Origin of the sequence: Gellertiella hungarica, assembly GCF_014197145.1 — a bacterium.
Lineage (GTDB): Bacteria > Pseudomonadota > Alphaproteobacteria > Rhizobiales > Rhizobiaceae > Gellertiella > Gellertiella hungarica.
Window position 1 is genome coordinate 224,272 of record NZ_JACIEZ010000003.1, and the last position, 225,898, is coordinate 450,169.

The 225,898-nt window shown below is 62.7% G+C and carries 218 protein-coding genes, 7 tRNA genes and 2 pseudogenes (2 of these 227 running past the window's edge); 122 read left to right on the top strand and 105 right to left on the bottom strand.

What is annotated here, in order from left to right:
- Positions 1-180, top strand: partial view of a hypothetical protein gene (locus GGR23_RS09615; RefSeq protein ID WP_183366036.1) — the 3' portion only. The gene continues 75 nt to the left of window position 1, outside the view; 180 of the gene's 255 nt are visible here — the last part of the coding sequence; its start codon lies off the left edge, out of view; it ends in the stop codon at positions 178-180.
- Positions 181-285: 105 nt separating this feature from the next.
- Here GGR23_RS09615 and GGR23_RS09620 read toward each other — a convergent pair whose 3' ends face one another.
- The 4 genes from GGR23_RS09620 to GGR23_RS09635 form a co-directional block, all read right to left on the bottom strand.
- The gene (locus GGR23_RS09620; protein WP_183366038.1) at positions 286-906 is read right to left on the bottom strand and encodes a hypothetical protein; all 621 of its coding nucleotides are present in this window, start codon (positions 904-906) and stop codon (positions 286-288) included.
- 161 nt (positions 907-1,067) lie between these two features.
- Positions 1,068-2,345 carry a plasmid recombination protein gene (locus tag GGR23_RS09625; RefSeq protein WP_183366040.1) on the bottom strand — a complete coding sequence of 426 codons (1,278 nt, stop codon included), beginning with the start codon at positions 2,343-2,345 and terminating at the stop codon, positions 1,068-1,070.
- Positions 2,346-2,439: 94 nt separating this feature from the next.
- On the bottom strand, positions 2,440-3,699 hold the full coding sequence (locus GGR23_RS09630) for a hypothetical protein (RefSeq protein ID WP_183366042.1): 1,260 nt from the start codon (positions 3,697-3,699) through the stop codon (positions 2,440-2,442).
- A gap of 575 nt (positions 3,700-4,274) precedes the next feature.
- The gene (locus tag GGR23_RS09635; protein ID WP_246365184.1) at positions 4,275-5,210 is read right to left on the bottom strand and encodes a DNA-methyltransferase; all 936 of its coding nucleotides are present in this window, start codon (positions 5,208-5,210) and stop codon (positions 4,275-4,277) included.
- Positions 5,211-5,380: 170 nt separating this feature from the next.
- Between GGR23_RS09635 and GGR23_RS09640 the strand changes: the two genes are divergently transcribed.
- Positions 5,381-5,578, top strand: a complete 198-nt coding sequence (locus GGR23_RS09640) for a helix-turn-helix domain-containing protein (protein WP_343066675.1) — start codon at positions 5,381-5,383, stop codon at positions 5,576-5,578.
- Positions 5,578-6,180, top strand: a complete 603-nt coding sequence (locus GGR23_RS09645) for a PDDEXK family nuclease (RefSeq protein WP_183366046.1) — start codon at positions 5,578-5,580, stop codon at positions 6,178-6,180. The genes GGR23_RS09640 and GGR23_RS09645 overlap by 1 nt, the downstream gene beginning before the upstream one ends.
- On the opposite strand, the gene GGR23_RS23530 is transcribed toward GGR23_RS09645, so the two are convergent.
- Positions 6,165-7,250, bottom strand: coding sequence for a phage integrase (locus tag GGR23_RS23530; RefSeq protein ID WP_183366048.1), 1,086 nt, complete (start codon positions 7,248-7,250; stop codon positions 6,165-6,167). The genes GGR23_RS09645 and GGR23_RS23530 overlap by 16 nt on opposite strands.
- A 430-nt stretch (positions 7,251-7,680) precedes the next feature.
- On the opposite strand from GGR23_RS23530, the gene GGR23_RS09655 reads away from it, so the two are divergent.
- Positions 7,681-8,853, top strand: a complete 1,173-nt coding sequence (locus tag GGR23_RS09655; RefSeq protein WP_183366050.1) for a hypothetical protein — start codon at positions 7,681-7,683, stop codon at positions 8,851-8,853.
- Positions 8,854-8,927: 74 nt separating this feature from the next.
- On the opposite strand, the gene GGR23_RS09660 is transcribed toward GGR23_RS09655, so the two are convergent.
- Entirely contained in the window at positions 8,928-9,338 is a 411-nt protein-coding gene (locus GGR23_RS09660) for an ester cyclase (RefSeq protein ID WP_183366052.1), read from the bottom strand.
- Positions 9,339-9,472: 134 nt separating this feature from the next.
- Between GGR23_RS09660 and GGR23_RS09665 the strand changes: the two genes are divergently transcribed.
- Positions 9,473-10,366, top strand: coding sequence for a LysR family transcriptional regulator (locus GGR23_RS09665; RefSeq protein WP_183366054.1), 894 nt, complete (start codon positions 9,473-9,475; stop codon positions 10,364-10,366).
- A 26-nt stretch (positions 10,367-10,392) separates the two neighbouring features.
- On the opposite strand, the gene GGR23_RS09670 is transcribed toward GGR23_RS09665, so the two are convergent.
- Together GGR23_RS09670 and GGR23_RS09675 are read right to left on the bottom strand one after the other, a co-directional pair.
- Positions 10,393-10,587, bottom strand: a complete 195-nt coding sequence (locus tag GGR23_RS09670) for a hypothetical protein (RefSeq protein WP_183366056.1) — start codon at positions 10,585-10,587, stop codon at positions 10,393-10,395.
- 73 nt (positions 10,588-10,660) lie between these two features.
- Entirely contained in the window at positions 10,661-11,503 is an 843-nt protein-coding gene (locus GGR23_RS09675) for a manganese catalase family protein (protein WP_183366058.1), read from the bottom strand.
- Between the two features lie 373 nt (positions 11,504-11,876).
- On the opposite strand from GGR23_RS09675, the gene GGR23_RS09680 reads away from it, so the two are divergent.
- From GGR23_RS09680 to GGR23_RS09720, 9 genes and pseudogenes are all read left to right on the top strand, one after another.
- Positions 11,877-12,920 carry a septal ring lytic transglycosylase RlpA family protein gene (locus GGR23_RS09680; RefSeq protein ID WP_183366060.1) on the top strand — a complete coding sequence of 348 codons (1,044 nt, stop codon included), beginning with the start codon at positions 11,877-11,879 and terminating at the stop codon, positions 12,918-12,920.
- A 156-nt stretch (positions 12,921-13,076) separates the two neighbouring features.
- Positions 13,077-14,312: a D-alanyl-D-alanine carboxypeptidase family protein gene (locus GGR23_RS09685; RefSeq protein WP_183366062.1), complete on the top strand. Its 1,236-nt coding sequence runs from the start codon at positions 13,077-13,079 to the stop codon at positions 14,310-14,312.
- An 82-nt stretch (positions 14,313-14,394) separates the two neighbouring features.
- Positions 14,395-15,105: a dTMP kinase gene (gene tmk, locus GGR23_RS09690; protein ID WP_183366064.1), complete on the top strand. Its 711-nt coding sequence runs from the start codon at positions 14,395-14,397 to the stop codon at positions 15,103-15,105.
- A complete protein-coding gene (locus tag GGR23_RS09695) occupies positions 15,102-16,124 on the top strand; it encodes a DNA polymerase III subunit delta' (RefSeq protein ID WP_183366066.1) in 1,023 nt (340 codons plus the stop codon). Before tmk ends, GGR23_RS09695 begins: the two co-directional genes overlap by 4 nt.
- A gap of 73 nt (positions 16,125-16,197) precedes the next feature.
- Positions 16,198-17,760: pseudogene (gene metG / locus GGR23_RS09700) on the top strand (methionine--tRNA ligase); the annotation flags it as partial.
- A gap of 4 nt (positions 17,761-17,764) precedes the next feature.
- Complete coding sequence (locus GGR23_RS09705; protein ID WP_183366070.1) at positions 17,765-18,544, top strand: TatD family hydrolase; 780 nt, start codon at positions 17,765-17,767, stop codon at positions 18,542-18,544.
- A gap of 3 nt (positions 18,545-18,547) precedes the next feature.
- Positions 18,548-19,366: an MBL fold metallo-hydrolase gene (locus GGR23_RS09710; protein WP_183366072.1), complete on the top strand. Its 819-nt coding sequence runs from the start codon at positions 18,548-18,550 to the stop codon at positions 19,364-19,366.
- Between the two features lie 35 nt (positions 19,367-19,401).
- Positions 19,402-20,349, top strand: a complete 948-nt coding sequence (locus GGR23_RS09715) for a DMT family transporter (RefSeq protein WP_210296921.1) — start codon at positions 19,402-19,404, stop codon at positions 20,347-20,349.
- 133 nt (positions 20,350-20,482) lie between these two features.
- Positions 20,483-20,920 carry a DUF4864 domain-containing protein gene (locus GGR23_RS09720; protein WP_183366074.1) on the top strand — a complete coding sequence of 146 codons (438 nt, stop codon included), beginning with the start codon at positions 20,483-20,485 and terminating at the stop codon, positions 20,918-20,920.
- 55 nt (positions 20,921-20,975) lie between these two features.
- Here the strand turns inward: GGR23_RS09720 and tgt are convergent, their stop codons facing one another.
- From tgt to coaD, 5 genes are all read right to left on the bottom strand, one after another.
- Positions 20,976-22,142 (bottom strand): tRNA guanosine(34) transglycosylase Tgt, encoded by a 1,167-nt coding sequence (tgt, locus tag GGR23_RS09725; RefSeq protein WP_183366076.1) that lies wholly within the window; start codon positions 22,140-22,142, stop codon positions 20,976-20,978.
- Complete coding sequence (queA, locus tag GGR23_RS09730) at positions 22,139-23,227, bottom strand: tRNA preQ1(34) S-adenosylmethionine ribosyltransferase-isomerase QueA (RefSeq protein ID WP_183366078.1); 1,089 nt, start codon at positions 23,225-23,227, stop codon at positions 22,139-22,141. The genes tgt and queA overlap by 4 nt, the downstream gene beginning before the upstream one ends.
- A gap of 81 nt (positions 23,228-23,308) precedes the next feature.
- Complete coding sequence (locus tag GGR23_RS09735; protein WP_183366080.1) at positions 23,309-23,818, bottom strand: peptidylprolyl isomerase; 510 nt, start codon at positions 23,816-23,818, stop codon at positions 23,309-23,311.
- 86 nt (positions 23,819-23,904) lie between these two features.
- Positions 23,905-24,468, bottom strand: a complete 564-nt coding sequence (locus GGR23_RS09740) for a peptidylprolyl isomerase (RefSeq protein ID WP_183366082.1) — start codon at positions 24,466-24,468, stop codon at positions 23,905-23,907.
- Positions 24,469-24,501: 33 nt separating this feature from the next.
- Positions 24,502-24,999: a pantetheine-phosphate adenylyltransferase gene (gene coaD, locus GGR23_RS09745; protein WP_183366377.1), complete on the bottom strand. Its 498-nt coding sequence runs from the start codon at positions 24,997-24,999 to the stop codon at positions 24,502-24,504.
- Between the two features lie 358 nt (positions 25,000-25,357).
- Between coaD and GGR23_RS09750 the strand changes: the two genes are divergently transcribed.
- Entirely contained in the window at positions 25,358-25,498 is a 141-nt protein-coding gene (locus GGR23_RS09750; protein WP_183366084.1) for a hypothetical protein, read from the top strand.
- Between the two features lie 68 nt (positions 25,499-25,566).
- Positions 25,567-25,689 carry a hypothetical protein gene (locus GGR23_RS23435; protein WP_281375702.1) on the top strand — a complete coding sequence of 41 codons (123 nt, stop codon included), beginning with the start codon at positions 25,567-25,569 and terminating at the stop codon, positions 25,687-25,689.
- Positions 25,690-25,794: 105 nt separating this feature from the next.
- Here GGR23_RS23435 and gyrA read toward each other — a convergent pair whose 3' ends face one another.
- A complete protein-coding gene (gene gyrA / locus GGR23_RS09755; protein ID WP_183366086.1) occupies positions 25,795-28,587 on the bottom strand; it encodes a DNA gyrase subunit A in 2,793 nt (930 codons plus the stop codon).
- A 295-nt stretch (positions 28,588-28,882) separates the two neighbouring features.
- Here gyrA and GGR23_RS09760 point away from each other — a divergent pair, with 295 nt between their 5' ends.
- A complete protein-coding gene (locus tag GGR23_RS09760) occupies positions 28,883-29,506 on the top strand; it encodes a MarC family protein (protein ID WP_183366087.1) in 624 nt (207 codons plus the stop codon).
- Between the two features lie 23 nt (positions 29,507-29,529).
- Here GGR23_RS09760 and GGR23_RS09765 read toward each other — a convergent pair whose 3' ends face one another.
- Together GGR23_RS09765 and GGR23_RS09770 are read right to left on the bottom strand one after the other, a co-directional pair.
- A complete protein-coding gene (locus tag GGR23_RS09765; protein ID WP_183366088.1) occupies positions 29,530-29,799 on the bottom strand; it encodes a DUF1272 domain-containing protein in 270 nt (89 codons plus the stop codon).
- Positions 29,800-29,854: 55 nt separating this feature from the next.
- Positions 29,855-30,406 (bottom strand): single-stranded DNA-binding protein, encoded by a 552-nt coding sequence (locus GGR23_RS09770; protein WP_183366089.1) that lies wholly within the window; start codon positions 30,404-30,406, stop codon positions 29,855-29,857.
- A 284-nt stretch (positions 30,407-30,690) separates the two neighbouring features.
- On the opposite strand from GGR23_RS09770, the gene uvrA reads away from it, so the two are divergent.
- The 3 genes from uvrA (at position 30,691) to GGR23_RS09785 (ending at position 36,310) form a co-directional block, all read left to right on the top strand.
- On the top strand, positions 30,691-33,609 hold the full coding sequence (gene uvrA, locus GGR23_RS09775; RefSeq protein WP_183366090.1) for an excinuclease ABC subunit UvrA: 2,919 nt from the start codon (positions 30,691-30,693) through the stop codon (positions 33,607-33,609).
- Between the two features lie 27 nt (positions 33,610-33,636).
- Positions 33,637-34,446: a DUF72 domain-containing protein gene (locus tag GGR23_RS09780; protein WP_183366091.1), complete on the top strand. Its 810-nt coding sequence runs from the start codon at positions 33,637-33,639 to the stop codon at positions 34,444-34,446.
- Between the two features lie 211 nt (positions 34,447-34,657).
- Complete coding sequence (locus GGR23_RS09785; protein ID WP_183366092.1) at positions 34,658-36,310, top strand: Na/Pi cotransporter family protein; 1,653 nt, start codon at positions 34,658-34,660, stop codon at positions 36,308-36,310.
- Here GGR23_RS09785 and GGR23_RS09790 read toward each other — a convergent pair.
- Positions 36,307-37,815 (bottom strand): NAD(P)H-hydrate dehydratase, encoded by a 1,509-nt coding sequence (locus GGR23_RS09790; protein ID WP_183366093.1) that lies wholly within the window; start codon positions 37,813-37,815, stop codon positions 36,307-36,309. The two genes, GGR23_RS09785 and GGR23_RS09790, sit on opposite strands and share 4 nt — an antisense overlap.
- 325 nt (positions 37,816-38,140) lie before the next feature.
- On the opposite strand from GGR23_RS09790, the gene GGR23_RS09795 reads away from it, so the two are divergent.
- Together GGR23_RS09795 and glnA are read left to right on the top strand one after the other, a co-directional pair.
- Positions 38,141-38,479 carry a P-II family nitrogen regulator gene (locus tag GGR23_RS09795; protein WP_183366094.1) on the top strand — a complete coding sequence of 113 codons (339 nt, stop codon included), beginning with the start codon at positions 38,141-38,143 and terminating at the stop codon, positions 38,477-38,479.
- Positions 38,480-38,543: 64 nt separating this feature from the next.
- Positions 38,544-39,953: a type I glutamate--ammonia ligase gene (gene glnA / locus GGR23_RS09800; RefSeq protein ID WP_183366095.1), complete on the top strand. Its 1,410-nt coding sequence runs from the start codon at positions 38,544-38,546 to the stop codon at positions 39,951-39,953.
- 104 nt (positions 39,954-40,057) lie between these two features.
- On the opposite strand, the gene GGR23_RS09805 is transcribed toward glnA, so the two are convergent.
- From GGR23_RS09805 to GGR23_RS09815, 3 genes are all read right to left on the bottom strand, one after another.
- Positions 40,058-40,282, bottom strand: coding sequence for a hypothetical protein (locus tag GGR23_RS09805; protein WP_183366096.1), 225 nt, complete (start codon positions 40,280-40,282; stop codon positions 40,058-40,060).
- A 325-nt stretch (positions 40,283-40,607) separates the two neighbouring features.
- A complete protein-coding gene (locus tag GGR23_RS09810) occupies positions 40,608-41,636 on the bottom strand; it encodes a TAXI family TRAP transporter solute-binding subunit (protein WP_183366097.1) in 1,029 nt (342 codons plus the stop codon).
- A gap of 11 nt (positions 41,637-41,647) precedes the next feature.
- The gene (locus tag GGR23_RS09815) at positions 41,648-42,643 is read right to left on the bottom strand and encodes a coiled-coil domain-containing protein (RefSeq protein ID WP_183366098.1); all 996 of its coding nucleotides are present in this window, start codon (positions 42,641-42,643) and stop codon (positions 41,648-41,650) included.
- A gap of 266 nt (positions 42,644-42,909) precedes the next feature.
- Between GGR23_RS09815 and hspQ the strand changes: the two genes are divergently transcribed.
- Positions 42,910-43,236: a heat shock protein HspQ gene (hspQ, locus tag GGR23_RS09820; RefSeq protein WP_183366099.1), complete on the top strand. Its 327-nt coding sequence runs from the start codon at positions 42,910-42,912 to the stop codon at positions 43,234-43,236.
- Positions 43,237-43,307: 71 nt separating this feature from the next.
- Here hspQ and GGR23_RS09825 read toward each other — a convergent pair whose 3' ends face one another.
- Positions 43,308-43,949, bottom strand: a complete 642-nt coding sequence (locus tag GGR23_RS09825) for an invasion associated locus B family protein (protein WP_183366378.1) — start codon at positions 43,947-43,949, stop codon at positions 43,308-43,310.
- A 285-nt stretch (positions 43,950-44,234) separates the two neighbouring features.
- On the opposite strand from GGR23_RS09825, the gene GGR23_RS09830 reads away from it, so the two are divergent.
- Positions 44,235-46,037, top strand: coding sequence for an extracellular solute-binding protein (locus GGR23_RS09830; RefSeq protein ID WP_183366100.1), 1,803 nt, complete (start codon positions 44,235-44,237; stop codon positions 46,035-46,037).
- Between the two features lie 117 nt (positions 46,038-46,154).
- Positions 46,155-46,826: a DsbA family oxidoreductase gene (locus GGR23_RS09835; protein WP_183366101.1), complete on the top strand. Its 672-nt coding sequence runs from the start codon at positions 46,155-46,157 to the stop codon at positions 46,824-46,826.
- 11 nt (positions 46,827-46,837) lie between these two features.
- On the opposite strand, the gene GGR23_RS09840 is transcribed toward GGR23_RS09835, so the two are convergent.
- Positions 46,838-47,443, bottom strand: coding sequence for a TetR/AcrR family transcriptional regulator (locus GGR23_RS09840; protein WP_183366102.1), 606 nt, complete (start codon positions 47,441-47,443; stop codon positions 46,838-46,840).
- Between the two features lie 88 nt (positions 47,444-47,531).
- Between GGR23_RS09840 and GGR23_RS09845 the strand changes: the two genes are divergently transcribed.
- On the top strand, positions 47,532-48,320 hold the full coding sequence (locus GGR23_RS09845; RefSeq protein ID WP_183366103.1) for a crotonase/enoyl-CoA hydratase family protein: 789 nt from the start codon (positions 47,532-47,534) through the stop codon (positions 48,318-48,320).
- Positions 48,321-48,369: 49 nt separating this feature from the next.
- Here GGR23_RS09845 and mfd read toward each other — a convergent pair whose 3' ends face one another.
- Both mfd and GGR23_RS09855 read right to left on the bottom strand, forming a co-directional pair.
- The gene (gene mfd, locus GGR23_RS09850; RefSeq protein ID WP_183366104.1) at positions 48,370-51,876 is read right to left on the bottom strand and encodes a transcription-repair coupling factor; all 3,507 of its coding nucleotides are present in this window, start codon (positions 51,874-51,876) and stop codon (positions 48,370-48,372) included.
- A 6-nt stretch (positions 51,877-51,882) separates the two neighbouring features.
- Positions 51,883-52,206, bottom strand: a complete 324-nt coding sequence (locus GGR23_RS09855) for an FAD assembly factor SdhE (RefSeq protein WP_183366105.1) — start codon at positions 52,204-52,206, stop codon at positions 51,883-51,885.
- 96 nt (positions 52,207-52,302) lie between these two features.
- Between GGR23_RS09855 and recG the strand changes: the two genes are divergently transcribed.
- Complete coding sequence (gene recG, locus GGR23_RS09860; RefSeq protein WP_183366106.1) at positions 52,303-54,408, top strand: ATP-dependent DNA helicase RecG; 2,106 nt, start codon at positions 52,303-52,305, stop codon at positions 54,406-54,408.
- On the opposite strand, the gene GGR23_RS09865 is transcribed toward recG, so the two are convergent.
- The 11 genes from GGR23_RS09865 to pcsA form a co-directional block, all read right to left on the bottom strand.
- Positions 54,394-55,092 carry a DUF502 domain-containing protein gene (locus tag GGR23_RS09865; protein WP_183366107.1) on the bottom strand — a complete coding sequence of 233 codons (699 nt, stop codon included), beginning with the start codon at positions 55,090-55,092 and terminating at the stop codon, positions 54,394-54,396. The two genes, recG and GGR23_RS09865, sit on opposite strands and share 15 nt — an antisense overlap.
- A 107-nt stretch (positions 55,093-55,199) precedes the next feature.
- The gene (locus tag GGR23_RS23440) at positions 55,200-56,051 is read right to left on the bottom strand and encodes a calcium-binding protein (RefSeq protein ID WP_183366108.1); all 852 of its coding nucleotides are present in this window, start codon (positions 56,049-56,051) and stop codon (positions 55,200-55,202) included.
- 96 nt (positions 56,052-56,147) lie between these two features.
- Complete coding sequence (gene glmS, locus GGR23_RS09875; protein ID WP_183366109.1) at positions 56,148-57,974, bottom strand: glutamine--fructose-6-phosphate transaminase (isomerizing); 1,827 nt, start codon at positions 57,972-57,974, stop codon at positions 56,148-56,150.
- A gap of 120 nt (positions 57,975-58,094) precedes the next feature.
- The gene (glmU, locus tag GGR23_RS09880) at positions 58,095-59,459 is read right to left on the bottom strand and encodes a bifunctional UDP-N-acetylglucosamine diphosphorylase/glucosamine-1-phosphate N-acetyltransferase GlmU (protein ID WP_183366110.1); all 1,365 of its coding nucleotides are present in this window, start codon (positions 59,457-59,459) and stop codon (positions 58,095-58,097) included.
- A gap of 142 nt (positions 59,460-59,601) precedes the next feature.
- The gene (locus GGR23_RS09885) at positions 59,602-60,906 is read right to left on the bottom strand and encodes a hemolysin family protein (RefSeq protein ID WP_183366111.1); all 1,305 of its coding nucleotides are present in this window, start codon (positions 60,904-60,906) and stop codon (positions 59,602-59,604) included.
- Between the two features lie 244 nt (positions 60,907-61,150).
- On the bottom strand, positions 61,151-62,221 hold the full coding sequence (locus GGR23_RS09890) for a BMP family ABC transporter substrate-binding protein (protein ID WP_183366112.1): 1,071 nt from the start codon (positions 62,219-62,221) through the stop codon (positions 61,151-61,153).
- Positions 62,222-62,342: 121 nt separating this feature from the next.
- A complete protein-coding gene (locus tag GGR23_RS09895; RefSeq protein WP_183366113.1) occupies positions 62,343-63,260 on the bottom strand; it encodes an ABC transporter permease in 918 nt (305 codons plus the stop codon).
- Position 63,261: 1 nt separating this feature from the next.
- On the bottom strand, positions 63,262-64,353 hold the full coding sequence (locus tag GGR23_RS09900) for an ABC transporter permease (protein WP_183366114.1): 1,092 nt from the start codon (positions 64,351-64,353) through the stop codon (positions 63,262-63,264).
- A complete protein-coding gene (locus GGR23_RS09905) occupies positions 64,343-65,914 on the bottom strand; it encodes an ATP-binding cassette domain-containing protein (RefSeq protein WP_183366115.1) in 1,572 nt (523 codons plus the stop codon). Before GGR23_RS09905 ends, GGR23_RS09900 begins: the two co-directional genes overlap by 11 nt.
- 42 nt (positions 65,915-65,956) lie before the next feature.
- Positions 65,957-66,940, bottom strand: coding sequence for a quinone oxidoreductase family protein (locus GGR23_RS09910; protein ID WP_183366116.1), 984 nt, complete (start codon positions 66,938-66,940; stop codon positions 65,957-65,959).
- Positions 66,941-66,946: 6 nt separating this feature from the next.
- On the bottom strand, positions 66,947-67,687 hold the full coding sequence (pcsA, locus tag GGR23_RS09915; RefSeq protein WP_183366117.1) for a phosphatidylcholine synthase: 741 nt from the start codon (positions 67,685-67,687) through the stop codon (positions 66,947-66,949).
- Between the two features lie 238 nt (positions 67,688-67,925).
- On the opposite strand from pcsA, the gene GGR23_RS09920 reads away from it, so the two are divergent.
- Positions 67,926-69,137, top strand: coding sequence for a UbiH/UbiF family hydroxylase (locus GGR23_RS09920; RefSeq protein ID WP_183366118.1), 1,212 nt, complete (start codon positions 67,926-67,928; stop codon positions 69,135-69,137).
- Here the strand turns inward: GGR23_RS09920 and GGR23_RS09925 are convergent.
- Together GGR23_RS09925 and GGR23_RS09930 are read right to left on the bottom strand one after the other, a co-directional pair.
- Complete coding sequence (locus GGR23_RS09925) at positions 69,099-70,067, bottom strand: AEC family transporter (RefSeq protein WP_183366119.1); 969 nt, start codon at positions 70,065-70,067, stop codon at positions 69,099-69,101. The two genes, GGR23_RS09920 and GGR23_RS09925, sit on opposite strands and share 39 nt — an antisense overlap.
- A 30-nt stretch (positions 70,068-70,097) precedes the next feature.
- Positions 70,098-70,847 (bottom strand): cytochrome c biogenesis CcdA family protein, encoded by a 750-nt coding sequence (locus GGR23_RS09930; RefSeq protein ID WP_183366120.1) that lies wholly within the window; start codon positions 70,845-70,847, stop codon positions 70,098-70,100.
- A 205-nt stretch (positions 70,848-71,052) separates the two neighbouring features.
- Here GGR23_RS09930 and GGR23_RS09935 point away from each other — a divergent pair.
- From GGR23_RS09935 to GGR23_RS09945, 3 genes are all read left to right on the top strand, one after another.
- Positions 71,053-71,128, top strand: a tRNA-Lys gene (locus GGR23_RS09935).
- Positions 71,129-71,407: 279 nt separating this feature from the next.
- Positions 71,408-71,584 (top strand): con-10 family general stress protein, encoded by a 177-nt coding sequence (locus GGR23_RS09940; RefSeq protein WP_183366121.1) that lies wholly within the window; start codon positions 71,408-71,410, stop codon positions 71,582-71,584.
- Between the two features lie 50 nt (positions 71,585-71,634).
- Positions 71,635-72,150: a ferritin-like domain-containing protein gene (locus GGR23_RS09945; RefSeq protein ID WP_183366122.1), complete on the top strand. Its 516-nt coding sequence runs from the start codon at positions 71,635-71,637 to the stop codon at positions 72,148-72,150.
- On the opposite strand, the gene GGR23_RS09950 is transcribed toward GGR23_RS09945, so the two are convergent.
- The 3 genes from GGR23_RS09950 to GGR23_RS09960 all read right to left on the bottom strand — a co-directional run bounded on the left by GGR23_RS09950 (position 72,108) and on the right by GGR23_RS09960 (position 75,315).
- On the bottom strand, positions 72,108-72,590 hold the full coding sequence (locus tag GGR23_RS09950; protein ID WP_183366123.1) for an NUDIX hydrolase: 483 nt from the start codon (positions 72,588-72,590) through the stop codon (positions 72,108-72,110). The genes GGR23_RS09945 and GGR23_RS09950 overlap by 43 nt on opposite strands.
- A gap of 196 nt (positions 72,591-72,786) precedes the next feature.
- On the bottom strand, positions 72,787-73,077 hold the full coding sequence (locus GGR23_RS09955; RefSeq protein ID WP_183366124.1) for a hypothetical protein: 291 nt from the start codon (positions 73,075-73,077) through the stop codon (positions 72,787-72,789).
- Positions 73,078-73,227: 150 nt separating this feature from the next.
- Positions 73,228-75,315 carry a methyl-accepting chemotaxis protein gene (locus tag GGR23_RS09960; protein WP_246365188.1) on the bottom strand — a complete coding sequence of 696 codons (2,088 nt, stop codon included), beginning with the start codon at positions 75,313-75,315 and terminating at the stop codon, positions 73,228-73,230.
- A 380-nt stretch (positions 75,316-75,695) separates the two neighbouring features.
- On the opposite strand from GGR23_RS09960, the gene hemP reads away from it, so the two are divergent.
- The 6 genes from hemP to GGR23_RS09990 all read left to right on the top strand — a co-directional run bounded on the left by hemP (position 75,696) and on the right by GGR23_RS09990 (position 81,003).
- Positions 75,696-75,893: a hemin uptake protein HemP gene (gene hemP, locus GGR23_RS09965; RefSeq protein ID WP_183366125.1), complete on the top strand. Its 198-nt coding sequence runs from the start codon at positions 75,696-75,698 to the stop codon at positions 75,891-75,893.
- A gap of 8 nt (positions 75,894-75,901) precedes the next feature.
- A complete protein-coding gene (locus tag GGR23_RS09970; protein WP_183366126.1) occupies positions 75,902-76,945 on the top strand; it encodes a hemin-degrading factor in 1,044 nt (347 codons plus the stop codon).
- A gap of 10 nt (positions 76,946-76,955) precedes the next feature.
- Positions 76,956-77,810 carry a heme/hemin ABC transporter substrate-binding protein gene (locus tag GGR23_RS09975; RefSeq protein WP_183366127.1) on the top strand — a complete coding sequence of 285 codons (855 nt, stop codon included), beginning with the start codon at positions 76,956-76,958 and terminating at the stop codon, positions 77,808-77,810.
- Positions 77,807-78,904 (top strand): FecCD family ABC transporter permease, encoded by a 1,098-nt coding sequence (locus GGR23_RS09980; RefSeq protein ID WP_183366128.1) that lies wholly within the window; start codon positions 77,807-77,809, stop codon positions 78,902-78,904. Before GGR23_RS09975 ends, GGR23_RS09980 begins: the two co-directional genes overlap by 4 nt.
- A 13-nt stretch (positions 78,905-78,917) precedes the next feature.
- Positions 78,918-79,706 (top strand): heme ABC transporter ATP-binding protein, encoded by a 789-nt coding sequence (locus GGR23_RS09985; RefSeq protein ID WP_183366129.1) that lies wholly within the window; start codon positions 78,918-78,920, stop codon positions 79,704-79,706.
- 292 nt (positions 79,707-79,998) lie between these two features.
- Positions 79,999-81,003 carry a porin gene (locus GGR23_RS09990; protein ID WP_183366130.1) on the top strand — a complete coding sequence of 335 codons (1,005 nt, stop codon included), beginning with the start codon at positions 79,999-80,001 and terminating at the stop codon, positions 81,001-81,003.
- A gap of 76 nt (positions 81,004-81,079) precedes the next feature.
- On the opposite strand, the gene GGR23_RS09995 is transcribed toward GGR23_RS09990, so the two are convergent.
- The gene (locus tag GGR23_RS09995; protein WP_183366131.1) at positions 81,080-83,185 is read right to left on the bottom strand and encodes a TonB-dependent receptor domain-containing protein; all 2,106 of its coding nucleotides are present in this window, start codon (positions 83,183-83,185) and stop codon (positions 81,080-81,082) included.
- A 165-nt stretch (positions 83,186-83,350) separates the two neighbouring features.
- The gene (phnF, locus tag GGR23_RS10000; protein ID WP_183366132.1) at positions 83,351-84,100 is read right to left on the bottom strand and encodes a phosphonate metabolism transcriptional regulator PhnF; all 750 of its coding nucleotides are present in this window, start codon (positions 84,098-84,100) and stop codon (positions 83,351-83,353) included.
- Positions 84,101-84,185: 85 nt separating this feature from the next.
- Here phnF and phnG point away from each other — a divergent pair, with 85 nt between their 5' ends.
- The 15 genes from phnG (at position 84,186) to GGR23_RS10075 (ending at position 98,151) form a co-directional block, all read left to right on the top strand.
- Positions 84,186-84,647, top strand: coding sequence for a phosphonate C-P lyase system protein PhnG (gene phnG / locus GGR23_RS10005; RefSeq protein ID WP_183366133.1), 462 nt, complete (start codon positions 84,186-84,188; stop codon positions 84,645-84,647).
- A gap of 3 nt (positions 84,648-84,650) precedes the next feature.
- Positions 84,651-85,256 carry a phosphonate C-P lyase system protein PhnH gene (phnH, locus tag GGR23_RS10010; RefSeq protein WP_183366134.1) on the top strand — a complete coding sequence of 202 codons (606 nt, stop codon included), beginning with the start codon at positions 84,651-84,653 and terminating at the stop codon, positions 85,254-85,256.
- A gap of 3 nt (positions 85,257-85,259) precedes the next feature.
- Positions 85,260-86,369 carry a carbon-phosphorus lyase complex subunit gene (locus tag GGR23_RS10015; RefSeq protein ID WP_183366135.1) on the top strand — a complete coding sequence of 370 codons (1,110 nt, stop codon included), beginning with the start codon at positions 85,260-85,262 and terminating at the stop codon, positions 86,367-86,369.
- Positions 86,366-87,247: an alpha-D-ribose 1-methylphosphonate 5-phosphate C-P-lyase PhnJ gene (locus GGR23_RS10020; protein WP_183366136.1), complete on the top strand. Its 882-nt coding sequence runs from the start codon at positions 86,366-86,368 to the stop codon at positions 87,245-87,247. Before GGR23_RS10015 ends, GGR23_RS10020 begins: the two co-directional genes overlap by 4 nt.
- Positions 87,244-88,020: a phosphonate C-P lyase system protein PhnK gene (gene phnK / locus GGR23_RS10025; protein ID WP_183366137.1), complete on the top strand. Its 777-nt coding sequence runs from the start codon at positions 87,244-87,246 to the stop codon at positions 88,018-88,020. Before GGR23_RS10020 ends, phnK begins: the two co-directional genes overlap by 4 nt.
- Positions 88,021-88,024: 4 nt before the next feature.
- Complete coding sequence (gene phnL / locus GGR23_RS10030) at positions 88,025-88,732, top strand: phosphonate C-P lyase system protein PhnL (RefSeq protein ID WP_183366138.1); 708 nt, start codon at positions 88,025-88,027, stop codon at positions 88,730-88,732.
- Positions 88,729-89,343, top strand: coding sequence for a DapH/DapD/GlmU-related protein (locus GGR23_RS10035; protein ID WP_183366139.1), 615 nt, complete (start codon positions 88,729-88,731; stop codon positions 89,341-89,343). The genes phnL and GGR23_RS10035 overlap by 4 nt, the downstream gene beginning before the upstream one ends.
- Positions 89,344-89,498: 155 nt before the next feature.
- Positions 89,499-90,344 carry a phosphonate ABC transporter ATP-binding protein gene (gene phnC / locus GGR23_RS10040; RefSeq protein WP_183366140.1) on the top strand — a complete coding sequence of 282 codons (846 nt, stop codon included), beginning with the start codon at positions 89,499-89,501 and terminating at the stop codon, positions 90,342-90,344.
- A gap of 88 nt (positions 90,345-90,432) precedes the next feature.
- A complete protein-coding gene (phnD, locus tag GGR23_RS10045; RefSeq protein WP_183366141.1) occupies positions 90,433-91,335 on the top strand; it encodes a phosphonate ABC transporter substrate-binding protein in 903 nt (300 codons plus the stop codon).
- A gap of 75 nt (positions 91,336-91,410) precedes the next feature.
- Complete coding sequence (gene phnE / locus GGR23_RS10050) at positions 91,411-92,373, top strand: phosphonate ABC transporter, permease protein PhnE (RefSeq protein WP_183366142.1); 963 nt, start codon at positions 91,411-91,413, stop codon at positions 92,371-92,373.
- Positions 92,374-92,399: 26 nt separating this feature from the next.
- On the top strand, positions 92,400-93,887 hold the full coding sequence (gene phnE, locus GGR23_RS10055; protein ID WP_246365193.1) for a phosphonate ABC transporter, permease protein PhnE: 1,488 nt from the start codon (positions 92,400-92,402) through the stop codon (positions 93,885-93,887).
- A 27-nt stretch (positions 93,888-93,914) separates the two neighbouring features.
- On the top strand, positions 93,915-95,054 hold the full coding sequence (locus GGR23_RS10060) for an alpha-D-ribose 1-methylphosphonate 5-triphosphate diphosphatase (protein WP_183366144.1): 1,140 nt from the start codon (positions 93,915-93,917) through the stop codon (positions 95,052-95,054).
- Between the two features lie 151 nt (positions 95,055-95,205).
- Positions 95,206-96,696 (top strand): aldehyde dehydrogenase family protein, encoded by a 1,491-nt coding sequence (locus GGR23_RS10065; protein ID WP_183366145.1) that lies wholly within the window; start codon positions 95,206-95,208, stop codon positions 96,694-96,696.
- 123 nt (positions 96,697-96,819) lie between these two features.
- Complete coding sequence (locus GGR23_RS10070; RefSeq protein WP_183366146.1) at positions 96,820-97,122, top strand: hypothetical protein; 303 nt, start codon at positions 96,820-96,822, stop codon at positions 97,120-97,122.
- Positions 97,123-97,164: 42 nt separating this feature from the next.
- Positions 97,165-98,151, top strand: a complete 987-nt coding sequence (locus tag GGR23_RS10075) for an SDR family oxidoreductase (RefSeq protein ID WP_183366147.1) — start codon at positions 97,165-97,167, stop codon at positions 98,149-98,151.
- 63 nt (positions 98,152-98,214) lie between these two features.
- On the opposite strand, the gene GGR23_RS10080 is transcribed toward GGR23_RS10075, so the two are convergent.
- Entirely contained in the window at positions 98,215-98,430 is a 216-nt protein-coding gene (locus tag GGR23_RS10080; protein ID WP_183366148.1) for a DUF2934 domain-containing protein, read from the bottom strand.
- A 52-nt stretch (positions 98,431-98,482) separates the two neighbouring features.
- Positions 98,483-98,773 (bottom strand): DUF982 domain-containing protein, encoded by a 291-nt coding sequence (locus GGR23_RS10085; protein ID WP_183366149.1) that lies wholly within the window; start codon positions 98,771-98,773, stop codon positions 98,483-98,485.
- A 255-nt stretch (positions 98,774-99,028) separates the two neighbouring features.
- Here GGR23_RS10085 and GGR23_RS10090 point away from each other — a divergent pair, with 255 nt between their 5' ends.
- From GGR23_RS10090 to GGR23_RS10115, 6 genes are all read left to right on the top strand, one after another.
- Entirely contained in the window at positions 99,029-100,918 is a 1,890-nt protein-coding gene (locus GGR23_RS10090; protein ID WP_183366150.1) for a peptidylprolyl isomerase, read from the top strand.
- Positions 100,919-100,942: 24 nt separating this feature from the next.
- The gene (gene trpD, locus GGR23_RS10095) at positions 100,943-101,959 is read left to right on the top strand and encodes an anthranilate phosphoribosyltransferase (protein ID WP_183366151.1); all 1,017 of its coding nucleotides are present in this window, start codon (positions 100,943-100,945) and stop codon (positions 101,957-101,959) included.
- A 10-nt stretch (positions 101,960-101,969) separates the two neighbouring features.
- A complete protein-coding gene (trpC, locus tag GGR23_RS10100) occupies positions 101,970-102,782 on the top strand; it encodes an indole-3-glycerol phosphate synthase TrpC (RefSeq protein WP_183366152.1) in 813 nt (270 codons plus the stop codon).
- Positions 102,782-103,279 carry a cyclic pyranopterin monophosphate synthase MoaC gene (moaC, locus tag GGR23_RS10105; protein ID WP_183366153.1) on the top strand — a complete coding sequence of 166 codons (498 nt, stop codon included), beginning with the start codon at positions 102,782-102,784 and terminating at the stop codon, positions 103,277-103,279. Before trpC ends, moaC begins: the two co-directional genes overlap by 1 nt.
- The gene (locus GGR23_RS10110; RefSeq protein WP_183366154.1) at positions 103,276-104,499 is read left to right on the top strand and encodes a molybdopterin molybdotransferase MoeA; all 1,224 of its coding nucleotides are present in this window, start codon (positions 103,276-103,278) and stop codon (positions 104,497-104,499) included. The genes moaC and GGR23_RS10110 overlap by 4 nt, the downstream gene beginning before the upstream one ends.
- Positions 104,500-104,644: 145 nt before the next feature.
- Positions 104,645-105,688 carry a restriction endonuclease gene (locus GGR23_RS10115; RefSeq protein WP_183366155.1) on the top strand — a complete coding sequence of 348 codons (1,044 nt, stop codon included), beginning with the start codon at positions 104,645-104,647 and terminating at the stop codon, positions 105,686-105,688.
- Between the two features lie 283 nt (positions 105,689-105,971).
- Here the strand turns inward: GGR23_RS10115 and pyrG are convergent, their stop codons facing one another.
- The 4 genes from pyrG to GGR23_RS10135 all read right to left on the bottom strand — a co-directional run bounded on the left by pyrG (position 105,972) and on the right by GGR23_RS10135 (position 109,965).
- The gene (pyrG, locus tag GGR23_RS10120; RefSeq protein WP_183366156.1) at positions 105,972-107,600 is read right to left on the bottom strand and encodes a CTP synthase; all 1,629 of its coding nucleotides are present in this window, start codon (positions 107,598-107,600) and stop codon (positions 105,972-105,974) included.
- Positions 107,601-107,740: 140 nt separating this feature from the next.
- On the bottom strand, positions 107,741-108,178 hold the full coding sequence (secG, locus tag GGR23_RS10125) for a preprotein translocase subunit SecG (protein WP_183366157.1): 438 nt from the start codon (positions 108,176-108,178) through the stop codon (positions 107,741-107,743).
- A 91-nt stretch (positions 108,179-108,269) separates the two neighbouring features.
- Positions 108,270-109,040 carry a triose-phosphate isomerase gene (gene tpiA, locus GGR23_RS10130; protein ID WP_183366158.1) on the bottom strand — a complete coding sequence of 257 codons (771 nt, stop codon included), beginning with the start codon at positions 109,038-109,040 and terminating at the stop codon, positions 108,270-108,272.
- An 88-nt stretch (positions 109,041-109,128) separates the two neighbouring features.
- Entirely contained in the window at positions 109,129-109,965 is an 837-nt protein-coding gene (locus tag GGR23_RS10135) for an alpha/beta hydrolase (protein ID WP_183366380.1), read from the bottom strand.
- Positions 109,966-110,234: 269 nt separating this feature from the next.
- Between GGR23_RS10135 and parE the strand changes: the two genes are divergently transcribed.
- On the top strand, positions 110,235-112,298 hold the full coding sequence (parE, locus tag GGR23_RS10140; RefSeq protein ID WP_183366381.1) for a DNA topoisomerase IV subunit B: 2,064 nt from the start codon (positions 110,235-110,237) through the stop codon (positions 112,296-112,298).
- Between the two features lie 217 nt (positions 112,299-112,515).
- Positions 112,516-113,271, top strand: a complete 756-nt coding sequence (locus tag GGR23_RS10145; RefSeq protein ID WP_210296923.1) for a carbonic anhydrase — start codon at positions 112,516-112,518, stop codon at positions 113,269-113,271.
- A gap of 27 nt (positions 113,272-113,298) precedes the next feature.
- On the opposite strand, the gene GGR23_RS10150 is transcribed toward GGR23_RS10145, so the two are convergent.
- Positions 113,299-114,426: a DUF2336 domain-containing protein gene (locus GGR23_RS10150; protein WP_183366159.1), complete on the bottom strand. Its 1,128-nt coding sequence runs from the start codon at positions 114,424-114,426 to the stop codon at positions 113,299-113,301.
- Between the two features lie 251 nt (positions 114,427-114,677).
- Here GGR23_RS10150 and GGR23_RS10155 point away from each other — a divergent pair, with 251 nt between their 5' ends.
- Complete coding sequence (locus tag GGR23_RS10155) at positions 114,678-115,526, top strand: hypothetical protein (RefSeq protein ID WP_183366160.1); 849 nt, start codon at positions 114,678-114,680, stop codon at positions 115,524-115,526.
- Positions 115,527-115,535: 9 nt separating this feature from the next.
- Here the strand turns inward: GGR23_RS10155 and GGR23_RS10160 are convergent, their stop codons facing one another.
- A complete protein-coding gene (locus tag GGR23_RS10160; RefSeq protein WP_183366161.1) occupies positions 115,536-116,144 on the bottom strand; it encodes a flavin reductase family protein in 609 nt (202 codons plus the stop codon).
- Entirely contained in the window at positions 116,144-116,725 is a 582-nt protein-coding gene (locus GGR23_RS10165) for a nitroreductase family protein (RefSeq protein WP_183366162.1), read from the bottom strand. The genes GGR23_RS10160 and GGR23_RS10165 overlap by 1 nt, the downstream gene beginning before the upstream one ends.
- Positions 116,726-116,889: 164 nt before the next feature.
- On the opposite strand from GGR23_RS10165, the gene GGR23_RS10170 reads away from it, so the two are divergent.
- Entirely contained in the window at positions 116,890-117,912 is a 1,023-nt protein-coding gene (locus tag GGR23_RS10170; RefSeq protein WP_382340196.1) for a hypothetical protein, read from the top strand.
- 55 nt (positions 117,913-117,967) lie between these two features.
- Entirely contained in the window at positions 117,968-118,411 is a 444-nt protein-coding gene (locus GGR23_RS10175) for a GFA family protein (protein WP_183366163.1), read from the top strand.
- Here GGR23_RS10175 and GGR23_RS10180 read toward each other — a convergent pair.
- The 5 genes from GGR23_RS10180 to GGR23_RS10200 all read right to left on the bottom strand — a co-directional run bounded on the left by GGR23_RS10180 (position 118,351) and on the right by GGR23_RS10200 (position 122,733).
- Positions 118,351-119,190 carry a 1-acyl-sn-glycerol-3-phosphate acyltransferase gene (locus GGR23_RS10180; RefSeq protein WP_183366164.1) on the bottom strand — a complete coding sequence of 280 codons (840 nt, stop codon included), beginning with the start codon at positions 119,188-119,190 and terminating at the stop codon, positions 118,351-118,353. The two genes, GGR23_RS10175 and GGR23_RS10180, sit on opposite strands and share 61 nt — an antisense overlap.
- Positions 119,191-119,381: 191 nt before the next feature.
- On the bottom strand, positions 119,382-121,361 hold the full coding sequence (thrS, locus tag GGR23_RS10185; RefSeq protein ID WP_183366165.1) for a threonine--tRNA ligase: 1,980 nt from the start codon (positions 121,359-121,361) through the stop codon (positions 119,382-119,384).
- A gap of 119 nt (positions 121,362-121,480) precedes the next feature.
- Positions 121,481-121,900 (bottom strand): DUF2267 domain-containing protein, encoded by a 420-nt coding sequence (locus GGR23_RS10190; RefSeq protein ID WP_183366166.1) that lies wholly within the window; start codon positions 121,898-121,900, stop codon positions 121,481-121,483.
- Positions 121,897-122,271: a membrane protein insertion efficiency factor YidD gene (gene yidD, locus GGR23_RS10195; RefSeq protein ID WP_183366167.1), complete on the bottom strand. Its 375-nt coding sequence runs from the start codon at positions 122,269-122,271 to the stop codon at positions 121,897-121,899. Before yidD ends, GGR23_RS10190 begins: the two co-directional genes overlap by 4 nt.
- A gap of 21 nt (positions 122,272-122,292) precedes the next feature.
- Complete coding sequence (locus GGR23_RS10200) at positions 122,293-122,733, bottom strand: iron-sulfur cluster assembly scaffold protein (protein ID WP_183366168.1); 441 nt, start codon at positions 122,731-122,733, stop codon at positions 122,293-122,295.
- Positions 122,734-123,053: 320 nt separating this feature from the next.
- On the opposite strand from GGR23_RS10200, the gene folE reads away from it, so the two are divergent.
- The 3 genes from folE (at position 123,054) to GGR23_RS10215 (ending at position 125,429) form a co-directional block, all read left to right on the top strand.
- Positions 123,054-123,668, top strand: a complete 615-nt coding sequence (gene folE, locus GGR23_RS10205) for a GTP cyclohydrolase I FolE (RefSeq protein ID WP_183366169.1) — start codon at positions 123,054-123,056, stop codon at positions 123,666-123,668.
- Positions 123,669-123,694: 26 nt separating this feature from the next.
- On the top strand, positions 123,695-124,153 hold the full coding sequence (gene hisI / locus GGR23_RS10210) for a phosphoribosyl-AMP cyclohydrolase (RefSeq protein ID WP_183366170.1): 459 nt from the start codon (positions 123,695-123,697) through the stop codon (positions 124,151-124,153).
- Between the two features lie 313 nt (positions 124,154-124,466).
- Positions 124,467-125,429 carry a patatin-like phospholipase family protein gene (locus GGR23_RS10215; RefSeq protein WP_183366171.1) on the top strand — a complete coding sequence of 321 codons (963 nt, stop codon included), beginning with the start codon at positions 124,467-124,469 and terminating at the stop codon, positions 125,427-125,429.
- Positions 125,430-125,735: 306 nt separating this feature from the next.
- Here GGR23_RS10215 and GGR23_RS10220 read toward each other — a convergent pair whose 3' ends face one another.
- Positions 125,736-126,170, bottom strand: a complete 435-nt coding sequence (locus GGR23_RS10220; RefSeq protein WP_183366172.1) for a CBS domain-containing protein — start codon at positions 126,168-126,170, stop codon at positions 125,736-125,738.
- A 114-nt stretch (positions 126,171-126,284) separates the two neighbouring features.
- Positions 126,285-127,052, bottom strand: a complete 768-nt coding sequence (locus GGR23_RS10225; RefSeq protein ID WP_183366173.1) for a rhomboid family intramembrane serine protease — start codon at positions 127,050-127,052, stop codon at positions 126,285-126,287.
- Positions 127,053-127,429: 377 nt separating this feature from the next.
- Here GGR23_RS10225 and GGR23_RS10230 point away from each other — a divergent pair, with 377 nt between their 5' ends.
- The 3 genes from GGR23_RS10230 to GGR23_RS10240 all read left to right on the top strand — a co-directional run bounded on the left by GGR23_RS10230 (position 127,430) and on the right by GGR23_RS10240 (position 129,843).
- Positions 127,430-128,026 (top strand): PAS domain-containing protein, encoded by a 597-nt coding sequence (locus GGR23_RS10230; RefSeq protein ID WP_183366174.1) that lies wholly within the window; start codon positions 127,430-127,432, stop codon positions 128,024-128,026.
- A gap of 124 nt (positions 128,027-128,150) precedes the next feature.
- The gene (locus tag GGR23_RS10235; protein WP_183366175.1) at positions 128,151-128,765 is read left to right on the top strand and encodes a PilZ domain-containing protein; all 615 of its coding nucleotides are present in this window, start codon (positions 128,151-128,153) and stop codon (positions 128,763-128,765) included.
- Positions 128,766-129,234: 469 nt separating this feature from the next.
- Complete coding sequence (locus GGR23_RS10240; RefSeq protein ID WP_183366176.1) at positions 129,235-129,843, top strand: transglutaminase-like cysteine peptidase; 609 nt, start codon at positions 129,235-129,237, stop codon at positions 129,841-129,843.
- A 184-nt stretch (positions 129,844-130,027) separates the two neighbouring features.
- Here the strand turns inward: GGR23_RS10240 and GGR23_RS10245 are convergent, their stop codons facing one another.
- Positions 130,028-130,342, bottom strand: coding sequence for a hypothetical protein (locus GGR23_RS10245; RefSeq protein ID WP_183366177.1), 315 nt, complete (start codon positions 130,340-130,342; stop codon positions 130,028-130,030).
- Between the two features lie 129 nt (positions 130,343-130,471).
- Between GGR23_RS10245 and GGR23_RS10250 the strand changes: the two genes are divergently transcribed.
- The 3 genes from GGR23_RS10250 to GGR23_RS10260 all read left to right on the top strand — a co-directional run bounded on the left by GGR23_RS10250 (position 130,472) and on the right by GGR23_RS10260 (position 133,202).
- Complete coding sequence (locus GGR23_RS10250; protein WP_183366178.1) at positions 130,472-131,224, top strand: hypothetical protein; 753 nt, start codon at positions 130,472-130,474, stop codon at positions 131,222-131,224.
- Positions 131,225-131,401: 177 nt separating this feature from the next.
- Complete coding sequence (locus GGR23_RS10255) at positions 131,402-132,820, top strand: D-alanyl-D-alanine carboxypeptidase (RefSeq protein ID WP_183366383.1); 1,419 nt, start codon at positions 131,402-131,404, stop codon at positions 132,818-132,820.
- Between the two features lie 157 nt (positions 132,821-132,977).
- The gene (locus GGR23_RS10260) at positions 132,978-133,202 is read left to right on the top strand and encodes a hypothetical protein (protein WP_382340199.1); all 225 of its coding nucleotides are present in this window, start codon (positions 132,978-132,980) and stop codon (positions 133,200-133,202) included.
- Positions 133,203-133,367: 165 nt separating this feature from the next.
- Here the strand turns inward: GGR23_RS10260 and GGR23_RS10265 are convergent, their stop codons facing one another.
- On the bottom strand, positions 133,368-133,805 hold the full coding sequence (locus GGR23_RS10265; protein WP_183366180.1) for a DUF1489 family protein: 438 nt from the start codon (positions 133,803-133,805) through the stop codon (positions 133,368-133,370).
- Positions 133,806-133,843: 38 nt separating this feature from the next.
- Positions 133,844-135,247, bottom strand: coding sequence for an L-serine ammonia-lyase (locus tag GGR23_RS10270; RefSeq protein WP_183366181.1), 1,404 nt, complete (start codon positions 135,245-135,247; stop codon positions 133,844-133,846).
- A gap of 218 nt (positions 135,248-135,465) precedes the next feature.
- Between GGR23_RS10270 and GGR23_RS10275 the strand changes: the two genes are divergently transcribed.
- Positions 135,466-136,188: a DUF599 domain-containing protein gene (locus GGR23_RS10275; protein ID WP_183366182.1), complete on the top strand. Its 723-nt coding sequence runs from the start codon at positions 135,466-135,468 to the stop codon at positions 136,186-136,188.
- A 103-nt stretch (positions 136,189-136,291) separates the two neighbouring features.
- Positions 136,292-137,251 carry an acetyltransferase domain-containing protein gene (locus GGR23_RS10280; RefSeq protein ID WP_183366183.1) on the top strand — a complete coding sequence of 320 codons (960 nt, stop codon included), beginning with the start codon at positions 136,292-136,294 and terminating at the stop codon, positions 137,249-137,251.
- Positions 137,252-137,276: 25 nt separating this feature from the next.
- Here the strand turns inward: GGR23_RS10280 and GGR23_RS10285 are convergent, their stop codons facing one another.
- The gene (locus GGR23_RS10285; protein WP_183366384.1) at positions 137,277-137,663 is read right to left on the bottom strand and encodes a MerR family transcriptional regulator; all 387 of its coding nucleotides are present in this window, start codon (positions 137,661-137,663) and stop codon (positions 137,277-137,279) included.
- 140 nt (positions 137,664-137,803) lie between these two features.
- On the bottom strand, positions 137,804-139,222 hold the full coding sequence (gene mgtE / locus GGR23_RS10290) for a magnesium transporter (protein ID WP_183366184.1): 1,419 nt from the start codon (positions 139,220-139,222) through the stop codon (positions 137,804-137,806).
- Between the two features lie 265 nt (positions 139,223-139,487).
- Here mgtE and GGR23_RS10295 point away from each other — a divergent pair, with 265 nt between their 5' ends.
- Positions 139,488-139,979 carry a peptide deformylase gene (locus tag GGR23_RS10295; RefSeq protein ID WP_183366185.1) on the top strand — a complete coding sequence of 164 codons (492 nt, stop codon included), beginning with the start codon at positions 139,488-139,490 and terminating at the stop codon, positions 139,977-139,979.
- On the opposite strand, the gene lipB is transcribed toward GGR23_RS10295, so the two are convergent.
- Positions 139,933-140,703 (bottom strand): lipoyl(octanoyl) transferase LipB, encoded by a 771-nt coding sequence (lipB, locus tag GGR23_RS10300; RefSeq protein ID WP_183366186.1) that lies wholly within the window; start codon positions 140,701-140,703, stop codon positions 139,933-139,935. The genes GGR23_RS10295 and lipB overlap by 47 nt on opposite strands.
- A 233-nt stretch (positions 140,704-140,936) precedes the next feature.
- Here lipB and GGR23_RS10305 point away from each other — a divergent pair.
- Positions 140,937-141,021: transfer RNA gene (locus GGR23_RS10305), tRNA-Leu, on the top strand.
- A 70-nt stretch (positions 141,022-141,091) separates the two neighbouring features.
- On the opposite strand, the gene GGR23_RS10310 is transcribed toward GGR23_RS10305, so the two are convergent.
- A complete protein-coding gene (locus tag GGR23_RS10310; protein WP_183366187.1) occupies positions 141,092-141,439 on the bottom strand; it encodes a helix-turn-helix domain-containing protein in 348 nt (115 codons plus the stop codon).
- A gap of 248 nt (positions 141,440-141,687) precedes the next feature.
- Between GGR23_RS10310 and GGR23_RS10315 the strand changes: the two genes are divergently transcribed.
- From GGR23_RS10315 to GGR23_RS10355, 10 genes are all read left to right on the top strand, one after another.
- Positions 141,688-142,605, top strand: coding sequence for a DMT family transporter (locus GGR23_RS10315; protein WP_246365200.1), 918 nt, complete (start codon positions 141,688-141,690; stop codon positions 142,603-142,605).
- Positions 142,606-142,711: 106 nt separating this feature from the next.
- Positions 142,712-143,380 carry a hypothetical protein gene (locus GGR23_RS10320; RefSeq protein WP_183366188.1) on the top strand — a complete coding sequence of 223 codons (669 nt, stop codon included), beginning with the start codon at positions 142,712-142,714 and terminating at the stop codon, positions 143,378-143,380.
- A gap of 104 nt (positions 143,381-143,484) precedes the next feature.
- Complete coding sequence (locus GGR23_RS23445) at positions 143,485-143,619, top strand: hypothetical protein (protein ID WP_281375709.1); 135 nt, start codon at positions 143,485-143,487, stop codon at positions 143,617-143,619.
- Positions 143,620-143,625: 6 nt separating this feature from the next.
- A complete protein-coding gene (locus tag GGR23_RS10325; protein ID WP_246365203.1) occupies positions 143,626-144,762 on the top strand; it encodes a zinc metalloprotease in 1,137 nt (378 codons plus the stop codon).
- A gap of 135 nt (positions 144,763-144,897) precedes the next feature.
- Positions 144,898-146,025: an S-(hydroxymethyl)glutathione dehydrogenase/class III alcohol dehydrogenase gene (locus GGR23_RS10330; protein ID WP_183366189.1), complete on the top strand. Its 1,128-nt coding sequence runs from the start codon at positions 144,898-144,900 to the stop codon at positions 146,023-146,025.
- A gap of 125 nt (positions 146,026-146,150) precedes the next feature.
- A complete protein-coding gene (gene gfa / locus GGR23_RS10335) occupies positions 146,151-146,723 on the top strand; it encodes an S-(hydroxymethyl)glutathione synthase (protein ID WP_183366190.1) in 573 nt (190 codons plus the stop codon).
- A 208-nt stretch (positions 146,724-146,931) separates the two neighbouring features.
- Positions 146,932-147,336 (top strand): hypothetical protein, encoded by a 405-nt coding sequence (locus GGR23_RS10340; RefSeq protein WP_183366191.1) that lies wholly within the window; start codon positions 146,932-146,934, stop codon positions 147,334-147,336.
- Between the two features lie 11 nt (positions 147,337-147,347).
- Positions 147,348-147,833 carry a YaiI/YqxD family protein gene (locus tag GGR23_RS10345; protein ID WP_183366192.1) on the top strand — a complete coding sequence of 162 codons (486 nt, stop codon included), beginning with the start codon at positions 147,348-147,350 and terminating at the stop codon, positions 147,831-147,833.
- Between the two features lie 21 nt (positions 147,834-147,854).
- Positions 147,855-148,691, top strand: coding sequence for an S-formylglutathione hydrolase (gene fghA / locus GGR23_RS10350; protein ID WP_183366193.1), 837 nt, complete (start codon positions 147,855-147,857; stop codon positions 148,689-148,691).
- 322 nt (positions 148,692-149,013) lie between these two features.
- Positions 149,014-149,328 carry a DMT family transporter gene (locus GGR23_RS10355; protein WP_183366194.1) on the top strand — a complete coding sequence of 105 codons (315 nt, stop codon included), beginning with the start codon at positions 149,014-149,016 and terminating at the stop codon, positions 149,326-149,328.
- A 161-nt stretch (positions 149,329-149,489) separates the two neighbouring features.
- On the opposite strand, the gene eno is transcribed toward GGR23_RS10355, so the two are convergent.
- Together eno and kdsA are read right to left on the bottom strand one after the other, a co-directional pair.
- Positions 149,490-150,764 (bottom strand): phosphopyruvate hydratase, encoded by a 1,275-nt coding sequence (eno, locus tag GGR23_RS10360; RefSeq protein ID WP_183366195.1) that lies wholly within the window; start codon positions 150,762-150,764, stop codon positions 149,490-149,492.
- 103 nt (positions 150,765-150,867) lie between these two features.
- Positions 150,868-151,725 (bottom strand): 3-deoxy-8-phosphooctulonate synthase, encoded by an 858-nt coding sequence (gene kdsA / locus GGR23_RS10365; protein WP_183366196.1) that lies wholly within the window; start codon positions 151,723-151,725, stop codon positions 150,868-150,870.
- Between the two features lie 258 nt (positions 151,726-151,983).
- On the opposite strand from kdsA, the pseudogene GGR23_RS10370 reads away from it, so the two are divergent.
- From GGR23_RS10370 to lexA, 8 genes and pseudogenes are all read left to right on the top strand, one after another.
- Positions 151,984-153,161 (top strand): annotated as a pseudogene (locus GGR23_RS10370) (ABC transporter ATP-binding protein).
- Positions 153,154-154,386, top strand: a complete 1,233-nt coding sequence (locus GGR23_RS10375) for an ABC transporter substrate-binding protein (protein ID WP_183366197.1) — start codon at positions 153,154-153,156, stop codon at positions 154,384-154,386. The pseudogene GGR23_RS10370 and the gene GGR23_RS10375 overlap by 8 nt, the downstream one beginning before the upstream one ends.
- A gap of 36 nt (positions 154,387-154,422) precedes the next feature.
- Positions 154,423-155,352, top strand: a complete 930-nt coding sequence (locus GGR23_RS10380) for a carbohydrate ABC transporter permease (protein WP_183366198.1) — start codon at positions 154,423-154,425, stop codon at positions 155,350-155,352.
- Positions 155,345-156,157 carry a carbohydrate ABC transporter permease gene (locus GGR23_RS10385; protein ID WP_183366199.1) on the top strand — a complete coding sequence of 271 codons (813 nt, stop codon included), beginning with the start codon at positions 155,345-155,347 and terminating at the stop codon, positions 156,155-156,157. The genes GGR23_RS10380 and GGR23_RS10385 overlap by 8 nt, the downstream gene beginning before the upstream one ends.
- A gap of 3 nt (positions 156,158-156,160) precedes the next feature.
- Positions 156,161-157,858 carry an amylo-alpha-1,6-glucosidase gene (locus tag GGR23_RS10390; RefSeq protein WP_183366200.1) on the top strand — a complete coding sequence of 566 codons (1,698 nt, stop codon included), beginning with the start codon at positions 156,161-156,163 and terminating at the stop codon, positions 157,856-157,858.
- Positions 157,855-158,919 carry a LacI family DNA-binding transcriptional regulator gene (locus GGR23_RS10395; RefSeq protein WP_183366201.1) on the top strand — a complete coding sequence of 355 codons (1,065 nt, stop codon included), beginning with the start codon at positions 157,855-157,857 and terminating at the stop codon, positions 158,917-158,919. The genes GGR23_RS10390 and GGR23_RS10395 overlap by 4 nt, the downstream gene beginning before the upstream one ends.
- Before the next feature lie 87 nt (positions 158,920-159,006).
- Positions 159,007-160,965 carry a beta-galactosidase gene (locus GGR23_RS10400; RefSeq protein ID WP_183366386.1) on the top strand — a complete coding sequence of 653 codons (1,959 nt, stop codon included), beginning with the start codon at positions 159,007-159,009 and terminating at the stop codon, positions 160,963-160,965.
- Positions 160,966-161,163: 198 nt separating this feature from the next.
- The gene (gene lexA / locus GGR23_RS10405) at positions 161,164-161,886 is read left to right on the top strand and encodes a transcriptional repressor LexA (RefSeq protein WP_183366202.1); all 723 of its coding nucleotides are present in this window, start codon (positions 161,164-161,166) and stop codon (positions 161,884-161,886) included.
- Here the strand turns inward: lexA and GGR23_RS10410 are convergent.
- The gene (locus GGR23_RS10410) at positions 161,867-164,386 is read right to left on the bottom strand and encodes a ComEC/Rec2 family competence protein (RefSeq protein ID WP_183366203.1); all 2,520 of its coding nucleotides are present in this window, start codon (positions 164,384-164,386) and stop codon (positions 161,867-161,869) included. The two genes, lexA and GGR23_RS10410, sit on opposite strands and share 20 nt — an antisense overlap.
- A 372-nt stretch (positions 164,387-164,758) precedes the next feature.
- On the opposite strand from GGR23_RS10410, the gene gltA reads away from it, so the two are divergent.
- The gene (gene gltA / locus GGR23_RS10415) at positions 164,759-166,048 is read left to right on the top strand and encodes a citrate synthase (RefSeq protein WP_183366204.1); all 1,290 of its coding nucleotides are present in this window, start codon (positions 164,759-164,761) and stop codon (positions 166,046-166,048) included.
- Positions 166,049-166,080: 32 nt separating this feature from the next.
- Here the strand turns inward: gltA and lpxB are convergent, their stop codons facing one another.
- The 14 genes from lpxB to GGR23_RS10485 form a co-directional block, all read right to left on the bottom strand.
- On the bottom strand, positions 166,081-167,250 hold the full coding sequence (lpxB, locus tag GGR23_RS10420; RefSeq protein ID WP_183366205.1) for a lipid-A-disaccharide synthase: 1,170 nt from the start codon (positions 167,248-167,250) through the stop codon (positions 166,081-166,083).
- Positions 167,247-168,125, bottom strand: coding sequence for an LpxI family protein (locus GGR23_RS10425; RefSeq protein ID WP_343066670.1), 879 nt, complete (start codon positions 168,123-168,125; stop codon positions 167,247-167,249). The genes lpxB and GGR23_RS10425 overlap by 4 nt, the downstream gene beginning before the upstream one ends.
- A gap of 4 nt (positions 168,126-168,129) precedes the next feature.
- Complete coding sequence (gene lpxA, locus GGR23_RS10430; protein ID WP_183366207.1) at positions 168,130-168,945, bottom strand: acyl-ACP--UDP-N-acetylglucosamine O-acyltransferase; 816 nt, start codon at positions 168,943-168,945, stop codon at positions 168,130-168,132.
- Positions 168,942-169,415, bottom strand: a complete 474-nt coding sequence (fabZ, locus tag GGR23_RS10435; protein WP_183366208.1) for a 3-hydroxyacyl-ACP dehydratase FabZ — start codon at positions 169,413-169,415, stop codon at positions 168,942-168,944. The genes lpxA and fabZ overlap by 4 nt, the downstream gene beginning before the upstream one ends.
- The gene (lpxD, locus tag GGR23_RS10440; protein ID WP_183366209.1) at positions 169,408-170,469 is read right to left on the bottom strand and encodes a UDP-3-O-(3-hydroxymyristoyl)glucosamine N-acyltransferase; all 1,062 of its coding nucleotides are present in this window, start codon (positions 170,467-170,469) and stop codon (positions 169,408-169,410) included. The genes fabZ and lpxD overlap by 8 nt, the downstream gene beginning before the upstream one ends.
- Positions 170,470-170,520: 51 nt before the next feature.
- The gene (gene bamA / locus GGR23_RS10445; protein ID WP_183366210.1) at positions 170,521-172,866 is read right to left on the bottom strand and encodes an outer membrane protein assembly factor BamA; all 2,346 of its coding nucleotides are present in this window, start codon (positions 172,864-172,866) and stop codon (positions 170,521-170,523) included.
- Between the two features lie 199 nt (positions 172,867-173,065).
- Positions 173,066-174,199 (bottom strand): RIP metalloprotease RseP, encoded by a 1,134-nt coding sequence (gene rseP / locus GGR23_RS10450; RefSeq protein ID WP_183366211.1) that lies wholly within the window; start codon positions 174,197-174,199, stop codon positions 173,066-173,068.
- Positions 174,200-174,216: 17 nt separating this feature from the next.
- The gene (locus tag GGR23_RS10455; protein ID WP_183366212.1) at positions 174,217-175,059 is read right to left on the bottom strand and encodes a phosphatidate cytidylyltransferase; all 843 of its coding nucleotides are present in this window, start codon (positions 175,057-175,059) and stop codon (positions 174,217-174,219) included.
- Complete coding sequence (locus GGR23_RS10460; RefSeq protein ID WP_183366213.1) at positions 175,059-175,802, bottom strand: isoprenyl transferase; 744 nt, start codon at positions 175,800-175,802, stop codon at positions 175,059-175,061. The genes GGR23_RS10455 and GGR23_RS10460 overlap by 1 nt, the downstream gene beginning before the upstream one ends.
- 45 nt (positions 175,803-175,847) lie before the next feature.
- The gene (frr, locus tag GGR23_RS10465) at positions 175,848-176,408 is read right to left on the bottom strand and encodes a ribosome recycling factor (protein ID WP_183366214.1); all 561 of its coding nucleotides are present in this window, start codon (positions 176,406-176,408) and stop codon (positions 175,848-175,850) included.
- Positions 176,409-176,505: 97 nt separating this feature from the next.
- On the bottom strand, positions 176,506-177,228 hold the full coding sequence (pyrH, locus tag GGR23_RS10470) for a UMP kinase (protein WP_183366215.1): 723 nt from the start codon (positions 177,226-177,228) through the stop codon (positions 176,506-176,508).
- A gap of 120 nt (positions 177,229-177,348) precedes the next feature.
- The gene (gene tsf / locus GGR23_RS10475) at positions 177,349-178,275 is read right to left on the bottom strand and encodes a translation elongation factor Ts (protein ID WP_183366216.1); all 927 of its coding nucleotides are present in this window, start codon (positions 178,273-178,275) and stop codon (positions 177,349-177,351) included.
- Between the two features lie 249 nt (positions 178,276-178,524).
- Positions 178,525-179,289 carry a 30S ribosomal protein S2 gene (gene rpsB, locus GGR23_RS10480; RefSeq protein ID WP_183366217.1) on the bottom strand — a complete coding sequence of 255 codons (765 nt, stop codon included), beginning with the start codon at positions 179,287-179,289 and terminating at the stop codon, positions 178,525-178,527.
- A 188-nt stretch (positions 179,290-179,477) separates the two neighbouring features.
- A complete protein-coding gene (locus GGR23_RS10485; RefSeq protein ID WP_183366218.1) occupies positions 179,478-180,296 on the bottom strand; it encodes a cell envelope integrity EipB family protein in 819 nt (272 codons plus the stop codon).
- 221 nt (positions 180,297-180,517) lie between these two features.
- Between GGR23_RS10485 and GGR23_RS10490 the strand changes: the two genes are divergently transcribed.
- Genes GGR23_RS10490 through GGR23_RS10505 form a run of 4 tightly spaced genes read left to right on the top strand, consistent with a single transcriptional unit; the run spans position 180,518 to position 183,364 of the window.
- A complete protein-coding gene (locus tag GGR23_RS10490) occupies positions 180,518-180,982 on the top strand; it encodes a RidA family protein (protein WP_183366219.1) in 465 nt (154 codons plus the stop codon).
- Positions 180,979-181,707 carry a glycerophosphodiester phosphodiesterase gene (locus GGR23_RS10495; protein WP_183366220.1) on the top strand — a complete coding sequence of 243 codons (729 nt, stop codon included), beginning with the start codon at positions 180,979-180,981 and terminating at the stop codon, positions 181,705-181,707. Before GGR23_RS10490 ends, GGR23_RS10495 begins: the two co-directional genes overlap by 4 nt.
- Positions 181,704-182,891: a GNAT family N-acetyltransferase gene (locus tag GGR23_RS10500; RefSeq protein ID WP_183366221.1), complete on the top strand. Its 1,188-nt coding sequence runs from the start codon at positions 181,704-181,706 to the stop codon at positions 182,889-182,891. The genes GGR23_RS10495 and GGR23_RS10500 overlap by 4 nt, the downstream gene beginning before the upstream one ends.
- A gap of 38 nt (positions 182,892-182,929) precedes the next feature.
- A complete protein-coding gene (locus tag GGR23_RS10505; protein WP_183366222.1) occupies positions 182,930-183,364 on the top strand; it encodes an HIT family protein in 435 nt (144 codons plus the stop codon).
- Between the two features lie 51 nt (positions 183,365-183,415).
- On the opposite strand, the gene GGR23_RS10510 is transcribed toward GGR23_RS10505, so the two are convergent.
- The 7 genes from GGR23_RS10510 to cysE all read right to left on the bottom strand — a co-directional run bounded on the left by GGR23_RS10510 (position 183,416) and on the right by cysE (position 189,515).
- Positions 183,416-183,772, bottom strand: coding sequence for an AzlD domain-containing protein (locus GGR23_RS10510; RefSeq protein ID WP_183366223.1), 357 nt, complete (start codon positions 183,770-183,772; stop codon positions 183,416-183,418).
- Entirely contained in the window at positions 183,769-184,500 is a 732-nt protein-coding gene (locus GGR23_RS10515) for an AzlC family ABC transporter permease (protein ID WP_246365206.1), read from the bottom strand. Before GGR23_RS10515 ends, GGR23_RS10510 begins: the two co-directional genes overlap by 4 nt.
- Before the next feature lie 281 nt (positions 184,501-184,781).
- Positions 184,782-187,247, bottom strand: coding sequence for an ATP-dependent Clp protease ATP-binding subunit ClpA (gene clpA / locus GGR23_RS10520; RefSeq protein ID WP_183366224.1), 2,466 nt, complete (start codon positions 187,245-187,247; stop codon positions 184,782-184,784).
- A 10-nt stretch (positions 187,248-187,257) separates the two neighbouring features.
- Positions 187,258-187,611: an ATP-dependent Clp protease adapter ClpS gene (gene clpS, locus GGR23_RS10525; RefSeq protein ID WP_183366388.1), complete on the bottom strand. Its 354-nt coding sequence runs from the start codon at positions 187,609-187,611 to the stop codon at positions 187,258-187,260.
- Positions 187,612-187,846: 235 nt separating this feature from the next.
- Entirely contained in the window at positions 187,847-188,236 is a 390-nt protein-coding gene (locus GGR23_RS10530) for a phasin family protein (protein ID WP_183366225.1), read from the bottom strand.
- A gap of 103 nt (positions 188,237-188,339) precedes the next feature.
- Positions 188,340-188,546: a DUF3126 family protein gene (locus GGR23_RS23200; RefSeq protein ID WP_183366226.1), complete on the bottom strand. Its 207-nt coding sequence runs from the start codon at positions 188,544-188,546 to the stop codon at positions 188,340-188,342.
- A 144-nt stretch (positions 188,547-188,690) separates the two neighbouring features.
- Positions 188,691-189,515, bottom strand: a complete 825-nt coding sequence (gene cysE, locus GGR23_RS10540) for a serine O-acetyltransferase (protein ID WP_183366227.1) — start codon at positions 189,513-189,515, stop codon at positions 188,691-188,693.
- 93 nt (positions 189,516-189,608) lie between these two features.
- Between cysE and GGR23_RS10545 the strand changes: the two genes are divergently transcribed.
- On the top strand, positions 189,609-190,406 hold the full coding sequence (locus tag GGR23_RS10545) for an enoyl-CoA hydratase-related protein (protein WP_183366228.1): 798 nt from the start codon (positions 189,609-189,611) through the stop codon (positions 190,404-190,406).
- Between the two features lie 18 nt (positions 190,407-190,424).
- Here the strand turns inward: GGR23_RS10545 and GGR23_RS10550 are convergent, their stop codons facing one another.
- Positions 190,425-191,201 (bottom strand): alpha/beta fold hydrolase, encoded by a 777-nt coding sequence (locus GGR23_RS10550; protein ID WP_183366229.1) that lies wholly within the window; start codon positions 191,199-191,201, stop codon positions 190,425-190,427.
- A 188-nt stretch (positions 191,202-191,389) separates the two neighbouring features.
- Here GGR23_RS10550 and GGR23_RS10555 point away from each other — a divergent pair, with 188 nt between their 5' ends.
- Entirely contained in the window at positions 191,390-191,635 is a 246-nt protein-coding gene (locus GGR23_RS10555; RefSeq protein ID WP_183366230.1) for a zinc-finger domain-containing protein, read from the top strand.
- Positions 191,636-191,666: 31 nt separating this feature from the next.
- Positions 191,667-192,830 carry an FAD-dependent monooxygenase gene (locus GGR23_RS10560; RefSeq protein WP_183366231.1) on the top strand — a complete coding sequence of 388 codons (1,164 nt, stop codon included), beginning with the start codon at positions 191,667-191,669 and terminating at the stop codon, positions 192,828-192,830.
- A gap of 6 nt (positions 192,831-192,836) precedes the next feature.
- On the opposite strand, the gene GGR23_RS10565 is transcribed toward GGR23_RS10560, so the two are convergent.
- Complete coding sequence (locus GGR23_RS10565) at positions 192,837-194,018, bottom strand: cystathionine beta-lyase (protein ID WP_183366232.1); 1,182 nt, start codon at positions 194,016-194,018, stop codon at positions 192,837-192,839.
- 360 nt (positions 194,019-194,378) lie between these two features.
- Between GGR23_RS10565 and GGR23_RS10570 the strand changes: the two genes are divergently transcribed.
- The 4 genes from GGR23_RS10570 (at position 194,379) to GGR23_RS10585 (ending at position 198,677) form a co-directional block, all read left to right on the top strand.
- Complete coding sequence (locus tag GGR23_RS10570; protein ID WP_183366233.1) at positions 194,379-195,401, top strand: amino acid ABC transporter substrate-binding protein; 1,023 nt, start codon at positions 194,379-194,381, stop codon at positions 195,399-195,401.
- 118 nt (positions 195,402-195,519) lie between these two features.
- A complete protein-coding gene (locus GGR23_RS10575; protein WP_183366234.1) occupies positions 195,520-196,713 on the top strand; it encodes an amino acid ABC transporter permease in 1,194 nt (397 codons plus the stop codon).
- A 2-nt stretch (positions 196,714-196,715) separates the two neighbouring features.
- Complete coding sequence (locus tag GGR23_RS10580; protein ID WP_183366235.1) at positions 196,716-197,882, top strand: amino acid ABC transporter permease; 1,167 nt, start codon at positions 196,716-196,718, stop codon at positions 197,880-197,882.
- A gap of 21 nt (positions 197,883-197,903) precedes the next feature.
- Positions 197,904-198,677, top strand: coding sequence for an amino acid ABC transporter ATP-binding protein (locus tag GGR23_RS10585; protein ID WP_183366236.1), 774 nt, complete (start codon positions 197,904-197,906; stop codon positions 198,675-198,677).
- A gap of 104 nt (positions 198,678-198,781) precedes the next feature.
- Here GGR23_RS10585 and GGR23_RS10590 read toward each other — a convergent pair whose 3' ends face one another.
- On the bottom strand, positions 198,782-200,683 hold the full coding sequence (locus tag GGR23_RS10590) for a CASTOR/POLLUX-related putative ion channel (RefSeq protein ID WP_183366237.1): 1,902 nt from the start codon (positions 200,681-200,683) through the stop codon (positions 198,782-198,784).
- A gap of 279 nt (positions 200,684-200,962) precedes the next feature.
- Here GGR23_RS10590 and GGR23_RS10595 point away from each other — a divergent pair.
- The 3 genes from GGR23_RS10595 (at position 200,963) to GGR23_RS10605 (ending at position 201,556) form a co-directional block, all read left to right on the top strand.
- A tRNA-Pro gene (locus tag GGR23_RS10595) sits at positions 200,963-201,039 on the top strand.
- Between the two features lie 77 nt (positions 201,040-201,116).
- A complete protein-coding gene (locus tag GGR23_RS10600; RefSeq protein ID WP_183366238.1) occupies positions 201,117-201,422 on the top strand; it encodes an ETC complex I subunit in 306 nt (101 codons plus the stop codon).
- A 57-nt stretch (positions 201,423-201,479) separates the two neighbouring features.
- Positions 201,480-201,556 (top strand) — tRNA-Arg (locus GGR23_RS10605).
- 206 nt (positions 201,557-201,762) lie between these two features.
- Here GGR23_RS10605 and GGR23_RS10610 read toward each other — a convergent pair.
- Both GGR23_RS10610 and GGR23_RS10615 read right to left on the bottom strand, forming a co-directional pair.
- The gene (locus tag GGR23_RS10610; RefSeq protein WP_183366239.1) at positions 201,763-202,248 is read right to left on the bottom strand and encodes a DUF192 domain-containing protein; all 486 of its coding nucleotides are present in this window, start codon (positions 202,246-202,248) and stop codon (positions 201,763-201,765) included.
- A complete protein-coding gene (locus GGR23_RS10615) occupies positions 202,248-202,826 on the bottom strand; it encodes a cold-shock protein (RefSeq protein ID WP_183366240.1) in 579 nt (192 codons plus the stop codon). The genes GGR23_RS10610 and GGR23_RS10615 overlap by 1 nt, the downstream gene beginning before the upstream one ends.
- A 194-nt stretch (positions 202,827-203,020) precedes the next feature.
- On the opposite strand from GGR23_RS10615, the gene gloA reads away from it, so the two are divergent.
- The 4 genes from gloA (at position 203,021) to GGR23_RS10635 (ending at position 205,075) form a co-directional block, all read left to right on the top strand.
- The gene (gene gloA, locus GGR23_RS10620) at positions 203,021-203,461 is read left to right on the top strand and encodes a lactoylglutathione lyase (RefSeq protein WP_183366241.1); all 441 of its coding nucleotides are present in this window, start codon (positions 203,021-203,023) and stop codon (positions 203,459-203,461) included.
- Positions 203,462-203,596: 135 nt separating this feature from the next.
- Entirely contained in the window at positions 203,597-204,604 is a 1,008-nt protein-coding gene (locus tag GGR23_RS10625; RefSeq protein ID WP_183366242.1) for a YcbK family protein, read from the top strand.
- 146 nt (positions 204,605-204,750) lie between these two features.
- A tRNA-Glu gene (locus GGR23_RS10630) sits at positions 204,751-204,825 on the top strand.
- A gap of 175 nt (positions 204,826-205,000) precedes the next feature.
- A tRNA-Glu gene (locus tag GGR23_RS10635) sits at positions 205,001-205,075 on the top strand.
- A 124-nt stretch (positions 205,076-205,199) separates the two neighbouring features.
- Here GGR23_RS10635 and GGR23_RS10640 read toward each other — a convergent pair.
- Entirely contained in the window at positions 205,200-206,507 is a 1,308-nt protein-coding gene (locus tag GGR23_RS10640) for a cystathionine gamma-synthase family protein (protein WP_183366243.1), read from the bottom strand.
- A 108-nt stretch (positions 206,508-206,615) separates the two neighbouring features.
- On the opposite strand from GGR23_RS10640, the gene GGR23_RS10645 reads away from it, so the two are divergent.
- Complete coding sequence (locus GGR23_RS10645) at positions 206,616-207,068, top strand: Lrp/AsnC family transcriptional regulator (RefSeq protein ID WP_183366244.1); 453 nt, start codon at positions 206,616-206,618, stop codon at positions 207,066-207,068.
- Between the two features lie 3 nt (positions 207,069-207,071).
- Here GGR23_RS10645 and recJ read toward each other — a convergent pair whose 3' ends face one another.
- The 4 genes from recJ to GGR23_RS10665 all read right to left on the bottom strand — a co-directional run bounded on the left by recJ (position 207,072) and on the right by GGR23_RS10665 (position 212,211).
- Complete coding sequence (gene recJ / locus GGR23_RS10650; RefSeq protein WP_183366245.1) at positions 207,072-208,877, bottom strand: single-stranded-DNA-specific exonuclease RecJ; 1,806 nt, start codon at positions 208,875-208,877, stop codon at positions 207,072-207,074.
- Positions 208,878-208,995: 118 nt separating this feature from the next.
- Positions 208,996-210,318 carry a homoserine dehydrogenase gene (locus GGR23_RS10655; RefSeq protein WP_183366246.1) on the bottom strand — a complete coding sequence of 441 codons (1,323 nt, stop codon included), beginning with the start codon at positions 210,316-210,318 and terminating at the stop codon, positions 208,996-208,998.
- 96 nt (positions 210,319-210,414) lie between these two features.
- A complete protein-coding gene (locus GGR23_RS10660) occupies positions 210,415-211,635 on the bottom strand; it encodes an LL-diaminopimelate aminotransferase (RefSeq protein WP_183366247.1) in 1,221 nt (406 codons plus the stop codon).
- A 198-nt stretch (positions 211,636-211,833) separates the two neighbouring features.
- Positions 211,834-212,211, bottom strand: coding sequence for a hypothetical protein (locus tag GGR23_RS10665; protein ID WP_183366248.1), 378 nt, complete (start codon positions 212,209-212,211; stop codon positions 211,834-211,836).
- Positions 212,212-212,462: 251 nt separating this feature from the next.
- Here GGR23_RS10665 and GGR23_RS10670 point away from each other — a divergent pair, with 251 nt between their 5' ends.
- The 5 genes from GGR23_RS10670 to sthA all read left to right on the top strand — a co-directional run bounded on the left by GGR23_RS10670 (position 212,463) and on the right by sthA (position 218,309).
- Positions 212,463-214,244, top strand: a complete 1,782-nt coding sequence (locus GGR23_RS10670) for a PHA/PHB synthase family protein (protein ID WP_183366389.1) — start codon at positions 212,463-212,465, stop codon at positions 214,242-214,244.
- 22 nt (positions 214,245-214,266) lie between these two features.
- The gene (sfsA, locus tag GGR23_RS10675) at positions 214,267-214,986 is read left to right on the top strand and encodes a DNA/RNA nuclease SfsA (protein WP_183366249.1); all 720 of its coding nucleotides are present in this window, start codon (positions 214,267-214,269) and stop codon (positions 214,984-214,986) included.
- A 34-nt stretch (positions 214,987-215,020) separates the two neighbouring features.
- Positions 215,021-215,857, top strand: coding sequence for a type I methionyl aminopeptidase (gene map, locus GGR23_RS10680; RefSeq protein WP_183366250.1), 837 nt, complete (start codon positions 215,021-215,023; stop codon positions 215,855-215,857).
- Positions 215,858-215,902: 45 nt separating this feature from the next.
- The gene (gene radC / locus GGR23_RS10685) at positions 215,903-216,733 is read left to right on the top strand and encodes a RadC family protein (protein ID WP_183366251.1); all 831 of its coding nucleotides are present in this window, start codon (positions 215,903-215,905) and stop codon (positions 216,731-216,733) included.
- Between the two features lie 139 nt (positions 216,734-216,872).
- On the top strand, positions 216,873-218,309 hold the full coding sequence (gene sthA, locus GGR23_RS10690) for a Si-specific NAD(P)(+) transhydrogenase (protein ID WP_183366252.1): 1,437 nt from the start codon (positions 216,873-216,875) through the stop codon (positions 218,307-218,309).
- 114 nt (positions 218,310-218,423) lie between these two features.
- Here sthA and tig read toward each other — a convergent pair whose 3' ends face one another.
- The 4 genes from tig to GGR23_RS10710 all read right to left on the bottom strand — a co-directional run bounded on the left by tig (position 218,424) and on the right by GGR23_RS10710 (position 222,003).
- Complete coding sequence (gene tig / locus GGR23_RS10695; protein ID WP_183366253.1) at positions 218,424-219,908, bottom strand: trigger factor; 1,485 nt, start codon at positions 219,906-219,908, stop codon at positions 218,424-218,426.
- 182 nt (positions 219,909-220,090) lie between these two features.
- Positions 220,091-220,174 (bottom strand) — tRNA-Leu (locus tag GGR23_RS10700).
- A 111-nt stretch (positions 220,175-220,285) separates the two neighbouring features.
- The gene (locus GGR23_RS10705) at positions 220,286-220,876 is read right to left on the bottom strand and encodes a GDYXXLXY domain-containing protein (RefSeq protein WP_183366254.1); all 591 of its coding nucleotides are present in this window, start codon (positions 220,874-220,876) and stop codon (positions 220,286-220,288) included.
- Positions 220,877-220,878: 2 nt separating this feature from the next.
- Entirely contained in the window at positions 220,879-222,003 is a 1,125-nt protein-coding gene (locus GGR23_RS10710) for a DUF2157 domain-containing protein (protein WP_183366255.1), read from the bottom strand.
- A gap of 738 nt (positions 222,004-222,741) precedes the next feature.
- Between GGR23_RS10710 and GGR23_RS10715 the strand changes: the two genes are divergently transcribed.
- The 3 genes from GGR23_RS10715 to trmFO all read left to right on the top strand — a co-directional run bounded on the left by GGR23_RS10715 (position 222,742) and on the right by trmFO (position 224,980).
- Positions 222,742-222,888, top strand: a complete 147-nt coding sequence (locus GGR23_RS10715) for a DUF1127 domain-containing protein (RefSeq protein WP_183366256.1) — start codon at positions 222,742-222,744, stop codon at positions 222,886-222,888.
- A 421-nt stretch (positions 222,889-223,309) separates the two neighbouring features.
- Positions 223,310-223,453 carry a DUF1127 domain-containing protein gene (locus tag GGR23_RS10720; protein ID WP_183366257.1) on the top strand — a complete coding sequence of 48 codons (144 nt, stop codon included), beginning with the start codon at positions 223,310-223,312 and terminating at the stop codon, positions 223,451-223,453.
- Between the two features lie 105 nt (positions 223,454-223,558).
- The gene (gene trmFO, locus GGR23_RS10725; protein WP_183366258.1) at positions 223,559-224,980 is read left to right on the top strand and encodes a methylenetetrahydrofolate--tRNA-(uracil(54)-C(5))-methyltransferase (FADH(2)-oxidizing) TrmFO; all 1,422 of its coding nucleotides are present in this window, start codon (positions 223,559-223,561) and stop codon (positions 224,978-224,980) included.
- Between the two features lie 35 nt (positions 224,981-225,015).
- Here trmFO and GGR23_RS10730 read toward each other — a convergent pair whose 3' ends face one another.
- Positions 225,016-225,477 (bottom strand): hypothetical protein, encoded by a 462-nt coding sequence (locus GGR23_RS10730; protein ID WP_183366259.1) that lies wholly within the window; start codon positions 225,475-225,477, stop codon positions 225,016-225,018.
- An 87-nt stretch (positions 225,478-225,564) separates the two neighbouring features.
- Positions 225,565-225,898: the end of a phytoene/squalene synthase family protein gene (locus GGR23_RS10735; RefSeq protein WP_183366260.1), read on the bottom strand. The gene runs 521 nt beyond the window's last position; the window shows 334 of its 855 coding nt (coding positions 522-855); its start codon lies beyond the right edge, outside the window — the gene reads right to left on this strand; its stop codon occupies positions 225,565-225,567.

A 225,898-nucleotide genomic window follows, 5' to 3' on the forward strand; every position in this document is an offset into this window, starting at 1 on the left:
AAAGCGCTTGATAGCAAGCGGTACGCCGACCTCGCGAGGTTCACAGGCATCGAGCAAGGGCTGATACTCGCGATCAACATAGCGAGACAGGAAAGTGTGCGAGTACCGCGAGTATCAGACCTTCCGCTTCTGGGAGCAGTGATAGCAACGCTATACGACGACGATGCGCTCGCGGAATAGAAAAGGATTCGATCGATCGTGACAACGCGTCACGGGCAGCTTGAGGCAGTCCGATTCGGTCAAGGAAGGCAACAAGGCTGGGGCCGCCAAGGTTGGTGTTGTCGTTCATGGCTTCAGTCCTGGTCCTGAAACTGGATCGCCGGGACTATCCGGCTCCGGATCGGGTTTCGGCTCTGCTGGCTTCGGCTGCGCAGCCTCCCACTTCTTCGCTTCCACCAGCGCGGCCGCGGAGATTTCGGCGTCGGTCGCCCCGTGTTGTCCCAGCAACCGGAGAGCACGCCAGTCTTCCAGCAGGATTCTGGTACGCAGCCATGGGACTGCGGCCACCGGCACGCGGTACTCGATCATCTCGCGGGCCTTTCGTCCGGCAGCACCTGGACGGCGCAAGTCTTTGACCATGCGCGACCATGTCGGCGCGGCCCGGCTGCTCGGCGGGTAGTACGTGAGATCGATGCCCCGCTCGCGGGCGTCGGCAGCCGGGCCGCAACTCTCATCCACAGGCGCGGGAGCCGACGGCCCCGGTGCGCGCTGCGGACGCGGAGAACGGGCGGACAGCGACGGTAGCGGCGGCAGAACAGCGAGCCCGGCGGACAGCAGCGCCAGGAGCTGCAGCAGGATCTTTCCCGCCGGGTCACCCCGACGTCGCTGCCGCTGCCGCTCTGCAAGGTCGCGGCGCATCCGGTCCGCGCATGTCCGGTGCCGCTTTTTCCGCTGCTGCATGATCATCATCCTCCTAACCCACGCATCCTCGACAGGATGCGCGTCGGCGGACTCGGAGGCAAATCGGGGGGTATCTCTACCCACCCCGACCTCGCCGACGCGCTGTACGGGCGTCTAATGCGTCCCCATTTTTTGAAAAGCGATGCCGGGCGCCCAAAACGGGCGTCTCATCGCCGACGAGGCGCGGCCGGCGCGGCGTCGAGGCCCTCGTCATCGGGCCGGAGTGCAGCCAGCTCCTGCCGCGCAGCGGCAAGGTCTCGGGCGACATCCGTTACGGTCGCCCGCAGGTTTCGCGCCAGCTCGTCAGCCTGCCGACGGGCAGCGTCGGCGGCACTGGCCCTCTCGGCAGCATCAGCGGCCGACCGCCGGATGACATCCATCTCGGCCGCTACGTCCCTGCGGATACGGTCCTGGACCGCCGATCGCCTGAGACCGTCCCACAGGCCTCGCACGATGCCCGGCAGCGTGCGAAGACGCGCCGCAGCCTCGCGGACGCGGATGCCCTCGGCGCGTACCCGTGCCATCATCGACGCCGCCTTGCGTTGCTCGGCCACAGCCCTGTTCTGCGCCAGCAGTGCAGCTGAAGCGGCCTCTGAGGCGGCCTGCACCTTCCGGGCCGCTTCGGCCTGCGTTGCGGCGGCCTTAGAGGCGATCCGTGCTGCCTCGCCTTTGGTCGCCGTGATGTACATCTCGGCCTTTGCCTTCACCGCCGTCGCTCTATCCAGCGCGTCGCGCAGCGCCGTCGCCTGCACCTGTTCGGCCTGCCACTCCGCCCGCGAGAGACGTCGCCGCGCCGGGCCTAGACGGGTGAGCCCACAGGGGATACCCACGGTGCGGTGATAGGAGTCCTGCCAGTCGCGCATCGCGGTTTTATACGCCGCATCGCCGCGCTTGTTCACAGCCCTCGAATCCTCTCCGGCAGCGGGACCGGCCGCCATGATATCGGCCTTGGCCACCTGTCCCGGATGCAGGCCATTAGCCCGCATGGCCGGATCGTCCGGCAGGATATAGGCGTGGAGATGAAAATGGGATTCGTCTTCATGCCGGATGACCGACACGAGCTGGTCTCCGTACGTGTCGCGCAGCCACGCGACCGTTCGCCCCTCCCACTGCTCGGCTGCGCGACGCTTGGTCGGTTCGGCGCGCACCTCGTCCATCGTCAGAGGGTGCGACGCAACTACGGTCATCAGGGTGTGCTGCGTCCTCTGGATTCGCCGAAACTTGCCCCCCTTAGGCATCGTCATGGCAGCATCGGCACGGTCATCGTGCAGCCGCTCGACTTGGTCGGGCGAAATGCCATAGACGACAACGGGTGGAGCGGGCGTCGGCACGTGGATGGACGCCGCAGGATCGCGGCGAGCTTCGGCCAGCACGTAAGAAACCGATCGCCCCTTGCCACCGCCTTTACGCGAAAAACACTCCATATGAATGAACTGATATGCCACGAAAACGCTCCCGGCTCGCGTCAGAGCAGAAATCGTCAGCGCCGGCGCAGCGAGAAACAACACATTAGAGACCGACTAATGTCTTTCCCTGCGGTCAAGACGTCGGCGCTCGCGCGCGCCTGGCAGGGGCCTTGTCGCCGTCCGGGAGGACGACGAGGCAACCGTGCGGTTTCCGTTGTCGACGATCGGCTTCCCGGACGGCCCGCATTTTCGCCTCCCGGATGGCCTGCTCGGCTGTCTCGAATGGAATCCGATCGTCAGCGCGCTTGCAGTCCAGCCGGACGACCGTGGCTCCGCAGAACACCTCTTCCACGATGCTCCGCAGCGTGTCCTCCTCATAGACCCTTCGGGCGACTACGGTGTCCGCATCGCGCTCGGTCGCATCGACGGCATCGGCAAAGCCCTCGGCTCCGCCGTACTCGACGCGGCTCAAGAACGTAGCGGCGAGGCCGAACCGCATCCAGCGCCGCCAGATGGGGGCCCCCACACGGCCGACGATGTCGTCGCGCTCGTGGAGTTCCTGTTCGCCTTCCTTACTCTCCGAAGCCGGGATGTCCAGCTTCGTCCCCAGAGCGGCTGACACGACGCAAGTTCTTGTGCCGGGCATCACGTCCACGTATTCGCGCCACCTCTGCATCATGAAGGCATCACCATCGATGGCAGCCGCCGCGACGTCCCACGGGGTCATAGACGAAGCGGCCTTCGTCACGTCCTTATGACCGCCGGAGACTTCCCACGCCATGCTCCCCTTGGCCGTATACCCGCTCGCATCTTCCCAGTCGTCAGCGACACGGACCCGGCAACCATGGCGATCGGAGACCTTGCCGCCCCTCGCACGAATCTGGTCCTTGTAGCTCGCAGCGAGCCATCGGGCGGCCTTCTCTGCCCGTTCGCGGACGAGGACTTCGAGCAGGGCCGCATCCTCGCCCGCATGGGCCTTTTCTTCGTCTGTCGGGCCGTCCACCGGAATGCAGAGGTGCTGGTGATAGTGCCAGCCGTTGACGCGGCTGTAGGTGACTTCCTGTCCGACGACGACGCCCAGGATTCCATATACATCCTGCGCATTGATCCATGCCCGGCCTTTCCGGGCATTGCTGGATGCGTTCTGGATGAGCTTCTTCACATCGGCCAGAGACATACCCTTCGAATGGGAAGCCGTCAGGACCAGCAGGCCGACTTGTCCTCCCCTCCCGAAGGTCGCCTTGGCGACATCTTTGACCTTCTCTGCCCGTGCCAGCGCCTTCCACACAGCGCAGACCGGACACAGCCACGGCGACCCGCAGCGGTATACTCCGGAGACCCCCGCCCTGAATTCTCCGGTCGTCTCATCGCAACGGAGGTGGACATTGACCAACGCAGCGTCATAGCCGGGGCGGCCGCAGCCGCAGACGGCAGGTCCACGCTCGGCAGGATCAGCCGGGCGGCAGAGCTTCTGGATACCTCCTAGAAGCGACCACCTTTTGACTGAAGAAGAGCCCTCCGGGCGGGGGAGAGAAGGTCCTACGGCCCCACTACGTGGAACCGTAGCTCCTCCACTCCCGAGGACCGGAGCTCCGCCCGGTCTCTGCGCAGTCAGACCGCCTTGCCCAACAGTGTCGCCGGCAGGACGTGGGAGGCTTGCGTGGATGGAATCGAGGAGGCCCGCGAATGCTCCGGAAGATGCGCCGGGCAGAGAAGCGAAGGATAAGGTACTCGGCGCGGAAGCCTTGGCATCCGGCAAAATTTGTTGACGCTGTAGGGTAGGAAATTCTGTTGTCAGGGCTGGGCTATGTCCCAGCCCCCGGCTCAACTACCCATGCAAAGGGTATTTACAATCTCGCGGCCGTTGTTCACAATCATCGAACAGTTCCTTGATAAGACCGCCGGAGGGTTCCAGCCCTATGATGGCGGTCTTTTCATGGTTGCTGTCGGCGGCACATTAAACAAGGATTATTCGGCAGCTTCCCCAAACTTCAGGTTTGTCTGCGTCCAATAGTCCGTGACATCGACCGGGGCACCAGATTCAATCTTGAGGAACGCGTCCCGTAGCCGATCCGGGTCTGTCTCTTTGGGCAGGAAACGAAAGGCACTGGCTGCCACATAATCGAGACGCTCTTCAAAACTCAGCCAGCGACGACCCTCAGCCTCCGCCACTTGCCCGGTGGTGTTCGATCCCGCAAATATGTCCAAGACCACATCTCCGGGATCAGTAAGAAACCTTATGAAAAACTCCGGGAGCTTCGCCGGAAAACGAGCTGGATGTCGCGCCGTATCGACTAGCTTGCATCCCGCGACATATGTCCCATTGGATTCTGTGTTCGATATCTGAAGGAGATTTGAGGGTATCGCTCCGCCATTGTCCTTTGCAAACCCTGTACTGATTCCATGACCCGAAGGACGGGTTCCAGGTTTGTAAAACTTCGACGGATCCTCCATGAGCTTCAGCATCCTGTCCGAATAAGGGACAAGGACCTTGGAGACGTCAGCTTTCGGCCACTCGGTTTTAGAGAACCACCACAGATTATTGACCGAGTCCTTTGCGCGAATCTTTCGCTTGTTCACCCACTCAATGGGCGATGGCAGCTTTGCAGGATTGTACCAGTAAAAGTCCTCTGCGAGGAAAAAGCCGATTTCGTCACAGAACCGGATGGGCAGTCTGAGGTGATATAGGCTCCGCGACGGGGTGCCCTTCTGGTATGCGCCGCCGACATCCATCACCATGCTGCCCGTGGGTTTCAGCTTGGCGTAGACCAGCTTGGCGAAGTCCATCAGCCAATCAAGATATTCTGCCTGATCCTTGTTCCCGTAGGCCTTCTGACGTTGCAGCGCGAAAGGAGGGGAAGTCATCACGAGATCAATGCTGTTGTCCGGGAGCTGCTTGAGCAACTCTCGCGAGTCCCCGCAATAGGCCGCTCCGAGGGGGGTTCTATATGCGACGGGCATTTCCAGCATCTGTAGGGGCTCTCTCATTCGGTTCACACTCATAGTGTGTAGACTCATAGTAGTCAGCGGTCAATCTCGGTGCCGTGAACGACTCAAACACCATAACAGCCAGAGTGACGCTTGCAACGAACCTCAAGCGTCTTCGACAGGAACTTGGACTCAGCCAGGAAAAGGTGGCTGAGCTCGCGGGGATTCATCGCAACTATCTCGGAGGTATCGAGCGGTGCGAGCGGAACGTCGGACTAGATAACCTGGAAAAGATCGCTGGGGCTCTTGGTGTCTCTCCTGCGGACTTGTTGAAGGATATCTAATGGCACCTCATCCCGACTGGGAACGGCTGGAAAAACTGATGCCGGCTGTTCGCGAATTCCAATCGCTTGCAGTGGAACATGGCATAGACGACGTCTTCCAGGACAACGGCGGAAAAATCCTGCAGATGCTGCTCGCTCTCAATCTTCAGGGAATTCCTGGGAGAGAGGGTAATGATGCTGTCGATGCTGACGGGCACGAATATGAGCTAAAGAGCGTCAATATATGGCTCACGGATAGTTTCTCGACCAACCATCACGTCAACATCCCAATCATCAACAAGTATCGCGAGGTGAAGTGGGTGTTTGCTATCTATGAAGGCATCGAAATGCGACGGGCATATTACTTGGAACCTGCGCAGCTTGAGACGTACTTTTCTTCGTGGGAGGCAAAGTGGTTGGAAACCAAGAAAGACATCAACAACCCGAAAATCCCGCGCAACTTCGTCATGGAAGCTGGGACGCTACTGTACACAGACCAACGCGAATTAGATCTGGCAAATGCGGCGGCAATCCGGCGTGCGAAGACAAAGGCATCCGCTGATCGGCGCGCAGCCAAGAAGAAAGCCCAAGCTGACCTAATCGAATCTCAGGCCGCCGAATGAACAGCCCCTCCAAATAGGCGCGCCCTCTGCTCTTCCTTCGTAGGGTTGAGATATCGCATAAGAACGGCCACAGTCTTGTGGCCGGACTGCCTCATGAGCGTCTTCAGGTCCGCACCGTTCGCCGCCATCCGGCTCAGTGCCTCATGACGCAAGTCATGAATCCTAAGGTCGGGGCAGCCGGCTGCCTCCCGTATCTTCTGCCACTCATGTTCTGCTGAGCTCTTCGTCATCTTGAAGACGGCAGCATCGTCGGGCTCGCCTTCGGCTTGCTGAAGAAGCAAGTCATAGGCGCGATCGGAGAGGGCGACATATCGATGCTCGTTTCCTTTCACGTCCTTCTCAGGTATGACGATGAAGCCGTGCTCTCGGCGCACCCAGCCCGCAAGGATGCTGCGAACTTCTCCCGCACGCATCCCAGTGTCTAGGAGGACAGGGAACAGGGCTTGCCATTGGCGGTTCTGCCACGTTTCTCCGGTGAGGGCCGACCAAATGCGTTCTTCCTCTCCCAGGCGAAGCCGTCTATCTCTGCCTGCGCCAGGTTGTGGAATACCGCGCCGTCGCTTCCGGAGCGAGGCAATGGGGTTCGAAGTCTGGACCGACTTTTCATGGATCAGCCACTCATAGACCGCGCTCATGGTATTCAAGTTGTTCCGGATCGTGGAAGCTGCTTTTCCCTCATCGCGGCGTGCATCGCGGAAGGTTACGAAATGCTCCACCGTCAACTCCCGGAGAGTCTTCGACGCAAAGTCCTCTCGTGCCAACATGTTCAGCATGGCGACCTCTTGCTCGGCTCCCTTCTTCTCCGGAGTGATCTTGTCACGGTAGTCCTCAAGGGCATCCTTGAACGAGCGATCGAGGTAGCCTTTCGAGATTCCCGGCTTCGGCTCAAGTCGGGGGTCCTTCCACGTACCGAGACGCATTGCGGATTCGGTCGCGTCTATCCACACTTGAGCGTCACGTTTCGATTTAAAGGTGTTCGAGATCGAACGCGACTTGCAGGGGCCGTTAAAGGTGTCCGGTAGCCGCGCGGTGACAGTCCATTTCCCCGCTCGTTTCGTGATGCTCGCCACGTCGTTTTCCCTGCATTTTGCAACAATGCTGCAACATCTCGCAGAGTTGATGAGAAAACGCAAGGTTATCAGTAAATTTTTACCGGTCTTGAAAACCGGCGTGCGGGAAACCGTACCGTGGGTTCGAATCCCACCTCTTCCGCCATTTTCGCGCACTTCCGGTCCCCATGATGCGCCCGCTACGGTTCTGGATTACCGAGGGCGGGAAGGCTATTCGTCGCTGCCCTTCCTGCTTGCACACTCTTGCATTCAACAGAAATTCTGTCAGCCCGATTGTCTTTCTTGAATATGTGTAGCCGCTAATGCTGCTGTACTGCGAAAAATCCCCCCTCAATATTGACGGTAATGCCCATCAGGCGTAACTTATAATTAATCGTTTATTAACGATAATTTTTTGTTGCAACAAGAACAGGTAATGAGGGAGCTTGCAATGACGGACACGATTTTCGGTTTCAGCGGGACAGTCACGCAGGGCGCGCTATCGCAGCAGTATACGTCGTGGCTGACGTCGGAAGTTGCCAGCATGTCGGAGAACCTGGCCTACGACGCCTTCAAGGATGGCATGGCGGTGACGGAAGCGATCGCGCTGCGGTCTGCCATTCAGGCCGGCACCTTCACGCTCAGCAACCTTTTCACCGCGGCGCAGTCCAAGACCGGCGCAGTCACCGACGTCGCGGGCAAGCCGGACCCGCTGATGACGGTGACCTACACCGTCGATGGCGTGGAGAAGAGCTACACCATTCACCTCGCCGAATTCATGAGCGGCGAAGCGCGGTCCACCTGGAAGGATTCGGGCAAGAACGGGCAGTTCCACACCCGCGAATACCTGACCGACGTCAATCACGACCTGCCCAGCGACTACAACGAGCACTGGGATGATCTGAACCAGGCGCCGACTGCGCAGAACTACGATTTCGGAAATCTGCAGGAGACCGACGCGAATGCCGACGGTTCGCATCAGGCAGGCGACTTCACCGTTTCGATCGATCTGGACACTCTGGTATCCGACGACAAGCCGATCAGCGAGCTGTCCTTCTCCGTTGGCACCCTGCCGGATGGCGTGACCTTCGACCAGAACACCCACCAGATCATCGTGGACCAGAATTCGGCGGCTTTCGATTTCCTCAAGAAAGGCGAAACGAAGACTTACAAGATCGAATATACGGTAACCGACAAGGAAGGCCTCTCCGCAAAGGCCGAGGTATCGTTCACCGTGGTCGGCACGGCGGACAAATATCACGACACGCAGACCTTCTCCTTCGAGAAGACGGATGGCAGCGCACAGGGCAGTGGCTTCACCCACACCTTTTTCCTGCATGAGGGCTTCGATTATTCGGGCCTGGTGAACGTCTCCGGCGATGGGGACCTCAACCAGAAGAACGAGTCCGTGAAATTCACGGTCGATGGTTCGGGCTGGACCTACCAGGGGACCGAAAACGGCAACGACGGGCAGCTCGATACGCTGACGCACTATGCGCATGACTTCGGTCTCTCCAGCGTTCAGCTGTCGGACGGGAAGGTCATCGTCACGGGGGACTTCTCGAGCCCGGTTGCGAACGGCTCGACCGCCAACGTCACCCTCGATTACGATTACTGGATGTAACTTCGCGGCGCCCCGCGGGGATTCCCATAAAACAGAAAGGCCGGCGTCACGGGACGCCGGCCTTTTTCGGTTTTTCAGGCGGCCCAGCCAAGCTGGCGGGCCTGCGCGCTGCCGTCACGAACACCGTAGCGGCTGGTAATCCGGCCGTTATCCACGGTGAACCACTCGATCGCGGTGAGTTCGAATGTCTTGCCGGTCGCAGGAAATCCGCGGAAGGGCTGGACGGACTTTCCCGTTTCGCGAAAGCGCACCGCAACGACATTGCCCTCCTCGATGATTTCGCAGACCTCCAGATGCATGGAGAGTGCTTCGTGGAGGTCCTTCCAGATCGGCATGGCAAAATCGACGTTTCCCTTGCCGAGCACGCCATAGATCGCGGCGTCGTCGCTGAAGAGGGACTTCAGGCGCTGAAAATCGCCTTTGTTCATCGCGTCGACATAGTCGAGAACGATCTGCTTTCTGGATGGGTTTTCTGCTGCCGACATGCTTGTCTCCGTCTGTTTCTTTGCGGGAGCGCCAGTGCCCGCCGCTTTCTGTGGCAGACGATCTAGCACTGGGCGAGGCTTTGCGCCTCTGGCGAGACTTGCAGTTTGGTTCTGCATCGGTGCAGAATGAGCCTATGTATGACTGGGCCTCCATCCGCGATTTTCTTCTAACCGCCCGGCTGGGCTCGACGCTCAAGGCCGCACAGGCGCTCGGTGTCAACCAGACGACCGTCATGCGACGGCTCCGCCAGCTGGAGGCGGATCTCGGGCTGTCTCTGTTTCACCGCCACCAGCAGGGCTACCGGCTGAGCGCCGAGGGACAGGAACTTCTCCCGCTCGCGGAAGAAATGGAGCGGCAGGCGGAGGCGCTCGGGGCGAAGGCACGGGAGAGGGGAAGGCAGCTCAAGGGCACGCTCAGCATCACCGCTACCGAGCTGGCGGCTGTCAGGCTTCTGGCGCCGGCTTTGCCTGCCATCCGCCAGCAATTTCCCGATGTCTCCGTCAAGATCGTCACCACCGATGCCAGGCTCGATCTTCAGCGCGGGGAGGCGGACATTGCCATCAGGGCGGGTGGTGCGAATGAACAGCCGGGTATCGTCCGGCAGCGGTTGCCGGATTCCGTCTGGGCCATCTATGGCGGCATGGCGCTTCTGGAGACGATGGGAGAACCTGCCGAGGAGGCGGCGCTTGCCCGTTATCCGGTGATCGCCGGCGACGGACCGCTTGCGCTTGCGGAGCCGCTGGTCTGGCTGGAGCGGCAGGCGGGGGAGGGTGCGGTCGTGCACCGCTCGAACTCCTTACCGGGACTGCTGGCCGCGACGAAAGCGGGGCTGGGTCTTTGCGCACTCCCGGCCCTTGCCGCCGGGATGGAGGACGGCCTTGGCCTTTGCGGTGCATTGCGGCGTTTCCCGTCACCGGTATGGCTCTGCTATCACGAAACGCGAAAGGCCGATCCGGTGCTGCGACCGGTCGCAGCCTTCCTTACCCAGCAGATACGGCAAAAGCGCCAGCTCCTCGAGGGGAGCTGACATGCGTTGCGGTATCAATCCATTGGTCAGTTCGGGCCGGGCTTTCCCGGGCCGCCCTTTTCGGTAGCGCCCATGCTGTCGGCGCCGGGGGCAGGGCTCTTGCCTGGAACGCGGCCTCCCGGCTGCAGGCCGGATGCGAGGCCTCTTGTGCCGGACGGCCCTTCCGCCGAAGGATTGACGGTGCGGTCATCCTTGCCTTCATTGCCGCTTGTGCTTGTCATGGTCCGGATCTCCTCTGGTCAGAATGGGGTCCGCGCGGCCTCACGGGAGGCTGCGCGGCTGTGCATGTTGGTCTCAGACCGGAGGCTGCGCCTGCTCCTGCTCCACCTGGGCTCCGCCCCCCGGTTTCGCGGGCGAAAGAACCGGTTTCTGGCCAAGCGGCTCCATGATGCGGGTCGAGAAATCGCCCTTGCCATCCGGCGATGTGCCTTCCGACCAACGACCGGGGGCAGGTTCGCTGCCGTCGTGCTGGAAGCCGAGATAGGCGTAGCTGAATTCCTGCTGTTCCTTGTCCTGCGGGAAGCTGTTCGGAATGGGAAACACGCTGGTTGCCGGCCCGAGCTCCTGAAGTGCGGCAAGCCACTGGTTCTGATGCATCGTGTCGCGCGCAATCAGGAAGGACAGCATCTCCTTCATGCCGGGGTCGTCGGTCATGTTGTAGAGCCGAACCGCCAGCACCCGGCCGGTGGATTCTGCCGTGACATTGGCCGTCATGTCGGCGGCAATGTTGCCGCTCGCATAGATGTGCGACATGTCAAAGGGCACCCCGTCGGAATCGACCGGCATCGCCGCGAGGCCCGCCGAAAGAAGGTTCTTGAGGTTCATGCCGCCGAGCACCGCCCCGCCCACGGGATCAGCCGCGACCTCTTCCCTCAGGCTGAGGGGAGCGCCTTCGAGGTTCATCGCGACGGCAGTCGCCAGCATTTCGATATGGCCGAGTTCCTCGGCGGCGGTGTTCATCAGCATGTCGCGGAACTTCGGATTTCCGCGTGCGCCGCAGGCCTGGAAGAAATACTGCATGGCCACGCGGATTTCGCCCTCGACGCCGCCGATGGCCTGCTGGAGAGCGCGTGCGAAGAGGGGGTCCGGACGCTCGACGCGAACCGGAAACTGCAGCTTGTTGTCGGTGTAGAACATGGATGTCTCCTTGCGGATGGGGTCTCAAGGGATGCCCCGCTGCAACAGATGGACCATAGGTTTGTTCCACGAAAAGTTGCGTTCAGCCGATATTATGTGATTATTATTCGCTTATTGCACGCTTAACGTGCTGTAACCCCGGAGATGCGACCGAGCCGAACCGGACTGCGGAGCGCGATCCCGGAAGCGGAGGGCAGGGGGTGGAAACCCTGCGTTAACCATGCCGGCAAGTTACGCTCCGTTCTCCACAATTTAATTCGCATTTTCGCCATCTTCGAAGCATGTTCTGGCGACGGAGCCCGCGCACACGGGGGATCGTGGATTCACGGTCGGGGCGCGGCAGGCCGGTTTGTATTGCGTTGAGGGTGACATCATGAGCCGTGGCGAGCGGGGCTGTTTTTCCAAGGGTACGGGCATTCGATGGCTGGTCCTTGGTGCGATCTGCGTCGGGCTTGCCTCCTGCGGCACGGTGAAACCCCAGAAGACCTCCGGCAAGCGCAGCAAGGAATATTTCGCCGAATCCGAGTACGGGGTGAAAGCAAGTCCCCGGGTTGCCTATGGCAAGAACATCCCCAAGGGCGGCGGCCGCTACATCGTCGGCAAACCCTACGTGGTGAGGGGCAAGCGCTACGTGCCGAAGGAAGACTTCGGCTATGACAAGGTGGGCGTCGCCTCCTGGTATGGTTCCGCCTTCCACGGGCGACTGACCGCCAATGGCGAGGTTTATGACCTGCAGGGACTGACGGCGGCGCATCCGACGTTTCCGCTTCCGAGCTATGCCCGCGTCACCAATGTCGAGAATGGCGCGTCCATCATCGTGCGCGTCAACGACCGCGGTCCGTACCACTCGAACCGCCTGATCGACCTCTCCGGCAAGACCGCCGAAATGCTCGACCTCAAGCACAGCGGCACGGGCAAGGTGCGCGTGCAGTATGTCGGCAAGGCCCGCATGGATGGACACGACATGCCTTTCCTGATGGCCTCCTACCGCCCGAAGGGCAGCCGCGGCCCGCAGATCGCGCCTGAAGGCCAGATTGCAACGGGTGTCATGGTCGCTTCCGCCGAACCGCTTCGCAAGCAGGTGCAGACGCTGGATGCCCAGGCCTCGGCCATCGGCTACGGCGGCAATACGCCCAGCGCCAGCTATCAGGACGCGGCACAGCCCTTTGCCGCCATGCCGTCTGCAGCTCCGGCACCGATGGCAGCCCCCGCAGAAATGGCAAGCTTCCCGGCGCTTCCCGACGTTGGTCCGTTCCCCTATGAGCGCCCGATGTACACGCTCGGCACGATGTCCGCTGCCTCTGCCTATATCGAAGTTCCGGCAAATGCGGACGGTCCCTTCGATGCGGTGCTGAAATTCAAGGGCGAGCTGACGCCGGAATCGATCCTCGCCTCCTATCACCGCAACAATTCCTGACGCGGAGAGCCCTGCCGATCCGGCCGGGGTTGCGTTGCAAGGATGCCGCGCCTCGTCCCTGTATGGCGGGAGACAGCGCTATTTCCCCGCCGCTGCGCTTGGCAAGAGGCGCCGCCTGCCGCTAGATGAGGCAAGTTCGGGTGGACGAGAATTGTGATGAAATTTCAGCTGGTTTCGCTTCGTGCGCCGACATGGACGGTATCGCCGGTCAGGCTGTCTGCCCTGGCTCGCCTGGTGACACAGACATTGGCTGCCACAGCGCTTTGTCTTTCGGCCGGTCTTCGGGTTCAGGCAGCCGAGACGGGATCTTCCGCTTTCGAAACCAAGGCCAAACAGGCCTATCTCATCGAGGGCAAGACCGGGACAGTCCTTCTCGCCAAGAACGAGAACGAAGCCATAGCCCCCGCGTCCCTCGCGAAGATCCTTGTTGCCGAAACAGTGGCGGGCGCTCTTGCCAACCGGGAGACCACGCTGGAGACGGCCTATCCGGTGACGGAGCATGCCTGGCGGACCGGGGGCGCCCCTTCCGGTACTGCGACGATGTTTGCAGCGCTGAAGTCAACCATCCGGGTAGACGACTTGCTGAAGGGCGTGATGGTGCTTTCGGCCAATGACGCCTGCATCATCCTGGGTGAGGGCATATCGGGCTCCGAAACACAGTTCGCCGAGCGCATGACCAACCGCGCTCGCGACCTGGGGCTCAAGGTGACGACCCTCAGGAACGCGACCGGCTTGCCTCATCCTGACAACAGGACGACGATGAAGGAGCTGGTGCTTCTGTCGCAGCATTTCCAGCAGACCTATCCCGACCTCTACAAGACATACACGCTTGCCGACTTCGAATGGAACAAGATCCGCCAGCGCAACCGCAATCCTCTGGCAACGCAGGGGCTGGGGATTGACGGACTGGCGACCGGCTTTACGGAAGGGCAGGGCTATTCCATCGCAGCCTCCATCGAGCGCGATGGCAAGCGCCTCTTCGTGGCTCTCGGCGGCCTCGCCAACGACAAGGAGCGCCAGGAAGAAACCAAACGGGTGCTCGAATGGGGGCTCTCGAGCTTCGACTACCGCAAGCTGTTTGCCGCCAACGAGGCCGTTGGGGAGGTAAGCGTCTACGGTGGCGTTTCGTCCCATGTGGAGGTTGCGGCAAAGGAAGAGGTGCAGGTCTTCGTGCCTGTTTCCAATCCGGAGCGCATCACCGGTCACATCACCTACAAGTGGCCGATCTATGCACCGGTCGAGGAGGGTCGCGAGGTCGGGCGGCTTTCGCTCTATGCTGGTCCCAAGCTGCTGCGGGAGGTGCCGCTTTATACCCGCCAGCGTGTGGAGGAGGGCGGTCTGACCGACCGTGCGTTTGACGCCGTGAAGGAGCTTCTGCTTTTCTGGTGGTGACGGGCAAAAAGCGGCATGGCCTGCGCCCGGAACGGTTTGCCTGGAATCGAAGTTCGATTAAAGGAAGAGCAGGGGTGGCCCCATGGCCGCCGGTTTCAGGAAGGTTTCCTTGGCGCGATCCGGTCTATTCATCAGCTTCGAAGGGGGAGAAGGGGCAGGCAAGTCCACCCAGATCCGCCGGCTTTCGGCTGCGCTTAGGGCGAAGGGCCACGATGTGCTGGTCACGCGCGAACCGGGAGGGTCGCCGGGTGCCGAGGCCGTTCGCCACGTGCTGCTGAACGGGGCAGCCGAAGCCTATGGCACGCGCATGGAAGCCCTGCTTTTTGCCGCCGCCCGATCCGACCATGTGGAGCAGGTGATCCGGCCTGCGCTCGAACGAGGCACTGTCGTGCTCTGCGACCGCTTCATGGACAGCTCGCGGGTTTACCAGGGCGTGACGGGCAATCTCGAACCTGACTTCATCGAGGCGCTGCAGCGCGTTGCCATCAACGGCGTGATCCCGGATCGCACCATCATTCTGGACATTCCCGCCGAACTCGGACTGGAGCGGGCCCGAAGCCGGGGTCAGGCCGTGAGCACGGGGCCCGACCGTTACGAGAAGGAAAAGCTGGAGACGCACGAAAAGCGCAGGCACGGCTTTCTGGACATCGCCATCCGCGAACCGGAGCGCTGCAAGGTGGTGAATGCTGCTCGCAGCGAAGATCTCATCGCAGCCGAAATCCAGAAGCTGGTCGAAGTGCTGCTGAGGCCGGAACCCGGCAAGGCCCGGCGCAAGGCAGACGTCATTCGATGAGCGAGAACGATCCCGCCCTTCTGGACGGCGCCATTCCGCCGCCTGCAAACACCAAGCTGTTCGGCCATGCGCAGGCGGAAGCTTTTCTTGCGGATTCCTATCGCTCGGGCAAAGGGCATCATGCGGTGCTCATCGAGGGACCGGAAGGCATCGGCAAGGCCACGCTGGCCTTTCGCTTCGCGGCCCATGTGCTGGCGAACGAGAACCCGCTTGCCGCACCGGATCATCTCGCCGACCCCGATCCCGATTCGATCATCGGCCGGCAGATGGCCTCTGGCGCATCCCATAACGTCCTCCACATCGAACGTCCCGTGGACGAGAAGAGCGGTCGGCTGAAGAGCGCCATCACCGTCGATGAGGTACGAAGGCTGGGAAAGTTCTTCGGGCAGACATCGGGTTCCGGCAACTGGCGCATCGCCATCATCGATCCCGCTGATGACATGAACCGTAACGCGGCGAATGCGCTTCTGAAGATCCTCGAAGAGCCGCCTAAAAAGTCACTTCTGCTTTTGCTCACGCATTCTCCCGGCAAGCTCTTGCCCACCATCCGCTCCCGCTGCATGCGTTTGAGGCTGGAGCCGCTCGGCGCAGCGGACATGGAAAACGCGCTCGCGCATCTTGGTGTCGCCGTGCCGGCCAAGGACCGGGAGACGGTGCTATCTATGGCCGGCGGCAGCGTCGGCGAGGCGCTCAAGCTGGTGAATTACGGCGGTCTCGATATCGTGGCCGCATTCCGCGATATTCTCGCAACCGAAGGACCCCAGCGCCGGCGCAAGATGCACAAGCTTGCCGACGTGCTGGCCGCCAAGGATGCGGACATCATCCATGCCTTCTTCATCGGTCATGTGACCGAGGAACTGATGCACATGGCCCGGGGAGCGGCCATGGCAGGCAATCTGCCGGAGGCGGACCGGCTTTCGCGTCTTTCCACGCAGGTGGCGGAGCGGATCGCCATTTCCCAAGGCTACAATCTCGACAAGAAGCAGACAATCATTTCCATCCTCGAGGCCTTCGGCTGACGCTTTCGCCAAACTTGCTGTTTCACCTGCCGCCAACATGCGCTAAGAGCGGGCAGCCAATAGATTTCAAGACCATCGGACAACCCGGACCATGACGGACAAGACGCCTTTTTACATCACGACCGCGATCTCCTATCCCAATGGCAAGCCCCATATCGGCCATGCCTACGAGCTGATTGCGACGGATGCCATGGCGCGCTTCCAGCGGCTGGATGGACGCGATGTCTTCTTCCTGACGGGTACGGACGAGCACGGCCAGAAGATGCAGCAGACGGCCCGCAACGAAGGCATCACCGCGCAGGAGCTGGCCGATCGCAACTCGGCCGAATTCCGCGCGATGACCACGCTGCTGAACGCCTCCAACGACGATTTCATCCGCACCACCGAACAGCGCCATCACAAGACCGTGCAGGAGCTGTGGCGCCGCATGGAACAGAATGGCGACATCTACAAGGACAGCTATGCGGGCTGGTACTCGGTGCGCGACGAAGCCTTCTATGCCGAGGACGAGACCGAGGTGAGGGCGGATGGCGTGCGCTATGGTCCGCAGGGCACGCCGGTCGAATGGGTTTCCGAGGAAAGCTATTTCTTCCGCCTTTCCGCCTATGGCGACAGGCTGCTTGCCCATTACGAGGCACACCCCGACTTCATCGGCCCGGCCGAGCGGAGGAACGAGATCATTTCCTTCGTGAAATCCGGTCTCAAGGATCTGTCGATCTCGCGCACCACCTTCGATTGGGGCATTCCGGTGCCCGGCGATCCGGCCCATGTGATGTATGTCTGGGTGGATGCGCTGACCAATTATCTGACGGCCACCGGCTGGATCGAGGGCGGGGAGCGGGCGCGCTTCTGGCCAGCCAGCATCCACATCATCGGCAAGGACATCATCCGCTTCCACGCGGTTTACTGGCCGGCCTTCCTGATGTCTGCCGGCGTGCCGCTGCCAGAGCGGGTCTTCGCTCACGGCTTCCTGCTCAACAAGGGCGAGAAGATGTCGAAGTCGCTTGGCAACGTGGTCGATCCGGTGAACCTGGTGAACCATTTCGGTCTCGATCAGGTGCGCTACTTCTTCCTGCGCGAAGTGTCCTTCGGCCAGGACGGGTCTTATAGCGAGGAACAGATCGGCATCCGCATCAATGCGGACCTTGCCAACGGCATCGGCAATCTTGCAAGCCGCTCGCTCTCGATGATCGTCAAGAACTGCGAGGGTGCAATCCCGTCGCCGGGCGCGCTGACCGATGCGGATCAGGCGATCCTGAAGCTTGCCGACGAGACCATCGCCATTGCCCGCGAGGAAATGAACCGGCTGCAGATCCACAAGGCGCTGACAGCGATCATCGCCCTCGTTTCGGAAGGCGACCGGTATTTCGCAGGCCAGGAGCCCTGGGCGCTGAAAAAGACCGATCCCGCCCGCATGGCCACCGTGCTTTACGTCACGGCGGAGGTCGTGCGGCAGATCTCGATCATGCTTCAGCCCTACGTTCCCGGGTCCGCTGCCAAGCTGCTCGATCTCGTGGCGGTTCCGGACGATCGCCGTTCCTTCGAATGGCTGGGCGAAAAGGGCCGCCTGACCGCAGGCACCCCTCTCGTGGCACCGACGCCGGTCTTCCCGCGTTACGTCCCCAAGGAGGACTGAGCCGGTGCTGATCGATACCCATTGCCATCTGGACTTCCCGGATTTCGCGGAAGAGCTGGATCAGGTCGTTGCCCGCGCCCACGCAGCCGGCGTGAAGCAGATGGTGACCATCTCGACACGGGTTCGCAAGCTGCCGCAACTCCTTGCGATCTGCGATCGGTTTCCGTCGATTTTCTGCTCGGTCGGCACCCATCCGAACAATGCGGACGAGGAACTGGACGTGACGGCGGACGAGCTGGTGCTGCTTTCCGAAAATCCGAAGGTGGTGGCCATCGGCGAGGCGGGCCTCGACTACTTCTACGATACCCAGAAGCCCGCCGACCAGAAGGCGGGACTGCTCGTTCACATCGAGGCCGCGCGTCGCACGGGCTTGCCGCTCGTCATTCACAGCCGCTCGGCGGACGAGGACATGGCGGCGATCCTGACCGAGGAAACGGGGAAGGGGGCCTTCCCCTTCATCCTCCACTGCTTTTCAGCCGGGGCAGAGCTGGCCCGCGTGGGCGTGGAGCTTGGCGGCTACGTGTCCTTCTCCGGCATCCTGACCTTCCCGAAATCGGAAGACATCAGGGCGATTGCAGCCACGGTTCCCATGGACCGGCTGCTGGTCGAGACGGATGCGCCGTATCTCGCGCCGAAGAAATGGCGTGGAAAACGCAACGAGCCGTCCTATGTGGTCAACACGGCGGAATTCCTGGCCGAGGCAAAAGGCGTTTCCTACGAGGAGATGGCCGCCGCAAGCACGGAAAACGCCTACCGGATTTTCTCCAAGCTGCCGAGGATCTGACGCGTGGCAACCATCCGGCGTTTCACCATTCTGGGCTGCGGCTCTTCGCCGGGTGTGCCCCGCATCACCGGGGACTGGGGCGCCTGCGACCCGAACAACCCGCGCAACAGGCGGCTGAGGGCAGCCTTTCTGGTCGAGCAGATCTCAGAGGATGGCGGCCGCACGACCGTTGTTGTCGACACCGGACCGGACTTTCGTCAGCAAATGATCAATGCAGGCGTGCAGCACATCGACGCCGTGCTTTACACGCATGCCCATGCGGACCATCTTCACGGCATCGACGATCTGCGAGGCTTCTTCCACGTCACCCATAATCGCATTCCGATCTATGCCGAGCCGGTGACCATGGAACGGATACGCCAGGGTTTCGGCTATTGCCTCGAGACGCCGCCGGGATCGAGCTATCCACCCATCGTGCGCGCGGAGCTGATCGAGGACCTCGAGAAGCCCGTCGTCATCGACGGCGCCGGCGGTCCGATCGCGTTCCAGCCGCTGAAGCAAATCCATGGCGACATCGTCTCGCTCGGCTTCCGGATCGGCGATCTGGCCTATTGCAGCGATGTCAGCGACTTTCCGGAAGAAACGGTCGAGAAGCTGTTCGGCCTCGATGTGCTGATCATCGACACGTTGCAGTACCGATTCCACCCGAGCCATCTTTCGATGGAGCAATCCATGGGCTGGATCGAGCATTTCCAGCCGAAGCGCGCCGTGCTGACGCACATGCATACGCCGCTCGATTACGAGACCGTGATGGGCGAAACGCCGCCGCATGTGGAGCCCGCCTATGACGGGCTGGTCATCGAACTTGCCGTGAAGGTCTGATTTTCGGGAGAAGCACATTGGATGTCCGCAGGCCCATGGACCTACAGGCGGTTCTGCTGATGCTGTTGTGCTGCTCGATCTGGGCGGTCCAGCAGGTCGGATTGAAAATGACTGCGGCCGATGCGCCTCCGGTGCTTCAGATCGGACTGCGTTCCGGTATTGCTGCGGGCTGTGTTCTGATCCTCATCGCCATTCGGCGTGAGCGTATCTCTCTCGCGCGGAACCTGCTGGTGGCGGGCATCGGGGCGGGACTGGTCTTTTCGGTCGAATTCGTGCTCGTCGGCGAGAGCATCAAATTCACCTCTGCATCCCATGTGGTGGTTTTTCTCTATACAGCGCCGATCTTCGCGGCGCTCGGCCTTCAGTGGATCCTGCCGTCCGAGCGGCTCGCTGCCATGCAGTGGGCCGGCATCGCGCTTGCTTCCGCCGGTATTGCGATAGCCTTTCTGGGACATGGCGCCGACGCCCGGCAGGAGCTGCCGCAGATGCTGGTCGGCGATATCTTCGCGCTGCTTGGCGGCGCATGCTGGGGGCTCTCGACGGTGATCATTCGGGGAACGGCGCTGAGCCGCGTGCCCGGTGCCCACACGCTGTTCTACCAGCTGGCAACGGGCTTCCTCTGCATGACGACCGCGGCGGTCCTGATGGGCGAAAGCACAATCACGCCCGGTCCCGCAGTGTTCGCCAACATTGCCTTTCAGGGGCTTGTCGTTTCCTTCATCAGCTACCTTGTCTGGTTCCAGCTTCTGACGAAATACAAGGCCGGGCAGCTCGGTGTATTTTTCCTTCCTGACGCCCATACTGGGTGTCGTGGCAGGCATAGTTCTGCTGGACGAGCCTCTGACCGGCGAATTCGTGGTCGGCGCCTTGTGCGTGCTGGCCGGCGTCATTACCGTCAGCGCTTATCCATGGCTGCGCAAGAACAAGGGCAATCCGGTTCGCTAAGCTGGTCTCCGGCAGATATCAACCAGATAGTTCCATAATCTGTCTTATCCAACTCGCGCGGAAGCATCAGGGCGTTTCGGCGGGCTTTACGGAAATGCATGGGCACCTCTTTCCGACCTCGCCGATCCGCACTAGGTGAATGTTATTGTCCGCTTCGAACGGAGTTCCGCCATGCTGACTTTCCTGATCCGTTGCCTGGTCCTCGGCTTTCTTGTTGTCGGATTTCAGCGCGGTCCTGCTCTCGCGGCCGATGATCCCGCAGTGCTCGCGCAGCGCGTGATTGCCAGGCAGATCCAGGCCTTCCTTTCGGACGACGCGGAGACCGCCTACAGCTTCGCGTCACCTGCGATCCGTGGGCTGTTCCCTGACAAGGACCGGTTCTTCGCCATGGTGCGCAAGAGCTATCAGCCGGTGTATCGGCCCGGCAATTTCGCCTTCGGCCGCTCGCGCGTGATCGAGGATGGTGCGGCCGTCTTTCAGGAAGTGCTGATCCAGGGGCCGGATGGCATGGACTGGTCGGCGGTCTATGAAATGCTGCGCCAGCCCGACGGGACATACAAGATCAATGGCGTCCAGATGTTCAAGAACACCGCCAGCCAGGGCATATGACGGGTTGAACGGGCAGGGGAGCCCCCTACCCTAAGGTTATGAAATTTCCCATATATTAGACCGGATCGATATCGCCCTTGGCCCACATTTCCTGGGTTTCTGCCATGAAATCGGCGAACCGGCCTTCTGCGATCGCCTTGCGGATGCCCTGCATCAGTTCCTGATAGTAGGCAAGATTGTGCCAGGACAGAAGCATGCCGCCGAGGGCTTCGTTGGCGCGCACCAGATGGTGCAGATAGGCGCGCGAGTAATCGCGGCTTGCGGGGCAGCTCGATTCCTCGTCGAGCGGACGCTTGTCCTCGGCGTGGCGGGCATTGCGGATGTTCACCTTGCCGCGCCGTGTGAAGGCCAGCCCGTGGCGGCCTGATCGGGTCGGCATGACGCAATCGAACATGTCGATCCCACAGGCCACCGATTTCAGGATGTCGTCCGGCGTTCCCACCCCCATCAGGTAGCGCGGTTTCTCGGTCGGCAGGACGGGAAGCGTGGCGTCGAGCATGCGCAGCATCACCTCCTGGGGCTCGCCCACGGCAAGGCCGCCGACCGCATAGCCCTTGAGATCGAGTGCCTTGAGACCCTCGGCGCTCTTCACGCGCAGGGCCTCGATATCGCCGCCCTGGACAATACCGAACATCGCCTTGCCCGGCTGGTCGCCGAAAGCGACCTTGCAGCGCTCTGCCCAGCGCAGCGACATTTCCATCGCGCGCTGGATTTCCCTTGGTTCTGCCGGCAGCGCCACGCATTCGTCGAGCTGCATCTGGATGTCGCTGTCGAGGAGCCCCTGGATCTCGATGGAGCGCTCGGGCGACATGTGATGTTCCCGGCCATCGATATGGCTCTTGAAGGTCACGCCCCGCTCGTCGAGCTTGCGCAGGCTGGACAGCGACATGACCTGGAAGCCGCCACTGTCGGTCAGAATCGGGTGCGGCCAGCGGATGAGCTCGTGCAGGCCACCGAGGCGCGCAACGCGTTCCGGGCCAGGTCTCAGCATCAGGTGATAGGTGTTGCCGAGAATGATATCGGCACCCAGATCCCTCACCTGGTCGAGATACATGGCCTTGACCGTCCCGACGGTCCCGACGGGCATGAACGCAGGCGTGCGGATCGTGCCGCGGGGCATGGTAATCGTGCCAAGGCGCGCCTTTCCGTCCGTCTTCTTCAGATGGAACTGGAAGGTTTCGGTTGGCGCATCGCGCAGCGTATCGTCATAGGCAGGGGTCATCGGTCGTTCCGGAAAAGCAGGCTGCTATCGCCATAGGAGTAGAAGCGGTAGCCCGTGGAAATGGCGTGTTCATAGGCGCTGCGCATGGTTTCCAGCCCGGAAAAGGCGGAAACCAGCATGAAGAGCGTGGATTTCGGCAGATGGAAATTGGTCATCAGCACGTCCACCGCGCGAAAGCGATAGCCGGGCGTGATGAAGATATCGGTGGCGCCGGACCACGGTCGGACGGTGCCATCCTCCGCGGCCGCGCTTTCGAGCAGCCTGAGCGACGTTGTGCCGACGGATACGATCCGCCCGCCCCTCGCCTTCACTGCATTCAGAGCGGCGGCGGTTGCGGTGCTGACATGGCCTATCTCGGAATGCATCTTGTGATCGGCTGTATCGTCGGCCTTGACCGGTAGGAATGTACCCGCTCCCACATGCAGCGTCACGAAGTGCCGCTCGATGCCCGCGGCGTCGAGCTTTGCGAAGAGTTCCGGCGTGAAATGAAGGCCTGCGGTCGGGGCGGCGACGGCCCCCTCCTCCCGGGCGTAGATGGTCTGGTAATCCTGACGATCGCGCTCGTCCTCGTGCCGCTTGGCCGCGATATAGGGTGGCAGCGGAATGTGGCCGACGGTTGCGATGGCCTGGTCGAGATCGGGGCCGGACAGGTCGAAGGCAAGCTCGATCTCGCCCGCCTCGCCTTTCTCAGCCACCGTGGCCACCAGCGTGCCGAGCAGGCAGGCTTCTCCCGCCCCGCTGCCGAAATCGATCCTGTCCCCGGCCTTGATGCGCTTGCCGGGACGGGCAAAGGCCTTCCAACGGCTGGCACCCACCCGCATGTGCAGCGTGCATGAGACTGCGGTGCGCTCGGCCCCCTCGCGCAGACGAAAACCTTCGAGTTGCGCGGGGATGACCTTGGTATCGTTGAACACCATGGCATCGCCGGGCTTCAGGAAATCGGCTAGATCTCTGACGATCCGGTCGGAGAGCTCCGGCGCTTCGCCGGGCTTGACCACCAGCAGACGCGCGCTGTCGCGCGGTTCGGCGGGCCGAAGCGCGATGTTTCCCTCGGGCAGGTCGAAATCGAACAGGTCTACGCGCATGATGCGCCCTTCCCCCTTACAAAGCGAAACCCGCCCGGCGCCTTGGCGACATCGGGCGGGCTGTATCCTGAAAATGTCCGATCAGAGATCGGCGGCAACCCGCATGGAAACGATCACGTCGGGATCCTTAACCGGCTCGCCGCGCTTGATCTGGTCGACATTTTCCATGCCTTCGATCACCTGGCCCCAGACCGAGTACTGGCGGTTCAGCCAGGGTGCATCGGTGAAGCAGATGAAGAACTGCGAGTTGGCGGAGTTCGGGTTCTGGCTGCGGGCCATGGAGCAGGTGCCGCGCACATGGCTCATGTTGGAGAATTCCGCCTTCAGGTCCGGCTTGTCCGAGCCGCCCATGCCGGCGCGGGCCGGGTTGAAGCTGTCGGACCCCTGCTTGCCGTACTGGACGTCGCCGGTCTGGGCCATGAAGTCCTCGATAACGCGGTGGAACACCACGCCGTCATAGGCCTTCTCGCGCGCCAGTTCCTTGATGCGGGCCACATGGCCGGGGGCCACGTCGGGAAGAAGCTGGATCACCACCTTGCCTTTGGTGGTTTCCATGACGATCGTGTTTTCCGGATCCTTGATCTCGGCCATGTCTCATCTCCTTTACCGGGGCGCTCAGGCCCCATCATTCTCGGGGCGGCGCTCAGCCGCCCGTGACTGTTGCAGGTGCCGGCGCCTTACTGCGCGCCGACGGTAACCTTGATCATGCGGTCCGGGTCGCTCACCTCGCCGTTCTGACCTTCGCCGCGCTTGATCTTGTCGACCGCTTCCATGCCGGACACCACCTTGCCGACGACCGTGTACTGGCCGTTCAGGAAATCGCCCGGAGCGAACATGATGAAGAACTGCGAGTTTGCAGAGTTCGGGTCGGCTGCACGCGCCATGCCGACGGTGCCGCGTTCGAACGGCTTGTCGGAGAATTCGGCAGGAAGGTCCGGCAGGTCGGAACCGCCCGTCCCGGCGAGCGAGGGATCGTAACCCTTGTCCGCATTGCCGTATTTCACGTCGCCCGTCTGGGCCATGAAGCCCTCGATCACGCGGTGAAAGACGACGTTGTCGTAGGCGCCCTTGGAGGCGAGCTCCTTGATGCGTTCCACGTGCTTCGGCGCCACGTCGTTGGCCAGCTCGATCACGACGGGACCGTCCTTCAGCTGAATGGTCAGCATGTCGGCTGCGCGCGCCACGCCCGTGAGGGAGGCGGCGACCAGAAGTCCGGCAAAGGCCAGTTTGAAGATCTTCATGAATTCTCCGTTCTGTTCAGATCGCTGATGGCTTTATCGTTTCTGCATCCTGGCGGAAAGCGCTGCCAGCACGTCCTTCGGAACGAAGGGGCTGACGTCCCCGCCCATGGCCGCTATCTGGCGCACCAATGTGGCCGTTATGGGCCGCGAGACCGTGCCGGCCGGCAGAAACACCGTCTGCACGTCGGGTGCCATGCGGCTGTTCATCCCCGCCATCTGCATCTCGTAATCGAGATCCGTGCCATCACGCAGGCCGCGGATAAGGATGCGCGCACCGTTGGCCCGCGCGGCATCCACCACGAGATTGCTGAAGGAAACCACGGAAACTCGCCCGCTGGCCTCGGGAAGCGCGCTCGCCAGCGACGCCTCGATCAGCGCTGCACGCTCTTCGAAGGTAAAGAGCGGAACCTTGCCCGGATGAATCCCGATCGCCACGACCACCCTGTCGGCGATGTTCAGCGCCTGAAGCAGCACGTCCATATGGCCATTGGTCAGCGGGTCGAAGGAGCCCGGGTAGAAGGCGGTCGTCATGGTCGGTCCGATACGAATGTCAGGCATGCCTTTTGTCACGGATGGGCCTCAACCGCAAGCCTCGGCCCCGTCCGAGCGAAGCGGGCAAGATGAACGCCAGATGAATGGCCCATTCAAGATGGTTTCAGGCGACGGATGGTTAAAAGATGGTCATGGAACCGAAAAGGGGGTTCGGCGGTTGTTCGACAGGCCGCCCGGACCAACGGCGGCTCCTCCCGGCAGAGCACGGGAGAAGGAGGCCTGGAAATGTTTGCCATCGTGCTTAACGCATTGCCAAGGACCCTTCACCGGATTTGCCGCGTTCCCGTTTAGACTCCAGATACCAAACATCCGGAAATTATATTGGAGGTTCAACCAGATGCCCGACAAGATTACGATGATCAGCGTGTGCTGGATGACCCTGATGGGCGCGATGTTCGCCGCCATGCTGACGCTGGCAGACAGCGACCCGGCTGCGATCCACCACACCACGTCTCGAGTCGTAACCGCCCATTCATAAAGGCGTCCCATGCTCTAGGCCGCCGGGTCCCGATGGTCTCCGGATTAGGAGGGATAAGAGAGATGGTAATGAGTCTGATAATGCTCGCCGCCCTCATTGGCCTGATGTTCTTCGGAAGCATGGTCTCCGCCTTTTCGGAGATGCGCCGCGAACAGCATGAAGGCGAACAGATGCCCGCACTGAAGCCCTAGTCGTCGCAGCCGCGCCGAAAAGGCAGAGTTTCAAAACAAGAAGCCGGAGGCTCTTCCAAGCCTCCGGCTTTTTCATTGCGCTTCATGGCAAGAAGCAGGGGCGCCTCAGGCGCCCTCGCCCTCGCCTTCCTCAGCAGGTGCGTCCACGGCCGCTTCCACCACTTCGGCATCGGCAACCGGATCGTCATCGCCTTCCGGCTCGCTGATGCGCTCGACGGAAACCACCTTCTCGTCCTGTGCGGTGGAGAAGATCGTCACGCCCTTGGTGGCGCGGCTTGCAATACGGATTCCGTCGACCGGCACGCGGATGAGCTGCCCGCCATCGGACACGAGCATGAGCTGGTCTTTCTCCTCGACGGGGAAGGCCGCGACCAGTTCGCCGATTTCCGTCGTCTTCGAGGTGTCGGTGGCGCGGATGCCCTTGCCGCCACGGCCCGAGATGCGGAAATCGTAGGACGAAGACCGCTTGCCGTAACCCTTCTCGGAGACGGTCAGCACGAACTGCTCCCGCGCCTTGAGCTCCTGGTAACGTTCGTCGGTCAGGTCTCCACCCTCGGTGACTTCCTCGCCGACCAGGGCGATATCCTCCTCGTCGACGCCACTCGCGCGCCGCTCGGCAGCGGAGCGTTTCAGATAGGCGGCCCGCTCCCAGGCTTCAGCATCCACATGGCTGATGATCGTCATGGAGATCAGACGGTCGCCCTCTGCCAGCGAAATGCCGCGCACCCCGATGGAGTTGCGGCCCGCAAAGACGCGCACGTCGTCCACGGGGAAGCGGATCGCCTGGCCGAGCGCGGTGGTCAGCAGCACGTCGTCCCGATCGGTGCAGGTTTCGACCGAGAGGATTTCGTCGCCGTCATCCTCCAGCTTCATGGCAATCTTGCCGTTGCGGTTCACCTGCACGAAATCGGAGAGCTTGTTGCGGCGCACCGTTCCGCGTGTGGTGGAGAACATGACGTCGAGATTATCCCACGTCGTTTCGTCCTCGGGCAGCGGCATGATCGTCGTGATGCGTTCGCCCTGCTCGAGCGGAAGCATGTTGATGAGCGCCTTGCCCTTGGACTGCGGCGTGCCGATCGGCAGGCGCCAGACCTTCTCCTTGTAGACGATGCCACGGGAGGAGAAGAACAGCACGGGCGTATGGGTATTCGCCACGAAGAGCCGGGTGACGAAATCCTCGTCGCGCGTCGCCATGCCGGAGCGGCCCTTGCCGCCGCGGCGCTGGGCGCGATAGGTGGTCAGCGGCACGCGCTTGATATAGCCGAGATGCGAAACGGTGACGACCATGTCCTCGCGGGCAATCAGGTCCTCGTCGTCCATGTCGGGGCCGCCATCGACGATTTCCGTGCGGCGGGGCGTACCGAACTCGTCGCGGATCGCGGCCAGCTCGTCCTTGACGATGGTCTGGATGCGCAGGCGCGAGGAGAGGATGTCGAGGTAATCCTTGATCTCTCCGCCGATCTTGGCGAGCTCGTCGCCGATTTCGTCGCGGCCGAGAGCCGTCAGGCGGGCAAGGCGCAGTTCGAGGATGGCACGGGCCTGTTCCTCGGAGAGGTTGTAGGTGCCGTCTTCGTTGATGCGATGGCGCGGATCGTCGATCAGAAGGATCAGAGATTCCACGTCGGCCGCCGGCCAGCGGCGCTCCATCAGCTGCTCGCGCGCCGTCTGCGGATCGGGCGCGTGGCGGATGAGGCGGATGATCTCGTCGATATTCGCGACGGCAATTGCCAGACCGACCAACACATGCGCCCGCTCGCGCACCTTGCGCAGCAGGTACTTGGTGCGGCGGCTCACCACTTCCTCGCGGAAGGCGACGAAGGCGCGCAGCATGTCCAGCAGCGAAAGCTGCTCCGGCTTGCCGCCGTTCAGTGCCACCATGTTGCAGCCGAAGGAGGTCTGCAGCGGGGTGTAGCGGTAAAGCTGATTGAGGATGACCTCCGCATTCGCATCGCGCTTCAGCTCGATGACGACGCGATAGCCTTCACGGTCGGATTCGTCGCGCAGATCGGAAATGCCCTCGATGCGCTTCTCGCGCACCAGTTCGGCCATCTTCTCGATCATCGTCGCCTTGTTCACCTGGTAGGGTACCTCGGTGATGATGATCTGCTCGCGGTCGCCGCGCATCGGCTCGATGCGGGCACGGCCGCGCATGATCACGGAGCCCCTGCCCGTCTCGTAGGCCGACTTGATGCCGGCCCGGCCGAGCACCAGCGCGCCGGTCGGGAAGTCGGGGCCCGGGATGATCTTCATCATCTCCGGCAGGTCGATGGCCGGATCGTCGATCAGCGCGATGCACCCGTCGATAACCTCGGCGAGATTGTGCGGCGGAATATTCGTCGCCATGCCGACGGCGATGCCGCCCGCGCCATTGACCAGCAGGTTCGGGAACTTGGCGGGAACGACGACCGGCTCCTGCAGGGTGCCGTCATAGTTGTCGCGGAAATCGACGGTTTCCTTGTCGAGATCGTCGAGCAGCGAATGGGCGGCCTTCTGCAGGCGGCATTCGGTGTAGCGTTCGGCTGCCGGCGGGTCGCCGTCGATGGAGCCGAAATTGCCCTGGCCGTCGATGAGCGGAAGCCGGAGCGACCAGTCCTGCGCCATGCGGGCCAGCGCGTCATAGATCGCGAGGTTGCCGTGCGGGTGGTATTTACCCATCACGTCCCCGGTGACGCGGGCGCATTTGACGTATTTCTTGTTCCAGTCGATGCCCAGTTCCGACATGCCGTAGAGGATGCGCCGGTGCACGGGCTTCAGGCCGTCGCGCACGTCGGGCAGCGCACGGCTCACGATCACGCTCATGGCGTAATCGAGATACGACCGCTGCATTTCCTCCATGATGGAAATGGGTTCGATGCCTGGGGGGAGCTTCCCGCCGCCTGGTGTGGATAGATCAGTCAATTCGGATCACGTGCTCTGTTGAGAATCAGTCAGATTTTTATAGCGGAAAGCGCCCGGAAGCGCCAATTTCTGGGGCGTTTCAGGCCGTTAGCGCAGGGTTTTACACAGGAAGTGAGCCATTTCGAAGGCAGCCGTCGAAAACGCTCCCTGCGGCGGCGCAAGTGCGGTATAACGGCTCCTGCAGCTCCCTTCGGCACCGGTCGTGCAATCGGAAAGGTTTGCTCCTATAGTCCTTCTTCAGACCGGTGCGATTCCGGTTCCGAGAGCTATCCGTCCTGCAGGAGAAAAGACGCCCATGGAAGCGCTGATCAGTGCCTTTACGACGCTCATCGTGACGCTCGATCCGCCCGGCATGGCGCCCCTCTTCCTCGGACTGACGGCGGGGATGAACCGCGAGCAGCGCAAGCAGGTGGCGGTTCGCGGCTGTCTCATCGCCTTCGGCATCCTGGCGGTCTTTGCGCTGTTCGGTTCGAAGGTGCTCGGCACGCTCGGCATCTCCATCGGTGCCTTCCGCATTGCCGGGGGCATGCTGCTTTTCTGGATTGCGTTCGAAATGATCTTCGAGAAGCGCCAGGAGCGCAAAGAGAAAACCTCTGAAGTGGCAATCACCAAGGATCACATCCACCACGTCGCCGTGTTCCCCCTTGCCCTGCCGCTGATTGCGGGACCGGGCGCGATCTCCGCCACCATCCTGATTGCCGGTGCCATGCCCGGTACGCTGGAGCGGGTGGAGCTTCTCGGCGTCATCGGCTTCTCGATCGGTCTCCTGTTCCTCGTCATGCTGATTGCAGACCGCTTCGACAAGCTGCTCGGGGTGACCGGGCGGGCCATCATGACGCGGCTTTTGGGCGTGATCCTGGCCGCGCTATCGGTTCAGTTCGTCGTCGACGGCATCAAGTCGGCATTCAAGCTGCTCTGACCGCAGCGGAGCGTCCCCGACCCTCAAGCCGTCCGCCGTCTGGCACGCACCTCCTTGCAGGCGCTCAGCGATGACAGCACGCGCTTTTCCGACGCGGGGTACTTTTCGAGCAGGTGCGCCGGCCTGATCGGCCGCGAGACGAGATTTCCACCGCAATTCGGGCAGCGCATCCCCAGCACGCCCTCGGCGCAGTCGAGGCACCAGGTGCATTCGAAGGTGCAGATGAGCGCTTCGTCGCTTTCGGGCGGCAGATCCCGGTCACAACATTCGCAGTTCGGCCTGAGCGCGAGCATCAAGTGTCTCCCTGAAACGAAAAACCCGCCTGGTCAGGCGGGTTCCGGTGTTCGATCAGAACGGAATATCGTCGTCGAGGTCGCTGGAGAAGCCGCCGCCCTGGGAGCCGCCACGGCTTGCGCCGCCACCGCCGCCGCGGGAGGAAGAACCGCCGCCGGAGCCGTAATCGTCATAGCCGCCGCCGAAATTGCCGCCACCGCCGAAGTCACCGCCCTGGGACATGCCGCGCCCGCCGCCCTGGCCGCCGCCATCGCCGCGGCCGCCCAGCATGGTCAGGGTCGAATTGAAGCCCTGCAGAACCACTTCGGTGGTGTAACGGTCCTGCCCGCTCTGGTCCTGCCACTTGCGGGTCTGCAACTGGCCTTCGACATAGACCGTGGAGCCCTTCTTCAGGTACTGCTCGGCCACCTTGCAGAGACCTTCGTTGAAGATCACCACATTGTGCCATTCGGTTTTCTCGCGGCGCTCGCCCGAATTGCGGTCGCGCCAGGTCTCGGAGGTCGCGATGCGCAGGTTCGCGATCGGACGGCCATCCTGCGTGCGGCGGATTTCCGGGTCAGCCCCGAGATTGCCCACCAAAATCACCTTGTTTACGCTGCCAGCCATGCTTTCCATCCCTGCTGCCAAGAAGGCAGTCGATCCTGTCACCCGTCCTCGTGACGGGTCGTCGTGAATTTGCCAGCACCTTAACGCATGCCGGGAGCAAAGGTCGCCCTCCCCTCCCGAAAACGCACAGGTTTTTTGTTCTTTTTTTGTTCTAGTGTTTCGGTAAACTCGAGTCAACCGAATCGATTTCATGCCCCGTGGATCGCTTTCCGGCTCGACAGCGCGAGCGCGATCACTACATAGAGGCTTCCTAATCCATAAGAGCCGACGGCCCGAGCAAAACGATGAGCGAACTGAAGACGATTTCCATACGCGGCGCGCGCGAACACAATCTGAAGGGCATCGATCTCGATCTGCCCCGCAATTCGCTGATCGTGATGACCGGCCTTTCGGGCTCGGGCAAATCCTCGCTTGCCTTCGATACCATCTATGCCGAAGGGCAGCGGCGCTATGTCGAGAGCCTCTCGGCCTATGCGCGCCAGTTCCTCGAAATGATGCAGAAGCCGGACGTCGACCAGATCGAGGGTCTGTCTCCGGCGATCTCGATCGAGCAGAAGACGACGTCGCGCAATCCGCGCTCGACCGTCGGTACCGTCACCGAAATCTATGACTACCTTCGCCTGCTCTTTGCCCGCACCGGCGTGCCCTATTCGCCCGCAACCGGCCTCCCCATCGAAAGCCAGACGGTGAGCCAGATGGTGGATCGCATCCTCGATCTCGAGGAAGGCACGCGTCTCTATATCCTCGCGCCGATGGTGCGCGGCCGCAAGGGCGAGTACAAGAAGGAACTCGCAGAGCTGATGAAGAAGGGCTTCCAGCGCGTGAAGGTGGACGGACAGTTCTACGAGATTGCGGAAGCCCCGACCCTCGACAAGAAGTACAAGCACGACATCGACGTGGTGGTCGACCGTGTGGTGGTGCGCAAGGATATTGCCGCGCGGCTCGCGGACAGCCTCGAGACCAGCCTGAAGCTCGCCGACGGCCTCGCGGTGGCGGAATTCGCCGACAAGCCCCTTCCTGCGGAAGAGACATCCGCTGGTGGCTCGGCCAACAAGTCGCTCAACGAGACGCACGAGCGGATCCTGTTTTCGGAAAAGTTCGCCTGCCCGGTTTCCGGTTTCACGATTCCCGAGATCGAGCCGCGGCTTTTCTCCTTCAACAATCCCGCCGGCGCCTGCCCGACCTGCGACGGCCTGGGCTCGCAACAGAAGATCGATCCGGCCCTCATCGTTCCGGAGGCGCACCGGACGCTGCGTGACGGTGCGATCGCGCCCTGGGCGAAGTCCACCTCGCCCTACTACAACCAGACGCTGGAAGCGCTCGGCAAGGTCTACGGCTTCAAGCTCGGAAGCCGCTGGAGCGATCTTTCTCCCGACGCCCAGGATGTCATCCTGAACGGCACCGACCGGCTGATCGAGTTCCAGTATGCGGATGGTGCCCGCAGCTACAAGACCACCAAGAATTTCGAAGGCATCATTCCCAACCTCGAGCGGCGCTGGAAGGAAACGGATAGCGCCTGGTCGCGCGAGGAAATCGAGAAATACATGTCGGCGGCCCCCTGCCCGGCCTGCAACGGCTTCCGCCTCAAGCCGGAGGCGCTGGCGGTGAAGATCCAGGGCCTGCACATCGGCGAGGTGACGAACATGTCGATCCGCGCCGCGCGCGACTGGTTCGAGGAGCTGCCGGGACGGATGACGGCGAAGCAGAACGAGATCGCCGTGCGCATCTTCAAGGAAATTCGCGACCGTCTGCGCTTCCTGAACGATGTGGGTCTCGACTATCTCAGCCTCTCGCGCAATTCCGGCACGCTGTCCGGCGGCGAAAGCCAGCGCATCCGCCTGGCCTCGCAGATCGGTTCCGGTTTGACAGGTGTGCTCTACGTGCTCGACGAGCCGTCCATCGGCCTGCACCAGCGCGACAATGCCCGCCTTCTCGAGACACTCAAGCACCTGCGCGATATCGGAAACACGGTCATCGTGGTGGAGCATGACGAGGACGCCATCCTGACAGCCGATCACGTGGTCGATATCGGACCGGCGGCGGGCATTCACGGTGGCCAGATCGTTGCCGCCGGCACGCCCGACGAGATCATGGCCAACCCGAAGTCCCTCACCGGCAAGTACCTGTCGGGCGAGCTCGGCGTTGCCGTGCCTGCGGAACGCCGCAAGCCGAAGAAGGGCAAGGAAATCAAGGTCGTCGGTGCGCGTGGAAACAACCTGAAAAACGTGACTGCCTCCATTCCGCTTGGTCTCTTCACCGCCGTCACGGGCGTGTCGGGTGGCGGCAAGTCGACCTTCCTCATCGAAACGCTTTACAAGGCGGCGGCGCGGCGCGTGATGGGCGCGCGTGAAAACCCGGCGGAGCATGACCGCATCGACGGCTTCGAGCATATCGACAAGGTCATCGACATCGACCAGTCCCCCATCGGGCGCACGCCGCGCTCCAATCCGGCCACTTACACCGGTGCCTTCACGCCGATCCGCGACTGGTTCGCCGGCCTGCCGGAGGCCAAGGCGCGCGGCTATCAGCCCGGCCGCTTCTCCTTCAACGTCAAGGGTGGCCGCTGCGAGGCCTGCCAGGGCGATGGGGTGATCAAGATCGAAATGCACTTCCTGCCGGATGTCTATGTCACCTGCGACGTCTGCCATGGCAAGCGCTATAATCGCGAGACGCTGGACGTGCAGTTCAAGGGCAAGTCGATTGCCGACGTGCTCGATATGACTGTGGAAGAGGGTGTCGAGTTCTTCGCCGCCGTTCCCGCCGTGCGCGACAAGCTTCAGGCGCTGGCCGACGTCGGCCTCGGTTACATCAAGGTCGGCCAGCAGGCCAATACGCTTTCGGGTGGCGAGGCGCAGCGCGTCAAGCTAGCCAAGGAATTGTCGAAGCGCTCCACCGGTCGCACGCTCTATATCCTCGACGAGCCAACGACCGGCCTGCACTTCCACGATGTCGCCAAGCTTCTGGAAATGCTGCATGAGCTGGTCAATCAGGGTAACTCCGTCGTGGTCATCGAGCACAATCTCGAGGTTATCAAGACCGCGGACTGGGTGCTCGATATCGGGCCGGAAGGTGGCGATGGCGGCGGCGAGCTCGTGGCTTGCGGCCCGCCGGAAAAGATCGTCGAGGAGCCGCGCTCCTATACCGGCAAGTTCCTCAAGGACCTGCTGGAACGGCGGCCCCATCGGCGCGCCGCGGCGGAGTAGATATTCAAACCGCTCGGGAGGAGCGACATGACCCGGACCGGAACGGTACGCGTGGGCATCGGCGGATGGACCTTCGAGCCCTGGCAGGGACATTTTTATCCTGAGAAGCTGAAGGCCAGGGACGAGCTTTCCTATGCCAGCAGCAAGCTCAGGACCATCGAGGTGAACGGCACCTACTACAGCACCCAGAAGCGCGAGACCTTCGCGAAATGGGCGTCGGAGGTGCCGGATGGTTTCGTCTTCACGCTGAAGGCGAGCCGATACGCCACCAACAAGAAGGTGCTCGGTGAGGCCGGCGAATCCATTGCCCGCTTCCTCGATTCCGGCGTGGCGGAGCTCGGCGATCACCTGGGGCCGATCCTCTGGCAGTTCATGGCGACGAAGAAGTTCGATCCCGTGGATTTCGAGGCGTTCCTCAAACTCCTGCCGGCCAAGCAGGAGGGCGTTCCCCTGCGGCATGCGGTGGAAGTGCGCCACGACAGCTTCCTTACGCCCGAATTCGCGGCCCTCCTGGACAAGCACGGGGTTGGCCTCGTCATCGCAGACCATGCGGAATATCCCATGCTTGCCGATGTCACCGCTGACTTTACCTATCTGCGGCTGCAGACCGGTTCGGATGCGGAGCCGCTGTGCTACGACCACTCCCGGATGGCGGAGTGGAAAGCGCGGATCGAAGCGCTCGCGCGCGGCGAACAGCTCCGGGGCCTGCCCATGGCGGATCCGGCGCGCGCTCCGTCAAAACAACCCAGAGATGTATTCGCCTACTTCATCACCGAAGGCAAGGTCAACGCACCCGCCGGAGCGATGCATCTTCAGGCGGCCATCGAGGCAAAATGAGGCCTTTGCAGCCACTTACACCGCATTTGTGAGTCCCGTTTTTTATTAGCCGCCTACGCACGTTTCGGTTAGTAAATTGTGACAATGTCGTGAATGAGGTACTTTGCGGCGCAAGACTCACCGCAAGGCCCTCGTGAAAAGAAGAGTGTCGCGCGATTGTGTTTTCGCAAATGCGCGGGCGCTCCGCGGCCATCACATTCGGGGCATGTCCATGACCGGTTCAATCGTCTTCATCAACCTTGCAGGTGCCGTGGCCCTGCTTCTCTGGGCCACCCGGATGGTCCGCACCGGCGTGGAGCGCGCCTATGGTAACCTGCTGCGCGACAAGCTGCGGCTTGCGATCGGCAACCGCTTCACGGCGGCCATTGCCGGTTTCTTCATGGCCATCGGCCTTCAGAGTGCAACGGCGGTGGCTCTCATCGTGTCGGGCTTCGTTTCGGCCGGATATGTCTCGACGACCATCGGGGTGGCGACGCTGCTGGGGGCGGATTTCGGCTCGGCCTTCGTCGTTCGCCTGCTGCGGCACGACCTGTCCCTGCTCGTTCCCGTGCTCATGCTTCTCGGTACGCTCTGCTTCCGCGCCAGCGAGAAGCGCGACTGGCGGCAGCTCGGGAGGATCTTCTTCGGTCTCGGATTGCTGCTGCTGTCGCTCCGCCTCATCGGCGAGGCTTCCGATCCGCTGAAACACAGCGAGCTGCTGCCGATCGTCATCAACTATCTCTCGAAGGACTGGATCACGGCTTTCCTTCTGGCGGCGCTTCTGGCCTGGGCCTTCCATTCCAGCGTCGCCTCCATTCTGCTCTTCGCGTCGCTTGCGGACCGTCACCTGCTGACGCCCGAGCTTTTGATCCCGCTGGTGCTGGGCGTGAATTTCGGCGGTGCTGTCATCGGCGCCATGCTGACACGCGGCGACGAATCCGCCGCCCGCATCGTGCCCCTGGGGAATGTAGCGATCCGGGGCGTGGGGACGCTGCTTGCGCTGGTGCTGCAGCTCGTCTTCAGGGTCTCTCCCGATGTCTTCGCCTCCCGCCCGGGTGATGCGGTGGTGCTGATCCACATGGCCATCAATCTGGCAGTGATCATTCTCGGGCTTCCCGTCTGCCATCTGGTGGCGCGGGGACTGGAAACATGGCTGCGCAAGCCGCCGGCCACTGAAGCTGCCAATCAGGATGACCGCATCTCCGCCCTGAGCCCGGCCGATCTCGCCAATCCGCGCCAGGCCATCAACAACGCTACCCGCGAGGTCATGGCCGTCTGCGACAAGATCGAGGTGATGCTGACTCGCATTCCCGAGGTGTTCGAAAGGGCCGACGAGAAGGGCATGGCCCGGATCGAAGCCCTTGACGACGAGGTCGACCGGCTGCACCGGGACATCAAGTTCTATCTGGCGCGCATTTCCCAGACGGCACTCGACCCGAAGTCGGCAGCCCAGTGCCAGGACCTTCTTGGCGCCACCATCAAGCTCGAGCAGACGGCAGACATCATTTCCCAGAACATGCTGATCCGCGCTCGCAAGAAGCATGCCCGCAACATTCAGTTCTCGGCCGAGGGCTGGAAGGAGCTGCGTGAAATGCATGACGAGGTGGTGCGCAATGTCCGCATGGCCTTCAACCTGCTGGTCAACCCGGATGTGGAGCAGGCAAGGCAGCTGGTGGCCCAGAAGGAAGCCGTCCGCAATCTGGTTCGGCTGAGCGAGGAAAAGCACCTTCAGCGCCTGCGCGACGGCAATGTGGCGAGCTATGATTCCAGCTCCATTCACATCGATACCATCCGCGATCTGAAGGAAATCAACTCGCTGGCGGTTTCTATCGCCTATCCGGTGCTCGAAAGCGCAGGCATGCTTCGCCAGAGCCGCCTGCTCTAGAGGGAAGGCTGCTCCTCGCGAACCGCCATTTGCCGCAAGACGTGGTGAAGGGCTTCCGGCAGGTCTTCCGCGGTCAATGCCGCCCCTGCCCGCTTTCCCGCTTCGCCATGCAGCCACACCCCGGCGGCGGCGGCCTCGAAGGCGGGCATGCCCTGTGCCAGCAGGCCGCCGATGATTCCTGCGAGGACATCGCCGGATCCCGCAGTGGCGAGGTCGGGCGGTGCATTGTCATTGATGAAGGCGCGCCCGTCCGGGGCTGCAATCACCGTATCGGCACCCTTGTAGACAATGACGGCGCGGGCCCGGGCGGCGGCTCTGCACGCCTTTTCCACCTTGCCGGCCTCCGCATCGCCGGCAATGTCGGGAAACAGCCTTGCGAACTCCCCCTCATGGGGGGTCATGACCAGCGTCGGCAGCGATGCATCCTCGTAGAGCGAGAACAACTGGTCCGGATTGTCCCGGAAGCTCGTGATTCCATCCGCATCCAGCACAAGCGGCCGTCCTGCCAGCAGTTCCACATAATCGCGCGCCCGCTTGCCGGTTCCGAAGCCGGGGCCGAGCACGAATGCCGTCAGCCGCGGGTCGGCGATCCAGTCGGCGAGCACGTGCGGATCGCCGATCTCCCGGATCATCACTGCGGTCAGATGGGCCGCCAGAGCGGGTACGGCCTCCGGGGTCGCGCCGACTGTCACCAGCCCCGCCCCTGCGCGCAGGCCGGCAGACGCGGAAAGACGCGCCGCACCGGTGGCAGACGGCCCTCCCGCGAAAACCGCCAGATGACCCCGACGGAACTTGTGGCTGGAGGCGTCCGTATCGGGAAGCGTCCACAGGCCCGGCCGGTTCACGCGGAGGCGCCCGGCCACGGAGTTGACGATCCGGTGCGGTATGCCGATATCGAAAATCTCCACCGGACCGCACAGCTGTCGACCGGGCAGAAGCGCATGTCCGGGCTTCGCCGTCATGAAGGTCACGGTGTGGCTTGCCATGAAGGCTGCCCCGCGTATCTGGCCCGTCAGGCCATCCAGGCCGGATGGCAAGTCGACAGCCACAACCGGCAGTTCCCGCTCTCCGACCTCCCTTATGACGCGGGCAAGGTCCGGCGGCACATCCCGCGCAAGTCCCGCCCCGAAAACGGCATCGATGACCACATCCCCCACAGCCGGACGCCAGGCGGAAAGCGGCGCGACAGGGAGGGCGCACCGGCGGTGGGCTTCCGCCGCATCCCCCTTCAGCCCTGCCGTGTCTGCCAGGGCGTGGATCGTCGTTTCGGCACCCGCCTGCGCCAGGGCTCTGGCGGCTACATAGCCATCCCCGCCGTTGTTCCCGGGCCCGCACAGAACGACGAAGCGCTTCGCTTCCGGATAGAGCCGCAACGCCGCGGCAGCCACAGCCTGCCCGGCCCGCTCCATCAGTCCATAACTGTCGATCCCGGAAAGAGCCGCCGCCTTGTCGGCGCGTCCCATTTCTTCGGGCGTGAGAAGAAGCGTCGTGAATGCATCGGCCATAGGTGCATTTGAAACCAAATCCCGGCCAATGCAACCCGTCCCCGCGGATGATCATTGCCCGAAAAACAGGCAAATGCATAGTTTTTGAGCAGTGCCCGCCTTACCTTCCGCGACAGATGGATCCCGCGACTTTCCGTCTCGTCGTCCAAGGCGAATTTTGCCGAATGGCCGGCTTACAAAACCGCCATTTTGCGGCAAACTGCCTTTCGCGAAAAAAATCGCGGAAAAATGGGAACCGAAATGAAGTTTGGCACGCGGTGTGCATTAGTTAATGGCGAGCGGGTTCCAAGCCTGCTTTAACCGGAACGCGGAGAGACATTTTCTCATGAAAAAGATCGAAGCCATCATCAAGCCGTTCAAGCTCGACGAGGTCAAGGAAGCCCTTCAGGAAGTTGGTCTGCAGGGCATCACGGTAACGGAGGCCAAGGGCTTCGGCCGCCAGAAGGGGCACACGGAGCTGTACCGTGGCGCTGAATACGTGGTCGATTTCCTCCCCAAGGTGAAAGTTGAAGTCGTTGTTGCCGACGAAAACGCGGAAGCAGTGATTGACGCGATCCGCAAGGCGGCGCAAACCGGACGCATCGGGGATGGCAAGATCTTCGTGTCGAATGTGGAAGAGGTCATCCGAATCCGCACCGGTGAAACGGGCACAGACGCAATCTGATCCCGCCTGAGCCGTTCGCGGCTCCGGCTCCCTTTCGTTATTTAACTCTCAAGGAAAACGTCAAATGACGACTGCAAAAGACGTTCTGAAGCAAATCAAAGAAAACGACGTCAAGTTCGTTGACCTGCGCTTCACGGATCCCAAGGGCAAGCTGCAGCATGTCACCATGGACATCGCCTGCGTGGACGAAGACATGTTCGCCGATGGCGTCATGTTCGACGGTTCGTCCATCGGCGGCTGGAAGGCGATCAACGAATCCGACATGGTGCTGATGCCCGACCTGGACACGGTTCACATGGACCCGTTCTTCGCCCAGTCCACCATGGTCATCTTCTGCGACATTCTGGACCCGGTTTCCGGCGAAGCCTATAACCGCGATCCGCGCGGCACCGCCAAGAAGGCCGAAGCCTACCTGAAGGCATCCGGCATCGGCGACACCATTTTCGTAGGCCCGGAAGCCGAATTCTTCGTCTTCGACGACGTGAAGTACAAGGCCGACCCCTACAACACCGGCTTCAAGCTGGACTCCTCCGAGCTGCCGTCCAACGACGACACCGACTACGAGACCGGCAACCTCGGCCACCGTCCGCGCGTCAAGGGCGGCTACTTCCCGGTTCCGCCGATCGACAGCCTGCAGGACATGCGCTCCGAGATGCTGACGGTTCTGGCCGACATGGGCGTCGTCGTTGAAAAGCACCACCACGAAGTGGCTGCCGCCCAGCACGAGCTCGGCGTGAAGTTCGATGCGCTCGTGCGCAACGCCGACAAGATGCAGATCTACAAGTATGTCGTGCACCAGGTCGCCAATGCCTACGGCAAGACGGCAACCTTCATGCCGAAGCCGATCTTCGGCGACAACGGCTCGGGCATGCACGTGCACATGTCGATCTGGAAGGACGGCAAGCCGACCTTCGCCGGTGACGAATATGCCGGCCTCTCGGAAAGCTGCCTGTACTTCATCGGCGGCATCATCAAGCATGCCAAGGCGCTGAACGCCTTCACCAACCCCTCGACCAACTCCTACAAGCGTCTGGTCCCGGGCTATGAAGCACCGGTTCTGCTGGCTTACTCCGCCCGCAACCGTTCGGCCTCCTGCCGCATTCCGTTCGGCACCAACCCGAAGGCAAAGCGCGTCGAAATCCGCTTCCCGGACCCGACCGCCAACCCCTACCTCGCCTTCGCCGCCATGCTGATGGCTGGCCTCGACGGCATCAAGAACAAGATCCATCCCGGCAAGGCCATGGACAAGGACCTCTACGACCTGCCGCCGAAGGAACTCAAGAAGATCCCGACCGTGTGCGGCTCGCTGCGCGAAGCCCTGGAATCGCTGGACAAGGACCGCAAGTTCCTGACCGCCGGCGGCGTATTCGACGACGACCAGATCGACTCCTTCATCGAGCTGAAGATGGCCGAAGTCATGCGCTTCGAAATGACCCCGCATCCGGTCGAATTCGACATGTACTACTCGGTCTGATCGACCAGGGTAGCGGCTTGCGGCCTTCCACGGAAGGCCGCCTCCCAAGCACCGGCCTGTTTCGACAGGCCGGTTTTTTGTTGCGCGGCAAGCATGCGGTTTGCTCACCGCCCAGACATGGTCGTGTCGATATCCAGGAAATCCCGTTGAACCGGCGGAGGGGTGAAGATCGGCAGCGGCGCTGATGCCGGTATGCTCAGGGATTGCCGTACTGACCGTTCGCGATGCAGCACAAGGCGCGCCAATCCATAGAGCGTTGCATGGGGCAGGATCACTATGAGTGCCTTGATCCAGTCCGGCGACGACAGATAAAGCTGGCTGATCTCCATTGGCGGCAAAGCTCCCTCGCGCGAGTGGAGTCACCGGAGGTCCCTAGGGGACCCACCGGCGACCGGGAGCTAGAAAAACCGCGTTAGAACGGCCGCCCCGGCTTTTAAACCGAAGTTCTGGACATGACCGGGGCCTCCCGGCCGCTAGGCTGGAAAGCTAAAGGGATCGGGACGTGCCCTTCAAGGCACGACCGCTTCTAACGCGAGGTTTTCTAAGCCCCGGGACACGGATTTTCGTCCGCATCCTGAAGGACAGGTTATCAGCGGGATAACATGAGTCAATGCTGAATTAGGCGTGACTTGGTTTCGCGGTAAAGCGCATTCCTCAGGGTTGCTTCAGGCGCTGCTTGAGAAGCTTGAGGTAGTCGTCGTTCTCGCCCTCGCCCCCGGAGGTCGCCGCGCCCTTGCACTGCGGATCGTAGTCCGGCTGCATGCCTGCCTTCACGCAGGCTCCGACCTTCCAGCCGGGCGGCAGCGCGGTCAGGTCCACCTGCTTCCACTTCGGATGCCCCGATTGGGTCAGCTGGTCCAGATGCGTGAGAATGAGGCTCGAAACATCGGCGACGGCCGTGCAGCTCTGGCGCTGATAGGCCTTGCCCTTCGCGTCGTATTCGAATGTCATGAGCACCGCCTTCACGGCTACCGCATCCACCCCTTCCTTCTGGAAGGGATAGGTGCCGGCCTCGATGCGTGCCGGAATGTAGCTTGCGAGAAGCGGCTCCTCCCGGACGGGCACCAGATGGAACTTCTGTCCGTCGATCCCGGCCGATGCGAACAGGGATGCGGGCGCTCCCGCCACATAGAAGAGAGCATCGAGCTCGCCGGAAAGCAGCTTGGGCAGCGCCTCATCCGGGTTGATCGCAACCCTTTCGCCGCCCTTTACCTGCAGGATGTCGAGCATCAGCGAAGCGGTGAGAAATGTCCCGCTGTCCTTCTTGCCGATGGCAAAGCGCTTGCCCGCAAGGTCCTTCAGAGACCCGATCTCCGTCCGGGCGAGAACATGGACTTCCTCGTTGTAGAGCGGAAACATGATGCGCACGCCGCGCACCGCCTTCTGCAGCTCCTTGTCCTCCGATTCGAATGTCTTCAGGTAATCGAGCACGTCGCTCTGCACGATGCCGAACTGGGTGTTGCGCCGGTTGCGCACCGCGGCGAAGTTTTCGAGCGAGCCTGCGCTCTCGACGACGTTCAGCGGCTTCCCGCAGGTCTCCGACAGGCGCGCGATGTCGCGGCCGATCTGGATATAGGTGCCCTTCGGCCCCCCGGTCATGATATTGCGCTCCACGTCTGCCGCGCGGGCGGGCAGAACAAGCGCAAGAAGTGCGGCGGCAATGAGAAGCGGGCGTTGCGTCATCGGGTTTCCTGTCAGCACGGACTGTCGAGATCCCGGATGAGGCTGCGCAGGGTCAGCACCGGGACACGCACAAAGATGTCCTCCAGAGCATCGGTCACGCAAGCCCCCTTCTCCAGATTGTCGGCCAGCTTTTGCCGCTCGGCGAAATCCAGGCTTTTCAGGCCGGGTGCACGGGCAATGGCATCGGCCACTGCCTGTCGGTCGCGCGGTGCGGCGGACTGATCCGGCACCTGCGGTTTTGGTGCATCGGTTTCGTCGCTTGCCTCACTTTCCCCCTGCGGCGCCTGCTGCTGCGCAGCCTTGAGCGCGTCCCGTTCGGCTTTCACGGCAGCCAGCTCGCCCTTCAGGCGGTCCCGCTCCCTTGTGGCCGCGGCGGCTTCTGCTTCCGAGGCGGTCAGCTTGTCTGCAGCCTGCCGGGCGTGGAGCGCCAGATCCTGGTTACGGGTCTCGAGTTCGCTTGCCTCCGATTGCAGCTGGGTCAGGCGGACCTTGAGATCGCCGGCCTCCTTCATGGCCTGCTCTCGCTGCCGGGTGGCCTTGGCAAGGGCCGCCCGGGTTTCATCGAGGACACGCCTCGTGTCGAACATCTCGCCCTCGAGCTGTTCGATCCTCTGGCGCTGCGAGCGTGCAAGGGTCTCGGCAGCCGCATCCGGCTTGGGGGCAGCACCGCTGGCGTCCTTCAGGGCTCTGAGCTCCGCTTCCAGCGTGCCGGAATGGTTTTGAAGTTCGACGAGCTTGAGGCGAAGCTCGCCGGTCTCTCTCATTGCCGCTTCGCGCTGACGCAGGGTTTCCTGGTAGAGCTTGTACAGCGAGCCGTCCCGCGTGGCAGGGATGGCGGGCGGCGATGCCGGCGCTTGCGCCGGCTCCTCCGAGGACACGAAGCGCGCGACGCCATAACCGGCGCCGAGCCCGACCGCGAGCGCAAGCACGCCCGTGACGATGATGCCGGCTGCGCTACCGCCCCGGCCCGGAGGGCCACCTCCGTCCCTGCCCCACTGACTGGTCACGCTCTTCCCCCTCACGCAGACCCGGCATGCCCTTCCTTGGGCTTCCGGCCGCAAATTACCGAAACCTTGGCTCTTTTCAAACTTCACGGCGAAAACGTGACACAGCGGACAACCCAGGAGAAATAGTCCGCTTCATCCACAGTGCGCCGCACGCGATCCCGCCTCCAGAAGCGCTGGAAAACAGACGAAAATCAAGTGGTTCGGTGGCCATAACCCTTGATGTTCAATTCGCATGTCACCACATTGTCACTGAAAGGAAACCGCCCATGAAACAACGAATAGCCAAGTTCAGAATAGGTGAAGTCGTGCGCCACCGGGTATTTCCATTCCGTGGCGTCATCTTCGATGTAGATCCGGAATTTGCAAACACCGAGGAATGGTGGAACTCCATTCCCGCGGAAGTGCGGCCGAGCAAGGACCAGCCCTTCTACCACCTGCTCGCCGAGAACGACCAGAACGAGTACATCGCCTATGTGTCGGAGCAGAACCTGGTCCACGACGATAGCGGCGAGCCGCTGCGCAACCCCACCGTCTCGCAGATCTTCGACGGCCAGCTCGGCCACTACAAGCCGAAGTTCACCACGGCGCACTGACGCCTTCCAAGGTTAGAAAACAAAAAAGCCCGGCTTGCGCCGGGCTTTTGCATGGGCCGTATGGCCCGGGATTACTGAGCCTGGGTTGCCTTCTTCTGGGCTTCCTCGAGCTTCTTGCGCGCTTCCTCGGCCTTCTTCTGCAGGCCTTCTTCCAGCGAGCGCTGTGTTTCGGCAAGCTTCGATTCGGAAATCGGCTCGCCGTCATAGACGCCGGAGAAGCCCTGCAGCGAAATCTTGATCGGGTTCGGCTGGCGGCGGAAGTTCATCGAGGTGAGAACCATCTCGTTGCCCTTGCGGATGGACGAGAGCATGCCGTCGGTCAGCGGAACCTCGGCGGTGCAGCGGTCCGGAAGGCACACGACGTAGTCGAGCTTGTTGCCCTTGCCACCGTCGATCTGCATGACGATGCCCGGGGGAATGAGGCGCGCAGACGGAACCGAGACCTGCATGATCTTCCGGTTGACCTTGCCGGTCACCGAGATGAGGCCAACGGCAGTGATCATCTGGCCGTTGTTGGCACGCTGGATGTTCTGGACGGCGCAGATATCGTTGTCTTCCTGCTTGGCGCAGGTCTTGTACCAGCCGAGCGGTTCGCCGCCGGCTGCCGGCTGGGCGCTCTGGGCGAGTGCGAAGGACGGTGCAGACGCAGCCGCAGTTGCCACTGCCAGCGCAGAAAGAGCCGTCTTGAGGGTTCTGTTTGCCTTGAAGATCATAACGATGTCCGTCTCCTGAAAACCTGTCGCCAGCGTCGCGGCGGTCTCGGGCAAGCGCCCGTTCCAGCCGATATGGGCCTTGCCAGACCACCTGTGGGGCAAATGAGGCAATTGAATGACCCTGCTGTTTCGGGCTCCTGTTACATCGGCCTCGGCGGGATATCCAGTCTTTCTTTGACCAAAGCCGCACACCCGCCGCACATTTCCCGGCGGGCGTGTTGGATTTGAAACGCCCATGGTACGATTCCCGCCGAATCATCCTTGATTGATAACGGGTCGGAGACCATGACGCGCCTTTTCATTTCCCTGTTTCTATTGCTTTTTTCAACCTTTGCCATTGCCGAACCGCTGCATGGCATCGCCATGCACGGCGCCGCCCAGCTGCCGCGGGATTACAAGGCCTTCCCTTACGTCAACACCGAGGTGAAGAAGGGCGGGAAGATCGCTTACGGCGTCGTCGGCACGTTCGACAGCCTGAACCCCTTCATCCTCAAGAGCATGCGCACGACCGCGCGCGGGATGTGGGATCCGGAATATGGAAACCTCGTCTTCGAATCGCTCATGCAGCGCTCCCGCGACGAGAACTTCGCCCTCTATGGCCTGCTTGCCGAAACGGTGGAATGGGACGACGCCCGCAGCTTCATCCAGTTCAACATAAACCCCAAGGCGAAATGGTCCGATGGCCAGCCGGTGACACCCGAGGACGTGATCTTCTCCTTCGAACTGCTGCGCGACAAGGGCCGCACGCCCTTCTCCAAGCGCCTGGACGGCGTTGCGAAGCTGGAGAAGGTCGGCGACAACAGCGTCCGCTTCACCTTCAACGAAAAGGCGGACCGCGAGACGCCCCTCCTGATCGGCCTGTCCCCCGTCCTCCCGAAGCATGCGACGAAGGTCGAGACGTTCGATCAGTCCTCGCTGACGCCGCCGGTCGGTTCCGGGCCCTACAAGATCAAGTCCGTCAATCCCGGCACCTCGATCACCTACGAGCGGGACCCGAACTACTGGGCAAAGGATCTTCCCTCCAAGATCGGCTTCGACAACTACGACCAGATCACGGTTCAGTATTTCCTTCAGGACACGGCCCTGTTCGAGGCCTTCAAGAAGGGGGATGTCGACATCTATTCGGAGGGCAGCCCGACCCATTGGGCACGCGCCTATGACTTCCCCGCCGTTTCCTCCGGCGACGTCATCAAGGCGGAGTTCAAGCCCGCCCTGCCCTCCGGCATGTTCGGCTTCGTCTTCAACACCCGCCGCCCCGTCTTTGCCAACGCCAAGGTGCGGCAGGCGCTCAGCCTCGCCTTCGATTTCGAGTGGGCCAACAAGAACCTCTTCGAAAACTCCTACGAGCGGACCCAGAGCTTCTGGCAGAACTCCGCCTTCTCGAGCTACGGCGTTCCCGCCAGCGATGCGGAAAAGGCCCTGCTTGGCCCGGCGGTTTCCAAGATCGAGCCTGCCATCCTGGACGGCACCTACAAGCTGCCTGTCTCGGACGCCTCGGGCCGCGATAGAAAGCTCCTTCGCCAGGCCGTCGACCTGATGAAGGGGGCGGGCTACGCGATCAAGGGGGCGCAGATGGTCGATCCGGCCGGCAAGCCGCTCGCCTTCGAGATCATGACCCAGAACGCCGATCAGGAGAAACTCGCGATTGCCTTTCAGCGCTCGCTGAAGGCGATCGGCATCAACGCCAGCATCCGGACGGTGGATGACAGCCAGTATCAGAGCCGCACCAGCAGCTTCGATTACGACATGATCCTCAAGGGCTTCGTCTCGTCGCTCTCGCCGGGTGTCGAGCAGGCTGGCCGCTGGAGTTCGGTTGCCCGCGACCGGCCCGGCAGCGACGCCTTTGCCGGCGCCGCCGATCCCGATATCGACCGGATCATCGATGCCATCCTGAAGGCGCGGTCGCCGGAGGAATTCCAGACGGCGGTGCGCGCCTTCGACCGGCTGCTTCTTTCCGGCCATTATCTTGTGCCACTCTACTTCTCGCCGCTGCAGCGCGTGGCACACAGGGCCACCATCGGCCACCCGGACAAGCTTCCGCTCTATGGCGTGCAGCTTTCCACCTGGTGGGACAAGCGCGCCCAGTAAGGCATCATGTCATGCGGTCCGGCAGGATCGCATGACACCGATTTGATTTGACGGCGGACTACCCAAGGGGGATCTGTCGCGCGAAAGGCCACGCATGGCCGCAGAGAGGACCCCTTCATGGAAAACATCACCATCGACATCGTGTCGGACGTCGTCTGCCCCTGGTGCTATCTCGGAAAGGCGCGGCTCGATCTCGCCATCGCCGAGGTGCAGGACACGGTGGGCGTGGAAATCAACTGGCGGCCATACCAGCTCAACCCCGATTATCCGCCGGAGGGCGTGGACCAGAAGAAGGCCCTTGCCGCAAAGCTCGGCGGGCAGGAAAATGTCGACCGCGCCCATGGGATGCTGACCCAGTTCGGCAAGGAAGTCGGCATCAATTTCAATTTCGACGCCATCACCATCGGCCCGAACACGATGGATGCGCACCGGCTGCTGCTATGGGCCCATTCGGAAGGCCGCGAGATGCAGAACCGCGTCGTGGACCTGCTTTTCAAGGCAAACTTCGAAGAAGGCCGGAACGTTGGCGATCACGCGGTGCTTCTCGATATCGCCGAGAAGGCGGGGCTGAACCGCACGGTGATCGAGCGTCTGCTGCAATCCGATGCCGACCGGGACGTGATCCGGTCCGAGATTTCGGCGGCGCAGCAGATGGGTGTATCGGGCGTTCCCTTCATGATCTTCGACCAGCAATATGCCATCTCCGGTGCGCAGACGCCTGACGTGCTGGCAGGTGCGCTGCGCGACATTGCCCGCATGAAGAAAGAAGCCCGCGCCGCGGCCAACTGATTGCGAACGGTCTAGGGAGCCGCCGCGATGGCGGTTCCCGCTTCCAGTCCTGCCGCCTGGCGGACGAGATGGGCGGCTGTTTGTCCCGCTGCGACGAAGTATGCGGGGTCGCGGTGCATCAGAACGGTCGCGAAGCCACCGTCCATCAGCAGCATCAGTGTCTTGCCCAGCGCCTCCGGCTCCCCACAGCCAGCCTTTTGGCACTCCTCCGAAAACCAGGCTTCGACGCGCTTCTTGTGCGCCCGTGCCGCGCGCAGTGCAGGATGGCCCGGCATGTTCGCCAATTCAGCGGATGTTCTCAGGAAGCCGCATCCGTTCCATTTCCGGTTCGCAGCGGCGCGCGCGAGCCCGGCGAATACGGCCATCACCCTGTCTCCGATATCCCCCTCCGCCCTTTCGAACCAGCGGCGGAAACGCTCCAGATTCGGTTGGTCGCGCTCTTCCAGATAGGCGCCGACGAGTTCGTCCTTGCTGTCGAAATGGTAATAGAGCGTGCGCTTGGTCACGCCCGCCCTTTCGGCAACGGCGTCCATGCTGACGGCCCTGATGCCGTCCCCGTAGAAGAGGTCGGCAGCGGCGGAAATGATGCGGGTTCTTGTATCGGGAATGGCCTTCATGGAGGGTAAGGTATACCGGGTAGTGAGTATACTCAAGTGGCAAGGCGATGCAGCATCGGGTGGTTCACTTTCCACGAAAGGAAACCCGATGGCCAATCTCGTTCTCTTCGAAAGTCGCGGCGATGTCGCGCTTCTGACCCTCAATCGCCCTGACAAGCTCAATGCCCTCTCCTACGCTCTGATCGACGAGCTGCTCTCGCTTCTGGACCGTATCGAGACCGCACCGGAGCTGCGCGCCGTAATTCTCACGGGTGCAGGGCGTGCCTTTTCCGCCGGCGGTGACATTCCGGAGTTCGCCGGAAGCGTCGCCCGCGGTCCGGAAGAGGCGTTGCAGAAATTCCTGTCCCGGGGACAACGCCTGACCGCCAGAATCGAGGCCTATCCAAAGCCCCTCGTCGTCGCCGTCAACGGACTTGCCTATGGCGGTGGCTGCGAAATCACCGAGGCCGCGCCGCTGTCGGTTGCCGCGCGCTCGGCCCTCTTTGCAAAACCCGAAATCCTGCTCGGCATGCCACCGACCTTCGGCGGCACGCAGCGGCTTCCCCGGTTGGCGGGCCGCAAGCGCGCCATGGAGCTGCTCCTGACCGGAGAGCCGTTCTCACCCGAGAGGGCGCTCGAGCTGGGGCTGATCAACGCGGTCGTTCCGGATACGGAGCTGATCGATCACTGCCTCCATCTCGCCCGCCGCATCCTGCGCAGCTCGTCGCTGGCGATCGCCACCGTCATGACCGCAGTCACGCGCGGATTGAACCAGAGCATCGCGGAAGGTCTCGCGGTAGAGGCCGCACAGTTTGCCCGGATGGTGCCAACCCACGATCTCCGGGAGGGATTGGCCGCATGGCAGGATCGTCGCCCGCCGGAATGGCGCGGCGCATGAGGGAGCCCCATACGTTCGACTATGCGAGGCGGCTAACACCCAAGAGAGGCTAGCCGTTCACAAGGCCTGCAAGCTGGGTCATGACGACGGCCGCGCCGGAAAGACGCTTTTCCGGCGTCGGCAGGTCGCGGGACAGGAAGATCGAGTGATCCGGCCGGATCTTGGCCATCGATCCCTGCTTGCCGATATAGCCGACGAGCGCCGCCGGATTCGGGAATTCCTTGTTGCGGAACTGGATGACGACGCCCTTCGGCCCGGCTTCCAGCTTTTCCACATTCGCGGTGCGGCAGAGCGACTTGATGTAGACCACCTTCAGCAGGTGCTGAACCTCGATCGGCAGCGGACCGAAACGGTCGATCATTTCCGCCCCGAAACCATCGATTTCCTTGAGATCGCTGATTTCGCCCAGGCGACGGTAGAGGCCCATGCGCAGATGGAGGTCCGGCACGTAATCCTCGGGAATCATGACGGTCGCGCCAACGGAAATCTGCGGCGACCAGCCGCTGTCCTGCACGTCCTCGTCACCCTTGACCTCGGCTACCGCCTCTTCCAGCATCTGCTGGTAGAGCTCGAAGCCAACTTCCTTGATATGACCGGACTGCTCCTCGCCCAGCAGATTGCCCGCCCCGCGGATGTCGAGGTCGTGGCTCGCAAGTTGGAACCCGGCGCCCAGCGTATCGAGCGACTGAAGAACCTTGAGGCGCCTTTCGGCGGTTGCCGTCAGCACCTTGTTGACCGGCAGCGTGAAAAGCGCGAAGGCACGGATCTTCGAGCGGCCCACACGCCCGCGCAGCTGGTAAAGCTGGGCCAGGCCGAACATGTCCGCCCGGTGCACGATCAGCGTATTGGCGGTCGGAACGTCCAGACCGGATTCGACGATGGTCGTCGAGAGCAGCACGTCGTAACGCCCGTCATAGAAGGCGTTCATCACGTCTTCGAGTTCGCCCGCCGGCATCTGGCCGTGAGCGACCGCCACCTTCAGTTCCGGCACGTCGGATTGCAGGAAAGCCTGGATATCCTCGAGATCGGCAAGCCGGGGGCAGACATAGAAGCTCTGCCCGCCGCGGTAGTGCTCGCGCATCAGCGTCTCGCGGATGACGAGTGGATCGAAGGGCGAGATAAAGGTTCGCACCGCCATGCGGTCCACGGGCGGCGTGGTGATCAGCGAAAGTTCGCGAACACCTGTCATCGCAAGCTGCAACGTGCGGGGGATCGGCGTTGCCGAAAGCGTCAGCACATGCACGTCGCTCTTCAGCTCCTTCAGCCGCTCCTTGTGCTTCACACCGAAATGCTGCTCCTCGTCGATGATCAGGAGACCGAGATTGGCGAACTGGATGCCCGAGCCCAGCAGTGCGTGGGTGCCGACGACAATATCGACCTTGCCTTCGGCCAGGTCCTTCTTGGTTTGTGCAAGCTCCTTGGCGGTGACCAGCCGCGACGCCTGCGCCACCCGGATGGGCAGGCCGCGGAAGCGCTGGAAGAACGTCTTGAAGTGCTGGCGGGCCAGAAGCGTGGTTGGCACCACGACGGCCACCTGCACCCCGTTCATCGCCGCCAGGAAGGCCGCGCGCAGCGCCACTTCCGTCTTGCCGAAGCCGACGTCGCCGCACACCAGGCGGTCCATCGGGCGTCCGAGCGTCAGGTCGTCGCGTACCGATTCGATGGCGTTGAGCTGGTCTTCGGTCTCGTCATAGGGGAAGCGGGCGGCGAATTCGTCGTAAAGGCCGTCGGGAGCGGCTAGAACCGGGGCCTTGCGCACCATGCGGGCGGCCGCAACGGCGATCAGCTGGCCGGCCATGTCGAGCAGGCGCTTCTTGAGCTTGGCCTTGCGCATCTGCCAGGCGCCACCGCCCAGCTTGTCCAGCACCGCCTCGTTTCCTTCGGAACCGTAGCGTGACAGGAGGTCGATGTTTTCGACGGGCAGGAAGAGCTTGGCTTCGTCGGCATAGACCAGTTCGAGGCAGGCATGCGGAGCGCCGGCGGCCTCGATGGTTCTGAGGCCGATGAACTTGCCGATGCCGTGCTGCGCGTGCACGACGAGCGAGCCCTCGTCCAGACCGGCGACCTCAGCGATGAAATCCGCTCCGCGCTTGCGGCGTTTGGAGCGGCGCACCATGCGGTCGCCCAGAATGTCCTGCTCGCCAATGATCGAAAGGTCACCCGTCTCGAAGCCGCCCTCGAGGCTGAGGACGGCGGACGCCGCCTCCCCCTTGGCCAGCCGATCGAGATCGGAGAGCGACTTCACGGGCTTGATCTTCTCCAGACCATGCTCGTTCAGAACCTGCAGCAGTCGATCGAGCGAACCTTCCGTCCAGCCCGTTATCAGGACCTTTCGACCCTTGGCGCGGCGCTCTGCAATGTGCTTCACCGCCAGATCGAAGACGTTGGCCCGCTCTCCGTCGGCATTCTCGGCCTGTGCCTTTGCCCAGCGCGGACCGGTGCTCGCATCGACGGAAATGACCCGCCGCCCGCTGGCATCCATCTCGTTGAAAGGCGACAGGCGGATCGCCGACAGGCTCTCCAGTACCGCGTTGAAGTCATTCGGCGATAGATAGAGCTCCCCGGGCGAAACCGGCTTGTAGGGCGCGCCCTGCGCCATTTGCCCCTTCTTCTGGTGTTCGCCCGACTGGCGCCGCGCCTCGAAGTAGTCATGAACGAGGTTAGAACGCTCCTCCGCCGACTCACGCAGCGTATGATCCGTCACGATGCGGAAGCCGGGAAGATAATCGAAGACCGTCTCGAGCTTCTCATAGAAGAGCGGCAGCCAGTGTTCGAGACCCGCATATCGCCGTCCCTCGGAAACAGCGGCATAGAGCGCGTCGTCGCGGGTCGCTGCGCCGAACATCGAAAGATAGCGCGTGCGGAACCGGGAAATCGTGTCCGGCGTCAGCGACACTTCGCTCATGGGGTTGAGGTCCAGCGAGCGTGCCTGCCCCGTCGTGCGCTGGCTGGCCGGATCGAAGGTTCGGATGCTCTCCAGCGTGTCGCCGAAGAAATCGAGGCGAACGGGCTCTTCCTGCCCCGGAACGAAGACGTCGAGAATGCCGCCGCGAACAGCATATTCCCCGACCTCCCGCACGGTCGGCACGCGATCGAAACCGTTGCGCTCCAGGCGGGCGGCGATGTCGTCCATCTTCAGCTGATTGCCGGGACGGGCGGAAAAGGCGAGGCTTTCGATTACGTCTCGTGGCGCCACCTTCTGCAGCATCGCGTTGGCAGTCGTCAGCACGATCGCGGGATGCGGCTTCTTCGCATGGGCGATGAGGCCAGAAAGGGCAGCAAGCCGCCTGGCGGAGTTGTCGGCGCTCGGCGAGACGCGGTCATAGGGAAGGCAGTCCCAGGAAGGCAGCGTCAGGACAGGGATATCCGGCGCGATGAAACCGAGCATCTGCTCGAAATCCGCAAGACGTTGTCCGTCGGACATGATGAACGCAACGGGCGCGCCCGTGCGGGCAAGCTCCGCCAGGATCAGCGGCTCCATGCCCGCAGGCACGTTGGCAACGGTAACGGGCCCGCCGGCATTGGCGACCTTGCGCGCATCAAATCCTGAGGTCATGCGGTATCAGTTTCCCGATTTTTCGTTCAGTCCGCCGGCGGTCACCGGGTCGAAGTCCGGACTATAGCTCGCGATGCGGCGGAAAAGTTCCGTCTGATGGCGCTCGGGTGTCTCGGCAGCGCCAGTCACCCACTTCAGGAGATCGTGATCGTCCTCTGCCATGATGATCTCCAGCGCATCGAGCTCTGCCTCGGAGAGGGAGCCAATCTCGGCCTCTGCGAACTGCCCGAGGACCAGGTCCATCTCCCGGATGCCGCGATGCCAGCAACGATACAGGATGCGGCGCCGGCGTGGGTCGAGATCGGCACTCGTGCGGCTCAGTCCAGTCATGTCTCACACCCCTTGCTGTGAAAGCGCCTCTATACAGGCTGCCGCCCGCTTTGTCAGCCTTGCCAAGGTCGCATTTCCCGTAGCATTTACTGCATCATGCGTCCGCAATTGCTCGATCCCCTGTTTGCTTCCGTCACGACACTTCCGGGCGTCGGGCCGAAGCTTGCCGCCCTCATTGCCAAACTCCTCGGCAAGGAAGAAGCCGACGACTGCCGGGTGGTGGATCTGGTCTTTCATGCCCCCTCGTCGATCATCGACCGACGAAACCAGCCGGGCATTGCGCTGGCGCCGCAGGGCGTGGTGGTGACCATCACCGCCCGGGTCGACCGCCATCAGCCGCCGCCTCGCGGCAAGTCCAATGTTCCCTATCGCGTGTTTCTGCACGACGATACGGGCGAGTTGTCGCTGGTGTTCTTCAAGGGCAATGCGCAGTGGCTGGAAAAGGCTCTGCCGCTCGATGAAACCGTGGTCGTTTCAGGCAAGGTCGACTGGTTCAACGGGCGGCCCAGCATGGTGCACCCCGATTACATCGTGCGGGAGGCGGCGGCCGAGGAAATGCCGCTGGTGGAGCCCATCTATCCGCTCACGGCCGGCCTGTCGCTCAAGGTTCTGCGCCGCGCCGTTTCAGAAGCCGTGGCGCGGGTGCCGGAGACGCCGGAGTGGATCGATGGCGAATATGCCCGGCGGCAGGGTTTTCCCGATCTGCGCCAGGCGTTTCTCGACCTTCATTCCCCCCGTGACGGCGCCGATCTCGATCCTCAGGCGCCGCACAGGCGCCGCCTTGCCTACGACGAGTTCCTCGCCGGTCAGCTTTCGCTGTCGCTCGTCCGCCAGCGTCTCCGCCGGGTGCCGGGGGTTCCGGTAAAGCCGACGGGCAGGATAACGGATGCGATCCTGGCGGCCCTGCCCTTCCGTCCGACCGGAAGCCAGACGCGGGCGGTCGAAGACATCCTGAAGGACATGGCAAGCGAGCAGAGGATGCTGCGCCTGCTGCAGGGCGACGTGGGTTCCGGCAAGACGCTCGTCGCGCTGCTTTCCATGGCCGCGGCCGTGGAAGCGGGCGGACAGGCCGTGCTTATGGCGCCAACAGAAATCCTGGCAAGGCAGCACCATGCGACGATCTCGAAGATGGCGGCCCCCGCCGACCTGCGGGTCGAGGTGCTCACGGGTCGCACGAAAGGCAAGGAGCGGGAAGCCATCCTTGAAAGGATCGCCTCCGGCGAAGCACAGATCATCATCGGCACCCATGCCCTTTTCCAGGATCAGGTGAGCTACCGGAACCTGCTGATGGCGGTGGTGGACGAACAGCACCGCTTCGGCGTGCACCAGCGTCTGCGCCTCACCTCCAAGGGCATTTCACCGCACATGCTGGTCATGACGGCGACGCCCATTCCGCGAACGCTGGTTCTGGCGGCTTTCGGCGATATGGACGTCTCCAAACTTACCGAGAAACCCGCGGGGCGAAAGCCGATCCAGACGATCACGGTTCCGAGCGAGCGGACGGGCGAGATCATCGACCGGCTCCGCGCCGCCCTCGCCGAAGGCAAGAAGGCATACTGGATCTGCCCGCTCGTCGAGGAGTCGGACGTCGTGGAGCTGATGTCTGCGGAGGAACGGTTCGCCGTTCTCCAGTCTGAGCTACACGCGCCCATAGGCCTCGTCCATGGCCGGATGACGGGGCCAGAAAAGGACGCTGTCATGCAGGCCTTCAAGGCGGGCGAGACGCGCCTTCTCGTCGCCACCACCGTGGTGGAAGTGGGCGTCGACGTGCCGGATGCAACCATCATGGTGATAGAACATGCGGAGCGTTTCGGCCTGGCGCAGTTGCACCAGCTGCGCGGGCGCGTGGGCCGTGGCGACGAGGCATCCACCTGCATCCTGCTCTACAAGGGACCGCTCGGGGAAACCGGAAAGGCGCGCCTGTCAATCCTGCGGGACACGGAGGACGGTTTCCTGATCGCCGAGGAAGACCTTAAGCTGCGTGGCGAAGGAGAGCTTCTGGGCACCCGTCAATCCGGTACGCCGGGCTTCCGTATCGCCAGCCTCGAGGCCCATGCGGATCTGCTCGAGGTCGCGAGAAAGGATGCCGCCTACGTGATCGAGAAGGATCCGGAGCTGCTTTCGCCGCGTGGAGAATCGTTGAGGACGCTGCTTTACCTGCACCGGCGCGACGAGGCGATCCGTTTTCTACGAGCCGGTTGACCCTGCAGGCGCCGGCTCTTCCGCCGCCTTCGCCAGCTTCGGCTTGTAATCCGGCGTAATCAGGCCGGCCGAGAGCAGCACCTTTGCCGCATCCTCCGGGCTCATGTCCAGCATCACGATCTTGCGCTTCGGCACGTAGATCAGGAAACCGGCGGTGGGAATCGGCGTCGGCGGCAGGAACACCGCCACCACTTCTTCGCCGAGTTCGTTGAACCGAACTGCCAGCTCGCCCTTCGGTTCACCGGAAATGAACACCAGCGACCAGAGCCCCGGGCTTGGATATTCGATCAGCCCCACCTTCTTGAAGGAGGTCGACTGCTCCTTGAGCACGGACTCGAAGATCTGTTTCACGCCCCGGTAGATGGAGCTGACAAGCGGCATGCGGTGCACGAGACGCTCGCCATATTCCACGACCGTACGCCCGATCAGGTTCTTGCCGAGCAGGCCGACAACGGTGATCAGTACGACCGCGATGAGCAGACCGAAACCCGGAATGGCAAATTTGAGATAGCTTTCGGGATTATAGCGGACAGGAATATACGGCTTCACCCAGCTGTCTGCCCAGTGAATGAAGGTCCAGGTGAGCCAGATGGTGATGGCCATCGGCGCACAGATGATCAACCCGGTGAGAAAATTGTTCCGAAGCCGAGTTGTGAAGCTTTCGCGCTGAATTGAAGGCTCCATCGGAAGGAAACTCTCCTCATCCGGTGGTTTGAGAAATCGCGCGGACAATGCCGGATTGGAGCGAGACATGCAAGGGAGCAATTACGTCTGCTTCCCTGCGCATCGGCTTAAAGGACGAAGTCGCTCGCCGAGAGTGCCGAAACGTTCTTCAGGAGAATGGAGAAATCGGCGCCGGATATGCCGTCTGTGTCGCCATAAACGATGACATCCGCGCCTGATTTCACGTACCAGATGTCGTAGCCATGCTTCACGTTCGCGGCGTGGAAGGCAAAGCTCTGGTCTCCGCTCAGCTTTGCATTGGCGTCCATGCCTGCCAGATGGATCTTGTCGACCCCTCGCTTGAAGTCGAGGATCATGTCCCGGCTCGGCACCGCAATCCTGGATTCGTCAGGTCGCCCGAAGACGAAATAGTCTGTGCCACCGCCTCCATGCAGTGTATCTGCGCCCAGTCCGCCATAGAGGCGATCCACGCCGGTATCGCCTGCAAGGAAATCATCCCCGCCCCCGCCGTTCATGGTATCATTACCGGCGAAGCCGCAGAAGAAATCGTCGCCGCTGGAAAGCTGGATCGAGTCATTGCCGGCAAAGATCGCCTTGAACACGACCCCATCATCGGCGGTGGAGGCAGAAAGCGCTGCCGCGGTCAGTTTTGTCACATCGAGGACAGCATGGTCGATAATCCAAGAGGGCCTGAAACTCGGCTTGCTTCCGCCGTTATAGATCCCTGCCGAAAGAACTGAGGCGGTACCGAACACATATCCCATCGCATTGATGTGGAGACCGCTCCCGGAGATCACATAGTCAGGTGCTGTCGGATTCGAATACACATAGGAGAAGGCGTACCGGGTGTCTCCCACATCCAGATTACGCGCAGTGCTCACCGAGGCCACGTTCGCGAACATGTCGCGAAGATTGAAATCCATGTAATTGAAAGCATATTTGGCGGAAAAGTTTACCATTACTGCGCCCTCGTTGAGGCCGCAATCTTAAGACACAGGGCCATCAACCGTAAGGTGCCGGAATGGACTAGTCCATTCCGGCCCTGATGGGCGCAATTACTCCACCGTCACGGACTTTGCCAGGTTGCGCGGCTGATCCACGTCCGTGCCCATGAAGACGGCGGTGTGGTAGGCGAGCAGCTGGATCGGAAGCGAGAAGACCATCGGCGCGATGAGTTCGTCAACTTCCGGAAGAACGATCGTTGCCATCGTCGGCAGGTTCGAGGCGGCGGCACCCTTTGCATCCGTAATGAAGATGATCTTGCCGCCGCGGGCTGCCACTTCCTGCATGTTGGAGACCGTCTTTTCGAAGAAGCGGTCATGCGGGGCAATGACGATGACGGGCATGTTTTCGTCGATCAGCGCGATCGGCCCATGCTTCAGCTCGCCGGCTGCATAGCCTTCGGCGTGGATGTAGGAGATTTCCTTCAGCTTCAGCGCGCCTTCCATGGCGAGCGGGAAACTGGTGCCGCGGCCGATGTAAAGCACGTCCTTGACCTTGGAGAGATCGCGCGACAGCTGCTCGATCTGGCCCTGAATGCTGTTCAGCACCGCGCTCATGATGCGCGGTACCTCGGTGAGGTGGCGGACGAGTTCCTTTTCCTCGGCTTCGGTGATCGTCCCGCGCGCGCGGCCTGCGGCAATCGCGAGCGACGCGAGAACGGTCAGCTGGCAGGTGAATGCCTTGGTCGAGGCAACCCCGATCTCCGGACCGGCGAGAATGGGGAATACCGCATCGGATTCCCGGGCGATCGTGGATTCCTTGACGTTGACGACGGCGCCGATCTTGAGGCCGTTTTCCTTGCAGTAGCGCAGCGAAGCCAGGGTATCTGCCGTTTCCCCCGACTGGGAGATGAAGAGCGCTGCCTGATCCGGCGAAAGCGGCATTTCGCGATAGCGGAATTCGGAGGCCACATCGATCTCGACGGGAAGGCGGGCATAGCGCTCGAACCAGTATTTGCCGACAAGGCCGGCGAGATAGGCCGTGCCGCAGGCGGAAATGGCAAGGCGTGATACGCCGGTGAAATCGATAAGGCCGGTCTCGGCGTTGACGGTGTGGTTGGCAAAATCCACGTAGTGACCGAGGGCATGGGAAATGACCTCCGGCTGCTCGTAGATCTCCTTTTCCATGAAGTGGCGGTGATTGCCCTTGTCCACCAGGAAGGCGGAAGCCTGCGAGATCTGGCGCGGACGCTCGACCGGGTTCCCGGCGAAATCCATGATCTCGGCACCCTTGTGGGTGATGATGGCGCAGTCGCCATCATGCATGTAGGCAATCTGGTTGGTGAATGGCGACAGCGCGATCGCATCGGAGCCAAGGAAGGTTTCGCCCTTGCCGAAACCGATGGCCAGCGGCGGACCCGAACGGGCGCCGAGCAGCGTGTTCGGATCGTCCTGGAAGAGCACGACCAGCGCATAGGCACCGCGCACGCGGTTGAGCATCTTCAGCATCGCGTCGCGATGGGAAAGGCCCTCGCGGGTGTATTTGGCGAGAAGATGGGCAACCACCTCGGTATCGGTCTGCGAGGTGAAGACCGCGCCTTCGGCCTTCATCTCGTCTCGCAGTTCGGAGAAATTCTCGATGATGCCGTTGTGAACCACGGCCACGCCCTCGACGAAATGGGGGTGGGCATTGGTCTCGTTCGGTACACCATGGGTCGCCCAGCGGGTGTGGGCGATGCCGGTGGTTCCCGGAAGCGGCTCGTCCGCAAGCTTCTTCTGCAGGTTGAACAGCTTGCCTTCGGCGCGGCGACGTTCCAGCACGCCCTCGTTCACGGTCGCGACGCCCGCGGAATCGTAGCCACGATATTCGAGGCGGGTCAGGGCTTCCACAAGCCGGCCCGCAACCGGTTCAGTCCCGACGATTCCAACAATACCGCACATGAATAGGTCTCCGTTTTGCAGTGCATCAACCGCGCTTTACCTACCGAATTCTCAGCGTAACTCAACAAGCGCAGCGGTCACATTCGGTTTCGAAGCGTTACAACCCGTACTAGACGAACCTTAACTGTTCTTCTTTTTGGCCGCCTTGATCGCGGCATTTCGCTCCCGGATCTCGCGGGCCCGCCCAGGCTTCACCTCTTGCCGCCCGCGGCCAAGCGCCAGCGCGTCGTCGGGAACATCCGCCGTGATGACGCTGCCGGAGCCGACCAGCGCGCCGTCACCGATGGTAACGGGAGCCACCAGCGAACTGTTCGAACCGATGAAGGCGTTGGCACCGATCCGCGTCTCGAACTTGTTGTAGCCGTCGTAATTGCAGGTGATCGTGCCGGCTCCGATGTTCGCGTGAGCGCCGATGAAGGCATCGCCGATATAGGTCAGATGGTTGACCTTGGCGCCCTCGCCGATCTCTGCCTTCTTGACCTCGCAGAAATTGCCCACCTTTGCGTTCCGGCCCAGATTGGCACCCGGGCGCAGCCGCGCGAAAGGCCCCACCGCCGCTCCGGACGCCACGCGCGCGCCCTCGATATGGCTGAAGGCGTGGATAACCGCACCGCTTTCGATCACTGCACCGGGACCGAAGACTACATTCGGCTCGATCAGGACATCTGGCTCGATGACGGTGTCGTGGCAAAGGAATACGGTCTCGGGCGCGATCATGGACACGCCCGACAGCATAAGTTCGTTGCGGCGGCGCTGCTGCCAGAGGCGTTCGATCACGGCGAGTTCGGCGCGGGTATTGCAGCCGGTCATCTCCTCTTCCGGAGCATCGACGGCCACGACCCGGCTACCCAGCGAACGGGCGATTTCCACCAGATCGGTCAGATAATATTCCCCCTTGGCATTGTTGTTGGTGATCCGGTCGAGGAAGGACAGGGCCTTGCCGCCGTTGATGGCGATGAGCCCGCTGTTGCACCAGTTGACCTTGCGCTCCTCGTCGGTAGCGTCTTTCTCCTCGCGGATGGCGAGGAGTTCTCCGTCCTGCACGAGCAAGCGCCCGTATCCGAACGGGTTTGCGGTGTGGAAGCCGATGACGGCGACATCGGCCCCCTCGGCAATCTGCGCCCGCGCCTTCAGAAGCGGCGCTTCGGTCAGCAGCGGTCCATCGCCGTTGACGACGACGATATCGTCATAGCCTTGCGCAATCGCCTCGCGCGCCATCAGCACCGCATGGCCCGTGCCCTTGCGCTCGCTCTGGAAGAAGGGAGTGATCGTGACGTCGCCGATCCGCGCCGCGTCCGTCACCTTCTCGGCATCGCGACCGGTGATGAGTGCAACGTCTGCAATGCCGGCGCGGCGCACAGCATCGATCACATGCGCAATCATCGGCCGCCCGCCAACCGGGTGCAGAACCTTCGACATGGACGATTTCATCCGGGTGCTATCACCTGCAGCCAGAACAACGGCCAGGCAGCGACGTGCTGTCATCCCAATCTCCCATTCCTCTCGTGCCCGCGCATGAAAACGGGCTGTGACCGCATTGGCGGCCCGCTTGATGATTCCTGCTGTAGCAAAAAGGCTATGGCAATGTCGCGGGAAACCTTGCGGAAGTTGCAGGACATGGGATCGGTCAGATCCCGCCCGCGGCGTCGACGCGGGTCAGCAGGATCTTGTCGATCCGTCGCCCATCCATGTCGATCACTTCGAAACGGTATCCGAAACGCTCCAGCGTATCGCCTTCCTCCGGCGACTTGCGCAGTTCCTGCACCAGATAGCCCGCAATCGTTTCGAAATGCCCTTCGGTTTCGATGGCATCGAGATCAAGCGCGAGCTCCACCTCGTGGATCGGCGTGCGGCCGTCGATCAGGTAGCTGCCGTCATCCCGCTGGCGGATGAGGGTGGAATCGTTGTCGTCATAGTTGGACGGCAGGATGCCCACGATGGCTTCCAGCAGGTCGGAGGGCGTGAGAATGCCTTCCGTGCTGCCATATTCATCGACGATGATGGCGATATGCATCGGCGTCGACTTGAAGGTTTCCAGCGCCTTGAGACAGGAAGAGGTTTCCGGTATCGCGACCACGCCCTGAACCAGGTTGCGAAGACTGAAGGTTTTCGGGTCGATTGCGCTGGACAGGATATCCCGGGCGTGAACCGCGCCGATGACATTGCGGTCATCCCCCTCGACCACGAGATAGCGGGAATGGCGGGTTTCCTCGATCTCGCGGCGGATCTCCTCCAGCGTGTCGTTCACGTCGAGCGACACCACCTCGGTCCTGTGCGTCATGATGGACTTCACCGAGCGGTCGCCAAGCCCGATGATGCGGCGAAGGATATCGTGTTCTTCCTTTTCGATGACGCCGCTTTCTGCGCCTTCCGCGAGAACCGCATGCACTTCGGCTTCGGTGACCTCGTCGGCGCTCTTGCCGAGCATGCCCGTCAGCCGCATCACGAGTTTGGCGGAAATCTCGAACAGAAAGACGATGGGTGCGGCAACCCTGGACAGCAGCGACATTGGCCGTGCAACGATCAGCGCAAGCGCTTCGGCATTGCTGAGCGCCAGCTGCTTCGGAATGAGCTCGCCGACGATCACCGAAAAATAGGTGATGCCCGTGACCACAAGCGCGACGGAAATGGAATCCGCATAGGGGCCGATACCCGGCATGGCCGCGAATGTGGGAGCAATCTTGTCCGAGATCGCAGCTCCACCATAGGCACCGGCAAGGGTTCCGACGAGGGTGATGCCCACCTGGACGGTCGAAAGGAAGTTGCCGGGATCTTCGGCAAGCCTCAGCGCGGTCAGCGCGCGGCGGTCACCCTGCTTTGCCTTCTGCCTCAGGATCGGCTTGCTGGCCGATACGATGGCCATTTCGGAGAGGGAGAAGAAGGCATTGATCAGAAGCAGGATAAAGATGACTGCCAATTCAGTCGTTATCATGGACCACCATAGGGCTGACCCGTCCGGTGCCGGTCCGGACGGTCGTCGTGTCGGGCGAAGCACCTGCCTTTATCCGGCTGGAGTGTCGCGCGCTTCAAAGCGGTCGCGGTCCAGGAGGCAGTGGCGTTCGTGTTCCGTGAGATAGTGCAGCGCGCCGCCAAATACAATCGCTCAATATCCCGGAAGCGGGAAATGGAAAGGGCGCCCGAAGGACGCCCTCCCCTGTTCTGTCGATGTGGCCGGCTTACTGCGGCAGCTTGTCGTCGACGCCTTCGATGTAGAAGTTCATGCCGAGGATGGTGCCGTCGTCAGCGCTTTCGCCTTCCTTCAGCCACGGCGAACCGTCCTGCTTGTTGATCGGGCCGGTGAAGGGCTTCAGCTCGCCGGACTTGATCTTGGCTTCGGTTTCCTCTGCCATCTTCTTCACGTCGTCGGGAACGTTGGTGTAGGGCGCCATCGTCAGGATGCCGTCCTTCAGGCCGTCGAAGCTCTGCTGCGAGGTCCAGGTGCCGTCCAGAAGGGCCTTGGTGCGCTTGACGTAATAAGCGCCCCAGGTGTCGACGATCGCGCTCATCTGGGCATTCGGGCCGGCCTTGATCATGTCGGAGGCCTGACCGAAGGCCTTGATGCCACGCTCTTCGGCAACCTGCATCGGTGCGGTCGTGTCGGTGTGCTGGGTCAGCACGTCCACGCCCTGGTCGATCAGCGCCTTCGCGGCATCTGCTTCCTTGCCCGGGTCGAACCAGGTGTTCACCCAGATGACCTTCAGCTTGAAGTTCGGGTTCACGGTGCGGGCACCGTGCAGGAACGAGTTGATGCCGGCAACCACTTCCGGGATCGGGAAGGATGCGATGTAGCCGGCGACGCCGGTCTTGGACATCTTGGCTGCGATCTGGCCGTTGATGAAGCGGCCTTCATAGAAGCGCGAGTTGTAGGTGGAAACGTTCGGAGCGGCCTTGTAACCGGTCGCGTGTTCGAACTTCACATCCGGGAACTTGGCAGCGACCTTCAGCGTCGCGTCCATGAAGCCGAAGGAGGTGGTGAAGATCAGGGCGCAGCCGGAACGGGCCATGCGCTCGATGGCGCGCTCCGCATCCGGGCCTTCCGGAACGTTTTCGAGGAAGGGTGCCTCGACCTTGTCGCCGAGCTCCTTCTCGAGCTGCTGGCGGCCGAGTTCGTGCGCCTGGGTCCAGCCGCCGTCGGTCTTCGAGCCGACATAGACGAAGCAGACCTTGGTCTTGTCGGCGGCCTGGGCTGCGCCCGAGGCCAGGATCATGGCCACGGTTGCGGCCAGTGCGAGAGCAAGTTTCTTCATGATTACCCCTCTTGTGTTATCGGGTTTGGTTCTCTCGAGCGGCTTGGGAGACCGCCTTGTTTTTATGGACGCGAAGGTTCCACATTTCTGGCGTCCGGCGCAAGCGCCGGAGCGCAAATTTTCATCGATCCGGAACGAAAGGCTTACCGAGGCAGGCCGGCGTGTTGATCAATGTTGTCCGGCGGTTATGGGATATGATGATCAACACGATAATGGTTGCGGCATAGGGGAGTGCCGAGAGGAACTGCGACGGGATGGCAAGCCCCAGCGCCTGTGCGTGAAGCTGGCCGATGGTGACTGCACCGAACAGGTATCCGCCGGCGAGTACCCGCCACGGACGCCAGGAGGCGAAGACCACCAGCGCGAGCGCGATCCAGCCGCGGCCGGCAGACATGTTCTCCACCCACTGCGGGGTGTAGATCAGCGAAAGCTGCGCACCGGCGAGCCCTGCACAGGCTCCGCCGAACATCACCGCCAGGTAGCGGGTACGGATCACCGATATGCCGAGCGCGTGGGCCGAACCATGGCTGTCGCCGATGGCGCGGATCTTCAGCCCCGCCCTTGTGCGGAACAGGAACCAGTTGACCCCGACAACGAGGGCTATCGAGGCATAGAAGACGATATCCTGCTTGAAGAAGATCGGGCCGACGAAGGGTATGTCCGACAGGACGGGAAAGACGATCTGCGGAAGCTTGACGCCGGGAACGCCGACGAAGCTTTCTCCCAGATTTCCGGACACCCCGAGGCCAAGGATGGTCAGCGCGAGACCCGTTGCCACCTGGTTCGCAACGAGCGTCAGCGTCAGGAAGCCGAAGAGCAGCGAGAAGAGCGCGCCCGTTGCAATGCCGGCAAGGACGCCCAGAGAGGGCGATCCCGACATCTGGGCGACCGCGAAGGCTGCGACTGCCCCCATGATCATCATGCCCTCGACGCCGAGATTGAGAACCCCGGCTCTTTCGGTCACGAGTTCGCCCATTGCGGCAATCACCAGCGGTGTCGCGGCGGTGATGATGGTGAGGATGATGGCTTCGATGATCATCTCACGCGCCCCCTTGCGTCTTGTTGCCGAGGCTGTCCCAGACGATGCGGACCTTGTAGCGGATCAGCGTGTCGCAGGAGAGGACGAAGAACAGCAGCAATCCCTGGAAAACGCGGGTGACCTTGTCAGACACCCCGATCGAGAGCTGCGCGGCCTCGCCGCCGAGATAGGTCAGCGCCAGGACCAGCCCGGACGCGATGGCACCCAGAGGGTTGAGGCGTCCCAGGAAGGCGACGATGATCGCGGTAAAGCCGTAACCGGGCGAAATGACCGGCTGCAGGTGACCGATCGAGCCCGAAACCTCCGCAATGCCCGCGAGACCCGCCAGCGCGCCGGACAGGAGCATGGAGAACCAGATCATCCGCCGGCTCGAGAAGCCTGCAAACCGCCCTGCCCGTTCGGATTCGCCCAGCACGGATACCTCGAAGCCCTTCAGCGTGAAGCGCATCATGAACCACAGCAGCACGGCAGCCACGATCGCGAAGGCGAAGGCCCAGTGTGCACGCCCGGATTCCAGCATCGCGGGAAGGGTCGCAGACTCCGAGAAAGTAACCGATTCCGGGAAGTTCATGCCGCCGGGATTGCGCCACACGCCTCGTACCAGCCAGTCCAGGAAAAGCTGGGCGATGTAGACCAGCATCAGGCTTGTCAGGATCTCGTTCGTGTTCATCCGGCTCTTGAGAAAGGCCGGGATGGCTGCGAATGCCGCACCACCGATGGCGCCCATGATCAGCATCAGGGGCAGAACTGCGCCGTTCTGAAAATCCGGGAACATGATGGGCAGGATCGAGCCGGTGATCGCGCCGATGGTGAACTGGCCTTCCGCGCCGATGTTCCAGTTGTTCGACCGGTAGCAGATGCAGAGGCCCGCCCCGATCAGGATCAGCGGAGCGGCCTTGATGGCGAGTTCGTGCAGCGACCACACTTCCAGAAGCGGTTCTATGAAGAAGCTGTAGAGCGCATCCAGCGGGCTTTTTCCGAGCAGGGCAAAGAGGATCGCGCCGGCGATGCCCGTCAAAACCAGCGCCAGCAGGGGCGAGGCAAAGGAAAAGAAGGCGGATTGGCCCGCGCGTTTCTCGAGTTCAATGCGCATGGGCAGCCTCCGGCGCGGACTTCGTCTCGTGCATGCCGCCCATCAGCAGGCCGATCTTTTCCATGCTGAGTTCGCCGGCGGGATAGGGTTTCGAAAGCCGGCCTTCGGAGATCACGGCAATTTCGGTCGCGACCTCGAAAATCTCGTCGAGGTCCTGGCTGATCACGAGGACGGCCGAACCGGATCGGGCGAGATCGACCAGAGCCTGGCGGATCCTGCTCGCTGCACCGGCGTCCACACCCCAGGTAGGCTGGTTGACGATCAGCACGGCCGGTTGCCGGTCAAGCTCGCGGCCGACGATGAACTTCTGCAGGTTACCGCCCGAAAGCGATCCGGCAGCCGGATCCTCGCCGCTCTTGCGCACGTCCATCGCCTCGCAGATGCGCTTCGTGGCTGCCTTGACCGCCGCATGGCGGATGAGACGCAAGGGACCTGAAATGAAGGCCTTTCGGTCCGACTTGTGCCGGGCCAGAACCAGATTGTCGGAAAGCGGCATGGATGTCACCGCGGCATGACCGTGGCGTTCTTCCGGCACGAAACCGGCGCCCAGCAGGCGACGGCCGGAAATGCCGAGGCGCCCGACCGGCTTTTCCCGGATGCGGACAGCATTGTTGTCACCGACCGGATACTCGCCCGAAAGCGCATCGAAGAGCTCGCCCTGACCATTGCCCGCGACGCCGGCAATCGCCAGGATTTCACCGGCCTTGACGCGCAGGTTGACGTCCTTCAGCGACACCGCGAAGGGGGTGCGGGCGGGAACGGAGAGATTCACCGCCTCCAATTGAACCCCACCTGAGGGAATGTCGGAAATCCGCTTCACCGACTCCACCTCCGCACCGACCATCATCCGGGCGAGCGAGGCCGGCGTTTCCTGGCGGGGATCGCAGGCTCCGGTGACCTTTCCGTGGCGGAGCACGGTTGCACGATCGCAGATCCGCTGCACCTCCTCGAGGCGGTGGCTGATGTAGAGGACTGACCGGCCTTCGGCCTTCAGTTTCGCCAGCGTTTCGAAAAGCCGGTCGGCCTCCTGCGGGGTCAGAACGGAGGTCGGCTCATCGAGGATGATAAGGCTGGGGTTCTGCAGGAGTGCACGCACGATCTCGATGCGCTGGCGCTCGCCGACAGACAGGTCCGCCACATGGGCATGAGGATCGAGCGGCAGGCCGTAATTGCGCGAGAGCGTCGCCGCCTCCTCCGCGATCCGCGCCAGCGAAATGCCGGGATCCAGCGAAAGGGCGATGTTCTCGGCCACGGTCAGCGCTTCGAAAAGGGAGAAATGCTGAAAGACCATGCCGATGCCGGTCTTGCGCGCCTCCCCCGGCGAAGAGATCCGCACGGGTTGCCCTTTCCACACGATCTGTCCCGAGGTCGGGGCCAGAACGCCGAACAGCATCTTCACCAGCGTGGACTTGCCAGCGCCGTTCTCGCCCAGAAGAGCGTGAATTTCCCCCGGCTGTATTTCCAGGTCTATTCCATTGCAGGCAGCAAATTGACCGAACAGCTTTGTCAGCTTGTTGACGGTCAGCAAGGCGACGTTCTGAGACGCTTCCAATGCCGACACCTATCCCCCGTTTATGAGCCGCCCCTCCATGTCCCGATCATATCAGGGGATCAGCAATGTTGTTCCGCTCGTTTTTCTGCTTTCCAGGTCCCGATGGGCCCTTCCCGCTTCTGCGAGCGGGTATGTCTGGTGGATATTGATACGCACTTTGTCCGTTTGGACAATATCAAACAGTGCATTTGCACAAGCCCGAAGCTCCTCCGGGGTGGAGGTATAGGAGAAAAGCGTCGGACGCGTCGCAAACAGAGAACCCTTCTGCGAAAGGAGGGCCATCTCGAAGGGAGGCACCGGTCCGGACGAGTTGCCGAAGCTCACCCACATGCCGCGAAGCTTCAGGCAATCGAGCGAGGAAGGGAACGTGTCCTTGCCGACGGAATCGTAGACGACATCGACGCCCTTGCCGCCGGTAATCTCCCTGACGCGGGACACGAAGTCTTCCTCGCGATAGTTGATGACGTGGTCGTAGCCATGGGCGCTCGCCAGTGCCGCCTTCTCCGCGGAACCGACGGTGCCGATGGTGGTGGCGCCGAGCGCCTTTGCCCACTGCCCGGCAATGAGCCCGACACCGCCGGCAGCGGCATGGAACAGCAGAACCGTTTCCGGCCCGACCCGGAAGGTGCGATTGAGCAGATATTCGGCTGTCATGCCCTTCAGCATCATCGCCGCGGCGGTTTCGAATGAGATCCCGTCGGGGATCTTCACGAGCTGACGCGCCGCGATGTTGGCTCTCCGGCTATAGGCCTTGTCGCCCGTGCCATAGGCGACGCGGTCGCCCACGGAAATCCCGCTGACGCCCTCGCCTACCTTGACGACAACACCGGCGCCTTCCTTGCCTGGAATGAAAGGCAGGCCGTTCGGCGCCTTGTAAAGACCGGTGCGGAAATAGACGTCGATGAAATTGAGGCCGATCGCCCTGTGCTCCACCTGCGCTTCGCCAGGTCCCGGTTCGGGCAGATCCACCGTCTCGAGCTTCAGCACCTCCGGTCCGCCGAGTTCCCGGATCAGAATGGCTTCGGTCTTTTCCATGACGGCTTACTCCTTGCGGCCAAGATTGGGGAAGAGCTGAAGAACCGCCCCGATGAAGTAGAGATAAAGCCCGGACGCGACGAAGCCGATCATCACCCATGTCGGCGTCTGGAAATGGAGAAGCAGCGAGTAGCCTCCAAGCGCGCACCAGAGCAGGCAGATGCCGAGGTTCAGCGGCCGCAGCCGCTTGACGCGAACGGGGTGCAGGAAATGCACCGGCAGGAAGGTGAGAAGCACGGAGCCGAAAACCAGTATGCTCGTCGTCACCGGTCCCGCATTGGTGACGAAGAGCGTCAGGATGATCATGTTCCAGACGACGGGAAAGCCGGAGAAGAAATACTCGTCCGTCTTCATGCCCGTATCGGCATAGTAGATGGCGCTGGAAACGACGATCAGGCCGGCCGCGATGAACGACCAGGGTGCGCCCAGAATGCCGCTCTGATAGAGCGCGAAGGCCGGCACCAGCACATAGGTCACGTAATCGATGATATTGTCCAGCGTGTCGCCAGACCAGTTGGGCAGCACTTCCTTGACGCTGAGCTTGCGCGCAATGGGCCCGTCGATACCATCGACGATCAGCGCCAGCCCCAGCCACCAGAACATGTCCACGAAGCGGTGTTCCGCTGCCGCGATCACGCTGAGCAGAGCCAGAAACGAGCCCGAGGCCGTGAGGATGTGAACGGAAAAGGCGCGGATTTCTGCATAGGGCACCGGCCGGTAGTTGAAGATCTTCTTGAGCAGTGTCATGGCCCTCGTCCGCCTTCTCCAGAAGCTTTCCGGCAAAGGCCGGTGCGTCGAACCCTTGAGCCTGCCCCCGCCGGCCCTCTTCCACCATCGGATGCCATGAGAAGCCGACCCGCGTCCAGCAAAAAACCATGATGGCCACCAACCTTCCCCGGAAAGCTGCGTCCAATCATCCCATGGATTTCATGAGGCAAAACGCCTAGATAGGCTTCACATGCAGGAAGCACGGGAAGCGCGCGTCATGGAAAAGTTCGAGGTTGCGGTCGTCGGTGGCGGTTTGGCGGGTCAGATTGCAGCCCTTGCCCTGGCGCGGGCGGGACGCAAGATCGTGCTGCTGGCGCCCGAGCCTGCGGCGGCCGACAAACGGACGACCGCGCTGATGGACCAGTCCATACGCTTCATGGAACGCCTCGGAGTCTGGGAGAACATGGCCGGCAGCACCGCCGCGCTCTCCACCATGCAGATCATCGACGGCACGAAGCGTCTGCTGCGGGCGCCGCCGGTCGCCTTCCGCGCCTCGGAAGTCGGGCTCCATGCCTTCGGATACAATTTCCCTAACGCTGCCATGCTGCCCGTACTGTCTGCGGCCCTCGAAGCAGAACCCAATGCAACCCTTCGCAAGGCTGCGGCAGAGCGGATTTCGCACCGCACGGATGCGGTGGAAATCCTGCTCGCCGATGGCAGCCTTATCGAAGCCGATTTCGTGGTGGGTGCCGATGGACGCCGCTCGCCTGTGCGCGACAGCGCAGGAATCGACGTGCGCACTTGGTCCTACCCTCAATCCGCGCTGGTGCTGAATTTCCGGCACGAGCGGCCGCACCGCAATGTCTCGACGGAGTTCCACACGGAGGCCGGTCCATTCACCCAGGTGCCGCTGCCCGGCGACCGTTCCAGCCTGGTGTGGGTCATGAAGCCTGCAGAAGCCGAGGCGATGCGCGATCTTCCGCTGGCAGAGCTCAGCCGCCGCGTCGAGGAGCGCATGCAGTCGCTGCTCGGCAAGGTGGAGGTGGAAGAGGGCGTTCAGGCATGGCCTCTGTCCGGCATGATGGCCAAGGCTTTCGGCAAGGGCCGGGTGGCCCTGGTTGGCGAAGCGAGCCATGTTTTCCCGCCCATCGGCGCACAGGGGCTCAATCTCAGCCTTCGCGACATCATGGCGCTCGTCGACATCATCGCTCCCTCTTCCGGTGGACCGATTCCCGCGGATGCGGGCGACCGTTTCGACCGCAAGCGCCGCGCTGACGTGATGAGCCGAACGGCAAGTGTCGACCTCCTCAACCGCTCGCTTCTGTCCGACTTCCTGCCGATGCAGATGCTGCGTGCGGCTGGCCTTCACGTGCTTGCCAGTGTCCCGCCGCTCCGGGGCCTGGTGATGCGCGAGGGTGTGGAGCCCGGTCGTGGCTTTCGCTCGATACCTTCAGCCCTGCGGGAAAAGCTCCGCCGGAAGGAAGCCTGAGCGAAGCGCGTAAAGCACGAGCGTGATGGTGCCCACGGACACCACGGTGCTGATCAGGATCGTCGCCGAAGCCCGCTCCTGCCAGGTGTGATACTGCTGACCGATCACGAAGACATTGGCAGCCGTCGGCAGCGCAGCCAGCAGCACCGCCGACTGTATCCAGACCGGATCGAAGCCGCCCACCGATGCCAGCACGAGATAGACGATGGCCGGATGCAGCAGCAGCTTGGCCGGCACGATGTAGTAGATCTCCGCCGGCACTCTCTTCAGCGGCCGGAGCGCAAGCGTGACCCCCATGGCGAAAAGCGCGCAAGGCGCCGCGGCCTGCGCCAGCGTATTCACCAGTTGCTCTGCGGGTGCCGGAACCGGAACGGCAAGCGCGACCACCACGAAGCCCGCTGCGCAGGACAGTATGAACGGATGCAATGCCACCTTGGCGAGGATGGTGAAGGCCAGCCGTCCGGGCGAACGCTTCTCGCCGCCGGCAAAGGCCATCATTGCCGGCGCCACGATGAAATGCATCGCATTCTCGAAGCAGACGATCAGAGCGACGGGAACGGCCGCCCTTTCGCCCAGCGCGAGCAGGGCAAGTCCCGGCCCCATGTAGCCGATATTGCCATAGGCGCCGCCGAAGGCCTGCACCGTCGATTCCGCCACCGGATTCCGGCGGATGATTCGTCCCGCGAGATACACCGCCGCGAAAACGAGATAGGTGGCCGCAACATCGGCCAGAATGAAGTCGATCCGGGTCAGGTCATGAAGCGGCGTCTTGGACACCAGCTTGAAGAAGAGCGCAGGCAGCGCCGCATAGATGATGAAGGTGTTCATCCAGCCGAGCGCTTCCGCCTGCTGGCCGGTGATGCGCGCTGCACCATAGCCGATCAGGATGAGGCCGAAGAACGGCAGGAGGAGCGCCAGTATTTCGAGCATCGGCCACGTTTTCCCTGAGTGCCGGCTTCCTTAGCCGATTTGCCCGAGGATGGGAAAGGTCTGCTGGAACCAGATGGCCATGTCGCTGATGTAACCGAGGATGAAGGCGAGGCCCGTCAGGACCAGGAACAGCCCGAGGATCTTCTCCACCAGGCCCAGATGCCGGCGGAAACGCACGAGGAACCGCATGAACGCGCCCGAAAAGCCTGCCGCGATCCAGAACGGAACCGCAAGGCCGAGGGAATAGATGGCCAGAAGCAGCGCACCCCCGCCGACCGTTTCCTTCGAGGCTGCAACGCCGAGGATGGCTCCGAGCACCGGACCGATGCAGGGCGTCCAGCCGAAGGCAAAGGCAAGGCCCATCACATAGGCGCCCGTCAGCGTCGCCGGTTTTGCCGAACTCTGGAAGCGGGCCTCCCGCGACAGAATGCCGATCCGGAAGACGCCGAGGAAATTGAGGCCCATCACGATGATGATCAGGCCGCCGATCTTCGACAGAAGGTCAAGGTGCTGGCGGAGCAGCCCGCCGATGGTCGAGGCCCCCGCCCCCAGTGCCACGAACACGGTTGCAAAGCCGAGCGTGAAGAGCACTGCAGGCCCCAGCACCGCAAGCCTTCCCTGCGTCCCCCTGCCCTTGTCCATGCCCGCGCGAAAATCTTCCACCGAGACGCCAGCCATGTAGCAGAGATAGGGAGGGACCAGCGGCAGGACGCAGGGTGACAGGAAGGACAATGCACCGGCAAGCAGCGCGCTCAGGAAGGAAATGTCAGCAATCATCATGCAGCCCTGCGGTCGGTCTTCGGGTTCCGGCTGTTCCTAGCCAATGACAGCCTGCCATGCCAATCACCTTTGTGTTTTGCGTTCCGCCAAATTGTCGCGGAAAAAGCGAAAAAAAACGCAAGCGAGCGGGTTGACCCGACAAGGCCTCCTGCATATGTTCCGCGCACTTCCCGAGGGGGCCATCCGACGCCCTCTCCATCCGTGGGAGCGCGTAGCTCAGTCGGTAGAGCAACTGACTTTTAATCAGTAGGTCCAGGGTTCGAATCCCTGCGCGCTCACCACCTTTACAATGTTCGATCCGTCACACGATTGCTGTCTTGCGCACCCCTGCCGTCGCGCCGTCGTGGCATTTGAAAGATCGGAACGTTGCCGAGCCTCTCGCCGCGTCCGGCTTGCCTTCCCAAGGCTCCTTTTTCACACGAGAACCGGTCAGGCGATAAGCCGATTCAGTCCGGAAGTAATGGCGCGCTGCGGTAAGCTGTTGAATTTTATGGGGAACCCCTTTGGAGCTGTGCCGTTGTGTAAGGGCGGGGCAACAACACCAAAAGGAGTTCAACCGAATGGCTAACCAGCAACAGAACCAATCCTCCGGTGACAATTCCAAGCGTGGCTTCGCGCCGATGGACAGCGAGAAACAACGCGAGATCGCCTCCAAGGGAGGCCAGGCCTCCGGTGGCAATTTCAAGAACGATCCCGCGCGGGCTGCAGAAGCCGGCCGCAAGGGCGGCCAGCACTAATACCGATCAGAGGCGGGGTTCGGCCCCGCCTCATTCACGAGGAGATCACCATGCAGGACCAGACCGTCCTCCGGGACATATTCGTTACAGGCCTGCGCAACGCGCACGCCATGGAAAACCAGGCCCTGTCGCTGATGAAGCCGCAGGTCCAGCGTATCGCCCGCTATCCAGAGGTCGCGGAGCGGCTGAAGGCCCACATTGCGGAGACCGAAGGGCAGATCGTTCGGCTGGAGGATATCCTCGAAAGCCTGAACGAGGATAATTCGACCCTGAAAGATCTTGCGCTGTCGTTCGGCGGCTCCGTTGCGGCGCTTGGCCATACGCTGGCCGAAGACGAAATCCTCAAGAACGCTCTCGCATCCTACGCATTCGAGAACTATGAAATCGCAGCCTACAAGTCGCTGCTGACGATGGCTGAAATGGGAGGCTACGGGGCGGCAAAGCCCATCCTTCAGCAAAACCTCCGCGAAGAAGAGCAGATGGCAGACTGGCTGGACCAGGAACTGCCCGTCATTACGCGCCGCTACGCGGACCTGTCCATGGCTGGGGAAGACGCGAGCGCCTGAGCATTTGACAGAACACCGTCGTCAGCCGCAGGCGCGCGGCTGACAACCCTCCGGATCCGGCGCTTCAGAAGCGGCAATCCTTTTTCAAGCGGCATCCAGCGCCGGCTCCGCACCCCGGCCTCCGGAAATTCATCCCACTCCCGATCGACCAGCATGCTGTGAACGGATACTCGGCGCAGGCGGAGCCTGCCCCTTTTGCGATAGAGATAGTGACCAAGCGGGCGGGCGGTCACCTGTCCTGTCACGCCGGCCTCTTCGAAGGCCTCGCGCAATGCGGCGCTGTCCGCGCTTTCCCCGGCCTCGATCGTGCCCTTGGGCAATGTCCATCGGCCCGTCGTCTTGCTGGTCACCAGCAGGATTTCGGGGCCCTCTACCCCCTGGCGAATGCAGAGTGCCGAGGCCTGCGGAACCAGGAACATCCGGATGAAATGGGAAATCATCAATAACCGTGTCGACTGTTGGCAATGGCATCGCCGACGCGCTTCCGCCGGCGCGACCGGTCCGCATTTACAAACATTGTTTTACAGAAATCGCAACCCATCATTAAATCCCCCGATAATCTGCAGTGTACGGTTGCGTTTGCGAGAGCCGCGGATGCCATCGGCGCCCCGCGCCTGCCTGAGGCCATCTCTGTCGCTATGAAGCCTGTCGCCGGAGCGCGCCTTGCTCTCCCGGGGAGAAGGCGCCCGCAACGTCTGCCTCCGCCTTCTCCGCCGAAGCGGGAAGCAGATGTGCCGGCGCTGGCCGCATCCATTCCGGATCTTCGCCCGTCAGTGATCTGATCGCGACGACCACAGCGTCTGCGAGTCTGTGTACCGCCGTGTAATCCTCGGAGGCCGGAGAAAGATTGGTGAGGTCAATCCTCAGGTGACGGTGGAGCCGCGCGGCGGCCTCGACGGTCGCAGCGCGTTCGCGATCGTTCAGCAAGTTCTTTCTCTTGTGGCGGGCAATCATGTCTTTCCTCTTGGGAGGGCATGAACATATCATGAACAAACATTGTTTCAAGATACCTGCCGGGCCTGAGACGGAAAAAGGGCCCGCAGGCCCTTTTGTCTTGCACTTGTTCCGGCAGGGCCATCAGGCTGCATACCGTCCTGCCTGATGGGCATGATCGGACAGCGTGAAACGGGCGATGAGGTCGCGCAGACGCTCCGTTTCCGCTGCCAGCGTGGCGCTCGCGGCGTTGTTTTCCTCCACCATGGCGGCATTCTGCTGCGTGACCTGATCCATCTGGTTCATGGCCGTATTGACTTCCTTCAGGCCGATCGACTGCTCGTTGGCGGAGGTGGCGATGGTTTCCATGTGGGCGTTCACCGAACCGATAAGGTCCTCGATGGACTTCAGCGCCTCGCCCGTTTCCCTGACGAACTGAACGCCGCCCCGGACCTCGATGTTGGAGGTCTCGATGAGTGTCTTGATCTCCTTTGCCGCCCCGGCCGAACGCTGTGCCAGTTCACGCACTTCCTGTGCCACGACGGCGAAACCCTTTCCGGCCTCGCCGGCGCGGGCGGCTTCCACGCCGGCATTCAGCGCCAGCAGGTTCGTCTGGAAGGCAATCTCGTCGATGACGCCGATGATGTTCGAGATCTGATTTGCGGAGCCTTCGATGCGCCCCATCGCGTCGACGGCCTTGGCCACGATTTCCCCGGAATGGCGGGTACTTGCATTGGCCTTGGCGGTGACCACCCTCGCCTCTTCCACCCTGCGGGAAGCATTGGTCACATTGGCAGTAATCTCATCGAGTGCGGCCGCCGTCTCTTCCAGCGTGGCAGCCTGCTGCTCCGTCCGGCGGGAGAGATCGTCAGCACCATGGCTGATTTCGCGGGTGCCCGCGTCCAGATGGCTGACAGAGCCGGCAACGGCGCGAATGGTTTCCTCCAGCGCGGCAGCGGTGCGGTTGAAGTGCTCGCGGATGATGTCGAAGTCGTTGTTGAAGGCTGTGGTGATCCGCACCGTCAGATCCCCGGCGGCCAGGCGCGCAAAGGCGGGTTCGACGGCTGCAATCAGGGCGCGGCGCGCATCGACGGTGGCCTGTTCGGCAGCCGACGACATCTGCTCGCGATTGCGCAGCTCCATTTCAGCCGCCTCCTTCTGCATCTGGTCGCGCTCGTCCTGGGCACGACGGAAGACGCCGAGTGCGGCATACATGGAGCCGATCTCCGCCTTGTTGGCGCTTTCCGGAACCGTCAGGCCGCGCTCGCCGCTTGCAAGCCGCATCATGATGTCCGTCAGGGTATTGATCGGCCGGGAAATGTTGCGGCCGAGCGCCGTCACGATCACGCCGGTTGCGACCGCAAGGAAGCCTGCCATGCCGAAAACGACGATGTTGACATAGAAGGCCGCCTGATCGCGTGCGGCAACCGCGGCGGCGTCCACCTTGTCCAGCTCTTCGCCAAAGGACTGGAACGAGGCGGAGAAGGTGGCATAGGCAGCGTCCATGTTCTCGCGGGCAGTCTTCTCGGCCTTGATGCATTCGATGATGGCATTGAATGCGGTCACATAGGCGTCGATGTGTTCGACCGCGCGCGCCTTGTTCTCCGCGCCGCCAAAGGCCGCTTCGGGCGTGCTCTTGATGGCGGTGACGGAATCCATCACCTGGCTCGAATACTTCTCGGTACGGCGCATGAGAAAGTCCTTCTCGTTGCGGCGAAGCCGAAGCAATTCGATCTGAAGGTCTTTCTGGCTGAGAGACTTGAAATCCGATTCGACTGCATGCACCGCAGAACGAAGCTGACCGAGAGCGCCCTTCTCCGGCGTGAGGCCCATGGCCACTTCCGCATCGACGGCTCCCTGCATGTCGCGCTGATAGGCCGCCAGCGCGCCGGAAAGCGCATCGACATTCGCCTTCAGCGCGGGGTCGACAGCGGTGGACAGCTCCTGGACGAGTTCGGCCCCTTTCTGGAGGTGGTTATGCGCTGCCGCGAACTGCGCCTCTTGCTTGTCGATCAGAAAGGCATTCATGGACGCATTTGCCGAAACGAGGGCAAGGTTCACCGCCGCTGCGTGGGCGCGCAAATCCGACACGGTGTCAAACCGTGTCTCGAACACGGAGTTGACATAGCCTCCGGCCACGAAAGTCGTCACCAGTCCGCCCAGCCCGAGGCAGGCAAGAACGGCAATCAGCGTCATCTTGGCAGTTATCGTCATGCGATTGAGAAGGTGCATTGCGGCAATCCGGTTGCGGTACAGGGGGGTCTGAAACAGGGCGGTGCGCCGGAAGATCATCGACCGGGAGCCGGAATCGGCTGGCCTCTCCGAGAGGCATGGACGAGCTATGCGCTTATAATTTTAATCTATTATTACCTCCGGGGGCGCTGTTTTGAGCAAGGATTTTTCGTGGATGGCCGGTTTTGGCCAGGGTTACACGCAAAGATCGCGAATGGCTCGCTTAGGCTCCCCAACTACCGCTCCCGTTGTGCAAGCGCCCCCGAAATTTTACGCATGACCTCTTGTTCGCATCGCAATTTTTAAAGTTGACTCGCAAACTCATCTATTGCAGTGAAATACCTGACTTTAATTGTCATGTTTCTGCTCAGGACCCCGCGATGACTGCCGACGCAAACGCCCGCATCTCCCCTGGCCCCAGCCCCGTGGCCGGTGAAATCTGCAGCGAGGCTCCGGGACGTCCGCTGATCGACGGTGCAGCCCTGTTCAGGGGCCGCACCGAAGTCGCCATCCGTTTCGGTGACTCCATCTACCGCCTCCGGATCACCCGGCAGGGCAAGCTCATACTCAACAAGTGAGGACCTCCATGGCGACCACGCTTCATCCAGACACCATTCTTGCCGCCCGCGCCGAGAGCGCAAACCTGCGCGAGCGCGATCTTGCCGCCAAGCTCGGCGTTCCCGAAGCCGCCCTTGTTGCTGCGGAAGTCGGTCACTGCGCCACGCGGATTGCGGCGGATCCGGCAACGCTTCTCGGCCACGTCAAGGCGTTGGGCGAGGTCATGGTGCTGACGCGCAACGAAACGGCAGTGCATGAGAAGATCGGCCACTTCGAGGAGCTTCATCCCGGACGGCAGGTTTCCATGACACTCGGCAAGAACATCGACCTGCGGATCTTCGGTTCACGGTGGAAGCATGGCTTTGCGGTCACGCGGGACGTGCAGGGAGACACCAGGCGCAGCCTCCAGTTCTTTGATGGAGCCGGTGTTGCGGTTTTCAAGATCCATCTCCGTCCTGCATCGGATATTGCGGCATTCGATTCGCTCGTCGATGCGCTTCGCCTGGACGAACAGGACCGGATGTTCGTTCCCGCTGCGGGAGACGCGCCTGAGCCGGAACTTGCGGCCGTCGACCGTGAGGCCCTGCGCCGCGAATGGCAGGCGATGACCGATCCGCATCAGTTCTTCGGCATGCTCAAGCGCCTCAGGATAGGGCGGCAGGCCGCCATACGCGCCGTTGGAGAAGACATCGCCTGGTCGCTGGATCGCAACGCGGTCTCCACCCTTCTGGAAAGAGCCGCCGTCGCGGGTGTCGAAATCATGTGCTTCGTGTCCAATCCCGGCTGCGTCCAGATCCATACCGGCACGGTCTCCGGCATTCAGCGGATGGGACCATGGGTCAACGTCATGGATCCGACTTTCCACCTGCATGTGCGGGAGGACCGCATCACGGAAGTCTGGGCCGTCCGAAAGCCGTCCGATACCGGTCATGTCACCTCCATCGAAGCCTATGATCGCGACGGAGAAATGGTGATCCAGTTCTTCGGCAAGCGGAAGGAAGGCATGAGCGAGCTGAACTCGTGGCGTGCCCTGGCCGAAGGCTTGCCACGCTCCGGTTCCATGGCGGCATGAGGAGAGAACGATGAAACCCCTTCTTCTGTCCGCAGCCCTTGCGGCCGCGACGTCCCTCTCCGGCCTGTCTGCCGAGGCAGCCGATTATCGGCGGATCGTTTCGATCGGCGGCGATGTGACGGAGATCGTCTTTGCCCTTGGCGAGGGCGACCGGCTCGTTGCCCGGGACAGCACCAGCACCTTTCCTCCGGAGGCCAAACGCCTGTCTGATGCGGGCTACATGCGCGCGCTCTCCGCCGAAGGCGTGCTCGGCACGCGACCGGACGCCGTGCTTCTCAGCGAGGGCGCAGGCCCGCCGGAACAGCTGCAAGCGCTGAAGGCGTCGGGAATCCCGGTGGAAACGGTTCCCGAAGGCCATGATGCCGAGGCAATCCAGCGCAAGATCGAAGCCGTGGGGCGCGCGCTGGGCAAGGAGCAGGCGGCGGCGGCCCTCGCGGACAAGGTTGCGGCGGATCTTGAGGCTGCAACGAAAGAGGCCAGCCGCCCGGCGGCGGATCGGAAACGCGTGCTGTTCATCCTCAGTCTTTCGGACGGCAAGATCATCGCGGCCGGCGACGGAAGCTCGGCGGATGCCATGCTGAAGCTCGCCGGTGCCGACAATGCAGTGAGCGGCTTCAAGGGATACAAGGCGCTTGCCCCCGAAGCGATCAGCCGGGCGCGGCCGGATGCGATTCTGATGATGGAACGGTCGAGCCACGCCGCCGCTGCGGATGATCTTCGTGCCAATCCCGCCATGGCGGATACACCCGCCGTCCGCTCGGGCGCCATCATAAGGATGGACGGCCTGACCCTACTCGGCTTCGGCCCGCGCACGGCGCAGGCCATACGCGAACTCTCGGCCGCGCTTTACGGTGAACGCTCATGACCGCCATGGACGGCGACTTGAATGTCGGGGAAGCTCGTCGCCCTGCGGAGGGCGACTGGCGTGGCGCAAAGCGCTTCGTCCTTCCCGCTCTCGCGGTGTTCGCCGTGGCGACCGTCCTTTACGGCGCAACCGTCGGCGCGTCGGATGCCTCCCTGCTTGAGCTGATCAAGGTCCTCATAGGCATCGGCGAGCCGTCGGCAACATTTGCGCAAGACAGGATCATCCTGCTGGAGCTGCGGCTTCCGCGCGTCCTTATGGGGTTTCTCGTCGGCGTTTCGCTTGCCGTTTCCGGTGCGGTAATGCAGGGCCTCTTCCGAAATCCTCTCGCGGACCCGGGCCTGACCGGCGTTTCCGCGGGGGCAAGCCTCGGCGCCGTTCTGGTCATCATTCTCGGGGATACGATGCTGGGGCCGGTAACCCGCGCCATGGGGCCATTCGCACTGCCGCTCGCCGCCTTTGGCGGCGGCCTCGCCAGCACATGGCTGCTTTACCGCATCGCGACACAGGGCGGCCGAACTTCGGTCGCCATGCTTCTGCTGTCCGGCATAGCGCTTGCAGCGCTGACGGGCGCGGCAACGGGCTTCCTCATTTTCTTTGCGGACGACCGCGAACTGCGCGACCTCACCTTCTGGGGCATGGGTTCGCTTGCCGCCACGAGCTGGCCCAAGCTGGGCGCGGCCTTCCTCGTGACGATGCCTGCCCTGCTCGTCGCGCCCTTTCTTGCAAGAGGTCTGAACGCGCTTGCCCTTGGCGAGGCCGCTGCCTTTCACATGGGAATCCGCCTACAACAGCTGAAAACCGTGGCCATCGCCAGTGTCGCCGCAGCGACCGGCGCTTCGGTGGCGCTGAGCGGCGGTATCGGGTTCGTCGGCATCGTCGCCCCGCATCTGGTTCGTCTGGCTCTCGGCCCCGATCACCGCAGACTGCTGCCCGCATCCGGTCTGGTCGGCGGTGCCCTGCTCGTTCTGGCTGACAGCGCGGCGCGCACGGTGGTGGCGCCGGCGGAACTTCCCATCGGCATCCTCACCGCAGCTGCCGGCGGGCCGTTCTTCTTCTGGATCCTGCTGAAGAACCGCGCCCGACTGGCCGTTTGACCGGAGACTTCCCGTGATTCACGCAAGAGACCTTACCGTTTGCCTCTCGGGGCGACCCGTCCTGAAAGGACTGAGCATCGGCATCGAAGCCGGACGGCTGACCGCCATTGCCGGACCGAATGGATCCGGAAAAAGTACCCTTCTTCGCACGCTCGCCGGTGAACTCCGCTATGACGGCGAGCTTTCCATCTGGGGGACATCCCTTCGCAACCAGTCGCCGGCGGTGCTTGCGCTTCGCAGGGGCGTTCTTCCTCAATCCTCGGAATCGGCCTTTCCCTTCACCGTCGCCGAAATCGTGGGCTTCGGGCTGGAAGCAGGTGCTCGCGGCCGCCGCGAAGACGCAGGTCTGCACGTGGCCCGTGCCCTTGACCGCGTGGGACTGTCGGGCTTTGCGCATCGCAACTATCAGGAACTCTCCGGCGGGGAACAGCAACGCGCCCAGCTCGCCCGGGTGCTGTGCCAGATCCCCGAGCCGGTTGCCGCGGATGGCACGCCGCGCCTCCTGCTTCTCGACGAGCCGGTGGCGAGCCTCGATATCCGTCATCAGCTCGAGATCATGGCGCTTGCGCGCGATTTCGCCAGCAAGGGCGGCGCGGTCGTTGCGGTGATGCATGACCTGAACCTGACAGCGCTCTTTGCCGACGATCTTCTGCTGATGCGCGACGGACGCCTCGTCGCAACCGGTCCGGTGCGCGAGGTCATGACCGATCCCGTGCTGGAAAAGGTCTACGGCTGCCGGCTTCGGGTGAATGCTGTTCCGGAGCGGGGCGTGCCCTTCGTCCTAGCCCAAAGCGTCGCCTGACACAGTCCATCGACTGGACCGACAGCATGTCGGCGTCAGACCGAGAAAGAAGCGACTGATACTTCAGCGCTTTTCGCCGGGCGGGCTGCGGCGGCCCTGTCACGCGGAAGCGCAACGGACAGATAATGTCCGATGTCATTTATCTTTCATCACACTGATACAGACACATAATACCCCTCCACCCGCCACGGCGCGCAGCCGGTCCCAAGCGGGTGCGCGTCCATGGTCCCGACCGCATTGGCGGCGGCAGAAGAACAGCACATCCAGATCTCTGGACGCATGGAGAAACAACATGAACATCAGAAACCTTGTCATCGGGTCGGCGCTGGTCGTCACCTCGGCCCATGGCGCATGGGCTGCCGACGCGATTGTCGCCGCCGAGCCGGAACCGGCTGAGTATGTGAAGGTTTGCGATGCCTTCGGCACCGGCTACTTCTACATCCCCGGCACGGAAACCTGCCTTCAGATCGGAGGTTACATCCGCTACGACATGCGCGGTGGCGAACTCCTCGGCCTCGACACCGATGGCGATGGACGCGGCGATGCCTGGAGCAAGCGCGTGCGTTCCCAGCTCAAGGTCTCCACTGCCGCCGACACCGAGTATGGCGCGCTGAAGACCTATGCCGAAGTGCGCTTCAACAACAACGACGCGGCATCCACCTCCACGTCGCTTTATGCGGCCTACATCGATTTCGCCGGCTTCCACATCGGCCAGGACGAATCGACCTTCGTGACCTTCCTCGGCAAGGCCGGCTCGGTTCTGAACGACGATCTCATCCCCTATGGCCCCTACAATGCCAAGATGATCACCTACACCTTCAAGGCCGACAATCTGTCGATCGTCGGCGGTGTTGAAGATGACAATGGTGCCGGCGACGGCTACATCCCCAATGCCGTTCTCGGCGCGAAGTACAAGACCGACAGCTTCTCCGTCGGCCTGATCGGCGCCTATGACGAGGGCGCGGATGCAGGCGCCATCAAGGCCCGTGTCGACGGCAAGGTGGGTAACCTGTCGCTGTTCGTGATGGGTGCCTACAATACCGGCGACGTGAAGAACTACTACGCCAACTGGAACGGCGACTGGGCCATCTGGGGCGGCGGCTCGTACAAGATGTCCGACATGGCGACGCTGAACCTGCAGCTCTCCTATGACGAAAAGGAAGAGTTCGCGGCAGCTGCCGGCGTTGGCGTGAAGCTCGCATCCGGCTTCACCATCACGCCCGAGGTCGCCTACATGGAAAAGATGAGCGGCGCCAATCTGTGGGGCGGCATTGTCCGCTTCCAGCGCTCGTTCTGATTTCAAGCCGGAAAGCCAGCATATGGAAAGGCCCGCCTCGCAGCGGGCCTTTCTCGTCTTGTCGGTGAACGACGGCTCAGAAGGTTGCCTTTGCCGTCAGGAGGAATGTGCGGCCGCGGCCCGTATCGATGGAGGAGCCGCCGGGCGGCGTGCTGAGCGCGGGCGTATAGGTCTCGTCGAACAGGTTCACGACATTGGCGGATACCTCGAATCCGTTCCGGAACTTGTAGTTCGCGAAGAGATCGACCAGGCCGTAGCCGGGTTCGAAGGGTTCCTTGCCGGGAGCAGCGTTAAGCTCGCCGATATAGCTTTCGGACACGGCATAAAGCCGCGTACCGAGCGTGAGCGCCTGATCCTCCAGGAAGCGCGCGCCCAGCGTGGCGGAGAAGACGTGGTCCGGCACGTAGGATTGCGCTCCGAGTCCATTGACCTGCGACGGCAGATGGCTGTCGGTATAGGTGTAGGCAGCGCTGGCGAAATAATCGCCATTGTCATAGGCCGCCTGAAGCTCCACGCCCTGCACGGTCGATTCACCGGGGTTGTTCCGGAAATAGGCTCCGCCCGTCGGGGTAAAGGCCGCAGTGATGTAGTTTTCGATCCGGTTACGGAAGTAGTTGGCCTTGAAGCGCAGGCTGTCCGATTCCGAAAGCACGCCGTCGAGGATGAAATTCGCGCCCACTTCCCAGCCGCGCGAGGTTTCAGGCTCCAGGAAGGGGTTGGGGAAGAAGGACTGCCGGACCCCGCTGGAGGGATGGCTGCCGCCCATGAACACCTCGTTTATCGTCGGCCCGCGCGAGGTCTCGGCATAGGTTACATAGGGCTGGAACCAGTCGAGGGGCCGAAGCGCAAGCGTCGCACTCGGGTTCAGCCGGCCCTCGCTGCGATCGACGCTGTACGGGCCCGCAGGAAGGCCAACCGGGCTTCCCGCACCCACGGATCCCTCGCCCGCCAGGTGGAAGCTGTCATAGCGCAGCCCGATGCTGAAGTCGGTGATGCCGTAGGAGAATGTGGTGTTGGAAAAGACGCTGGTCGTCTGGTTCTTGCCGGAACCGTTCACGCCGCGATCCGCGATGCTGCGGCTGTTCACCACGTCGTAGTCGTCCTGGAAGAACTCCACACCATAATTCGAAGATACCGCGACCTCACCCAGATCGAAACGGGAGGTGTTGGACAGGTCGAAGCCCGTGCCTCGGTTGGAGATGTTACGGCCCTGCGCGCTGCCGCCACCGGGGAAGATCGGGCTGTAGTCGTACTCCATCGTCACATCGCTGAGATAGGCATTGGCGCGGAAATCGATCAGGTCGTCACCAGGGGTGTAGGCATAGTTCAGCGCATAGTTGCGCGCATCGATCGTCTGGTAATAGGAGTTGGCGAGGAAGTCGTCGTGGAAGAGATTGCCCGTGAGCTTGAGGTTATGGGCGTCGGACGGGGTAAGTTCCACCTTGAAGAGGCCGTTCAGGACATCCTGCTCGGTTCCGCCGACGACATCGCCATCGCCATTACGGTAATTGCCGGGATTGCGCCTGGAAAGGCCGCCGGTGATGGCAATCGCGTCGTTGGGTCGAACGGCGCCGATGAGCGCTTCAGACCAGCCTGCGCGGTTGGTGCCATAGGTGGCGGTGGCAAAGCCGCCCCATGTCTTGCCGTCCTGGATCAGATCCGCCGCATCAAAGGTCTTGAAGTTGACCGAGCCCGCCAGGCTGTTGCCGGAGCCGGTGCCCCCGCCATAACCGCGCGTGATGTCGATGCCGCCGAGGAAAGCGGGGTCCACATAGGCAAAGCCCTGCGCCTCGTGGCCGGTGAAGCGGAAGTTCTGCCGGACTCCGTCGATCATCATGTTGACACGGCCGGAGCCTTCGAGCCCCCGGATGTTCACCGCAATGCCGGGGTTCTGCACGTTGTCGCGGGTAAAGGTGCCGGGCGTGGCGCGGAGCACGTCGTCCAGGTTCTTGCCGCCGAACTGCTCGATCTCGTCAGCCGAGACATGGCTTTTCGGCTGCGTGCTGCCATAGGCATCGCCATCGCCACCCTTCAGGATGATGGGGGTCAGATAGCCGTCATCCCTCTGTTCTTCGGCGGGTTTTGCCTTCTCGGTCTCCTCTGCGGCGGCAAGGCCGGCAGAGAAAAGAAGGGCAAGGGCAGTGCAGGCGAGAAGGGCTGGCTTCGAATACCGGGCAGCCATGATCGTTCCTTTCGGTGAGAAAAGGCCGGGCTGGCTGGTCGCTTGTGCGAGGTGGCTGGCTGGGCAGGTGACTGGAGCGCCATCGGGCGGTAAAGCCGATCTATTTTACATGAGTATTTGAGTCAAGTATTCGCGCCGCTTTTCCGCGCCGTATGGCGGCAGCCGTCAGCTTTCGATCCTGAGCTTGATGCGATCCGCGGCAAAGCGGGTGCGGGAATACTGTATGCGTCGCCCCTCCCCATCCGCGTTGACCGCGACCGTTTCCAGAAGGATGGCGCCGGGGGAAAGCTTAAGCTCCGCCACTTCGTCCGGGAGCGCGTGCCGGGCGATGACGTCGGTGGAGAGCCGCGTGTAATCGGCGATTCCCACTTCTGCCAGCGCTCGGGTGATCGATCCGAAGCGCTCGAAATGCGCGGGAATGGCGGCGAAGTCTGGTCCCGGAAAGACATGGCTGGCCCGGGAAAGCGGAATGCCGTCCGCGCCGCCCAGGGTTTCGAGGGTGATGCACTCGGTCCCCGGCGGAATGTCGAGCGCCTCGGCGATCTCTGCACCGGCAACCGTCCTGCCATGGCCAAGGCACTGGAAGGCAATGCGTTCCGCCTGCCCCTGCAACCCTTCGGAAAAGCGGGTGCGCTTGCCGATGGGATAACTCAGCCGGTCCCGCCGCAGGATCATCGTGCCCCTGCCCTGCACCGCCTGCACCAGCCCTTCGGATGCAAGGGCTGCAAGAGCGCTGCGGACCGTGTGCCGGTTGACGCCGAAGCGCTCCGCAAGCTGCATTTCAGGCGGCATCATGCCGCTGTCACCGAACTCGCCGATATTGATGGCCTGCCGGATGCGGTCGGCGATCTGCCGCCAGAGTGCGACCCCGGCCCGGCGCTCGAGCAGATTTCCGGAAGCGGTTTTCGGCCCCATGTCATTTCCCTGTCATCTCTCCCGATTAATCCTATAATCAACTTGTATGGTTGTCTACATAAATAGACATTTCAGGAAGGCGAAAATGGGTGCCATGATGGAAAAGGATGCTCCCGCCCGCCCGGAAAGGGCGGTGCGCATGGGGCTTTTGGCAAGGGCCAGTCTTACGGAGCTAAAGGCCCATCTCGAGCCCCTCGGCGTGGAGGCGCAGGCAGTGCGCGGGCCTGAAACGGGACTCGTGATGCTGCGCGGACGGATCGGCGGCGGCGGCAATGCCTTCAATCTCGGCGAAGCAACGGTGACGCGCGCAACCGTGCGCCTCGCCACCGGCGAGATCGGCCACGGCCAGCGCCTCGGCACGGATCGCGAAGCCACGCGACTCTCGGCCATTGCCGACGCGCTTGCCGAAGCCGGCCGGCACGAGGCGGCGATTTCTGCGCTTCTCCGCGCGGTTGAAGAGCGGGTTGCCACCGAGGCAGCGCGGCAGGCGGAAGAGACCGCCGCCACCCGGGTCGATTTTTTCACCATGGTCCGCGGGGAGGATTGAGCGATGCAGGATACGAGCATTTTCACCGGCGGCTTTGCCGATCCCGTACTTCAGGGACAGGCAGCCTTCCGCGCCGTCATGGACGGCATGGCCAATCCCGGCCGCATCAAGGAAACGGATGGAACGCCGAGCGCTCCGGGCGGCGTGCCCTCCGCCATGGCGGCGCTGGCGCTGACGCTGGTCGATCACGACACGCCCTTTACGCTTGGTGAAAGCCTCCGCGCCTCCGCTTTCCCGGCCTGGCTCGCCTTCCAGACAGGCGCGCCCATGGCTGATACCGCCTTCGATGCGTCTTTTGCATTCTTCACCTGCGCTGACGCCTTTCCCGCCTTCGAGGGCTTCCCGATCGGCAGCGACGAATATCCGGACCGGTCGGTGACCCTCATTATCGAGGTCGAAGCGCTGGAAGGTGGCCCCCAGCTCACCGCCCGTGGGCCGGGCATCCGCGAGAGCGCCGTGATTGCCCCGAAGGGGCTGCCCGCCGATTTCCTCGCCCGCTGGCGGGAGAACGGCACGCTCTTCCCGCGCGGGATCGATCTCGTGCTGGTGGAGGGCACGCGCCTTCTCTGCCTGCCGCGCACCACCCGTCTTCAAGCCAGGGAGGCATGAGCCATGTATGTAGCCGTCAAGGGCGGTGAAGCCGCCATTGCCAATGCCCACCGCCTTCTCGCAGACCGCCGCCGCGGCGACCGCGCCATTCGCGCCATCGGGATCGACCAGATCGAAAGCCAGCTCTCGCTTGCCGTCGATCGGGTCATGGCGGAAGCCTCGCTTTACGATCCCTCGCTTGCCGCCCTCGCCATCAAGCAGTCGCGCGGCGACATGATCGAGGCGATCTTCCTGCTGCGCGCCTACCGCACCACGCTGCCCCGCTTCGGCTACAGTGAGCCCGTCGATACGGGCGCGATGCGGATCGAGCGCCGGGTTTCGGCCACCTACAAGGACCTGCCTGGCGGCCAGCTGCTCGGGCCCACCTTCGACTACACCCACCGCCTCCTCGACCCCGCACTTCAAACGGATGAGGCCGTGGAGACGCCGCTGACCCGGACGCCCTCGCCCGAAAACACCAGCCGCGTGACCGACATTCTGAACGGCGAAGGCCTGATCGAACCGGACAGCAGCATGGAAGACGAACACGAGCCGGGCGACATCACCCGCACGCCGCTCGATTTCCCCATGACCCGCGACACCCGCCTTCAGGCGCTCGCCCGCGGCGACGAAGGCTTCCTGCTGGCGCTCGCCTATTCCACCCAGCGCGGCTATGCCCGCACCCATCCCTTTGCCGGGGAAATTCGGATCGGCATGGTGGAGGTGGAAATGGACCTGCCGGAACTGGGCTTCAGCGTGCCGCTCGGCGAGGTTCGTCTCACCGAATGCCAGAGCGTCAACCAGTTCAAGGGCTCGGCCACCCAGCCGCCGCAGTTTACCCGCGGCTATGGACTGGTCTTCGGCCAAAGCGAGCGAAAGGCCATGGCCATGTCGCTGGTCGACCGGGCGCTTCGGGCGGAAGAATTCGGCGAGGATATCGTTGCCCCCGCGCAGGACGAGGAATTCGTCATCGCCCATTCCGACAATGTGCAGGCGACCGGCTTCGTCGAGCACCTGAAGCTTCCCCACTATGTGGACTTCCAGGCCGAGCTCGACCTCGTCCGGCGCATGCGCGCCGAGCAGGGCTTGGCACCCGCAAACACCCAAAGCGAACAGAAGGAGGCAGCCGAATGAGCGGCCTTGCGACCTATAACTTCGCCTATCTGGATGAGCAGACCAAGCGGATGATCCGCCGCGCCATCCTGAAGGCAATTGCCATTCCCGGCTATCAGGTGCCCTTCGCCTCCCGCGAGATGCCCATGCCCTATGGCTGGGGAACCGGCGGCGTGCAGGTGACGGCGGCGATCCTCGGACCCTCCGACGTGCTGAAGGTCATAGACCAGGGGGCCGACGACACGACGAATGCCGTCTCCATCCGCGCCTTCTTCCAGAAGGTCGCCAATGTGGAGGTTACCACACGGACGAAGGAGGCGACGATCATCCAGACCCGCCACCGCATTCCCGAGGAGAAGCTGACCGAGGGACAGGTGCTCGTCTACCAGGTGCCGATCCCGGAACCCCTGCGCTTCCTCGAGCCGCGCGAGACCGAGACCCGCAAGATGCACGCGCTCTCAGAATATGGCCTCATGCATGTGAAGCTCTATGAGGACATCGCCCGCAACGGCCATATCGCCACCACCTATGCCTATCCGGTCAAGGTGGAGGGCCGCTACGTGATGGATCCCTCGCCCACGCCGAAATTCGACAATCCGAAGATGCACATGTCGGAGGCGCTCCAGCTTTTCGGCGCGGGCCGCGAGAAGCGCATTTATGCGCTGCCGCCCTTCACCGATGTGGTGAGCCTCGATTTCGACGATCACCCCTTCACCGTCCAGAGCTTCGAGAAGCCCTGCGCGCTTTGCGGCGCGGAAGGCGTCTATCTGGACGAAGTGGTGCTCGATGACCGGGGCGGACGCATGTTCGTCTGCTCCGATACGGATTATTGCGAGGACCGCCGTGCGCAAGGCTTCCTCGGCGATCAGGGCGTGCCCCTGAAGGAGGCTGCGGAATGAGCGTCGAACCGCTTCTGAAAGTGAACGGCCTGACGAAGATGTATGGCGCGCGCATCGGCTGCGCGGATGTCAGCTTCGATCTCTGGCCAGGTGAAGTGCTTGCCATCGTCGGGGAGTCCGGCTCCGGCAAGACGACGCTGCTCTCCTGCCTTTCCACCCGGCTAGAAGCCACCTCCGGTTCCGTCGAATACCATATGCGCGACGGCGCCTATCGCGAGCTTTCGCGCCTCACCGAGGCCGAGCGGCGCTTCCTGATGCGCACCGACTGGGGCTTCGTCCACCAGAACCCGGCGGACGGGCTGCGGATGACGGTTTCCGCCGGCGCCAATGTGGGCGAGCGGCTGATGGCCATCGGGCACCGGCGTTACGGCGAGATCCGCGAGGCTGCTTCCGACTGGCTGTCGCGGGTAGAGATTTCGCCGACCCGCATCGACGACCAGCCGCGCGCCTTTTCCGGCGGCATGCGCCAGCGCCTGCAGATTGCCCGCAACCTCATCACCGGCCCCCGGCTCGTCTTCATGGACGAACCGACCGGCGGCCTCGATGTGTCCGTGCAGGCGCGCCTCCTCGATCTCGTCAGAGGCCTCGTGCACGATCTCGGCCTGTCGGCCATCGTCGTCACCCATGACCTCGCCGTCGCCCGGCTGCTCTCGCACCGGATGATGGTGATGAAGGACGGCCATGTCATCGAGCAGGGCCTGACGGACCGCGTGCTCGACGATCCGCGCGAGCCCTACACCCAGCTTCTCGTCTCCTCCATCCTGCAGGTCTGATGCCATGCCCCACCCCCTCGAAGTTTCCCGCGTGGCGAAAAGCTTCACCATGCATCTGCGCGACGGCATCCGGCTGGATGTCGTCCGCAACGTATCCTTCTCGGTCCCGGCCGGGAAATGCGTCGTGCTCGGCGGCCCCTCCGGCGTCGGCAAGAGCTCCATTCTCAAGATGCTCTATGGCAATTACGGCGTGGACAGCGGCGAAATCCGCATTCTCCACTGCGGCGCGCCGGTCGATCTCGCGACGGCCGATCCTCGCACCGTACTTGAAGTTCGTCGTGAAACCCTCGGATATGTCAGCCAATTCCTTCGCGTCGTTCCTCGCGTCAGCGCGCTGGATGTGGTCGCCGAGCCGCTGGTGGCCCGCGGCGCTGCCACCGATCAGGCACGAGACAGGGCGGCGACGCTGCTCGCTCGCCTCAACCTGCCGGAAACGCTCTGGGCACTTCCGCCCGCCACCTTCTCGGGTGGCGAACAGCAGCGCGTCAACATCGCCCGCGGCTTCATCACCGATCACACCGTGCTGCTTCTCGACGAGCCCACGGCATCGCTCGACGCCCGCAACCGGCAGGTCGTGGTGGAGATGATCCGCGAGAAGAAGAATGCAGGAACCGCTCTTCTCGGCATCTTCCACGACGAGGAAGTCCGCGATGCCGTGGCGGACGAGATCCTGGATGTATCTGCCTTTTCCGCAAGGGAGATGGCCGCATGACCAAGCTGTCCGAAAAGCCGCTTATTCATCCCACTGCCGAACTCCATGACGTGCGCCTCGGCCGCTACACGGAAGTGGCAGAGCGCTGCCGCATCAGCGAAGCGGAGATCGGGGATTACTCCTACATCATGCAGGATGGTTCGGTCTGGTGCTCCACCATCGGCAAGTTCGCCAACATCGCCTCTTCGGTACGCCTCAACGCCACCAATCACCCGACCTGGCGCCCAACGTTGCACCACTTCACCTACCGCGCCGGTGACTACTGGGCGGAGGAAGAGAACGAGACGGACTTCTTCGCCTGGCGGCGGGAGAGCCGCGTGATCATCGGCCATGACGTCTGGATCGGCCATGGCGTGACGGTCCTCCCCGGCGTCACGGTCGGTGACGGCGCGGTGATCGGCGCTGGCGCCGTCGTGTCGCGCGATGTCGCGCCTTACACCATCGTCGGCGGCGTGCCGGCAAAGCCTATCCGCGAGCGTTTCGACCGGAAGACGGCGGATGCTTTCCAGGCACTCGCCTGGTGGGATTGGGATCATGACAGGTTGCGCGCAGCGCTGCCCGATTTTCGGGACATGTCCGCCGAGGCATTCCTGAATAAATACAGTGAATAATAGTTATTTTCTAAAGTTAAAGTGAAACGTTCACAATGCAACAAAACCGACTCGAAACTGACATCTGCCCTTCATGAACCTGCTTTAAGTCAATGACCATGCCAATGAACGGTATGCGCTCAGCATCCGGTAGAGCCGCAAAAGGGGGATAACCCATGTTCCAGCTCCGTGACGTCACCTGCCAGTTCGGCCGCAAGCTCGCGGTCAACAATGTCAGCCTCACCATTCCCGAGGGGCAGATGGTGGGCGTGATCGGCCGCTCCGGCGCCGGCAAGTCCACTCTTCTGCGCATGCTGAACCGGTTGGCGAAGTCCACTTCTGGCTCCATCCGCTACGGCGACATCGACGTCACCGCGCTGCGTGGCGCCGGTCTGCGGGCATGGCAGCGGGACTGCGCCATGATCTTTCAGCAGTTCAACCTCGTGCCGCGCCTGGACGTGCTGACCAACGTTCTGCTCGGTCGCCTCAACGAACGCTCCACCGTGATGAATGTACTCGGCCTTTTCAGCCGCGAGGAGCGGATCGAAGCCATTGCCGCCCTGGAGCGCCTCGGCATCGAGCAGGTGGCGCTGCAGCCTGCCGGCACCCTGTCCGGCGGCCAGCAGCAGCGCGTGGCGATTGCCCGCGCCCTGATGCAGCGCCCGAAGGTTCTTCTTGCGGACGAGCCGATCGCCTCGCTTGATCCGCTGAATGCGAAGATCGTCATGGATGCGCTGCGCGACATCAATGAACGGGAGGGCATCACGGTGATTGTCAACCTGCACACGCTCGATACCGCGCGCACCTATTGCCAGCGCATCGTGGGCATGGCTGAAGGCAGGGTCGTGTTCGATGGCGCCGCTGAACATCTCGACGGCCAGGCCGTCGCCACGATCTACGGAACGGAGCAGGCAATCGACGAGACGATGACCTCCACCGCCCTTCCCGAAAGACAGGCCGCCCTCGCGCGCCCTGCCACCCCATCCGCCAGCCTCCAACCGCTGGTACTCGCGGGCCTCTGACGGCCCGGATCGTCAGCCCGCGTCAAGGGCACCCGCTTCATCTGCCACGCAATGATCCGGCAAGGACCGGACGAGGGAGACTATTGTCATGAAGAAGATCCTGTTCAGCACCGTCGCGCTGCTGTCGCTCATGGGCGCAGCCCATGCGGAAGACCTGAAGGAGTTCCGCATCGGCCTGATCGGCGGCGAGAACGAAGCCGACCGCCTGCGCAACCACCAGTGCCTGGTCGAGAAGCTCCCGGCCGTTCTGGGCGTCGAAAAGGTCTCGCTGTTTCCGGCAGCCGATTATGACGGCGTGATCCAGGGCCTGCTCGGCGGCACGCTCGACTTCGCCGAACTCGGTGCGTCCGGTTTTGCCAAGATCTACCTCGCCAAGCAGGACGCCGTTCAGCCGATCCTGACCACCGTGCAGACCGACGGCTCCAAGGGCTACTACTCGATCATGGTCGCCCGCAAGGATAGCGGCATCACCAAGCTCGAGGACCTGAAGGGCAAGAAGCTTGGCTTCGCCGATCCGGACAGCACCTCCGGCTATCTCGTGCCCCTCGTCTCGCTGCCGAAGGACATCGGCATGCCGGTGAAGGAATTCTTCGCCGAAACCGGTTTCGGCGGCGGCCATGAAAACCTCGTTCTCGAAGTGCTGAAGGGCACCTTCGACGCGGGCACCACCTTCGGTTCGGGCGTCGGCGAGTTCAAGACCGGCTACACCTCGGGCAACCTGAAGAAGATGGTCGACAAGGGCATCCTGAACATGGACGACCTGGTCGAGCTGTGGCGCTCGCCGATGATCCCGAACGGCCCGCTCGTGGTGCGCACCTCGCTGAACGACGAGATGAAGGCCAAGTTCAAGCAGTTCATGATGGATCTGCCGAAGTCCGATCCGTCCTGCTTCGCAGCCATCGAGGGCGGCGACTTCCAGTCCTTTACCGAAGTCAACACCGACTTCTACGCCCCGATCATCGAGGCCCGCAAGGCAACCGTTGGCGGCTGATCCCCTTCCGCCATCTCGCCGGCGATGCGGTCATTCGCGTCGCCGGCCTTTTCCCTCTCCTGACATGATGCAGCAATGACCCGTGAACGGCCCACTCCTCCCGTCCTGACAGACAGCGGTGCCCATGTAGAGCGCCACTGGAACGCCCTTGCTGCGCGCCGGCGGGCCTACAGCCTGCTTGGCCTGGCGCTGCTCCTGGCTGCGACGGTTGGCTCGCTGTGGTTTGCCAACGAGACCAATGCCGGCAAATTCTTCGACCGGCTGCCCTATTTCTTCGATTTCTTCCGCGATTTCGTGCCGCGCGATGGCCTGGAGATCTTCCGGGCGCTGTTCGACCTGCCCTCGCCTTATGACAACGGCAGCTTCGAGTACAACTACCCGGAAGGCCGGCATTACCTCGCGGGTGGCATCTACCTGCCGGAATATGTCTTCAAGATGATCGAGACGCTGAACATCGCCCTGTTTTCGACAGTGGTTTCAGCGGTCATCGCCTTCTTCCTGGCCTTCGTGGCTGCCCGCAACATGATGCCCAACCCCTGGCTGAGGAATCTGGTTCGCCGCGTGCTCGAAGTGTTGCGCGCCTTTCCCGAAGTGGTGGTCGCAGGCTTCTTTCTCGCCATCCTCTCCCTCGGCCCGCTACCGGCCATCGCCGCCGTCACGCTTCACACCGTCGGCGCGCTCGGCAAGCTCTTCTACGAGGTGATAGAGAATGCCGACATGAAGGCAGAGGAAGGCCTGCGCGCCGCTGGAGCCAACTGGATCGAGCGGGTGTGGTTCGGTATCGTGCCCCAGGTGCTGCCGAACCTCGCGAGCTATACGTTGCTTCGCCTCGAGATCAACGTTCGCGCCTCCACCATCATCGGTGCGGTCGGCGGGGGCGGTATCGGCGAGTTGCTCCGCCTTTCCATCAGCCAGAACCACGAGGCGAAGACCCTCGCCATCGTGCTTCTGCTTCTTCTCACCATCATCGCCGTCGATCACCTGTCTGCCTGGCTCCGCGAGCGGCTGGTTGGCGGGCAGGCTTTCCGCGCCGCCTGAAGGGGCAACAAGAGATGCAACAGGTCATGGACCGCTCATTCCTCGAGGGCATTGCCCTCCGCCACGGCGATATCCTGAAGGTCAGCGACCGGCGAAAGTACCGCATGCCGCTGATGCTTCTCGCCCTCGCGATCTATCTCGCGGCAAGCTGGTGGTTCTTCTCGATCGGCGCGGTTCTGTCCCGCGCCAACTGGACGATCGCGGGCTCCTATCTCGCCCAGTGGGTGAGCTACGAGGTGCGGCCCGAATTCCGCATCGCCGATGACGGCACCATGTCGCTCAGCTACGGAAGGCACTCGCCGCTGGGCGAAAACCCCGAGCCGGAGTGGGTGTCGCTCCAGTCGGAAGAGCGGCTCGTAGAGGCAGCAAAGCCAGCCGCTCCGTCTGCGGCGGCGAAGCCTGCTGCCGATACGGGCTTCATGATCCCGGCATCCCCGACAAAGCCGGATGGCGCTGCAATGCCGGCCACCGCCGAGCCGGTCCGAAAAAACGTGATCCTCGCTGCCGATGTGCGGTTCGACCGGTCCACGGACATGAACATAACGCCCGGCCTCGTCACCATCGACCATGGCGGCGAAACGCTCTCCATCGCCATCCGCGGCGGCAGGGCAGATCCGGAAGGTCCGTTGCCGGCATGGGCCGAGCAGAAACGCCCGGGCGAAAAGATCGTGCTCTCGTTCGGCCTGACCGGCTGGGCTGAAGTTTCCGCGGACCGCGTCGTTGCGCGCAACCGCTTCTTCGGCTGGGCAAACTTCTTCTTCGACACGAGCTCACCCTTCTTCGGGAAGTCCTATGCGGAGGTGCTGCAGCTGATCCTTTCCGGCGAGCGGCTCGATCCGAAACAGTCCAATCTGTCGCTTGCCTGGAACAACATCTGCTACAATGCCGAATGGCAGCATCTGGATGTCTGGACAAAGCTGCTGCAGACCATCGTGATGGCTTTTGCGGGCACGCTCTTTGCCTGCCTGGTGGCTTTCCCGCTGGCTTTCGTTGCCGCCCGCAACATCACCGGCAGCCGCCTTCTGAACCAGATCACGAAGCGGTTCTTCGACTTCCTCCGGTCGGTGGACATGCTCATCTGGGCGCTGTTCTTCACCCGCGCCTTCGGGCCGGGACCGCTGGCCGGCATGTCGGCCATCTTCTTCACCGACACGGGTACGCTCGGCAAGCTCTATTCGGAAGCGCTCGAAAACATCGACGACAGGCAGCGCGAGGGCGTCCGCTCCGTCGGTGCGTCGCCCATGGAGATCCAGCGCTACGGCGTCCTGCCGCAGGTGATGCCGGTCTTTGCCAGCCAGGCGCTGTATTTCTGGGAATCCAACACCCGCTCTGCGACCGTCATCGGCGCGGTCGGCGCGGGCGGCATCGGCCTCAAGCTTTGGGAAGCGATCCGCACCAACTCCAACTGGCACAACGTTGCCTACATGGTGATCCTGCTGCTCGTCGTCGTCTTCATCTTCGACACGATATCGAATGCGCTCCGCAGCCGTCTCATCAACCGCAATCCGCACTGACATCAAGAGAATAGAAGGCACTCCCCAATGTCCCAGGAATTCGTCATCCGCAATGCCCGCCTCGTCCTGAGAGACCGGGTCGTCGCTGGCAGCCTGCAGGTCCGCGACGGCAGGATCGCCGATATCGGCGAAGGCCACGGAACGGCCGGCGAGGACTGGGAGGGCGATTACCTCATCCCCGGTCTGGTGGAGCTGCACACGGACCATCTGGAAAGCCATTATTCGCCCCGCCCCGGCGTGCGGTGGGACAAGCTTGCAGCAATACAGGCCCATGACGCGCAGGTCGCCTCGGCGGGCATCACCACGGTCTTCGACTGCCTGCGCATGGGCTCGGACGAAAAGGGAGGTTTTGCCGCCGGCGAGATGCGCGACATGGCAGATGCACTGGAGCAGGCCGCGGACGAGGGGCGCCTCAGGGCGGAGCACCTTCTGCACCTGCGCTGCGAAGTCTCCGCCCCGGATGTGCTCGACCACTTCGAACCCTTCCGCGGCGATGCGAATGTCCGCCTGGTCTCGCTGATGGACCATGCCCCGGGCCAGCGCCAGTTCCAGACGATGGACCAGTACACCCTCTACTACAAGGGCAAGACCGGCATGTCGGACGAGGAGTTCCGCGCCTTCGTCGACCGCCGCCTTGCCAATTCCGCTGCGTTTGCCGCGCCACACCGCAAGGCGCTGGCCGATCATTGCCGCCGGAACGGCATCACCGTTGCAAGCCATGACGATGCGACAGCGGAACACGTGCAGGAATCCATCGATCATGGGGTGCGGCTCGCGGAGTTCCCGACCTCGCTGGAAGCCGCCAGGGCCTCTCATGCGGCGGGCCTGAGCGTGCTGATGGGCGCACCCAACATCGTGCGCGGCAAGTCCCATTCCGGTAACATCGCGGCGCGGGATCTTGCCGCGGCCGGGGTGCTGGATGTGCTCTCGTCGGATTACGTGCCTCTCAGCCTGATCCATGCGCCTTTCGTGCTGGCGGACCAGAACGAGGCGATGGACCTTCCGGCAGCCATCGCGCTCGTGACGTCCACGCCCGCACGAACCGTCGGTCTTGACGACCGCGGCGAAATCGCGCCCGACAAACGGGCCGACATGGTCCGCATCCGCCGTATTCACGGCGTGCCGGTGGTGAAGAGCGTCTGGCGCGAGGGAGAGCGGGTGGCCTGAGCACGTCCACCTCCAAAAAAATGCTCCGCATAGGAGCGGATTATTTCACATTCCCCGCCCCTAGCCCGAAGGACAGCTTTGCGCTTAGTCTCTGCTCCGACACCATCTTGGGCTCGCCTCCTGCGGCCTTTCGGAATGTGGGATCAGAACCATGAGCAACCTCGATCACCGGCTGGCGGAAGCGCGCGCCGAAGCCGCCATCGCCGGCCTCCCGCGCGGTCATTTCATCGACGGCGCATTTGTCGCGCCTCTCGAAGGTGGCGAGATGGAAAGCTTCGATCCGGGGCTCGGGCGGCCGTTCGCATCCTTCGCAAACGGCTCTCAGGCGGACGTGGACCGCGCGGTCCAGTCCGCCCGCAAGGCACAGAAAGCCTGGGCGCGGACAGCCCCTGCAGAACGGGGCCGCATCCTGCGCCGCATCGCCGACCTCATCCTCGAGGAGGGACGGCGGCTCGCACTCGTGGAAATGTTCGATGCGGGCAAGCGGCTTCGCGAGGCGGAGGGCGATGTCAGAAGCGCCGCACGGGGCTTCGAGTATTATGCCGGAGCTGCCGACAAGCTGGAAGGCGCACAGATCCCCGTCGGCGAAGGTTATCTCGCCTATACGGTGCAGGAACCGGTGGGCGTGGTTGCGCAGATCATCCCCTGGAACTATCCGCTGACATCGGCGGTCCGGGGCGTCGCGCCTGCACTGGCCTGTGGTTGCAGCGTGGTGCTGAAACCGGCGGAACAGACACCCTTCACGGCCCTGCTCCTGGCCGAGATCTGCAAGCGTGCCGGGCTGCCCGATGGTGTGTTCAATGTGGTGACCGGGACCGGTGCCCGGGTCGGCGGACCGCTGACCGCCCACGGCGACATCGACCACATCACCTTCACAGGCTCGGTTGGCACCGGCAGCCGGGTGATGAGCGAGGCCGCCCGCAACATTACCCGCGTCACGCTGGAGCTCGGGGGCAAGTCACCGCATGTGCTGCTCGCCGATTGTGACCTCGACCGCGCCATACCCGATGCCATGGGCGCCATTTTCGAGAATGCCGGGCAGATCTGCTCGGCGGGATCGCGGCTCATCGTCGAACGTGCGATCCGCGACGAGGTGGCCGAACGGCTCTCGAAGGCCATGGCGGGCTTGCGCACCGGTCACGGGCTGGCCAATCTCGATGTCGGCGCTGTCAATTCTGCAGAGCAGCTTGCGCGGGTCGAGGCGCATGTCGAGGGTGCCCGGGGCCGGGGAAACAGCATCATTTCCGGCGGTACGCGTCTCTCGCCCGAGGATGCACCCGGCGGATGGTATTTCGCCCCTACCCTGATCGAGGCCCCCGATCCGGCCGATGCCATCGTGCAGGAGGAAATCTTCGGGCCCGTCCTGACGCTTCAGGTCGCGGACGATTTCGACCACGCTGTCGCGCTGGCAGATGGAACCGGCTACGCCCTTGCCGGGGCGATCCATACCCGCGACCTGACCAAGGCCGTGCGCTTCGCTCGGGAGGTGGATGCGGGGCAGATCTACGTGAACGAGTATTTTGCAGCGCCTTTCGAAGTTCCCTTCGGCGGAAACGGCAAGTCGGGCTTCGGGCGGGCCAAGGGTCTCGAAGGCCTTAAGACCTATTGCAAGCTCAAGTCGGTGACGATGAAGCTCGTCTGACCGAGCGAGGCGCCGGAAGCCCTCGCCCGCCTTTCCCTGCGGAACCTTCGCTCGGCCTTTGCGGTTTTGCCTTGGCACGCCTGCGCGTCCCGCGCGGTGCGTCAACCGCAAGGGAGATGCCCCATGAATCCCGAACCCCACCGCCTGCAACAGGATCCGCCGGAAGGCGACCGCGATCTCATCGACCGCGAACTTGCCCGTCAGGACCGCAAGCAGCAGAACGAGACCGCCCGCGATCAGCTTTCCGGCCAGGAAAAGCAACCGGGCGAAGGCCCCTCCAGCGACGAGCGGGCAGCAGAGCAGCTGAAGGCCGGCGCTGAAGACGATGCCGGCAAGCCAGCCGAAGGCCCCGGCGATCGGGAAACCGACAACAGCCGCGCCATGGACGAAGCCGCGCCGCAGACCGGCGTCCGCCCCGGTCCGTGACTTCGGCGTTCCTCATGTTCCTCGGTATGGGAGATCAGACACGTGAAGAAGAATCTGCATGAGGCCGTTGTGGTGATCATGGGCGCATCGAGCGGGATTGGCGAGGCAACGGCACTCGCGTTTGCCCGCAAGGGCGCCCGGCTGGTGCTGGCGGCCAGGAATGCCGCGGCGCTCCAGCATGTGGCCAAGCTTTGCCGCGAGGAAGGTGTGGACGTGCTCGTCCATCCGACCGACGTGACGCAGGCGGAAAAGGTAAAGGAACTCGCCGAGGTGGCCCAGAGCTTCGGCGAGATCGATGTCTGGGTCAGCAATGCGGGTGTCGGTGCCGTGGGCGCTTTCGAGGAGACGCCCATAGAGGCGCATCACCGGGTGATCGAGACGAACCTCATCGGTCACATCAATGACGCCCATGCGGCTATCCCAGTGTTTCGAAAGCAGGGGCATGGCGTCTTCGTCAACATGATCTCGCTCGGCGGTTTTGCCTCCACGCCCTTTGCGGCGGCCTACGGAGCGAGCAAGTTCGGGCTCAAGGGATTTTCCGAAGCGCTGCGCGCCGAAGTGGCCGACATGCCCGACATCCATATCTGCGACATCTATCCCGCCTTCATCGATACTCCCGGCCTGAGCCACGGCGCAAACTATACGGGCGCGGAGCTTTCCGCTCCGCCTCCGGTCTATGATGCGCGGAGCGTGGCAGACGCGATCGTGCGCGTGGTGCAGCAACCGAAGGATACGACGACTGTCGGAAGCTTCACCGACCTCGTCCGCGTCGGCCATTTCCTGGCCCCCGCCTTTACCGCCCGTGCGATGGCATGGGTCATGCGGCGGCACTTCCAGAAGGCGGAGAAGGCCGCCCGCTCATCCGGAAACCTGTTCCGGCCGGCGCGGGACCCCGGCGGCATCGATGGCGGCCTCAGGCCTTCGGTACCTCCGGCCGCGGGAATCGGACTGGCTGCCGCCCTCTTCGTCACGGGATTCGTGATCGGTGCCGTCGAAGGAGCGGCGTCCCCATCGAACCGCCGCCGTTGAGACATGCAACAGGGCCCGGCAATGCCTCCGGGCCCTTCTTTCTTGGCAGGACTGGCAGGGCCATCACTCGTTCCGACCTTCCTTGCCCAGCACGGAGAGGTTTTCATCCATCTCGCGCGGCTGCGGTGCCTCCTCGCCGCCGACATTGCGCTCGGCTTCCATCCAGTGCTCCAGATCGCGTCCTTCCGGCTGGCCCTGCTCGATCCAGAGCGAATAGGCCCGCTCGCGGATGCGTTCCTCGCGATCGGTGTCGGAATAGCGGGTGTTCGAATTGTCCATTGCGGTTCTCCTTTTGCTACGGAAAACCGGCTCGCTTGGATAAAGGTTCCCGTCAGGCGGCCTTGCGCGGACCGGCGAGCGGCGCTCTGCGCGTGGATGCAGGACGCAGCCCCGCCTCGCGGCAGGCAAGCATCAGCGCGGCCCGCGCTGCCCGGCACGTACCCCGGCCTTCCAGCGCGTCACGGCACGCGGCGATCGCCCGCTCGTAGAAGAGACCGGTACGGATGGGCCATTCGTTTTCAAGGAAATCGAGTGCATCATAGGCATTCAGGAAGATCCGTTCGAGGCCCCCCTGAAGTTCGATACGGAAGGGCTGGTCGAAGGGCATTTCAATAAAGGTCATGGGTATGCGGCTCCTTGTCGGCCCACAAACGTACCTCGGCGGGAAAGGTTCCGCCGGCCGCGATCCTCGCACCGTGAGATTGCGTCGGCCTGTCGAGACGAAGCGAGCCTTCGCGACCGACGGCCGCCTCATCCGTCAGCCGGGCATTTTCCGTGACTTCAGCGCTTCATTTCCGCCACGGTTTCCTCTAAGGAACGATATTTGCGTGCCTCCTGAAGGTGGCAGGACTGAATCGTTTGCGAGGTGTGGTACCCAATGCTCGAACTGCTCAGAAAAGCGTCCAAGACGGTGGTTGCGAAAGCCCTTTTCATTTTGCTGATCGCATCCTTTGGCATCTGGGGCGCGTCCCAGCGCATGGAGCACGGTTCTTCCTCCACAGTGCTGACGGTGGGTGACCAGAAGATCAATGTCGGCGAGTTCCGCCTCGCCTTCCAGCGCCAGGTGGCGAATCTCAGCCAGCAGCTCGGCACCCAGCTCTCCACCGATCAGGCCAAGGCCTTCGGGGTCGAGCAGCAGCTCTATGCAGAGCTTTCTGCCGGCGCTGCACTCGACCAGCTCGCTTCCGACATGAAGCTCGGTCTTTCCGAGGAGCGCCTGGCGCGTCTGATCGCGGATGATCCCGCCTTCAAGTCGGTGAACGGTGCCTTCGATCGCCAGCTCTTCGAAAGCCGCCTGCGCAATGCCGGGCTGGCGCCGGACCAGTACATCGCCGAACGCAGCAAGGTGGCCGTGCGCGGCCAGATCGTCGATGCAGTTTCGGATGGCTTCTCGGCACCGAAGGCGCTGGTGGATGCGCTGACGCTTTATCGCGACGAAAGCCGCACCGTCGACTACCTGCTTCTGTCGAACGCCAATATCGACCCGATCAAGACGCCCGCCGACGACGTGCTTTCCAAGTGGTTCGAAGGTGTGAAGGCCCGCTATCGCGCGCCCGAATTCCGCAAGATTGCCGTCGTGCATCTGACGCCGGAAGATATCGCGGACCCCTCCACCGTCACCGACGACGCCATCAAGGCAGAGTTCGAAAAGCGCAAGGAAAGCTTCAAGACGCCTGCCTCGCGCACGATCGAGCAGCTCTCCTTCCCTAACAAGGAAATGGCCGAGGCCGCCGAAGCCGCGCTCAAGACAGGCGTCACCTTCGACCAGCTGGTCAAGGACCAGGACAAGACCGAGGCGGACATCCTTCTCGGCGAGTTCACCAAGGACAAGGTTCCGGACCCGGCGATTGCCGAGGCAGCCTTTGCCGTGACGAAGGACGGAGGCACCACGGATGTCGTCGACGGTTCCTTCGGCCCGGTCATCCTGCGTATTTCCAAGATCAAGGCCGAGAGCGCCCGCGACTTCGAGTCGGTGAAGGATGAAATCCGCAAGGAACTGGCGCTTGTGAATGCCAGCGAGGAAATCCTCAACGTGCACGACCGTTTCGAGGATCTGCGCGCGTCCGGCATGACCATCTCGCAGGTGGCCGACCAGTTGAAGCTCAAGACCATGACCATCGAAGCCGTCGATGCCAACGGCCAGGGCCCGGATGGCAACGCGGTCAAGGATATCCCCGAGAGCAAGAAGCTGCTGGATGCCGCCTTCAAGGCCGAGCAGGGCGCGGAAACCACGCCGCTCGCCGCCGAAGACAATGGCTATGTCTGGTACGAGATCGTCGATGTGAAGCCGGAGCATGACCGGACGCTGGCGGAAGTGAAGGACAAGGCCGTGGCGGACTGGACTGCAGAACAGCAGGCAGCAGCCCTTGCCGCCAAGACCGAAGAACTTGCAAAGCAGGTGAAGGGCGGCAAGGCTCTTTCCGATATCGCAACGGAGATGGGTCTCCAGGTCGAGAACAAGTCTGGGCTGAAGCGCGGCAGCGAGGACACCGTTCTTGGCCGCGGCGCGATTGCCGCCGCCTTCTCGGGACCTGTCGGCACGGTTGCCCACGACCTTTCCGCCGATGGCACCGGCCAGATCCTCCTGAAGGTTACCGACGTGGCTGAAACCGCGACCACCGATGCCCTTTCCCCCGAACAGGACGTGACCGGACTTGCCCGCGCCGCTGGCGACGATATCCTCGACCAGATGGTCGCTCGCCTCCAGGCGGAATATGGCGTGACCGTCAACCGCGACCTCGCCCAGCAGGCGATGACACTGCGGTAAGACCACGGACGGAAGGGGCAGGATATGGCCGAACTGAAACCGCTGATCGCCAAGGCCGCAAATGGCGAGGCGCTGACGCGCGATGAAGCCCGCGCTGCCTTCGACATCCTCATGTCGGGGGAAGCAACACCGTCGCAGATCGGCGGTTTCCTGATGGCGCTGCGCGTCCGCGGCGAGACCGTGGACGAAATCGTCGGTGCCGTCGAGGTCATGCGGTCGAAGATGCTTCCGGTGGAAGCCCCCTCTCACGCCATCGACATCGTGGGCACCGGCGGGGATGGGAGCCACACCTACAACATTTCGACACTCGCCTCGCTGATCGTCGCCGGGGCGGGCGTGCCCGTGGCAAAGCACGGCAACCGCGCCCTTTCCTCGAAATCCGGCACGGCGGACGCCCTCTCCGCGCTCGGGGTGCAGCTCGAGATCGGTCCAGAACTGATTTCCCGATGCATTCACGAGGCCAATATCGGCTTCATGTTCGCGCAGATGCATCACTCCGCGATGCGCCACGTGGGACCCTCCCGGGTGGAGCTCGGTACCCGGACGATCTTCAACCTCCTCGGCCCTCTTTCAAACCCGGCCAGCACGCGCCGGCACCTGCTCGGGGTATTTGCACCGAAGTGGGTGATGCCGCTTGCCGAGGTGCTGAAAGACCTGGGCTCGGAAAGCCTCTGGATCGTCCATGGTTCCGGCCTGGACGAGATCACCACGACAGGAAAGACAGAAGTCGCCGCACTCGAAAACGGAAAGATCCGCTCCTTCGAGTTGACACCGGCGGATTTCGGTGTCGAGGTGGCGACGCTCGACCAGCTGCGGGGCGGCGACGGGGTGGCCAATGCGGCGGCCCTGAAGGCCGTGCTCGAGGGCGCGCGCAATGCCTATCGGGATATCGCGGTCTGCAACGCTGCCGCTGCGCTCGTGGTCGCCGGCAAGGCCGAAACCATCCGCGAGGGCATGCGCCTCGCCAATCTCTCGCTCGAGGACGGGGGTGCTGCAGAGGCGCTCGCCAGACTCGTATCGACGTCCAACGCCGCGGAGTAAGGAACGAGCCATGAGCGACATCCTGAAGAAGATCGAAGACTACAAGCGGGTCGAGATCGCTGCGGCGAAGACGCGCGTACCGCTCGCGGACCTGAAGGCCCGTGCCGCCGACCAGGAGGCGCCGCGCGGTTTCCTCAAGGCGCTGCAGCAGAAGAAGGCGGATGGCCTTTTCGGGCTGATCGCCGAAATCAAGAAGGCGAGCCCCTCCAAGGGCCTCATCCGCCCGGATTTCGACCCGCCGTCGCTGGCGCGTGCGTATGAGGAAGGTGGCGCGGCCTGCCTGTCCGTCCTCACCGATACGCCGAGCTTTCAGGGAGCCCCCGAGTTCCTGACCGCAGCCCGTGCGGCCTGCAGCCTGCCGGCTCTGCGCAAGGATTTCATGTTCGACACCTATCAGGTCCACGAGGCGCGGGCGTGGGGGGCAGACTGCATTCTCCTGATCATGGCCTCCCTGACCGACGATGACGCCCGCCGCCTGGAAGAGGAGGCCTTCTCGCTCGGCATGGACGTACTGGTCGAGGTTCACGATGCGCCGGAAATGGAGCGTGCCCTCAAGCTCGCCTCGCCGATGGTGGGCATCAACAACCGGAACCTGCGCACCTTCGAAGTGAGCCTTGGCGTCAGCGAGGCGCTCGCGCCGATGGTGCCGCCGGACCGGCTGCTGGTCGGGGAAAGCGGTATCTTCACCCATGCGGACTGCCAGCGCATGCTGGCTGCAGGCATCAGCACGTTCCTCGTCGGCGAAAGCCTCATGCGCCAGGTCGATGTCGCCTCCGCAACGCGGTCGCTGCTGGGGACCACCGCAAGAGCCGCGGCCGAGTGATGAGCGAGACCCGCCTCACCCACATCGCAGCGTCCGGCGAGGCGCACATGGTGGATGTCGGCGACAAGGCCGACACGACCCGCAGCGCAACCGCAGAAGGATGCGTGCGCATGAACCCGGAAACGCTTGCCATCATACTGGCGGGCGATGCCAAGAAGGGTGATGTCATCGGCACGGCACGGCTTGCGGGCATCATGGCGGCGAAACAGACGTCGAACCTCATACCGCTTTGCCACCCGCTGATGCTCACGAAGGTGGTGGTCGACATAACACCGGACGAAGCGCTTCCGGGCCTGCGCGTCAGCGCAACCGCGAAACTCACGGGCAAGACCGGCGTTGAGATGGAGGCCCTGACCGCCGTTTCCGTCGCCTGCCTGACGATCTACGACATGGCCAAGGCCGTGGACAAGGCGATGGAAATCGGAGGTATACGCCTCATCGAGAAGACCGGAGGAAAATCCGGCGACTACAGGCATCCGGAAGGACGAGAACCATGACGCTGCTCTCCGTTGCTACCGCGCTTTCGCGGCTGCTCGAAAAGGCTTCCCCGCTTCCCGGACAGGAAGATGTGCCGCTGGACGCGGCCGTGGGCCGCGTGTTGGCTGCCGATGTGGCGGCCCGTCTGACCCAGCCACCCTTCGACTCGTCAGCCATGGACGGCTACGCCTTGCGGGCCGCCGACATTGCAACCGTCGGAGCGGAGCTTTCCGTCATCGGGGAGTCCGCGGCGGGTCACGGCTTTGCCGGCAGCGTCGGACCGGGTGAAACGGTACGCATCTTCACCGGCGCTCCCGTGCCGGACGGTGCGGACACGGTTATGCTCCAGGAAGATGCCGAAGTGCTGGAGGGCGGTCGCATCCGCTCCACCTTCGTCACACCCCAGGGCCGCCACATCCGGCCCAAGGGGCAGGACTTCATGCTGGACGAGGTGGTGCTCGAAGCTGGCCGAGCCGTGGATTTCGCGACCCTGCTGGTTGCCGCCGGCATGAACCATGCGACGCTTCCCGTATGGCGCAAGCCCATCGTTGCCATTATCGCCACGGGCGACGAACTCGCCTTGCCCGGCTCCGCTCCCGGACCGAACCAGATCATTGCTTCCAGCACCTATGCCGTGGCCGCCCTTGCGCGGCAGTCCGGCGCCGAAGTCATCGATCTCGGGATCGTTCCCGACAGCACGGAAGCAATCGGCGCGGCTGTTGCGGATGCGCGCTCGCGCAAGGCGGATGTGCTGATCACGCTCGGCGGCGCTTCCGTCGGCGACCACGACCTCGTGCAGTCCGTTCTGACCGGAGCGGGCATGCAGCTGGATTTCTGGAAGATCGCCATGCGCCCGGGAAAGCCGCTCATGGTCGGCAGCCTGGACGAGATGCACGTGCTCGGCCTGCCGGGAAACCCCGTGTCCAGCATGGTCTGCGCCCTGCTCTTCATGGAGCCGCTCATCCGCAAGCTCGCCCATCTGCCGCCGGCACGGCGCGAGGCAACCGCGATCACGGTCGCGGCGCTGCCTGCAAACGATCACCGGCAAGATTTCGTCCGCGCGCGGCTCTACCGCGAAACAAGCGGCAAGCTCTCCGTGGAAAGCTTCGGCAAGCAGGATTCATCGCTGATGAAACAGTTCAGCCAGGCGGACTGCCTGATCGTCCGGCCGCCTCACGCGCCTGAGCTGCCGGCAGGCATGCCCTGCCCCGTGCTGCTCCTTCATCCCGAAAGCCTCTGAGGCTTCCCCCCACAGGCCGAGGCCGCCCTCATGGGCGGCTATTGCTTTTTTATTGTTACGATATTCCTATAGAACCAATGGACCGCGCCTGCCGGTCGTCTATGCTGGACGAGCTTCGATTCCCTATCATGAAGAGAGGGGCCTCATGCTGGAACGCAGCCCGAGACATCGTGAAATCCAGATCAGCTTTCGCTCTCTGGCGGAGAAGATCCTCGCGCGCGAGGGCGCGATCGTGGTCGAAAGCGGCTGGAAGGCCAAGAACGGCAAGGCACCTGCTGCCGCTGCGGATTTCGTCTTCAAGCGCCCTCCGGACAATGAGCTGACGGTCGTGGAAGCCAAGCTCGTCCGCAGCCGGCGGATGGAAGACGGGCTGTTCCGCAACGCGCTCGACGAGTTGAAGCGCCAGCGCGATGCCCGCAAGGCACGGCATGCGACGCTCGTCACCACCGCCGAGCCGACCGAGGCGCAGCTCCAGGAGGCGGAGCGCCAGGGCGTGGCGCTTCTGGGCATTCCCCAACTGGTGCCGATGGCGCTGAAAACGCCCACGCTGGCCGAGGCGCTGGCCGACCTGCTGCGGGAAATCTCGAGCGATCCGGGCCAGCACGCGGAAACGATGCAACTGCTTGAGGCGCATACGGCCCGTGCCAAGGCGCGCGGCGAAGGCGCGAAGATCATCGCGGAGCTCGATCAATCCAAGCCCGGCCGCGAACACCACCGCAAGTTCGAGCAGATCGGGGAAAAGGCGGTGCGCCAGCTGCTGACCGATCAGGTGCAACGCTGGAGCGTTCCCGTGCTGGTGGAGGATGGCCTCAACCGCCCCACGCTGATCGTCAGGCTGATGCCGCGCCACGATGTCTGGACAGCCCTGTCGGAGGAATTCGGGAGCCGCTACATGTGCGTCGGCTTCGTCAACGATGCCGATCCGGCCGGCCAGGGAGACGTGCTGTCCGCGGCACGGCATCTCCACCCAAAGGCCCGCCGCTCCATCGGTATCCTCATCGCCCGCAACGGCTTCGACCCCGGCGCACGGCGTGCGGCCGTCGAAATGCTGCGCGAACACGGCAAGCTGCTGCTCCTCGTCAGCCTCCAGGACCTGCGCGAGCTGCTCATGGCCCGCGACAGCGGCGACGAATACCACGATTTCTTCCACGAACGCGCCAGCGAACTAATGGCCGACAATACGGTGTAGCATTCACCATCAGGGCGGCTGCCGAAGTTGCGTGAGGTGCGCTTGCGGCTCGCCCCCTCTGCCCTGCCGGCCATCTCCCCCTCAATGGGGATGGTGTTTAGGTGGGCGCCCAGCCAACACCTCGGCGGATGAGACACTAGTTGTCTTGGGAAATCCTGAAGCCACGGTCGATCTCCCCCTCGCGGCGAGCGAAGCTCGTCCGCCTGGGGGAGATGTCCCGGCAGGGACAGAGGGGGGGTGCGACCCGGCAAGTCCGATGCCTGCCTCGGCCCCCGCCCCTCGATCAGACCAGCCGGCTCTGCTCCAGCGCGGCCGTGATGAAGCTCTTGAAGAGCGGATGCGGTTCGAGCGGACGGCTCTTCAGTTCCGGGTGATACTGTACCCCGATGAACCAGGGATGGTCGGGATACTCCACCGTTTCCGGCAGAACGCCGTCGGGCGACATGCCGGAGAACAGCAGGCCGCAGGATTCGAGGCGATCCTTGTAGTCGACGTTGACCTCGTAGCGGTGCCGGTGGCGCTCGGAGATATCCGTCGTCCCGTAGATCTCGGCGATCCGGGTGCCCTTTTTCAGCGCGGCAGTATAGGCGCCGAGGCGCATGGTGCCGCCGAGATCGCCGGATGCCTTGCGCTTCTCGAGCTGGTTGCCCTTGACCCATTCGGTCATCAGGCCGACGACCGGTTCCTTCGTTTCGCCGAACTCTGTCGAAGATGCATTCTCGATCCCCGCGAGATGGCGTGCCGCCTCGACGACTGCCATCTGCATGCCGAAGCAGATGCCGAAATACGGGACCTTGCGCTCACGCGCAAACTTCGCCGCCGCGATCTTGCCTTCGGAGCCGCGCTCGCCGAAGCCGCCGGGCACGAGAATGCCATGCACCTTCTCGAGGTAGGGCGAAGGATCTTCCTTTTCGAAGATCTCCGATTCGATCCACTCCAGCTTGACCTTGACACGGTTGGCAATGCCGCCGTGGTGAAGGGCTTCGATGAGCGACTTGTAGGCGTCCTTGAGACCGGTGTACTTGCCGACGATGGCGATGGTGACCTCGCCCTCCGGATTGTGGATCCGCTCGGCGACCTGCTGCCATGCCTCGAGCCGCGGCTTGGGCGCGGGCTCGATGCCGAAGGCGGCAAGCACCTCGTTGTCGAGGCCTTCCTTGTGATAGGCCATCGGCACGTCGTAAATGTTGGCAACGTCCAGGGCCTGGATGACGGCGGAAGGACGCACGTTGCAGAAGAGCGAGAGCTTGCGGCGTTCCGCTTCCGGGATTTCACGGTCCGCACGCACCAGCAGGATGTCGGGACGCAGGCCGAGAGCCTGCAGTTCCTTGACCGAATGCTGCGTCGGCTTGGTTTTCAGCTCTCCGGCCGCCGGAATGTAGGGCATCAGCGTCAGGTGAACATAGACGGCCGTGCCGCGCGGCAGGTCGTTGCCGAGCTGGCGGATCGCTTCCATGAAGGGCATGGCCTCGATATCGCCGACGGTACCGCCGATCTCGCACAGAACGAAATCATAGTCTTCGTTACCCTCGGTAATGAAGTTCTTGATCTCGTTGGTCACGTGCGGGATCACCTGGACGGTCGCGCCGAGGTAATCGCCCCGCCGCTCCTTGTCGATGATGTTCTTGTAGATCCGGCCGGTGGTGATGTTGTCGCTCTTGGTCGCCGAACGCCCGGTGAAGCGTTCGTAGTGACCGAGATCGAGGTCCGTCTCGGCACCGTCATCGGTCACGAACACTTCGCCGTGTTGCGTGGGAGACATCGTGCCGGGATCGACGTTCAGGTAGGGGTCAAGCTTGCGAAGGCGAACCCGATAGCCACGGGCCTGCAGCAACGCGCCGAGAGCTGCGGCTGCGATTCCCTTGCCAAGGGAGGAAACCACGCCGCCAGTGATGAATACATATCGCGCCATGGGCTTTACCGATTACCGTTTCCGAATTGATTCCGCCAGCCCCCGAGCAAGATTAAATATGCTTATCAACGGTGGCGAATGATACACAAAAGAAATCCGGCAGGCTTTTGGCCTGCCGGACGGGGTGATTTTGGAAAGCCTTACTGGCCTGTCGGGACGCCCGACTTGTCGGCGGGAGCAGCCGGAGCGGCCGGCTGGGCGGCACCGTTGGCGGCAGGAGCGGCCTGACCGTTGGCGGCCGGGGCCGCCGGAGCCGTCTGGCCGGCAGGCGCATCGGATTTCGCACCGCCGAGCTGATCCAGAACGCCGTTCTGGCCGGTGCCCTGCGGGATCTTGTCCAGAATGTCGGTCGGCTTCGATTCGTACTTGGACAGGATGCCCATGCCGAGCGCGAGAGCGAAGAACAGCGTTGCGAGGATGGCGGTGGTGCGGGTCAGCGCATTGGCCGTGCCGCGCGCCGACATGAAGCCGGAGCCGCCGCCGATGCCCAGACCGCCGCCTTCCGAACGCTGGATGAGAACGACGCCAATCAGCGCCAGTACCACCATGAGATAGATGACAAGCAATACGGTTTGCATGGGTGTCCAATCCTGCCCCACCCGATGGGGCGAAAGTCGTTTGGGGGCTCTTTACAGGAGGAGCGGGCTTATTCCAAGCCCCGCCTCCCCATTAAGCCAGCAAATCCTCGTAGGCCTTGTAGATGGCGAGGAAGTCGGCCGCTTTCAAGCTGGCCCCGCCGATCAGCGCGCCATCCACATTGGCGACGCCCATCAGCTCCCTGGCGTTTCCGGGCTTGACCGAACCGCCGTAGAGAAGACGCATGCCCGCACCTTCCTTGCCGAAGCGTGCCGTCAGTTCGTTGCGCATGAAGGCATGGGCTTCCGCCACGTCGGCTGCAGTCGGGGTCAGCCCCGTGCCGATCGCCCATACGGGCTCGTAGGCAATGACGGTGTTCTCTGCCGTGGCATCATCGGGAACCGAGCCGGCGAGCTGGCGCTTCAGCACATCGAGGGTTTCACCGGCCTTTCGCTGGGCTTCCGTCTCGCCGATGCAGATGATCGCGACCAGACCCGCAGACCAGGCGGCCGCAGCCTTTTCCGACACCAGCTCGTCCGTCTCTTCATGGTCGGTGCGGCGCTCGGAATGGCCGACGATCACATGGGTGCCGAAGCAATCCGCGATCATTTCGGCCGATATGTCCCCGGTATGGGCACCGGACTGCTTCGTATGGCAATCCTGCGCGCCGATCATCAACGGACTGTCGGTCGCAAGCGCGGTGGCGACATAAAGGAGGGTCGCGGGCGGGCAGATGAGGGTGTCGACCTTCTCGCTCAGCGCATCGTGAACGCCTTCCGACATCGCCTTGAGCTCGTCGAGGGAGTTGCGCAGGCCGTTCATTTTCCAGTTGCCAGCCACGAGCGGCTTCACGTCAGGGGTCATCGGTCCTCATCCTTCATTGTGTGCGGCTTCCCCTAGCAAAAGCAGCGGCAAAAGGGAAGCGAGGCAGGCGCTCGCCCTTCAGTGGGCCTCAGCGGGTCAGAAGCCAGTTCAGCACCCGGCGCCAGTCCGTCATGCGCACCGGTGTTCCATGCGAACCGGTATTGAAGAGCGTGAAACGGACCGGATAGCCCTTGGCATGAAGTTGCGCATAGATGGCAGCCTGGTCATCAGCCTTGTAGACCTTGTCGGCGCTGCCATGGGTGAACCACAGCGGCAGCCCCGCTTCATGAAAGGCGCTTTTCGGAAAATCCGGGTCCGGCGCGCCGCCCATCACCAGCATGCCCTTGAGATCCCGCACGGTCGCAGCCTCCCGGGTGATGCCCCAGCACAGGAAGCTGCCCATGGATGCGCAGGACAGGATGACGGGCTTGCCACCGCTCGCGCTGCGCGCGGCGGCGATCAGATCTGCAACCTGACGCACGCCATTGGCGTCGAAGCGCCGGATGGTCGGGGCGTAATACACGCCGCCGTTCTTGACAACGAGGTTCTTCAGCCGGTTGAAATTTCCCCCGAAACGCCAGTCGTTCGAACCGAGCCGCCGGTCGCCGTCGCGGCCGTGAATGAAGATGACGGTAAATGCGGCGCCCTCCCCCTTTCCCACCCGTGTCACTGCCAGGGGACCGGAGGCTAGGTTGAGCGTCTCGTCCGCCTGTGCGCTGCGGGGAGACAGATCCACCCAGGCGCGCTTGACGCGCCGTTCCGGCTCCTCGTCACGCCCGTTGATGTCCCGCATTTCCTGGTAGTCGACGACCTCATAGTCACCGCCGTCGCGAGTTTCGATCCGCGTCTGGGCGGAAAAAAGCTCGTCCTTGAACGGCTTCAGCGGCCCTTTCGATCCTTCGGCCGCCGCCCCCTGTGCGACCATCAGGGTGACGAGAAGGGCAAGGAAGGGTCGTTTCAGCATGGCGTGGGCTCCTCGCAAGGCATTTTCCGGCCGCAAATGCCATGCAATCGGTGGATAGAGCAAGGCTTGCCGAACATTCGTGCCCCAGCCGCATCGCGAACAAATGCGGAATCTGCCAGTATCGGCTGAGCGATTCGCGGCCTTGAGACGATTGCGGTTCCCTACCGTGTCGCCTAAAAGGCAACCCAGAAAAACAAGACGTGAACACGATAGCCAGATCCGAACAGCCCATGGACGATAACAACGATCTCTTCTCCTCCCTCCCCAGGGAAACGAGGCAGGAGACACCCCCCGCAGCCGCAACGCCCCCGGCCCGTGCCGAAGCGACGGAACGGGCACGCCCGGCCGCACCGCCGGCACCGGCCGGTGACAGCTACGACGCATCGGCCATCCGGGTTCTGGAGGGGCTGGAACCGGTGCGCATGCGCCCCGGCATGTATATCGGCGGGACCGACGAGAAGGCGATGCATCACCTCTTCGCCGAGGTGATCGACAACTCCATGGACGAGGCGGTCGCCGGTCACGCCAACTTCATCGAAGTGTACCTGAACAAGGACGGCTTCCTGTCGGTCACCGACAACGGGCGTGGGATGCCGGTGGAAAATCATCCGCAGGTGCCGGGCGTGTCCACGCTCGAGGTCATCATGACCAAGCTCCATGCGGGCGGCAAATTCGACGGCAAGGCCTATGAAACCTCGGGTGGTCTGCACGGTGTCGGCGTCTCGGTGGTCAATGCGCTTTCCGATTTCGTCGAGGTCGAGGTTGCCCGCAACCGCAAGCTATACCGCCAGACCTTCTCGCGCGGCATTCCGCAGACAGGTCTCCAGGAACTCGGCGACGTGCACAACCGCCGTGGCACCAAGGTGACCTTCCGCCCCGACAAGCAGATCTTCGGAGAACATGCGCGCTTCGATCCGGGCCGCATCTTCCGCATGTCCCGCTCGAAGGCCTATCTCTTCGGCGGCGTCGAAATTCGCTGGGCTTGCGATCCGGAGCTGCTGCCCGAGGGGTCGGACATCCCGGAGAAGGCCGTATTCCACTTCCCCGGTGGTCTGAAGGATTACCTGCAGGCCAATCTCGGCAAGGAATTCACCGTCACCCGCGAGATCTTTGCCGGCAAGTCCGAGAAGACCGGCGGGCACGGTGCGATCGAATGGGCGGTGACCTGGTATGGCGGCGACCAGCAGATCCATTCCTACTGCAACACCATCCCGACACCCGAGGGCGGGACGCACGAGGCGGGGCTTCGCATCGCGCTCACCAAGGGGCTCAAGAACTATGCGGATCTGATCCAGAACAAGCGGGCCGCGCAGATCACCACCGACGACGTGATGATCTCCGCCATGGGCATGCTCTCCGTCTTCATCCGGGAGCCTGAATTCGTCGGACAGACGAAGGACCGGCTGGCGACCGTCGAGGCGCAGCGCATCGTTGAAAACGCGCTCCGCGACCCCTTCGATCATTACCTCGCGGACAATCCTGCGGAAGCGGCCAAGCTGCTGGACTGGGTCATCGAGCGGGCCGAGGAGCGCCTTCGCCGCCGCAAGGAAAAGGAAGTCAACCGCAAGACCGCAGTGCGCAAGCTGCGCCTTCCGGGCAAGCTTGCCGATTGCGCGCAGAACACGGCGGAAGGCGCCGAGCTGTTCATCGTCGAAGGCGACTCGGCCGGCGGCTCGGCCAAGCAGGCCCGCAACCGTGCCAACCAGGCCATTCTGCCCTTGCGCGGCAAGATCCTGAACGTCGCCAGCGCCGGCCGCGAGAAGCTCTCGGCCAACCAGCAGATCGCCGATCTCATCCAGGCGCTCGGCTGCGGCACGCGCACCAAGTATCGCGAGGAGGATCTGCGCTACGAGCGGGTCATCATCATGACCGATGCGGACGTGGACGGAGCGCACATCGCCTCGCTGCTCATTACCCTCTTCTATCAGGAAATGCCGGAGCTGATCCGGGGTGGCCATCTCTATCTGGCCGTTCCGCCCCTCTACCGCATGACCGGGGGCGGCAAGACCCTCTATGCCCGCGACGACGCACACCGGGCGGAGCTGATGGCGACGGTGTTCAAGGGCAAGAAGGTGGAGATCGGCCGTTTCAAGGGCCTCGGCGAGATGATGCCGGCGCAGCTCAAGGAAACGACCATGGACCCGGCAAACCGCACCCTCCTCAAGGTCGCGATCGATGATGCCGATTTCGAAGGCACCAGGGATGCCGTGGATGCGCTGATGGGCACCAAGCCGGAAGCCCGTTTCCGGTTCATTCAGGATCGCGCTGCCTTCGCCGATAATCTGGATATCTGACGCGAGGTCCTTCCGGGCTTCGCGGACGGTAGCGATCAGGATGGTCAGCACCCTTTCCCCCGAAGGGGCAAGGGGCTCGCCGCCGCTTTGCATGTTACCCCGGGATCATCCGCACATCGAAAATCAGTAACCAATTATTGACGCGCCCGTGCGAGCCTTTGGGGGATGACCGGTATTCCGTGCAATGATTGCGCAACAGTGACCCGAGGCTTGTTCCATGCGTCCCATTGCCCTTCTTGCCACCTCCATGCTGCTGCTCGCCACCACCGCTTCTGTCGGCAAGGGCTCGGGCACCCCGCACTGGACCTATGAAGGCGAGGAAGGGCCGCAGCATTGGGCCAAGCTGGACCACAGTTTCGAGGCGTGCGAACTCGGGCAGCAGCAATCCCCGGTCGATCTCGTGACCCACATCAAGGCCGACCTGCCCTCCATCAAGTTCGACTATGGAGAGATCCCGACGGAGGTGGTCAACAATGGCCACACCATGCAGGTGAACGTTCCCTACGGCTATTCGATGACCATCGAGGATCACACCTATCAGCTGGTGCAGTTCCACTTCCACACCCCGAGCGAATATCAGATCGAGGGTCAGAGCTTCCCTCTGGAACTGCATCTGGTTCACAAGGACGAGAACGGCACGCTTGCCGTCGTGGGTGTGCTGATCAAGGAAGGCGGCGTCAGTCCAACGCTGGAGCAGATCTTCTGGGGCGGTCCGGCGGAGGCCGGGAAGACCAAGCGGCTCATCGACGTGAAGACCGATCTCAAGGCGCTCTTGCCAAAGGATCGTTCCTACTACCGCTTCATGGGTTCCCTCACCACGCCGCCCTGCTCCGAAGGGGTCAACTGGTTTGAAATGAAGACGCCCATCGAAGCATCGATGGCCCAGATCGCCAAGTTCAGGGAAATGTTCCCGATGAACGCGCGCCCCATCCAGCCCCTCAACAACCGCCTCGTGGTCGAGGACGTCAAGTAGCGCGACGCCGTTTCCCGCAAAGGAAGCTCAGGCCGCCACCACCGCCTGTATGGCATAGGAGCGTGCCTCCATGCGCTGTTCCGAAATCGCCAGCCGCTCCACCATCTCGATGAGATCAGTTGCCGGCGTGCGGTCACCGCCCGGCTTGCGGAAAGTCCGCAGGAGCGCCGCCGCGACGCTGCCGGCACCCTTGCCCGTGGCCTGACTGCGCAGAAGGAATACCGCTTCCACGAAGACGACGCTGATATCGCGGCCCAGTCCTGCTGCCTCGAACAGCGCTCGGACTGCATGCATCCGGCCGGTCGAGAGAACCGAGCGCACCCGCCGCTCCTCGACACCGGTCAGGTTCACGAGAACGCAGGCGATGAAATCGATGCGGCCCGCGCAGAGCGCATGCATCAGGAAGGCAGGCGTAAGACGGCAACCGATACGGAGATGCTCGACCAGTGCCGGAATGTCCCGCTCGTCGGCGTGCCCTGCGATCGTCAGCGTCCCGGCCTCCGAAGCCTCGCGGGCAATGCGGGCCATCCGCCGCTCACCCACGGTCGCACGGACGAAATCCAGGGCCGACAGCGCTTCCGTCACCTGCTGCATCAGCATGTGACGGACATCGGCCGGCAGATCCGGCCTTTCCATCAGCAAGCTCCGCACTTCGGCGTTCGCGCCATGGCGGCGGGCGATGTCGCGCAGGGTTGCCGCGGCAAAGCGATTGTCCGGGTTCTCGAGAAGCAGCACAATTTCCGGTTCGTCCCCCACGGCTGCTATGGCGGCGGATACGATGGCAGACACTTCTGCACGCGAGGCGATGAGGCTACGCCTCACGCTGTCGCCACGGGCAGCAAGATCGACGAAATCGTCGTCGGTAATGACGGGCGACTGGGTAATGACGGTTGCCGCGATTTCCGGCTGATCTTCCGCAAGAGGCAGGATCAGGGAGCGCGGCACAAGGTCGGATGTCGCAAGCGCTTCGGCAAGGGCAAGCCGGACCTTCGGGGACGGATCGTCGAGCAGGTAGGTCATGGCCATCAGCGCGGCGCGGCGTTCCTCCTCGCCCATGGAGGAGCGGATATAGGCCCGCCCCAGCGCATTCGCAGCCTTTGCGCGTTCGGCGACACGCGCCGTTTCCGACCATCTGAGAAATGCCTGTACGATCACGGATACTGCCCCACTGACGTGAACGATTGCTCATTCGCTTGGGACTCACCCTACCGATCAATGGATTACGATTGGTTAACTACGTTCATTAAGCATAAATCCATTAGAAGAAAGCGCGGTGTGGAGATCCACGGCTGATGCTGGGAAAATGCCGCAAAGCGGGCGTAGGTTGGCCTGAATGGCAGGCGATTCCCGTTGCGGGACAGGATGGGCCCCCGGACCGACCGGCGCGCCCGAGGAGTGAGACGCGGATGAACCTCGCACCCAACGGCCTTCCGGTCGATTTCCTCACCCGCTCCTGGCTGGTGATTCCACCGCTCGAAGAGGGCGCTCTTGCCGCCGGAATGAAGAGCGGGGCGGATGTGGTCTGCTTCGATCTCGGGGCAGTCAGCCGCGTGCGCCGGGCCACCGCAGCCGAAGCGCTTTGTCAGTTTGTTCGCGAATCGAAAGAGGCGCTGCAGCAGGTCGGGGCGCCTGCCGTGTTCTTTCTGCTGCCGGAGGCCGACGACGACACCGACAGCCTGCTCGAAACCCTGATGCCGGCGCGGCCGACCGGGCTTTTGCTGACCGTTCACGACCCGCGGGACGTGCAGGAGCTCGACGTGCTGGTCGCGGTCCACGAGGCCATCAACGACATCGAGGACGGGTTGACCCGTCTTGCCTGCCTGCTACCGCATGCTCTCAACGCCGATTTTTGCGGCCTTTCTCGCAGGCTGATCGGCCTGGGCTGGTCGGCGGAAGCCTTCCGCGCCCATGTCGGTGCTCGCCGCATGCTGGATGCGGGGGGAGCGCTTTCGGATTCGTTCCGGCTGGCCCGCAGCTCGGTGCTGCTGGCGGCAGCCTCGGCGGGGCTGGAGGCCATCGATTCCCATTCGGGCCTCTGGTCCACCGACAGATTGGCAAGGGATGTGCAGGAAGCGGCGGCGGACGGGTTCACGGGGAAATTCTCCCTGTCACCGCGCCAGGTCAGTGCCATCAACCACGGCTTCACCCCCGGTCCCGATGAGGTCGAGGAGGCACGGGCATGGCTGCAGCAGCCGGACGAATTGTGCCGGCGGGATTACCTGCGCGCGCTTCGCGTCCTGAAACGCGCGCCGTAGCGGCTCGGATCAGGGCGCTTTCGGGCGCATCATCTCGAACACGTCGCCACCGTCGCAGTAATCCATGTAGCCCATGCGCCCGACCGGGCGCACCGCAGCCATGTCGATGCGTCCGTCGCGAATGATGCTTTCATCGATATGAATGCCCACCACCTGTCCGAAGGTGATTACCGTATCCGCTTCCTGGCCTTCGAGACCCCTGGGATGCAGGATTTCCGTCACCCGGCACTCCAGCGCGGCATGGGCTTCCCCGACATAGGGGGCGTCGACCATTTGTCCGGTGACGGGGGTGAGCCCGGCAATCGCGAATTCATCCACACCATAAGGTACGGCAATGGACGACTCGTTCATGGGGCGCACCAGATCCCTGCTCACCAGACTGACGGTGAAGACGCCCGTTTCGGCGGCATTGCGGGGAGAACCCTTCCCTCGCCCGGCCGCGAACATCACGATCTTCGGATCATCCGCAACGATGTTGAAGAAGGAATAGGGCGAGAGATTGCGCGACCCGTCGAGACCGCGGGTCCCGATCCAGCCGATCGGACGCGGCGACACGATGGCCTTGAAGGGATCGTGTCGCAGCCCGTGGACATTGCCGGCGGTTTCGTAGAACCGCATCAGGCCTCGCCCACCCAGGTCACGGTTTCGGAAAGCTCCGGACGCGGACGCTCGACTGCCGGAAAGTCCGTGGAGCCGACATGGATGAAGCCGGCGACCTTTTCACCCGGCTGGATGCCCAGAAGCGGCCAGGCACGCTCGTCAAAGGCGAACCATTCCGTCAGCCAGTTGGCGACGTAGCCGACGGCATTGGCTGCCATGAGGGTGTTGAGGCAAAGGGCACCGGCAGACATAACCTGTTCCCATTCCGGGACCTTGGCATGGGGTGCCGCCTTGCTGACAACGGCGATGACGACGGGGGCACGGGTGAAGCGGGTCTTCTCCACCTCGACCAGCTCGGCGCTGAGGTTCGGTTCGACGGCGAGCCGAAGCTTCAGCAGCTCGGCTCCGATGCGCACCCGCTCTTCACCGCGATAGACGATGAAGCGCCAGGGAGCGAGCTTTCCGTGGTCCGGCACGCGGGAGGCGAGCGGAAGAAGTTCCTCGATCTCAGGACGGGACGGGCCCGGCTCCCGCATCTGGAACGCGGGAATGGAGCGCCTGACGGCAAGATAATCCTTGAGGGCTTTGTTTTCGGTCATCGGGAGGTCCATGGGGTGAGAAAGCCGGCGAAGCCGGCAGCAGACAAGGTGGGCCTTGAAATTGCCATTCGGTTCAGTTTGAAGTGAAGCCGCGCGCAACAGATGTCAACCGGGTATCTTTCATGTCGGGACTTTCCAGAGCCGTTCGCGGCTTCCTCATCCTCATGGGAACCCTGTCCTGGGTGACCACGGCCACGGCCCAGGATGCGCCCCAGGCCGACATGGGCGCGGCCTCCGCCCCGAGCGTCTCGGGCAGCGAAGGCGGCGGGCTTGCCGACGACCCGCTGAAGGCTTTCCAGCAGCTGGACGGCGTGGCGAAGATGCCAAAGCTCAACGCCTTTACCGCACCCAACGACCCGCTTTCTCCAGCCGCCATGATGAAGACGGTGCGTTTCGAGGCGAAACTCAAGTCGGATGGGAAACCCGTGGAGGACGGCCTCGTCTGGAGCGTCTTCAGCCCGAATGCGGGCTCGGACGAGAAGCTGCCGCTGGTAGCAACCGCCACGGGCGGCTCCTCCGCCTTCCAGCTCGCGCCCGGAGACTATTTCGTCAATGTCGCCTTCGGGCGCGCGGGCGTAACCAAGCGGCTCAAGGTGCCGCTCGTCGGCGACGTTCCCCGGCAGACCCTGGTGCTCGATGCGGGCGGCCTGCTGCTGAACGCCGTTTCGGGCTCGGACATGCGCATTCCCGCCGACGATCTCAGCTTCACGATCTATTCGACGGACATCAAGGAAGACGGCGAGCGGGGCCTCGTCATGGATGACGTCAATCCGAACGAGGTGGTGCGCCTGAATGCCGGGACCTATCATGTCGTTTCGAATTACGGGGACATCAATGCCGTGATCCGGGCAGACATCCAGGTGGAGGCCGGGCGCCTGACCAAGGCTGTGCTGCAGCATCGCGCTGCCCAGATCACGCTCAAGCTCGTATCGGAAAAGGGCGGCGAGGCGCTGGCCGATACGGCCTGGTCCGTGCTGACCTCTTCGGGCGACACGCTGGCGGAAAGCGTCAGCGCCTTCCCGACATTGATCCTTTCGGAGGGCCAGTATACGGCCGTCGCCCGCAACAAGGACAAGATCTACCAGATGGATTTCAAGGTGACCGCGGGGGTCAACACCGATGTCGAGGTGATCACCTCCCAATCACTGCACCGGCCGGACACGCAGGCTGCGGTCTTCGCCGACTGACAGTCAGCAGTGTTACGGACACGGCTCTGCACTTCGTGGGCAAAGGGAGGGAGGCATGCCGGGGAAGAAGATGTGGCGTGGCGGCTGCCTGTGCGGCTCCATACGCTTCGAGGCCGAGGGGGATCCGGAATTTCCCCATACATGCTCCTGCCGCATGTGCCAAAGGGCGACCGGCGCACTGACCGTCGCCTGGGTCGAGTTCAACCGTGACAAGGTGCGCTGGATCGGTGAAGGCGGCAACCCTGCCCTGTTTCGTTCTTCGGAAAAGTCGTCCCGCGCCTTCTGCCCGCGCTGCGGCTCGTCGCTCGGGGCGGTCGATGACGCGCCGGTCGTGGCACTTCTGACGGGCTGTTTCGATACCCCGCACCATCTGCCGCTCAAACCCGCCAGCCATTCCTATCGGAGCGGCCGGCCCGCTTGGTGGCACGTCGATGTCCGTCAGCCGGCCAAGGGGGCTGCCCGCTTGCCCGAGGGAGCAAGCGAAAAGACCGAATCGTAGAGATAGGTGAGGATTTCCTGCCGGCCCGGCATGCGGCTAAGCTCGTCCCAGTAGATCATGCTGCCGACCGTGGAGCTGATCATCGAACCCGACAGACGGCGAAACTCCCGAATGAGAAGCGAGATGCGCAGGGTCAGCGAAAACTTGCTGACCAGATGGAAGAGCCTGCCGTTCTGGCCCTCGAAATAGATCGGAATGACATTGGCCTTGGCAGCCTGAACCAGCTTCGCCGTGAAGATCTTCCAGGGAAGGTCTTCCGCCTTGCCGAAGGCCTTCCTGGCCGTCGCGACGCCGCCCGCGGGAAACACGACGATCGTCACGCCCTCTTTCAGCAGGCGCACCGCCTCGTTGCGGGTCTGCATGTTGATGGCGAGCGCTTCCTTCGTCTCCTCGAAGGAAACGGGCAGCGAATAGGGTGCCATTTCCGGCACTTTCAGAAGCTCGTTGTTGATCAGCACCCGGAACGGACGGCCAAGCTGTTCCGCCAGCGCAAGAACGGCGATCCCATCGCCGATGCCGTAGGGATGATTGGCAACGATGACCACGGGGGCGTCGGTGAGGTTCTTCGGCGGCCACTCGCCATTCACCTGCATCCTGACGTCGATGAGATCGAGCATCTTCCCGAAGACCCTGTCGCCCTGAACGACGATCTCGTTCCGCCAGATTTCATAGAGGTTCACGAAGCGGTCGCGGCCGGACAGGCCCTCGATCGTACGGATGATCCAGCGTTTCAGCCGCGGATCCCGTTCGTTGGCATAGGAAAGTTCCTTGAAGCGCACTTTCGTCCGGGCACCGGGCCCGCCCCCTAACGTGCAGCAGTCCGAAGCCCGGTCCGCCGCGAGCATGCAGTATGGTGATGCAATTATCACCATACTCTATTTCTGTAGATCATAACTAAGCAATGTTACGGATTTCTGACGGAAACTTGTGTATTTCGCGTCAGATTCTCCGCAACTTGCCGTGATCCTGATCAACCCTTCCGGGCTGCGGCCTTGCGTTTCAGATCCGGTGCGGTCGCCTCGTCCTTCAGGGCCGCAATGGCCTCTTCGAGGGACATGGAAACCTGGGCCTGAGAACCGATTCGGCGGATGTTGACCGACCGCTCCTCCGCTTCCTTCTTGCCGCAGACGATGATGACCGGAACCTTGGTGACCGAGTGTTCCCGGACCTTGTAGTTGATCTTCTCGTTGCGGAAGTCGGTCTCGACGTTCAGGCCTGCATCACGCAGGGCATCTGCCACTTCCTGGCCATAGGCGTCAGCCTCCGAAGTGATCGTGGCGACCACCACCTGCAGCGGCGAAACCCAGAGCGGCATGTGGCCGGCAAAGTTCTCGATCAGGATGCCGAGGAACCGCTCCATCGAGCCGCAGATGGCGCGATGGATCATCACCGGCTGGGTCTTTTCCGAGTTCTGGTCGATGTAGAAGGCACCGAAGCGCTCCGGCAGGTTGAAATCCACCTGCGTGGTGCCGCACTGCCATTCGCGGCCGATGGCGTCCTTCAGCGTGTATTCGAACTTCGGACCGTAGAAAGCGCCCTCGCCCGGCAGGATGCCGGTCTTGATGCGGCCGCCGGATTGTTCCTCGATGGTCTTCAGAACCTCCATCATCACGCGCTCGGCGCGATCCCAGAGATCGTCGGAACCGACGCGCTTTTCCGGACGGGTCGAGAGCTTGACGACGATTTCCTTGAAGCCGAAATCCTCGTAGACCGACAGGATCAGGTCGTTGATCTTCAGGCATTCCGCCGCCATCTGCTCGTCGGTGCAGAAGATATGCGCATCGTCCTGCGTGAAGCCGCGCACGCGCATCAGGCCGTGCAGCGCACCCGAGGGCTCGTAGCGGTGAACGGCGCCGAATTCTGCAAGCCGGATGGGAAGTTCGCGGTAAGACTTCAACCCATGCTTGAAGATTTGGATGTGGCCCGGGCAGTTCATCGGCTTCAGCGCGAAGACGCGTTCGTCGTCGGTCTCGTCACCGGCAACCGTCACCTTGAACATGTTGTCGCGGTACCAGCCCCAGTGGCCGGAGGTTTCCCAGAGCGACTTGTCGAGCACCTGCGGCGCGTTGACTTCCTGATAATCGCCTTCGAGACGACGGCGCATGTAGGAAACCAGCGACTGGAACATCCGCCAGCCCTTGCCGTGCCAGAACACCACGCCCGGACCTTCTTCCTGGAAATGGAAGAGATCCATCTCGCGGCCCAGGCGGCGGTGGTCGCGCTTCTCGGCTTCCGCGAGCACGTGGAGATAGTTGTCCAGGTCTTCCTGCTCGGCCCAGGCCGTGCCGTAGATGCGGGTCAGCATCGGGTTGTTGCTGTCGCCACGCCAGTAGGCACCGGCCACCTTCATCAGCTTGAAGGCCGTGCCGATCTGGCCGGTGGAGGCCATGTGCGGACCGCGGCAGAGATCGAACCAGTCGCCCTGATAGTAGATCTTGAGGTCCTGCCCCTCGGGAATGGCATCGACCAGTTCCACCTTGTACTTCTCGCCCTTGGAGGCAAAAACTTCCTTCGCCTTGTCGCGCGACCAGATTTCCTTGGTGAAGGGCTTGTTGCGCTGGATGATCTCCTTCATGCGCTTCTCGATCTTCGGCAGATCTTCGGGCGTGAAGGGCTCGTCCTTGGCGAAGTCGTAATAGAAGCCGTTGTCGATAACAGGACCGATGGTCACCTGCGTGCCGGGCCAAAGCTCCTGCACGGCTTCGGCCATCACGTGGGCGCAGTCATGCCGGATGAGCTCCAGCGCGCGCGGATCGGTGCGGGTGACAATCTCGACCGTTCCCTCGGAAACGGGGTCGGAAAGATCGCGGACGGTTCCGTTCACGGCAAAGGCGAGCGCCTTCTTGGCCAGCGACTTCGAGATCGACTCGGCCACTTCGCGGCCGGTCGTGCCTGCGGGGAACTGCCTGACGGAACCATCGGGAAAAGTGAGAGAAACGGCTTCGGACATGAAGAACTCCTTGGGTCCAGTCCCGCCAACGAATGCGGGTGGCTTTAGAGGGGCAAAGGCCCCCGGAAACGGGGCGGGTTTAGTATGATTTGTGGCTCAAGTAAAGGAAGTGCCTTGCCTCAGCCCTGCCAGAAGGCGCGCGCCTCGGGGCGCAATCCGGCCATCACCGCGGCAAAGGCCGTTTCGCCGAGATGTGCCCTCAGCGTTTCTCCCACATCCCGGATTGCGGTGGGCGTCGAGAGATTGTGATCCGGGCGCAGCGCCAGCACGTCCTTATGGTGGTCTGCCGCACTTGAAAAGGAAGCCGGTACCTGATCCGGGACCCAGCCTTTTATGAAGATGGCGCGAAGGATGGGCGGCAGCGCGTCTGCAAAAATCATGACCTCGGCCGGCAGCAAGCGGCGGCGAAAGGCCAGAAGCACGGCTTCGAGCATGGTGTAGGTCTGGTTGGTGGTTTGAAGCATGGCATGGTCGCGCAGCGAGACCAGAAACCGGTCGAATTCCACCTGCGCCTGCCGAAGCTCCATGGGGACGGTCATGCTGCGTATTTCCCTGCCCTGCGCCAGTAGGTCCAAGGCTTCCACCAGACCTGCCGCTCCTCCAGCCGTTCTGGCACTGGGTCGAAGCCGGATGTTCCGCCCGGGCCGCAGCGGGTGACGCGGAAGAAGGTCATCCATCCGCCCGCCCAGAGACCGTGGCGGGCAATCGCCTCGTAGCCGAATTCGGAACAGGTGGGCATGTGCCGGCAGCTGTTGCCGATCAGGCTGGAGAGAGTGAGCTGGTAGAGCCGGATGAACCCCATGCCGAAAAGCCGGTCCGGTGTGCTGCGGAAGGGACCGCTCCAGTTGCGGCCGCGGCGCCCTGGCGGTCTTTCCGTGGCATTGTGGCCGCAACCCGGCGCATCGCACATGAAACGCTCTCCCGAAACCAGTCAGGCCGGAACGGCCCTCTTCGCCTCGATCTCGTCGATGGCCTTCACCACCGCATCGAAGGTGAGCATGGTGGAGGCGTGACGGGCCTTGTAATCCTTGACCGGCTTCAGGAAACGCATGTCCTCGAAGCGTCCCGAAGGGCCTTCGCCTCCTTCCTTGAGCATGGCGAGCATGTCCGTTCGCGCGCGGCGAACCTCGTCGGCGGTAGCGCCGACCACATGCCGTGCCATGATGGAGGATGACGCCTGGCCGAGTGCGCAGGCCTTCACCTCGTGCGAGAAGGCGGAGACGACAGGCCCGTCCATCTTCACGTAAACCCTGACCTTGGAGCCGCAGAGCTTCGAATGTGCATCCGCGCTGGCATCCGCGTCGGTCATGGCGCCGGTCAGCGGAATGTTCCCGGCAAATTCGAGGATTCGGCTGTTGTAGATGTCGTCCATAGACAAGTCTCTTCATGTGCGACTTGCGGAAACCCCTGCCCGCAAGGCCCTTGCAAAGAAAAACAGGGCGTGTCGTTTTCCGGCTCTTTTCCGTGCCTTGCCCCATACTATATGTTAGGTCGTGTGCCGGTCACGAAAAAACAATGGTCTTTCGCATAAACAGGCGACATGAGCAGGGTGAGAAAGCGTGGTCCAGGCTGACACCGGATCGAGTGAAGGCCGGGCCACCCGATGGGCGGTGCCCGGATTTTTTCGTTTTTGGCAGGGCATGCAGTTAGGATAGCACGGTTCGCTCCGGCGGATCAGGAGGCAACAGTCGAATGGATGCAATCATCAAGAACTTCCCGCGGGGCGCTTCTGAAAACGGCCGCCCGACGCAACAGGAAGCCGAAGAGGCCGTCCGCGTTCTGTTGCGGTGGGCCGGTGACGATCCCAGCCGAGAAGGCCTGCTGGATACCCCTGCCCGCGTTGCCAAGGCCTACCGCGAGCTTTTCGGCGGTTACGACATGGCGGCGGAAGACGTGCTGGGCCGGACCTTCGAAGAGGTTGCAGGCTATGACGAGATGGTCCTCGTCCGCGATATCCCCTTCTATTCCCACTGCGAGCACCACATGGTGCCGATCATCGGCAAGGCGCATATCGCCTACCTGCCGGATGGTCGCGTTCTCGGCCTGTCCAAGATGGCCCGCGTCGTGGAGATCTATGCCCGGCGCCTGCAAACCCAGGAAACCATGACGGCACAGATCGCAAAATCCATCGACGAGACGCTGCGCCCGCGTGGCGTTGCGGTCCTCATCGAGGCCGAGCACATGTGCATGGCCATGCGCGGGGTGCAGAAGCAGGGTTCCACCACGCTGACCACCACCTTCACCGGAGCCTACAAGGCGGATGCCGCCGAGCAGGCCCGCTTCATGATGATGGTCCGCAACCGCTGACCAACGACGCCTCCGGGGCCAAGACAATGACCATCTCCTTCTCCGCGCCGCCGCGCGACAAGGCCGCTCTGGAGGGCCAGGGCACCTTCACGCCGAAATTCGATGCGAACGGCCTCATTACCGCCGTCGTCACGGATGCACGCGACGGCGAACTGCTGATGGTCGCCCACATGAACGACGAGGCGCTGTCGCTCACGCTTGAAACCGGCATTGCCCATTACTTCAGCCGCTCCCGCGGCAAGATCTGGAAGAAGGGCGAAACCTCCGGCAATCTCCAGACGGTGACAGAAATCCGCACCGATTGCGATCAGGACGCGCTGTGGCTGAAGGTCACCGTGGCGGGACATGATGCGACCTGCCACACCGGCCGCCGCTCCTGCTTCTACCGCACCGTCTCCCTCGGTGCTGACGGCCCTGCGGTTTCCATCACGGACGATGTCAGGCACTTCGAACCGGGCGCGGTCTACGGAGACGGCAAGGCCTGAGCCTGCCGAACGCCCTCCAGCCTCCAGCGAAATAATCGGACGCGAAGCGAACCTTGGCGGAGGATGCGCGTTGTCATTGGCGCGCTCCGCCTTGCATGCCAGGAATTGGCGGTCTGCGGGAGCCGCGGCTGATGATGGACTGCATTCCGCCGGATGGCCTCGGGCGGCATGAAAGGGTGTGAAGACAAGCGCTTTTCACGCAATTTCCCTTTCGGCGGAATGAATCTCTCGCACCAGGCGCGTCTCTAAACCAATTTGAAACCGGAACGGGCGCTTCATAGGGGTGAGGAGTGTTCAGCCAAGGGGAATGAGGATGCTGAACTGGAGCTTGAATAGGTCCAACGGGGTAACGTCGACGCTCGAACCTGCCACGCCCGATCCGCCGGTGGCGGATATTCCCCCGCCTGTCGCACCGAAGAAGCCGCGCACCCGGATTGCGCTGGCGCTGGGGGGCGGTGCTGCCCGCGGCTGGGCCCATATCGGTGTTCTCAGGGCGCTCGACGAGGCAGGCATCGAGGTCGGCATGATTGCCGGCACCTCCATCGGCGCGCTCGTCGGCGGCTGCTATCTTGCCGGCAAGCTGGACGAGCTGGAGGCCTTTGCCCGATCTCTCACCATGCGCAGAATCGCAGGCCTTCTCGATTTCACCATCGGCGGCGGCGGCCTCTTCGGCGGCATGCGGCTGACGCGGCGCATGCAGGAGCATCTTCAGGGCCTGTCCATCGAGGATCTCGATCGCCCCTTTGTCGCGGTGGCTTCCGAGGTCAACACCGGTCATGAAGTCTGGATTACCAGCGGCTCGCTCATCACGGCCATCCGCGCCTCCTACGCCCTGCCCGGCATTTTCGAACCGATCCGCTGCAACAACCGGACCCTCATCGACGGCGCATTGGTAAACCCGGTTCCGGTTTCCGTCTGCCGCGCCCATGAGGAGCCGCTCGTCGTGGCGGTCAATCTCAACTACGATCTCTACGGGCGGTCGGCGGTGGTCAAGCATAGCGCCAGCGTGCAGCCCGAGCTGGAATCGGCTCCCAAGACTGCCGAAGCCCGTCTGGGCATGACCGGGGTCATGGTTCAGGCCTTCAACATCATCCAGGACCGCATCTCCCGCGCCCGTCTGGCCGGCGATCCGCCGGACATCGCCCTGCATCCCCGCCTCAGCGATATCGGTCTTTCGGAGTTCCACCGCGCCGGCGAAGCGATCGAGCGCGGCTATGAGGAAGGGCGCTCCAAGCTGTCCGAACTGAAACGCCTGCAGGAAACATTCGCGCGATAGGTTTTCCAGCCTTTGGAAGTGCGTCGCATTTAGGGATGTGCATCCCCTCTGTCCCGGGAGATCTCCCCCTCAAGGGGGAGAAACAGACCGGGCGTTTCAGGTTTCCCCAAACAACTGCCGTCTCACCTGCAGGAACGGTGTCTGAGTTTTTTTCACCCCTCAACGCCACCACGCCCCCTTGAGGGGAGATGTCCGGCAGGGCAGAAGGGGGCGGTGCGGCTACCGGACCCTTGTGCTGGATGGAAGGCGATGCCTTTCGGCAAACCCGACGACGTCCCAAGACAGAAGGAGCACCAAGCGCCCCGCCTACCCGGCGATGTAGGCCTTGATCTGCTCGGCTTCGTGTTCGATTTCGCGAATGCGGGATTTCACCACGTCGCCGATCGAGATCATGCCCACAAGCCTGCCGTCCTTTTCCACGGGAACGTGGCGGAAGCGGCGGCTGCTCATGACTTCCATCAGCTGGTTTGCCGTATGCTCCTCACCGCAGCGATAGACGTTCGAGGTCATGGCCGTGGCGACCGGCATGGACAGGGCCTCGGCGCCGTGGCGGGCAAGAGCGCTCACCACGTCCCGTTCCGAAAAGATGCCGGCGATCTTGCCTTCGACACCGACGATGACGACGGCCCCGATCTTCTTGTCATGCAGCAGGCGGGCGGCTTCTCCGACAGTGACGTTTGGCCCGGTCGTGAATACGTTCCGCCCCTTCTGATCGAGCATGGACTTTACGGATACAGACATGCGCTTCCTCCCTTAGAAGATGCAACGTCCGGATCTCCCCGGCCAATCGACCGTCTCCCTGAGATCCGGTCAATCCATGGTGCCTGTCATCGTTATCGAATGCAATAGGTCGATTCACCCATCGTTAACCGCGGCGCCTTCCCCTGGAGGAACCGGCTGCCGGTCGAACAGCGGAAAGGCGAAGAAGCCGAAGAGAAGGCCGCCGATATGCGCCTCCCAGGCCACGGCGGCGGATGCATCGCCGACGATCGGCAACCCCACCGCGACGAGCACGTTGCCAGCAAGCCAGACTAGCAGAAAGCTGACTGCGGTGCGGCTGGCCAGCACCTCTCCGACGCCGAGCAATGGATAGGCAAAGACCGGACGGCGGGAGAAAACCTTGCTGCGGGGCGGAAATGCGAACCGGCAGGCCGCGCCCATGAAGGCGGAAATGACGCCGGAAGCGCCGATCACCAACTGGACCTCACCCCAATGAATGGCGGCAAAGACCGCCGCCGCGGCCACTGCCGAGGCAATCCAGAAAACCACCGATCGTCGCGTGCCGATGCGGGACACGACGGGCGTTCCGAAACAGGCCAGCCAGAGGCAGTTGAACACGAGATGCTCAACGCTTCCGTGCAGGAATGAGTAGGAAAGCGGGCTCCAGACCCAGGAATAGTCGCCCTCGAACAAGGGATAGACATACCGCGCCGGAATGAAGCCGAACTCGAAATCGATCCAGCGCGACAGGGCCTCGGAAAGAAGATAGGCCTGCGCCACGAACAATCCGGCCATCAAAACAATGACCAGCACGAGGGCGCCGGGAATGTTGAGGATGGGTTCGGAACGCGGCGCGGCCGGCGGCGGCTGCAGGCTTTCTTCAGGGGGGATCGAATCGGTCATGCCGCGAGCCTAGTGCAGAGCGCGGCAGGATGAAATCGCCCCCTGCCAAAGGTCTTTCAACAAGGCGTGAAATGGCGTCTACGTCAGGGTCTGCCGCCGCCCGGGGTCGGCCTTCACGTTCGGTCTGCCGACAAAAAAAGAAGCCGTCCCGCTTGCGCCGGACGGCTTTTCGGTCCCCCGGGCTCAGCCCGTCACCGATCAGTCGAGTGCCGAAGAACATGTCTTCAGAGATGCTGGATCCCTTCTGCCAGCAATCGGCAGGCGCGGCAATCTCAACCCTTTGTTAACCTTAACGCACCGGAGTTGGCACGGTTCTGGCACCGGGGCCGGTTGTGGACGTTTCCGAAGGCATGATGCCTCAATCAAGGACACCTGGCATGGAGCTGAAAATCTCGCGCGATATCGTCGATTACTGGAACGACATCAGGGGTGGCCGCCCAGCGCCACTGCGCGCCGAGCTGAAGCCCGCCCCGATATCCGCCCTCTTGCCAGACCTTTTCATTCTGCAGTGGGATGACAGCGGGGAAATCGTCTTTCGTCTCGCAGGCACGCGGGTCTGCCTGCTGATGGGCAAGGAACTGCGCGAGCGGTCCTTCACCGCCCTTTGGCCACCAAGACAGAGGGCCGGGATCCAGGGGCTGGTGCATCAGGTCGCGGAGCATCTGCGGCCGGTTTCGCTGCACGTCTCGGGCTACAGGCGGGAACTCGATCCCCTGCACTTCGAGATGGTTCTCCTGCCGGTACTGGAGGAAGGCGGCCAGGGCTGCCGCGTTCTCGGGTCCTTCGCGCCGGTGCAGGCAAGCGCCTGGCAAACGCTGGAGCCGGTCTCGATCCTGCAGGCGGAGCACATCAGGGCCATCGGGGGCCGTTCCGGTCAAAGTGTTTCCGGCTCGACGATCAGCCTCAGGGACGGGATGCTCACGGCAATCAGGAGACTCTCGCCGTTCGGCCGGAAACTGCCGGTGAATCAATGATATGAACTGAAGTCCCGGCATCCCGCCGATACCGTCTTCGCGCCAGGAAACCGCCCGCCACAAACCTTCTATTAACCCGACGGTTTTATTGTGGCCCCCTGAGCAACCCAGCAAGAAGACGTCCATGTATTCGTTTTCGGCCAGTCACAACACTGCCCCACCTCCACGACCGCCGGAAACGCGGTCGTTCCAGCGCGTGACAGTCAACCTGCCCGGCCGGCTGATGCTTCCCAATTTTGACGAATTCGATTGTGTGGCGGCGGAGATGTCGCCCGGCGATCTGCACATGACCTGCAAGGGTCGCCCCTCTGCCGGCGACCGCATCATCGCATACATCGATCATCTCGGCCGCATCGAAGGAACGGTGCTTCACCTCACCCCCGGCGGTTTCGCGATGAACATCGTGGCATCGGAACGCAAGCGCGAGAAACTCGCGGCGCAGCTCACCTGGATCGCCAACAAGCACGAGCTCGGCCTGCCGGAAGACCGCCGCCACGACCGCCTCACCCCGCGCGACACGCGCGCGGAGCTGGTGCTCGAGGACGGGCGCCGCTACGTCTGCCGCATCATGGACCTTTCCCTTTCCGGCGCGGCACTCGACATCGAATATCGTCCGCCGATCGGCACACCCGTGCTTCTGGGCAGCATGCGGGGGCGCATCGTCCGCCACTTCATGGAAGGCGTGGCCATGGAGTTCAACTCCGTACAGTCGCGCGAGGCGCTGCGCGAGTTCCTCTGATCATACGAAGCCGCCACTGCAAAGGCCCGCCATCGGCGGGCTTTTTCGTTTTCCGGGCATTTTTCCAGGACCGTCGTGAAAAAAAATCTGACCGTCCAAATGCAGTGCAGTCGCAAAAAAGACACTCGATGTTCTGTCCGAACCCCCGGGCGCCACCCGAGAATCCCGCTCTGCACCCCCTCTCCTTTCTCCCACGCAACAGGATCCCACCGGTGCAGCACGCGGCCACCACGCCTTAACATCAATGAATTCAGAGGGTTAATACATAAAAGGTACAGTTTTAGCCGTATTTTCCGTACATTCGATTCAATCTGTCGTAAAAACTGGCATGTATTTTATTCGAGTTTTCTGCAAGTTTAATCCAAATACAATTCAATATTGCCTCAAGTAAACACTGTATTTGAGCGCGGTGTTTCGCGAGGAATAAAAATATCCGTGTCATTGTGCTCTCATATCGGGGAGAACAACGATGACAAAAACAAAAATACTGAAAAGCTGCATCGCCGCCTTTGGTCTCACGCTGGCCCTTTCGGGTGTGGCGCATGCCGTGCCAGCCTCCATGAGCGTGATCGGCCGCGCAAACCCGCCCATCGGCGCCTATGAGTTCTGCCGGGACAATCCCTCCGAGTGCGACCAGACCTATGCGGATGTGGGCCCGGTCAACCTCACCGAAGCCTCCTGGAAGGAGATCCTCAAGGTCAATTATCAGGTCAACTCCACCGTCGTGCCGATGACCGATCAGGACATCTACGGCGTCGAGGAAAAGTGGGCCTATCCGCAGGATGTGGGCGATTGCGAGGATTACGCCCTCGAAAAGCGCAAGCTGCTGATCCAGGTCGGCTTCTCGCCCTCCGATCTTCTCATCACCGTGGTCCTCCAGCCGAATGGCGACGGTCATGCCGTGCTCACGGTCCGCACCGACCGCGGCGACTTCATTCTCGACAACATGCAGAACAAGGTCATGCTCTGGTCCGAGACCGCCTACCGCTATCTCAAGCGCCAGTCCGTCACCAGCGCCGCCGGCTGGGACAAGATCCAGGACGGCCGCGCGACCGTTGTGGGTAGCGTCGGGCAGTAACCCTTTCGGCTGGCCCTCCCCTTGGCGGGCCTGCCAGACCTTGCGGAGCCGGCTCGCCGCCTATCCTCCGCAAGATGGCATACCGGTCAGTCCCCCGCACCCGTCCCCGACCGGCGCCATCCTAAGCCGATCCCGCCTGTCCCCGGGATCGGCTTTTTCTTACGTTCAGCCTGACAGCGATTTCTCAGCCTGCCAGAAAACGGAGCGCGGCAATAAGGCATAGACCGTAGCTCGCCGACCACAGCAGCATGACCACCAGGATCGCCGCCAGATCATAAGCCGTTCCCGCCTCTCGCCGCCGATAGGCCGCGGTTGCATCCCACATCAGCCCCGGACCGGCCGCGATGGCCAGTGCCCATGGCAGCAACCGCCGCTCGAGCTGCAAGCCGGAACGCTGTTCCGGCCAGGCCTCGCCGATACACCATCTCAGCAGGTCGAGAACGATCAGCGAAGCCAGGAAGCCCGCAGCGCAGGCCTGAGCGATCGTCAAGAAATTCATGCCTTGTTAACCATATTTGCCGAACCTGTTTCCGACGATTCCACTGCAAGAGCCGTGCCGCCACACCCCACGCCACCGGGGATAAGGGCAGGTCCGCTCATCACTCTTCCGGAAGCGAGCAAACGCTGCATGAGCCATTCTGCCTCCATACCCGCTTCCCTTGAAGAGGAACCGTTGATTTCCAACCGTTTTCTTCTGAAGTCCCTCGCCTATCTGGCGGCAATGGCCGCGATGACCGGCGCGCTCGTTCTCGGCGGTCACTGGGCCGGCAAGAAGATCAATCTCGCCGGACATACCGACAGCCGCGAGGTCCGCACCATCGACATTGGCCCGGACCGGCTTCTTCTTCCTTCCAATGTGATCCGTTTCGAAACGCAGCGCCGGAATGGGACGGCCGAAAGGGTAGATCTCTACCTCTCCTGGCCTGACATGGAAGGCTATACGCGCGAACATGCGGACCGGTTCAACGATCTCTCGAAAAGCCGCCGTCTGATCTTCGTCCAGATCACCCAGTCGGTGATGTCGCGGGACATGTCCGGCCGTGTGGAGCCGATCTACAGCCACTACTTCCGGGGAAATCCGCAAGACGCGGGCAATGGCCTGACGCTTCATCATTTCGCCCCGGAAGCCGGTTACCAGGACGATGTCCTGCTCACGGCGCCGCGCGCCGGACAGCCGGATTTCGCCGTACGCTGCATCCTGCCGAAAACGCCGCAGGAGGCAACGAGCGGCGATTGCCAGCGCGATATCGGCGCCGGGAAGGACCTTTCCGTGCTCTACCGTTTTTCCAGCGATCTGCTCCCCGAATGGGAAGCGCTGGACCGCGCCGTGGCCGCTTTCGTGGCTGCGCATATGGGCAAACCCAAGGGGGAAAAACGATAAAATCCCCTGGGCGATCAAAACCAATCATTAAACATAAACCGATTGGTAACGCTAATCCGATAGCGTCCAGTCTTACCGGCGGACCGGAGAGAACTCCGGCTTCAGCGATACACATGCAAAGCAAAGAGTAGAGTAGTGTCAAAAACAGCATCCACCGTAGCTGCCGGACGTGCCGGCATGTTCGTCTTCCGTACGGTCACATGCCTGCTTTTCGCAGCGGCCCTCTTCCTGACCGGCTCCGGCAACCCCGCCTATGCAAAGGGGTCCAAATATGCCGGGATCGTGGTCGATGCAAAGACCGGGAATGTCCTGTACAGCGAGAACCCCGACAGCCTGCGCTATCCGGCATCGCTGACGAAGATGATGACGCTCTACCTCGTCTTCGAGGCCCTTGAGAATGGCCGCATCCGTCTGGATACCCGCGTGCCGGTGTCCAAGAACGCCGCAGCCGAACCGCCATCCAAGCTTGGCCTGCGTCCGGGCAACACGATCACGATCGAGCAGGGTATCCTCGGCCTCGTGACCCGCTCTGCCAATGACGCGTCCACGGCAATCGGCGAATTTCTCGGCGGCTCGGAAGCCCGCTTTGCTCAGATGATGACCGCCAAGGCCCGCGCGTTGGGCATGACTCGCACCACCTATCGCAACGCCAACGGCCTGCCGAACACCGCGCAGATGACCACGGCTCGCGACCAGGCGCGGCTCGGCATTGCGCTGCGCAAGCATTTCCCCCAGTACTACCACTATTTCTCGACCCGCAGCTTCAAGTTCGGCAAGCAGGTGATCGGCAACCACAACCGCCTGCTTGGCGTCGTGAAGAGTGTCGATGGCATCAAGACCGGCTATACCCAGGCTGCCGGCTTCAACCTCGTCACGTCCGCCCAGGTCGATGGCCGTTCCATCGTCGGTGTCGTGCTCGGCGCCCCCTCCGGCGGCTGGCGCAACGCGCAGATGACGAAACTCGTGAAAGCCTATCTGCCGAAGGCATCCCGCGGTCGCGGCGGCGAAGAGGTGGTGGCGAAGGCTGCTCCGGCCGATATCGAGCCCGACGTGAGCGCCCAGGCCGCCTACGCCCCGGCAGAAGACAGCTCGACGAATGCCGCGGCGGCAGCTCTTGCCCCTGCCGGCCAGGGCGTCCAGCTTCCGCAGACAGGTCCGCTTCCGGACAGCCGCTACGAGGCACAGCCCGATCTCGCCAATGCCACGCTTTCGCCCGACGGTACTGCCGGCGTTCGCGCCAAGCCGGCCAGCGACGACCAGTCCGGCATTCAGCCGCTTGCTGCACCGATCCCTGCGGCTGACGTCGGCAGCGACCAGGGCATCGACACGCTCACCACCGCATCCACGCCGAAGGGCTGGGTCGTGCAGGTCGGCGTCTCTCCCAATCCCAAGCTTGCCATGGGCCTGCTCGATGCAGCCAAGGCCAAGGGCGGAAAGGTATTGCGTTCCGCCACCCCCATTACGGTCGCCGTTGCCAGCGGCAGCAGCAAGCTCTATCGCGCTCGCTTCGCCGGCTTCGACGACCAGGCAGCTGCCGTCAACGCCTGCAAGGTGCTGAAGCGCCGCGGCGTCAACTGCTGGGCCAGCGCCCAGTAAGGTTCCGGACTTGCGCGGTCCCGCCAGCGGGGCCGCGTCCTTGGCAGGCAGGTCGCCTCCGGCTTATCCCCCCTCGACTTTGTATTGCGTAACGAGGATTTCAGTAATGGCCACCAACGAAAACCGGCCGGGCCCTCTTGATTATCCGGTCAAGCCCATGAGCAGCCTCAGCCCGACCCTTCACCCGCTCCACGAAGCCGCCATGCGTCTGGCCGATATCGGTCTCACCCGCGTGCGGTCCAAGAACAAGACCCGCGACCTCGTCGCTATGCTGCTCTCCCATGGCGCCCGCGCCTGGCGCCTCAACCAGCCGCCTGCTTCGATCCATCTCTACGTGGCGCCCTCCGAAGGACGCTTTCCGGTCTATCTGCGCATCAGATGATGTCTGGACATTGACGAAACAGGGCGGCCGAAGGGCCGCATTTTTTGTTGCCCGAGAGGTGGCGTGGACTGGGCACGGTATAACAGCAATCCCCTCGGTCCTGCCGGGACAGAGGTAGTTGCGGCAAAGGCAGCGGTTTGTGTGTGTTGCTAACCGCAGCGGCCCTTAGAGCAGCCCGAGCTCCATGAGTTCGCGCTTGAGATCGTCGGGCATCTCCGTCACGCCGGCACCCAGCGTGGACAGGTCGCGGGGGGCGTCCTCGGGCTTGAGGTAGCGCCAGCCCTGGAAGGGTCGGCGGGGCTGGAGGGACGTTTCGATGACCTCGGGGCCAAGGACCAGATCGCAGCGGGTGATGCCGTCTTCTCCCGTGAAGGTCCGGATGTCGATCAGCGTCTGGCGGGCCTGAACCTGTCCACGAATGACCCAGTAGAGCGAACCGCCGTCCAGCAGTTCCTCGATGCGCTTCGGCACCATGCGGGTTGTGTGGATGCTGTGCGGCTCCAGCCCCGCGGCCATGGCAATGAGCGAACGCCGGCTGACCCATTCGCGCAGGTCTTCGATCGAATCCGCGCCGACGCAGAGTTTCAGGAGATGGAGGGCCATGGGTATTGCTTTCCGCTTCCGGGCAGGAATCCCCGCCCTCAGCACTCCACCAGATTGACGGCGAGGCCGCCGGTGGAGGTTTCCTTGTATTTCTCGCTCATGTCGTAACCGGTCTGGCGCATGGTTTCAATACAGGCGTCAAGCGGCACGAAATGGGTGCCGTCGCCCTTGAGCGCCAGCGAGGCAGCGGTGACGGCCTTCACCGCACCCAGAGCATTGCGCTCGATGCAGGGGACCTGGACCAGCCCGCCGACCGGATCGCAGGTCATGCCCAGATGATGCTCGAGGGCGATTTCGGCGGCGTTTTCGATCTGCGCGGGCGTGCCACCCATCACGGCCGCAAGCCCCGCGGCCGCCATGGCCGCCGCAGAGCCGACCTCTCCCTGGCAACCGACCTCGGCGCCGGAAATGGAGGCATTGTGCTTGATGATCCCGCCGATGGCAGCGGCCGTGAGCAGGTAATCGCGGATGCCGCGCTCGTCCGCATCCTCGTGGAAGTGGAGGTAATAGCGGATGGTTGCCGGCACCACGCCCGCCGCCCCGTTGGTGGGTGCGGTAACGACCCGGCCACCGGCTGCATTCTCCTCGTTGACGGCCATGGCGTAGACGCTGAGCCAGTCGTTGGCCAGCAGCGGGTTGACCCGGTTGCTGCGCCATTCCTCATGCAGCTTGTCGTGGATCGCGCGCGCGCGCCGGCGGACGTTCAGCCCGCCGGGCATGATGCCCTCACCCTTGAGGCCGCGGTCGATGCAGCTGTTCATGGCGTTCCAGATGCGGTCGAGGCCTTCGTCGAGCGCCTCACGGCTCATCGTCGCTTCCTCGTTGGCGCGCTTCATCTGGGCAATCGTCCTGCCCGAACGCTCCGCCATGGCCAGCATCTCTTCCGCCGTTGCGAAAGGAAAGGGTACGCCCGCCTGCGGCTTCGCAGCCTGATCCGCCTTGCGCATGGCCTCGAGTTCGAGATCCGTCACCACGAAACCGCCGCCGATGGAATAATAGACCTGGGTGAGCAGGACCCGGCCATCCCGGTCCAGGGCAGACAGGCTCATGCCGTTGGCATGGCCGGGGAGCGGCTTCTTCTTGTCGTAGACAAGATCGGTCGCGGGCTGGAAAGCATAGGCCGGATGGCCGGGCGGCTGCACCTTCCCGCTCTTCTCCACCTCTGCGATGATTGCGTCCATGCGGTCGGGATCGACCAGATCGGGGCGCTCGCCCGTTAGGCCGAGAATGACTGCCCTGCCCGTTCCATGCCCCACGCCCGTGAAGGCGAGAGAGCCGTGCAGACTGACCTTCAGCGCACTGACTTCCGCACCGGTCGGACGCGGCCAGTCGCTCGAAAGAACGAGATCAAGAAACCGGTTCGCCGCCGTCATCGGCCCCATCGTATGGGAGCTCGACGGTCCGATACCGATCTTGAATACGTCGAAAACCGAAAGAAACATCCCACTACCCCCGAATCCCCGGCAATTTGCCGGGTAAAATTGATGGATGCAAGGCTGGTATAGGCCGTGGCGCCCGCCATACATCGCGACGCACCGACATGCGGTTGGATTGCGGCGACATTCAGCCGGTGCAAGAGCGGATGCGCACCGATATGCATGCGTGGTATGCAGAACAAGGTGAATCGCGGGAATGGCGGGTAGTACGGGAGACGTAGCCGATGCAGGCGATCGATTATGCGGCACTGGCCCTCTTCATCCTTTCGTGGACGCTCTATTCCCACATCACCAACGGCACCATCCGCCTGTTCGAGCGGGAAAGCCTCACGCGGGTGATGACGGAACATCGGCGGCGCTGGATCCTCAACTCGCTCCGGCGCGATCTGAAGATGATCGATACGCAGATTCTGGCCGGGCTGCAGAACGGCACCGCCTTCTTCGCCTCGACCTCGATATTCGCCTTGGGTGGCTGTTTCGCGCTTCTCGGGGCCACCGAGAAGGTCGATGCCATCTTCCGCGATCTGCCGATTGCCTTTCAAGGCGGGCGTACCGCGTTCGAATTGAAGGTCGGCGGGCTGACGGGGCTTTTCGGTTATGCCTTCTTCAAGTTCGGCTGGTCGTACCGGCTGTTCAACTATTGCACGATCCTCTTTGGCGGACTTCCGATGCTGGAGGAAGCCAGGCGCGACCCGGCAGCAGCGCGTGCCGCCGCAGAGCGGGTCATTCGCATGAATGCCATTGCCGCAGGCCACTTCAATGCGGGCCTGCGGGCAATCTTTCTCTCCATCGGCTATCTCGGCTGGTTCGTGAATGCCTACCTCTTCCTGGTGACGACCGCCTTCGTGCTCGTCATCCTGGTCAGGCGGCAGTTCTTCTCGCCAGCCCGGCAATTGCTGATGGAGGACATGCGCGACGAAGACGTGGATGAGTCGACCGGCGACTGAGGCGCCTTGCATGGCAGCAATGCGGTCGGCGAGGCGCAGTGCCCTGTCCTTACCGTGACGCCTGCGCTATGTGACAGCCAGTAGAAATCAAGCAGGCCCATCGATGACCCTGTCCGACAGCCCCCTTTCCCGTTCCCGTCCGAAGCCGCGAGTCGGCTGGCTCGATGCCTTTCGCGGCTTCGCCCTGCTCGCCATGGCCAGCTATCATTCGATCTGGGATTTCGAGTATTTCGGCTATCTTGATCCGGGCACGGCGGGCAACGGGCTGCCGAAGATCTACGCCCGGATGATCGCGACGACGTTCCTGTTTCTGGCGGGCTTCGGATTGGCGCTCGCGCACCGTGACGGTATCCGCTGGGATCGCTTCTGGATTCGCTTTGCAAAGGTCGCGGGCGCCGCCGTGGTGATTACCATTGCCACCTGGTTCGTGATGCCGCAGGGCTTCATCCATTTCGGCATCCTGCATCAGATCGCACTCGCGAGCCTTGTGGGACTTCTCTTTCTTCGGCTGCCCTCGCTGGCGACGCTGGCCGTTGCGGTCGCCATCTTCGCGGTGCCGCTCGTCTACCGGTCGCCGGTATTCGATCATCCGCTGTTGTGGTGGACGGGGCTGTCGCCGCAGCCGCGCCTGTCCTTCGACTATGTTCCCGTTTTCCCATGGCTTGCGGCGGTTCTTGCGGGCATTGCCGTCGGGCGGCTGGATCCGGTTCGAGCATGGCTTTCTCGCCTGCCCGACCCCTCCCCGGCGCTGAAGCCCTTCGCCCTGGCGGGCCGGCACAGCCTGATTGTCTATCTGCTTCACCAGATCCCGCTTTTCGGACTTGTCTACCTGCTGTCGCTCGTCGCGCCGCCCGATCGTGCAGCGTCCTACACCCGCGAATGCATGCAGAGCTGCGAGGCTTCGGGAGGCGCAGCGCTCTGCCAGAAATTCTGCAGTTGCACGCTGACGAAACTGCAGGCGGGAGACATGCTGACCCCGCTGCAGACGGGAAAGATCAAGGTGGACGACGAGCGCATCCAGTCGCTCGCGCTGCAATGCTCCATGGAGGCGCAGCAGCCCTGACCGCCGCCTCCCTTGTTTCACTGGATCAGGTGCCGACGCCGATTTCGGCGAGGCGGGTCAGGCAGGCCTCCTCGACATTGTCGAGCTCGGCCAGCGTGTCCTCGATGTCCTTGCGTTTCTGGCGCAATTCGTCGCGCTTCTCGTCCACGCGCTTCATCAGCAGCTTGAGCTGTCCGATTTCGCCGGGTGGCTCCTTGTATACCTGAATGATCTCGCGAATCTCGGCGATGGTGAAGCCGATGCGCCGGCCACGCAGAATTTCCTGGATCAACGCGCGGTCTGCCGGGCGGAACAGGCGCGTGCGCCCCCGCCGTTCCGGCTGGATCAGGCCCTCGTCCTCATAGAAGCGGAGCGTGCGCGTCGACACGCCAAATTCCCGCGTGAGCTCGGTAATCGAGTAATATTTCTTCACCACTGCCACTTGTCCTGTCCCGCCGAAAGGGCGCGGGTGGCGCGCTCTCGCGGCGTCGGACGCGCCCGGAAGCGTCGCCCATCCTGTCTTGCGGCCATACTAGATCGATTTACGTAAAAGTCAATTTTTGCCGACCGGCTCTAGTGCAGCACAAACCACCAGGTGGCTATCCCCAGGAAGGAGAAGAAGCCGCACACGTCAGTGAGCGCGGTCACGAAGACAGCCGAAGACACCGCGGGGTCCGCCCCGCTGCGGTCGAGAAGCAGCGGAATGAGGATTCCGCCGAGCGCGGCCACGAGGAAATTGATGATGTTGGCGACGGCAAAGACGCAACCGAGCTGGTAATCCCCGAACCAAAGTCCTGCAACGAGACCCATGACGGTTGCCAGCACGAGACCGTTGGCAAGCCCGACCCCCGCCTCGCGGCGAATGATGCGCGACGCGTTGTAGATGTCGAGTTCGCGGGTGGCGAGCGCGCGCACGGAAACGGTCATGGTCTGGGTGCCCGCATTGCCCCCGATTGCCGAAACGATGGGCATCAGCACCGCCAGCGCCACCATCTTCTCGATCGAATGGTCAAAGAGGCCGATGATGCTCGCACCCAGCGCCGCCGTCAGCAGGTTGACGAAAAGCCAAGGCAGGCGCGAACGGGCAATGGAAACCACACTGTCCGACAGTTCTTCGTCACCGACACCGGCGAGGCGCTTGATGTCCTCGTCCGCCTCTTCGTGAATGACGTCGACCATGTCATCGATCGTCAGCACACCGACGAGACGGTTGTTCTCGTCCACGACGGCGGCGGAGAGAAGGTCGTACTGTTCGAAGAGCTGGGCGGCTTCCTCCTGGTCCATTTCGGCCGGGATGGGATAGCTCGTATCGCGCATGATCTCTTCGATCCGCACCTGACGCTTGGTGCGCAGGATCTTGTCGAGATCGACGGCGCCGAGCAGCTTGAAGGTGGGATCGATGACGAAGATCAGCGAGAAGCGCTCCGGCAGGTCTTCGCCGTTGCGCATGTAATCGATCGTCTGGCCGACGGTCCAGAAAGGCGGCACGGCGACGAATTCCGTCTGCATGCGTCGCCCGGCGGAGCTTTCCGGATAATCGAGTGCCCGGCGAAGACGTACGCGCTCCGTAAAGGGCAGCTGCGCCAGGATCTCCTCGCGGTCCTCCTCGTCGAGGTCCTCGAGAATGTAGACCGCATCGTCCGAATCGAGGTCGCCGATGGCTTCGGCGATCTTGTCGTTCGGGATCTGCTCGAAGATCTCGAGGCGGATTGCCTCGTCCACCTCGGTCAGCGCCGTCATGTCGAAGTCGTCGCCGAGCAGACTGATGAGCGCGATACGCTGTTCGGGCAGCAGTGCCGCGATCAGGTCGCCGAGTTCCGATTCGTGCAGGCGCGCCACGTCATGACGCAGGAACAGGATGTCCCGGTCGGCAATTGCAGCACCGACAAGCGCCAGAAAGTCCGGGCGGATCGAGCCGTCTTCGGTGTAGATGTCGACCATAGGCTCGTCGGAAGGTTTCCGGGGGCGGACTTGTTCCAGCGTTTCCGTCATCGCACCGCCTCCCGAACTTCAAAAAAGACCGATCGTCGCCAAACCCCGAAAGGCTCTAAAAATCTAGTTTGCGCAAGCCCATAGCAGGCGTTTCGGAACGAACTGTGACAGCGCCCCGATCCCGCTTCGCTTCAAACCCTGCTAACCCAAGTGCGGCTTGAGGTCCAGCGCCCGTGCGAACGAATTTCTCTATCGCGGCAAGGCATTTTCATGGCGGCCGCAAGCGGTTAGTTTGCCCCCTCCCGTAACCCTCCGGAAACCGAAAATGTCCGTGCTTCCCATCCTGCGCTATCCCGATCCCGGCCTGAAGACTGTCGCCCAGCCTGTAACGGTGTTTGACGAGGCGCTCTCGCGCCTGGCGGACGATCTGCTGGAGACGATGAGGGCCGCGCCGGGCGTGGGTATCACCGCCTGCCATTGCGGAATTGCCAGCCGTGTGGTGGTGATCGAACTGAAACCCGGCGAACCCCGCCTTTACGTCAATCCTCAGATCGAGGCCTTCTCGGAAGACCGCTTTACCGCAACCGAAGGCAGCGTCTCCATGCCTGGCGTGACCGAGGATGTGGAACGCGCCCGCGCGATCCGCCTGACGTGGCAGGACCTCGAAGGCGCAAGGCACGAGGGCGTCATGTCCGGTTTCGAAGCCGTCTGCATGCAGCACGAGATCGACCAGCTGGACGGCATCTTCTGGATCCAGCGCCTGTCGCGCCTCAAGCGGGAACGGGTGGTGAAACGGTTCCAGAAGGCAAGCCGCTGACCGAATCGGCGGCAATCGCCACCGTCGGGCCGAACACCTCCTCGAAGGCTGCCTTCAGCAGAATGTCCACGTCGCTCATCATGACAGGCAGGCCGAGGTCGACCAGGCTCGTGACGCCATAGGCGGTGATGCCGCACGGCACGATGCCGCCGAAATGGGAGAGATCCGGGTCCACGTTCAGCGAAAATCCGTGGAAGCTCACCCATTTGCGCAGCCGGATGCCCAGCGCCGCCACCTTGTCTTCCGCCGTCGTTCCGTCCGGCAGACGGGGCTTTTCCGGTCGACGCACCCAGACGCCGACCCGGTCCTCGCGTCTTTCGCCCCGTATGTTCATCCGATCAAGCGTCCCGATCACCACCTGTTCCAGCGCCGCCACGAAGGCACGCACATCCTGCTTGCGCCGTTTCAGGTCGAGAAGCACGTATCCGACCCGCTGTCCCGGCCCGTGATAGGTGTATTCGCCGCCCCGGCCGGTTGCGTGTACAGGGAACCGGTCAGGATCGATCAGATCCTTCGAATCGGCACTGGTACCGGCCGTGTAGAGCGGCGGATGCTCGAGGAGCCAAACCAGCTCGTCGGCGCGGCCTTCGGCAATTGCCGCCACCTCCGATTCCATGAAGGCGACCGCCTTCTCGTAATCCACGAGACCATCGCTGATGACCCAGCGGACCGGCGGAGAACCAGGAGCCGCGCCGAAGAGCGGTTCGAAATCGTTGCGCTGCATGGAGATTCTCCCGCCTTTCACCCGGCTGCGGCGCGGAAAGCACCTTCCGGCCAGCCGTAAGCCTATGTGGCAAAAAAGTTTTCACCTGCCAAGATGCCCGGATTACAAGGCGCTGCGCTGCGCTTCGTCCACATGAGTGTCACTGTTTTGAAAAAATCTCTTCCGGCGCTATTGCACCCCCCAAATGCTTTTGCTACATGCAGCCCCGCCGGAGCACTTCGGCCTACCACGATGCGGTCGTGGCGGAATTGGTAGACGCGCAGCGTTGAGGTCGCTGTGGGGCAACCCGTGGAAGTTCGAGTCTTCTCGACCGCACCAAACAAAACCCGCTTCGGCGGGTTTTGTTGTTTCTGGCGAAGACTTTGCCCCAGTTCTTTAATCCACTTCGTCAGGCGCCGGTCCGCCGCGGACGGCGGTGAAGCTTGCGGCTGAAGTCGCGGGATACGAGTGGAAGAATGGGCGTATCCGGGCAACCATGGCCGGGTCCTTCTCCTTCGCCCGTAAGAAGCCAAAGCTGGGATACGCCGAGAATAGCCGCGAGCTTTCGGATCGAGGCCAGCGAGGGCGCAGCGCGATCTGCCTCCCAGTAGCGGATTGTCGCGGAATGCATGTCGACGCCACGCGCCACCGCTTCGAGCGTCAGGCCGGCGCAGTCGCGTGCGTGGCTGAGGCGGCCGCCGAGGGTGTCGTCGAAATCCGTTCCCGCCGCGGGTGTGCGCGGCTCGAAATACGGCATGGGGAACCTCCTGGGGGCGGAGCGCCGTCCGCCGGTTCGTGGTCATCCGCTCCCGGAAGGCAGGGGCCGGGGCCGATCCGCCTTCCTTCCGTTTAAGTTATTACAGTCCCGGGGTTTGAAAAGGGGCAAAGGCGACTATTCTTCCCCTGGGGTGGCCATGCCATGGCCTTGCGTACCCGAGCCGCCGCTCTGCGGCTTGCAGCCGGACACCGATTCTGTTTGGTCTTCCGCGACAAAGGGGAAAGCCGATGCACGAGTCGAACACCGTCATACGCGGCATGCTGCTGATGACCGCCTGCATGGCGGTTCTGCCCTGCATGGACGCCATTGCCAAATACATGGCGGTGGTGGAGGGCATGTCGCCGGCGCAGGTGACCTTTTACCGCTTCTTCTTCCAGCTTGTCGCGACGCTGCCGCTGCTCGTCACGTTGAACGGGCGTGATTTCCTTCGGGCGAAACGCCCCTTTGCAAATCTCTTGCGGGGCGTGCTGCACGGGGCGGCAAGTCTGCTCTTCTTCGTGGCGGTGAAGTACATGCCGCTGGCCGATGTCTTTGCCATTTACTTCGTCGAGCCTTTCATGTTGACCGCGCTTTCGGCGCTGTTTCTCGGAGAAAAGGTCGGCTGGCGCCGCTGGCTGGCCATCGTGATCGGCTTTGGCGGCGCGATGATCGTGATCCAGCCCAGCTATGCGATCTTCGGCTGGACCGCTCTGCTGCCGGTGCTCTGCGCCTTCCTGTTCGCGATCTACATGTTCCTCAACCGGGCAATCGGCGACGCCGATCCGCCCCTGACCATGCAGACGCTCGCGGGCTTCGGCGGCACGCTGTTCATGGGCATGGCGCTTCTTGTGGGCAACGCTGCCGCCGGCAGCGATTTTGCGCCCTCCCTGCCCCACAGCTGGCGTGCGCTCGGCCTGCTGCTCCTCCTCGGAGCGCTCTCCGGCTACCTGCATCTCCTGGTCGTCCGTGCCTTCCGCATGGCACCGCTTTCGGTGCTGGCGCCCTTCCAGTATTTCGAGATCATCTCCGCGACGGCGCTGGGCTACCTGCTCTTTTCGGATTTTCCCGAACCCTCGAAATGGCTCGGCATCGTCATCATCGTGGGCTCCGGTCTCTTCATTCTATGGCGGGAGCGCGTGCGGGCACAAGAAGCCGCCAAACGCTAGTATTGCACCCATTCCGAAAAGACGCGCTTAACTGTCTTTGTTTCGGGAATCTCAACGGAAGATTGTTATCTGTACCTCCGGTTTCATGATGAAACGGAGTTACAGAATGAGTGAGCTCAGACTCTCGTTCCCGGCCAATGTGATTGCCGGAAAGGGCAAGATCAATGCCCGTGATGTTGCCATGCTGAAGGCCGACCTCTTCCCGGAAGGGGTCATGGATGCCGAAGGCGCGGTTCTTCTTTTTGCCCTCCATGCCTCCTGCCGGGAGACCTGTCCGGAATGGGCGGATTTCTTCGTCAACGCCCTCACCCGCTTCATCATCGACGAGTGCCACCCCAAGGGCACGCTCGACGAGACGAATGCATTCTGGCTGGAACGCATGCTGGCCGCCGATGGCGTCATCGCCAGCCCTCTCGAACTTCGGCTGCTCAACGAAGTCATTGCGCGCGCCGATCATGTCCCCGACAGCCTCAAGGTCTTTGCGCTCAGCCAGATCCGCCACGCGCTGCACGACGGCCATGGTGCCTATGCCCAGAGCCGCAGCGGTCCGCTGCGCGGAATCGGCGCGGACGACATGGACTATGCCCGCCGCATCATCGAGGCCGGGACCGAGGAGGGCGACAGGCAACCTTCTGCGGCCCTGCATCGGGTGCTTCTTGCCATCGATGCCGTCACGCAGCCGGGTCTCAACGAGCCAGGCTGGGTGCGGCTGCTCTTTACCGTCCGCCCCCGGGCACCCGCGCCTCGCCGCCGCGCGCCGCGGATCGCAGCATGAAAGGTGGCGGCTGCTAAAATACCGCGCACCCCGGTAACCGTTTCTGACCGGGTTGCGTGCTAGCGGTAACGGGAAAAGCCCTCGGGATCCGGAGCCCCAGACACGTGCATAGCTTCACCGCGGCAACCATCCTCCTCGCGCTCAACCTCGGCCTGCTCTGGCTGCTGATGGCAGCGCCGCTGGGCCGCAGGACAATCCGCTTCAGCCGTGTCTACCCGCTTTCGCCGGATCGTCTCTAGAACGCCGTGCATCCCCTCGGCGACCATGCATCCTGGAGCCCGGGTATCGTCGAAAGCGGGCCGCTTGACGGACGAAGCGACCGTGCGCGCCAGGCCTATGCCTATCCCGACCGACACGGACGGCCCATCGTGCGCGTGCTCTCGCTCGATACGCAGCAGAGCATCGACGGGCGCGAGGTCGCTACATCGGTCATCGAGGACAGCGCGCTTCACCGGTCCTACTGGGCGCATTTCTCCGAGCGGAGGCGCGTAAGGGTCCATCCAGATGGTGCCCTCCTGGAGGTGGAGATCACCGATCATTATCGCGGCGTCGCCATGTTTCTCTTCCGGTACTTCGCGGCGCGGCGGGAACTTGCGCAGCTCGCGCAGTGGGCCGAGACCGGCGTCGCAAGGGCCGGCGGGATCATAGAGCATCCACTCACCCAGGTCCTCAGCGCCACGCTTTCGACCCTCGTCATGTGGCCATTTTTCGGTCTGACGGCAAACGGACTGCTGCTTTCCACACTGCTGACCGTGGTCATCGTGCTGCATGAGTTCGGCCATATCGCCGCCTATCGCACCTTCGGCCATCGCAGCGCACGGATGATCTTCATTCCGTTTCTGGGCGGCCTCGCCATCGGCGGACGGCCCTATAACAGCCTGTTCGAGGTAGCTGCCTGCGCGCTGATGGGCCCCGGCCTGTCCGCTTTCCTTGTACCGGTCACCATCGCCGCTTTCGAGCTGGCCCATGGCGGGAGCCTGCCGCACGAACTGGCCGGGCCGGCCATCCTGTTCCTGCTGGTGCTCGGCGCTTTCAACCTCCTCAACCTTCTGCCCATGTATCGCTTTGACGGCGGTCAGGTGATCCGGCAGGTGTTTCCCTCGCGCCCCGTGCAGATCGCTGCAAGCTTCGGGGTTACGGCGGTGATCCTCGGTGTTGGCTGGCGCATCGGCCTCCCCACGGTTGCGATCATGGCCGCTCTCGCCGTGTTTACGCTGCTCAGCCTCATGAGCGTCGGCCGTGTGAAGCCTCGCGAAGCGCTTGACCCGATGACGGGCGGCGAGCGCCTGGTTGCGGGATTCGGGCTCTATGCAGCGCTGGCCATCCACGCCTATGCCGTTGTTTATGCCTGCGAAAAACTATTCCCCTGGCTCGCCGGCTGACGTTTTATGGCGCATCGGTGTCGCTTTGGTACGCCCGGGCCTTTCCCTTGGACTAATATACATTTCCTGCTTGCCGCTCGGTAAGCCATCGGGCATGACATGTCCCGACAACACCAATCTGGGAGGCTCATAGCCATGGATGTACGCGCCGCCGTTGCCGTTCAGGCCGGTAAACCGCTTGAAGTGATGACCGTCAATCTCGACGGCCCGAAGGCCGGAGAGGTGCTGGTCGAGGTGAAGGCGACCGGCATCTGCCACACCGACGACTTCACCCTTTCGGGTGCCGATCCGGAGGGGCTCTTCCCGGCCATCCTCGGCCATGAAGGTGCGGGCGTCGTCGTCGACGTCGGCCCGGGCGTAACGTCGCTCAAGAAGGGCGACCACGTCATCCCGCTCTACACGCCGGAATGCCGCGAGTGCTATTCCTGCCTCTCCCGCAAGACCAATCTCTGCACCTCGATCCGCGCCACCCAGGGCCAGGGCGTCATGCCCGACGGCACCTCGCGCTTCTCGATCGGCAAGGACAAGATCCACCATTACATGGGCTGCTCGACCTTCGCGAACTTCACCGTCCTGCCGGAGATCGCGCTGGCCAAGGTGAACCCGGACGCTCCCTTCGACAAGATCTGCTACATCGGCTGCGGCGTGACCACCGGCATCGGCGCCGTCATCAACACCGCCAAGGTGGAGATCGGCTCGACGGCCATCGTCTTCGGCCTTGGCGGCATCGGCCTCAACGTGATCCAGGGCCTGCGGCTTGCCGGCGCCGACATGATCATCGGTGTCGACATCAACAACGGCAAGAAGGAATGGGGTGAGCGCTTCGGCATGACCCACTTCGTCAACCCGACCGAAGTGGAGGGTGACCTGTTGCCCTACCTCATCAACCTGACGAAGCGCGGCATCGACCATATCGGCGGCGCCGACTACACCTTCGACTGCACGGGCAACACCAAGGTCATGCGCACCGCGCTCGAGGCCTCGCATCGCGGCTGGGGCAAGTCGGTCATCATCGGCGTGGCCGGCGCAGGCCAGGAAATCTCCACCCGCCCGTTCCAGCTGGTCACCGGCCGTCAGTGGATGGGCACGGCCTTCGGCGGCGCGCGCGGCCGTACCGACGTTCCGAAGATCGTCGACTGGTACATGGAAGGCAAGATCGAGATCGATCCGATGATCACGCATCTGCTGCCGCTCGAAGACATCAACAAGGGCTTCGACCTGATGCATTCGGGCGAGAGCATCCGTTCGGTCGTCGTTTACTGAGGCCGGAGATGTCACACCCGCCCGAAACCCAGCCGATATTGCCGGCACCGGGTTTCGGGCCGGTTCCCTGATGGTTGCGAAGCCGACGCAACGGAAGCTTGTTTTTCGGCAGGAGGAATACTGAAATGGGTAATGTCATGCTGCACCCGTCGATTGACGGCGGGGTAAAGAAAGGTGCGTCCGGTTTTGCGGGAGGAACGCTGGTCTGCAATTGCGCGGATCGCCCGGTGCGCCTGAAGATCAAGGGAAGTGTTGCGCATAATCACGCCTGCGGATGCACCAAGTGCTGGAAGCCTGCGGGCGCGAAGTTCTCTGTCGTCGCCGTCACGGGTACGGAGAACGTGACGGTGGAGGCGAACGGCGACAAGCTTGCCGTCGTCGATCCGGCAGCCCTCATCCAGCGCCACGCCTGCAAGGCCTGCGGCGTTCACATGTACGGCCCGGTCGAGCGCGACCATCCGTTCAAGGGCCTGTCCTTCGTGCATCCGGAGCGTTTCGAGGAAGAAGGCTGGGCGGAACCCGGTTTTGCCGCCTTCGTCTCTTCGATCATCGAAGCCGGCGTGATGCCTTCTGAAATGGATGGCGTTCGTGCCCGGCTGAAGGAAATCGGCCTGGAGCCCTACGACTGTCTCAACCCCGCGCTGATGGATTACATCGCCACGTGGACGGCAAAGAAGAGTGGCGCGCTCAAGGACTGACGCGCTCTCCTTCCGGTGCCGCATCCTCGGATGCGGCATTCCCGAACGTTTCGTCGCCGGCCGCCAATTAGTTATTTACTAAAACAATATTGGCCCAGACAAAGTCTTTGCGGCGGCGATGGCGGAATGCACATTGGACGCCGGACAGGGCCGGCGAGTCGCACGCTCTCAGGCCCTGAACCTCATCCGCCAATCATCGGGAACCACCATGAAGATCAGAACTCTCCTTGCCTCCGCCCTTCTGTTTGTCGCCCCGGGCCTCGCCCTCGCCGATCCGGTCGGCACCTGGAAGATCAGCGGCACCAATCTGGAAACCAACGAGCCCTACGAAGGCACCATCACCATCGAGCGCGTGGGCGGCGTCTACCGCGCGGAATGGGATATCGATGGCAAGAAGCTCTCGGGCATCGGGCTTGGGGGCAAGCTCGTGGGCTCCGACTTCACGGTCGGACCGGCCAGCGCTGACGACAACGTCATCTCGCTCGGCTATACTCAGGACGAAGCAACCGGCATGGGCATCTACCTGAACATGCCCGATGGCACCTGGCAGGGCGTCTGGACGGCGGGCGACTCCGAGAAGTCGCACCCGGAAAAGTGGACCAAGGCCGAGTAAGAAGGACTGGCATGACCGATACGCAGGCAAATCCGAACGGACCGCAGATCTACGTCGATGCGGATGCCTGCCCGGTCAAGGCCGAAATCCTGAAGGTGGCGGAGCGGCACGGACTGCCCGTCACCTTCGTCGCCAATTCGGGTCTGCGCCCCTCGCGCGACCCGATGGTGCGCAACATCATCGTCTCCGCGGGCTTCGATGCCGCCGACAACTGGATAGCCGAGGCGGTAAGGCCGGGTGATGTCGCAATCACGGCGGATGTACCGCTGGCGGCCCGTTGCGTCGCGGCCGGCGCGCTGGTAACGGGGCCAACGGGCCGCATCTTTGACGAGGGCAATATCGGTATGGCGAGCGCGATGCGCGATCTTTCGGCGCATTTGCGCGAGACCGGCGAAAGCAAGGGCTATAACGCTGCCTTCAGGCCAAAGGACCGTTCCCGCTTCCTTGAAACACTCGACAGGCTTTGCCGCCGGGCCAAGTCCCCGTCGCCGCACTGAATCACCATCCGGAGACATTCGATGAAAGTTCTTTCCCAGAACACCGCCTTTGGCGGCATGCAGGGCGTGTTCGCCCACGAGTCCGAGGCCACGAAATGCGAGATGACCTTTGCCGTCTTCGTGCCGCCGCAGGCGATTGCCGAAAAGCGGCCCGTTCTGTGGTATCTGTCCGGCCTCACCTGCACCCACGCCAATGTCATGGAAAAGGGCGAGTACCGCCGCATGGCGGCCGAACTCGGCCTCATCATCGTGTGCCCGGATGTCAGCCCGCGCGGCAACGACGTGCCGGACGAGCTCACCAACTGGCAAATGGGCAAAGGCGCCGGCTTCTATCTGGACGCCACGCAGGAGCCCTGGGCGGAAAACTACCGCATGTACTCCTACATCACCGAGGAGCTGCCCGATTTCGTCAGCCAGCACTTCCGCATGGACATGGACCGCCAAGGGATCTTTGGCCATTCCATGGGCGGCCATGGCGCGATGACCATCGCGCTCAAGCATCCGGACCGTTTCCGCAGCTGCTCCGCCTTTGCACCGATCGTGGAGCCTTCGACCGCCCACTGGTCGGTGGATGCCTTCGAGAAATACCTCGGTCCGGACCGTGCCGCCTGGCGCCAGTACGATGCCTGTGCGCTCGTCAAGGACGGCCATCGTTTCCCCGAGTTCCTGATCGACCAGGGCAAGGCAGACAGCTTCCTGGATAACGGTCTGCGCCCCTGGCTGTTCGAGGAAGCGGTGAAGGACACCGACATCAAGCTGACGCTGCGGATGCACGAGCGCTACGATCACTCCTACTACTTCATCTCCACATTCATGGACGACCACCTGCGCTGGCACGCCGAACGGCTCGGCGCATAAGGCACCGGTACCAGGGCCTCGGCCCGCGTGCTGCAGGGGCGCGCGGGCGGGGCCGATACCATCCGCAGGGTATTTCCGGGCCCTCATGCACCCGCCGCGCCGTTGGCGGTCCGGCCAGCGGCGTTTGGCGGACATCGCCCCGGGCCTGCCGCGCCGGCCTGGCAGCCACGCGCTGCGGGCATGACACATCCTCTTTCCGCCTCTTGCCTTCCACGGTCCGCTTTGCCAGATTTGTTGCACCGCAGACGGCTGCGGCGGTGGATTCGCCATCGACCATTCGCGTGGGACGGCCCCGCATTTCGCAGAAAATGAGGAGTCACCCATGGCATGGGTCTATCTGTTCATCGCCGGCATATCCGAAATCGGCTGGGCCATCGGCATGAAATACACCGACGGCTTCAGCCGTCCCGTTCCCACGATTCTCACGCTCGCCGTCATGGCCGTCAGCGTGGTTTTCCTCGCCCTCGCGGTCAAGCATCTGCCCCTGGGCACCGCCTACGCGATCTGGACCGGGATCGGCACGCTGGGCACGGTCATTCTCGGCATCTGGTTGTTCAACGAGCCGGCCGACCTTTTGCGCCTTCTCTGCATCGGGTTGATCGTGGTCGGCATCGTGGGACTGAAACTGGTCGGCTGAGTGGCTGACGACTGCCGCTCAAGCCCCTGATTTCAGGAAGACGCAATAACGCCCGCAACCCGCGCCCTTGGGTATGTGCGGCCTTCCTTTATGCAAGAAAAAACCCCTGCCCGCGCGAGCGGACAGGGGCCGAGCCTATGGCATCGTCAGATGTGGCGGGATCAACCCTTGAGGATGGAGCGGCCAGCGAAGGCAGCCTGGGGGCCGAGGCCTTCCTCGATGCGGATGAGCTGGTTGTACTTGGCGGTGCGGTCCGAGCGGGCGAGCGAACCGGTCTTGATCTGACCGCAGTTCAGCGCGACAGCGAGATCGGCAATCGTGGAATCCTCGGTTTCGCCCGAACGGTGCGACATGACCGAGGTGTAACGGGCCTTGTGGGCGGTCTCGACCGCTTCCAGGGTTTCCGTCAGCGAGCCGATCTGGTTGACCTTGACGAGGATCGAGTTGGCTACGCCCATGCGGATGCCGTCGCGCAGGCGGGCCGTGTTGGTGACGAAGAGATCGTCGCCGACGAGCTGGACCTTGGAACCGATCTTGTCGGTCAGCGCCTTCCAGCCATCCCAGTCGTCCTCGGCCATGCCGTCTTCGATCGAAATGATCGGGTACTTTGCCGCGAGTTCAGCCAGATATGCCGCCATGGCTTCCGGCTCGAGCGTGCGGCCTTCTCCTTCCAGGTGGTACTTGCCGTCCTTGAAGAACTCGGTCGAGGCGCAGTCGAGCGCGAGGTACATGTCTTCGCCCGGACGGTATCCCGCCTTCTCGATGGACTTCATGATGAAGTCGAGGGCGTCGGGAGCCGAGGCCAGACCAGGAGCAAAGCCGCCTTCGTCGCCCACATTGGTGTTGTGACCCTGGGCGGCGAGTTCCTTCTTGAGCACGTGGAAGACTTCCGAGCCCATGCGGACGGCGTCGCGGATATTGTCCGCGCCGACAGGCATGATCATGAATTCCTGGAAATCGATGGGGTTGTCGGCATGGGCGCCGCCATTGATGATGTTCATCATCGGAACCGGAAGCAGATGCGCGTTCGGGCCGCCGACATAGCGATACAGCGGCAGGCCGGCCGATTCGGCGGCAGCCTTGGCGACGGCGAGCGAAACGCCGAGAATGGCATTGGCGCCGAGCCGCGACTTGTTGGCCGTTCCGTCGAGTGCAATCATCACCTGGTCGATCTGGCGCTGGTTTTCCGCATCGAGACCGCCAACGGCATCGAAGATTTCGGTGTTGACGGCTTCGACCGCCTTTTCAACGCCCTTGCCATGGTAGCGCTTGCCGCCATCGCGCAGCTCGACCGCCTCATGCGCACCGGTGGATGCGCCCGAGGGAACGGCGGCCCGGCCGAAGCTGCCATCTTCGAGGTAGACATCGACTTCAACGGTCGGATTGCCGCGGCTATCGAGAATCTCGCGGGCGATAATGTCGGTAATGGCGGTCATTTCAGCTTCCTGTTTCAAGGGTGAAGTGGGATGGGTTTTCATACTGCATGACGCGGAAAATACAATCCGCGCCGCCCGGCGGGCGAAGCAGGGCAGGCAGGCATTACGCTTTTGCGATGGCGTCGAACGCCATCAGCCTGTCGATGAGGCGCGCCATCTGGTCGAGGGGCACCATGTTGGGGCCATCGGAGGGTGCGCGGTCCGGATTTTCGTGGGTCTCGATGAAGAGGCCTGCCACGCCCACCGCCACTGCGGCGCGCGCCAGCGTCTCGACGAACTCCCTCTGGCCTCCCGAGGAACCGCCCTGCCCGCCCGGCTGCTGGACGGAATGGGTGGCATCGAAGATCACCGGCGCACCCATGGCCGCCATGATCGGCAGCGCACGCATGTCGGAAACCAGCGTATTGTATCCGAAGGAAGCGCCACGCTCGCAGAGCAGCGCATTCGGATTGCCGCTGCCGTTGATCTTGGCGAGCACGTTCTTCATGTCCCAGGGGGCGAGGAATTGCCCCTTCTTGATGTTGATCGCCCGTCCCGTCTTCGCCGCGGCGATCAGCAGGTCGGTCTGCCGGCACAGGAAGGCCGGGATCTGCAGCATGTCGACCGTCGGGGCCACCAGCGCGCACTGTTCTTCCGTGTGGATGTCGGTGATGACGGGAAAGCCGAACTCCTTCTTCAGATCGGCGAAGACTTCCATCGCCTTTTCCAGCCCGATGCCGCGCTCGGCGGAAAGCGAGGTGCGGTTCGCCTTGTCGAAGGAGGACTTGTAGACGAGGCCGATGCCCGCGGTCCGGCAGATTTCGGCCAGCCGGCCGGCCACGTCAAAGGCGTGGTCCCGACTTTCCATCTGGCAGGGGCCGGCAATCAGAGCCATCGGGGCGCGGTTGGAGAAGATTACCCGCCCAGCGCCCTCGCCCACGGAAACGGATTCATTGTTCTTCACGGGCTTGGTCTCGGTCATGGCTGTCTCCATCGTCGGTCTGCGGGCGGCAAGGGAAATAGGCGGCGCGCCCGGCGGTCGCATCTGCCTGTCCGACAAAGGGGCGGCGCTGTCAAGGCAGGCGCACGCACGGGTTTTTTCACAGCCTGTTGGGCAGAGGAGCGCACAGGCCATTTACATCGGAAGCTAAACGTTTATATTGACCGATATAAACGTTTAACATTTCGCATCTGCACAAATGCTGCGGCATTGCGAAGGCGCATGGGGAGGTGCCGCGCATTGGCTCCGGTTCAGATTAAGGGATTGAAGAAGGCGTTCGGGTCGCACCCGGTCTTGAAGGGCATCGATCTCGATATCCGCGACGGGGAATTCGTATCGTTCCTCGGTCCGTCTGGTTGCGGCAAGAGTACCTGCTCCGGCTGATCGCCGGGCTTGAGGAGCCCACGGACGGGCAGATCCTGCTCGGGGGACGGGACGTTACGGATCTGCCTTCCGCCAAGCGCAACATCGCGATGGTCTTCCAGTCCTACGCGCTCTATCCGCATATGTCGGTGCGCAAGAACATGGCCTTCGGCCTGTCCTTGAATGGCATGCCACGGGCCGAGATCGAACGTCGCGTGGCGGCAGCGGCGCAGATCCTGCAGATCACGGAGTTGCTGGAGCGGAAGCCCAAGCAGCTCTCCGGCGGCCAGCGCCAGCGGGTGGCCATCGGCCGCGCGATTGTGCGCGAACCCGTGCTCTTCCTTCTCGACGAGCCGCTTTCCAACCTGGATGCCGGCTTGCGCGTCAGCATGCGGGTGGAACTGGCCGCACTGCACGAGCGGCTGAAGACGACAATGATCTACGTTACCCACGACCAGGTGGAGGCGATGACGCTCTCCTCGCGCGTGGTGGTGCTGGACAGGGGTACGGTGAGCCAGTTCGGAACGCCGCTGGAACTCTTCTACCGGCCAGCGAACCTCTTCGTGGCCGGGTTCATCGGCTCGCCGAAAATGAACTTCTTCGAGACCGCCTCCCGGGGCGCGGACGGGCAGGACATCACCGTATCGGGCGAAGGCTTCGGCCGTCCCGTGACGGTGGGGCTCGAGCGGCCGGTGCCCTGCCCGTCCGGCACCCGGCTGACGCTCGGCATCCGGCCCGATGCCCTGGAGATCGTGGCCGCCGGCAGCGGTCACGTGGCAGCATCGGTCGATCTGGTGGAACGGCTCGGCACGGAAAGCCATGTGCATCTGCATCTTCAGGCCAGCGGGCAGCGGGTCACGGCCATCGTCCGCGGCAATCATCCCGTCCAGTCCGGCGATCGGGTCGACCTCTCTTTCGATCCTGCCCGGTGCCACCTTTTCGACGCCGGCGGAGAGGCCTTGCCGCGCGCGCTCGATGCCGAAACCCGGAGCCTGATCGACCGGGAGAAACAGATCAGGACCAGCCTTTCAACCGAGGAGGAAACCCATGCATAACGCCTTCAAGAGAACAGCCGGAGCGCTTCTGGCCCTTGCGCTTGCCAGCTCGGCCGCATTCGCCGAACAGGTGCTGCGCTTTGCCACCTGGGACAGCGACGAAAGCCTCGCCATCCAGCAGGCCATTGCCAAGAAATTCGAGGAAGCCCATCCGGGCGTAAAGGTACAGGTCGAAGCCTATGGCGGCGACGGCTACGACCAGAAGCTGGCGGCCGGCTTCGGGGCGGGCAACCCGCCCGACGTGATGTACATGTGGAACTTCCCGCAGTACCACAGCTCGCTGATGCCTCTCGACGATCTGATCGCGAAGGATGCCGCCGCCCTCGACATAAAGGACATTCCGGAAGGCCTGCTCAACGCTTCCCGTATCGATGGCAAGACCTATGGCATGCCGGCCGGCTTCACCACCCATGTGATCTTCTACAACAAGGACATGTTCGCGAAGGCGGGCGTCGAGGAGCCCAAGGAAGGCTGGACCTGGGACGACCTGCGCGCCAAGGCGGCAAAGTTCCGCAACGAGGCCGACAAGACTTACGGCTTTGCGGTCGATGCAAAACCCGATCCCTTCGATTTCGAACAGTTCCTCTGGTCGAACGGCACCAAGTACATCTCCGACGACGGCAAGACGCTCGACGGCTACATGAACAGCAAGGAAGCCGCCGAAGTGCTGGACATGTTCGGCGCCATGGCGAAGAACCAGGAGGCCGCGACGGTCAATGTCGGCGAAGTCACCTCCGCAAGCGCGCTCTTCAAGGGCGGCAAGATAGCAATGCTGGAAGGCGCGATGTGGAACAAGTCCGGCATCGACGAATCCGGCGTCAAGTACGGTGTTGCCTATCTCCCGGCCTTCAAGGGCAAGCCGGTGCAATCGGCGATTTCCATCTCGGCCATGTCGATCGCCAAGGATGCCAAGGAGCCGGACCTCGCCTGGGAGTTCGTCAAGTTCTACACCTCGCCCGAAGCCATCGCGATGCGCAAGAACGACCTGCCGGTCCGCACCAGCGTGGCCGAAAGCCAGGGGATGACGAAGGATCCGGTTTACAAGCCCTTCTTCGACGTGCTGGCGGTTTCCAACAAGGAGCGTCCCGCCTTCCTCAAGAACCTGAAGTGGGCGCAGATCCAGGAAAACCTCGCCCTCGCGATCGAGGCCGCGATTACCGAACAGGGCAATGCGCAGGCCCATCTCGATGAAGCCGTGAAGCGCTCGCAGCGCTTCCTGAAGTAATCCCGCACAACCTGACCCCGGGGAGGATCTACCGATATGGCCGCAATGCAGGCGGGCAAGCGCAGGGCGCGCTTCTCCATCACCCCTTATCTGTTCATCTCTCCCTGGGCTCTGGGTTTCCTGTTCTTCACCCTCGGGCCGCTCGTCTTCTCGCTGACGATGAGTTTCTACGACTGGCCGGTCGTGGGCGAGCGCACCTTCGTGGGCCTCGACAATTACCGCACGATGCTGATGGACGACCCGATGTTCTGGGAAAGCCTCGGCATTACCTCGCGATTTGCGCTGATCTACGTACCCTTCAACATCGTGCTGTCGTTCCTGCTGGCGCTTCTGCTCCATCATGCAAGGTTCGGCGTCGGCTTCTTCCGCACCGCCTTCTATCTGCCGAGCGTGATATCGGGCGTGGCGCTGGTGATGATCTGGAACTGGATCTACAGCAGCGAATACGGCCTCCTGAACTACATGCTCTCCTTTGCCGGCATCGGCCCCGTCAACTGGCTGGGCGACAAGAACCTGGCGGTGGTGGCGATCATCGTCGCTTCGCTGTGGGGCCTCGGCGGCACGATGCTCATCCTGCTCACCGGTCTCAAGGGCATACCGCGCGAGCTTTACGAAGCCGCAACCGTTTCGGGCGTTCCGGGATGGGCGCAGATGCTCTTCATCACGCTTCCCATGCTGGGGCCGATGCTTGTGTTCACCTTCATCACGTCGATCATTGCCGCCTTCCAGCAGCTCACCATCGCGCTGCTTCTCACCAAGGGCGGCCCCCAGAACGCCACCTATTTCTTCGCCATGTACATCTACGACAACGCCTTCAAGTTCTACGAGATGGGTTATGCCGCCGCCGGATCATGGATCATGTTCCTGATCGTGCTGGCGCTGTCCATGCTGGTCATGCGCTGGTCTGCAGCGTGGTCCTACTACGAGGGAGAACTGAAATCGAAGGACGGAGGCCACGATGCGTAAGCTCTTCATTCACTCCGCCCTCACCTTCCTTGCCGTTCTCTTCATCCTGCCCTTCTACTGGACGTTCCTCTCCGCAGTGAAGAGCACGGCGGAGCTCTACCAGTTTCCTCCCGTCTTCTGGCCGGCGGAGTGGCATTTCGAGAACTTCCTGACGTCCTGGAACAAGCTGCCGTTCAACACCTTCCTCTGGAATTCCACCGTCGTGGTGGTGCTGTCGACCATCGGACAGCTGATCTCCTCGTCCCTGGTCGCCTTCGGCTTTGCGCGCTTCCGCTTTCCCGGCCGCGACGCGCTGTTCATCCTGCTGCTCGCGACCATGATGATCCCGTGGGACGTGAAGATGATCCCGCTCTACATGGAGTTCAACTATCTCGGCTGGATCAACACGCTGAAGCCGCTTATCGTGCCTTCCTGGTTCGCGGATGCCTTCTTCGTCTTCATGCTGCGGCAGTTCATCATGACGATCCCGCTGGAGATCGACGAGGCTGCGCGCATGGACGGCGCATCGAGCTTCGATATCTTCTGGCGCATCCACCTGCCGCTGATGACCCCTGCGCTGATCCTTGTCGGCACCTTCCACTTCATGAATGCCTGGAACGACTATCTGGGGCCGCTGATCTTCCTGAACGACCAGTCGAAATACACGCTGACACTCGGCCTCGCCCTCTTCAAGGACCCGCATGACATCGACATCACGGCCGTGGCGTCCATCACCACGCTGCTGTGCGTGCCGCCGCTGGTGCTGTTCTTCTTCGCGCAGCGCTACATCATGGAAGGCGCTGTCGGCTCGGCGGTGAAGGGATAGGCCATGCTTTTCGACTTCGAACGCATTCCCTTCAGCCGCGCAGACCGGTTCCTGACGCTCTCGCGGATGACGGAAGGCGATGGCACCCGCGCCACATGGCTTCGCCACGTCTCGGGCGGCGACGAGCGGCCCTCGCTGGGGCGGCTCTGCGAGATGATTTTCCTGGGCGCCCAGGGTGTGTCGGTCGAGCCCCGCTTTACGCTCGAGCCCTCGCGGCTCGTGGCGGAGGCGGATGGCAACCGGATCGAATTCGTCATCGGCAGGGGCGAGACGCTGCACATGAAGGGGCGTGGCCTGGGCTTGCTGCTGAAGCTCAAGGGATCGCGATACGACTACGCCTTTCGCACGCCGGCCGGAGAGCACTGCGTTGTCGCTTCAGGCGAAAATCTGAAGATACGCCCGCTGGCTTCGGGAACCGCCCTCGATGTGTCCGGCCAGTGGCGCCGCGACCATGCAGAGGATGTGTCGATCAGCTTTGCTCCTTCGGCTGCCTGGGAGGGCTCGCTGGAGCTGTTCGAGGTCATGCCCCCGCCAGAGCACCCGCTCCCCTTCGCCGATGCCCGGGCGGATGCGGAAGCGGATTTCGCCGGCTGGTTTGCCCGCATGCCCCTTGCCCGCGCGGGGGAGGAGGAGGTGCATCGGCTAGCGGCCACGCTTTTGTGGGCCAACCGCGTTCCGCCACGGGGGCTTCTCACCCGACCCTCGATCTTCATGTCCAAGAACTGGATGATCAACATCTGGAGCTGGGACAACGCGTTCTCGGCGCTGGGCGTCCATCGGGCCGATCCCGCTCTGGCCTTCGACCAGTTTGCAGCAATCTTCGATCACCAGCACGAGAGTGGCTGCCTGCCCGACTTCGTCAATGACCGGCACATGCTCTTCGCCTTTACCAAACCGCCGGTTCACGGCTGGGCGGTCCGGCTCATTCACGACAGCAACCCGCAATTCCTGACACCCGAGCGGCGTGCCTATCTCGCCCGCACCATCGGGGCGCAGGTGGAATACTGGCTCGAGCACACCCGCGCCGATACGGATAGCCTGCCCACCTATTTCCACGGCAATGATAGCGGCTGGGACAACGCCACATTCTTCGCCGAGGGGGGACCGGTAATGTCGCCCGACCTCCCGGTCTTTCTCATCCTCGCCTGCGAGACGCTCTGCGATCTCCTGCTTGAGGATGCCGCAGCGATTGCCCGCTATCGCAGGACAGCGGACAAGCTGTTCACGCTGCTGGTGGAGTGGCTGTGGGACGGAAACCGCTTCCGTGCCCGGCTTGTTGCCGATCCGGACCGGCGACTCCCGCAGCAGAGCCTCGTGCAGTTCATGCCGCTGCTTCTGGGAAGCCGGCTGACCGGAGCGATCAGGCAGAAGATGCTGGACGCGCTGAAGGGCGACGGGTTTGTCACCGAATGGGGACTGGCAACCGAGAGCACAGGCAGCTCGCTCTACGAGGCGGACGGCTACTGGCGCGGTCCGATCTGGGCGCCGACGACGCTGCTGGTCTGGGACGGACTGCGACGGCAGGGCGAGACGCAGCTAGCCGAGGAAATCGCGCGCCGCTTCTGCCGCATGGCTGCCCTGAACGGTCTCGCCGAAAATTTTGACGCCCTGACCGGGCGCGGTCTCAGGGATCCGGCATTTGCATGGACCTCGGCGGCCTATCTCCTGCTCTCGGACAGCCTCGGAGACAGCGGCCAATGACCACGAATGCCGATGAGTCCCGGCCCACCATCAAGACGATCGCCTTCGAGACGGGCCTTTCCATCGCCACGGTTTCCAAGGCGCTCAAGGATTCGCCCCAGGTGCGCCCCGAAACCCGCGATCTCGTGCAAGAGGCAGCGCGCCGCATCGGCTATCAGCGCAACCTGCATGGTGTCAGGCTGAGGACCGGGAAGACCTATCAGGTCGCCGCCATCATGACGGCGCCCGGTTCCCGGCAGGACGAATGGGAGGGCGTGGAATACGCCCAGCTTCTTTCCGGTATTTCCTTCGCGCTCGAGGGAACGCCCTATCGCATCGTGCCCTACACCGTACGCGACTTTGCCGAGAGTCAGGAAATGGTGCGCCAGATTGCGGAACAGCGAAAGGCAGACGGGATCATCATCTCCGGCATCCGTTGCGACGACCCGCGAATCCGCACGCTGCAGCAGGCTAAGATGCCCTTCGTCGCCTATGGGGTCGGGCTTTCCAACGCGCCGCATGCCTCTGTCGACACGGACAATGACTGGGTCATGCGTGATGCAATCGAGCGCCTGTCTGCCCGTGGCCACCGCCGCATCGCGCTGCTCAACCCGCTGCGGGAATACAGCTGGGGCATGACGCGCCTGGTCGCCTACCGCAATGCCCTGGCAGAACGCGGCTTGCCCTTCTCCGACGCTTTCGTCGCGGAGGGTCGGCTTACGCCGGCCTTCGGGCGGGAAGCGGTGCTCGGCATGTGCCGGGAGGCCAGCCGGCCGACGGCCTTCATCGCCGCAAACGAGGCGGCGGCCCTGGGCGCGGTCTCCGCACTCCACGAGATCGGGCTTGTGCCCGGACGGGATGCGGTGGTGATCGCCACCGACGATCTGAACGTCAGCCGTTACTTCGTGCCGCCCATCACCACCTACTACCTGCCGATTTCAGAGCCGAGCACCATGCTCGGCCAGTTCATCCTGCGCCGCATGGCGGGCGAGCCGGTAGACCGGCTTCAGGCCCTGCTGCGCCCCACCCTCATCGAACGCAATGACGATGCCTGCCCGGAGGCAGGCGCCGCCCAAGCCTGACATCATCACAACTTTCCAAGGAGCTTGCCCGTGTCCTCCACCGTGCAAAGCCGGGTCGATGCGACCTCGACTGATCTCACCCCCGCAATGCTGGAGCTCGGGGTCTGTTATTATCCCGAGCAATGGCCGCGGGAGAAGTGGCCGGAAGACGCCGCCCGCATGGTCGAACTCGGCCTCGACTGGGTCCGCATAGGCGAATTCAGCTGGTCTGCCGTGGAACCCGAGCCGGGCCAGTTCGACTGGAGCTTCATGGACGAGGCGATCGACGTTCTCGGCAAGGCCGGCCTGAAGGTCATTCTCGGCACGCCGACGGCAGCGCCGCCAAAATGGCTGATCGACCGTCATCCGGACATTCTGGCGGTTGGACCAGACGGCCACGTCCGACGCTTCGGCGCCCGGCGTCATTACTGCTTTTCCAGCAGGACCTATTTCCGCGAGGCGGCCCGCATTACCCGCGCCTTCGTGGAGCGCTACGGCCATCATCCCTTCGTCAGGGCCTGGCAGACCGATAACGAATATGGCGATCACGATACGATCTACAGCTACTCCGCCGAGGCAGAGCGCGCTTTCCGGCTGTGGCTCGAAAACCGGTACGGGACGATCGATGCCCTGAACGAGGCCTGGGGTACCCGCTTCTGGTCGATGCGCTATCGCCATTTTGACGAGGTGGACCTGCCGCTGCATGTGGTGGAAGAGCCGAGCCCGACGCATCTCGTGGATTTCGTCCGCTTCTCTTCCGATCAGGTGGTGCAGTTCAACCGCCAGCAGGTGGAGATCATCCGGGCCGGTTCCCCGGGAAGGCCCGTGACCCACAACTTCATGTCTCACAACATCGATTTCGATCATTTCAAGCTGTCCGAGGATCTCGATGTGGCTTCCTGGGACGTCTATCCGATGGGCGGACTCATCAACGGGCGGCTTCCCGACGAGGAAAAGGCGCGGCTGCTGAGAACCGGCGACCCGGACCAGGTGGCCTTCAACCACGATCTCTACCGGGCAGCAGGAAGGGGCCGCGTGTGGGTGATGGAACAGCAACCGGGACCGGTGAACTGGGCCGCTCACAACCAGGCACCCGCCGACGGCATGGTGCGGCTGTGGACATGGCTGGCTTATGCTCACGGCGTGGACATGGTGGCCTATTTCCGGTGGCGGCAGGCGCCCTTCGCGCAGGAACAGTTCCATGCGGGCTTGCTTCTGCCGGACTCCACGCCGGATCAGGCCTTCCATGAGACGGCAACCGTCGCGGCGGAGCGGGAACGCCTGCCGAAAAACCGGCAAAGGGAACGGGCAAAGGTGGCACTCGTCATGGATTACGAGTCCCGCTGGGCTAGCCGGGCCTTGCCGCAGGGACGCACCTATCAGGCCTCTGCCATCTGCCTCGACTGGTATGCCGCGCTCTCCCGCCACGGCGTCGACATCGACATCGTGAGCCAGGAGAGCGATCTCGAGGGCTATGCGCTCGTCATCTGCCCCGATCTCCTCATTCCCAACACCGGCTTCATCGAAAGGCTGAAGGCATCGCAGGCAAAAGTGCTCTTCGGGCCCCGTTCCGGCAGCAAGACGCCCGACATGCATATCCCGGACGGCTTGCCTCCGGGACCGCTCCGCGATCTGATCGACATCCGGGTGACGCGCGTGGAAAGCCTGCCTTCCCCCGAAAGCGAAACCGTGCTTCACGGCAACCGCAGCTTCGCCGCGGGAACGTGGAGGGAAACGATCGAGACCGGCGAATCGGTACTGGCCACCTTCACGGGAGCCTATCGTCCCGGCAGTCCGGCGCTGGTCGGCAATGCGGGGGTGCGGTATCTGACGGCGCTTCCCTCTCGTGAGTGGCTCGACGCCCTCATGCGCGATTGTCTGGACTGGGCAGGCATCTCATGGCTGCCGGACCTTGGCGACATCCGGCTGGCGCGGCGCGGCGACCTCACCTTCGCCTTCAACTTCGGGACAGAGGCAAAAGAGCTGCCAATCCCTGCAAATGCGGGGATTCTGGTAGGGGAAAGCTATCTTGAACCGGCGGGCGTCACCATCTGGAGACACATCTGACGACACTTCTCCGGCCGCCTCCCCCGGGGCGGCCGCACGCCTGCGTCCACGCCGCGCAATGCTCCCGAGCCTCTCCGCTTCCATGTGAAAAAATCATCGTTCGGGCTGGAACGTTAATCGATTTTTTGCCACTTGCGGAACACAACTGGAACATATAGGGTCCGTTCTGGCTTTGTTTCACGAATCTGGGGATAGGCGATGCTGACGCGCAAACAACAGGAGCTGCTGCTCTTCATTCACGAGCGAATGAAGGAATCCGGCATTCCGCCATCTTTCGACGAGATGAAGGACGCGCTGGACCTCGCCTCGAAGTCCGGCATTCACCGATTGATCACGGCGCTTGAGGAGCGCGGCTTCATCCGTCGCCTGCCGAACCGGGCACGTGCCCTCGAGGTGATCAAGCTGCCCGAGGCCTACACGCCGAGCCTGCAGCCGCGGCGCGGCTTCTCGCCCAGTGTCATCGAGGGAAGCCTGGGCAAGCCGCAGCCCGCTCCGGCGCCCGCCAAACCGGCACCGGTTGCCGCCAATGAATCCAATTCGGTTCCCGTTCCCGTCATGGGCCGCATCGCCGCAGGTGTGCCGATTTCCGCGATCCAGAACAACACCCATGAGATTTCGGTGCCCGCCGAAATGCTCTCCGGCGGCGACCACTACGCCCTCGAGGTGAAGGGCGACTCGATGATCGACGCCGGCATTCTTGACGGCGATACGGTCATCATTCGCAACACCGCGAGCGCCACGCCCGGTGACATCGTGGTTGCCCTTGTCGACGACGAGGAAGCCACGCTCAAGCGCTTCCGCCGCAAGGGGGCATCCATCGCGCTCGAAGCCGCAAACCCCGCTTACGAGACCCGCATTTTTGCCGCCGACCGCGTGAAAGTGCAGGGAAAGCTGGTCGGTCTCATTCGCCGCTATCACTAGGCAGCAGCGTTTGCGGCACCGTGTCCCCTGACGCAGGCTTCTCTTGTGGCGCGATGAGATCTGCGATCGGGGCCGGAAGGTCTGTTCGGAACTCGCCCGTCCGCCAGTCATGGGCACGGTGGATCATCCAGGGCCGGTCGAGATCCTGAAAGCTGGCAACGATTTCGGGTCTTTGCGGATCGCGTGTCAGGTAGAGGGCGAGCGACCCAGTCCTTTGCAGCGTATCGCGCGAAACAAGCAAGGCGCCCGAGCGGCAGGTGGGGAACCCTTTCCCCGTGCGACTTACAACAACATCGGCCATGTCGCAGGCAAGGCCCGCATAGATGCCGTTCCTCAGCACGGCGATCCGGGTCCCGTTCCGGGACCCGAGGCACCATGCCCCGGCCTTGCAGGCAAAGGTGCCATCGCGAAGCGCGTCGAGCACCTCCGCCATGAAGGCCCGTTCGGCAATCTCCTCTTCGTCCGTCAGCGGCCGGTAGCGGTCCCGCGCCGCATCCGCTCTTCCACCTTCAGCCGGCTTAACGCCAACAGGAGCTGCGCCTTTTTCCAGTCCCAGCGCCCGTTGCCACTGATCGGTGACAAAGCTGCTGCCGCCCTTTGTGGTGAGAGCAATTTGACCGCCGGCGACGATGCCCGCCACCTCCCCGTCTTCCGCAATCAGGATATCCGGAAGCCGTGGTGGAGATGTGGTTGCATAGCCGAGGCCGGCAACCGCAAGCAAGGGCAGGCCGAGCAGCCTCAGCCGCGTCTTGAGCAGACAGAGGAGGAGGAATCCGGCGGTTGCAACGATAAAGCACCAGGCCGGCAGCGGCAGCATCTGCCGCTCGCTTTCCCACCCGGCGACCATGGCGCCTATCCCCATCACGGCCCTGAGACCAGCCCCCATGACCTGCAACGGCATGTAATCGAGCCCAGCCGGCATGAGCAGCATCGCAAGCAGCGCCATGGGCATCACCAGGAAGTCGATCAGCGGCGCGACCATCATGTTCGCGGCAAAACCGAAGAGCGGCATGCGCTGGAAATGCGCGACCGAAAAAAGCGCGGTGGATAGTCCGCCGATCAGGGCAGTCGCGACGATGCCCACCGTTCCGCCCGCGAGCGCACGTGCGCCGACGATGACCGGGTGACGGCTGCGCGGCCGGGGCAAAGCCCCTCGCCTCGCCCAGGCTTCGAAGGCGGCTACGAGGCCCAGGGTTCCCGAAAAGGAAAGCTGAAAGCTGGGAGACAGCAGTGACTCCGGGTTCTTGACCAGCACGATCAGTGCCGAAAGCGCAAGCGTGCGCAAGCTGATGCCCGATCGGCCGATGAGGACGGCGGCAAGAGCGACCAGCATCATGATGAAGGCCCGCTCGGCCGAAAGGGCAAAGCCGGATACGAGGTAGTATGCGGCAGTCGCCAGCGCGGCACCCATTGCCGCAACCTTCTTCAGTGACAGTGCCTGTGAGAATCCTACGGACAGGCTGAGCAGGGAGCGAAGGCCGACGAAAAAGACGCCGGCGGCAAGCACCATGTTCATGCCGGAGATGGCAATGATATGGGCCAGTCCGGAGCGCCTCAGGTTTTCCACCGTCGCAGCGGAAATGGCCCGTTGCTCGTTGGTGATGAGTGCTGCGGCAAGCGCCCCTTCGTCCCCACCAATCCTGGCACGAATGCGGTCGCCGATGGCGGAGCGCCAGGAAGAAAAGGTTTCGGCGATCCGATCCATGAGACCGATGTCGGACCGCGGGAATGGTCCGGCGACGGCGCGGGGCGCGCCGAGGAAATAGCCGTTTGCACCCTGCCCCGCGAAATAGGCCGGAAAGGCGAAATCCGTGAGGCCGGGCATGGCCGGTCCCGAAGGTGGCGACAGATGGACCGGGCCTGAAATGACCGATCCGATGGGCAGCCCTTCTTCGGTTCGCGCGGTCAGCATCACGAAAGTCGGTTCACGGGTCAGTTTGGGCTGGCGCGTATTGAGGATGCGTATTCCGTATCGCCAGCGCCCGGGTCCAGCCGCCTCCCTTGAAGTGACCCGAGCCGTGATGTGCGTGGTCACGGGATGCTCGAGAATGACGGTTTCCAGTCTTGCGGTCTGGATGGCCGCCAGTCCGGCGCCGGTGAACACCAGCACAGCCGCGAGCAGAATACGCGCCGCCAACCGCTGCCAATGACCGAGAAGAAGGGCAACCGGCAGAGCGAGGCAGGTGGCAATGGCGATTTCAGTGCCGGATGGCGGCGCAGGCGACAGAAACCATGCGGCGACCCCGGCACCGACAAGCAGCGGCGCCAGCAGAAACAACCCTCCATGATCCGCTTCTTCGCGGAGCTTTTCCAAAAGACCGGCGTTCACCGACCGGAGGGTTGGAAGGCGGTGGAAAAGGCCCGCCCTGCGTCCGGAAATCGGGCCGCCGCTCGGCACGGGTTCGGTGCTGTTCGAATTGGCAGCCGAAACCGGCGCACCGCGGGCCTGCGGGCGACTGCGGAAATCCAGAACCTGCCTTGCCGCCGTGCTCAATTTCATGGCAGCATCAAGCCCGATATTTTAGCATTTTACAATGCTCATCCCGCGGGCGCGTCTTGCCTTTCAGCATTAACGGGATTCGAAACTATTCGACTTAAGATTCATCCAAAGCGCGGGACAAGGCTATGATTTTTGTGGATTTTGCATTGCAGAAGGGTCTACCATGCGCTGCACAATTCGCGATGCAGAGACCATGACCTGTTCGGCATTCGATCAAGACGGGTCCGCCTTCCCGAAAGGGTTGGGCAAGGGCCTGCAAAAGGAATAGGCAGGGGCGCGTTCCGCCGGCTCTGACGGGACGCGTTCCGGGCTGCACGTTTATCAGACTAACCCATATGGCGCCGGGCGGCGCCCGGGCATTCGGAGGACAGCATGACTGATAAGAACGCTTCTTTGGCGCTGGGTAGCAAATCCGTGGACCTGCCGGTCAAGCAGGGCACGATCGGCCCGAGCGTGATCGACATCGGGACGCTCTACAAGAACACCGGTGCCTTTACCTACGACCCGGGCTTCACCTCGACCGCGTCCTGCGAATCGAAGATCACCTATATCGACGGCGACGAAGGCATTCTTCTGCATCGCGGCTACCCGATCGAACAGCTGGCAGAGAACGGCGACTTTCTCGAAGTCTGCTACCTGCTGCTTTACGGCGAGCTGCCGACCGCTGCCCAGAAGAAGGACTTCGACTACCGCGTGACCCATCACACGATGGTGCACGAGCAGATGTCGCGCTTCTTCACCGGCTTCCGCCGCGACGCCCATCCCATGGCCGTCATGGTGGGCACCGTCGGCGCGCTTTCCGCCTTTTATCACGACTCCACCGACATCACCGATCCGCACCAGCGCATGGTCGCATCGCTGCGCATGATCGCGAAGATGCCGACGATCGCCGCGATGGCCTACAAGTACCACGTCGGCCAGCCCTTCGTTTATCCGAAGAACGACCTGGATTATGCCGCGAACTTCCTGCGCATGTGCTTTGCCGTTCCCTGCGAGGAATATGTGGTGAACCCGGTTCTGGCCCGCGCCATGGATCGCATCTTCATCCTCCATGCCGACCACGAGCAGAACGCCTCCACCTCGACGGTCCGCCTCGCGGGTTCCTCGGGTGCAAACCCGTTCGCCTGCATTGCAGCCGGTATTGCCTGCCTCTGGGGTCCTGCCCATGGCGGCGCGAACGAGGCGGCGCTCAACATGCTGCAGGAAATCGGTTCGGTCGACCGCATTCCGGAATACATCGCCCGCGCCAAGGACAAGAACGATCCGTTCCGCCTGATGGGCTTCGGCCACCGCGTCTACAAGAACTACGATCCGCGCGCCCGCATCATGCAGAAGACCATGTATGAAGTGCTGGAAGCCACCGGCCATTCCGATGACCCGCTGATGCAGGTTGCCCTCGAGCTGGAAAAGATCGCGCTCAACGACGAATACTTCAAGGAAAAGAAGCTCTACCCGAACGTGGACTTCTACTCCGGCATCACGCTGCGCGCGCTCGGCTTCCCCACCACCATGTTCACCGTGCTCTTTGCCCTTGCCCGTACGGTCGGCTGGATCGCCCAGTGGAACGAGATGATCGAGGACCCGCAGCAGCGCATCGGCCGCCCGCGCCAGCTTTACACCGGCGCTCCGCAGCGCGATTACGTGCCGCTCGCCAAGCGCTGAGCGGCGGCAAGACCAGACAAGAAAAAACCCGGTCAGTGATGGCCGGGTTTTTTGTTTGCGAGATCGAGCAGAATGCGGGCACCGGTCACCCCGGGGGGCTCGGGCCTATCCATGCGCCTCCAGACCTCGGCAAACCCTTCCAGCATGGCGGCCCGCTCCGGCGTGTCGTTCGAAAGGCGTTCCATCCAGCGCACGAGGCTGCCGGCGCGGATCTGTTCGTTGAAGTATTCCGGCACGATCACATAGTCGGCAATCAGGTTCGGCAGAGCGCCGCTCCAGATCTTGATCCGGTCCGTGACGAGCTTGATCAGCCAGTCGGTCTTGTAGACGGACACGGCGGGAACCCCTGCAAGGCCAAGCTCGAGGATGACGGTTCCCGATGCGGCGAGTGCCGCATCCGCCCGTCCAAAGGCATCCCACTTGAAGGCGGGATCGGCGCTGATTTCAGGACGGATCGCCCAGTCTTCCGTGATCTCGCGCACGGTCGATTCCATGCGCGGCACGGTCGGCAGCAGGAAGCGTACCGGTCCGTTGCGTTCCACGAGGCTATCCACCACATCGCGGAAGAGTGGCAGCAGGCGCCTGACCTCCGATCCACGGGAACCGGGTAGCAGCAGGATGGTCTTTTCAGCACCGATTGTCGCACGGTTGGCTCGCGCTTCCCGCACGCCAAGGAGATTGGCATCCGCCGTCAGCCGATGCCCGACGAAGGTCGTTGGCGGACCTTCAAGCCGTTGCATGACGGCGGGCTCGAAGGGCAGCAGCGCCAGGACATGGTCGACGAAGGCGCGCATGGCCGGGGCCCGGTGCTCTTTCCAGGCCCAGACGCTCGGGCATACGTATTTCATGACCGGCGTTCCCGGCCGCACCTTCCGGAAGCGCTTGGCCACGCGGTGGGTGAAATCAGGGCTGTCGATGACGAGCAGCAGATCGGGGTTTGCCGCGGCGAGGCGATCGGCGGTTTCCCTTATGCGCTTGAGGAGCTGCGGCAGACGCTGGATCACCTGGGTAAAGCCCATGATCGAGAGTTCGGCGTGATCGAAGAAGGAGATAAGGCCCTCCGCCTTCAACCCGTCGCCGCCGACGCCGACGAGCTCCACGGGCCGGTCCGTCATGGTCTTAAGGGCAGAAATGAGATCGGCGCCCAGCAGATCGCCCGAGACTTCGCCGGCGACGACGCCGATTTTCAGCGGTTTCGTCATAGGCCAAGCCCCTCCAGGCCACGGTCGATTCCACAGATGAAGAGCCCGGTCTCATCCGCCGCGGCCATCATCGCCTCCCGTTCGAGTACCAGGGCCCGACCTGCTTCGACCGCAACGCCGGCAAGCCCGGCGCGTGCAGCATTGAGTATGGTGGAACGCCCGACAGTCGGCAGGTCGGCCCGCATGTCCTGCGTCGGCTTGCACATCTTCACGAGGACGCCCTTCCTGCGAGCGGAAATGCGGCCTTCGTCCCTGAGCTCGGCCACGCGGGCGAGCATGCGATCGGTGCCTTCGACGCCTTCCAGCGCGACGATGCGCCCGCCGACGGAGACGGCGCCCTGCCCCACATCCAGTGCGCCGAGCGCTGTCGCTGCCTCTGCCGCGCGGACAATATCCCTGACATCCTCGTCCGATGGCCTGACCCTGCCCATCGGCCCGAGATCGGAAACCAGATCGGGCGCAACCTGATGGGCGCCGATGACGGTAGCCCCGTGGGCCTCGATCAGGCGGATCACCATTTGCAGGACCGTATCGTCGCCGCCCGAGAGAAGCGTGCGGACCACGGCCGGCACCTTCAGGAGCGTTGCGAAGGTCGGCTTGATCTCGCGCCACTCCGGCCGGCGCTTGACCCCGCCCGAGAGTACGACCCGGTCCACCGGCCCGCGCGCCAGTGCCGCTCTCAGCCCCGCCATGTCGCCCACGCCGATCTCGACGCGCTCGAAGCCCTCGAAGCGGCTGTCGCTCTCGTTCTTGAGGGCAATGATCAGTGGTTTCTCACCCGCGCGGCGGGCAGCATCGGCCACATAGACAGGCAAAAGGCCGCTCCCGGCTATGATGCCGAGGCGGCCTTTGGCGATATCGGCGCCCGTGCCCACCGGCTCAGACCTTGCCCCGGTTGGGCGAGGAAAGTGCGCGGTCGCTCTCGGCTGCGATGAAATCGAAGATCTCCAGCGCCTGCGGGCAATCAAGATAGTCGTCGCGAACTGCGGCGGCATTGGCGCGTACGGATTCCGGACCCTCGAAGATGGCCTTGTAGGCACGGCGAACGGTGTGGATCACCGAGCGTTCGATACCTGCGCGGGTCATGCCAACGACATTGAGGCCGCTCAGCACGCCCGGGTTGCCATTCAGCATGCCATAGGGGATGACGTCGTAGCTGACCGCCGAAAGGCCGCCGATGAAGGCCTGGCGCCCTATGCGGGTGAACTGGTGGACGGCAGAGCCGCCGCCCATGATCACCCTGTCCTCGACGATCACATGGCCGGCGAGCATCACGTTGTTGGACATGATGATATGGTTGCCGAGGATGCAATCATGGGCCACATGGGAGTTGGCCAGGAAGAGGTTGTTGTTGCCGATGACCGTCTTGCCACCGCCGCCGGTCGTGCCGGTGTTGACCGTCACGCCCTCGCGGAAGGTGCAGTTGTCGCCAACGGTGAGCGTCGTTTCCTCGCCCTCGTGATGCACGCTCTGGGGATCGCCACCGATCACGGCATTCGGGAACATGCGACAGCCAGAGCCGATCACGGTGCGGCCGGTGACGACCACATGGGTCATCAGTTCCACCCGATCCTTCAGCACCACCTTCGGGCCGACATGGCAGAACGGGCCGATGACGCAGTTCTCGCTGATCACCGCGCCGTCCTCGATGACGGATAGCGGGTGGATCCGGGCGCTTGCAGCTATCGTGCTCATGCCTTGTCCTTGTCCTGGCGGACGATCATCGCGCCGATGTCAGCCTCCGCGACGAGCGCACCGTCGACCTTGGCGTCACAATGGAATTTCCAGATATTGCCGCGCTGCTTCTGCTTGGTCACATGGTACTCCACGCGGTCGCCCGGGACCACGGGCTTGCGGAAGCGCGCGTTGTCGATCGTCATGAAATAGACGAGGTTACCGCCCTGCCCCTGCTTGCGGGCGCAGATGGCGCCGGCTGTCTGGGCCATGCCCTCGATCAGCAGCACGCCCGGCATGATCGGCGATTCCGGGAAGTGGCCGGTGAAATGCGGCTCGTTGGCAGTAACGTTCTTGATGCCGACTGCGCTTTCGTCGCCGTCGATATCCACGATCTTGTCGACCAGAAGGAAGGGATAGCGGTGCGGCAGGAGCTTCATGATCTCCAGGATATCGGCCGCGCCCAGCTGGGCCTTGCTCTCGTCAGTCATTCTTTTCCCCCGTCTTCTTGTTGCGGCTTGCGGAACGGGCTGTCATCTCCGCCACATCCCGCAGGAAGTCCTTCATCGGCCGGGCCGGCACGCCGCCATAGCGCTCGCCCGGCGGCACATCCGCCACCACACCGCTCATGGCCGCGATCTGTGCGCCATCGCCGATGGTGATATGTCCATTGATGCCGACCGCGCCGCCGATCATGACGCCATCGCCGATCTTCGTGCTGCCGGCGATACCCACCTTGCTGACAATGCCGCAATGACGGCCGATGCGGACGTTGTGCCCGATCTGGACCTGGTTATCGATCTTCGTGCCCTCGCCGATCACCGTATCATCCATGGTGCCGCGGTCGACTGTCGTGTTCGCACCGATCTCGACGTGGTCCTGGATGATGACCCGGCCGATCTGGACGATCTTGATCATGCCCCGCGGGCCGGGTGCATAACCGAAGCCGTCCTGGCCGATGCGCGCGCCGTTATGGATAATCACGTGGTTGCCGATATAGGCGCACAGAACGCTGGCGCCTGCGGCGATGGTGCAATCGCGCCCGATCTTTACGCCGGCGCCGATGACGGCGCCTGCACCAATACGGGTTCCTGAGCCAATTTCTGCGTTCGCTCCGATCACGGCCAGCGCTTCGACATGCACATTGTCCTCGAGCCGGGCCGAAGGATCGACAACGGCGCGCTCGGAAATCCCGGACTCGCAAAGAACCGGATCAGGACGCATGGCATTCGGGTGAAGCAGCGCACCAGCCACCGCAAAGGCGGTCTGGGGCTTCGGCGCCAGCAAAACGGGTATGTGCGGGGGAACGAGCGATTGAAGCGCCTTGTCGCAGAGGATGGCGGAAGCCTGACAGGTTTCCAGCTCGTCCTTGTGCCGGCGGGACAGCAGGTAGCAGAGATCGCCGTCTCTGCCCCGGCTTACCGGAGCGACGCTCCGGATCATGCGATCACCCTGAGAGGGATCCAAGAGTTCCGCCCCGATCCGGGAGGCCAGCTCTGAAAGAGTGACCCCCGCATGGGGCGGAAAGAATGGCGAAAATTCCATCAGCAATTGCTCCAGTACGGATATGATGCCCGCAAGTCTGGAATGCCGATATCAGAACTGGTTCGAAATGCCAAAGCGGAAACGCTGTTCCTTGTCGAATTCTTCCTTCACGACCGGAACACCGTAATCGACGCGGAGCGGACCGAAGGGCGAAGCCCAGACGATACTTGCGCCGACCGATGCACGCATGGCCGAGTCGGTACCGACGACGGCGTTAGCGCCATTGGCGACTTCGTTGCCATAGAGCGTGCCGGCATCTGCGAACAGCACGCCGCGCAGGCCGAGGTCCTGCGGGATGCCCGGCAGCGGGAACGACGCTTCAGCCGAGGCGGTGAAGTAGGTCGTGCCACCGAGCGAGTCGCCCGTGCGGCTGTCGCGCGGACCGATGCCGGCGGATTCGAAGCCGCGGATTTCACGGCCACCGATGCGGAACTGGTCGAAGACGTTCAGCGAGTCACCCGTCGCGATCACGTGGCCGGCGGCGAGCGTGATCGAGCCGATCAGATCCATCTCGTCGGAGAGGGTCTGGTAGTAACGGAACTTGCCGTAGAGCTTGTAGTAGTCGGAGTCGCCGCCGAGACCCGCATATTCATGCGTGAACTGGGCATAGATGCCTTCATGCGGAATGTTCTGCTCGTCCAGCGAGTTGTAGGTGAGCGTCTGGGAGATCGAAGACTGGGTCCACGGGCTGCCATCGATCAGATCCTGATAGGCAGGGGCCAGGTTGCCGTCGTTGTTCCAGTCGCCGCGACCGCCGTAGTCGAATTCCTTGTAATTGTAGCGGAAGGTCGTTGCCAGCTCTTCCGTGATCGGCGCCGTCACACGCAGCGTCACGCCCTGCTCCGAATAATCGTAGTAGGTGTTGCGCGAGGTGTTGTTCTTGAAGATGTCGAAGCCGGCAGCCAGTCGGTAGCCGAGGAAGTAGGGCTCGGTGAACGACAGGCTGTAGCTGCGGGCGTTGTCCGCGCCACCACCGGCGGCAATGCGGATGAACTGGCCGCGGCCGAGGAAGTTCTTCTCTTCGACAGATGCTTCGACGGTGAAGCCGCCATCGTCACCGGTGGTGTAACCGGCACCGACGCCGAACGAACCGGTCGGCTGGTCGGCGACGTCGACAACGATCACGACGCGGTCGGGGGCGCTGCCCTGCTGCGTGCTGACGTTGACCGACGAGAAGTAACCCAGAGCCTCGAGGCGGCGCTTGGCGCGCGAAATCATTTCCTGGTTGAATGCATCGCCTTCGGAAAGATCGAACTCGCGGCGGATCACGTAATCGCGGCTGCGGGTGTTGCCGCGGATTTCGATGCGCTCGACATAGGCGCGCTCACCCTGATCCACCAGGTAGTCAACGCCGATGGTGTTGTTCTGGAAGTCGCGGTTGCCGCGCGGCGTGACGCGGGCAAAGGGATAGCCGGCGGAAGCGACGCGCTTGGAGATCGCGTCCATCGTCTTCTGGACATCCTTGGCGCTGTAGTTGGCGCCCGAGCGGGTTTCGACGAGACCCTGCAGGTCTTCGGCGTTCACGCCTTCAACCGTCGATTCGACATTGATGTTGCCGAAGGTATAGCGCGGGCCTTCATCGACGACGAAGTTGATGGTGTACTGGTTGGTAGCCGGATCGAGGACGGCCTCGGAGGACACGACCTTGAAGTCGGCATAGCCGTGGTTGAAGTAGAACTGGCGCAGCGCATCCTCGTCGGCACGCAGCTTGTCTTCGCCATAAACGTCACGGCGGGTCAGCCACGAGAGGAAGTTCGATTCCTTCGTGTTGATGACCGACTGCAGGCGACCGTCGCTATAGGCGTTGTTGCCTTCGAAATTGATGGCGTTGATCTTGGTGCGCTCACCCTCGTTGATCACGAAGGCCAGGTTCACGCGGCCGTCGCCGACCGGATAGGTCTGGGTGGTGACGGTGACGTCGGAACGGCCGATGGCAGCATAGGCGTCCTTGATCGTCTGGATATCGGACTGGATCGTCGCCTCGTTCATCGGACCCATGGAGCGGGTCTGCACGATGCCCTGAAGCTTTTCATCCTTGATCTTGCGGTTGCCGTTGAACACGACTTCGTTGATCAGGCCGTTCTCGGCCACGGTCACGTTGAGCGTGCCACCGGAAACGCTGATCTTCACGTCGGAGAAGAAGCCGGTTGCGTAAAGGCGGCGGACAGACGAGTCGACATCCGCGCTCGTGAAGCTCTTGCCGGGGACGATATCGATATTCGCACGAACCGTATCGGCACCGGCGCGCGTTGCGCCCTGTACGTTGATCCGCTTGACCACGGCCGCCTCGGCAGCGGTTGCGGAAGCCAGCGTAGCCACACCTGCACCGGAAGCAACAACACTTGCAGACAGCGCGACCGCCGATACTGCGTTCAAGAACTTTGAACCAGCCTTCATTTCACTTCTTACCTTTTTTACGTTGCCCCTGAGCCCGTCACCCGACTCCGGTCACGTGTGCCGTTTTACCCGCTTTTCCCATACAAGCAAGGGCGGGCGTTAATTTCTGTTTACTTCATCCCGAAGCGTGACGGATCGGCCACGCAAGCTTCTCTTTATCGTAAATGAACGGTTAAAGCGAAGCAATCATCTTCCCGCTTTATCCAAAGCGGGCAGTAATGTCGTTCCATGTGGTAAAGACCATCAAAGTCAATACGATAGCGAAGCCGATGCGGAAGGCGATCTCCTGCGTCCGGGGGCCGAGCGGGCGTCCCCGCACCGCCTCCACCGCGTAGAAAAACAGGTGGCCTCCGTCGAGCACCGGAATGGGCATCAGGTTCAGAAGACCGATGGACACGGACAGAACGGCTGCAAGCTGAAGTAGAGCGGATACGCCGATCGAGGCCATCTGTCCCGATGCCTGGGCCACCCGGATCGGACCTCCCAGCTGGTCGGCCTTCATGTGGCCCGTAATCACGCTGCCGAGATAGCTGAAGGTGCTCGTCACGATATTCCAGCACTCGCGGGTGCCCTGAACCACCGCTTCCGGTACCGAATACTGCACCATGCGGAACTTGCCGGCCTTGTCGTCGGTCAGGATGCCGATCTGTCCGACCTCGGTCTTGTTTCCAAAGCCGTCGGTGATTTCCTTCCGCTCGGGCGTGATGGCGACATCGACAGTCGCGCCGTCCCGCCTGAGGGAGATCGTCATCGGGATTTCCGGCCGGACGCTCACGTAACGGCGCACGTCCTCGAAGGTCTGGACGGGATTGCCGTCTATGGCGAGCAGCAGGTCACCCGGCTTTACCCCTGCCCGCTCTGCGGCACTGGCCGGAGCGACGCTGGCCACCACAGGATCGGCGACCGGTCGGCCGTAGATGGAGAAGAGCGTGGCGAAGATGACGATGGCGAGCAGGAAATTCGCGATCGGCCCTGCGGCAACCGTTGCCGCACGGCGGCCAAGCGTTGCGCCGGCGAATGTGCGCCCCCGCTCCTCGGGCGAAAGCCCCTCGATTTTCTGAAGATCGGGCCGGCTTGCGGCGTCCTCGTCACCGTAGAACTTCACGTAACCGCCCAGCGGAATGAGCGATATCTTCCATCGCGTGCCATGGCGATCCGTCCGGCCGATCAGCTCGGGACCGAAGCCGATGGAGAAGACCGACACGCCGATCCCCGACCAGCGGCCAACGAGGTAGTGACCCATTTCGTGAACGAAGACGAGCAGCGACAGAATCAGGATGAACGGCACGATCTCGCCAGTCACGGAGCCAAAGAGTCCTGCCAAAGCCGTCATTCTCTGTTATCCCTAAATTAGAGAGGGCTCAATCCGAGAAGGAATGTGCCGACCGAACATTGCGCGCAGCTTGAGAAGGCATGGGCCACGCTGGAAAGAAGAAACGCCGCAAAGCAGGCGAAAACAAGCCCGTCGACCCGGTCCATAACGCCGCCATGCCCGGGGATGAGCCTGCTGGAGTCCTTCACGCCGAATCGCCGCTTGATGAAGCTCTCGAAGAGGTCGCCCACCTGGCTGAATACGGACAGCACGACGATCAGGGCCCCGGTATGGAGATTGGCCGAACCGCCCGCAAGAGAAACGGCCAAAAGGCCGAGAACGAGGGCGGCGGCGGTTCCGCCGGCTGCACCGGACCAGGTCTTGCCCGGCGAAATGCGCGGCGCAAGCTTGGGCCCGCCGATGGCGCGTCCCACGAAATAGGCAAGAATGTCCGTGGCCCAGACGATGGTGAAGAGAACGAGCATCGCCTTCAGCCCGGTTCCGTCACTGCCCCGGATGGAGGCCAGCGACAGAGCGGAAAGTCCGGCATACACCACGCCGCCGGGAAGCCAGCCCGTCCCCTTGCGCATCGCCATGTAGGCAACGGCAAGCAGCGTGAAGGCAAGAAGCAGTGCGCTTGCGAAGGAGAGAAAGCCGAAGAGGATCGCAACTGCCAGGATGGCCTGGGAGGCCCATGCCAAGGCAAAACCCACCCGGTCCGCCTCCCGGAGGCGCGTCATGGTGGACCACTCCCAGAAGACGAGAAGTCCGATGGCCACTGCCAGCAGCCGGAAGGCGAAGCCGCCGAGCCAGGTGGCCAACAGCACGCCAGCCGCCATCACGATGCCCGACTGGATCCGCAGACGCAGTTCTTCACTCATCACTCACCCGCAAGGATCGAGGCCGGCGTCAGGCCGCCGAAACGGCGCTCCCTGCCCGCAAATTTTTCAAGCGTTTTCAGGAAAAGGTCCCGGTCGAAATCCGGCCAGTACTCGGGAACGAAGACAAGCTCCGAATAGGCGGCCTGCCACAGCAGGAAGTTGGACAGGCGCTCCTCGCCGCTGGTGCGGATGATGAGATCGGGATCCGGAATGCCGGCGGTATCCAGATGAGCGTCGATCAGCTCGGGCGTCACCGCTTCCGGTGCTATCTCCCCGGCCGCGATACGCCGGCCGATCGCACGCATGGCACGGGAAATTTCATCGCGCGAGCCATAGTTGAAGGCGATCACCAGCGTCAGCGCGGTATTCGCCTTCGTGGTTTCCTCCGCCTCGAGCAGAAGCGGGAGGATGTCGCTGCGCAGGTTTTCGCGCTCGCCGATGATGCGGATGCGGACGTTCTCGCGATGCAGGTCGGCAAGGTCGCGCCGGATGAAGGCCTTCAGCAGGCCCATCAGGTCCGTTACCTCCGCTTCCGGACGACGCCAGTTCTCCGAGGAGAAGGCAAAGAGCGTGAGGTAGGAAATGCCGATGTCGCCAGCAGCCCGCACGACCTCGCGGACTGCCTCCACGCCCTTCTTGTGCCCCATGGTGCGCGGCAGGCCACGCGCACGTGCCCAGCGGCCGTTGCCATCCATGATGATTGCAACATGCCGGGGCACGTTGGTGTTGCTAGGGTCGGCCATGGGGTATCCGTCATGATACAGCAGGATGATTCCGGAAAACCGAAATCAGACCTGCATGATTTCCTTTTCCTTGTCCGCAAGCAAGCGATCGATGTCGGCAATCGACTCGTCGGTCATCTTCTGCACCTTTTCCGAGAGGCTGCGGCTGTCGTCCTGGCCGATCACGCCGTCCTTTTCGGACTTCTTCAGCGTGTCCATGCCATCGCGGCGCACGTGGCGAATCGCAACCTTGGCCTTTTCGGAGTATTCATGCGCAACCTTGACCAGCGACTTGCGGCGCTCCTCGTTGAGCTCCGGCAGCGGAATGCGCAGGTTCTGGCCGTCGACGATCGGGTTCAGCCCGAGGTGGGATTCGCGGATGGCGCGCTCGACGGCGGAGACCATCGACTTGTCCCAGATCGATACGGAAAGCATGCGGGCTTCCGGCACGCTGATGTTCGATACCTGGTTCAGCGGAACGCGCGAACCGTAGGCTTCGACCGTGATCGGATCGAGAATGTTGGCCGAGGCGCGGCCGGTACGCAGCGACGCGATATCGCTCTTGAAGGCGGAAATGGCGCCATCCATGCGGCGCTTCAGTTCCTTGAGGTCAACACCATCACTCATTGGTCAACTCCGTGCTTGATCTGTCCTTGGCCCGGACGGGCGCTGCCTTGCGGCGGGTTGGGCGATTATGCATCGCCCGGAATGGTCATCGAGAGGCTCAGTTATCCGTAACGATCGTCTTGCGTCCACCGCCATTGAGGATATCGACGAAGCCGCCCTCCTCGTGGATGGAGAAAACGATGATCGGAATGGCGTTTTCGCGGGCGAGCGCGACGGCAGCGACGTCCATCACAGCCAGGCCCTTCTCGAGCACCTCGCTGTGGGTCAGCTTGTCGAAGCGGGTGGCATCCGGCACCTTCTTCGGGTCGGCGGAATAGATGCCGTCGACCTGGGTACCCTTGAAGATCGCCTCGGCGCCCATTTCGGCGGCGCGAAGCGCTGCGGCGGAATCCGTCGTGAAGAAGGGATTGCCCGTGCCGCCGGCAAAGATCACCACGCGGCCGAGAGAAAGATGATGCAGCGTGGCGCGCTGGGAAAAGCTTTCGCAGATTTCCGGCATGGCGATTGCCGAGAGCACCACCGTGTCGATGTCGAGCTTGCGCAGCGATGTGGCAAGCGCAAGCGCATTGATCACGGTCGCCAGCATGCCCATGTGGTCGCCGGTCACCCGATCGCCGCCCTTGGATGCGACGGCCACGCCGCGAAAGATGTTCCCGCCGCCCACGACGACGCCCACTTCGACACCCATACGCCGCGCCCTGGCGATATCGGAGGCAATCCTGTCCGCAACCGCCACATCGATCCCGAAACCCTGGCTGCCCATCAGAGCTTCGCCGGAAGCCTTCAGAAGAACGCGCTTGTATACAGGTTGGGCCGTCATGGTTTCTCCTTGTGGTTCATCGAATGCCCGATACACGAAGGGCACCGCGTTGTCACGCGATGCCCCCTGTTTTTCCAGCGTCCGGTTAAGGCATTCGCCTCATCCGGCCCATGCCATGCATCAGCCCTTGGCGGCTGCGGCAACTTCGGCTGCGAAGTCGGTTTCTTCCTTTTCGATGCCGTCGCCGAGAAGCAGGCGGGCCATGCCGACAACCTCGATCGGTGCGCCGACAGACTTTTCAGCTTCCTTGACGGCAGCAGCAACGGTCAGGTCGGGGTTCATGACGAAGGCCTGCGACAGCAGGGCGACTTCCTCGAAGAACTTGCGCATGCGGCCTTCGACCATCTTCTCGATGATGTTGTCCGGCTTGCCCGAAGCGCGGGACTGCTCGATGAACACGTTGCGCTCGCGCTCGGCAACGGCGGCGTCGACGTCTTCCGGACGCAGGGCGAGCGGGCTGGTTGCTGCAACGTGCATGGCAACCTGGCGGCCGATGGCGTTCAGGGCTTCCTTGTCGCCGGTGGACTTCAGCGCGACGAGAACGCCGAGCTTGCCGAGGCCGTCTGCAACGCCGTTGTGGATGTAGGTGGCGACCACGCCTTCATCGACCGAAAGAGCGGCAGAGCGGCGCAGGTTCATGTTTTCGCCGATATGGGCGATGGCGTCCTTGATGGTGTCGGCAACGGACTTGCCGGAGGACGGGTAGGTCGCAGCCGAGATGGCGTCGACGGTGCCGTCAGTGCCGAGAGCAACGTTTGCAACGCCGCGGACGAGGTCCTGGAAGGCATCGTTACGGGCAACGAAGTCGGTTTCGGAATTGACTTCGACGACAACGGCCTTGTTGCCGGCGGAAGCAATGCCGATCAGGCCTTCGGCAGCGGTGCGGCCGGACTTCTTGTCAGCCTTGGCGATGCCCTTGGCGCGCAGCCAGTCGATGGCGGCTTCCATGTCGCCATTGGTCTCGGCCAGCGCCTTCTTGCAGTCCATCATGCCTGCGCCGGTCTTTTCGCGCAGGTCCTTTACCATTGCCGCAGTTACGTTGCTCATTGTCTGCCTCTTGTCGGTTCAAACGGCGCCGGCCTCAAGCGGAGCGGGCACCTCGAAGGATGGGGAGCTATCCCCCTGAATTGTAACATCGTGATGAAACATCACGGGAACTGGAGCCCGGAGCGCTCCCGGGTGCGGGAAAGGCCCGCCCCTGAAATGGCGAAGGCCGCTGAACTCATCTGTCGCAACGGCCCCAACCACATTCCGTTCTGAACCGGGCGGTTGCCCGCCCGGCCAGGATCACGCCGATCAGGCGTTTGCTTCTTCCAGAGCCGGCTCGACCGGAGCTTCGGCGGAGGCGCCGATGTCACGGCCTGCAGCGCCCTGCTGGCGTGCGATACCGTCGATGGCCGCGCGGGCGATCAGGTCGCAGTAGAGCGAGATGGCGCGCGAAGCGTCGTCGTTGCCGGGGATCGGGAAGTCGATCGCATCGGGATCGCAGTTCGAGTCGATGATGGCGACGACCGGGATGCCGAGGCGCTTGGCTTCGTCGATCGCGATCTTTTCCTTGTTGGTGTCGATGATGAACATCAGGTCCGGGGTGCCGCCCATGTCGCGGATACCGCCGAGAGCCTTTTCCAGCTTCTCGCGCTCGCGCTCCAGGTTCAGACGCTCCTTCTTGGTGAAGCCGGAGGCTTCGGAGTTCAGGATCTCGTCGAGCTTGCGCAGGCGCTGGATCGAGTTCGAGATCGTCTTCCAGTTGGTCATCATGCCGCCGAGCCAGCGGGAGTTGACGTAGTACTGGGCCGAACGCTTGGCAGCGTCAGCGATGATGTCGGAAGCCTGACGCTTCGTGCCGACGAACAGAACGCGGCCGCCACGGGCAACGGTGTCGGATACGACCTGCAGGGCGCGCGACAGCATCGGAACCGTCTGGGCGAGGTCGATGATGTGGATATTGTTGCGGTCGCCGAAGATGTACGGCTTCATCTTCGGGTTCCAGCGGTGCGTCTGGTGGCCGAAGTGGACGCCTGCTTCGAGCAGCTGGCGCATGGTGAAATCGGGCAATGCCATGCCTCTAACTCCTTTTTCCGGTTGAACCTCCACGGGGTGAACAGTCCTGCCCTTCCGGACCGGACCACCGGCGGAAACATCAGGATTTCTCCCTGACATCCCCAACCCCGCGTGTGGAATGCGCTGCCCTTATCGCCGAACTGCCCAAATTGCAAGGGCCGGTGCCGATTTTTACGGCGCCGCGCTGCCTACTTGCAGGCGTCCGGCGGCAGGATGTCGAGCTTCGTGAGCTTCCCGTTCAGCACATAGTCGCTGTAATCCATGGTCAGGTCGCGAATGACGCCATTGCCGTAGAGCTTGAAGGCCATGCGGTATATAGGCGGTGCGTCGGCGGCCTTGCCCTCGTTGAAATAGGCGATCGTCACCGGCCAGAACTCGCTGCCGGCGAGCGGGCTAGCATGGGCCAGCTCCGGATCGTCCCCCGCAGCCTTGCCGGGCTTCCCGATCACGGTTGTGGCCAGGAGTGTCTGATCGGCAGTGTCGCTGCCATCGAAAATGCGCGATTCGAACAGGAACTTCCCCTCGCGGGCGCTTTTCAGCACATCCATCATGTGCTCTGTCGGAAAGCGTCCGCCATCGAGGTCAACCTCGCGCTTGTCCGGCCGCTCCAGCGAGACCTTGATGCGCCCTGCCCGCTCGACCGCATCGCCGGACACTTCCTTGTCCAGCTGCTGGTCGGTGAAGGACTTGGTGTTGAAGCGAAAGGTGCGGCTGTTGAGGTCTTCGTAGGTGGTCGTCTGCTGGTCCGAGAGGCGCTTTTCCTCGCCCGTATCGATCTGCGTCACGAAGCGGAAATTGGTGGTGTAGCCGGCGCAGGCCGATCCCCTGAACTCATAGACCATCCGGCCATAGATGCCCGCAATACCGGCGCGCTCGTTGGCTTCCCTGAGTGTCAGATCGTAGACGGCACGGTGCGGCACCAGGTCTTCGGGCTGCCCGGCGGCTGCGGCAACAGGCGATGCCATCGCGGTGACGATCAGTACGGCGGCGAGGCGCGACCGGAACATACACTCTCTCCCGTTCCGCAGGGCGGGCCCTGCGCATGCAAGCGCCGGCTCGGCCAGCAGCGGTTCAGGGCATTCCATATCACTTTATGACGCGCCGTGAACGCCCTGACACTTGAAGCGCGTCATAATCTCTTCTTTAAATCGAATCCGAATTGCAAGCCCCATGCGGGCAGGCGGCATCCGCCGCTCCCTGCCATGGACCACTCAACAGGAGCCTTTTCATGTCCGATTCCATCCAGGCGCGCCTCAAGGAGCTGGGGATCACGCTGCCCCAGGCCGCGGCACCGGCAGCGAACTACGTCCCCTACGTCATATCGGGCAACATGCTCTATCTCTCCGGCCAGCTGCCGATCGAGAACGGCGCCGTTGCCGTGACGGGGCTTCTCGGTCGCGACGTCGACGTGGCACGCGGACAGCGTGCAGCCGAGCTGTGCGCCATCAACATCCTCGCGCAGGCGCAGGCGGCGCTCGGCGATCTCTCGCGCATCAAGCGCATCGTGAAGCTGAACGGCTTCGTGGCGTCCATGCCGAACTTCGTCGAACAGCATCTCGTCATGAACGGCGCGTCCAACCTGATCGCCAGTGTTCTTGGCGAGCCGGGCAAGCATGCGCGCGCCGCTGTCGGCATGGCTTCCCTGCCACTGAACGCCGCTGTCGAAATCGATGCCGTGATTGAAATCGCATGAGCAAGAACATCGCCTGGCTGACCGCGACCCCCATTGCCCATCGGGGCCTGCACGATTCGAACCGGGAGGTGTGGGAAAACACCCTGTCCGCCTTCCGGCGGGCAATCGATGGCGGCTTTGCCATCGAATGCGACCTTCAATACGCTTCCGATGGCGTGCCCGTCGTATTCCATGACGACGACATGGAGCGGCTTTGCAAGATCCGGGGCGATGTGCGCCAGCGGACCTCCGCCGAGCTTGCACTGCTTTCGGTGGGCGGCACGGCCGACCGGGTGCCGACGCTGAAGCAGCTTCTGGATCTGACCGCCGGCAGGGTTCCGCTGGTTCTCGAGCTCAAGGGTCGCAAGGATGACGACGACGGCTTCGCAGCTTCCGTGCTCGAGGTGCTCGAAGGCTACGAAGGGCCGGTCGCGCTGATGAGCTTCGACGTTTGGCTGCTCAAGGACCTGAAGGAGCTGGACGCGCCCTATCCCGTGGGACTGACGGCCGAGGGGACCAGGCCGGAGGAGTTCTTCGCTCACGACGAAGCGATGCATCTGGGTCTGGATTTCATTTCCTACGCCTATGAGCACCTGCCGAACAGCTTTGTCACCGCACAGAGACAAAGGGGCATTCCCGTGATCACCTGGACGGTGCGAAATGACACGGGCGCCAGCCATAGTTATGCCCATGCGGATCAGATAACATTCGAGGGATTCGATCCACGGGCGACCGCCACTGCATGAGCGAAGACTATACCATCCGCGCCATCCGTTCTTTTTCCGAAGTCGACCCCGAGGGCTGGGGCCGACTTTCGGGAGCGATGCGCGGTGGGGATGGTGCCTATAATCCTTTTGTCTCTCACGCCTTTCTGTCTGCACTGGAGGAATCGGGTTCGGCGACGGCCCGAACGGGCTGGATGCCCCATCACCTGCTGCTCGAAAATGACAGGGGCGACCTTCTCGGTGCCCTGCCCTGCTACCTGAAAAGCCACAGCCAGGGCGAATATGTATTCGATCACGGTTGGGCAGATGCCTTTGAGCGGGCCGGCGGACGCTACTATCCCAAGCTGCAGGTGTCTGTGCCCTTCACGCCCGCGACCGGGCCGCGTCTTCTGGTTCGCCCCGGGGAAACGGCTGTGGCCGGCCGGCATGCACTGGCCGCCGGGCTGAAGGAGATTGCCCGCAAGCTCGGCGTTTCCTCCGCCCATGCCACCTTCGTCAACGAGGAGGACCTCGCCGTCTTTCTCGACGAGGGCTATCTTCACCGGACAGACCAGCAGTTCCATTTCCTGAACGAGGGCTACGAGAACCACGACGCCTTCCTCGAGACACTGGCCTCGCGCAAGCGCAAGGCACTGAAGAAGGAACGGCGCGCCGCGCTGGAAAACGGCATCACGATCGACTGGCTCACCGGAAAGGACCTCACGGAGGATATCTGGGACCAGTTCTTCGCCTTCTACATGGATACCGGCAGCCGGAAGTGGGGCCGCCCCTATCTCACCCGCCAGTTCTATTCGCTGATCGGCGAGCGGATGGCAGACGATATCCTGCTGGTCATGGCCAAGCGGGGCGGTCGCTACATCGCCGGCGCGATCAATTTCATCGGCGAGGAGGCACTTTACGGCCGGCACTGGGGCTGCATCGAGGATCACCCCTTCCTGCATTTCGAGGTGTGCTATCATCAGGCGATCGATTTCGCCCTCTCAAAGGGCCTGAAGCGGGTCGAGGCCGGAGCGCAGGGCGAGCATAAGCTCGCGCGCGGCTACGTTCCCGTGACCACCCATTCAGTACATGACCTGACCCATCCCGGACTTCGCCGCGCCGTTGCGGATTATCTCGAGCAGGAGCGGGAACAGGTGGCCGAGATGGCAGAGATTCTCAGCGAACATACGCCCTTCCGCAAGGGAGAGCGGCAACAGGAAGACTGATGTCACCGGCAGGTGACCGCGCGAACAAGGAGAGGCCGATGCCGAGCCCGGATTACGACAAGAACAACATTTTTGCGAAGATCCTGAGGGGCGAGATTCCTTCGGTGCGTGTCTACGAGGACGAGCACACCATTGCCTTCATGGATGTCATGCCACAGGCGCCCGGCCACGTGCTGGTCATTCCGCGCGAGGGATCGCGCAATCTGCTGGATGCCGATCCGGCGGTTCTCTCCCGCACCATCCCCGTCGTCCAGAAGCTCGCCAATGCCGTGAAGGAAGCCTTCGAGGCGGATGGCGTGTTCATTGCGCAGTTCAACGAGCCTGCGGCAGGCCAGACGGTGTTTCACCTGCATTTCCATGTCATTCCACGCCACGAGGGAGCTGGGCTGAAGCCGCATGGCGGCAAGATGGAAGACGGCGCCGTGCTTGCCGCCCATGCGGAAAAGATCCGCGCTGCCCTTGGCAATTCCTGACCGCCACCGCCACCTCTGCCCCGCGCCCCAGGGCGCGGGCGCTCTTCCGCGTCAGACCTGGCCCATCCACCAGAGGCCACCGACCAGAAGCGCCTCCCCGGCAATGACGCCGCGATAGACCTTCCGCCCCGCCTTCAGATAGACCGCGAAGCCAAGCACCATGGCCGCAATGCGCAACCCGATGGGCGATGCCGCCAGCACGCCTTCCGGGTAGAGCACGAGCTTGGCGATGACCGCTGCCACCAGCGCGGTCGCCAGGGTTCGGGCGAAGACGAGGAACGGGCTTTCCTCGCTGATGTGGCCTGCGAGCCAGACGCCCATGAAGCGCCAGATATCCGTCGGCAGCCACCCTGCCAGCAGGATGAAGACGAAGGGCCACCAGGGGTGATCGATGGAGGTGAAGCTCATGTCCTGCCCCTCCGCGCCAGCCAGCCCGCGCCATAGGCGAGAATGCCGCCGGTTATGCCCGTCAGCAGGATGTCCATCTCCGGTGCCAGCCAGTGGAAGACGGGGGTCAGCGCCAGCCCGATGCCCATGGCGAAGTGGCTTTCACGCTCCCGCGCGGAGCCCCACAGGGAGAACAGGAAGTAGAGTGGCGTGATGAAGATAAGCGCCGCCGCAAGCAGTGGCGGCAGCCGGTCCGCGATCTCGAAGGTAACAGCCACCAGCACGAGGTTGACCACCAGAAATGTCCCGCCCATGCCGCCGAAAAATGCGGTCCGGCAGGTTTTCGGGATGACCCGGAACCGTTCGAGCGCCATGACCCAGGCAGTGATCGCCACGAAATGGGAGAGCAGGTACAGCGTCAGCTTGCGCGTCTTCGGGGTGCGCATCTCGGGCAGGATCGCCACCGCCATGGGCAGCAGCCGGATGGAGGACAACGCCACCGACAGCGCCGCCGTGACGATCGACGCCTTCGACAGAACCGCGCCCACCAGCACCACATTCGCCGGCAGCGCCCATATCGTTCCGGCCATGAAAACGGTCTCGGCCAGGGTGAAGCCGGCATCGCGGCAAAGCCCGGCAAAGCCGACAAAGGCAAACATCAGGATGAGCGACGGGATGGTAGCGACCTGCGCCACACCCCGCCAGAACCAGCGCCATGCTTCGGCGCGATCATGCATGTCTTCGGTCATGGCTGCGGGGGATTGTGCTTCTCTGGATTGGGTGTCGCCGGACCCTACGCTCCGGTGTTTCGCATCGCAACAGGGAATGTGCGGAGCCGTGTGGGCGATGCCGGGCGTGTGGTCGACTGTGATGGACTGCCCTTTGCCCGGGGAGATGTCCCGGCATCATTTCGGCGAGAGGGAACCACACACCCAAAAGCTCGCCTGCCAACAGAGGAGCTGGCCGCGCGCTACCCGGCAGACAGTGTCGCCGCCAATGAAAAAGGCGGCCCCGGAGGGCCGCCTTGAGGTCATTTCTTCTTGGGCACCTTCGGCACCGAACTGCGCTTCGCCTTGGGTGACGGCTCTTCCGTAACGGAAGGCGCCTCGGCGGTGACGAGTTCGGCCTGCTTCTTGCGGGCGCGGGCCGATTTCGGGCTTGCCACCTCGGCTTCGGGCTTCGGCTTGACGGGGGCCGTGTCGGGTTCGGAAACCAGAACAAGGCCGGTCTTGCCATCCGAATCGGGACCGGTGGAGACATGCACGACGCCGCCCTTCTTGAGCTTGCCGAAAAGGATTTCCTCGGCGAGCGGCTTCTTGATGTGCTCCTGGATGACGCGAGCCAGAGGCCGGGCGCCCATTTTCTCGTCGTAGCCGCGGGTAGCCAGCCATTCGACCGCATCCGGCTTCACGTCGAAGGTGACGTTGCGCTCGGAGAGCTGGGTTTCCAGCTGCATGACGAACTTGTGGACCACCTTGTGGATCACTTCCGTCGGCAGCGGCGCGAAGGCGATGGTTGCATCGAGACGGTTGCGGAATTCCGGCGTGAACAGCCGGTTGAGTGCTTCCGTATCTTCGCCGGTTCGCTTGGACGAACCGAAGCCGATGGCAGCCTTCTGCATTTCCGACGCGCCCGCATTCGTGGTCATGATCAGGATCACGTTGCGGAAATCGATCTTCTTGCCGTTGTGGTCCGTCAGCGAGCCATGATCCATGACCTGCAGCAGGATGTTGAAGATGTCGGGATGCGCCTTCTCGATTTCGTCCAGCAGAACCACGCTGTGCGGATGCTGGTCGACACCATCGGTAAGCAGGCCGCCCTGATCGAAGCCGACATAGCCGGGAGGCGCCCCGAGCAGGCGGGAAACCGTGTGCCGCTCCATGTATTCAGACATGTCGAAGCGGAGCAGTTCCACGCCGAGCGAGCTTGCAAGCTGCTTGGCGACTTCCGTCTTGCCGACGCCCGTGGGGCCGGAGAAGACGTAGCAGCCGATGGGCTTGTTCGGTTCGCGCAGGCCCGCACGGGCAAGCTTGATCGAGGTCGCGAGCGCCTCGATGGCCTTGTCCTGACCGTAGACCACCGAGCGCAGGTCCTTCTCGAGGTTGGCGAGCACCTGCTCGTCATCCTTGGAGACGGTCTTCGGCGGAATGCGAGCCATGGTGGCGATCGTGGCCTCGATTTCCTTCTCGGTGATCAGCTTGCGCCGCTTGGAGGCGGGCAGCAGCATCTGTGCGGCACCGGTTTCGTCGATCACGTCGATCGCCTTGTCGGGCAGCTTCCGATCGGAGATGTAGCGGGCCGAGAGTTCCACCGCGGTCTTGATCGCCTCGTTCGAATAGCGGAGCTTGTGATACTCCTCGAAGTAGGGCTTGAGCCCCTTCATGATTTCGATGGCATCGGGAATCGAAGGCTCGTTGACGTCGATCTTCTGGAAGCGCCGGACAAGCGCCCGGTCCTTCTCGAAGAACTGGCGGTATTCCTTGTAGGTGGTCGAACCGATGCAGCGGATCGCTCCTGACGAGAGCGCCGGCTTCAGCAGGTTCGAAGCGTCCATGGCGCCGCCGGAGGTGGCACCGGCACCGATGACGGTATGGATCTCGTCGATGAAGAGCACGGCGCCCGGATATTCCTCGAGTTCCTTCACCACCTGCTTGAGCCGCTCTTCGAAGTCGCCGCGATAGCGGGTACCGGCCAGCAGCGTGCCCATGTCGAGCGAGAAGATCGTGGCGTCCTGAAGGGCCTCGGGCACCTTCTTTTCGATGATGCGCTTGGCCAGACCCTCGGCAATCGCCGTCTTGCCCACGCCCGGATCGCCCACATAGAGCGGGTTGTTCTTCGAGCGGCGGCACAGCACCTGGATCGTACGGTTTACCTCGTCGTGACGGCCGATGAGCGGATCGATCTTGCCGTTCTTGGCCTTCTCGTTGAGGTTGACGCAGTAGGCCTTGAGCGCCTCGGATGTCTTCTTGGCGCTTCCTTCGTCCTGCTCGCGGCTCGGCTTGGATTCGCTCTCGCCCTCTTCCGCCCCGCGCGGGGTGCGGACCTGGGACGAGCCCGGACGCTTGCCGATGCCGTGGGAGATGAAATTCACCGCATCGTAGCGGGTCATTTCCTGCTCCTGCAGGAAATAGGCCGCATGGCTTTCACGCTCCGCGAAGATGGCAACCAGGACATTGGCCCCGGTCACTTCTTCCCGGCCCGACGACTGCACGTGAATGACGGCACGCTGGATGACGCGCTGGAAACCGGATGTGGGCTTGGAATCCTCGTCGTATCCCGTCACCAGGTTGGAAAGCTCGTTGTCCACATAGGCAGTCAGCGTTTTCCGCAGCGCGTCGAAATCGACATTGCAGGCTCCCATGACGGCGGCCGCGTCGGGATCGTCCATCAGCGCCAGCAGCAAATGCTCGAGAGTGGCATATTCGTGGTGCCGCTCGTTTGCATAGGTCAGGGCCTGGTGCAGCGCCTTTTCCAGACTAGGAGAAAATGTTGGCACGTTCAGATCCTCACTTCTTTTCCATGACACACTGCAAAGGATGTTGATGCTGCCGGGCGAAGTCCATGACCTGGCTGACCTTCGTTTCGGCCACCTCGTAGGTATAGACCCCGCATTCGCCAACACCGTGGTTATGCACGAGAAGCATGATCCGTGTCGCCGCCTCGCGGTCCTTCTGGAAAAAGCGTTCCAGGATGTGGATGACGAATTCCATGGGGGTGTAGTCGTCATTCAGGAGCAGAACGCGATAGAGATTCGGCTTTCTGGTCTTCGGTTTCGTTCGGGTGATGACCGAAGTTCCGCGGCCGGGAACATCCCCGTCGCCCTCGGAGTCGCCCTGCATCAGGACCTCATGCACCTTCATCGTCTTCAATTCCCACTTCATGGCTGCTCGCAATCCTCAGCCACCTATACTTAGTATTGTCGGGACTGATTTTAAGCCCCCTGCTCCACACTGCAACGACTATTCATCCTGCCTCATCAGAATTGAAGCATGAAGCCTGCGTGAAGGTGGCGTGACGAACGGAACGGTCAAAAAACAAACGGCCGCGCATGGGTGTGCGCAGCCGTTCGAAACGAAATGGATGGCGAGAAGACCGTCAGGCAGCGTTGACCGCCTGGGCCGGAACCGGGGTAACCGGTGCAGCCTGGGCCGGCTTGCCCGCGGGCTTCTTGGCCACCGGGGCCTCGAAAGGCTTGTAGGCCGTACGGGCGAGATCGACATAGAGCTCGCCAAGCCGGGTCATGCTGGCAACGGCAGCCTCGTAGGACGTGCGCATGTAGGACATGTTGAGGTCCAGCGCGGCCTCCGGCGTCTTGACCGAGGACAGCGCCTCGACATGCGCAACGCCGTCCATGTAGGCCTTCTTCGAAAGATCGGCTGCCTCGGTCGCAAGCGTCTGGTATGCCTTGGTGATATCGGCGTAGCTCTTCAGCATGCCGTCCATGACTTCCTTGCCCTTGAGACTGGCTTCATCGAAATTGAACATGTCGGCACCTCCTACGGTCGATCTGGATGGATACCCGAGGATAATGCGCCGCAGCAAATCGGTCAATGCCTGTTGTGCAATGCACAAGTCCGCTTCGGCTGACTCAGTCGAGATCGACGTCGAGGATTGCCATCGAGAAATTGTAGGAGACGTCGCCGTCTTCGTCGTCGCGGTAGATGACGCCCAGGAACTCTTCACCGAGATAGACTTCACCGCTGTCGTTCTTGCGCGGGCGCGCCTTGACGACGAGGTTCGGGTTGAGCGTGCGCTTCATGTAGGCGTCGAGCTTCTTGATTTCGTCGGGTTTCACCGGGTTCTCCGTTGCTGTTTTACCTGAAAGTGCGCTGCTTGTGGCAGGCCGGGAAGCGGCTGTAAAGCCGCAAGGCATGGCCATAACAGCAAAAGGCCGGTGTTGCGCACAGGCGCCACCGGCCCGATCTCTGTGTGGCGGAGGTCAGTCCGCTGCGTTGATAACGTGATCCATGGAGCGTGCGGGCTCCGAGCAGCCGGCCTCGCCGACCACCTTCGCAGGAACACCGGCCACCGTTGTTTTCGGCGGAACCGGCTTCAGCACCACCGAACCGGCGGCGATGCGCGAGCAATGGCCGATCTCGATGTTGCCGAGGATCTTGGCGCCGGCACCGATCAGCACGCCATCGCCAATCTTGGGATGACGATCGCCGGATTCCTTGCCCGTGCCACCGAGTGTCACGCCCTGGAGGATCGAAACGTTGTCGCCGATCACGGCCGTGCTGCCGACCACGAGGCCCGTCGCATGGTCGAGGAACAGGCCGCGACCGACGCGGGCCGCGGGGTTGATGTCCGTCTGGAACACGCTCGAGGCGCGGCTCTGGAGATAGAGCGCGAAGTCCTGGCGTCCGCGCTTCCACAGCCAGTGGGCCAGCCGATGGGTCTGGATGGCATGGAAACCCTTGAAATAGAGAACCGGCTCCATGAAGCGGGTGCAGGCCGGGTCGCGGTCGTAGACCGCCTGGATGTCGACGCGCAGGATGGCGCCCCATTCCGGCCAGTCGGACAGCATCTCCTCGAAGGTCTGGCGCAACAGCACCGCCTGCATGTCCGGATGATCGAGCCTCTCGCAGATGCGATAGATGACACTGTCTTCAAGAGACCGGTGATTGAGAACGGTGGAATAGAGGAAGGCTGCGAGGATCGGGTCATTCTCGGCAGCGGCGCGCGCCTCGTGCAGCATCGTGTCCCAGATGGGATCGATGACCTTCACCTGCTCCTTATGTCGGATATCGCCAACGAAACCCATGGTCGGACTCCTCTTCAAACGGCCGGCCGGAACGACTAGAAGGCTCAAGTATAGGACAGTTCGCGCCTGACTTAAATGGGGGATCGACGGATCATGGCAAGCGAGTTCGCATCCGGCATGCTGAAAGCATCGGTCGAGGACCATATCGGAACACTGTTTCTCGACAATCCACGGCGAAAGAACGCGGTGACCAAGGCCATGTGGCAGGCCATTCCGACGGCCGTCACCTGGCTTTGCGCGGAGGCCGGCGCCCGGGTGATCCTCGTCAGGGGTGCCGGCGCAACCGACTTCTCTGCAGGCGCCGACATATCCGAATTCGGCGAGGTGCGCCGCGATGCCGCAACGGCTCGCCTGTACGAGGCGGAAAACTCCGCTGCCTTTGCCGCCCTGCGCAATGCCCCCGTTCCCGTCATCGCCGTCATTCGCGGGATCTGCTACGGCGGTGGCTTCGGCCTTGCCGCCGCAGCCGATATCCGGCTTGCCGATACCACGGCGCGTTTCTGCGTTCCGCCGGCAAAGCTGGGGCTGGCCTATCCAGCCGATGCGGTGGGCGACATCGTGCGCGCGCTCGGCGACCAGATTGCCCGCTTCGCGCTCTTTACCGGCGAGGTGCTGCTGCCCGAAAGGCTGGTGATGAGCGGCTTCCTGCTCGAGTGCCTCGGGCCGGAACGGCTGGAGGAAACGGCCTTCTCCATCGCCGCGACAATCGCCACGAATGCCCCGCTCTCCGTGCGGGCATCGAAGCTTGCCGTGCGCGGCACCGGCGATCCCTCCGGCATGCTGCTTTCGGAGGCAGCCGCGCTTGGGGCTGCGACCTTCGACAGCAAGGACTATGCGGAGGGAAGGCAGGCCTTTGCAGAAAAGAGAAAGCCGCAATTCACCGGCCGGTGACAAGCTGGGCTTAAGGTCTCAGTGCTGGCCGTAGAACTCCAGCACGGCATGCTTGAAGACCTTGTCTCCGACAGCGAGCATGTGGTCGCGCCCCGGAATGTCCACGGCGGTCGCATGGGGCATCAGCGCAGCAAGCTCGTGCGGGGAGCCGGCAATATCGTCCTTTGTGCCGACAGCGATGAGCGTCGGCATGTCCAGTCGCGCCGCCGCCTCGCGGGTCACCAGTTCGCGGGACGTCTCGATGCAGGCGGCAAGCGCCTGCCGGTCGCTCTTCGTCTGTTCGGCGAATGCGCGGAACATGCGGCCGCGGGCATGGGTGACATCGTCGAGCGAGGGTGCGCGCAGCGCATCGGCAATCGGATCCCAGTCGCCGACGCCGTCGACCATGCCTATCCCGAGACCGCCGAAGACCAGCGTGCGCACCCGCTCCGGACGGGCGAGCGCCAGGAAGGCCGAGATGCGCGCGCCCATGGAATATCCCATCACATGCGCCTGGGATATGCCGAGATGATCGAGGAGCGCCACCGCGTCGGAGGCCATGACGGCCGGGTGATAGGCGGCGGGATCATGCGGCTTGTCGCTGCGCCCATGGCCGCGATTGTCGATGGCGATGACCCGGTAGCCGGCGTCGCCGAGCGTCTTCAGCCAGCCGGGATGCACCCAGTTGACGAGCGCGCTCGAGGCAAAGCCATGAATGAGCAGCACCGGCTCGCCGGAAGGATCGCCCTCGTCGAAGAAGGCGAGCTTCAGCCCGTCATGGCTGAAATCGAGGAAGTGCGGCGCGTTGAGATGCATGCATTCGATTCCCTGGAAGAAAACCCCTGCCCTCCCATAACCCGAACGGCGAGTTTGGAAAACCGCCACGGAAGAAACCCGTTCATCCGCTGTCGAAAAGGCCGTATCTGCGTCGACATGGCTCTACCCTTTCGCCACAAAGCGGATTAAAGAGAAGCCAAGAAAGTCAACTGATCGCGGAGAGTCCCATGGCTGGCCATCACATTCCTCACTTCCAGAACGACGGCGGGCACCGCCAGATCGAAGTGGGCGTGAAGGAATTCATGTGCACCGGCGCCTCCGCTCCCTTCGACCATCCGCACATCTACATCGACATGGGCGACGAGCAGGACAAGATCTGCCCCTACTGCTCGACCATGTATCGCTACAACCCGGCCCTGAAGGCGAACCAGACCAACCCTCCGGGCTGCGTCTTCCACGTCAAGGCCGCCTGAAGACGCGCCTTCGGGCGCTGACGAGGCCAACATGCCTGTACAATCGGTTGCCATCGTGGGCGCCGGCATTGCCGGACTTGCCCTTGCGCTTTCGCTTGCCCGCCGGGGCATTTCCTCAGAAATCCTCGAACAGGCGGAGGAATTGAGGGAAGTGGGCGCGGGGTTGCAGCTCTCTCCGAACGCAACCCGGGTCCTCGAAGCCATAGGCCTTCTCGACGACCTGCGCCGCAAATGGACCGAGCCGCAATCCGTCGACCTAGCCTCCGGGCTTTCCATGAAGCGGCTGGTCAACATTCCCCTCGGCGAGGCTGCCGTAGCCCGCTGGGGTGCACCTTACGCGGTCGTCCATCGAGCGACGCTTCAGGGCGCCCTCTTGCAGGCCGTACGCCGCGAGCCCCTGTGCCGATTGCATCTTGCCACCCGCCTTCAGCCGAAGACTCCCGCCGACATCGCCCGCCATTGCCTGACCAAACCCGATGTCGTGGTCGGCGCGGACGGCGTTTGGTCGCAGACCCGCAATCTGGTTCCCGGCGCGCCGAAGAGCCGCTTTTCCGGCAATGTGGCATGGCGGATCGTGGTGCCGTTCGCCAAGGCCCCGGCAGAACTTCCTAGGGAGCGTGTGACGGCCTTCATGGGACCGGGCGCGCATCTCGTCTGCTATCCTCTTGCCGATGCGGGCGGTTTCAATCTCGTGGCGATCACCGGCGGTTTCGATCCCGGCGAGACATGGGAGGCGCGCGCGGAAAGCGGCCGGGCGATCGCGCTGCGCGATCTCTTCGGCCGTTGGCATCCGGTGCTGTCGTCGCTGATGGGCCGCGGCGAAAACCTGCTCTACTGGCCGCTCTGCCAGGCGACGGACGGTGCCTGGCACAACGGCCGCGACACGGTTCTCCTTGGCGATGCAGCGCATGCCATGATGCCGTTCATGGCCCAGGGCGCTGCGAGCGCGCTGGAGGATGCGCTCGTACTGGCGGAGGCTCTTGCCACCCTGCCCGCGCCGGAAGCACTGCGCGCCTTCGAGGAAAACCGCAAGCCTCGTGCCATGCGTCTGAAGGAAAGGGCTGAGTTCAACCGCCGGGTCTACCATGCGGCAGGTCCGCTGCGGCTCGGCCGCGATCTCGCGCTGTCGCTCAGGCCGGCGAGCGCCTTCGTCCGGGATCTCGACTGGATCTACGGCTACCGCGCCGGCCTTTGAGCCGTCTCAGGCCGCGCGGGCGGCGGCAAAACCCTTTTCGAGGTCCGCCTTGAGGTCCTTCACGTCCTCAAGCCCGATCTGGAGGCGGATGAGCGGCCCATCGGTCGGGCCTTTGCAGATGCGGCGATCGCCCAGATAGACATGCACCGCCAGGCTTTCGTAGCCGCCCCAGGAATAGCCGAGCCCGAAATAGGTCAGCGCATCCAGGAAGGCCTGTGCCTTGCGGGTATGGTCCTCCGGCTTGTCGGCCTTCAGCACGAAGGAAAAGACGCCGCTCGCTCCCTTGAAATCCCGCTTCCAGATGTCGTGACCGGGGAAGGACGCGAGCGCCGGATGCAGAACACGGGCCACGTCTTCGCGCTGTTCGAGCCACTCGGCCACGGCAATCGCACTTTCCATGTGGTGTGCCAGGCGCACCCCCATGGTGCGCAGCCCGCGCAGGATCTGGTAGGCATCGTCAGGCGAACCGCAAAGGCCGAGGTCGCGGTTTGCCGCCTCGATCCGCCCCCAGGTCTCGGCGTTGGCCGAAACCGTGCCCATCAGGATGTCGGAATGACCGGACGGATACTTTGTTGCGGCATGGATCGAGATATCGACACCGTGGTCGAGCGGACGGAAGAACAGCGGTGTCGCCCACGTGTTGTCCATGGTCACAACGCAGCCATGCTTCTTGGCAGCCGCGGCGGTTGCTCCGATATCCTGCATTTCGAAGGTATTGGAGGCCGGGGCTTCCAGATGCACCAGCTTCGTGTTGGGCCGGATGAGTCCCTCGATGCCCGCGCCGATGGCCGGGTCGTAGTACTCGGTCTCGATTCCCATCCGCTTCAGCACGTTCTCGCAGAACCGGCGGGCCGGCGCATAGACCGAATCGACCATCAGCATGTGGTCGCCGGCGGAAAGGCAGGCGAGGAACGGCAGCGTCACGGCCGCGAGGCCGGAGGGCAGGATGAGCGTGCCTGCCGAGCCTTCCAGCTCGTTCAGCGCATCGCAAAGCGCATCGGTGGTCGGCGTGCCATGGGTTCCGTAGGTGTATTTCTGCCCCTCGCTGCGCATGGTCTGCGCTGTCGGAAACAGGACCGTGGAACCGCGCTGTATGGGAGGATTGACGAAGCCGTGGCGCTCCGAAGGCTGCGGCCCGATATGCGCCAGCCGCGTATTGATGCCGATATCCTGTCCCTTTTCAGCCATGTGCTAACCCCTTGTCTTTCCGGATAGGAGGTTGTGGCAAGTCGCGCGGCCCGCGGTCAACCCATCCGCGCCCGGTCTGTCCCCAAATATTGTGATGGGAGAAGCAGCATCTTTGATGTTTTGTTAACCTGCGACCGGGCGTGGTTCGATGCTGAAATTCGCAAAAATTACAAGGAGATGACAGGGAATACAGCTAGGAACGCCTGTTCCCTGTGCGTCATTTGCGGGGTTTCGCCCGTCACACGAGACTTGACCCAGACTGCATTTCTGAATGTGATAGCCATTCCCGCACCGTACCAGAAGCGGTGCGCCGCCTCCGGGCAACCCATGACGACAACAACAATATCAGAGGGATGGAACATGAAGAAAACGCTCCTTACCGTCGCGCTTGCCGCCGCTGCCGGGTTCGGCGCTTCGGCCGCGTCTGCGGACACGCTTGATAACGTCAAGCAGAAGGGCTTCGTCCAGTGCGGCGTGAACAACGGTCTCGCCGGTTTCGGCTCGCAGGACAGCGCCGGCAACTGGGCCGGTCTCGACGTGGACTTCTGCAAGGCCGTTGCGGCTGCCGTTTTCGGCGATGCCACCAAGGTGAAGTACACCCCCCTTTCCGCGAAGGACCGTTTCCCGGCGCTGCAGTCCGGCGAAGTGGATCTTCTGGCCCGCAACACCACCTGGACCATCAGCCGCGACACGCAGCTGGGCTTCAACTTCCGCCCGATCAACTACTATGACGGTCAGGGCTTCATGGTGAAGAAGAGCCTGGGCGTGAAGTCCGCGCTGGAACTTTCCGGCGCCGCCGTCTGCGTGCAGACCGGCACCACCACCGAGCTCAACCTCGCCGACTACTTCAAGTCCAACAAGATGGAATACAAGCCCGTCGTGTTCGAGAAGCAGGAAGAGGTCGACGCAGCCTATGACGCAGGTCGTTGCGACGTCTACACCACCGACCAGTCCGGCCTTTACGCGATCCGCCTGACGCTGAAGCAGCCCGACGAGCATGAGATCCTGCCGGAAATCATCTCCAAGGAACCGCTTGGCCCGGCCGTCCGTCAGGGTGACGACAAGTGGTTCGATATCGTTTCCTTCACCCATTACGCCATGGTGACCGCCGAGGAATTCGGCATCACCCAGGCCAACCTCGACGAAATGCTGAAGTCGGAAAACCCGGACATCAAGCGCTTCCTGGGTGAAGAAGCCGAGTCCACCATCGGCAAGGATCTGGGGCTCGACAACAAGTGGGCCTACAACGTGATCAAGGCTGTCGGCAATTACGGCGAGTCCTTCGAGCGCAATGTCGGCCAGGGCAGCCCGCTCAAGATCGCCCGTGGCCTGAACAACCTCTGGAGCAAGGGCGGCCTGCAGTACGCCCCTCCGATCCGCTGATCCGTCGGCAACGGCTGACAACAGGGCATCCGGCGCATGCGCCGGGTGCCGACCCTGAAGAAGAACAACCCGCAAAAGGGTTCAAAGGGGGCCTGTCAAGGCAAACGGGGGAACCAACATGACCATGGAAGAGGCGGAGCTTTCCGCACGCCGGCCCGACCGTCCGGTATTCTACAACGATCCCTTCTGGCGCAGTCTTGCATATCAGCTCCTCACGATCCTCGTCCTTGCCGGCGCGATCGTGTGGATGTGGACGAACACGCTCGAGAACCTGAAGCGCGCCAATCTCTCGTCAGGTTTCGGCTTCCTGCAAAGCCGCGCGGGCTTCGACCTCGCGCAGGCGCTCATCCCCTACTCCAGCGATTCGAGCTATTTCCGCGCGCTCGAAGTGGGGCTTCTCAACACGCTTGCCGTGGCAGCGCTCGGCATCGTGACGACGACGATACTCGGACTTCTGATCGGTATCGGGCGGCTGTCGAGCAACTGGCTCGTGCGGAAGCTGGCAACCGTCTATGTCGAGGCGTTCCGCAACATCCCGCTGCTGGTGATCATCTTCTTCTGGTACAAGGGCGTGCTGAATGCGCTCCCGAACGTACGGGAATCCATCGTCATGCCATTCGGCATGATCCTGAACAATCGCGGCTTCTATTTCCCCGCCCCGATCTTCGGAGAGGGTTCGATCCTCATCCTGGTGGCGCTCGCGGTCGGCATCCTGGCGGCATTCCTCTGGTCGCGCCGCGCGAAGGCGCAGCAGATGGCCACCGGCAAGCGTCCGCCCGTTTTCTGGGTCAATGTCGCCCTCGTCCTCGGACTGCCGATCCTCACCTTCCTGGTACTCGGCGCTCCCCTCACCTTCGACATGCCCGTCGCCGGCAAGTTCAACATCTCCGGCGGCAACATCGTCGGACCGGAATTCATGTCGCTCTACCTCGCGCTCTCCTTCTACACGGCGGCCTTCATCGCGGAGATCGTTCGGGCGGGCATCCGCGGGGTTGCCAAGGGCCAGACTGAAGCTGCCTATGCGCTCGGCATCCAGCCTGGCCGTACCATGCGGCTGGTCATCCTGCCGCAGGCGCTCCGCATCATCATTCCGCCGATGACGAGCCAATATCTGAACCTGACGAAAAACTCCTCGCTGGCCGTCGCCATCGGCTATGCCGATCTCGTGGCCGTGGGCGGCACGATCCTCAACCAGACGGGCCGGGCCATCGAGGTGGTGGCTATCTGGCTGCTGATCTACGTCTCGATCAGTCTGGCGACCTCGCTGTTCATGAACTGGTTCAATCGCAAGATGGCATTGGTGGAGCGTTGATCATGGCAGATAACACCAACACCTCCCTCCAGTTCGTCCGACGGGAGCTGGTCGCAGCGCAGAAGCCGCCCTCTCAGGAGATCGGCCTGCTTGCCTGGGCCAGGAAAAACCTCTTCGGCAGCATCTTCGACAGCGTCCTGACGATCCTTGCACTCCTCACGCTCCTGTGGATCCTGCCGGGGCTGATCGACTGGCTGTTCATCGATGCAATCTGGCGAGGCACCGATCGCACCTTCTGCGCGACGGTGGCGCAGGGCGGCATCCAGCCCGACGGCTGGAGCGGAGCCTGCTGGGCCTTCGTCGCCGACAAGTTCCAGCTCTACATGTTCGGCAGCTACCCGGTGGACGAGCGCTGGCGGCCAATGCTGGTCTTCGTCATCTTCGCGGCAACCCTCGCCCCGCTGCTGATGCCGCGGGTGCCCTACAAGGTGCCCAATGCCATCGCCGCGCTCGTAGTCATGCCGGTCATTTCGTTTTTCCTGCTCCACGGCGGCGTCTTCGGCCTGTCCGTGGTCGAAACCTCGCTCTGGGGCGGGCTCCTGGTCACGCTCATCATCTCCTATGTCGGGATCGTGGTCTCGCTGCCCGTGGGCATCCTGCTGGCACTTGGCCGCCGCTCGGAGATGGGCATCATCCGCATGCTGTGCGTCGCCTTCATCGAGCTCATCCGCGGTGTTCCGCTGATCACGGTGCTGTTCCTCGCCAGCTTCATGCTGCCGCTCTTCCTGCCGCCGGGCACCTCGATCGACAAGTTCCTGCGCGCGGTCATCGGCGTTTCCATGTTCGCCTCTGCCTACATGGCGGAAGTGATCCGCGGCGGGCTCCAGGCCATTCCGAAAGGCCAGTTCGAGGGCGCAGATTCGCTCGGTCTCTCCTACTGGCAGAAGATGGGCCTCATCGTCATGCCGCAGGCCATCAAGCTCGTGATCCCGGGCATAGTGAACACCTTCATCGGCATGTTCAAGGACACCTCGCTCGTGTCGATCATCAGCATGTACGATTTGTTGGGTATTGTGCGGTCCAGCTTTGCGGACGCTAACTGGGTTTCGGCCGTCACGCCGCTCACAGGATTGATCTTTGCGGGATTTGTCTTTTGGCTATTTTGCTTTAGCATGTCTCGCTACTCGAACTTCATCGAGCGTCATCTCGATACAGGCCACAAACGATAAAACGAAGGGGGACTACCACCCATGGCGCAAGCCCAGACCAAAGAACTCAAGGTTTCCGAAACCGAGGTTGCCGTCGACATCATCAACATGAACAAGTGGTACGGCGAGTTCCACGTTCTGCGCGACATCAATCTGCGCGTGATGAAGGGAGAGCGCATCGTCATCGCCGGTCCGTCAGGCTCCGGCAAATCGACGATGATTCGCTGCATCAACCGGCTGGAAGAACACCAGCAGGGCAAGATCATCGTGGACGGCACGGAACTGACGAGCGACCTGAAGAAGATCGACGAAGTGCGCCGGGAAGTGGGCATGGTGTTCCAGCACTTCAACCTGTTCCCGCACCTGACCATTCTGGAAAACTGCACGCTGGCCCCCATCTGGGTGCGCAAGATGCCGAAGAAGCAGGCGGAAGAAGTCGCGATGCACTTCCTGAAGCGCGTGAAGATTCCGGAGCAGGCGCACAAGTATCCGGGCCAGCTTTCCGGCGGCCAGCAGCAGCGCGTGGCGATTGCCCGCTCGCTGTGCATGAACCCGAAGATCATGCTGTTCGACGAGCCCACCTCGGCGCTCGACCCGGAAATGATCAAGGAAGTGCTCGACACCATGGTCGGTCTCGCCGAAGAAGGCATGACCATGCTCTGCGTGACCCACGAAATGGGCTTTGCTCGACAGGTCGCCAACCGGGTCATCTTCATGGACCAGGGTCAGATCGTCGAGCAGAATTCGCCGGCAGAATTCTTCGACAACCCGCAGCATGAGCGCACCAAGCTGTTCCTCAGCCAGATCCTGCACTAAATCCTCCACCAGAACATGGAAAAGGCCTCCCGGCACCGCCGCGGAGGCCTTTTTCATGTCCGGAGGACATCCGCACCGCCGAAGGGACGGCGGTGCGGCCTTTATCAGCTCGAGGCAAGCACCACGATCCGATCCTGCGGCTCGTAAACGAGCTTGTCGGACTTGGTGGGGTTGATGACGACGCCACCGAGATTGCGCGCATCTGCCTCGCCGGTGCGCAGACGACGGTAACCGATGGCGACCTCGCCCCGGCTGCGGGCTGCAAGCACGACAGTGGCGAAATCCACGGGCTTTCCGGTCACCACATAGTCCTCGACCGGGCGGAGATAGATTTCAGAACCGTTCTCATCCAGCAGGCTGCCGAAGATGGCGGACATGAACTCGTTCTCCGAAGCCTGGGAAAGCATGAGACTGACCAGCTTGTTGCTGACGACGTAGTCATCGGCCTTCGAGACTTCGGCAAGCTCGCGGTTTCTGACGTCGATCATTTCGCTGACGACGCTGATATGCTTTCCGGCCTTCTCCGCAATCTTCCGCAGGTGCAGGAGGGTAACCAGCGTGCGCGTATCGGCCGCCTGTGCGGGAAGCTCTTCGTTGTAACCGAGCACCATGACGTGATCGTACTGCTGGATGTCGAGGCTATCGAGAACCGTGCGGCTGGAGCTATCTTCGGAGACCACCTCCACCCGGAGCCGGTCTTGCGGAAACTCCATGGGAAGTAGGCGCTCGGGGAGCCCCGGCGAGCTGGCGCAGATGGTGAGACGCGAGCCCGGCTCGACATAGCGCGCAAGCTCTCGTGCCACCATCGGCCCGCGGCGGTTCCAGCCCAGGATAAGCGTGTTCTCCGGGCGTTTTTCGACGGCGGCCGGCATGGACAGCAGTGCACGGTTGAACTCGCGCTTGACCTGCGCCAGCTTGATGGCGTCGTCATCCTCCGCGATGATGATGAGCTTCATGCCGTCTTCGAGCACCGTTTCCATGGGCGGATTGAGCAGCACCTGGCCTTCGCGGGTTACCAAACCGATCAGGGTGGAGGCCTCGTATGCCATCAGCGCGCTGCCAAAGGGCCTGCCGACAAGCTCCTTCTGTTCCACGGTGTAGATTTCGCAGCCGTCGAAATCGAGCAGCTCGGAATAGACGGCGCTGAGGCCCGACTGGCGGCAGGACTGAACCATGATGCGGGCGATCAGGTCATCGGCCAGAACCAACTGAACCTCGTCGCCGCCGACGGCGTGCCCCAGCTCGCGGCTTTCCATGTCCCGCAGCTCGGCAACGATCTGGTAGCGCTCCTGACGGCGATTGGGATCGTTGGTGATCGCCAGCACCGACTTGATGACGCTGGAATCGGGATCCTCGTCTTCAGGCGAAAGCACGATGATGGAACGGGAGGTCTGCGGGTTGACGATGCCCAGATCGTAGAGATCGGTCGGATCGCCGCTGCGGCAGATGATGCGGGTATTCTTGAGATTCGCGATCTTGTCTGCGATCTCGTCTTCCATCTCGACCTTGTCGCGGTTCGCCATGATGACGATGCGCGGCTTCTTGCGGCTCTCGTTGGCGATGACAAGTTCGGAGATGATGTCGAAGATGGAGGAAGACCAGTTGAGGATGATCGTGTGGTCTTCCTCGAGAACCTTCGAGCGGCCCTTGCGCAGAACCTCGAGCTGGGCGTCCAGACCGGAGCTGAGAACACCGATCAGCGCGGACACGACGAAGATGCCGGCCAGCGTGACGAGCAGCATGACGAAGCGGAATCCCCAGCCGGAGTCCCCGCCCATCGTTCCGGCGTCGAGCGTACGCATGAGCGATGCCCATGCCGCCTCGACGAAGCCCATGGGCTCGGCCCCTTCTGGCGCCACGCCGAGCGTGGCGACGACGGCGCCGAAGAAGAAGATGATGATGATGGATACGAGGCCGAGCCAGCCGATCAGCGCGCCCGTACCGGCGGCCATGGTCTTGTCGAACTCGTAGCGGAGCTTGTCCCGCAACCTTACATTCTGTTTCATGATGCCCCCGCATCGAGATGGTTTGCTTCGCCCTCGCCCGTCCGGAGAATCCGAAGCCGGCGATGGACGCCTTTGGCCACGACAATAGGTCGCAAATGCCAAGTTGGCGTAAATAACGGCAAAAAATGATTCTTGGCGAATCATTCCCCACAGATTGCATTTCGCGCAGCGAGAGGCGCGGACCAACATTGGACCATTAGGGTACCGAAGGCCTTGGAAACGCAATTTTAGGAGTTGCGGGAACAGGTTATACCGTGTATCTCCGCCCAATCGGGGTCACGGAGTGTAGCGCAGTCTGGTAGCGCATCTGGTTTGGGACCAGAGGGTCGGGAGTTCGAATCTCTCCACTCCGACCACCCCCGGAACCGCGCAGCTGCGGGTACCAAGACGTTCGATGCGGGCGCTGCCCGCGGCATGGGAGCGATGTGAGAGCATGTCTGCCAAGATTTATCGTCCAGCCAAGACCGCCATGCAGTCCGGCAAGGCAAAGACGCACCGCTGGATTCTGGAATTCGACCAGGAAAAGCCGCGCAAGATCGATCCGATGATGGGCTACACGTCCAGCGCCGATACCCAGCAGCAGGTGCGCCTGAGCTTCGAGACGCAGGAGCAGGCTGAAGCCTATGCCCAGCGCAAGGGGATCGAATACCGGGTGATCGAACCCAAGGAATCGACCCGCAAGCAGGTCTCCTACACCGACAATTTCCGTTTCAATCGCACCCAGCCCTGGACGCATTGAAACCGAGGGCGCGACACGCGCCCTCTTCGTCATCCGAGCCTTCCATCAAGGCCATCCGGCCCCTTAGCTCAGCTGGATAGAGCACCTGCCTTCTAAGCAGGTTGTCGCAGGTTCGAGTCCTGCAGGGGTCGCCACTTCCGTTTTGTCCATACCGAAGACACAGGAACGAGTTTTGTAGCTGAGACATGGGGTGACAATCCCCGCGTCCCGCAGATCGATTAGCGTCCAGGGTGCCGTCTGGCCTGGCCGATGGATCCTCTTCAGCACCGTGTGCGTGCAGAATGAGACGAGAGGCCGAACCGGCGTATCTTTGAGGCGGATTGTCGGGGTCTGGATCCGTTCAGGGCCCTTTGCCGACCGTATGGCTGGAAGCCATGTCGCCCTTCGAAAGGTTGAGACGCTTGACCGTCCCTGCCCCGACTTCAAGCACATAGCGCACAGGTTCCACGGAGGGAATGATCGTCTCCGAAAAGGGAACCGCATTCTCGTGAATATGGACCACCTTGCCTGCGGGATCGAGGAACAGCATGTCGAGCGGGAGCACGGTGTTCTTCATCCACATATAGACCATCCGCGTCTCGCCGAAATCGAAGAGCATGCCCTCGTTCTCGCCGATCGAACGACGAAACATCAGGCCCTGCTCCCTTTGCGCTTCGGTCAATGCCAGTTCCACGTTCAGCGTGACCGGTTCGCCCAGCTGCCGGGTGAGTGTCAGCGGTTCGCGGGAAAAGATCTCGCCGCCGATGGCCTGCGCCGCCAGCAGCGGCACAAACAGAAAGAGCGCCACGAGGGCGCTGCTCAATGTCCGGACGGGGCCAGAGCGCATCAGTGGGAGCGGGCCACGCCGGTCGGCATGTCCGGATGGATTTCGGCCGCCATCAGGCCCTTGTCCCCATCGCCGAAACGCACGAGAACCACCTGGCCGGGACGCAGCTCGGTCAACCCGAAGCGGCGCAGCGTTTCCATGTGAATGAAGATATCTTCGGTGCCTTCGCCACGGGTCAGGAAGCCGAAGCCCTTGGTGCGGTTGAACCACTTGACGATCGCGCGCTCCAGCCCGCTCGTCGGCACCACCTGGACATGGGTGCGGACCGGTGGAAGCTGCGAGGGGTGCACCGCCGTGGACTGATCCATGGAGAGGATGCGGAATGCCTGGTAACCGCGATCCCGCTTCTGGACGAGCGCAACGATGCGCGTGCCTTCGAGGATCGTCTGATACCCGTCGCGGCGGAGGCAGGTGACGTGCAGCAGCACATCCTGCATGCCGTTATCCGGAACGATGAAGCCGAAGCCCTTGGCGACGTCGAACCACTTGACGACCCCGGTGATCTCGATCAGCTCGACCGGCTCGCCCTGAAGCTCCTCGAAATATGCAAGCCCTTTCGATGAAACCCTATCCGCCATTTCCCGCCAGCCTCTCGATTACGCTTCACATGGTTACGGTTAACTGATTCTTGAACATCAGATTAACATCCGGAGATCGCATCCGCGCAAGACCCATGGGTCCATTACACATACGGATTTTTAACCATCTTGGCTTGCTTGAAGCTTGATGTGGCCTATCTTGGCGCCAACCTCACCAGCACAGGAAAGATCCGATGCGCTATCTCCACACCATGGTTCGCGTGAAAGACGTCGAACAGTCGCTGAACTTCTACTGCAACCTGCTCGGGATGACCGAGGTGCGTCGCATGGACAACGAGAAGGGCCGCTTCACGCTGATCTTCCTCGCCGCCTCCGACGATCTCGAAATGGCACGCAAGAACATGGCCCCCTGCGTCGAGCTCACCTACAACTGGGACCCGGAGGAGTATTCGGGCGGCCGCAACTTCGGGCACCTCGCCTATGAGGTGGACGACATTTATGCCCTTTGCCAGAAGCTGATGGACAACGGCGTGACCATCAATCGCCCGCCGCGCGACGGTCATATGGCCTTCGTCCGGTCGCCCGATGGCATTTCCATCGAAATCCTGCAGAAGGGCGAGAGCAAGGCGCCGGCCGAGCCCTGGGCTTCCATGCCGAACACGGGCGCCTGGTAAAGCCGGGTCGCGGCCTTGCCCGAAGACGGCTTCGGGCAAGGCTTGCATGCCATCTTCGCCCTGAGGGACATGATGTCGCTAGCGCTTTCTTGAGAAGCAGCCGCGTGTCTGTCCGGTACGGCCATAGGATGGATCATGCCTTTTCAGCACCTCGACCACGGACAAGGGCGGCGAAAGCCGCTTTTTTCGTCGCTCGCCCTCCTCCTTGCGGGAAGCATCGCCCTCACGGGCTGCGTTTCCTCCAAGGGCAAGGACCCCATGGCGGATCTGCTGACACCCGATGCCGAATCGATTGCCGCCGCCGACGATCCCGCCCGGCAGAGCCCGGCCAAGGCTGATCCCGCCAGCCCGACCGCGGAATATGCCGCTGCGCCGGGCCAGGCCCCGGAAGGATCGCAGCCAGGCGCTGCGGCAAATCAGGACAGGCCCGACATGGCGGCCAGCGTGATGCAGGCCACGGGAATCAATGCCAACCGGTCCAGCATCTTTGCGAGCGCGCCCCAGCCGACAGCCATTGCGCCCGGGGAAGCGCCCGTAGAGCAGGCCAGTGGCGCCACTGGCTTCAATGCGACGAACGCCTCCTTCTTTTCGGCCTCCGGCAAGAACCCGCTGCTTGCCTCCGCCGATACCGGCGAGACCGGCTCCGCAGACGACATGGAAGCAGACGACGTTCCGCTGATTCTGCGCGGCAAGCTCTATTCCTCGCGCGATCTCGGCCCCGATCCCAATGATACGGCCACAGACATGGTCACCATGGCCTCGCTTCCCAGCATGACACGCCAAGCGGTGACCGGGCTGCTGGTACAGAATCCCAGCGTGCAGACCTCCTGCTTCAAGCCGCAGCTGCTCAACATGCTGCATGAGGCGGAAGCGCATTTCGGCAAGAGGATCGTCGTCACCTCAGGCTTCCGCGATCCGGAACACAATGCACGGGTCGGCGGCGCCAAGCGTTCGCAGCACCTGCACTGCAATGCGGCCGACATCCAGATGGTGGGCGTGAGCAAGTGGGATCTGGCCCGCTACTTCCGCGGTCGTCCGGATATCGGCGGCGTCGGAACCTATTGCAGCACCAATTCCATCCATGTGGACATCGGTCCCCGCCGCGACTGGAACTGGAAATGCCGGCCCGATACGGAGCTCTGAGCCCTTGTCCCCCGCCCCCGGGCAGGCGGCAAGTGCTTGATTGCATTGCGTAGCCGCTCTTTTCCACAAGCCGAATTTTTTCTCGATTTTTTTCAAAAACCCGCTTGCGGGAATCCGGCACCCCGCCTATAAGGGCGCCACGGCACGCGCCCTTCGTCTATCGGTTAGGACGGCACCCTTTCACGGTGCAGAGAGGGGTTCGATTCCCCTAGGGCGTGCCACCCCCTCCCCCTTTAATTGCTGACAGCATGAGCCTCTAAGGCTTTGATGGTGCTTGTGTTTCCCGCAGGCACCCATGGCGGGACAGCCTCTCCGAAAAACAGATTTTTTTGACATGAAAATGCAATTTCCCGCTTGCGCGCTTCGGCGACCCCGCCTATAAGGGCGCCACGGCACGCGCCCTTCGTCTATCGGTTAGGACGGCACCCTTTCACGGTGCAGAGAGGGGTTCGATTCCCCTAGGGCGTGCCACCCTTTCTCCTCACAATCTGAATGAAAAAACCGCCACAAGGCGCGGTTTTGCCTGTGATATCCTGGCAAAAGCGAAAAGGCGCGGTTTCCCGCGCCTCTGTAGTTCATTTCTGGCAAAGGCTCTTCAGGCAGCCTTGTTTCCTGCCTGTCGGGCGTTGCGGAAGGCTTGAGAAAGATCCCGCACGAGATCGTCGGGATGTTCAAGGCCAACCGAAATCCGGATCAACCCGTCATGCACGCCCGCCGAATCGCGCGCCTCCTTCGGCACACCGGAATGGGTGGTGGATGCCGGATGGCAGACGAGCGATTCCGTGCCGCCGAGGCTGACCGCCAGCTTGAAAAGCTGGAGGCCGTTCAGGATGCGAAACGCAAGCGCCCGGTCGTCTTCCACCACGAAGGAGAAGGTACTGCCGGGACCGGTGCACTGCTCTTGGTACAGGCGGCGATTCTCTTCGTTGCCGATGAACTCGGGATGCAGGACCTGGCAGGGGATGAGGGTGTTTTCCTGAAGCCAGCGAGCCACGATCCGCCCGCTCTCCGCGGCACGCTCCATGCGCAGCGAAAGCGTTTCCATGGATCGGGAGAGCATCCAGCAGGAATGGGGATCGAGTTGGAAGCCGAAGGCGCTGCGCGTCTGCCGGACCGGCTTCATCAGCTCCTTGCGGCCCGTGATCCCACCCGCGACCAGGTCCGAATGGCCGCCGACATACTTGGTCAGCGAGTAGACGCAGATATCCGCTCCGATTTCGAGCGGGCGCTGAAAGATCGGCCCCAGCATGGTGTTGTCGCAGACGACCAGCGGCCGCGTGCCGGTGCGGGCTGCCCACTGATCCACCACCCGCCGCACCATGCGGATGTCGGTCATCGCATTGGTGGGGTTTGCCGGCGTTTCGAGATAAACCATCTTGACCGGGCCGTGACGGGCCGCCTTCTCCAGCGCATAGAGCAGCATGGGCTCGGATTGCCCGTCGGTGAACGGAATGGGCTTGATGCCCCACTGGGTGAGAACCTTGCCGAAGAGCGTTTCGGTGCCGCCGTAGAGCGGCGTGTACTGCACCACCGCATCGCCGGGGCGCAGGAAGGTGAGCGCAACCGCGCTGATCGCGGACATGCCCGACGACGTGACGAGGGCCGATTCGGCGCTATCCAGCAGGGCCAGCCGGTCTTCCACGATTTCCGTATTGGGATGATTGAAGCGGCTGTAGACGAGGCCGCCCGCCCCCATGCCCTCGGGCGCCGGCTTGCGGCCGGCCACGACGTCGAAGAAGGCCGCGCCCTCTTCCGCGCTGGAAAAGGCGAAGGTGGAGGTCAGGAAGACCGGCGGCTTGACCGACCCCTCCGACAGGCTCGCATCGTAACCATAGGACATCATCTGGGTGCTGGGGTGAAGCGGGGCGCCGTCCAGCGTGGTGCGGCGATAGTTCCGGGCCATAAGGATCTCCTCATGAATTGACCGCAACGATCTTTCCGCTTTCAGATCAGATGTTTCCACGCTATTTCAATGGGTATTTTCCACCAGGCTGGAGGTTATCCGCTCACGATGGACCAGATCGACAAGAAAATCCTCCAATGCCTATATGAGGACGGCCGCGCCAGCGTGGAGACGGTGGCCGCGCGCGTGGATCTGTCGCCCACCCCGGTGCGCAGACGGATACGGCAGATGGAGGATGGCGGCATCATTCGTGGATACAGGGCCGATGTGGACCTGACCGCCTGCGGCCTGCCGCTCACCCTTCTGGTCTTCGTGAAGCTGCAAAGCCGGGACAGGGCGACCATCGCCCAGTTCGAATCGCGCGTGCGCAGCCTGCGCGAGGTGCTGACCTGCACCCTCATCACCGGCTCGGCGGATTATCTGCTGACGCTCAGGGTCGCAGACATGACGGCCTACAACGATTATCTGCGGGGTGTGCTGGCAGAGCTTCCCGGAGTTTTCGGCATCGAAACGAGCGTCGTCATCAGCGAGGTGAAGGCGGCAAGCCACCTGCCCTTCTGAGATTTACGGCGCCGGCGCGGCATCCAGCACGCGAAGCTGCACGCGCCGGGTTCCCTGCCAGAAATCCGCGCCGAGCGTTCCGGCGACATGCAGATTGCGCCCCCTTCCGTTGATCAGCAGATCGCCGAGCGGGGTCTCCATGGCACGGAAGGCGATCCCGTCGATTCGGCTGCCATCCATGGCTTCGAGCGTGATCTTGATGTGGTTGGCCCCGACCATCCGCGCATCCCGCAGCCGATGGGAAGGAAGTGCCAGCACGGGTTGCGGATGACCGGCACCATAGGGACCGGCGGCTTCCAGCTGGTCGATGAGCTCGAGCGTCGCGCCGGAAGCACCGATTGCGCCATCGATCTTCAGCGTGTGGGCCGAGACCAGGGCTGGAACCGTGCGCCCTGCCTTTTCCTCGAAGAAGGCGCGGAGGCGCCCCAGATTCGCCCGCTCGACAGTCAGGCCGGCGGCCATGGCGTGCCCGCCACCCTTGGCGAGAATGCCCTCCTCCACCGCTGCGCGCACCATCCGGCCCATGTCGAAGCCTGAGATCGAACGGCCGGAGCCCGTTCCGCGCCCGTTCGGGTCGAAGGCAATCGCGAAGGCCGGACGGCGATAGCGCTCCTTGAGGCGCGAGGCGAGCAGTCCGGCGATGCCGGGATGCCAGTTTTCGCGGGCGGTTATGATGACGCTCGCCTCCTCTCCGTCACCGTATTCGGCCATCACTTCGGCTTCCGCCTCCTGCAGCATGGCGGCTTCCATGGCCTGGCGCTCGCGGTTCTGTTCGTCCAGGCGGGCAGCGATTTCCTCGGCCATGTTGGGATCGGTAAGGGTCAGCAGGCGGCTTCCAAGGGCTGCATCGCCGATGCGCCCGCCGGCATTGATCCGCGGGCCGATCAGGAATCCCAGGTGATAGGCGGTGACGGGCCCACCCAGGCCCGCCTTCCGGAACAGCGCGGCCAGCCCCACATTGCCCATCTGCCGAGCCGCCAGGAGACCCTTGACCACATAGGCACGGTTCAGCCCCTTGAGAGGGACCACGTCGCAAACGGTGGCGAGCGCGACAATGTCCAGCCAGGCGAGAAGATCGAGCGTGAAGGCGCGCGTATCCTTCGCCTCGCGCAGCACCCGGGCGGTTGCCACCAGAACGAGATAGACGACGCCCGCGGCACAGAGATGCCCCTGCCCCGAAAGATCGTCATCCCGGTTCGGATTGACGATGGCAACCGCCGGCGGATAGGGCTGCGCAATCTGGTGATGGTCGATCACGACGACATCGATGCCGCGCTCTGCCGCAACGGCGAGCGATTCATGGCTGGTAGAGCCGCAATCGACAGTGACGATCAGCTGTGCGCCGCGATCGATCAACTGGTTGATGGCAGCGGGGTTGGGTCCGTAGCCCTCGAATATGCGGTCGGGAATGTAGATCTCGGCGCCGATCCCGAAATGGGCGAGAAAGCGGCTGAGGAGCGCCGAAGACGAGGCGCCATCGACATCGTAGTCGCCGAAAATGGCCACCTTTTCCCGGCGTTGCACGGCGCGGGCAATCCGTTCCGCAGCCCGCACGCAATCGGTGAGCGTCGCCGGATCGGGCATCAGTCCGCGAATGGTCGGATCGAGAAAGGCCTTGGCACCTTCGACCGGCACGTCCCGGCCGGCAAGCACCCGCGCCACGATGTCGGGCAGTCCGTGCACCTGGCTGATGGCCATGGCGCGGTTCAGCCCGGCCTGATCGAGCCGCGAAACCCAGCGCTGATTGCTTGCCGATCGCTCGACACTCAGAAAGGCGCGCTGCACGGGATCGGCGGGTTCGATGGTCATGATTAAGGGAACTCGGGGTATGACGGTATCTACCGCCTATATAAGGAGTTCCGGCCAGGATGCAAAACGGCTGGCAAGAGGTTTGCGGTGGCGCAGCAGGGCCGCGCCACCTTGAGCCTCACGCGTCCTTCGGACGCTCGATGCGGATCACCTGCGGCTCGCCGATGAGATAGCCCTCGCCCTTGATGGCGTCGATGGCCTTGCGGACCGAGTCCTCGCGGGTCGCATGGGTGACGAGGATGATGGTCTGCGGCTTGCCCGCCTCGACCTGCTGCTTGGAGTGCTGCACGATCGATTCCAGCGATATCCTGTTCTCCGCCATGCGCGTGGCGATGCTGGCGAAGACGCCGGTCCGGTCTTCCACCGTCAGACGGATGAAATATCCGCCCTCGTGGCTCTGGATCTGGGCCCTGCGGTAGGGCTCCAGCGTCCTGGCCGGACGGCCGAGGACGGGAACCAGCTGTGCCCCCGGCCGGCTCTTGGCGATGTCGGCGATGTCACCGAGCACCGCGGATGCGGTTGCATTGCCGCCGGCACCGGGCCCGACCATCAGAAGTTCGCCGAGGATGTCCGATTCGATGGCAACCGCATTGGTCACGCCATCAACCTGGGCAATCACCGATGCGAGCGGCACCATCGTCGGATGCACGCGCTGCTCGATGCCGGTCTCGGTGCGCTGGGCGACGCCCAGAAGCTTGATGCGGTAGCCGAGTTCCGCGGCCGCATGGATGTCCTCGATGGAGATGTTGGTGATCCCCTCGAGATAGATGTCGTCTGCGGCGATCTGCGAGCCGAAGGCGAGGGTCGTGAGGATCGACAGCTTGTGGGCGGTATCGTTGCCCTCGATGTCGAAGGCCGGATCCGCTTCGGCATAGCCGAGACGCTGGGCTTCCTTCAGGCAGGCCTCGAAGGAAAGCCCTTCCTTCTCCATCTTGGTGAGGATGTAATTGCAGGTCCCGTTCATGATGCCATAGACGCGGGAAACGGTGTTGCCCGTCAGCGACTCGCGCAGCGCCTTGATGACCGGAATGCCGCCGGCGACGGCCGCCTCGTAGTTCAGGAGAACGCCCTTCTCTTCGGCAAGGGCGGCGAGGTTCACGCCGTCACGGGCCAGAAGGGCCTTGTTGGCGGTCACCACATGGAGACCGCGGTTCAGGGCGGCGCGCACGGCATCGCTTGCCGCGCCCTCGGCACCACCCATCAGCTCGACGAACACGTCGATATCAGCCGTCTCCGCCATGGCAATGGGGTTGTCGAACCACATCATGCCCGTCATGTCGAAGCCGCGGTCACGCATGCGGTCACGCGCGCTGACGGCCACGACGTCGATCGTGCGGCCGCAGGAGACGGCCAGTTCGTTACGGCGCTGCTGAAGGATCCGGACAAGCGAGGCACCGACCGTGCCGAGACCCGCTATGCCAATTTTGAGGGCATCTGCCATGTGCTATTCCCGATTGAGGCTGCTCTGACGAGCAGGACGTTATGCCGTCCGCCAGCCGAACGGCAGCGGACGGAGGTTTTCGCAACGCGACCGGTCTTAGCGGTGCAGGTTGAGCGAGATGACGTTGTGCATCGTCTCGTCAGCCGTGGAAAGGAACTTCTTCAGGTTCCTTGCCGCCTGACGGATGCGGTGCTCGTTTTCCACGAGCGCGATGCGCACGTAGTCGTCACCCTGTTCACCGAAGCCGATGCCCGGCGCGACAGCGATGTCCGCTTTTTCCACGAGGAGCTTCGAAAAGTCCAGAGAGCCGAGATGCCGAAATTTCTCCGGGATCTTTGCCCAGGCAAACATGGTGGCTGCCGGCGGCGGAACCTCGAAGCCAGCCTTGCCGAAGGCCTCGACCAGCGTGTCGCGGCGACGGCGGTAAACCGCCCGCACATCCGCAATATCCGAGCCATCGCCATTGAGCGCGTGGGTAGCCGCAACCTGGATCGGCGTGAAGGCGCCATAATCGAGGTAGGACTTGACGCGCGCGAGCGCGGCGATCAGCCGCTCGTTGCCGACGGCAAAGCCCATGCGCCAGCCGGGCATGGAGAAGGTCTTCGACATGGAGGTAAACTCCACGGTGCAATCCATGGCGCCCGGAACCTCGAGAACCGACGGCGGCGGGTTGCTCTCGTCGAAATAGATTTCGGAATAGGCGAGATCGGACAGCACGATGAGGTCATGCTTCTTGGCGAAGGCGATCACGTCCTTGTAGAAATCCAGCGAGGCCACGTGGGCCGTCGGGTTCGACGGATAGTTGATGATCAGGGCCAGCGGCTTGGGGATCGAGTGACGCACCGCCCTTTCGAGGGGGCCGAAGAAGGTCTCGTCGGGCTCGACCGGCAGCGAGCGGATGACGCCACCCGCCATCAGGAAGCCGAAGGCGTGGATCGGATAGGTGGGGTTCGGGCAAAGGATCACGTCGCCCGGCGCGGTAATCGCCTGGGCCATATTGGCGAAGCCTTCCTTGGAGCCCAGCGTGGCGATGACCTGGGTGTCGGGATTGAGCTTCACCCCGAAGCGGCGCCCGTAATAGGCGGCCTGCGCGCGGCGAAGACCGGGAATGCCCTTCGACGAGGAGTAACGGTGCGTGCGCGGATCCTTCACCACTTCGCACAGCTTGTCGACGATCGCCTGCGGGGTGGGAAGGTCGGGGTTGCCCATGCCGAGGTCGATGATGTCCGCGCCATTCGCGCGGGCGCTGGCTTTCAGCCTGTTCACCTGCTCGAATACATAAGGCGGAAGCCTCTTGACCTTGTGGAACTCTTCCATGGTGATGACCCTCTCTCTCGTCCTGTCCGCAGCGGCCCGGCTGCAGCGATCCAAAAGGCGACATTCCGGCTGGACGGGGCAGTTCTCCGAAACGTTTTAAGCCTCGAATATTTCCCTGATTTCAGCGGCATGGCGCCACGATTTGCCACAAATCGCTGGGGCGCTTCGTTTGAGGCCAATGCCGCGGAAAGGCAAGCCTTAATTCGCGATTTTCGCCTGCATGTCGGTGCCATGGGTGGCGGCAAGCTTGCGCAGTTCTGCAAGCTGCTTCTGGTACTCGGCCTCGGTGACCGTTCCCGCATTCCGGGAGGCGGTGAGAGCGGACATCTGCGCCTGCAGTCTGGTCGCCTCGGAATCTTCCATCTGCTTGTTTGCAGCCGTCATGGGCTGGCCGAAGGTGGGATAGGTGCCACTGTTGGCCATGACCGGCTTGACGTCGGCCACCGGCTGCGCTCCCGTCACGACAGGCTTCGGCGCAAATTGCGCGGCAGTCTGCGGCGTCGCCGTGCTGCAGGCTGCCAGCGCAGCTCCGGCACCGGCGAGAGAGAGCGCGAGAACGGTTTTCCTGTACATCATATCGGCCTGCAAGCTGTTGACAAAAAGCAAGAATTCCCGTCGCCGTCATCTGCCTGACATGCCCCCGGCCCTATCGGGAGGACATAACCTAGACGAGAGTTGAAACCTCTTGCGCTGGTACTTGTATTCAATTTCGGTCAGAATGTACAAACAGAAATGGATGGCCATGCACCGGAGGACACTGCGTGACCGACAAGACGGAAGAGGCTGCTCGAGGCGGCGCCACGTTCGGCACAATCGATCCGAAGGCGATGGAACCCTATATCGTCAAGGACCCCGAGGCCATGGCCATGAATGTGGCCCGGATGGTCGAGAACCTCGGCAAGGCCGCTTCCGCGTGGATCGAACCGCGCGAAAAGGGCGAGGTTGCCGATACCGTGTCCGAGCCCATGGCCGACATGGTGAAGACCATGTCGAAGGTCACCGAGTACTGGATGTCCGATCCGCGGCGCGCGCTTGAGGCCCAGACCCATCTTCTGGGCAGCTATTTCGAAATCTGGTCCCGTAGCCTCAGGAGGCTTGCGGAGGAGCCGGGGAAGGAAACCCCGGATCCGCTGCGGAAGGAAAAGCGCTTTTCCGATGCGGACTGGGTGAAGAACCCCTTTTTCGACGTTCTGAGGCAGGTCTACATCGTCACGGCTGACTGGGCAGAGCGGCTTGTGGCCGATACCCAGGGACTGGACGAGCACACGCGCCACAAGGCGCAGTTCTACATGCGCCAGATCACGGCCGCGCTGTCTCCTGCTAACTTTGTCGCGACGAACCCGGAGCTCTACCGGGAGACCATCGCCAGCAACGGCGCCAATCTGGTCAAAGGCATGAAGATGCTGGCGGAAGACATCCGCGCCGGCCATGGCGAACTGCGCATCCGCCAGACGGACACCTCGAAGTTCGCGGTCGGCAAGAACCTCGCGACCACGCCCGGCCAGGTCATCGCGCAAAGCGATGTTTGCCAGGTGATCCAGTATCAGGCGACGACGGACAAGGTGCTGAAGCGCCCGCTCCTCATCTGCCCGCCCTGGATCAACAAGTTCTACATTCTCGACCTCAACCCGCAGAAATCCTTCATCAAGTGGTGCGTGGATCAGGGGCATACCGTCTTCGTCATCTCGTGGGTCAACCCGGACGAGCGCCACAAGGACAAGGACTGGGAGTCCTATATCCGCGAGGGTGTCGATTTCGCGCTGGAGACGATCGAGAAGGCGACCGGCGAGAAGGAGGTGAATGCCATCGGCTACTGCGTCGGCGGAACGCTGCTGACGGCGGCACTGGCCCTGCATGCCAAGGAAAAGAACCGGCGCATCCGCTCCGCGACGCTGTTCACCACGCAGGTGGATTTTACCCATGCCGGAGACCTCAAGGTCTTCGTCGACGAGGAGCAGCTTTCCGCGCTCGAAAACCGCATGTCGGAACACGGCTATCTCGATGGCTCGAAGATGGCCGCTGCCTTCAACATGCTGCGCTCCTCGGAGCTCATCTGGCCCTATTTCGTCAACAACTATCTGAAGGGACAGGAGCCCCTGCCCTTCGACCTGCTCTACTGGAACTCCGATTCCACCCGGATGCCGGCAGCCAACCATTCCTACTATCTGCGGAACTGCTACCTCAACAACACGCTCTCCAAGGGAGAGATGATGCTGGCGGGCAAGAAGCTCGCACTGAAGGACATCACGATCCCGATCTACAATCTGGCAACCCGCGAAGACCACATCGCGCCCGCGCAATCGGTGTTCCTGGGCTCCCAGAAATTCGGCGGCCCGGTCGATTTCGTGCTCACCGGCTCCGGCCACATTGCCGGCGTCGTGAACCCTCCGGACAAGGGCAAATACCAGTTCTGGACCGGAGGACCGGCCAGGGGCAACTATGCGGACTGGTTCAAAGATGCAAAGGAAACACCCGGCTCCTGGTGGCCTCACTGGCATGCCTGGATCGAGGCGCAGGACGACAGGAAGGTCAGGGCGCGCGTTCCGGGCGGCGGCCATCTCAATGCCATCGAGGAAGCGCCGGGCTCCTACGTCATGGCGCGCGTCTGACGAGCGGAGCGACAGGAGCAAGGTGCTTTTCGAAAGACCTCTGAAGCCGGGACGGCTGATCCAGCGCTACAAGCGCTTCCTGTTCGACGCGGCGCTTGCAGACGGCTCCGTGATTACCGGTTCCTGCCCGAATACCGGATCCATGCTGGGGCTGACCGCGCCGGGAAGCCTGATCTACATGTCCGAGCATGACAGTCCGACGCGCAAGTACCGCCACATGCTGGAGATCGTGGAAGCGGACGGGACACTCGTCGGGATCAATACGGGCCTGCCCAACAGGCTCGGCGAGGAAGCGATCCGGGCCGGCCTGCTCCCTGGGCTCGACGCCTATCCGGTGATCGAGCGCGAGCGGAAATACGGACGCAACTCCCGCATCGACCTGCTGCTGTCGGGCCCCGGAGACGCCAGGGTCTATGTGGAGGTGAAGAATGTCCACTTCATCCGCAGCCCCGGTCTCGCGGAGTTTCCCGACACCGTAACGGCCCGTGGCGCGAAGCATCTGGAAGAGCTCGGCGACATGGTGGAGGCCGGTCACCGGGCGGTGATGCTCTACCTCATCCAGCGCGAGGATTGCCGTCGCTTCTCGCTCTCGGCCGACCTCGACCCGGTTTACGGCGCTGCCTTCCGGCGCGCGCGGCAGCGGGGTGTCGAGGCCTTTGCGGTGAAATGCCGGGTTTCGCCCACGGAAATTGCGCCTCTTCAGGCAATCCCGATGGACGAGCACGCCTTGCCTGCTTTATGAACAGGTAACAGCGATTTGATCCGGATATCTTTCCATGGTGAATTACATCGAAGCCTTTTCCGCGCCGATGCGCAATACCGGCGCCATCAGGCTTTACGGGCCGGAGGGGTTCGAGGGCATGCGCAAGGCCTGCCAGCTCACGGCGCGTTGCCTCGATGAACTTGTGCCTCTGGTGAAGCCGGGCGTTACCACCAATGCCATCGACCGTTTCGTCTTCGAATTCGGGATGGACAACGGCGCCCTGCCCGCGACGCTCAATTACCGCGGCTATACGAAATCGAGCTGCACCTCGATCAACCACGTGATCTGCCACGGCATTCCCGATGACAAGCCGCTGCGCGAAGGCGACATCGTCAACATCGACGTGACCTATGTGGTGGATGGATGGCACGGCGATTCCAGCCGCATGTATCCCGTCGGCGAGATCAAGCGCGCTGCAGAGCGGCTGCTCGAGGTCACCTATGAATGCCTGCTGCGGGGCATCGCCGCCGTTCGGCCGGGCGCCCGCACCGGCGCCATCGGCGAGGCCATCCAGACTTATGCGGAAGCAGAGCGCTGCTCGGTGGTCCGGGATTTCTGCGGCCATGGCGTCGGCAAGCTCTTCCACGATGCGCCAAACATCCTTCACTACGGACGCACCGACGAGGGTCCGGAATTGCGCGAGGGCATGATCTTCACCATCGAGCCGATGATCAATCTCGGCCGTCCGCATGTAAAGGTTCTGTCCGACGGCTGGACTGCCGTTTCCCGCGACCGCTCGCTGTCTGCCCAGTATGAACATGCTGTCGGCGTCACGGCCACCGGATGCGAGGTCTTCACGCTTTCGCCCGGCGGCTTCGACCGGCCCGGCCTGCCGCCGCTGAAGGGCTGAACCATGCGGCAGGGCTTTCCTTTCACCAGAAGAAGGGTCTGACCCATGGGCCGCCGACCGCCGACCGCGCCGGAAGATGACCTGTTCCCCCTTGCAGGGACGGAGCGCGACGAGGCGGAGGCCGACGAGCGCGGATTTTTCCTCGACTCCGCAGCGGCCGGTCGCGGCGATGCGCGCCGGTCCGGTCCCACCCCCGAAAAGCCGCCCGCCCACTATCACGGGCATCGGGACCGCTTGCGGGAGCGCTTCCGCGACAACGGCGAAGCTGCTCTTGCCGACTACGAGCTGCTCGAGCTTTTCCTCTTCCGGCTTATTCCCCGCCGGGACACGAAGCCGATAGCCAAGGCCCTGATCGACCGTTTCGGCAGTCTGGGCGGCGTCTTCGGTGCCTCTCCCGCGCTTTTGCAGGAGATCGACGGGATCGGTGAGACGGTTGCGCTGGAGTTGAAGCTCTTCTCCGCGCTTTCGAGCCGCGTGCTCAAGCGCCAGATCAAGGGCAAGCAGGTTCTCGCATCCTGGGCGGCGGTGATCGACTACTGCCACGCCGCCATGGCCTACGAGCCGGTGGAACAGTTTCGCATCCTGTTCCTCGACAAGCGCAATGCCCTGATCGCAGATGAAATCCAGGGACGCGGAACGGTGGATCACACGCCTGTCTATCCGCGCGAAGTGGTGAAGCGGGCACTGGAACTCTCCGCAACCGCGATCATACTGGTCCACAATCACCCGTCCGGCGATCCGACGCCCTCGCGGGCGGATATCGACATGACGAAGAGGATCATCGATACCGCAAGCCCGATGGGCATCACCGTTCATGACCACATCATCATCGGCAAGGACGGTCATGCGAGCCTGAAAGGGCTCAGAATGATATAAGTCAAGTCCCGGCAAAATCCGGATCACAAGGCTCCGGAACGCGTCGCTAACGAAACAGTTATCTTGATCTGTTAAGCATACAGCTTAACGGGTGAGTGACCCCAGGGCAGAAATTCAACCACAAGGGTTCGGTAGCTTCATGATCCATTACGATTTCATCGTCGTCGGAAGTGGTCCGGCGGGCCGCCGCGGCGCCATCCAGGCCGCAAAGCTCGGCAAGCGCGTGCTCGTGATCGAAAAGGGCACCCGGGTGGGCGGCGTATCGGTTCACACCGGAACCATCCCTTCTAAAACGCTCCGCGAAACCGCGCTGAACCTGACCGGCTGGCGCGAACGCGGCTTTTACGGACGCAGCTACCGCGTGAAGCAGGAAATCAGCGCGGAGGACCTGCGCCGGCGCCTTCTCATCACGCTTGATCATGAAGTCGAGGTGCTCGAGCATCAGTTTGCCCGCAATCGCGTGCAGCACATGCGGGGCAAGGCCACCTTCATCGATCGCCACACGCTGGAAGTGGAAAAGGCGGATGGCGAAGTCGTGCGGGTTCACGGCAATGCCATCCTGCTGGCAGTGGGAACGCGCCCGCACCGTCCCTCCCACATCCCCTTCGACGGCAAGTCTGTGCTCGACAGCGACGAGCTGCTCGACATCCGGGAGCTGCCGCGATCCATGGTGGTCATCGGCGCGGGCGTCATCGGCATCGAATATGCCACCATCTTCAGCGCGCTCGACACGGCCGTGACGGTGGTCGAGCCGCGCAACAGCATGCTCGATTTCATCGACAAGGAAATCGTCGAGGACTTCTCCTACCAGCTCCGCGACCGCAACATGAAGCTGCTCTTCGGCCAGACGGCGGAGAAGGTGGAGCGGGAGGAGAACGGCAAGGCGCGGGTCTTCCTGCAGAACGGCCGTGTCCTGAGTGCCGACATGGTACTCTTTGCCGCCGGCCGCGTCGGGGCGACCGACACCCTCAACCTTGCTGCAGCAGGCCTCGAGGCGGATAATCGCGGCCGCCTGAAGGTGAATCCGGAGACGTTCCAGACGGATGTTCCGAACATCTATGCAGCGGGCGATGTCGTGGGCTTCCCGAGCCTTGCCTCCACCTCGATGGAACAGGGCCGCATCGCCTCCCGCCACGCCGTCGGCGCCCCCTATCAGGACCCCCCGCAGTATTTCCCCTACGGCATCTACGCGGTACCGGAGATCTCGACCTGCGGCCTCACGGAAGAAGAGGTCAAGCAGCGGGGCATTCCCTATGAATGCGGCATCGCACGCTTCCGCGAAACCTCGCGCGGACACATCATGGGTCTCGACAACGGCATGCTGAAGATGATCTTCTCGCTGAAGACCCGCCGCCTGCTCGGCGTCCACATCGTCGGCGAAGGCGCTACCGAGCTGGTGCATATCGGACAGGCCGTGCTGAACCTGAAGGGCACGGTGGAATACTTCGTCGAAAACACCTTCAACTACCCGACCCTTGCCGAAGCCTACAAGATCGCCGGCCTCGATGCGTGGAACCGCATGGGTGAAATCGAGCGTCCCGCACAGCAACAGCAGACGGCGGCAAAAAGCGCGTAAGGCGGAAACCTTCGGCCTGCGCCTCGCCTCTGGAACTGCGCTCTGACCCCAAAACAAGGAAAACCCGCCGGATCGCTCCGGCGGGTTTCTTGATTTGGGGAAGGATGCGCCGGATTACTCGGCGCTTTCCTCGGAGGCCTTCTTCTTCGGAGCGGCCTTCTTCTTAGGAGCCGGAGCTTCTTCGCCTTCGGCAGCCGCTTCGGCCTTGGCGGCCTTCTTCTTCGGCGCGGCCTTCTTTTCAGACTTGGTTTCGGAAGCCTCGTCCTCGTCGTCAGCCATCAGCTCTTCCTTGGAAACGACCTTGTCGGTCACGTCGATCTGCGACAGCAGGTGGTCGACGACCTTTTCTTCGAAGATCGGAGCGCGCAGCGAAGCGGCGGCACCCGGGGTCTTGCGGAAGAACTCGATGATTTCCTTTTCCTGGCCCGGGAACTGGCGCAGCTGATCATAGAGGGCGCGCTGCATTTCGTCTTCGGAAACCTCGATACCGGCCTTTTCACCGATTTCGGAAAGCACGAGGCCGAGACGGACGCGGCGCTCTGCGAGCTTGCGATATTCTTCGCGAGCCTTCTCTTCCGTGGTGTCTTCGTCTTCGAAGGTCTTGCCGGACTGGGCGAGATCGGTGTTGATCTGGCGCCAGATGTTGTCGAACTCGGCGTCAACCAGGCGGGACGGCGTTTCGAACTGATAGAGGCCGTCGAGCTGGTCCAGGATCTGGCGCTTCAGCTTCTGGCGGGTGACCGAGCCATACTGGCCTTCGATCTGGCCGCGGACGATTTCCTTCAGCTTTTCGGCGGATTCGACGCCAAGCTTGGAAGCGAGTTCGTCGTTGATCTCGACTTCGCCCGGAGCGGCCACTTCCTTGACCGTGATGTCGAAGGTCGCTTCCTTGCCGGCGAGGTTCGTGGCCGGGTAATCGGCCGGGAAGGTTACGGTGATGACCTTCTCGTCGCCAGCCTTGAGGCCGACGAGCTGCTCTTCGAAGCCGGGGATGAAGCGGCCGGAGCCGAGAACGAGCTGTGCGTCCTCATCCTTGCCGCCGTCGAACGGAACGCCGTCGACCTTGCCGAGGTAATCCATGGTCACACGGTCGCCTTCGGCGGCCTTGCCCTTCTTCGGCTCGTAGGAACGGGCGCTTTCGGCAATGCGCTTGATCTGCTCGGTGACTTCGTCTTCGGCGATCTCGACGACTTCGCGGGTGACCTTGATGCCATCGACCGACTTCAGCTCGAAGGACGGGATGACTTCATAGGACAGGGTGAACTCGAAATCGGCCTGTGCGGACAGGATCTTTTCCGCTTCGTCCTGATCCTCGGTCATGGAGACCTCGGGCTGGGTGGCGGACTTTTCGCCACGCTCGGTCAGGATGGCGGTCGGACGCTCGCGGACGATCTCGTTGACCAGCTCGGCCATGATCGACTTGCCGTACATCTTCTTCAGATGAGCGACCGGAACCTTGCCGGGACGGAAGCCGTTGATGCGGACCCGATCCTTGGCATCGGCCAGGCGCTCGTTCATCTGAGCTTCCATGTCCTTGGCCGGAATGACGACCTTCAATTCGCGCTTCAGGCCTTCCGAGAGCGTTTCGATTACCTGCATGTTCGTACCTTCATTTCGTGGCGGCCGTGCCCAGCCAGCCGGTTGTTCGGTGGGCACGGCGACGGGAGATTCCCGCGCGCGGCCGAGTAAGAAAATTCCTTTACATCCTGCCCTGCAAGATGGCGCCGGAACGGTTCATACCGCAAACCAGGCTTTCGCCCCGTCGCGGCAAGCGGCTATCATGGTGCGGGTAGAGAGACTCGAACTCCCACGCTTTTGGCGCTTGGACCTAAACCAAGTGCGTCTACCAATTCCGCCATACCCGCGTCCCTGAATCCAATGCCTGCGCAAAGGCCTTCCGGAGCGCGGCGTCTCTATATCACCCGTTTTGGCCTGCGCAAAGGGAAAATGACGCTCCCGTGAACCTCGTCCGCCCTTTACGGAGCGGACGGCGCGGCGGCGCCTTCGGGTGGCAGCACGCGAAGCGATGCAATCCGCGAGGAACCATCCTCGAGCACCCGCGCCTCGACCAGGATGCGGCTGCCATTGCGCGCTTCCTCCAGCGCCTTGCCCTCGCCTTCCGGCACGTAATAGCGCTCGAGGCCATAATCTGCCCGCAGTACGGACGGCTTCTCGGCGGAAGGCTCGAACCGGAAGGGGAGCGACCGGATGACCACCCGTCCCTCCGAGGGGATGAGCGGGAAGAATGACGCCTCTGCGGCATGCCATGTGCCATCCGCATCCGGCACCAGAGCGACATATAATGTCTGATCCCCTGCTTCGGTTGGCCATTCTCCTGTTATCAGCGCGGTATCCAGTGCGGAGAAGTCGTAGGCGAGGACGACATATTCCCCGCGCAGGAGATCGCGCGGATCGACCGGTACGGTCTTCAGCGTCACGGGCGTGCCGTTCGCCAGGATGTCTTCGCTGCCTTTCATCATGGCGGCGAGGATGCCCGTCTGCAGGCCTGCGGCAAGGAGGGCAGCCACGATCAGGCGGCGGCGGGTCAGGTGCGTGTCAAGGAGCATGATCAGACCTCTCTTGGCTCTTGGCGCGCGCCGAAGCGCTTCTCCAGGCGGATGACGAGCCATGCGACGAGCCCGAGGAACAGCCCCGAGAGCAGGAAGATGCCCGAGGTGCCGAGCATCGAGCCGATGACCTCCATGGAGAGATACAGAAGCTCGCCGGCGAAGACGACATAGCCGAGATAGCGGATCGCACCGTTGTCCCGGCCTTCAAGGGCGATACCCAGAACTGCAAAAGCGGCGGCGAGTATCGCCGGAACAGCCTCATGGAGGGCCGAGCTGTCGCTGCCGAAGAAGTTGCCCACGTCGATCTGCCAGAGCAGGAGACCCATGAGCGCCAGCACGAAGCTGTAAAAGGCCGGTGCCGGGCCTGCAGCGCGCGCCAGCCGGTGAAGCGGCGAGGCAGGCAGCGCGGCGGCGAGGAACAGCAGCGTCCCCACGACCGCGATCTGCCAGGCCGGCAAGCCGAGCCGGTGATCCACGTAGATGCGCGCCACCCAGGCGAGACCGACAAGATAGGAAAGATGCCGGGCGCGCATCGCCCCCGTATAGTAGGCGAGCGCCACCACCACCAGCGCCTGCACGGGCGTTGCAAAGAACCAGGGATCCGACACCACGAAATCGCTGTGATCGATCAGCAATCCGAACTGGAACCAGGAAAGGAGGCCGGCGAAATAGGTCAGCGGTGACGAGCGGAACAGCAGCGCCGAGACCGTGCACATGATGAACCAGACCAGATTGGCGGACAGGCCGTCTCCAGAGATATGGTACATTTGCGCGATCAACGCGATCGAGGCTCCGAACGTGGCGGTGCCGAGCACCAGGAAGATACCCGGCAGGTAATTGGAGCCCCTGATCGCGGTGTAGGCGGCCGCGCCGTGGAATGCCCAGAGCGCCGCAAGCAGCAGCCCTACCCGCAACGTGCGCTCCATCCCCTCCCAGTTTGCCGCGACGAACAGCAGGATCGCGGCCGCAATCAGCACCGCGGCAAGCATCATCAGCACGCGGCCGACCGTGAAACTGTGCGGCCGTGCGTCGTATTCCTGCATCAAGGCCTCTGCCGTCGCAGCCGGCAATAGCCCCTTTGCAACCCAAAGGTCGAAGTCTTTCTTCAGTCTGCCCCGATACATCGTGGTCCCCGCTTGTTTTGCCCGACCCTAACGCAGTTGAAAGCAGGCTGAAAGCATCAGCTGCCCGAGAGAACCGCATTTGTTCGTTCCGGTGCAGTCCGTGCACAAAATTTCATCTGCAGCGAGCATGCGTTAAGCTTCCGGTAAGGATTTTGCGAGAAACTGGCAACAAGGCGAAAGATTGCGCCTTGATATGCATGAAGAGCATGTCTTTCTCCGCTTTTCCGGAGTTCGCGGCCCTTTTGATGCCGCGCAATGCGTCCTTTGTCTCCCAGTCCATTTCGCAGTGTGATCCACCGGATCTTGCGCGGGTTTTGCCATTTTTCACTGCACCGGATGGCCAGTCCGGTGTCTGCGACCGCCTTTCGAAGCTCCCTTCTCCTCCCGGGCGAGCTTCGACGCCGGCCGGATCCCCTCCTCCTCCCGGGGCCGGCCTCAACTAGAAGCCCTTCGGCGAATGGCGCCGAAGGGCTTTTTTTTTCACACCCATTCCGGGGAAATACGTAGGGAAAACCCCTTGTTTTTACTCCTGGGGCCAAAAAGTGGCGGCGTAGAGCGGGGAATCGACGGTTTATGACAGCAAAATGGCGTTAAATCCTCCCCGTTATGCGCTTCTCGCATAGGTGACATGAGAGATACGCGCTGTTCATTTTGTGCGTCGCAACATATAACCGGCTCAACGAATTCGGCAGGCGCACCCAAGACCGCCGCCACAACAAGTGTAGAAGGAAGACGAAAATGAACATCGCACGCAGCTTCAGCAACTGGCGCAAGTACCGTCAGACCGTCAACGAACTCGGCCGCATGTCCAACCGCGAACTGCACGACCTGGGTATCCACCGCTCGGAAATCCGTCGCGTCGCCAAGGAAGCCGTCGGCATCTGATTTTGCCCCGTGATCGTCGATCAGACGATCGATCTGGGTTTGAAATACGGTAAAATGGAAGCGCCCCACCTCGGGGCGCTTTCTTTTTTGCCGCTATCCTGCAAAACGGCTTACATCAGGCCTTGCGAATGAATGACGCGATCCCGATAAAGCGACACTGTCGTTTTGTTCGGATTGCGACTTGTGGATCCATGGAAAAGACGCAAATACGCCTCCATTCGTCCCTTGTTCCGGATTAGAAGATCGCCAACCGCCAAGCGAGCCGTTCCTCCCCGGACGTTGCACTAACCGGCCATCCGGAAATTGCATATCAGCTTGGCGAATATTGCAGTGCACATCACTCCTGTACGAGTGTATAAGAAACACAACGAAACGATGAAGCGCAGCGCTTCAAGACCGAACTGAACGAAGGATGACGACCATGAACCCGATTCGCGCAGCAAAGAACTGGATCAACTACCGCCGCACCCTGAACGAGCTGGGCTCGCTCTCGAACCAGACCCTCAATGACATCGGCATCACCCGCCATGACATCCGCTCCATCGCGGCTCGCAATTTCCGTTAATCGCGCCGGTCACGCGTAGCGATTACCGAAAGACGGCGCCCTTGAGGCGCCGTTTTTGATTCCGGGCAATTGGAACGCCCCGCGGCCCGTGATATGGAGCCGCTCATGACAGATCACAGCCTTCACAAACCCATTCACGTCATTGGCGGCGGCCTCGCCGGATCGGAAGCCGCCTGGCAGATTGCCGAGGCCGGCATACCCGTCATCCTTCACGAGATGCGCGGCGTGCGCGGCACCGATGCGCACAAGACCGACGGTCTGGCGGAGCTCGTCTGCTCCAACTCGTTCCGCTCCGACGATGCGACGAGCAACGCCGTCGGGGTCATTCATGCGGAAATGCGCATGGCCGGATCCCTGATCATGCGGGCGGCGGATGCCAATCAGGTCCCCGCCGGCGGCGCGCTGGCGGTCGATCGGGAGGGTTTTTCGGAAGCGGTGACGAAGGCCATAAGCACTCACCCGCTGATTACCGTCTCCCGCGAGGAGATCCAGGGGCTGCCGCCTGCCGATTGGGACAACACCATCATTGCGACCGGTCCGCTGACATCGCCTTCCCTTGCCGAAGCCATTCGTGCGGAGACGGGAGAGGACGCCCTCGCCTTTTTCGATGCCATCGCGCCTATCGTCCACCGCGAGAGCATCAACATGGACGTCTGCTGGTATCAGTCGCGCTACGACAAGGTCGGGCCCGGCGGCAACGGCAAGGACTACATCAACTGCCCGATGGACGAGGCGCAGTACAATGCCTTTGTCGATGCATTGATTGCCGGCGATGCTGTTGGCTTCAAGGAGTGGGAAGGCACGCCCTATTTCGACGGATGCCTGCCGATCGAGGTCATGGCCGAGCGCGGCCGCGAAACGCTGCGGCATGGACCGATGAAGCCGATGGGCCTTACCAATGCCCATAACCCGACCGTCAAGCCCTATGCCGTGGTGCAACTTCGCCAGGACAATGCCCTCGGCACGCTCTACAATATGGTCGGCTTTCAGACGAAGCTGAAATACGGGGCCCAGGCAGACATCTTCCGGATGATTCCCGGGCTGGAGAATGCGGAATTCGCCCGGCTCGGCGGCCTTCACCGCAACACTTATATCCAGTCGCCCATCCTGCTCGCTCCGACGCTTGCGCTGCGCAAGCGGCCGGGCCTGCGGTTTGCCGGACAGATTACCGGCTGCGAAGGCTATGTGGAAAGCGCTAGCATCGGCCTTCTCGCCGGGCGTTTCGCTGCAGCAGAGCGCATGGGCCGGACGCCGTCGACGCCCCCTGCCGCATCGGCGCTCGGAGCCCTGCTCAACCACATTACCGGCGGACACATCGTTTCGGATGACGAGCCGGGCAAGCGGTCTTTCCAGCCGATGAACATCAATTTCGGACTGTTCCCGGAGCTCGAGCCTGGCGCCATGGTGCGTCCGGAAGGCTCGAAGCGGTTGCGCGGCAAGGAAAAAACCGTCTTCAAGCGCCAGCTTCTTGCAAAGCGGGCGCTCGAGGCCTGCAGGGAATGGCTGGATCGGGGTCTGTTCGCCTGAGCGAACCTGCGGATGAGATGAACTGAGGTGCCGGCCTAGCTGCCGGCCCTGCTCGCCATGGCCACCTTGCCGGCCTCCGGCACGTAATTTCCGAGCAGCCACAGGGAAACTTCCGCCGCATCCTGCGGGCTTGGAAACACGAAGGTCCCGCTCAGATGGGCGGCATCGGCAAAGTCGATGCGAAGGCCCTTGCCGTCGGGCGTGCCAGCGACATGCACCGTTCCCGGCTCGATCAAATGGCAACCATAGTGACCGCGCATGTTGCGCATGAATCCTGCCTTGTTGTCATGCAGGCGAACGAAGAGCACCTCGCCATCGGCGGTCGCATGCAGCTGGCGGATGGCTTCGTTGGGGAAGGCGCGGCCGAACTCGAGGATGGCCGCACCCGTATCGCGGAAGCCCCTCTCCTCGTTCTTCTCGCCCAGCCGGTTGGCCGCATAGGCGGCCCAGAGGACCGCAGCCATCAGGATTGCCCAGGTCACCATGCCGAACGTCATTCAAGCTCCTCCATATGCCGCTTCTCAGAGAGAACGCCTGCTGTGCGTTAACAGACGAAACTTGCACGTGACTGGCAAGTGGCCACCTCAGAAGCGACGGCGCCAGAGCATCAAGGCCATGAAAAGCTGCCGGCGCCATTGCGGTGCACGCAGGCCTCCCTCAAGCGCCAGTGCGGGGGAGCGCGCTGCCTTGTCGAGAACCCGCCGCACAAGCGCCACGGGCAGATAGGCGGGCACAAGCCTTTCCGGAAGGCTGGATCCCGCAGGCAATGTCCGTCGCAGGTGATCGAGTCCGAGGCCCGCAAAAGCTTCGATGGCCGCCGACAGCCGTGGCTTGTCCGTGCCGGCGAGGAATGCCTCACGATCGAGGCCGGTCGCCGCGAGTATCTCGCGCGGGACCAGCACCTGGCCCCGGGCCCTA

Coding starts and splice junctions, on each gene's coding strand:
- GGR23_RS09620 (WP_183366038.1), bottom strand. CDS start 906: ATGATCATGCAGCAGCGGAAAAAGCGGCACCGGACATGCGCGGACCGG.
- GGR23_RS09645 (WP_183366046.1), top strand. CDS start 5,578: ATGGCACCTCATCCCGACTGGGAACGGCTGGAAAAACTGATGCCGGCT.
- GGR23_RS09655 (WP_183366050.1), top strand. CDS start 7,681: ATGACGGACACGATTTTCGGTTTCAGCGGGACAGTCACGCAGGGCGCG.
- GGR23_RS09660 (WP_183366052.1), bottom strand. CDS start 9,338: ATGTCGGCAGCAGAAAACCCATCCAGAAAGCAGATCGTTCTCGACTAT.
- GGR23_RS09665 (WP_183366054.1), top strand. CDS start 9,473: ATGTATGACTGGGCCTCCATCCGCGATTTTCTTCTAACCGCCCGGCTG.
- GGR23_RS09670 (WP_183366056.1), bottom strand. CDS start 10,587: ATGACAAGCACAAGCGGCAATGAAGGCAAGGATGACCGCACCGTCAAT.
- GGR23_RS09675 (WP_183366058.1), bottom strand. CDS start 11,503: ATGTTCTACACCGACAACAAGCTGCAGTTTCCGGTTCGCGTCGAGCGT.
- GGR23_RS09680 (WP_183366060.1), top strand. CDS start 11,877: ATGAGCCGTGGCGAGCGGGGCTGTTTTTCCAAGGGTACGGGCATTCGA.
- GGR23_RS09685 (WP_183366062.1), top strand. CDS start 13,077: ATGAAATTTCAGCTGGTTTCGCTTCGTGCGCCGACATGGACGGTATCG.
- tmk (WP_183366064.1), top strand. CDS start 14,395: ATGGCCGCCGGTTTCAGGAAGGTTTCCTTGGCGCGATCCGGTCTATTC.
- GGR23_RS09695 (WP_183366066.1), top strand. CDS start 15,102: ATGAGCGAGAACGATCCCGCCCTTCTGGACGGCGCCATTCCGCCGCCT.
- GGR23_RS09715 (WP_210296921.1), top strand. CDS start 19,402: ATGGACCTACAGGCGGTTCTGCTGATGCTGTTGTGCTGCTCGATCTGG.
- GGR23_RS09720 (WP_183366074.1), top strand. CDS start 20,483: ATGCTGACTTTCCTGATCCGTTGCCTGGTCCTCGGCTTTCTTGTTGTC.
- tgt (WP_183366076.1), bottom strand. CDS start 22,142: ATGACCCCTGCCTATGACGATACGCTGCGCGATGCGCCAACCGAAACC.
- queA (WP_183366078.1), bottom strand. CDS start 23,227: ATGCGCGTAGACCTGTTCGATTTCGACCTGCCCGAGGGAAACATCGCG.
- GGR23_RS09735 (WP_183366080.1), bottom strand. CDS start 23,818: ATGGCCGAGATCAAGGATCCGGAAAACACGATCGTCATGGAAACCACC.
- GGR23_RS09740 (WP_183366082.1), bottom strand. CDS start 24,468: ATGAAGATCTTCAAACTGGCCTTTGCCGGACTTCTGGTCGCCGCCTCC.
- coaD (WP_183366377.1), bottom strand. CDS start 24,999: ATGACGACCGCCTTCTACCCGGGCTCCTTCGACCCGCTGACCAATGGC.
- GGR23_RS09750 (WP_183366084.1), top strand. CDS start 25,358: ATGCCCGACAAGATTACGATGATCAGCGTGTGCTGGATGACCCTGATG.
- GGR23_RS23435 (WP_281375702.1), top strand. CDS start 25,567: ATGAGTCTGATAATGCTCGCCGCCCTCATTGGCCTGATGTTCTTCGGA.
- GGR23_RS09760 (WP_183366087.1), top strand. CDS start 28,883: ATGGAAGCGCTGATCAGTGCCTTTACGACGCTCATCGTGACGCTCGAT.
- GGR23_RS09765 (WP_183366088.1), bottom strand. CDS start 29,799: ATGCTCGCGCTCAGGCCGAACTGCGAATGTTGTGACCGGGATCTGCCG.
- GGR23_RS09770 (WP_183366089.1), bottom strand. CDS start 30,406: ATGGCTGGCAGCGTAAACAAGGTGATTTTGGTGGGCAATCTCGGGGCT.
- uvrA (WP_183366090.1), top strand. CDS start 30,691: ATGAGCGAACTGAAGACGATTTCCATACGCGGCGCGCGCGAACACAAT.
- GGR23_RS09780 (WP_183366091.1), top strand. CDS start 33,637: ATGACCCGGACCGGAACGGTACGCGTGGGCATCGGCGGATGGACCTTC.
- GGR23_RS09785 (WP_183366092.1), top strand. CDS start 34,658: ATGACCGGTTCAATCGTCTTCATCAACCTTGCAGGTGCCGTGGCCCTG.
- GGR23_RS09790 (WP_183366093.1), bottom strand. CDS start 37,815: ATGGCCGATGCATTCACGACGCTTCTTCTCACGCCCGAAGAAATGGGA.
- GGR23_RS09795 (WP_183366094.1), top strand. CDS start 38,141: ATGAAAAAGATCGAAGCCATCATCAAGCCGTTCAAGCTCGACGAGGTC.
- glnA (WP_183366095.1), top strand. CDS start 38,544: ATGACGACTGCAAAAGACGTTCTGAAGCAAATCAAAGAAAACGACGTC.
- GGR23_RS09805 (WP_183366096.1), bottom strand. CDS start 40,282: ATGGAGATCAGCCAGCTTTATCTGTCGTCGCCGGACTGGATCAAGGCA.
- GGR23_RS09810 (WP_183366097.1), bottom strand. CDS start 41,636: ATGACGCAACGCCCGCTTCTCATTGCCGCCGCACTTCTTGCGCTTGTT.
- hspQ (WP_183366099.1), top strand. CDS start 42,910: ATGAAACAACGAATAGCCAAGTTCAGAATAGGTGAAGTCGTGCGCCAC.
- GGR23_RS09825 (WP_183366378.1), bottom strand. CDS start 43,949: ATGATCTTCAAGGCAAACAGAACCCTCAAGACGGCTCTTTCTGCGCTG.
- GGR23_RS09830 (WP_183366100.1), top strand. CDS start 44,235: ATGACGCGCCTTTTCATTTCCCTGTTTCTATTGCTTTTTTCAACCTTT.
- GGR23_RS09835 (WP_183366101.1), top strand. CDS start 46,155: ATGGAAAACATCACCATCGACATCGTGTCGGACGTCGTCTGCCCCTGG.
- GGR23_RS09840 (WP_183366102.1), bottom strand. CDS start 47,443: ATGAAGGCCATTCCCGATACAAGAACCCGCATCATTTCCGCCGCTGCC.
- GGR23_RS09845 (WP_183366103.1), top strand. CDS start 47,532: ATGGCCAATCTCGTTCTCTTCGAAAGTCGCGGCGATGTCGCGCTTCTG.
- mfd (WP_183366104.1), bottom strand. CDS start 51,876: ATGACCTCAGGATTTGATGCGCGCAAGGTCGCCAATGCCGGCGGGCCC.
- GGR23_RS09855 (WP_183366105.1), bottom strand. CDS start 52,206: ATGACTGGACTGAGCCGCACGAGTGCCGATCTCGACCCACGCCGGCGC.
- recG (WP_183366106.1), top strand. CDS start 52,303: ATGCGTCCGCAATTGCTCGATCCCCTGTTTGCTTCCGTCACGACACTT.
- GGR23_RS09865 (WP_183366107.1), bottom strand. CDS start 55,092: ATGGAGCCTTCAATTCAGCGCGAAAGCTTCACAACTCGGCTTCGGAAC.
- GGR23_RS23440 (WP_183366108.1), bottom strand. CDS start 56,051: ATGGTAAACTTTTCCGCCAAATATGCTTTCAATTACATGGATTTCAAT.
- glmS (WP_183366109.1), bottom strand. CDS start 57,974: ATGTGCGGTATTGTTGGAATCGTCGGGACTGAACCGGTTGCGGGCCGG.
- glmU (WP_183366110.1), bottom strand. CDS start 59,459: ATGACAGCACGTCGCTGCCTGGCCGTTGTTCTGGCTGCAGGTGATAGC.
- GGR23_RS09885 (WP_183366111.1), bottom strand. CDS start 60,906: ATGATAACGACTGAATTGGCAGTCATCTTTATCCTGCTTCTGATCAAT.
- GGR23_RS09890 (WP_183366112.1), bottom strand. CDS start 62,221: ATGAAGAAACTTGCTCTCGCACTGGCCGCAACCGTGGCCATGATCCTG.
- GGR23_RS09895 (WP_183366113.1), bottom strand. CDS start 63,260: ATGATCATCGAAGCCATCATCCTCACCATCATCACCGCCGCGACACCG.
- GGR23_RS09900 (WP_183366114.1), bottom strand. CDS start 64,353: ATGCGCATTGAACTCGAGAAACGCGCGGGCCAATCCGCCTTCTTTTCC.
- GGR23_RS09910 (WP_183366116.1), bottom strand. CDS start 66,940: ATGGAAAAGACCGAAGCCATTCTGATCCGGGAACTCGGCGGACCGGAG.
- pcsA (WP_183366117.1), bottom strand. CDS start 67,687: ATGACACTGCTCAAGAAGATCTTCAACTACCGGCCGGTGCCCTATGCA.
- GGR23_RS09920 (WP_183366118.1), top strand. CDS start 67,926: ATGGAAAAGTTCGAGGTTGCGGTCGTCGGTGGCGGTTTGGCGGGTCAG.
- GGR23_RS09925 (WP_183366119.1), bottom strand. CDS start 70,067: ATGCTCGAAATACTGGCGCTCCTCCTGCCGTTCTTCGGCCTCATCCTG.
- GGR23_RS09930 (WP_183366120.1), bottom strand. CDS start 70,847: ATGATGATTGCTGACATTTCCTTCCTGAGCGCGCTGCTTGCCGGTGCA.
- GGR23_RS09940 (WP_183366121.1), top strand. CDS start 71,408: ATGGCTAACCAGCAACAGAACCAATCCTCCGGTGACAATTCCAAGCGT.
- GGR23_RS09945 (WP_183366122.1), top strand. CDS start 71,635: ATGCAGGACCAGACCGTCCTCCGGGACATATTCGTTACAGGCCTGCGC.
- GGR23_RS09950 (WP_183366123.1), bottom strand. CDS start 72,590: ATGATTTCCCATTTCATCCGGATGTTCCTGGTTCCGCAGGCCTCGGCA.
- GGR23_RS09960 (WP_246365188.1), bottom strand. CDS start 75,315: ATGCACCTTCTCAATCGCATGACGATAACTGCCAAGATGACGCTGATT.
- hemP (WP_183366125.1), top strand. CDS start 75,696: ATGACTGCCGACGCAAACGCCCGCATCTCCCCTGGCCCCAGCCCCGTG.
- GGR23_RS09970 (WP_183366126.1), top strand. CDS start 75,902: ATGGCGACCACGCTTCATCCAGACACCATTCTTGCCGCCCGCGCCGAG.
- GGR23_RS09975 (WP_183366127.1), top strand. CDS start 76,956: ATGAAACCCCTTCTTCTGTCCGCAGCCCTTGCGGCCGCGACGTCCCTC.
- GGR23_RS09980 (WP_183366128.1), top strand. CDS start 77,807: ATGACCGCCATGGACGGCGACTTGAATGTCGGGGAAGCTCGTCGCCCT.
- GGR23_RS09990 (WP_183366130.1), top strand. CDS start 79,999: ATGAACATCAGAAACCTTGTCATCGGGTCGGCGCTGGTCGTCACCTCG.
- GGR23_RS09995 (WP_183366131.1), bottom strand. CDS start 83,185: ATGGCTGCCCGGTATTCGAAGCCAGCCCTTCTCGCCTGCACTGCCCTT.
- phnF (WP_183366132.1), bottom strand. CDS start 84,100: ATGGGGCCGAAAACCGCTTCCGGAAATCTGCTCGAGCGCCGGGCCGGG.
- phnG (WP_183366133.1), top strand. CDS start 84,186: ATGGGTGCCATGATGGAAAAGGATGCTCCCGCCCGCCCGGAAAGGGCG.
- phnH (WP_183366134.1), top strand. CDS start 84,651: ATGCAGGATACGAGCATTTTCACCGGCGGCTTTGCCGATCCCGTACTT.
- GGR23_RS10015 (WP_183366135.1), top strand. CDS start 85,260: ATGTATGTAGCCGTCAAGGGCGGTGAAGCCGCCATTGCCAATGCCCAC.
- GGR23_RS10020 (WP_183366136.1), top strand. CDS start 86,366: ATGAGCGGCCTTGCGACCTATAACTTCGCCTATCTGGATGAGCAGACC.
- phnK (WP_183366137.1), top strand. CDS start 87,244: ATGAGCGTCGAACCGCTTCTGAAAGTGAACGGCCTGACGAAGATGTAT.
- phnL (WP_183366138.1), top strand. CDS start 88,025: ATGCCCCACCCCCTCGAAGTTTCCCGCGTGGCGAAAAGCTTCACCATG.
- GGR23_RS10035 (WP_183366139.1), top strand. CDS start 88,729: ATGACCAAGCTGTCCGAAAAGCCGCTTATTCATCCCACTGCCGAACTC.
- phnC (WP_183366140.1), top strand. CDS start 89,499: ATGTTCCAGCTCCGTGACGTCACCTGCCAGTTCGGCCGCAAGCTCGCG.
- phnD (WP_183366141.1), top strand. CDS start 90,433: ATGAAGAAGATCCTGTTCAGCACCGTCGCGCTGCTGTCGCTCATGGGC.
- phnE (WP_183366142.1), top strand. CDS start 91,411: ATGACCCGTGAACGGCCCACTCCTCCCGTCCTGACAGACAGCGGTGCC.
- phnE (WP_246365193.1), top strand. CDS start 92,400: ATGGACCGCTCATTCCTCGAGGGCATTGCCCTCCGCCACGGCGATATC.
- GGR23_RS10060 (WP_183366144.1), top strand. CDS start 93,915: ATGTCCCAGGAATTCGTCATCCGCAATGCCCGCCTCGTCCTGAGAGAC.
- GGR23_RS10065 (WP_183366145.1), top strand. CDS start 95,206: ATGAGCAACCTCGATCACCGGCTGGCGGAAGCGCGCGCCGAAGCCGCC.
- GGR23_RS10070 (WP_183366146.1), top strand. CDS start 96,820: ATGAATCCCGAACCCCACCGCCTGCAACAGGATCCGCCGGAAGGCGAC.
- GGR23_RS10080 (WP_183366148.1), bottom strand. CDS start 98,430: ATGGACAATTCGAACACCCGCTATTCCGACACCGATCGCGAGGAACGC.
- GGR23_RS10085 (WP_183366149.1), bottom strand. CDS start 98,773: ATGACCTTTATTGAAATGCCCTTCGACCAGCCCTTCCGTATCGAACTT.
- GGR23_RS10090 (WP_183366150.1), top strand. CDS start 99,029: ATGCTCGAACTGCTCAGAAAAGCGTCCAAGACGGTGGTTGCGAAAGCC.
- trpD (WP_183366151.1), top strand. CDS start 100,943: ATGGCCGAACTGAAACCGCTGATCGCCAAGGCCGCAAATGGCGAGGCG.
- trpC (WP_183366152.1), top strand. CDS start 101,970: ATGAGCGACATCCTGAAGAAGATCGAAGACTACAAGCGGGTCGAGATC.
- moaC (WP_183366153.1), top strand. CDS start 102,782: ATGAGCGAGACCCGCCTCACCCACATCGCAGCGTCCGGCGAGGCGCAC.
- GGR23_RS10110 (WP_183366154.1), top strand. CDS start 103,276: ATGACGCTGCTCTCCGTTGCTACCGCGCTTTCGCGGCTGCTCGAAAAG.
- GGR23_RS10115 (WP_183366155.1), top strand. CDS start 104,645: ATGCTGGAACGCAGCCCGAGACATCGTGAAATCCAGATCAGCTTTCGC.
- pyrG (WP_183366156.1), bottom strand. CDS start 107,600: ATGGCGCGATATGTATTCATCACTGGCGGCGTGGTTTCCTCCCTTGGC.
- secG (WP_183366157.1), bottom strand. CDS start 108,178: ATGCAAACCGTATTGCTTGTCATCTATCTCATGGTGGTACTGGCGCTG.
- tpiA (WP_183366158.1), bottom strand. CDS start 109,040: ATGACCCCTGACGTGAAGCCGCTCGTGGCTGGCAACTGGAAAATGAAC.
- GGR23_RS10135 (WP_183366380.1), bottom strand. CDS start 109,965: ATGGTCGCACAGGGGGCGGCGGCCGAAGGATCGAAAGGGCCGCTGAAG.
- parE (WP_183366381.1), top strand. CDS start 110,235: ATGGACGATAACAACGATCTCTTCTCCTCCCTCCCCAGGGAAACGAGG.
- GGR23_RS10145 (WP_210296923.1), top strand. CDS start 112,516: ATGCGTCCCATTGCCCTTCTTGCCACCTCCATGCTGCTGCTCGCCACC.
- GGR23_RS10155 (WP_183366160.1), top strand. CDS start 114,678: ATGAACCTCGCACCCAACGGCCTTCCGGTCGATTTCCTCACCCGCTCC.
- GGR23_RS10160 (WP_183366161.1), bottom strand. CDS start 116,144: ATGCGGTTCTACGAAACCGCCGGCAATGTCCACGGGCTGCGACACGAT.
- GGR23_RS10165 (WP_183366162.1), bottom strand. CDS start 116,725: ATGACCGAAAACAAAGCCCTCAAGGATTATCTTGCCGTCAGGCGCTCC.
- GGR23_RS10170 (WP_382340196.1), top strand. CDS start 116,890: ATGGGAACCCTGTCCTGGGTGACCACGGCCACGGCCCAGGATGCGCCC.
- GGR23_RS10175 (WP_183366163.1), top strand. CDS start 117,968: ATGCCGGGGAAGAAGATGTGGCGTGGCGGCTGCCTGTGCGGCTCCATA.
- thrS (WP_183366165.1), bottom strand. CDS start 121,361: ATGTCCGAAGCCGTTTCTCTCACTTTTCCCGATGGTTCCGTCAGGCAG.
- GGR23_RS10190 (WP_183366166.1), bottom strand. CDS start 121,900: ATGACCGTCCCCATGGAGCTTCGGCAGGCGCAGGTGGAATTCGACCGG.
- yidD (WP_183366167.1), bottom strand. CDS start 122,271: ATGTGCGATGCGCCGGGTTGCGGCCACAATGCCACGGAAAGACCGCCA.
- GGR23_RS10200 (WP_183366168.1), bottom strand. CDS start 122,733: ATGGACGACATCTACAACAGCCGAATCCTCGAATTTGCCGGGAACATT.
- folE (WP_183366169.1), top strand. CDS start 123,054: ATGGATGCAATCATCAAGAACTTCCCGCGGGGCGCTTCTGAAAACGGC.
- hisI (WP_183366170.1), top strand. CDS start 123,695: ATGACCATCTCCTTCTCCGCGCCGCCGCGCGACAAGGCCGCTCTGGAG.
- GGR23_RS10215 (WP_183366171.1), top strand. CDS start 124,467: ATGCTGAACTGGAGCTTGAATAGGTCCAACGGGGTAACGTCGACGCTC.
- GGR23_RS10220 (WP_183366172.1), bottom strand. CDS start 126,170: ATGTCTGTATCCGTAAAGTCCATGCTCGATCAGAAGGGGCGGAACGTA.
- GGR23_RS10225 (WP_183366173.1), bottom strand. CDS start 127,052: ATGACCGATTCGATCCCCCCTGAAGAAAGCCTGCAGCCGCCGCCGGCC.
- GGR23_RS10230 (WP_183366174.1), top strand. CDS start 127,430: ATGGAGCTGAAAATCTCGCGCGATATCGTCGATTACTGGAACGACATC.
- GGR23_RS10235 (WP_183366175.1), top strand. CDS start 128,151: ATGTATTCGTTTTCGGCCAGTCACAACACTGCCCCACCTCCACGACCG.
- GGR23_RS10240 (WP_183366176.1), top strand. CDS start 129,235: ATGACAAAAACAAAAATACTGAAAAGCTGCATCGCCGCCTTTGGTCTC.
- GGR23_RS10245 (WP_183366177.1), bottom strand. CDS start 130,342: ATGAATTTCTTGACGATCGCTCAGGCCTGCGCTGCGGGCTTCCTGGCT.
- GGR23_RS10250 (WP_183366178.1), top strand. CDS start 130,472: ATGAGCCATTCTGCCTCCATACCCGCTTCCCTTGAAGAGGAACCGTTG.
- GGR23_RS10255 (WP_183366383.1), top strand. CDS start 131,402: ATGTTCGTCTTCCGTACGGTCACATGCCTGCTTTTCGCAGCGGCCCTC.
- GGR23_RS10260 (WP_382340199.1), top strand. CDS start 132,978: ATGAGCAGCCTCAGCCCGACCCTTCACCCGCTCCACGAAGCCGCCATG.
- GGR23_RS10265 (WP_183366180.1), bottom strand. CDS start 133,805: ATGGCCCTCCATCTCCTGAAACTCTGCGTCGGCGCGGATTCGATCGAA.
- GGR23_RS10270 (WP_183366181.1), bottom strand. CDS start 135,247: ATGTTTCTTTCGGTTTTCGACGTATTCAAGATCGGTATCGGACCGTCG.
- GGR23_RS10275 (WP_183366182.1), top strand. CDS start 135,466: ATGCAGGCGATCGATTATGCGGCACTGGCCCTCTTCATCCTTTCGTGG.
- GGR23_RS10280 (WP_183366183.1), top strand. CDS start 136,292: ATGACCCTGTCCGACAGCCCCCTTTCCCGTTCCCGTCCGAAGCCGCGA.
- mgtE (WP_183366184.1), bottom strand. CDS start 139,222: ATGACGGAAACGCTGGAACAAGTCCGCCCCCGGAAACCTTCCGACGAG.
- GGR23_RS10295 (WP_183366185.1), top strand. CDS start 139,488: ATGTCCGTGCTTCCCATCCTGCGCTATCCCGATCCCGGCCTGAAGACT.
- lipB (WP_183366186.1), bottom strand. CDS start 140,703: ATGCAGCGCAACGATTTCGAACCGCTCTTCGGCGCGGCTCCTGGTTCT.
- GGR23_RS10310 (WP_183366187.1), bottom strand. CDS start 141,439: ATGCCGTATTTCGAGCCGCGCACACCCGCGGCGGGAACGGATTTCGAC.
- GGR23_RS10315 (WP_246365200.1), top strand. CDS start 141,688: ATGCACGAGTCGAACACCGTCATACGCGGCATGCTGCTGATGACCGCC.
- GGR23_RS10320 (WP_183366188.1), top strand. CDS start 142,712: ATGAGTGAGCTCAGACTCTCGTTCCCGGCCAATGTGATTGCCGGAAAG.
- GGR23_RS10330 (WP_183366189.1), top strand. CDS start 144,898: ATGGATGTACGCGCCGCCGTTGCCGTTCAGGCCGGTAAACCGCTTGAA.
- gfa (WP_183366190.1), top strand. CDS start 146,151: ATGGGTAATGTCATGCTGCACCCGTCGATTGACGGCGGGGTAAAGAAA.
- GGR23_RS10340 (WP_183366191.1), top strand. CDS start 146,932: ATGAAGATCAGAACTCTCCTTGCCTCCGCCCTTCTGTTTGTCGCCCCG.
- GGR23_RS10345 (WP_183366192.1), top strand. CDS start 147,348: ATGACCGATACGCAGGCAAATCCGAACGGACCGCAGATCTACGTCGAT.
- fghA (WP_183366193.1), top strand. CDS start 147,855: ATGAAAGTTCTTTCCCAGAACACCGCCTTTGGCGGCATGCAGGGCGTG.
- GGR23_RS10355 (WP_183366194.1), top strand. CDS start 149,014: ATGGCATGGGTCTATCTGTTCATCGCCGGCATATCCGAAATCGGCTGG.
- eno (WP_183366195.1), bottom strand. CDS start 150,764: ATGACCGCCATTACCGACATTATCGCCCGCGAGATTCTCGATAGCCGC.
- kdsA (WP_183366196.1), bottom strand. CDS start 151,725: ATGACCGAGACCAAGCCCGTGAAGAACAATGAATCCGTTTCCGTGGGC.
- GGR23_RS10375 (WP_183366197.1), top strand. CDS start 153,154: ATGCATAACGCCTTCAAGAGAACAGCCGGAGCGCTTCTGGCCCTTGCG.
- GGR23_RS10380 (WP_183366198.1), top strand. CDS start 154,423: ATGGCCGCAATGCAGGCGGGCAAGCGCAGGGCGCGCTTCTCCATCACC.
- GGR23_RS10385 (WP_183366199.1), top strand. CDS start 155,345: ATGCGTAAGCTCTTCATTCACTCCGCCCTCACCTTCCTTGCCGTTCTC.
- GGR23_RS10390 (WP_183366200.1), top strand. CDS start 156,161: ATGCTTTTCGACTTCGAACGCATTCCCTTCAGCCGCGCAGACCGGTTC.
- GGR23_RS10395 (WP_183366201.1), top strand. CDS start 157,855: ATGACCACGAATGCCGATGAGTCCCGGCCCACCATCAAGACGATCGCC.
- GGR23_RS10400 (WP_183366386.1), top strand. CDS start 159,007: ATGCTGGAGCTCGGGGTCTGTTATTATCCCGAGCAATGGCCGCGGGAG.
- lexA (WP_183366202.1), top strand. CDS start 161,164: ATGCTGACGCGCAAACAACAGGAGCTGCTGCTCTTCATTCACGAGCGA.
- GGR23_RS10410 (WP_183366203.1), bottom strand. CDS start 164,386: ATGAAATTGAGCACGGCGGCAAGGCAGGTTCTGGATTTCCGCAGTCGC.
- gltA (WP_183366204.1), top strand. CDS start 164,759: ATGACTGATAAGAACGCTTCTTTGGCGCTGGGTAGCAAATCCGTGGAC.
- lpxB (WP_183366205.1), bottom strand. CDS start 167,250: ATGACGAAACCGCTGAAAATCGGCGTCGTCGCCGGCGAAGTCTCGGGC.
- lpxA (WP_183366207.1), bottom strand. CDS start 168,945: ATGAGCACGATAGCTGCAAGCGCCCGGATCCACCCGCTATCCGTCATC.
- fabZ (WP_183366208.1), bottom strand. CDS start 169,415: ATGACTGACGAGAGCAAGGCCCAGCTGGGCGCGGCCGATATCCTGGAG.
- lpxD (WP_183366209.1), bottom strand. CDS start 170,469: ATGGAATTTTCGCCATTCTTTCCGCCCCATGCGGGGGTCACTCTTTCA.
- bamA (WP_183366210.1), bottom strand. CDS start 172,866: ATGAAGGCTGGTTCAAAGTTCTTGAACGCAGTATCGGCGGTCGCGCTG.
- rseP (WP_183366211.1), bottom strand. CDS start 174,199: ATGACGGCTTTGGCAGGACTCTTTGGCTCCGTGACTGGCGAGATCGTG.
- GGR23_RS10455 (WP_183366212.1), bottom strand. CDS start 175,059: ATGAGTGAAGAACTGCGTCTGCGGATCCAGTCGGGCATCGTGATGGCG.
- GGR23_RS10460 (WP_183366213.1), bottom strand. CDS start 175,802: ATGGCCGACCCTAGCAACACCAACGTGCCCCGGCATGTTGCAATCATC.
- frr (WP_183366214.1), bottom strand. CDS start 176,408: ATGAGTGATGGTGTTGACCTCAAGGAACTGAAGCGCCGCATGGATGGC.
- pyrH (WP_183366215.1), bottom strand. CDS start 177,228: ATGACGGCCCAACCTGTATACAAGCGCGTTCTTCTGAAGGCTTCCGGC.
- tsf (WP_183366216.1), bottom strand. CDS start 178,275: ATGAGCAACGTAACTGCGGCAATGGTAAAGGACCTGCGCGAAAAGACC.
- rpsB (WP_183366217.1), bottom strand. CDS start 179,289: ATGGCATTGCCCGATTTCACCATGCGCCAGCTGCTCGAAGCAGGCGTC.
- GGR23_RS10485 (WP_183366218.1), bottom strand. CDS start 180,296: ATGTTCCGGTCGCGCCTCGCCGCCGTACTGATCGTCACCGCGATGGCA.
- GGR23_RS10490 (WP_183366219.1), top strand. CDS start 180,518: ATGTCCGATTCCATCCAGGCGCGCCTCAAGGAGCTGGGGATCACGCTG.
- GGR23_RS10495 (WP_183366220.1), top strand. CDS start 180,979: ATGAGCAAGAACATCGCCTGGCTGACCGCGACCCCCATTGCCCATCGG.
- GGR23_RS10500 (WP_183366221.1), top strand. CDS start 181,704: ATGAGCGAAGACTATACCATCCGCGCCATCCGTTCTTTTTCCGAAGTC.
- GGR23_RS10505 (WP_183366222.1), top strand. CDS start 182,930: ATGCCGAGCCCGGATTACGACAAGAACAACATTTTTGCGAAGATCCTG.
- GGR23_RS10510 (WP_183366223.1), bottom strand. CDS start 183,772: ATGAGCTTCACCTCCATCGATCACCCCTGGTGGCCCTTCGTCTTCATC.
- GGR23_RS10515 (WP_246365206.1), bottom strand. CDS start 184,500: ATGACCGAAGACATGCATGATCGCGCCGAAGCATGGCGCTGGTTCTGG.
- clpS (WP_183366388.1), bottom strand. CDS start 187,611: ATGAAGGTGCATGAGGTCCTGATGCAGGGCGACTCCGAGGGCGACGGG.
- GGR23_RS10530 (WP_183366225.1), bottom strand. CDS start 188,236: ATGTTCAATTTCGATGAAGCCAGTCTCAAGGGCAAGGAAGTCATGGAC.
- cysE (WP_183366227.1), bottom strand. CDS start 189,515: ATGGGTTTCGTTGGCGATATCCGACATAAGGAGCAGGTGAAGGTCATC.
- GGR23_RS10545 (WP_183366228.1), top strand. CDS start 189,609: ATGGCAAGCGAGTTCGCATCCGGCATGCTGAAAGCATCGGTCGAGGAC.
- GGR23_RS10550 (WP_183366229.1), bottom strand. CDS start 191,201: ATGCATCTCAACGCGCCGCACTTCCTCGATTTCAGCCATGACGGGCTG.
- GGR23_RS10555 (WP_183366230.1), top strand. CDS start 191,390: ATGGCTGGCCATCACATTCCTCACTTCCAGAACGACGGCGGGCACCGC.
- GGR23_RS10560 (WP_183366231.1), top strand. CDS start 191,667: ATGCCTGTACAATCGGTTGCCATCGTGGGCGCCGGCATTGCCGGACTT.
- GGR23_RS10565 (WP_183366232.1), bottom strand. CDS start 194,018: ATGGCTGAAAAGGGACAGGATATCGGCATCAATACGCGGCTGGCGCAT.
- GGR23_RS10570 (WP_183366233.1), top strand. CDS start 194,379: ATGAAGAAAACGCTCCTTACCGTCGCGCTTGCCGCCGCTGCCGGGTTC.
- GGR23_RS10575 (WP_183366234.1), top strand. CDS start 195,520: ATGACCATGGAAGAGGCGGAGCTTTCCGCACGCCGGCCCGACCGTCCG.
- GGR23_RS10580 (WP_183366235.1), top strand. CDS start 196,716: ATGGCAGATAACACCAACACCTCCCTCCAGTTCGTCCGACGGGAGCTG.
- GGR23_RS10585 (WP_183366236.1), top strand. CDS start 197,904: ATGGCGCAAGCCCAGACCAAAGAACTCAAGGTTTCCGAAACCGAGGTT.
- GGR23_RS10590 (WP_183366237.1), bottom strand. CDS start 200,683: ATGAAACAGAATGTAAGGTTGCGGGACAAGCTCCGCTACGAGTTCGAC.
- GGR23_RS10600 (WP_183366238.1), top strand. CDS start 201,117: ATGTCTGCCAAGATTTATCGTCCAGCCAAGACCGCCATGCAGTCCGGC.
- GGR23_RS10610 (WP_183366239.1), bottom strand. CDS start 202,248: ATGCGCTCTGGCCCCGTCCGGACATTGAGCAGCGCCCTCGTGGCGCTC.
- GGR23_RS10615 (WP_183366240.1), bottom strand. CDS start 202,826: ATGGCGGATAGGGTTTCATCGAAAGGGCTTGCATATTTCGAGGAGCTT.
- gloA (WP_183366241.1), top strand. CDS start 203,021: ATGCGCTATCTCCACACCATGGTTCGCGTGAAAGACGTCGAACAGTCG.
- GGR23_RS10625 (WP_183366242.1), top strand. CDS start 203,597: ATGCCTTTTCAGCACCTCGACCACGGACAAGGGCGGCGAAAGCCGCTT.
- GGR23_RS10640 (WP_183366243.1), bottom strand. CDS start 206,507: ATGGCCCGGAACTATCGCCGCACCACGCTGGACGGCGCCCCGCTTCAC.
- GGR23_RS10645 (WP_183366244.1), top strand. CDS start 206,616: ATGGACCAGATCGACAAGAAAATCCTCCAATGCCTATATGAGGACGGC.
- recJ (WP_183366245.1), bottom strand. CDS start 208,877: ATGACCATCGAACCCGCCGATCCCGTGCAGCGCGCCTTTCTGAGTGTC.
- GGR23_RS10655 (WP_183366246.1), bottom strand. CDS start 210,318: ATGGCAGATGCCCTCAAAATTGGCATAGCGGGTCTCGGCACGGTCGGT.
- GGR23_RS10660 (WP_183366247.1), bottom strand. CDS start 211,635: ATGGAAGAGTTCCACAAGGTCAAGAGGCTTCCGCCTTATGTATTCGAG.
- GGR23_RS10665 (WP_183366248.1), bottom strand. CDS start 212,211: ATGATGTACAGGAAAACCGTTCTCGCGCTCTCTCTCGCCGGTGCCGGA.
- GGR23_RS10670 (WP_183366389.1), top strand. CDS start 212,463: ATGGAACCCTATATCGTCAAGGACCCCGAGGCCATGGCCATGAATGTG.
- map (WP_183366250.1), top strand. CDS start 215,021: ATGGTGAATTACATCGAAGCCTTTTCCGCGCCGATGCGCAATACCGGC.
- radC (WP_183366251.1), top strand. CDS start 215,903: ATGGGCCGCCGACCGCCGACCGCGCCGGAAGATGACCTGTTCCCCCTT.
- sthA (WP_183366252.1), top strand. CDS start 216,873: ATGATCCATTACGATTTCATCGTCGTCGGAAGTGGTCCGGCGGGCCGC.
- tig (WP_183366253.1), bottom strand. CDS start 219,908: ATGCAGGTAATCGAAACGCTCTCGGAAGGCCTGAAGCGCGAATTGAAG.
- GGR23_RS10705 (WP_183366254.1), bottom strand. CDS start 220,876: ATGCTCCTTGACACGCACCTGACCCGCCGCCGCCTGATCGTGGCTGCC.
- GGR23_RS10710 (WP_183366255.1), bottom strand. CDS start 222,003: ATGTATCGGGGCAGACTGAAGAAAGACTTCGACCTTTGGGTTGCAAAG.
- GGR23_RS10715 (WP_183366256.1), top strand. CDS start 222,742: ATGAACATCGCACGCAGCTTCAGCAACTGGCGCAAGTACCGTCAGACC.
- GGR23_RS10720 (WP_183366257.1), top strand. CDS start 223,310: ATGAACCCGATTCGCGCAGCAAAGAACTGGATCAACTACCGCCGCACC.
- trmFO (WP_183366258.1), top strand. CDS start 223,559: ATGACAGATCACAGCCTTCACAAACCCATTCACGTCATTGGCGGCGGC.
- GGR23_RS10730 (WP_183366259.1), bottom strand. CDS start 225,477: ATGACGTTCGGCATGGTGACCTGGGCAATCCTGATGGCTGCGGTCCTC.